Below are 230,686 nucleotides of genomic sequence, written 5' to 3' on the forward strand. Positions count from 1 at the left end.
TCCGGTCAGGCCGCCATGGTGGAAGGCACCCAGGACAGCAATATCAAGGCCGGCCCGATGTGGGATCAGGAAGGCGTGCACGACATTTACCGTGCCTGGCGGCGCGTGCTCGACGCCTATCCCGGCGAGCGGATGATGGTCGCGGAAGCGTGGATCGCGCCGCCTGAGCGGCTCGTACGCTATATCCGGCCCGACGAGATGCAGCAGGCTTTCAACTTCGACTATCTGCTCGCGCACTGGCACGCTGCTGAGTTTCGCAAGGTCATCGACGCGTCGCTCGCGGCCTCCGCCAGCGTCGGCGCACCGACGACGTGGGTGATGTCGAATCACGACTCCGTGCGTCATACCTCGCGCTTCGGTCTGAGCACGCCGGGCGCGCGGCCCAAGGGTATCGACGCCGCGAGCGAGCAGCCCAATGAAGCGCTGGGTTTGCGCCGTGCCCGCGCGGCGGCGATGCTTACACTGGCGCTGCCGGGCTCGGCGTATCTTTACCAAGGCGAAGAACTGGGCTTGCCCGAACATACGACGCTCGATGCGCATTACCGGCAAGATCCGGCCTTTTTCCGCACCCACGGCGAGGAGATCGGACGCGATGGTTGCCGCGTGCCGATGCCCTGGCAGGCAGACGCCCCCTCTTTCGGTTTTGGACCCAGCCAGAAAAGCTGGTTGCCGCAGCCGTCGAATTTCGTGCGCTACGCGGTGGATCGTCAGGACGGCGTGAGTGGCTCGACGCTCGAACTGTATCGCCAGTTACTGCAACTGCGCCGCGAATACGCGCTGGGGGTCGGGCAATTGCGCTGGGTCGAAGAATCGGCCACCGCGAACACCGAGGTCCTCGTGTTCGATAACGGCAGCCTGCGCGCGGTGATCAACTTCGGGCTGGAACCCGCCGCGTTGCCGGCGGGCACCGTGCTGATGTCGAGCGAGCCGCTCGATGCCGCCGGCCGTCTGTCCGGCAACAGCGCAGCGTGGCTGGCCATCGCGTAAGGGCTTAACGTTCGATGGGGCGCGCCCGGCGCGCCGCTCAGTCTCCGTTTGCCTTCGACGTCGACTCCGGTATGTCCGGGGTCGGCGTGGGCGTGGAGCCCAGTGCTTCAGGCGGGAACATGCTGTTGCCTGGCGCGGTTGCCGGAGGCACCAAGGTAGGCGCCAGACGCGAGGCGGCGGTGCTGGAGGCTGCACTTGCTCCCGGCGCCGGCAAGATGGGCGGCAACTCGCGCGGCGCAGAGGATGGCGGTGCCGAGGCTAGCGGCGCAGATGCGGGCCGCGCGGCTGGAACGGGCGCAGGCGCAGGTGTGGGTGCAGGTGCAGGCACCGGCTTAGGTGCACTGTGACGCGCTGGCGGCGCGGCATGCGTCGACGTGGAGGCCGGCTTCGCCTCATGCCCCTTCGAGTTGAACAGATACGCCACCCACGCATGCAGCTTGTCGCGGAACACGTCATAGGTACTCGGCTCGACACTGGTGTCGAAGCGGGCGTGTGCGTCGATCAGGCGCGCACGCAGCGCCCGCTGAAAGAAGTCGCCAACAATCGGCAACGCACTGTGCGCGCCCTCGCCCCAATAACTGCTGCCTAGCGTCACGCGGCCGTCGTCGAAACCCACCCATGCGCCCGCCACCAGTTGCGGCTGCATCAGAATGAACCAGCCATCGGCGTTGTCCTGGGTCGTGCCGGTTTTACCCGCCACGTCCGCACGAATGCCGAAGCGCGAACGGATGCTCGCGCCCGTACCGCGATTCACGACATCGCGCATGGTGTCGAGCAGGGTGCGATCCGCTGCCAGCGGCAAGGCGCGCTCCGGCTTCGCGGGTTGAAATTCGGCGAGCACGTTGCCGTTGCGGTCCTCGATGCTCGTCACCATGCGTGGTTCGAGGTAAAGGCCGTCATTCGCGATCGTGCTATACCCCGATACCATTTCCTTGATCGTGACGGGGCTCGTGCCGAGCGCGAGCGATGGCACTGCTTCGAGCTGGCTGTCACGCACACCCATCGCCCGCGCGAGCCGTACGACCTTGTCCGGGCCCACCTGCTGCATCAACTGCGCGGTGATGCGGTTGCGTGAATACGCGAGTGCATCACGCAGCGACATGGGTTGGCCGCTCGGCGCGACATCGTCGTCGGGGCGCCAGATCTCACCGCCTTTTAGCGGAATTTCCACCGGCTGGTCGATGAAGGTATCGGCCGGCGTCGCGCCATTGGCAAACGCCGCGCCGTACACGAACGGCTTGAACGTCGAGCCCGGCTGACGGCGCGCCTGCTGCACGTGATCGTAGGGTTCGTCGGTGAAGTCGCGGCTGCCCACCCAGGCCTTGATCTGGCCGTTGCGCGGATCGATGGCGAGAAAGCCCGCCTGCACCTCGGCCTTGTCGCGACACACGTTACGCACGAAGCTCTTGTCCGCTTGCAGATGCGCCAGCGCGTCCGCGTCGTTCTGACCGGCATCGCGCGCGGCATGATAAGCCGGTGTTTCGCGCAGGAAACTCTTGAACAGATCGCTGTCCGGCGCACAACCGGTGCGGCTGCTCCACGCACCATTCGCAATGGACTGCAGCGCGTTGCCCTGCTGCACGACCGCCGCGGTGGCCATAGCCTGCAGACGCGAATCGATCGTCGTATGAACGATCAGCCCGTCTGAATAGATGTCGTAGTCGTTGCGGTCAGCCCAGCCAATCAGCCACTTGCGCAACTGCTGCGCGAAATGCGGCGCGGGACCCGGCGGTTCGATCTGACGTTCGAAGTCGACACGCAATGGCTTGCGTTGCAGCGCATCCTCGGTTTTCGGCGCGAGCCGCCCGTATTTGACCATCTGCGCGAGCACCGTGTTGCGCCGCTCCAGCGCGCGATCCGGGTTCAACACGGGGTTGTAATAACTATTGCCCTTCAGCATGCCGGTGAGCGTCGCGCTTTCCAGAATGTCCAGTTGCGCAGCGGATTTGCCGAAGTACGTGCGCGAGGCCATTTCCACGCCGTAGGCGTTATAGAGAAACGGCACGGTGTTCAGATAGGTTTCGAGAATCTGGTCCTTGCTGTAGGCCATCTCGATCTTCAGCGCGGTAATCGCCTCCTTCACCTTGCGATTGAGCGTGGGCGCGCGGCCGATCTCGTCGGGATAGAGGTTGCGCGCGAGTTGCTGGGTGATGGTCGAGCCGCCCTGCCGGTCGCCGCCAAACGTATGCAATGCCGCCGAGCCGGTGCGCCGCCAGTCGATACCGTGATGCTGGTAGAAACGGTGATCCTCGGTCGAAATCAGCGCGTCCACCATATGCGGCGAAATCTGCTGGAGCGTGACCCATTCGCGGTTCGACGGCTTGAATTCGGCGAGCAATTTGCCATCAGCCGAGAGAATCTGCGCCGGCTGGTCGAGACGCGCCTTGCGGATGTCGCTGATGCTCGGCGTAAACGGAATCAGCACGATGACATACAGCACGATCAGCGCCGGTGGCGTGGCGAGCGCGAGCAGTACGCCGCGCCGTGTGGGATGCCGTAGATGAAACAGCGCTGCCGCCGCAAGCGGCTTGAGCAGTGACGCGACGAACCGGATCAGCTCAATGACGAGATGAAAGACAGCCACCGACGCCCACGCAAGCCGGCTCGCCCATGTGCTGAAAAATTCCCGTACCGACGATACAAAATGGCGACTCACGCTGCTCCAGCCCGTCTTTTAAAAGCGTGAATGGTACCAAACCGCGTGTACGCACCAGCCGTTCGCCTGCCGCGCGACGGGCCGCCCGCAAGGCGACGCTGCCGCAGCCGCCGCTTTTACAGTCTTTAGGCTGTATTTTCAATTTACAGCTTATCGCTTGTATTTGCAAAATACAGTGTATAGACTGTAATTCGAATTTACAGGCTTTGGCCTGTATCCTGCGCCGTTATCCTGTTCCCTTATCCTGTTCCCTTATCCTGCGCCCTTATCCCGGCCCCCTCACGTGGCGGAGTTTTTCATGGACTATCCGGTCAGAACGCTCGGCCAGTTGCGCCCCATCCTGAAGGGATTCCGCAAGAGCGCCGGTCTCACGCAGGCAGCAATGGCCAGCCGCCTCGGCGTGACGCAGCAAACCTACGCGCAGCTCGAGGCCAACCCGGCTGCGGTCAGCGTGGAGCGGCTGTTCCGGGTGCTGCGCGCACTCAATGTCGATCTGACGCTCGCCTACACGGCTGCCTCACCATCGGCTAGTGGAATCAAACCTGCGCAAGGGCGCAGCGTGGCCGCAACGGCGCAGCCTGCCAAAGCGGCCGGATCATCAAGTGGCAAAAAGCCTGCAAAAGTCGCGCAGGCGGCAGGCGCGGCGAAGTCAGTGAAATCAGCGAAACCCACCGCCAGATCATCAGGTGGGAAGCCCGTAAGAAGCGTTCAGGCTGCGAAAACGGCAAAGTCCGCGAAGGCGCCGCAGTACGCCCACGCAGTGCCGCCGGTGAAGACGGCCAGGACAGCGGGAGGCATCAAGGCCGCGAAAGCGGTGAAGGCAAACAAGGTAACGAAGTCGACGAAAGCGGTGGCGGGCAAGGCAACCAGCGCAGCGAAAACCGCGAAGGCCGGCCGCATCACGACCGCCACGAACACCACCACGAAAACCTCAAACGCCCGCAGCACCAGAAGCGCCCCGCAGACCGGCAAACAGCCCAGCGCCGGAACGCCAAAGCGCACCGGCGTCAGCGCGAAAACGGAGAACTGGTAAGCATGCCGCGTCGCACGCAAACGAATCGCCTCGACCTGTGGATGAACGGCTTGCCGGTCGGCTATTGGGAAAACGCGCGCGGTGGCGAAACGCTGGTGTATCACGACGCATGGCTCGCCGATCCACAAGGCCGTCCACTCTCGCTTTCGCTGCCCTTCACGCCGGGCAACCAGCCCTGGCGCGGCCAACTCGTTGCCGACTATTTCGACAATCTGCTGCCCGACAGCGAGCCCATCCGCCGCCGCATCGCCAGCCGTTACCAGACCGGCGGCACCGCGCCGTTTCAGTTGCTCGCGCGGCTCGGGCGCGACTGCGTGGGTGCCCTGCAGATGCTGCCACCTGGAGAGACGCCTGCGGACCTCATGCGAATCCGGGGCCGCCCACTTGGGGAGGCGGAGCTCGCGCGTCTGCTGCGCGAAACCACCACCTCGACGCGCCTCGCGCAGCATGAGCCCGTGGACGACCTGCGTCTGTCCATCGCGGGTGCGCAGGAAAAAACCGCGCTGCTGTATCACGACGACCAGTGGCTCGTGCCTGAAGGCAGCACGCCAACCACGCACATTTTCAAACTTCCGCTCGGGCGGGTCGGCAACATGCAGGCTGACATGCGCACGTCCGTGGAAAACGAGTGGCTCTGCTCGAAAATCGTCGCGGCCTACGGCCTGCCGATTGCCCACTGTGACATCGGGCAATTCGAGGACCAGAAGGTCTTGATCGTCGAGCGCTTCGACCGCAGGCCATCGAGCGACGCAAGCTGGATTCTGCGTTTGCCGCAAGAAGACCTGTGCCAGGCGAGCGGCACCCCTGCGCTGCAAAAGTATCAGGCGGACGGCGGTCCGGGCATCGAAGACATCGTGGATGTGCTCGCCGGCTCCGAACGCGCCGTCGTCGACCGCCGCAACTTCTTCGTCACGCAAATGCTGTTCTGGCTACTCGCCGCTACCGACGGCCACGCCAAGAATTTCAGCATTGCCCATCAGTCAGGCAACCGTTATACGTCTACGCCGCTTTATGACGTGCTCTCGGCGCATCCCATCATTGGTCGGGGTCCTAATCATATCGCCGCCCAGAAAGTCAAACTGGCGATGGCGGTGCAGAGCAAGGAGCGCCACTATCTGCTCAACCAGATCCAGCGCCGGCACTGGATCGCGCAGGGTCAGCGCATCGGCTTCGCCGCGACCGACGTCGAAGCCATGATCGACGAACTGACCGCGCAGACCCGCGATGTCATCGACGCAGTCGCCACCCTCCTGCCCCGCGACTTTCCTGTGGATATCGCCGAGGCGATTTTCAACGGCATGTTGAAGCTGAACCGGAAGCTGGCTGCGGCGAATTAGCTTCAGCGCCACCCGCAGCGGGCCGCCACCCACTATTTGAGAAACATCGTCGATCCGGCACGCTACGTGCTGCCTACGCACGAAGAATAATTTGTAAACGCAAACCATTCTCATTTACGGTATGATGCACGCCCAGGCAATCGGGCGTTTTCCCTGGTGGTTGCGGCACGCGCTCCGGCGCCTGCGGCGGTCACACGCAACATCGTTGCGAGCATCACTTCATGGGGTTGAACAGTGAGGACGCGCCCGAAGACGCCTGCACGGCGCTTCACGCGTTTTCCGCACCTCTTGACCGACCTAAAACGACGATGACCAGTTGTTCACGTAGTACGCGCCGCTGCGGCCCGCGCGTCTCCCTGCTTGCCGCTGCTGTGCGGCGCACCGTTCCCCTGATTGCCCTGCCGCTCGCGAGCTTTGCCGTGACCGCGCATGCTGAAGACGCTGCCTCGTCCGCCGCAGCCAGCAGCGGCTCGAACGCCAGTGCATCCGGCAGCGCGAGCGCCGCGTCCACCCAGGAAGGCGCGCTGCCCACCATCTCCGTCAATGCCGCTCCCACTGCGCTGCCCGGCGATCTCTCGCCGGCCCATGCCGGCGGTCAGGTGGCGACCGGAGCGCAAGTGGGTGTGCTCGGCAAGCAGAAGATCATCGATCTGCCGTTCTCGGTGACGAGCTACACGTCGAAGCTGATCGAAGACCAGCAGGCCCACACGCTCGCGGACGTGATCGCCAATGACCCCGCCGTGCGCAGCGCATATGGCTTCGGCAACTTCTCCGAGAACTACATCATCCGTGGCTTCGAGGTCTACGCGAATGACGTGGCCCTCAACGGTCTTTACGGCATCACGCCGCGTCAGCTGGTCGACACCGGCGCGCTCGAACGGGTCGACATCTTCAAGGGCGCCAATGCTTTCGAAAACGGCGCGGCGCCCGGCGGCAGCGGCATTGGCGGCAACCTGAATCTGGAAACCAAGACCGCCGACGACAAGCCGCTCACGCGCGTGACCGTCGAAGGCAGCGCATCGGGCCAGCTCGGCACGCATATCGACGTGGGCCGCCGTTTCGGCGACGACGACCAGTTCGGCATTCGCGTGAACCAGACGGTGGAAGGCGGCAGCACCAGCATCCAGGACGAAGACCGCAGCACGCAGCAAACCGCACTGTCGCTCGACTATCGCGGCAGCAAGCTGCGTCTGTACGGCGACTTCATCTATCAGAAGCAGCACGTCACGGATGGCCGCCCGGTGGTGTACGACACCAGCAGCATCATTCCGCCGCTGCCCTCCGCGTCGTACAACTACGGCCAGTCGTGGAGCTACTCCGATCTGGAGGACACCATCGGCATGGTGCGCGCCGAATACGACTTCGCGCCCAACTGGACCGTGTATGCGTCCGGCGGCGTGCGTCACACGGACGAGCACGGCGACTACGCGTCGCCCACGTATGGCGCCGATGCCGCGACCACCTCGTACCGCATGGGCGTGCCGTACAAGGAAGACGCGCAGTCCGGCGAAGTGGGCGTGCGCGGCCAGTTGTGGACGGGGCCGGTCAGCCATGCAATCAATCTTGCCGTGCTGGTCAACAAGATCACGGCCGACGCGGCCTACGACCTCGGCGCCTCGTTCCCGACCAGCCTCTACAACACCGTGCAGGTGCCGCGCCCTGCGGCTTACTTCACGAGCGGCGACTTCGCGGACCCGGGCATGGTCAGCAGCACGCTGATGCGCAGTGAGGCGATCTCCGACACGCTGGGCTTCTTCGACAACCGCTTCCTGTTCACCGTGGGCGTGCGTCATCAGAACATTCTGGAGAACGGCTACGCGTATGGAACAGGTGTACAGGACAGCAGCTACAACGAATCGGCCACCACGCCGGTGTTCGGCGCCGTCTACAAGATCCTGCCCAACCTCTCCGTCTACGCGAATCGCAGCGAGAGTCTGACGCAAGGCGGCACGGCTCCGAGCACGGCGCTCAACGCAGGCGCGGTGCTCGCACCGTACCGCGCCAACCAGGTGGAAGCGGGGATCAAGTACGACGCCACGAATTACGGCGCGGCGCTGGCCGTCTACCAGATCAAACAGCCGGTGGCCTACACGGACGCGACCACCATGATCTATGCGACGGACGGCACGCAGCGGCATCGCGGCGTCGAACTGTCGGCGTACGGTGAGCCCATCAAGGGCCTGCGCGTACTCGGCGGGGTTTCGTATATCGACGCGCAACTCGAGAACACGGCAGGCGGCACCGACAACGGCAACCGGCCCATCGGCGTACCCGCGTGGACCTTCAACGCCAACCTCGAATACGACGTGCCGCAGTTGCCCGGCGCTACGCTGATGGCGCGTGCCATCTACACCGGCAAGCAATATCTGGACGAGGCCAACACCTTGCCGCTGGCGTCATGGACCCGTTTCGACCTCGGGGCGCGCTATCACACGCAGGTGTTCCGACACGACACCACGTTCCGCGTGATGGTGACCAATGTGGCCAATCGTGCTTACTGGTCGTCGGCGTTGGGTGGGTATTTGACGGAAGGCGCGCCGCGCACCGCGTGGTTCTCGGTGAGCACGGACTTCTGATGCGGGGCGGGACGGCGTGAGCGTCCCGCTGTCACTCGGTTGAAAGGCGTGTCAGCGAAAAGCCGTCCCATCCCTTCGAGCCCACGGTCTGCATGGCCGTGGTGGAGAGGCGCGTGTCGGAGGCCAGCATACGGAAAAACTTTCGCAGGCCCACGATATCGTCTTCGTGATTGTCCGGATCGATCACTCTTCCGCCCCGCGCCACGTTGTCTGCAACGATGATGCCGCCCGGGCGCAGCAGTTGCAGAGAGAGCAGCAGATAGTCGGGGTAACTCTTCTTGTCGGCGTCGATGAACACCATGTCGAACGGCTCCGCCCGCTCGTCGATCAGACCTTTGAGCAGCTCCGTGGCCGTCCCCACCAGCACGGACGCAACCGACCCCATACCCGCACGCGCGAGGTTGGCCCGCGCCACCTCCGCATTCTGCGGATCGATTTCCAGTGAAATCAGCGTGCCGCTCGAAGGCAATGCGCGTGCCATCCAGATCGCGCTGTAGCCACCCAGCGTGCCGATTTCCAGAATGCGGCGCGCACCGTGGATCCTCGCCAGCAGTTGCAGGAACTTGCCCTGGTTCGGGGACACGTTGATGGACCGCAAACCAGCCTCCGCACTCGATTCCAGTGCGGAATCCAGCGCAAGATCGGGAGACAGCAGTTGTTCGCAGAAGAAGTGATCCAACGCGTCCCAGCTTTCCTGATCCATCTTGTTGACCTCGTTCAGTTCGAAACAGCGGCAATGGCGTGCTCGTACGCGAGATGCTAACGCGAGCGAGACCGATCGAGGTTCGACACGGCCAGTTGCGCCGCAGTTCAATGGCAACTGATCATGCAGATGGCCCCGCCTACCGCGCCGGCCGCGCCGAGTCCCAGCCCGAGCCCGAGGGTCTCGAACGAGGAAGCGCAGCCCTGCAAGCTGCATGCGAGGATCAAGATGGCGATCAGCAAAACTTGCCGCATCGCCCGGAATGAATTTGCACCGCATCGACTGGGACACATCCTGTTGGCTTCCTTCCGCGTGAATCGCTACGCAGGTAGCGAATTGATGTGCAGCGAGTGTAGACAGCGCTCGCGGCGGCGGAAGGCAGGAATATGTGCTGCAAGATCATAGTGCTTACCAGACCTTGCGGGAGGAAACCGCGCGCAAGGCGCGGCTTGTATCAGCGTGTACTAGTGGGTTTCAGCAAGACGCATGCAACAGGGCCTTATGCAACGCGTCTGCAGAAGCCTCACGCGTTGCGTTTCAAACGCCCGTTGCATAGCCGCCGTCGACCGGCAGCGTGACACCGGTAATGAACGCCGAGGCCGGCGATGCCAGAAACAGGCTCGCTCCGACAAGATCGTCCACTTCGCCCCAACGCTTGAGCGCGCTGCGCGCAGCGATCTTGTCGGCGCTTGCGGGGACTTCCCACAAGGCCCGCGTCATATCCGTGCGGTGATAGCCCGGCGCGATCGCATTCACGCGCACGCCGGCCACGCCGAATGCGTGGGCGAGCGAGCGCGTCAAGCCGAGAATGCCGGTCTTGCTGGCACAGTACGCCGGGACTTCGACATCGGCGATATAGCTCAGCATCGACGCCACGTTGATAATCGTGCCCCGCGACCGTTCGAGCAATGCGCGCGTCGCCATGGACAAACGCATCGCTGCAGTCAGGTTCACGTCGATGACTTCGCGAAACACGTCATCGCGGTATTCATCGGCGGGACGTGCGACGCCTGCGGCATTCACCAGCACGTCGAGGCCATCTAGCTCACTGGCGAAGCGGTTGATCTGCTCCAGATCGCGCACATCCAGTTGTTCGAAACGAATCCCTTCGAGCGTGCGGTCCGCGCGCAAGGCGGCGAGCTTGGCCGCGGAACTGCCGGTCGCAATCACCTGCGCACCCAGCGCGGCGAAACCTTCGGCAATGGCCAGTCCAATGCCGCTGGTTGCGCCGGATACCAGCACCTTCTTGCCCGCGAACAATTCCGCGCGGAACGCGCCCACTTCCTGCTTTACCTGTTGTCCTGCCAGTTGTCCTGCCATCGCGTATCACTCCTGCATCAAGAAAGACTGTCGAATTTCGCTGCGTAGCGGTCCATCGCGCGCAACGCCGCGACGACCATTTCCTCGCTCACCGGATACGGCTCGTTATGGATGATTTCGCCCGCACGGCAGGCGCGTTTGGCGACGACCGCGAGCGCCGCGCTGTCTTCCGGATCGACGTTGACCTGCTTGAGACGCGTGGGTAATCCCACCGCGCGACAGAAGCGGAACACGCGCTGACGCTCGTCATCGTCCACCGTCGAAAGAAACAGCGAAGCCAGCACGCCGATCGCCACCTTCTCGCCGTGCAGCAACGAATGTGACGAAGGAAGGTCCGCGAGCCCATGATGAATAGCGTGCGCGGCTGCCACGCCGCCTGATTCGAAACCGATCCCCGACAACAGCACCGTAGCTTCGAGCGTCGCATCGAAATCCGGCGTGACGATCTGCGCGCGGCAATCGTCAACGGCCTGCACCGCGTGCGCAAACAGTGTGTCGCGGCACAGACGCGCAGCCTCGAACGCCAGCGCCGTGCCACGGCCGCCGCACAGATTGCGCGCATAGGCACGACGGCAGGCGTCCGCCTCGTAGAACGTGGCGAGCGCATCGCCGATGCCCGCGATGAAGAAACGCGCCGGTGCCCGCACGATGAGCCGCGTATCCAGCAACACGAGATCGGGATTGCGCCGCACGAAGCGATCACGCACCACGCGACCCTCTTCGTCATAGATCACGGCGAGCGCGGAGCACGGTGCATCCGACGCGGCAATGGTCGGCACGCAGACGAACGGCAGGCGCAGATCGTCGGCGGCAGCGCGGCCCGTGTCGATCACCTTGCCGCCGCCAAACGACACCACGATATCCGCGCCGCACTCGCGTATCCACGCTGCCGTGGCCGCAACCGAGCGCTCCGTGCAGGCGGCATCCACTGCATGCACTTCCAGGCTCACCTGACTGGCGTTCGCCAATGCGGGTTCGAGCAGGGCCGCGACGTTGCGATCCACGAGGCACGCGGCGCGCGTGCCGAGTCGGCTCAACTCCGCGTCGAGAGAATCGAGCGCACCCGCGCCCTGGACATAACGCGACGGAAAAATACTTGTTCTAAGCATGAGATCCACGCAATGAATTAAAGGGAGACGCCAAGCGCCGCCGCCAGTTCCTGCGGCGAGCGGACAATCTGCGCAGCGGGCGGCATGAGCGCCGCGGCCTCGTCGTCGACGGGCCAAGCCAGCGCGCGCATGCCGGCCGCAAGCGCGGCCGAAGCACCCACCGGGCTGTCCTCTACCACCACGGCCTCGGACGGCTCGACACCCAGCAGCCACGCCGCGCGCAGATACGCTTCGGGATCGGGCTTGCCCTTGCGCACATCGTTCACGCTGACGCTGATGAGCGGCGGATCCTGCAAGTCCAGCGCGCGCAGATTCGCCTCCAGCAACATGCGCGAGGCGTTCGACACGATGGCTCGTGCGAGACCCGCCCGGCATGCGGCGTGGTACACCGCCAGCGCACCAGGACGCGCCTGGATGGTCGGCGCATGCGCCAGATAGTGACGGGCGCGAAACATGGACCAAGGTTCGTAGTCCATCGTAATGCCGAAACGTTCGACGCATAGCGCGTGTACGGCGCGCCCCGACTTGCCGAAGATCTCGGGATGCAGCTCCGCTCCCGCTTCGATGCCGTGATGGGCGAGCGCCGCGACCAGCGTCGCCAGATGCAGCGCTTCGGTGTCAGCGAGCGTGCCGTCCATATCCCACAGAACGGCCTTGATGGTTTGGGTCACGCAGAGGCTCCTGAAAGACGATCAAGGTCGTCGTAAAACTGCTGGGAGTGCGCGTAGAGGCGCTCGAAAATCGGCATCATGCGATCGTAGGTATCGCTCGCATACGGATCGGGCTGCACCTCGCGCTCGAAATGCACGAAGGCGTTCACGGCGTCGCCGAGACGCGCAAACTGGCCTTGCGCCGTGGCCGCGAGAATCGCGCAGCCTGTCACGCCGCACTCCACTTCTGCCGGCACGAGGATGGGCGTGCGATACATGCTGGCCTTGATGTCGAGCCACAGCGCCGCCTTCGCGCCGCCGCTCGCGGCCACCAGCCGCTCCATCGTCACGCCCGTCGATTCGATCAAACCGATATGCCGCCGCACGCCAAACGCCACGCCTTCGAGCACAGACCGGTGCAGATGTGCGAGGCCATGTTTGGCGGCAATGCCGAAGAACTGCGCGCGGGAATTCGCATGGTCGCCGAGACGTTCGCCCGTCAGATACGGCAGAAAGAACAGACCCTCCGAGCCGACCGGTGCAGCCGCCGCCTTTTGCGCCACTGCCTCGTAGCTCAGCGCGTTCTCGTGGAATGCGCGGCGCGCCCAGCGCATGGCGTCGCCGCCCGAGTCGAGCAACATGAAGCGGCCCCACAGTCCCTCGCACGTGGCCAGATTCGACACTTCGGGATGCAGCATGGGCGTGTCCGCGATCACGGTGATGATCGACGAGGTGCCGGTGATGTCGGAGGCAAGGCCCGCCGCATACACACCGGAACCCAGCACGGACACCGGATAATCGCCGCCGCCCACCAGCACGGGCGTGCCTTCGCGCAGGCCCGTTTCGGCGGCTGCCGCGTGAGTAACGGCGCCGAGGATATCGAGCGGCGCGCGGATCGGCGGCAGTTTGCTGCCGTCGAGTTCGAGTGCGTCGAGCATGGCTTGCGACCAGGTGCGGCTGACCGGGTCCATCAGGAAGGTCGTCGATGCATCCGTCCAGTCGCATGCGCGCTCGCCGGTCAGGCGGAAGTTCACGTAGTCCTTCGGCATGAACACCGTGGTGGCGCGTTCATAGGCGGCGGGTTCATGCGCCTTGAGCCATTGCAGCTTGAAGCCGGGCCATGCGGGCGTGGCCGGGTTCGCAGTGCGCGGCAGATACGACGCCGTGTCGTGTCGCGCGCGGAAACTCGTGACTTGCGGCTGCGTACGCTTGTCGTTCCACAGCGGCGCGGTATCGCGGGTCAGTTGGCCGTCCGCGTCGATCAGCACCGTGCCGTGCATCTGCCCGCACGCGCAGATGGCCGCGATCTGCGCGGCCGAGCCCGGCACGCTGGCGAGCACTTCACGTATCGAGCTGACCGCGCCGGTCCACCAGTCGAGCGGACGTTGCTCGGACCAGCCGTAGCGCGGCACGATCTGCTCATGCTCACGCGCGGCGAGGCTGCGTATCTTCCCCGTTGCATCGACGAGCGCGGCGCGCACGCTGCCGGTACCCACGTCGACAGCCAGGTAAAACGTCTCCATTATCGTGTGTCCCTGATGGTCCTGATGATGCGGTTAGTGCTGATCGTGCCACCGTTATATGCGCTGCGGCGCCCGCCGTCATTCTCGCCTGTCTGGCGCGCGCATGCGCCAGACCCGCCCGGTTTGCGCGCGATATATCTCCAGCCCGGCAGCACGCTCCTGCTGCGCGCGTGCGTCGATGGTCTCGGGCGCCACGGTATTGAAGTCGAACAAGCCGTAGTGATGCGCCAGCATCGCGCGCACGCCGCCAGCTTTTGCCAGCGCGACGGCCTCGTCGAGCGTGAAGTTGCCCGGCACACCGTTGCCGCTGCGCTCGATGTCGCGGCCGTTCACCGGCAGCAACGCAAGATCCGGCGCATGCCGGGCTAGCTGCGCGGGCAGTTCGGCATACGGCACGCAGTCGCCGGAGTGATAGAGCCTGATCGACTCGGCATCGTTCCCCAACTCAATCACATAGCCGAGCCACGGGTAGAGGCCGTGCTCATCCTGGTCGAGCGTCTCATGCGCGGAAGCGATGGGCGAAACAGAAATGCGCGGCAGCACGTCGACCCGCTGCTCCGCGTTGACCGGAATCAGGCGGCTGGCGTCGACGCCGCAGCGTTTCATCGCCTCGTCGATCGACGCGGCGGGGACCACGAACTTCAGCGCGGGAAAACGCTGCGCGAGCGGCTGCAGCGTGCCGGGGTCCATGTGGTCCGTGTGCCGATGCGTGCACAGCACGAGATCCAGGCGGTCGAGCGCGGCAGGGTCGAGCGGCGGCGCCATCATGCGGGTATGCGGAAAGCGCGTGCCCCGATACTTGTGCGCGAGCGAATCGGAGAGATACGGATCGATCAGCATGCGCACGCCTGCCCACTCGATCACGAAGCCAGCCTGACCGAGCCAGTACAGCAGCACTTCTCCAGCTTGCGGACCGTGCGTGGAATCGGCCAGCCGCTTGTGCAACGGCGTCGTGAACGTTTCCACACTTACGTGAGTGGCGAGCGGCAGTGTGTCCATGTCAGTTCGCGGGCTCACCAGCAGACGTAGCCGCCGTCGGCCAGCACGATCGAACCGGTCATCAGGCTCGACGCCTCGCTGGCGAGGAACAACGCCACGGACGCCACTTCGTCCACCCGTCCGAGGCGATTCATCGGCGTGCCGCCCACCCAGTGACGGAACATCTCCTTGTCCTCGTACACATAGGCGTTCATTTCGGTGTCGATGTAGGTGGGCGCGACCGCGTTGACACGCACGCCGCGTGCCCCCCATTCGGCGGCGAGCGAGCGCGTCAGATGATGCACCGCTGCCTTCGACGCGTTGTAGTTCGCCTGTTCCTGCGGCCGGTTGACGATGAAACCGGACATCGAGCCCACGTTGACGATACTGCCGCCGCCGTGTTCGAGCATGCCCTTGCCGAACGCGCGGCAACTCCAGAACACGCCGTTCAGATTCACGTCGATGACCTTGTTCCAGACCTCGTCCGACATCGTTTCCGCCGGATGATTCGAAATCGCGATGCCCGCGTTGTTGACCAGCACGTCCACGCGGCCATGCCGCGCAACCACCGCATCGTTCACGCGCTGCGCCGCGCCGGGGTCCGTCACGTCGAGCAGTTCGCCTTCAGCCGCGTGTCCTTTGGCGGACAACTGGCTCACCGCCGCGTCCAGCAGTTCCGCGTTCATATCGGTCAGCACCACGCGCGCGCCGGCTTCGGCGAGCGCTTCGGAAATGGCGAGGCCAATGCCGCGTGCCGCGCCCGTGACCACGGCCACCTTGCCGGTCAGCCTGAATTTGTCCAGATACATCGTGCAATCCTCTTTGATAGATGCTGCGGCCCGGCCGCTTTCGTGTTCGCGTTCGTTTTGACCAGCACACCTCGCGGCATGCCAGGCCCACTACCCGGTCGTCTTCACCGCTGACGGCTTGCCGGCTGCTTCGGCCACGCGGCAGATTTCGTCGAACGCGGGTCCGCGCGAAGGAATCTCCGCATGGAACACCTCGGCGATCACCCGTGTCCAGCCGTAAATGAAGTAGGTCCAGCCATCCTCGATCTGGAGATTGCGCGACGCTGCCTGAGCCCGGGCCTGATCCAGAAAGACGAGCTCGCCGCGATAGTTCAGATCCCACACGATGGCACGCTGTGGAAACACGGCGGCATCCGTGAGCGGCGAACCCGGCGCGTCCTTGCCGAGACCCGTGGCATTGATGACGAGCGCACCCGGCGAAAGACGCGCGAGCACCGCGTCGTTGTCCTCGGGGCGCGGCGCCACCACGTACTCGCAGGGCACGCCCAGATCCAGCTCACGATGAATCCGCTCGATCTCTTCGAGACGCGCGGCCGAACGGTTCGACACGATCACTCTGGAAGGACGATTCGCCCCGCGCGAGCGCTGCATCAGGTGCCAGGTGAGTGCAATGGTCGAGCCGCCCGCGCCCATCGAAAAGACTTCGGCGCCGGTGTGCGCGAAGTGATCCTGCGGCAAGAATCCATCCAGCGCGAAGCCGGACGTAATCGGATCTTTAGCGTGACACACGAACTTGCCATCGCGTTTGGAGAGGCAACTGGTCTCGCCCATCATGCGCGCGTGCGGATCGATTTCGTCGAACAGATCCTGGCACGCGGCATACAGGTCGATCTTGTGGGTCGTCACCAGCGCACCGAGCGACAGCGGATCGCGCTTGAGAAACTCCACTGCCTCACGATAGGCCTCGGGCGCTGCGTGCGGGCGAAAGTCGATGCCCTTCATCTCCACATCGCCAAGACCGAGGTGCCGAGCCCATGCCGGAAACACCCGCATGATCGAACTTTGCGCGGTGGTCACGCCAATGAAGTAGAAGGTGGGCTTTTGCGCCGGTTGATAAAGGGTCGAGCTCATCGCGCCGCTCCTTCTGCCTGCGCCGCGGCGTCGAGCAACGCATCGACCTGCTGCGGCGAACGCGCCTGATAGCCGGGATTGGGCACGCTGCGCCACGCCCCCGCACCGTCGTCGACGATGCGCAAACGCATGCCGTTCGACTGTTCGATGATCGCGTAGTCCTGGCCTGAATCGGCCGGGTAACAGAAGAGCATCACGAAGTCCTCCGCGCCCAGGTTGACCGAACGGTGGATCCAGCGCGGCGGCACATAGCACACCGTGTTCGCGCGGATTTCGACGGTGCGGGTTTCGCCATCCGGCGACTCCATCAACATCAGCCCATATCCCTTCAGCCCGAAGTACAGCTCGGGGCGGTCGATTTTCGCGTGAATGTGGCCGCGCGTCATGAAGTATTCGTCGCCCACCTTGCCAGGACTCATGCGCGTCACGCCCGTGATGAGGTCCCCCGGGTCGCTGCTCGGACGATGGTCAGTCACCTCGTACACCACCTCCTGACCACGCGCGGCAACCAGCGCGTCGAAGGCGTCGGCATCCGCGTAGAGGCCTTTCAGATCCGCCAGGAATTTCTGATAGCGCGAACCGGTACCGGCCATCAGACCAGTCTCCAGATCCACTTCGAATGAACGCGGTTCGGGCCATTGCATCGGGCTCATCTCCATTTAAAGTTAGGTTTACCTAATTTGTAACGTTAGCTTTACATAAGATATCAGGTGTATTTACGCTTAGTATAGGGGTTTTCCTTGACTACATCGGATATATACCGACCTACAATGATAGTGTTACTATCGTTTCACGGTTAAGCCACAAAGATGATTGTTACCGGCATCCGCTCGCGCCCGACCGCCTGCCAGGGCGGCGCCAAAGCGGCATGAAGTCGTTCATAGCGGTTTGTTTCAAGCCCGAAATTCCAGGAGACGCCTGATGCAAGAAAGCGTGACGCACGATCGCGCCGCCCAGTCTGAAGAGACTGTCGTTGCCGCCCTGCGCGCCGCCCTCGGCGCGGACATCGTGGCGTTGCCGGCCGAGTTTGCCGGCCGCAAACACGCGGACTGGAGCCGCACGCCCAGCGCCGATCCCATCGCACTGATCCGGCCGCGCACCACCGAACAGGTGGCCACCGCCCTCAAGATCTGTTTCGAACATCGCCGCGCCGTGGTCACGCAAGGCGGCCTGACGGGTCTCGCCGGCGGCGCCTGCATGCTGGGCGGCGAAGTGGCGCTGAGCATGGAACGCATGAGCGGCATCGAAAGCATCGATCCGGTCAGCGCCACCATGACGGTGCTGGCCGGCACGCCGCTGCAAACCGTGCAGGAAGCTGCGGACGATGCCGGCTTCATGTTCCCGCTCGATCTCGGCGCACGCGGCAGCTGCACGATCGGCGGCAACCTCGCGACCAACGCAGGCGGTAACCGCGTGATCCGCTACGGCATGATGCGTGAGCAGGTGCTCGATCTCGAAGCGGTGCTGCCGGATGGCAGCGTGATCGGCGGCCTGCGCAAGATGATCAAGAACAACACCGGCTACGATCTGCGCAATCTGCTGATCGGCAGCGAAGGCACGCTCGCGGTCATCACACGCGCCGTGCTGCGGCTGCGTCACAAGCCTCGCGCGGTATCGACCGCATGGTGCGGCCTGCCCAACTACGAAGCGGTCACCACCTTGCTGCGCCAGGCGCAGGAGCGTTTGCCCGCCGGCGTCTCCGCGTTCGAAGTGATGTGGCCCGGCTACTACGACTTCGTCCTGCAACGCCTGCCCGAATTGCGCGCACCGCTCGAAGGCCGCCACGCGTACTACGTGCTGCTCGAAAGCAGCGGCGCCGACCCCGAGAGTCAAGCCGCCGCGTTCGAGGCATTTCTCGGCGACATGCTCGAAACGGAAGTGATCGCCGACGCCGCGCTCGCCACCTCGGAAGCGGACGCCGCAGCGTTCTGGGCGATCCGCGACGCGCCCGGCGAATACCCGCGCCTGATCCCGGGACGCGTCTCGTTCGACGTGAGCTTTTCGATCACCGATGTCGGCAACGCGGCAGACCGCTGCGAGGAACGTCTACGCGCCCACTGGCCCAACGCCACGATCCTGATCTACGGGCATCTCGGCGACGGCAATCTGCACATCGTCGTGCAGGAACCCGACTGGCCGCCTACCACCGCGCCCGAAGTCCAGAAAGTGGTCTACGGCGTGACGGGCGAAATGGGCGGCTCGGTCTCGGCGGAACACGGTATCGGCGTCAAGAAACTCGGCGTGCTGGCGCTGTCGCGCAGCCCCGCTGAACTGGCCGCCATGCGCGCCGTCAAGGCCGCGCTCGACCCTCGCAACATCCTGAATCCTGGCAAGCTGCTGCCGCCATGAAGTTCGTCGTTCTAACGAAGTTTTAACCGCGTACAAACCCAAAAGAGGAGGAGACATGACGCGTCTCGTGAAGAAAGCACTGTGTGGTGTGGGACTGGCAATGGCTGCCGTACTGGCGACGAGTCCCGCGTTTGCCGCCGACAAGATCAAGGTCGGCATTTCGATGAAGGTGCTCAACGCGCCCTACTTCGCCGCTGCGATGGAAGCGGCCAAGGCGCGTGCCACCGAACTCGGCGAGGACGTGATCGTCGCCGATGCGCAAGGCAAGATGGGCAAGCAGATTTCGGACGTCGAGGATCTGATCACGCGCGGCATCAAGGTGCTGATCATCGATCCGGCCGATCCCGAAGGTCTGGTGAACTCCGTGAACGCGGCCACCGCTGCGGGGATCAAGGTCGTGGTGATCGACAGCACGCTCGATCCGAAAGCCAAATATCTGACGCTGGTGCAGTCGTCCAATAGCGAGAACGGCGCGCTGGTCGGCTCGTGGGTGGTCGACAACATGGGCGACAAGCCGCTCAAGATTGCGCTGATCTCCGGCGAGAAAGGCAACCCGGTCGGCAAGGAACGACGCGACGGCGTGATCCAGGGCATCGTCGAGGCGCAACTCGCCAAGACCGGCAAGGCGAATCTGCAGATCGTCGGCCAAGGCTGGGGTAACTGGTCCGATGAAGGCGGCCTGAAGGCGATGGAAGACCTGCTGGTGGCGAACAAGGACATCAACATGGTGCTCGGCGAAAACGACAGCATGGTGCTGGGTGCGCGCCGTGCGATTGAAAGCGCGGGCCGCCAGGGCATCACGCTGGTTGCTGCCGCCGATGGCCAGAAGGAAGCGCTCGCCCTCATCAAGGACGGCAAGTACGGCGCCACGGCGCTGAACGACCCGGCGCTGGTAGCACGCACTGCCGTGGATATCGGCGTGAAGGCGGCCAACGGTCAGGCGGTCAACATCCCGAAGATCTCGTACACGCCGTCTGCGGTCATCGACAAGGCCAACGTCGACAAGTTCTACAACCCCAAAGCCATTTTCTGATGATGGCGGGGTGATGGGCGGGCGCCGGCCACGGCTGGCGCCTGCTATCCAGGAGACAGTCTCATGATTCCGTTCATCGCTCTTGCCGGCGTCGACAAGCGCTTCGGTGGCATCCATGCCATCGAGTCGATCGATTTCGACGTGTTCGGCGGCGAAGTGCACGCGCTGGTCGGTGAAAACGGCGCGGGCAAATCGACCTTGATGCGCGTGATTGGCGGCGGTCATCAACCGGACGCCGGCACGATCCGCGTGGAAGGCCGCGAAGTGTCGTTTCGCAATCCGCACGCGGCGCTGGCCGAAGGCATTGCCGTGATCCATCAGGAGACCGCGCTCGCGCCCGATCTCTCCGTGGCGGAAAACGTCTTTCTCGGCACGCTGCCGGCGGTGATCGACTGGCGCAGTCTGCGCAGCAAAACCCGCGAACTGATCGAGAGCCTCGGCTTCGAGATCGACCCGGCCACGCTGGTGGGCTCGCTCTCGGCGGCGCAATGCCAGGTCATCGAAATTGCCAAAGCGCTGAGCGGCCAGGTCAAGCTGCTCGTGCTCGACGAACCCACGGCCGCGCTTGCGCCATCGGATGCAAACCGGCTGCTCGAAATCGTGCGAGAACTGCGGGCGCGTGGCGTGGGCATCGTCTATATCTCGCACCGGCTCGAAGAAGTATTTGCCATTGCCGACCGCATCACCGTGCTGAAAGATGGCAAGCGGGTCGACACGGTCAAGCCCGAGAGCATCACGCGTGATGAACTGATCCGCAAGATGGTGGGCCGTCCACTCTCCGTGCTGTTTCCAAAGCGCAATGCCACGGTGGGCGAGGAAATTCTCAAGGTCACAGCGCTCACGCGCGGCGATGCCGTACGTGACGTGTCGTTCACGCTGCGCGCGGGTGAAGTGGTCGGGCTCGGCGGCCTGATCGGCTCGGGCCGCACCGAAGTGGCACGGCTGATTTTCGGCGCCGATGCGCGTGATTCCGGCACGATTGAACTGAAGCAGAAGCCCTTCGCAATCCGCTCGCCGATCGCCGCCGTGCGTGCCGGCATCGGCTTCGTGCCCGAAGATCGCAAAGGCCAGGGCGCGGTGCTGTCCATGCCGATCCGCATCAACGCCACGCTCGCCGCGTTGAAAACCGTGAGTGGGCCGGGCGGCTTTTTGCAGTTCGGTCGCGAGCGCGCTTTCGTCAAGGCGCTGATGGAGTCGCTGCGAATCAAGGCGCGCTCCATGGACGCCGACGTCTCGACGCTCTCCGGCGGCAATCAGCAAAAGGTCGTGCTCGCCAAGTGGTTCCACGCCGACGGCGACCTCATCATTCTCGACGAGCCCACACGCGGCGTGGATGTCGGCGCCAAGGTGGAAATCTATTCGCTCATCAATCAACTCGCCGAGCGCGGCAAGGCCGTGCTCGTGATCTCGTCCGAGCATCAGGAGTTGATGGGACTGTGCGACCGCATCCTCGTGATGGGCGAAGGCCAGATTCGCGGTCAGCTCGAACCCGCCGACTACAGCGAAGAACGCATTCTGTCGCTGTCCCTGCTGCGCGCCTCGGATGAGGCACCTACCCTCTCACATCATTAAAGTTCGGAGACACACCATGAATCCCAGCGCCGTCACGCCAGAATCGCGCCGGGCGCAGCCTGGCCACCCCCGCGCGCAGCAGTGGTGGTCGGTCGCGCGCCGCTTCAACACCGTCGCCATCCTGCTCGTGCTCGTGATCGCGGCGTCGTTCGTATCCAGCGACTTCTTCTCGGTGGCGAACCTCGCCAACATCTCGCGCCAGGTGGCGGGCGTAGGCATCATGTCGGTGGGTATGCTGCTCGTCGTGCTGACGGGCGGCATCGACCTCTCGGTGGGCTCGATTGCCGCGCTCGGCAGCGTGCTTTCGGCCATGCTGATCCCCGATCACGGTCTGACATTTGCGCTGATCGCCACCTTGCTGGTGGGCGCCCTGTGCGGGCTCGTGTCCGGCGTGCTGGTGGCATGGTGCCGCCTGACGCCGTTCGTCGTCACACTCGCCATGATGACGGTGGCGCGCGGTGTGGCGATGATCGTCTCGAACGGTTCGCCGATTCTCGTGGACGATCCGGGTCAGGCGCTGCTCGACTTCGGCCGGCACACCTATCTGGACATTCCCGGTCCCACGCTCGTGATGCTGATCGTCTTCGTGATTGGCGGCGTTGCGCTGAACCGCCTGCGCGCCGGCCGCGTGGTGCGGGCCATCGGCTCCAACGAAGAAGCCGTGCGACTGTCCGGCGTGCCGGTGGCACGCCATATCATGGGTACCTATGTGGCCTCCGGCCTGCTCGCCGCGATGGCCGGCATCATCTCCACGGCACGCGCCGGCGTGGGCGCGCCGACAGTGGGCGTGGGCGACGAACTGACCGTGATCGCCGCCGTCGTCATTGGCGGCGCGAGTCTCGCGGGCGGCAAGGGCGGCGCGCTCAATACCTTGATGGGTGTGCTGATCCTTGGCGTGATCGGCAACATCATGAATCTGGCCAGCGTGCCGGGTTACCATCAGCAGGTGGTCATGGGCGTCATCATCGTGGCTGCCGTGCTGTCACAACGGGGCGTACGTTTCTGGCGCCGCTGATTGATTCGGTACACTTCGTTGTCGCATCATTCGCAGAAGGCGCCGTTCGCGGCGCCTTCTGTCTGGCCTGAACGAAGGGAAACTACGTGCCCGATTACAACATCCTCGAACTGATCGACCGCGCCCGTCCCAACCTCCGGCGCGGCAGCCGGCAGGTGGCTGAATATATCCTCGCCAACCTCGACTCGATCGCCGACACGAGCCTCGCCGAACTGGCCCGTCTCGCGCAGGTAAGCGAGCCGACCGTGCTGCGCTTTTGCGCCACGATTGGCTGCAGCGGCTTTCGCGACTTCAAGGTGCGGGCCGTGCAAAGCCTCGCGCTCGGCGCGCCGGCCACGCATTCCGTGCTCGGCCGCGACGACGATCCCGAGAAAGTGGCGACCAAGATTTTCGACTACACCATCACGAGTCTGGACTGGGCCCGCAAGAAGCTCGACTTCGCCGCGGTGGGACGCGCGGTCGATCTGCTGGCCAAAGCGAGGCGCATCGAGTTTTTCGGCTTCGGCGCATCGGGCATCGTGGCCCAGGACGCGCAACAGAAGTTTCCGCTTTTTGGCGTGCCGTGCATTGCGCATCAGGACTCGCATCAGCAGTACATTGCCGCTTCCATGCTGAAGCCGGGCGACGCGGTGGTGGCGATTTCCAACACCGGTTCGACGCGCTCGTTGATCGAAGTGGCGCGCACGGCGAAAGAGCGCGGCGCGTCCGTGGTCGTGATTACCGGCTCGAACAGCCCGCTCACGCGTTTCTGCGACGTTGCCGTGATTGCGGAAACGCTGGAAAATACCGACGTCTACACGCCCACCACGTCGCGGCTCGCCGCGCTGGTGATCGTCGATATTCTTTCCACTAGCGTGGCGTTACGCAAAGGCGAGCAACATTCGCTGGACGTGCTCGACATGAAGAAGCGCCTCACCGACATGCGGACGTCGGGCGTGATCTAGTCACGCTGCGCTACTTGCGTTGCTTGCGCTGGTTGCGCAATTTGCATCGGCCCGGAGGCTCATTCATGCAGCAAGCCATTCGCCATCTGCACGTCAGGGCGCCCGCACGCGGTCTGGTCGACTTTACCGCGCAGGTGCGCGAGTTCGTCCATGAGCAGGCCATCCAGACCGGACTCCTGACGCTGTTCTGCCGTCATACGTCGGCGTCGTTGATCATTCAGGAAAACGCGGACCCTTCCGTGCGACGTGACATCGAAGCGTATTTCGACACCATCGCACCGGAAGACGACACGCGCTACGAACACGATACCGAAGGCCCGGACGACATGCCGGCGCATCTGCGCACCGTGCTCACCCAGGTGCAGTTGAGCGTGCCAATCGAGCACGGCAGCATGACGCTCGGCACGTGGCAAGGCATCTACCTGTTCGAGCATCGGCGCAGACCGCAAACGCGCGATATCGTCGCGCATCTCATCGGCGACACCGCGCGCTCATACTGAAAGAGTAAGCAGCAAGCGGCCATGACGGCCGCTTCGCCTCAGAACTGGTCTTCCGACAACGCCAGCACGCCCTCGTCGCCCCTGGCGCTGACAATCGACGCTTCCAGCGCCGTGGCCTGCGACAGCACGTGGTCCGCGTAGAAGTGGGCGGTGGCAATCTTCGCGCCGTAGAACGACGGGTGTTCCGCATGCTTTTGTGCTGCCACCAGCATGGCCCGCGCCATCTGCCAGCCGCCCAGCACGATACCCGCCAGCTTCAGATACGGCACGCTGCCTGCGAACACCGCATTCGGATCGCGCTTCGTGTTCGCCACCACAAACTCCACCACCGTGTGCAACGAGCGATGTCCCTGTGCGAGGTGGCGCCCCATCGCTTCGTAGGCCGCGCCCTTCTGGCCGTCGAGCTGCGCGAGCGTCGCCGCGATCCCGCCGAGCAGGACCCGCGCCACCGCGCCGCCGTCGCGCACCGTCTTGCGGCCGATCAGATCGTTGGCCTGGATCGCCGTGGTGCCTTCGTAGATGGGCAGAATGCGCGCGTCACGATAGTACTGGGCCGCGCCCGTCTCTTCGATGAAGCCCATGCCGCCATGCACCTGCACGCCGAGGCTCGTGACGTCGATGGAAAGCTCGGTGCTCCAGCCCTTCACGATGGGCACGAGGAATTCGTAAATGGCCTGATGCTCGGCGCGTTTGGCCTCGTCGGCATGACGATGCGCAATATCGCAGTGTGACGCCGCCACGTAGGCAAGCGCGCGCGAAGCCTCGGTGAGCGAGCGCATGGTGGACAGCATGCGGCGCACGTCCGGATGATGAATGATGGTCACCGACTGCTTCGCCGAACCGTCCACCGGACGGCTTTGCACGCGCTCTTTCGCATACGCGACCGCCTTCTGGTACGCGCGCTCCGAAACACCCACGCCTTGCATGCCCACTGCGAAACGGGCCGCGTTCATCATGATGAACATGTACTCGAGGCCACGGTTCGCTTCACCGATCAGATGACCGATCGCGCCACCGTGATCGCCGAATTGCAGCACGGCGGTGGGACTCGCCTTGATGCCGAGCTTGTGTTCGATCGACACGCAATGCACGTCGTTGCGCTCGCCGAGCGAACCGTCTTCGTTGACGAGAAACTTCGGCACGATGAAAAGCGAAATGCCCTTCACGCCTTCCGGCGCGTCCGGCGTGCGGGCCAGCACGAGATGGGCGATATTCTTCGCCATGTCGTGTTCGCCCCACGTAATGAAGATTTTCGTGCCGAACAGCTTGAACGAACCGTCGCCCTGCGGCTCGGCGCGCGTGCGCACCAGCGCGAGATCGGAGCCGGCCTGCGGCTCGGTCAGGTTCATCGTACCTGTCCACTCGCCGGAGATCAGCTTGGGCACGTAGGTCTGCTTCTGCGCTTCGGTACCGGCGGTGAGCAACGCTTCGATGGCGCCGTCGGTGAGCAGCGGGCACAGCGCAAACGAGAGGTTGGCCGAGTTGAGCATTTCGACGCACGGCGTGCCGATCAGCTTGGGCAAGCCCTGGCCTTCGTAGTCGAGCGGATGCTGCACGCCTTGCCAGCCGCCTTCGGCGAACTGCCGGAACGCTTCGGCAAAACCGGGCGTGGCGGTGACCTTGCCGTCTTTCCAGCTACTCGGATTACGGTCGCCTTCCACGTTCAGCGGCGCCAGCACTTCGCCGCAGAGCCTGGCGGATTCTTCGAGCACCGCTTGCGCGGTGTCGCGCGTGGCGTCTTCAAAGCCGGGCAATGCCGTGATCTGGTCGAGCGCGGCCAGTTCCGTCATCGCGAACAGCATGTCTTTTATCGGGGCGGTGTAACTCATCGCGCGTCTCCACTCTTTTATAACGGGCTATCGTCGTAGCAATGGTCGCAGCACACGGCGAATGCCTGAGTTGACTGCGGGAATGGACGCTATCGTAGCGCCGCCCGCGCTTTGCTCACATGGCAAAAGCTGCCCATTGATTGACAAAGTCTGCCACATTTTGGACGGCGGGTAGATTGGGTTCGGTGGCTACCTCGTCGTTTGCACCTCTGCGTCACAGGAGCTTTGCGGAGGGATGGCGCGTGGCTGTATCGGGTCGGGCGGCGATACGCTGTTTTTCGCCGCGAATACGGAGGGCTTGTGGCAGGTCGACGAGACGATGCGCAAGATTTACGTCATTCTGTGACGCAGAGCGTTTCTTCAGTCCTTCCGTTGTTCGGACTACCAACTTCCTGATCTACACGCGCTCGGCCAACTCGCGTTTCAATGCCTCCGCGCTGGCAGCCGTCACTTCGAAACGCGGCTTACGCACCCATGCTTTCCAGGTGCCGTCGTCGTGTTCCGCCCAGCCACCCACGGGCGAGCCGTCGACAAGAACAGACCCACGCGTCTTGAGATGGGTATCCAATGGGTCCAGCACCTCGTCGTCGTTGTGCAGCAGTTCGATCGTCTTCATGGTCGCCTCCGGTTTCGTCCCCGGTGATGGCCCAACGACCGTGGACGCGACCGCGCCCACCGGCCGTCGAGGCGCTAGAACATCATTTCGCCTTGCCGCTTTCGCGGTCCTCGTCCACTTCTTCGCCATCTTCCGATTCGATCCGGGTGGTGCCACCGGTGGCCGGCGGATCGCTGGCGGGAAAGGTATCTTCGATACCTTTGTCGAGATCTTCCTCGGACTTGCTACCGGCTGAATGCTGCTGTTTCGGGTTATTTGCCATTTCCGCCTCCGTTGTGTGTCGGATGCGTTAGAGGCACGCAAGACGCGTTCCGCGTCTGCATGGCAAAGCAGGGCTCAAGTGCCGGGTGGCGAATCGTGGTTGAGCGTGACTCATCGTGGTTAAGCGTCACTCATCGGCAAGGTGCTCGACGACGAGATCCACGAAAGCGCGCAGCCGGTGCAGCCGCCGCAGGTCGCGGTGATAACCCATCCAGATATCGCGGCGCGGCGGATCCTCGCTCAATTCGAGCCGGCGAATGGTACTGATCTGATCGCCAACCGGCCGCGGCAGAACGGCGATCCCCAGGCCTTGCCCGCACATCTGCGCCTGTACGTTGCGGTTATTCGACTGCAATACGACGTCCGCGTTGGGGAAACGGTTTTTTAGCCAGTCTATGTCCGGAAAGCTGCCCGTGGAGGTATCCATCGCGATCAAACGGTTGCCGGTACCGTCACCCTCCACGGCATCAGCGCTGCCGACAGCCACGTACACACCGTAAGGCATCTGCGTCACGCGTCGCTGCACGATGTCGGGCCCATTGAACGGAACGATACGGAACGCGATGTCCGCTTCACGCTGCGCCAGATTGAACAGGCGCGTGCCCGTCAACACTTCGATCTGCACCAGAGGATACGTGCGCGAATATTCTGCGATCACGGGTGGCAGGACATAAGCGCCGAACCAGTCCGCCGACGAGACTCTGAGCGTGCCCGCGAGATTTTGCTGCTCGCCGGCCAGCCGCCGCTCCATACCCAGCGCGCTCTCTTCCATTTGCTCCGCCAGCGGCAGGATGGCGCTACCTTCCTCGGTGAGCACGAAACCGTCGGCGGTCCGCTGGAACAGCACCTGCCCGGTGGCCTCTTCGAGCGCACGCAGGCGCCGCCCCATGGTGGGATGACTGAGATCCAGCGCACGCGCGGCGCCACCTAGCGTTCCCGTGCGCGCTATGGCCAGAAAAATCCTGACGTCGCTCCACTCCATTGCCTCGCACCCACAAAAATGAACGGACGATGTTCATTATATTGAATTGCCGAACAAGAATGTATTTGCGAGACTTGAAACCGTCGTCGCATGTCGTGACGTCCTCGTTGCCATTGGGAACCCGTTTCTCGTCATGGCGAGCGAGGCTGAACGGAGAAAACGGGCAGGAGGAAAGTGTCATGTCGAAGCTTGCATCGACTACCGTATATGTCACCTACGAGGGTGCGCCCAGCGACCGTTTCGACCAGCGCTACTACGTCGAGCAGCATCTGCCGCTGGTGATGCAGGCGTGGCAGCGCTACGGGCTCGAGAGCGTCGCGGCCTTCTTTCCGCCGCTGCCGCAGGTTGGCACCCTTGCGATCTGCGAATGCCGGTTCCGCGACGAGGCCGCCATCGAAGCCGCCTTTGGATCGCCGGAGACGCAAGACGTCATGGCCGACGTTGCGCGCTTCACCGATCTTGCCCCGACACGCAGTCGAATCACGCCACTCTGAAGGGTTCTGAGCAGTCGTGAGCGTCCCGCTGCCAACCCGGCCGTCTTCAATATAGACAGGAGAACGAACTTGGCTTTCTGGAAAAATACCGCGCCCCGTACCGTGCGGCGCGGCCATATGTGGATTCCGGGCGATCGGATCCAGCGCAACGGACAGACCTATCAATGTGGCCCGCTCTTCGTCGAGTGGGAAGCGCCGGAGCAGGTGAGGCGTCCCTGGCCGATCGTGCTGCTGCATGGCGGCGGCTATCAGGGCACCGAATGGTTCGATACGCCGGATGGGCGGCCTGGCTGGGCGCAACGGCTCGTGGAAGCGGGCTACGCGGTGCTGGTTGCCGATCGCCCCGGGCAAGGACGCTCGCCCTTCCACGTCGAGACGATGGGACCGATGGGACCCGCGTTCTCCTACGAACACGGTCGCCACATCTACTTCCCGGAGGAATATGCAGACCAGCACACCCAATGGCCATTTGCTCAGGATGACGAAGCAGCTATGGACGCGTTCATTGCCGGTTACGGCCCGCTGCCTGCCGACCTCGCGTTTTCCCAGGACATCGAAGCGGACCGGATTGCCAAGTTGCTGGACCGGATCGGCCCGGCGATCCTTCTGACCCATTCGGCGTCGGGACCGGTCGGGTGGCTGGTCGCAGATCGCCGGCCGGGGCTGGTCAAGGCGATCGTCGCCATTGAACCGATGGGGCCGCCCTTCGCGGAGATTCCGAATATCGGCGCGTTGAGCTGGGGACTCGCGGCCGTGCCGCTGAACTGGGAGCCGCCGGTTGCGTCGCCCGAAGCACTGCGGGCGGCCGCGCCTGGCGCACACCGCCTGCCGGCGCTCGCCGGTTTGCCGATCGTCGCCGTCACTGCCGAGGCGTCGGCTTTCGCTGCCGCCAGCCGGCCCGCCATCGAGCAGCTCAAGGCGGCGGGCAGCGCGGCTGAACTGCTGCATCTGCCCGACCACGGTGTGTTCGGCAACGGTCACGGGCTCATCTACGAGAAGAACTCGGATGAGGCGCTCGCGCCGGTGTTGAAGTGGCTCATCGAACACACGGAAACAGCCGAGTGAGCCATGGAGAAACGAACCATAAACGGAGCATCAAATGGAAATTGGAATGGTGGGTCTTGGGGCGATGGGCCAGGAAATCGCTCGTAATCTGGTTGGCGCCGGTCACTCGGTCACTGCGTGGAACCGCTCGGGCGGCCACGTGGATGGGGTGCGCATGGTCGAGACGCCCGCGCAGGCGCTGCAGGGCGACATGGCGTTGACGATGCTGGCCGACGACGCGGCTATCCGCAGCGTCCTGCTGGATGCGAGCCTGCTGTCTGAAGCGCGGCCGGGTCTGGTGCATGTGGTGGCATCGACCATCTCCGTGGCATTTTCGCGGGAACTGGTGGAGCACCATCGCGCGGCCGGCATTGCTTATGTGGCCGCGCCGGTGCTGGGGCGGCCGGATGTCGCCGCGAAGGGCGAACTCAACGTGCTTGCGGCGGGTGCGCCGGCCGCGCTGGAAACCGTGAAGCCGGCGCTGGAGGTCATCAGCAAACACATCTGGGACATGGGCGAAGTACCGCCCACCGCGCACGCCGCGAAGATTGCCTGCAACATGATGATCACAATGGCGATCGAGGCGATGGCCGAAGCCGTGGTGCTGACCGAGACCAATGGCCTCGCGCGCGAACGCTTCTTCGACCTGATCCTCGGCACGCTCTTCGGCAGCCGTCCGTATCAGACCTATTCACGCAATATTCTTCGCGACGAATATCAGCCTGGCTTCAAGGCCACGCTCGGCCTCAAGGATCTGCGTCTGGCAAAGGAAGCCGCAACCGATGCCGCGCGCGTGCTGCCGATGCTCGACGCGGTCCATGCGCAGATGCGGGAAGCCGTCGACGCAGGCTTTGGTGACCGCGACTGGTCGGCAATGGCCAAAATCACCTTGGGTCAGGGCTGACAGCCACACTGTGCGTTGAACCAGCGTTGAACCAGGATTGGGCAGCGGCGAGGCCACGGGTGCTGGTAGATTTTTCACACTCTGTCCGTCATGCCGGCGCCTGGCGGCACAGAATGCGTCGCTGCAATGCGCTTGCAAGGCATCGTCCACTGCGGCCAGCGCGGCCACCGGCGCGGGCCTTCGAACAAATAAAAGCCTGGAATCGGTACCTTTTACGCCGGGGTCCAAAATTTGCTACCTCGGCTACTGCTTCACTCGCTTCGACATTCCACGTAAATGTCGCGTGCTCTGGAAACCACGGGTTTCGACCTGGCTGGCTGGCGGTCGCACGTTCCGTCTGGAAAACGATCGCTGTCCGTTTGGAGAGCCAACATGCAAGACGCTTTCGATATTGCCGACCCGCGTGACGACGATCGCGGCGGTTATCTCAACTTCACGATTCACGACGGCACCGCCACGATTCCCGGCCGCATTTCCGCCTCGGCGATGCGCATCTTGATGGACGCAACCAATTACTCGCCGGTTGAAGTATTTCAGGCGAACAAGATGCGCATCCGTTCCGCGGCCTATAAATCGCGCCGTCAGAATCCGACGCTCGCGATGGTCATGCTCGGGACGGTCGACTTCAGTTGATGCCCGGCTGACTGCGCTGCACCTCGCCCACGTTCGCAACGCGTTCACTCTTCGGGATCTGCCGCGCCGTTACCGCTGCCGGCCCAGCGAAGCTGCCGGTCTTTCAGACGCAGATTGATCTTGTCCGAAGCCAGTTCGGCCAGCGCTTTCAGCGCCGCGCGCTGGTCGTCGTCGAGTTGACGCGGCACCACATCCACCACACACAGCGCCCCAAGCGCGTAGCCATCCGGATCGATCAAAGGCGCGCCGGCGTAGAAGCGCACACCAGGCTCGCCGGTCACGTACGGGTTGTCCTTGAAGTGCGGATCGGTTGCGGCATTCTCCACCACGAAAACGTCGTGCTGCATGATGGCGTGATTGCAGAAGGCCAGCATGCGCGGCGTTTCGCGCAGCGTGAGTCCATAGTGCGCCTTGAACCACTGCCGCTCCGGCGTGAGCAGGCTGATCATCGACATGGGCGCGGACAGCGTGCGTGCCGTGAGCCACGCGAGGCGATCGAACGCCGCTTCGTAGGGTGAGTCGATCAGGCCCGTGCGGCGCAGCGCGAGCACGCGTTGCGCTTCGTTGGCCGGCACCGGGTAGGGCATGCGTTCCTGAGCTTCGCTACCGCTTGCGCCCTCCCCCGGCACGGCGCCCGTATTGCGCGCCAGGGTCTGCACGATGCCCATCAGCGCCTCGGCCGTGATATTCGACGGCACGCGCGACACGTGGCGGCTCGTGCCGAGTTCCGTCATCAACTGGGCGGCGCCGATATCCGTTATCGCGACGATCTGCGTATGCGCGAGTTCAGGGTCGTGGAGAACGCGCCGTAGCATCGCGAAACGGTCCCAGTCCGCGCGGCCCAGATCCACCAGCACGACAGCCGGCAAGGTGCGCCCAATGGTGAGCATCGACGCGAAGGTGTCGCTATCGAATACCACCGTGCACTCCGGCATCGCCGCAAACACCTCCCGATACCGCGCGAGGTTGATCTCGTCGGCCTGCACCAGCACCAGCGCGTTGGCCTTGGGATCCGCGGCGCTCAGACGCGCGCGTAAGGCAAGCACGGCGCTGCGCCGCACGCGCCGGTGGCCGCCGGGCGTTTTCCACGACTCGAGTGCGTTGCTCTCTATCCATGTCTGCGCAGTGCGAATGGATATACCCAACAATTGCGCCGCCGCGCGGGTCGTGATGATCGGGTCATCCAGGTCGTCGGGTGAGGTCATGGGCGAACGTTAATGGTTTGGCGGGCCGGCCGCAACGTCAAAAAATTTGGCAAATTTGGCAATTCGCGCTAGTTTAATTCAAGAAACTCAAGATTAGGGCCGAAACCCTTTCTGGACAAGGACTTTGAGCAACTTGCGTGGCGGGTTTCGCCTCAGCCGTGGCCGGAAAAGCGTTTGAAGGTGATTCCCTGGAGGAAACGATTCGTTTTTTCTAGGCGAAAAACGGAAAAAATGGTAAAAATTGAACCCAGTGAGTTTTTGCCCGATTCAGGTAACTTTTGATCTGCCGGCGGCGATGGTTGAAGCCGTCGCTGGCGCGTTCGATCCGGTTTTACGTCTCTCAGGTTCTGGCGTTTTTTTCGTCCCTCGGAAGCCAGAACTTTTCAGCCGGTCTGGCAACAGACCGGCTTTTTTTCGTCCGCACTTTGCGAATGGTCGCGGGGCACATGCATTGCTACCAGCACCATCAGGCGATGCGACGCCTCCGTTCATTAGGACCCCGCAAGAGTATCGAGACGCCTGCACGCGTGCTTTGTGTAGACGATTAACCCTTCGCCCAAGGCTATTCGGAGCTGCGGAGTGACGGCTCGCCGCTATTGATCAGAAGAGACATCGCGACCGCTGTATGGATCGCTAAACAAGATGCCCACTGCTTTTGACAGATTAAAAAGGAGTGGCTCGTGAAACCCGACGTTTTCCCCCTGCCCGCCTGGCAAAGGTACGGGCAATCGCACTGGACAAAGCGCTGCGCAGCACGTCCGAGGCAACTTCGGCCCAAACCGGAATGGGTGCGCCTGCAACGAACGCTGTTGCTTCTGTTGCTGACAGGTTGCCTGAGCACTGCCTTTGCGACCCACAAGTCCCCCTCCGCGGCGGAGACGACGACGAGCACCAGCGCAAGCACCAGCATGAGCACGACCGCAACGACGACATCGAGCGCGACAGGCGCCAGCGCCGTCCACGAAGCCAAACTCGATCGCACCGGCAAGACGCGCAAAGGCAAAGCCTCGTACTATGGCCGCAACTTCTACTCTAAAAAGATGGCCGACGGCAAACCGATGGATCCGCAATCGAACGTGGCCGCCAGCAAGACGCTGCCGCTCGGCACCAAGGCCGAGGTCACCAATCTGAAGAACGGCAATACCGCCGTGGTGGAGATCCAGGATCGCGGACCGTATGTGAAGAACCGCATTGTCGATGTGTCACCCAAGACCGCCGACAAGCTCGGCCTGAAAGAGGACGGCACCGCGCCGGTCGAAGTCAAACCCATCGAAGTGCCGCAACGTGACGGCAGCGTGAAACCCGGCACCGGCGCAACCGATGCATCGCGTGAACAATAACCGCGCTATCAGTGGCGATTACCCGAATCGCAGTCCTTTTATTTTCCACACAACTGTATTGTGGGAATGATCTCTTTTAGAACGCTTTAATGCTCGCTATTCTCCGTCGGTTTGCCGTCAGAGGTTCAAATCAGACCAGTTTGAACGCGTTCCTCTCCGATATCCGGCGGCTGGCCGATTCTCACTATTTAGCACTGGCTCGACTCACAGTCATTGCCAACGCCACTCAATCGGCCTGACCGGCGTATCGAACGCAGCGGACTTTTATTGGCAAGTCAGCAGGAATTCCGGGCTTTGTGTACATTCGCGCTTGAACCCGACTGTGGACACTCTGCGTGGGCCTCAGGGCAACCCTGAGCACAACCCTGAGCGCCGCAAGGTCACTCCGCGCAAAACAACGGGACATCAGGAGAATGCGAACACGTTTTTCCCAATCAAAACAAGCAACGCATTACACGACGCACGCCACGTATTTCTAAAGCCCTGGAATTCTAATGCTCGCCCTAGTCCGAATAGCCCTCCGGCGACCCTACACCTTCGTCGTTCTGGCGATTTTCATTCTTATCGTCGGACCGCTGGCGGCCCTCAAAACGCCGACCGACATCTTTCCGGACATCAGAATTCCGGTGATCAGCGTGGTCTGGCAGTACACGGGTCTGCCGCCTGACCAGATGGTCGGCCGCATCACCTCGCCATTCGAACGCACGCTCACCACCACCGTGAACGATGTCGAGCACATCGAAGCGGAATCCGTGGCGGGCTTCGGCATCATCAAGATCTTCTTTCAGCCGGGCGTGAATATCAGCACGGCCAACGCGCAGGTGACCGCGGTCGCGCAGACCCAGTTGCGGCAGTTGCCGCCTGGCACGACTCCGCCGCTGATCCTGAACTACAACGCGTCGACGGTGCCGATCATCCAGCTGGCGCTGTCGGGCAACGGCCTAACCGAACAGAACCTCGGTGACCTGGGGCTGAATGCCGTGCGGCCGGTGCTCACCACGGTGGCCGGCGCGGCCATTCCCTACCCGTTCGGCGGCAAGACGCGTGAGGTGCAGATCGACGTCGATCCGGTGGCCATGCAGGCACGCGGCCTGTCCGCGCAGGACGTCGCCAATGCGCTGGCGAGCCAGAACCTGATCACGCCGGTGGGCACGGAGAAGATCGGTGACTACGAGTACACGCTGCAACTGAACAACGCGCCGTCGCAGATCAAGGCGCTCGGCGATCTGCCGATCAAGGCGGCCAACGGCACCACGGTGTATATCCGTGACATCGCGAACGTGCGCGACGGCAATCCGCCGCAAACCAATATCGTGCACGTGAACGGCAAGCGTTCCGTGCTGATGTCGGTGCTGAAGAACGGCTCCGTGTCGACGCTCGGGATCATCTCGGGCATCAAGGCGCAGGTGGCGGCCGCGAAGGCGTCGTGGCCCGACAATCTGCAGATCGATCCGATTGGCGACCAGTCGCTGTTCGTGCGCGCGGCCATTTCCGGCGTGGCGCGCGAAGGCGTGATCGCCGCCGTGCTGACGAGCCTGATGATCCTGCTGTTTCTCGGCAGTTGGCGCTCCACGCTCATCATCGCCACCTCGATTCCGCTCGCCATTCTCGGCTCCATTGCCACGCTGTCGGCGCTTGGCGAAACGCTGAACATCATGACGCTAGGCGGGCTCGCGCTCGCGGTGGGGATTCTGGTCGACGATGCCACGGTGACCATCGAAAACATCAACTGGCACCTGGAACACGGCAAGCAAGTGGAGGAGGCGATTCTCGACGGCGCCGCGCAGATCGTTACGCCTGCGTTCGTCTCGCTGCTGTGTATCTGTATCGTGTTCGTGCCGATGTTCTTCCTGAACGGCGTGGCGCGCTTCCTGTTCGTGCCGATGGCCGAGGCAGTGATCTTCGCGATGATCTCGTCGTTCATCCTCTCCAGAACGCTCGTGCCGACGATGGCGAAGTATCTCCTCAAGCCACACACGCAGGACGAGCATGAACACGAGAGCAAGCAACCGGGGCCGCTCGGCCGCTTCCAGCGCGGCTTCGAAGCGCGCTTCGAACGCGTGCGCGAGCGCTATCACGGCCTGCTCGAGCTGGCACTGAATCACCGGCGCATCTTCGTGACGGGTTTCCTCGGCTTTGTGCTGATTTCGTTCCTGCTGGTGCCGTTCCTTGGCCGCAACTTCTTCCCGTCAGTCGACGCCGGGCAGATCCTGATGCACGTACGCGCGCCGGTTGGCGTGCGCGTCGAGAAGACCGCGCAGATCTTCGCCAATGTAGAAGGATCGATCCGCCAGATCATTCCGCCAGCCGATCTCGGCACCGTGGTCGACAACATGGGCCTGCCGGTGAGCGGCATCAACACCGCGTACAACAACACCGGTACCGTGGGCTCGCAGGATGGCGACATCCAGATTGCGCTCAACGAAGGCCACCGTCCCACCGACGAATACGTGCGCGAGATGCGCGAGAAACTGCCGCGCGAATTTCCGGGCGTGACGTTCTCGTTTCCGCCGGCTGACATCATCAGTCAGATCCTGAACTTCGGCTCACCCGCGCCGATCGACCTGCAGGTGCGCGGCAACAATCTCGCCGCGAACTTCGCCTACGCGAACCGTATTCTTCGCGAAGTGCGCGACGTGCCCGGCGTGGTGGACGCACGCATCGCGCAGTCGCATGCCAACCCGACGTTTAACGTCGACGTGGATCGGACCCGCGCGCAGTTGCTTGGCATCACCGAGAGCGACGTGACCAACAGCATGGTCGTCAACCTCGCGGGCTCGAGCCAGGTTGCGCCGACCTTCTGGCTGAACAACGCGAACGGCATCTCGTATCCGATCGTCATGCAGACGCCGCAGTACACGCTCGATTCGCTGGCGGCGCTGCAAAACCTGCCCATCACGCCGCGCGGGTCCGGCGCGTCGCAGATCCTCGGCGGCCTCGCGACGGTCGAGCGCAGCAGCAGTAACGAGGTGGTGAGCCAGTACAACATCCAGCCGATGGTCGAAATCTTCGCGACCACCCAGGACCGCGATCTCGGCGCGGTGGCTTCCGACATCCAGCGCATCGTGCAGAACAACGCCAAAACCTTGCCGAAGGGTTCGAGCGTCGCGCTGCTGGGTCAGGTGCAGACCATGAACAGCGCGTTCTCCGGCATGCTGTTCGGCCTGCTCGGCGCGGTGGTGCTGATCTATCTGATCATCGTGGTCAACTTCCAGTCGTGGGCCGATCCGTTCGTGATCGTGAGTGCGTTGCCTGCCGCGCTGGCCGGCATCGTCTGGATGCTGTTCGCGACCCACACCACGTTGTCGGTGCCCGCGTTGACCGGCGCGATCATGTGTATGGGGGTGGCCACCGCCAACTCGATTCTGGTGGTGAGCTTCTGCCGCGAGCGTCTCGCCGAACATGGCGATCCGTTCAAGGCCGCGCTCGAAGCAGGCTTCACGCGTTTCCGCCCGGTGCTGATGACCGCGCTTTCGATGATCATCGGCATGGCGCCGATGGCTCTCGCACTCGGCGAAGGCGGTGAACAGAACGCGCCGCTTGGCCGCGCCGTGATCGGCGGCCTGCTGTTCGCGACCACCGCTTCGCTATTCCTGGTTCCCACCATCTTCTGTATTGTCCACGCGCGCCCAGGGCGCGCGGCTACCCCGGCAGCCGCTTCGGGAGGTCCCGCTCATGTCGTCTGATTCCGCTTTCCCTGTTAACCCGCCGTCGCGCCGTCCGCTGAAAATCGCCGGCATCGTAGGCATTCTGGTCGTGCTCGGCATCGTCGCCGCGGGCCTCACGCTGCGCGCCGTGGACGCACGCAAGCTGAAAACGTGGACCGATGCCCAGGCCGTGCAGACCGTCACGCTGATCCAGCCGCTCCGCGACCCTCACGGGCCGTCGCTGCAACTGCCGGGGCGCCTCGAAGCCTTTACGCGGGCGCCGATTTTCGCGCAGGTGAGTGGCTACCTGAAGTCGTGGAACGTGGATATCGGCGCACGCGTCAAGGCTGGTCAGGTGCTCGCTGAAATCGACACGCCTGAACTCGATCAGCAACTGGTGCAGGCTCGCGCCGATCTGCAAAGCACCGAGGCCAACGCACTCGTTGCGGGTACCACGGCCAAGCGCTGGGAAGCGTTGCGCGGTACGGATTCCGTGGCCCAGCAGGATGTCGATCAACGCACTGCCGACTACACCGCGCGTGCTGCCACTGCCGCGGCGGCCAAAGCCAACGTGGAACGCCTCATCGCCACCAAGGCGTTCGCGCGCATCGTGGCGCCATTCGACGGCGTGGTGACCGCGCGTGACACCGACGTTGGCGCGCTGGTGAATGCGGGCAGCGGCGGCGTCGGCCAGGAGCTGTTCGAAGTCTCCGATGTGAAGCAGTTGCGTGTGTACGTGCAGGTGCCGCAGAACTACTCCCCTGCCATTCACGACGGCACGACCGCGAGCCTGAGCGTGCCCGAGTATCCCGACCAGCAGTTCACGGCACGCGTCGTGGCAGCGGCGAACTCGGTGAATTCGAGTTCCGGCACGACGCTCGTGCAATTGCTGGTGGACAACTCCGCCGGCAAGTTGCTGCCGGGCGGCTTCGCCAGCCTCACCTTCAACTTGCCTGTCTCGGCGGATGCCGTGCGCGTGCCGGCCAGCGCTCTCGTGTTCGACGGACGCGGCGTCGTGGTGGCCACGCTGGGGCCGAACGATCAGGTGCTGTTCAAGCATGTGAAGATCAACCGCGATTTCGGCAACACCGTGGAGATCGGCGCAGGACTCGCGGCGACGGATCGCGTGATCGACACGCCGCCTGACGGACTCGTGGACGGCGATCACGTGCAGGTGGCGACAGCCGCAGACAGGAAGGCAGCGGCACATGGTTAAGTACGGACTGCCGACGCTGCTCGCCAGCGTCATTGCCCTCTCGGCCTGTTCGCTCGCGCCGGAGTATCACGTGCCGCCCACACCGGTGGCCGCGCAGTACAAGACGACCGGACCCTGGACCCAGGCGCAGCCGGCCGACCAGATTGATCGCAATGGCTGGTGGAAGATGTATGGCGACACGCAGCTCGACGAGCTGGAAACGCGCCTGCTCGCCAGCAATACCGATCTGCGTGCCGCGTACGCGCATTATCAGCAGGCCCAGGCATTCGTCGCCCAGGTGCAGTCGGGGCTTTATCCGACCGTAAACGTGAGCGCCGTGCCGTTGCGCGAACGTCAGTCCGACACCGCGCCGTTGCGCGGCAACGGACCGGCCGACTACAACTCCGTCACGCTCGGTGCGAACGTCAAGTATGACCTCGACCTGTGGGGCCGCGTGCGCGATTCCGTGGCCGCGGGCAAGGACGAAGCGCAGGCGACCAAGGCCGATCTGGCTTCGGTGCGGCTGAGTCTGGAAGTCGATCTCGCGGATAGTTATGTCCGTCTGCGCGGCCTCGACCAGCAGACCGCCTTGTTAAACGATACCGTGGTGGCGTATGCGAGAGCGTTGCAGCTCACGCAGACCTTGCACAGCCACGGGATCGTGTCGGGGCTCGATGTGTCGCGCGCACAGACGCAGCTCTCGTCGGCGCAATCGCAGCTGTCGCAGAACCTCGCGCAGCGGGCGTTGCTGGAGCATGCGATTGCCGTGCTGGTGGGCGCGTCGGCGTCGGAATTCAGCTTGCCGCAGCAGACTGCGGCGATTGCGTTGCCGGACATTCCCACCGGTTTGCCATCGACGTTGTTGCAGCGCCGTCCCGATGTCGCCGCCGCCGAGCGGCGCGTCGCCGAGGCCAATGCGAAGATTGGCGTGGCGCGGGCGGCGTACTTCCCGGACATCACGCTCGGGTTGCAGGGCGGCGTGCAAAGCGCCGCTTACGCTGGCCTCGTGAGCGCGCCAAATGCGTTCTGGGCGATCGGTCCGCAACTGGTGCAATACGTCTTCGACGGCGGTTATCGGCGAGCGACGCTCGATGCTGCCAAGGCGGCGACCGAGGAAGCGGGCCAACAGTATCGTGGTGTGGTGCTGGCTGCGTTCCAGCAGGTCGAGGATAACCTCGCGTTGCTGTCGTATCTGGGGACCGCGCTCGGGCAGCAACGTGATGCGGCTTCTTATGCGCAGACGGCTGTGGATCTTGCGACGCAGCAGTATAAGCAGGGGACCGTTGGGTATCTGGATGTGGTGCAGGCGCAGACTGTGGAGCTCGATGCCCGCCGGGAAGTGCTCGATGTGCAGACGCGGCAGCTTGCTGCGAATGTGCAGTTGTTGCATGCGCTTGGGGGTGGGTGGTCTTCGGATGAGCTTGCCAAGGTGGCGGATGCGCCTGGGTTGGTGGCTGACGCTTCGAAGTGAGTTTTTTGGGTTTTTGCTGTTCTTTGGGCTTTGGCCTTTCCTTGTTTTCTCGTTGGTTTGCTTGCGTTGCCCCTGTGCGGGGCAGCACCTACTTTTCTTTGCCTGCCGCAAAGAAAAGTAGGCAAAAGAAAGCGGCTCACACCGCTAGCGTTTAGGTGTCCATCTCTGATCTTTGGCGGGAGGGGTCCGAGACGAGATGCGCTCTCGTATCACCCCCGCTCGTGACAAGGCTGTCATTCGCTCCAGCGTTGCGCTGCGCGCTCCGCCGAGGGGCATAACCGGGCGAAAATTCACCGTTGTAATACTGCGTGAGTTTATTTTTCTCCGATCCAATTGTTCCGCCGGGTCCTGCAGCCATTCAGGTGTTGTAACGGCGCTTAAAAACCGCTCGATTAGCGCACGCTTTCCGTACGATGAAGACTGAGGCTGCTAACGTCGCAACACCCACCAGGAGACCCCAACTGCTCCCTGCTTTCAACGTATTGCCTACGAAGGAGCCGACGAAGATCGCCGCCAGAATCCCCGCAGCGACCGCAGCGGTGGGAGGGCCGTAGTGGACTTCTGCCTGACAGCCTGTACAAACTGTCGCGCCGCGCGGAACTTCGCTAAAGCAATGGGGGCATCGAAGAGTATTCATTGCATCACCTGACACGGATACGAATATAAGCAAGAGACCATACTCACCGTCAGCGAGTATTCCTAATCAAACCATAAAATAGTATTCAACTCATTTTCATCGTCCGGTCTGTGCCGAAATGGGTGTTCGTTTTGCCACCGCTATCCAGTGGCCTACGCAATGTACTCGATTTCACCCTCCGAATATCTCGCGCAACGCGAGAAATATGATCTAGATCGGGTCGTCGCAATGGCTGATTGCCACAATGATGCGATGACACGTCGGTGCGCTATCGGTAAATGTAAAAGAGTGTTGGATTCGCACGCGAGGCGCGCATGCGAGAGATCCAGCGTCTCGCTGCTTCCGTCCACAGTTCCTCGATTATTGTTGATGATGCAACCAACATAGGACTAGGCACCGAGTATATGCAGTACCGGATAAACAAAGCGCAGTCCATCGAGGGCGCTTACAAGCTCTATCGCGGTCTGTCCAACGGAATCTACTACCGGAAAATCAAGGCGTGTGCGGATCGACTGCGCGCCGATCCTGATTCAATGCAGCCATTGCGTGACATGGTCAAATGAGACTAGCCGCATTTATACCTATCCTGTGGATCGGCTACACCACCACCGCACTATGCGCTCCAGCTCTAGAGAGCGTCACCAACTGCGTGCTCGGAAGCGACCGAAGTCACAAATTCGAATTGCTGCGCGGTCATGCCATAGATAGCACAGCGGTCTACTTCTTTCGTCAAGATGATGCCGCTCCCGTACCGCTCTATTCTGGCGACGAGGATCAATCGCGAGGTGAGGTAATACAGACGGCTTGCGTCGGCACTAAAGAGCGCATATTCGTGATGTCTGGAGAATTCAATTCAAACTTTATCCAAGGCGTGGCGGTTCGCTTTAACAACAAAGCCAGGCGATGGGAGCGTATCGACTTCGCCGAGCGAAACCGTCCAACAGCGGTCTATCTCGGCGCTCAGGGAATGAAGATACTTATACCCAACGGCATGCGAAACGAGTCTCGCAAGCGTTACATCATTTACCGATTTGACGCTGCGAAAGGCAACGGTGAACAGAGCTATTCGAATCGTCTTCCGGATTCACAGTCGGTTCGAATTCCTTTATCCAAAAATCAATAAACTTTTCACTTTACTCCTGCCTCGACCCGCTCGCCTCGCTCGTCATCACTATCTCCCGGTCCACCAGTTCCAGTTTTAGCGGCGTATCCGCCGAGAGATCCTTCCTCGATATGCTGCGGCGCCACGCTCCGTTTGCATTGAGGTCGCGGTAGAACGCAGCCACGCCTATGTACTCCGTGTCCGGCTGCATCGGCTGTGTCACGCTCGCTGACGCGCCTGGGCTCACGACCGTGCCAATACTCCCTCGAAGATCCTGAGCAAGTACAGCCTTGTCGTTCTTCAACAAATCGTCGTACGAGGCTTTCTCGAAGCGCTGGCGGTCCGTCAGTTGATAGATGCGTACCGCCACTGACGTCGAGCGCATCGCTTCGTCAGGATTCAATTCGGCCCGTGCGCTCAGGTCGACTTTCAACACCTTGACCTGTTTGTAGAACACGGCCTGATAGGCGCTCGTGGTCGCGTCAGAAACGCTCTGCCACGCACCGCATCCGTCCAGTAGCAACGTTACGGCGAGCAGGAGCATGGGCATCGTGACAAATCTTATAAGCATAGGAATCCGTGTGATCAGGCAGTGGACGCGAGGAATGGATTCGGCCCTGGTGTCGGAAACGCTTCGTAGCAACCAAGCGGCACGTTGATAAGATGCTCGTCTTTTGACGGCAGCACAGTGGTCCACGCAAGCCTCGGCACTGGCCTTCCGCTCTCCGGCAATGCGCCGATAATCGGTAGTGGCGCCAGCCGCGACGAGATCTGCATGCGCAGCAGCACGTCGGCTCTCGTCCCCACGTATAGCCGGATGAAGGCCAGCAGTTCGCGATGCAGCCACGCACCGGGCAGCAGGTCGTGCGCCTGTTGCGCATTGGCCGGCCGCAACGTCACGCGCACGGCACGGCTGCGGTAGCTGAGCCGCGCACCCAGCACGTACGCGCCGCCCAGTCCACGCCGAGTGTCCCTGCTCTGCGCGCCGCCTGTAATGCCTGCGCAGGTAAGCGGTCGAGGCTTGCCTGCGCCCTTCAAGGTCGGGAAGAATTCGTCCACCTGCACCTCCACGCCAGGCACGGCCAGCGCTACGACTCCGGCAAGTCCTTCCGGTGTGCGGGTACGCTGGATCAGCAACCCCAGCAGCGCCAGAACGCGCGAGTCCGGCAGCCCCGCGCGCTTCGGCTTGTCACCCCAGCCGAACCCCACCAGACACAACAGTCGGCGCGAATGCGCATCGGTGGCGCCGGGCCGGAACGCCGCCGGATAGCGATACTTCTTCCACGCGCGGTATAGCAGCGTGACGGCACGGTGATTGAACTGATCGAGGAACGCTTCAAGCGCCTCGTGCCCCTCGCTGCGCAGCACGATATCGTCGACCATGTGTGATGGCATCGCCGCGTCCACGCCGTACAAGCCCATAAATGTCGTGCGGACCGTCGGCGGCGCCTGTGGGCTATCAGCGCTGCCCTGCCCGGCCATCTCAACGGAAGCGATTTCGCCCGCCGGAAAACCAACTCGGGGTCGAGGGCGGAATCTCACGGGTTCCTGCCCGAGCGAATCGCGCGAGCCGAAACCGGGATGCTCGGGCACCCGTACCTCGAGCAAGTGGCACAGCTGCATGAAGTTCATCATCGGTGCACGAGCGAGCAGCGCTGCGACCAGCGGCTCCAGATCGGGCATCTCGCGCGGCGTCATAGCGGCGAGCGCTGCGCCTTGCTGCGCGGCCATTCGGTGCGTTGCTGCGACGGCAGACTCACCACCGCGAGCCGGGTGAACAGATTGATCTCCGCATACAGCGCGAAGAAACGGTGCAGCAGTTCACCAAACAGCATCACATCGCCCTCGCCTGCAAAGGCGTGACTGTCGAGCGTGACTTCGATCAGCACGCCCCGCTCGACCGAACCGCCGGACACTTCCTCCAGCAGCTCTTCGCGGACGTGCAGAATGCCCGTGAGACGCCGGCGGTTCAGTTCATCCTCCGTCCAGTCATACAGAGCGAGCGCTCCGCGCAGTACCTGCACGTCCATCATGGAAAGAAAATTGGGTGCGAGATGCGACAACACGCGCCACTGGAAGCGATCATTGGTGGGTGGATAGAGCGGCAAGGTCGGTGCCACCAGGTTGTGTACGCCAGACACGTTAGGCGTGCTCTCGCCCAGTTCTTCGATGCTCGCTTCGCGCAACCCTTTTCTGGGCAGCATGCCGTTCGTGCCCGTCACCCTGAGCGAGAGATTTTCCACAGGCAGGTCGTTCATGGCCTCCCACGCGTGACCGCCGAGAATCACCCATGTGTCATGCAGACCCGTGACACCTTGCCTGACTCGCGTATGGAAGTACCGCTCGGGCGCCTCATGCCGCAACATCCCGCCGCGGTGACGGAAGGCGGCAAACGGTACGTACTCGTAGCGCTCGGCCGTGGTGTGATCGAATGACTCGACTGCGTCCACGGAATACGTTTCGACGTGCGCCCCCTGATGGCCCGCCGCCGTCACGCGATATTCCGTTGCATGGTGGTTAGCCTCGATTGGTTCGGCATCGAGCGGAAACAGGTTGATGACCGGCGTGCAAAAGAGCCTCACGTTGTCCGCCGTGAAGTGCTGGTCGGACGGGTAGCTATTCTCGAGCAGAATCTCCAGTTCGAAGGCGAACGCGTGCGCGGGCAGCGCGGCAAGATCCAGACCGCACAGGTCCACGAACAAAAACTTCTCGCGAAAGCTGAAGTACTCCAGCAACAGTTGATACCCGGAAAAGGCTGTCTCCGCTTTGGGCCACAAGCGCTCTTCCGTGGCGAATCCCGCAGGTTCGAGCGTCACGTTTTCGAGCAGGCGAGTGTCACCGGCAGCGCTGCCTTCGTGCATCGCGGGAAGCCGCCACGAAATGGCCTCCACCTGCCGTGTGAGGGCGAGATGCATGGCGAACGCCGTGGGTAAATCAGCATTCAGGTACAGGCGCAACCGCGAAAGGTCCGTGGCACCGCGCCGCGCCGAACGATCGACGTCGAATCGCAGCCTGATCACGGAGCGCCCATCGTGACGAACGTCTGGTCCCGCATACGTGAGACGTACCGGCTGCAACGTCACCGCCTGTGTCGTCCGGTAGCGGCATTGCACGGTCTTCGGCGCGGCGCCCTCCATGCCGGCTGCCAGCGGCACCGCGATTGGCGCGGAACGAACCGGCACGCCGGCGGGCACGATTTCGGTCTTTTGCAGTTTTTCCGCGAGCGGGAACAATTCGACGATCGAGAGCGACGGAATCATGCGCAAATAGTGCGGCCATAGCAGGCTCACCAGCCCTTCGGTCAATTCCGGCAGTTCGTCGTCGAGCTTCTGTTGCAGACGCCCGGTCAAGAATGCGAAGCCTTCGAACAGGCGTTCAACGGAAGGATCGCGGTCGCCGATCCGGTCGAGATTGAGCATGCGAGCGCGGTCGGGATGCGCCCGCGCGAACTCCTTGCCCGCTTCACGCAGGTAGCGCATCTCGGCCTCGTAATAGCGCAGGATCGGATCGTCGTGGTCCATAAATACTCGTTGTTGTTATAGCGTCAGGGTACGCGCGGGGTCGAGTACAGTCAGCTCGTGGTGAAGCTGTTCCAGACGCCGAGCGAGCGCGGGCTTGTCGACGTCCTTGCGCTGGCTCGTTGTCTTGAGCGTTTTGATCAGGTGATGCTTCACTTCGAAGGCAAGCGCCGGCTCCCAACGCAGGAGCGACACGCTGTGCGTCGCGGCATCGAGTTCGGCAAGCAGTGGCATAGCGATGTCGGTACGGCCTGCGTGGTCGGCGAGGCGTGCCGTCACGAAGCGCAGCAAATAGCGCTGACGCTCCGTGCGCACGCCCGGAAGCGCCTCAAGCCATGCAAACGCGGCTTCGAGGCTCTGCCCCGCAACGATGTCTTGCGCCTGTGCCTCGATTTCGGGCCACTCGCCCGCACCGGCGTCGCCGGTATCGGCGCAGACCGGCAATGGCGCGACTGTCTCACCTCGTTCGAGGTCGCGCACCACCGCATGCCGTGCGATCCACTCGAGCGTCGAGTCGTCGGCAAAGGCTGTGCCGTCATTAAACGCAAGACGTTCGACACCCGGGAGCCGTTCGAGAAACAGCGCGAAGTCCGCTCGCAACAGTTCGCGCCATCCGCTATACGGCGAACCAACGTGATCGAGTGCGATGTGCTGGAAGTATTGCAGGTCGAACCATATATGATTCATGCCTTCCATAAAGGCGCCTTCGACGCGTTCAAGCAGTTCGTGCCAGTGCTTTTGCAGCACAAGACGCTTCATCTGCTGACGCAGCTCGGTGCGTGGCGAAATGAGGCGCGTGCGGCCTTGCGCATCGGCAGGTGGCACTTCATGCAGCGTGTCCCATCTCACGCTGCGCACGAGCCGTACTGACGGCAGATAGCCGTTCTCCTGATCGCGCAGCCAGGCCGCCATCGTACGCGCCTGGTCCAGCAGATCGCGCATTGAAGACACGCTGCCCATTGGCTTGCCAGTCACGCCGTGCAACGCGTGGCTGATCGAGTCCGGTGCTTCGTCAGCAATGCGTGGCACCTCATCGCTGCGTTCAAAACGCGCGACGAGCGGATGCAGATTCGGGCGCGCCGCGTCCGGCCACTCGCCAGTGCGGGCGACGAGCAGTTTGAGCGCCGCGATCGCGCGCTCGAAATCCGTCGCGGCAAACTCCCCGCGGCTTTCGAGCAGCTCCAGCAGCCGCGTCGTCGCGAACATTTCAAGCGCCGCTTTTTTCGCTTCGGCACGCGCGGGCAGCAAGGCCACACCGAAACGTTCGACCAGCGCCGCACACAGTTCCAGTCCGTCAGCAAAGCCAGCCGTCCCGTCCATGCGCAGACGCGCGAACGTGTAGTAGCCGGCTACGCGCAGATCCTTGCCCGTATCCGCCATCAACTGTTCGCAGGACCGCACGATCAACGCGTCGTCTATGTCCGTGAGTTTCGTGGCTTCGTCCCTGAGTTCGAAGAATACATCTTCGTAGCCGGGGTCTCGTCCACAGGGATGTTCGCCGGCAAATGGCGCGAGCCATGATGACCATGCGTCGAACCGCGCGGGCGGCATCGGCGGCGCCGGGTTCGCACCCAGCAGATTCTTGACGAAATGCGTCAGCACTGACGACCTCAATAAATAAATGCATCGGACTGAAACTGCGCCGTCCGCGCCGACGCGGGGTTGTGCCGCTTCGCAACGGACGCCTTCGCTTCAGACAGCGGCTTGCCGTCACTGAAATCCGTCGAGGCAGAAGTGGACTCAGTTGTTGGCGGATCAATCACGACAATCTGCGCCCGACTTTCTATGCCCTCACGCCTCGTCACTTTAGTTTGTTTCGGTATACTTATCGTATCTACCGACTGACTGCCCGGCTTCACGGATGGGCCATCCACGTTACTGGTCTGGCTCGCTTCGTCTGGCCGCCCCGAAGGAAGTGGCACTTCGGCAAGCCGCGCGGCTTCCAGCATTGCTGCCGGCAACGGCGGCGGGCCATCGAATGCGTGCTTCTGCGTATCTGGCAATCTTGACGAACCCGTCAGGAAAATCCGTTGCGGCAACGAAAAGTGCCGCAACGCGAGGATATCGAGCGGACCCGCGCCGGTTTCGCTGCGCAGTTGCATTTGCAGCGGCATATTCAGGCTCTGGTCCGCCGCCCACGTCAGCAAATAGCGTGCGTTGTCCTGCGGCGTGACCTTCGCGCGTTCGAGCAGCCGGATCAAACCGAAGCGTCCCTGCGTATCCAGCGCCGAGCGCAATCCGCTTTGCTCGGTTTGCCATTCGACACGAGCGGTGTTTTCCAGCGCGTCGCCGGGCCAAACGAACGGCTCCCACTCTTCCTTCTGGTTGAAGTAATGCAGCTCCCGTCCCGACAGCACGAATTTCAGGTCGGTCACGCCGGGGGTCGGCACCGCGCGAAGCTCGAAGCGCGCCCGTGCATCGCCAGAGGCAAACAGCGAGGCCGATACTCGCATCAGCGTGTTCAATGCAGCGAGAAAATCTGGGTCGACCGTCAGCGCTGTGCGCCCGGTTCCCTGCACCGTGACCCAACGATCACCTTGCCGCTCGACGACACCCGCCAGTTGCGTGGTGACGAACTGGGCAATGAGGCCACCATCGGGCCGCATGAAGCGGGCCATGTCGGGCAGCGAGGCGTCGTTGTCGGAATCGGCGAACGGATAGCGGCCCGCGAAATTCCGGTTCCAGTCGGCCAGAATGCCACCGCGCCACGTGTCGTTCAGGCTCGCCGCTGCGGGATGCAAAACGACCTGCCATGTCTGGTCGAGCGGTTGCTGGAACAGATCGCCGAAGCCAGCCCATTCCTGTCCGAGACTGGCGGACACGCGGCTCGCGTAATCGCGGCTGTCGGCCATGTCGGAGGTCTTGCCCTGCAACACGGCCTGGGCCGCCACCCGCGACATGGCGTCCGGATCGGTGCTCATCATGATCTGCTGTAGCTTCAGACGCATCGCAATCACACGTTCGAGAAAGCGCGCGAGGCTCAGATCACCGCTCGCGGCTATCTGCGCGAAAGACGTGTTGTGGCTGACGTTAGCGTTGCCGTCGCCCGCGCTGGCCGTGCTGATGTCGCTGCCCGCCAGCCGTAGCAAGGGCCCGAATGCCGCAGCGAGCGGTGCAACGTTTTGCTGCACGGAAATCTTCGAGGGGTCTTTCTCGTCAGCACCGACAAGCTGTTGTGCCTTGTTGATCAGCGAGTCCGAGAGCGATTGCGTCGCGGCACCCGCGCCGGCCTGATACACCACGACGTTCATCAATGCGACGAGCGGCGAGCGCTGCGGATCGCCGAGCAGCGTCAATTGATCGACTGTGCCGGAGAGCGTCGCCGTCGGCTGCCAGCGGATGCCGTTCAGGAACGCTTGCCACGCGCGTGCGTAATCGTCGAAATAGCGCTGTCGTAAATCCGCTTTGAGCGACGCGGTGGTGGGTGCGTTCGTCCGGGTGTCGGAGAGCACCCAGTCCCCGACGATGCTGCTCTGTTCACTGGCTTCGTCGATCGCCTTTGCGATCCGCTCGTCCCACGCGACGCGCGTGAAAACGCCCGGGAGCGTTGCAGTCGTATTGAAGAGGCCACGGCTGCTGGTGTCGCCAAGCAACGTAGCGAGCGACGCCGGCGGATATTTCGGCTTTGCCTCCTCCAGGATCTGCTCGTAGATCACGTCAGTCGAGTTCTGGATTCCGCGCACTCCGATCACCGTCTGCCGGGCAGCGCTGACAAGCGATGCGTCGGCGTCGATGGCGAGTGGCGTCCTGCTTGCCGATGCAGGTTGACCGAGATGATCTGCGTAGAACGCGGCCAGGTGCTCGCGCAGATCCTGCCATGCCCCTTCGCTGAGCGTTGAGTTGGCGGGGCGCGCAGGCACATTGAGCGCGACGAGTCGTGGGGCAAGGAATTTCGCCTCGGCGTGTTCGGGCCTGGCAAGCATCAGGTATGTCTTTAGCGTGTCGTAGGCGGACTTGATCGATGCATCGCCACCGCTCGCAATTTCTGCGTCTGAAAGCGCAGTGAGTTGACGCAACTGGTCTTCGAGCCTGGTACGAATCGGCGCGACGACGAGACGTGCCGCGCCGGTTTCATAGGCTGGCCACATCACGGCGAAAAGTGCTGCGTCGCGGTTCAGGCCAAAACGCGCGTACCAGGGCGCGCCCTCGCGTTGATGGACTTCAAGCGTGTCGAGTTGCTTTTGCAGAGCATCGAGCGCCAATGCAGCCTGGGTAGCAGCCTGGTCCTGTTCTGGCGGGCTGGAAAGACTGGATACGGTGTCCGCGGCTTTTGCGATGGCCGAGCGGTTGGCGTAACCGGACAGCGTCGTGCCGGCGATCCATAGCCCTAGCAACGCGGTGGCAATCGCCGCAGCGGTTGTCGAGAGGGAGAAGCCGACCCTATGGCCGTGGATGCGGCGGCTGTGAATAGCGACGGTTTGCCAGACGCCGCACATGGGGTCGTGGTTTTCAACGCGGTCGTCGATCACGCCCGTATCCCTGCTGGCTGCCGCGCCACCCTCATCTGTCGCGGTATCACCGGCCGCTGCAACCGGCTCCTTCTGCAGCGGAACAAACAACACGCCATGCACAGCGCCGCTCCCGATACGGGACTGATCCATCTGTACGGTCAATTCGGACAGCGAGCGGCAATATCGTGAGATGTGCTGCGATAGCTCGCCCACATATCGGTCAGCTCGATTCGTCATCAGACGGACGACCGCTGCGTCAGCAAGATCAGTCGAAAGCGCGTGCAATGAGCCGGCAAATTCTTCCGCCGACATCCTTGCGTTCGACCACATGCAGCCGACCACCTCGTAGGAGCCAGCGGTATCGACGCCAACATCGCTCGCGTTCAGCAGATAGACAGGCGCAGCCCATCGCAACGCACGCGCTTGCTGGCCCAGTCGTCGCGCAACGCGCCCGGCTTCACGTGGAGCGTTATTTGTAAGGCGTGTGGACACGATCTCCATGACAGCGTCCACCGGCCGACGTCCCCGCAGACGGCGGATCTGTTCAAGCCAACGGGTGTCGAGTGCGCCATCACTCTGGCCTGCATATAGCAACACGAGGTCGTCGACGATCACGTAGCCGGTTTCGGTCAGCCTCGGCGCCAGCCACTCGACGAGTGCCGCCTCGCCTCCTACGACTATCCAGCGACCACGGTATCGCCAGCGCCAGCCGTGACGAATCATCAGCTCTGCTTTGAGCGAACTGGCACGCTGTTGGCGAGCGCCAAGCGTTTCGTCCAGACTGCCGCTTGCCTCTGGTTGCGCGCCGATCCAGCTCTTGATTCGCCGCCACGCCAGCGCGGGTCGCGATGAATCTTCATAGCTGAACACCAGAAGCAGCACGACGAATAGCGCACAAAGCGCGGCGATTGCCGCGGCGCGATGTTCAGCAGGGATGCCGAGCCATTTGCTGCGATACCAGATCATGATGCCGGGCAGAACGACCACGACGAGGACGCCCAAAAGGTCCAGCTTGAACTTGCGATTCATGTCCTGGCACCCGGTTGCGAAATCTTCGCCGGTGACGCGGGCGCGACAATCGCCGCCACGATCTTTTCCGCGCGTTGTTCGATCAGAAGCTGTTTCGCGCCCGACCGCTTTGCGCTCAATGCCGCGCAAGTCAATGAAAGCCAGGGGTCCGCAGCCCCGGCGCGCCCCACCGTCTGATCCATGTCTATCTCGCGCACCGATTCATTGCGCTCGCCCGTCAGCCCCGCGCTGCTCAACGCGCGATGCAAGCGCGCTACGGCATCGGGAGCGATGCCATTTAGCCAGACACGCGCAACGGACACCGCATCGGATGTGCCCCAGCGCAACGCGTAGGCCAGCGTCTGATCCAGCTCGTCCAGGGTGCCGCTCATGGGGCGATGAATGAAGGCCACAGGTTTCTGGGAGTAACTTTCCGCAATCGCCAACGGAACGAAGAGCACGGCAGCACCGGCCTCCGCGCTTCCTGCGGGTGGATCCTGACTCAGAATCGGGTTCAACTGGATCGTGACCAGCAGCGTGGCCTGCTTGCGCAACGACTCCTCGTTGCTGTCGAGCCACGCGTCGACCGTCATGAGGTGCGGACTGGCCACTTCCACCAGCACGCTGCCAACGCGCGGTTGACGGCTCCGCCAGCACGTTTCCCATAAGACTGCCGCATCAATCTCCAGCGCGTCCGCTACGACACTCAGACGCACGGTCAACGGCAACGCCGCAGGCAGTGCGACCAGCGCTCCCGCCAACTGATCCAGCAAACGTTCGTAGAGCCATTCCAGCACCTGCGCTTGACGAGCCGCATCGGGTCCGCGCAGCCACTTGCTGCTGTCGAGCACGCCTGGGCTGAGCCACCGGGCGACCACCATCCCGGACTGCGCAATGGAAGGCTGGGATTTCAACGTCACTTTCGATTGTTCGAGCGCTTCGATGCTGCCGTTGCTGTCGTCGCCCGTGAACATATGCGTGCAGCCGAGCACTGCCAGCGGCACGCTGGCACCGGCAAACACCTCTTCGATGTGCCGCTCGCGTGCCGCGTTCCATTCCTGCGCGTCAAGGCGCCGTCCCTCGTAGACGCTAAAGCGTCTGCTCACGGCAAATGCTGCGAAGCCCATTGGATAAATTAACAAACAAACCCAGAACCACGCTGTCCGGGTGGGTTCGTTGCCCGGCCAAAGCACCAGGACTACCGATACACCGATCAAGGTCAGGCCGAAGAACACGACCGCCCACAGCCATTTCGATGGCCCCGCATGGGGCAACGTTTGTTCGGGCGGAAAAAGCGAGAAATCAACGGCCATAAATCCCACGCATGGTCTCACTACTCAGCCGGAAATGGCTTCTCCGATAGCCTCACAGACTCGCCCGAGGATTTAAATAGATACCGCATGACGTTTTTATTCTCGTCGTATTCGGACGAAAAATTGACGACAGCTCCGTTCAAAGCATAAGTGCCGCTGCCGGCTTTGGTCAGAACCGGGTATCCGGATACAACAGCCGAATAAAACGGTGAGATATCGTTCGCCCCGGACATGTTGCTTACGAGATCACGCATGTTTTTGTTCTGCAACCTGGAATCCACCACCTTCGCTTCATAAATGTATCGCCACCCCGCAATACTCTTCAGATGGTCGACATCGTCGCTGTCCCATTTGTATTTTTCCAATAGAGCTTTCAACGTCATCGGCATCAAGTGATCAACCTTCACACAACAGATCGAGCCGTCGAAGGAATCCGACAGCGCGCTAAACGTCGTTTCACGCGTGATCTCTGTATCTGAAAATATGAAGTTCATTCGAACCGGTTCGGCATTTTTCTCCGTGCTGGCGGTCACCAATTGCTCCCATACACCGAACACCGGCTTTTGATCCGCCCTGCACATGGAAGAGGTCAACGCGGCCGCAACACAAAACACGAGGTATTTCATCAATTTATCGTCCACCTTAAAATTACCTCCCGTTATCGGACCAATGCATAGTTTCAACGGGAAAAAATCTGACTCCGTACGATTGACCAATAGCCTTGAGATCAGCAAAGGACTTTATGGCAATCTCATCACCGTGAGCATCCTGCACATTTTTGCCGGTGAAATCCGGGATATTCATATCTATGGCCGCACCATAATTGTGTCGGGACGACCACGGCCTGCCGACCTTCTGCCTGCTTGAATTGAGTCGCAGCCCGAATCCATTGCACATGTGTGTCGCGGCTTTTCTCGACGCATCGAGGTCCATCTCGCCATCTGCCGTTCGATGTACCCAATCAATATCTACGCCAGTAAAACGCTCCACCTTATCGGGGCTGACCGTTCCCTTGGCAATCTGAAACGCGTGATACATGAGATACGATCGCTCGGCCGGACGGAATGTGGCGTTAACCACCGGCTGAATGCCTGCAACCTTGAGCGCAGCAAAGAACGCTTCAACACAAGATTTGAATGCGGGATTCAAGGTGTCTACAGACTGACTCCCTTTGAAACGATCGCACCAGATCGCACCGCTCAGTTCAAGCGTTGGCGAGCTGACCAGCGTTTGTGGATGCCCGCTTTCAGGATTGCGCTGGTGCACCACGCCAACCTCGCGTTGATCTGCAACCGCGACTCGGACTGGGCTCGCGGGCTTCACTGTCGAAGGCCGCGCTTTCGGCAAAGGATTGGACTGCGTCACGGCATGCGCCGCGCGCACTCTGAGGTGTTGCCGCGCGTAGATATGATCGGCATTCGCCAATCCATTGATGCGCACCAGCGTATCGACCGAGGTGCCGTATTTTGCCGCGATGCTCGACAAGGTCTCCCCGGCTCGCACAACGTGCATAGCAGGATGAGCTACCAGTTCCGTTTGATGCACCCGCGGACGCGCAGAAAGCAGGTAGTACGGAGAACCAAATGTATATGCCGACGCCGCGCCGTCAGCCGTGAAACTGCCGATCTTTTCCAGGTCGCCCTGCTCGCGGTCGTAGTAGAGGCTAACTTCGCGTCCGAGCAGTCCACTGAAGATCCACGGCAAATCACCGTTCTCATCGGTCTCGGTTGCGAAGTTATCACTGGCGCTTTTAACGTGAATCTTCTGACTTGCGAACGGTTGATTCAGCTTGTCCCTGAGTTGCACCTGAACCGGTTTTCCCAGCTGTTTTATGACTCCCGGTACATTGCCCTCTTGCTGCTCCATAGCGGCGGAAACCGCGCCGAACTTATCCTCGCCAAGCGACCCAATGATATCCTCGGGCGATACACCCGCCTTCTCCGTAACGAAACTCACGTAGGCATCAGTGTTGTTTTCCGAAGACGGCGCATACTTCGAAATCATCCCTTTTACGGTGCTGTTCCCATACACGCGCTTCAAAAGCCGCTGATGGGCAAGTTGGCCGGATGCGCGATCGGGAAATATCACGAAGAGGCTTTTCGAGCCGCTCGTACGCTGCGCGTAACCAATGGCAGCATCCATCACATAGCTACCAGGCTTGGTGAGGTTGCCTGGATTATTGGTACGCCATGCAAACGAGCCCCCAATGTAGAGCGTCTCGCTTCCGTCTTCGTCGAAGTAGTGAACAGTTTTTCTGTCACGATCATATGTCGCGTTAACGAACATACCTCCCCCTAGTCAACAAAAAATTCTTTCTTGAGCGCATCGTCAGCGTTCATATATTTTTCCTTGCTTTCAAATCTCTGCTCTTGCGTGAATCGCGCCATGTCTCGATTGCCATTGAATCGAAACACCTTGAACGTGACGGTTGAGCGATCGAGATAAAGGGCTGGCATGACCGCGCCAGTTTTGGTCGCCTGGACAGCGAATAACACGCCCTTACGCATGAATACAGCAACGGATTGCACCATCGAATCGGCCGACTCTATCGTTGTCAGATCCGCAGAATTGCCGTCAGGTTGATCGACCAGTACCCGGGCCCACGTTCCGGCGGAATGCGTGGGCAGGACAAAGCTGGTGTAGGTCTCGTAACTGTGGGCGGTCAAGGTACCCACGAATGCCCTTATTACCCTGACGGTCTGGCCGGCGACCTGAATGTCGTTGATGCCTTCATTCAAGGTAAGTGCTTCGCGTACGGGAATGCCGTGGAATTCGCCCGCATGAGCCCGGCATACGCAAAAAATAAACAGGCCAATCGCCGCAAGTCTGACTGTGATTTTCATGGGTTACTCCTCGCCGTCCGCGATTGCCTGCGCGATGCCGGGGTCGCTATACACGATGCGTTCAAGGAGCAGGCGCCGAAATGCATCAGGCGATTTCTCATTTGACTCGCGCGGGCGGTTTATCGTCCACTGCAGCGGAGTTTGGTTGTCATCGTCTTTGGGTGGGCGGTCGCCGTCCTCAGGCTGATCGGAATGGGAGGAAGCCAGATCGACGAACCCGGGAGCACTGCTGCCTGAATGGTCTGCGCCGCACACGCAATCGTCTCCATGATGTTCGGTTACGCACCACGTGCCTGGTTCCCCCAGTAGCACCGTCAGTGCTTCATTGTCGTTGTGGAATACGCGCTGCGTCCTGCCGTGTTCGTCCAGCGAGCCCTTGGCGACGACACGCCCCGTTGAATCGATGAATTGATAAGGAACGGCCCCATTCGTGCCGCCAATCCATTCCCCCATTTGCTTGTCGAGCACGACTCTTGCGCTAAAGGCGGTTGGAATCTGACCGGGCCACGGGTATGCCGAGTTCGGCAAACCTGCGGGGCCTTCCCAATGGAAACTTCCACACTTCAGGGTGATATTGCCGGGGCATCCGAGTTCGATATCGCCGTTGGCAATCTTGATGTACGCACCGCGACTGGTTAGCGTAAGCGCCTCTTTCGACGCAACGGTTATCTGCCCTTCGTTGCTGGTCAACCGGGCGTCCTTCGCACAGTTCAACATCAACTGTCCCTCCTGAGCCTGAGCGATCAGGTCTTCCTTCGCGGCGATCAGTTTCATCCCGCTGGCTTGCGCGAACAGCGACACAGCGCCCGCCGCTGCCAGCCGCACGTCCTTTATGGCCCCGATGTCCACGCTGCCTCCGGCCGTCGCCATCAGGTTGTCGCTCGCGGTCATCTGCAGATGCTGGCCGCTCGTGAGCGCCATTCCGTCGGGCGCAGCAGCGAGCAGTACGGACTTGTTCAGTCCGAGCAGTCTTTCTTCGAGCAGGCTTTGTTGTTTCTGGATATCGTTGGCAAGCGCCTGCGCCGATTGCGCCGCCCTCGCTAACAGCTGCATTTGCACGAGGGCTTCTTCCAGTTGCGACTGGGCCCCCTTCATCTCGAGCTGTGCGTCCGTCGCACTGGCCTGCGCCTCCGCGCTAAGCAGGACCCCTCGGCCGCCCCGCACCGCCACATGTGCGTCGGTGCGCAACTCCGCCCCTCGTCCACGCTCCGCATTGCCGCCATCCACCATGTGCCCAAGATTCAGTTCACTGATCTGGAACGGGGTAGTCAGATGGATGTGCTCGCGACTTTCCAGATCCTCCATGCGCAGTTCATTCTGCGCGACGGTACGAATCAGGTTGCGCGTGTGGTTCAGGTTGTTGACCAGGTCGGGATGCAGGCTGTCGTGCATCGCGCCGATGATCACCGGTCGGTCGGGATCGCCATCGGTATGAATGATGGCCACCTCGGCGCCGTCGATGAGCGGAAAATGATGGCCGTAGTCATCGCCGCTATAAGGCTTCGCCAGTCGCACGGGACGGCTCGTACCACCGGGACTCCATGCATCGAGATCGAAGGGCAGCTTGATGACATACCAGCCCTCCTCGGTCAGATAAGCGCGTTTGTAGTCCCCCGGCGACGTGATGCGGGCCGGCAAGATACCGTTGATCACGGGCCGCGCAGCCTGGATGACGGGCGTGCGCCAGACGCGATTGGAAGGGATTGCGGTGAAGGTGTTCGAATATGTCTCTTTGCGGCCACCGCTGGACGAGACGGACAGAATAAACAGCCCGTGCGGCGCATCCGGGAGCGGCTGATCGAGATTCAGCACCTCTCCCGCTTCGAGGGCGAACACGTTGCCCTTGCCTTCGAACGTGATCTGTTGCGCCAAATGCGCTTCGTGACGCAGGGTTGCGATGCGCCGCCCCTCTTCCGGCGTTTCATAATGCTCGCCCCAGCGGTAGTCAATGGCGTTCGTCGTCGCGTCGTCACGCGCGGCATTCTGCTCGACCAGCAACGGTACGCCGGCCTGGCGATGGTTGTAGTCGTTCAGCCGGATCGCCTCCGGCACGCGCCGCATGCGGCGCTCAATGGACCGGATGGACTCCGCGCCGGAATTGGCCAGCCCTGAGTGCCGCCGGAACGGCACGATGCGTTCACGCCGCGCATACGCATCGAGGTCATCGCCAAACACGATCACCTCATGATTTTTCTGCTGCTCGAAGCGAAACCAGATCCCCTCGTCCGCCGCGACACGCTGGATGAACGAAAATGTCGTCTCTTGGTACTGCGTAATATATTCATGGCGTTGGTATTCGGCACGCAGGTTGAACTTGAAGTCGACACCTTCGCGGTAGCCATAGTGACGTAAGGTATCGGTGATGATCTCCTGAACCGACTGCTTCTGGAACAGCCGGCTCGTCACTGCGCGGGCCAGATCCGCCACCCGCGGCTCGATGACGATCCGGTAACGCGTTTCGTCCGCGGAGGTGTCGAACTGATCGAACTGCGTCACGATGCCGTGCACCGTCCGAGCCGCTGGCATTTCGCTGAACTGCGCCGCGTGCTCGCCAAACATCTTGAGCAGATACCCGGCGTTGGGGTCGATGGGGTCGATCACGAACTTCGCGGGCCGTCCTAGCACCTGGTCCATCGGGATGTCGGCGCGCGCACAGGTGAACTGAATGTCGTAGCGGTAAAGGCGGCTGACACCTTCGTCACCTTCGAAGTGCAGCACCGAAAACGGCGCAGGATGCGGCGCAAGCGTCACCTCGTACGCCTGCGACGGCAGAACCATCAACCCCATCAACGACTCCCTCGTATACGCATAACGTCAATGACGGCGCGGTTGTCCGTCCCGGCTCACTCCATCAGGTGCGGCGGTCTAGCTCTTTGCCTTGGGCATTTGCGACACCAGCGAAAGGCCAATGTCCATTCCCTCCACCTGGAAGTGCGGAATGATGAACAGCTTGATGCGGAAAAAGCCCGGGTTGTCCTCGATGTCTTCCACTGTCACCCTTGCCTCACGCAACGGGTGCGATGCCTGCAATTCGTCACCAGGGTCCTTCATCTCGGTCACGAGACTCCTGACCCAGTTGTTCAACTCGAGTTCGAGCAGCCGGCGGTCCTTGGTGGTGCCAATGTTTTCCCGCTGGATCAACTTCAGATAATGCGCAATGCGAGAGAGCAGGAAGATGTACGGCAGACGCGCGTTGATGCGGCTATTGGCCGTTGCCTCCTTCGTTTCGTACAACGCTTGCTTTTGGGTCGAGCTGGCCGAGAAGAAGCAGGCGAAGTCGTGGTTCTTGTAAAACGACAACGGTATGAAGCCGAGGTTGGCAAACTCGAACTCGCGCGTCTCGGGAATCAGCACTTCGGTGGGAATCTTCGGCTGATAGCCCGTGCCGAGGTCATACAGATGCACCGGCAAATCGTCGACCTTGCCGCCCGCCTGCGGACCGCGAATCTGCACGCACCAACCGTTACTGGTAAAACTGCGCACCATGTTGGCCGCAAATGCAAACGACGCGTTGACCCACAGGTAGCGGTCGTGGTCCGGGCCTTTCACCGCCTCTTCGTAGTTGAAGGCGCGTACCGGCGTCGTATCCTTGCCATACGGCAGACGGCCGAGCACGCGCGGCATCGTCAGGCCCACGTAGCGCGCGTCGTCCGTGTCACGAAAGCTCTTCCATTTGATGTACTCGGCGCGATCGAAGTAGTTGCCGATATCCTGGATCGAGGCCACTTCTTCCATTGATTGCTTGCCGAAGAACGCCGGCCCCACCGAGCCGATAAACGGCATGTGCGCTGCGGCGGCCACCTTCGAGATGTTGCGCAGCAAGCCAATGTCCTGCGGCGAATTGGCGAATTCGAAGTCGCTGATGAGCGCGCCAATCGGTTGGCCACCCGGCGTGTCGTACTCCTCGACATACGTGAGGCGATACAGACCGCTCTGGATAAGCTCAGGTGTGTCCTCAAAGTCCCGGACCAACGCATCCTTCGATACGTCGAGCACTTCGATACGCGCGTTCTTGCGAAAATCCGTGCGGCTCACCAGCATCTTCAGACCACGCCAGCGCCCTTCCAGGGCCTGAAATTCGGCGGCGTGCATCACCGCGTCGAGCTGGCGGCTGATGGCACGATCGAGCCGGCCGATATGAAAATCGAGCAGCGACTTGTCCAGCCGGTCGACCGGCCTGCTTGCCTCGCCCACCAGTTGCAGAAAGGCACTCATGCCCCTTGCCAGCCGTTCGTCCGCCGACGACTCCGACAACAGGTCGTTGTCCCGGAACGCCTCGAGCGGACGCGCCACACTCACTGGCTTCAAATTGATCTTGCTGCACAGCGCTTCATAGATGCTGCTAGCGTGCCCTGAGCCCGCTTGCTGCTGGGCCTCCAGCACAACCACCCCGGTTGCGCCATCTTGCTGGGATTCGTCAAGTGACATATTGGATCCTGTTCTACTGTTCTCTCGGGACGCGTATTGCTCGTTGACCACGGTACTGCGCGGACAATCGTGGTGTCATGCATGACCTTCGGCCTGCGTGGCCGCCGTGGCAATCTGCGCAAGCTCGCCGCGCAGTTGCCGTGAGAGCGCATGGTCTTTGAGGATCTTCTCGAATTCGCGGCGGAACGTGCCGTTGTCGAGCAGGTTCGACTTCAGGTCGCGCAACAGATTGCGCATGGCCAGTAACGGCTGAAGCTCGGGAATCTGGCGGGCGACCTGTTCAGGTTCGAAGTCCTTCATTGATCTGAAGCTGAGAGACACAGGCAGCTCGCTGCCATCGCCGGTGAGGGTGTTCTCGGCGCCTATCTTCAACTCGGGTGCGAGGTCGGACAGGACGGCATCGAAATTATTCTTGTCGATGTTGGTCTTCCTGCGTTCCGCAAGCGGAGCCTGCTCCTTGCCCGCGCTGAAGTCCCCAGCCACGAGCAGCTTCAGAGGCAACTCCACCCTCTTCTGGGCTCCCCCCGTGTGCAGGTCTAACGTGATCGAAACTCTCGACTTCGGAATTTCGCGCTGGAAGCTGTCCATATGTAGTCCTTGATAACAGGATGATCAATCTGGTTTAGCAATCGGCTGAGTCTTCGCTTATACGGCTTTATGTCTCGAACCGAATTAAACACGCAATTCCGCCCACAAGTCAAAGGGCCATAATTTGTGGATTTTCGTAAAGTGTAAAATTTAATCAACTTTACGAATATTCGACTTATTTTGAAGATATCTCGCAAATAATCCGGGGTGCCACATTGGCCGTGCGCGTGAGCCACGGCAGCCTTGGCCGGCCGCGAATCAAGCACCCTCCCTATTTCCAGGCAAATATTGCGGTATATCAATATACAAAATTCAAATGAATTGATTGATAAATATCAAACCGCTGCACGATAAATAACAACGAAAAAGATCAACGTATAAATTGACCTTCAACCCTGTTCTTTCACTGTTTATTGCGCTTAGAATCGGCAGTCCGAATTAACGAAATCAAAGAAGATCACGAACATGCGGATCGACAAGCCGCTCTGGCATGAAGGCCTGATTCTCAATCAACAGCAATTCCAGCAACAGGACCGGTGGACGAGTTTCATCCACCGGCAGTTCGCCGAGGCTGCGATCGCAGAACCGTGGGGCACGCTCGATGTGGAGATAGATGAAGAAGCGCTGCGCAATGGCCGGCTCAAGCTCACGCGCCTGAAACTTCGTTTTCCTGACGGCACCGTCTTCGACACCTCCGTGACCGACGCGCTCCCTCCTGCACGCGATCTGACGCAAGCTCTGTCGTCCGACACGCAGAACGTCGTGGTGTTCGCAGCATTGCCGCTTTTGAATGCCACGGGCAGCAACTGCCGCTTCGACGAGACAACGCTTGCGCGGCCACGTCGCGTTTATCGCGAGTTTGTCAGCGTCACCGATTTGCACGGCACCGAAGCGGCGGAGATCGCTGCTGAGCGACATGCGGTGCGCTTGCTATTCGATTTCGAACCGCATGCAGACGACAGTGTCTGCGCGATTGCACGCCTTGCGCGCGGTGCGGACGGGCACTTTCAGGTGGATCATCGTTATGCGCCGCCATGTCTCACGCTGGCGGGCCATCCGCTACACGTCGAACGGGCGAAACGTCTTGCCGACATCCTGCAAGCAAAGAGCGCAGCCTTGAGCGGTCGCAAGCATGAGCGCCTGGAAACCGTGGCGGAATATGGCATCGCCGATGTCTCGCTGTTCTGGCTGCTGCACAGCATCCACACCTACTGGCCGCAGCTCAGGCTCTTCGCCACCCATCCCAACCAGCCACCCGAGCGTTTCTATTCAACGCTTGCTCAACTGGCCAGCGTGCTGATGACGTTTTCGACCAGCGCTCAACTGAGCGAGATTCCACCGTACGTCCACGCGCGCGCAGACGAGATTTTCACGCAACTCGAAGTACAGATACGCGAACTGCTCGACTCGATCATTCCATCACGCGTGGTATCAATCGCGCTGACCCGCAAGAGTCCAACCACATGGTTGGGCCAGTTTCTGGATGAGCGGCTGGTATCCGACGCCGACTACTACCTGTCTGTCAACGCAGCCGTCGCGCCGTTCGATCTGATCGAGCAGTTACCCAAGCTTTGCAAGATCGGCGCACCGGACGACGTCGAGCATATCGTCAATTCCGCGCTTGCTGGTGTTCCCCTCAAGGCCGTACAGCGCGTCCCTGCCGCTATTCCCGTGCGTCTCGACAACCTGTATTTCGCGCTCGATCCAAACGATCCGGCGCACGCCAGGATGCTGGCTGCGCGTGCATGCCAGATCTATTTACCGGCCACGATTGCCGATCCGTCGCTCCAGCTCTACGCAGTTTTGCGCTCATGATAACTTTTAGTACTCTGAATCAAATCAAGCAACGCGACAGACAGCCCATCACGTCCCACGCGGCCGGGTCTGGCATGCGCGATCTGTTGCGCGATACCGCGTTGCTCGTCTCCATGCTCAGGCAGGGTGGAACCACTGAGTCCGTCGAAAAGCTGCGCGCACGGTGCGTGGAATTGATGCACGCATTTTCCACTGCGCTCGAGCAACGCGGATTCCCGGCAGACGTCCGGCAAGATGCTGAATACGCACAGTGCGGACTGCTCGACGAGGCAGTGTTGCGTTGTCCGACGCTCAAAGACCGATCGAGTTGGGAAGCGCATCCGTTGCAGGTGGAGCGTTTCGGCAAGCTGGACGCTGGCGATCATGTCTTCGACCGTCTCGCGGAACGGATGCGCGAGGCCGCGCCCGAGGTCGATCTTCTCGAGTGCTACGCCGCCGTCCTCGGTCTGGGCTTCATGGGCCGCTACGCCCGTGAAGACGAAGCGAAGCGTCAGGCATTGATCACCACACTCAATGCGCGTCTCGCCAGCTTGCGTCCTGCCGCCACGCACACGTTCCTCGTAGAGCGCGGCGGCCCCCGTGTCACGGACTGGCTCTGTCGTCTGTCGCCGTGGGGGATTGCCGCGCTGGCGGGAATCGCGGCCGTGACCGTGTACCTGATCTGGGCACATGCGCTGAATGCTCAACTCGCCCAGCTGGTCCGGTCGGCATCATCTGTCCAGCCGTGATGGACGATCTGCACGTCGCCTATCCGCTACGCGCCATGATCGTTCTGGCGACGACGCTGGCGCTCGCCGTGCTGATTCTGATCCTCCCGGTGAGTCGGGAGCTGGCGTGGACGGTCGCTGCCGGCATCGTTTTGCTGGCACTGGCAGGCATCGTTTTGCGCACCCTGCGACGCAATCGGGCCCGCCATCAAAGCGCACCGGTGCTGGCTGCGCTCGCTGCCATGACAGCCGATCTGCCGCTGAATCTGCGTACGCGCATGCCGCTGGTGCTGGTGACGGGAGATGCGCTCGCCCACTTGTTCAATCGCGAAGGCGGCGAGGCGCAGCTGGCTCATGTCGGCGAAGGTGCAATCTGGCTGCGGGTGGATGAGCCAGGTGACCTGCCGCGCGTCAGCGTTGCCGTGGAGCAGTGGCGCGCTGGCCGCGCCCCCGATGGCGTGATGCTATCCATCGCACCAGCAACGTACGGCAGCGAGGACGCATTGATGCAGGCGCTGCGCCGTGCACGTCAAGCCCTCAGCGACACCACCCGTGCGCTCGGCACGCGCATGCCCGCTTATCTGGCCATCTACCAGCGGCTCACGGCGTCACCCACACCGCCAGTCGAGCCGCAATGGCACGGCGTGTCGTCCGCAACCGCACTTTCCAATACGCTGCAATGGCAAACGGTGGTGGCTGCCGCTGAATCGCAGGGCGAGCGTGCCAGCAACGATCCTGCGCACGCTGCACGAGTGGCGGCGCTGGCAGCGATAGTCGGATGGACAGAGCGCGTCGTATTAGGTCCGCTCAATGACGATGTGCAACCGGCGGCTTGCTGGCCGTTGTGGGGTATCGGCTGGATTGATTGTGGTCCGGCGAGCGAAGCTGGTTCGCCGTGGGCGCGGGACGTCCACGCCCGTTCTCGAATCGTGCCGCCGCCCATGCCCGCCTCGCCCACGCCCTGGCCCTTGCCACAGCCCTTGATCGAAGCCATGCCGCGGAGCCCGTGGATCTCCCCGGCGTGGTCTGCGCTCGCTCACGTGATCGGGCTCCTAGCCTGCGCCAGCGCGTTGGCCATCTGGGGTTCGGCCATCAATAACCAGAGCTGGCTCGCGCACATCGGCGCCGACCTGCAGCGCTTCGCCACGATCCCCGCGACACACGACACGGCACGGCGCGACGCCTTGCAGGCACTGATCGCCGTGCGCGATCAGATTGACCGCTATGAGCGCGTCGGTGTGCCCCTGCGTCTGTCGTTCGGCATGTACCGCGCGGCTGCGCTCATCCCTGTCGTCAATGCCGCGATCGCTTCCTATGCGCCGTTGCCCGCGCCCCCGGCTATCGTGACGCTCGACAGCATGTCCCTGTTCGACAGCGGCAAAGCGCAACTCAAACCCGGCTCGACTCGCGCGATGGTCAGCGCGCTCGAACTGATAGAGGCCCATCCCGACAAGCGGGTTCTGGTGGCCGGACACACCGACAACGTGGGCCGCGCCGATCGAAACCAGGCATTGTCGGTAGCCCGCGCCGGCGCGGTGCGCGACTGGCTGGTCGAAGCATCCGGAATCGCGCTGACGCAGTTCGCGATCCAGGGCTATGGCGACTCGAGGCCCATTGCGGACAACGCTAGCGAAGCGGGACGCGCGAAGAACCGTCGCGTCGAAATCACGTTGGTGCCTGACAGTCCGTATCCATTTCCTCCGGGCACTCCCGCTGGATCTGGGCAAAAACACGGCTGATCCAGCCGCCATGTTTCGGGCCCGAAGCGAGGCTTCGGGTAGTTGCGCGCCGGAGTCGACTCCGGACGCTTGTTGCAGTCAAAACGAAGGAGAAAGAAAAGATGGCCATACCCGCATACATGTGGATCAAGGACGACGGCGGCGCGGACGTCAAGGGCTCCGTTACGGTGCAGGGCCGCGAAGGCAGTGTCGAAGTCGTGGCGCTCGATCATCGCGTCAGTATCCCCACGGATGCCAACACCGGCAAGCTGACCGGCACGCGCGTGCACGCGCCGATCGTCTTTACCAAGGAGACCGACTCGTCGACGCCGTATTTTTATAAGGCCGTCACGAGTGGCCAGACGTTGAAGTCGATCGAAATCAAGTGGTACAAGATCGACGACGCCGGCAAGGAGAAGGAATACTTCAACACCAGGCTGGACAACGTAAAAGTGGTCGGAGTCAAGCCGAAGATGCACGACATCAAGAACCCGGCGTTCGAAAAACACAACCACCTGGAAGAAATCGAGCTGCGTTACGAGAAGATCACGTGGTCGTACAAGGACGGCAACATCATTCACGCCGATAGCTGGAACGAACGCTCGTAAGCGCGGCCGGGAAGGCGGCAGTGGCCGCCTTCCTTCGCTTCGTTTCGCTAGTTTCTCTTAGCTTCGTTTCATCCCGGAGGATATCTGATGCCGGTTGGTCCTTCGCTATACGACAAGCTGCTCGGCCAGATCGGCGGTGAACCGCTCGACGCACACGACGATAGAACGCTCGAGATTCTGAGCATCCAACAGAATATCCGCTGTATTCTCAATACCCGCGCTGGCGCGCTGAAACACTTGCCCGACTATGGGCTGCCAGATCTCACGAACATCTATAAGGCGCTGCCCGCTTCAGCACATCTGCTCAAGCAGCAAATGGAAGCGACCTTGCTCGTGTATGAGCCGCGTATCCAGTCTATCGACGTGGAGTACATCGCCACGACCGATCCTGGCATACTGGTGAGCTACGAAATGATCTGCCATCTCAAGAAGAGCGGCCTGGTGCGCTTTGGCACCTACTTCGAGCCGCCCGGCCGGATGCGCGTGCAGCGTATCGAACGCGAACGCTAAGCAGCACATGCACCGCCCCCTCACCCCGTATTCCGATACGCCGCAGGCGTACTCCCCGTCCAGTGCCGGAATGCGCGATGAAAAGCCGTCGGGTTATCGAACCCCACGTCGTAGGCAATCGCCGCTATCGCGTCCTGCGACTGCGTCAGCCGCTGGATCGCAATATCACGGCGCACTTCGTCCTTGATGGCCTGAAAGGTCGTGCCCTCGGCTTCGAGTCTGCGGCACAGCGTGCGCACCGAGTAGTGCAGATGACGCGCGACGGCGTCGATGGTGGGTGGCACCGGCAAACAGTCGGCGATATGCCGCCAGACCCGATGACTCACCATCTGCTCTGCGAACGAAACGAAAATCCAGTCCTCGGGCGCGCGCCCCAGAAACGCCTTGAGTTCCGACTTGCGGCGTCTGACCGGCTCATCCAGATACGCGGCGTCGAAAGCGAGGCGTGTCGTTTGCCGTCCGAAACGCACCGGGCCCGGAAACAGATACAGATGGTCGCCCGCCCGCGCCGGCCGATGAAACTCGAAATCCACCTTGGCCAACGCGATTTTCTGGCCAATCAGCCATGACGCGACACCATGCACCAGCTTGAGCATCAACTCGCGTCCCAACGTGCTCACCGCGGGTCCAGCCGGATTGTCGACGAGTTCGACGTAACCGAATGCGTCGTCGCGATTCAGCACGATTCTGAATTCGTCGAGCAGCAGATGAAAGAACTGGCCGAAGCGGTGCAGCGCAACGCCCAGATTCGGCGCATCGAGCAGACTCAGACAAAGAAACTTCAACGTGCCACTGCGCAGCGGCCGGCTGAAAATGCCCGGCATTTCGTCGTCCAGTTCCACCGCCAGCAAACGGTAAAGCGTCGAGAATTGTTCCTCTGTCACCCGCGCGCCGGGCTTGCTCAACAACTCGTACGGTATCCCCGAACGGCCCGCAAGACGCGCGACGGCAGCACGATCGGCGCCCGAGAGAAAACCGTTGACGACCGAGATGGAGACAGTGGCGGTAGGTGGGTTCAATGCGCGCAATGCGATAGTCGAAGTTGGCTCATTTTGTCATAAGCCGGACGGCTCGCGAATCAGGTTCCTGACTTGGCCTCATGAATCCACGTCCCTTCGCAGGCCAGGCAACGCGTGACGCGTGTGCTAGATTAGTCGCGACCCTTAAACGGCGGGAGCGGCACGTGTGGCGTGATTCAACCCGATCATGGATTCGCTAGTCACCGCCGCCGCGCATGCACTCGCCGCGGGCGATCCGCTGGGCGCACTGAAACGGGTGGCCTTGCGCGACGACGCACCGGCGCTCGCGCTGCGCGGCATCGCGATGGCTCAGCTCGGTGAGCTGACACGCGCGAAGACGCTGATCCGCAGTGCGGCGCGCGCCTTCGGTCCGAAAGAAGCGGTGGCCCGCGCACGCTGCGTGGTCGCGGAAGCGGAGATTGCGCTCGCTTCGCGCGACCTCCACTGGCCCAGCAAACGCCTCGACGCCGCACGCGCCACGCTCGAAGCGCACGGCGATCGCGCCAACGCCGCTCATGCGCGCTACCTCGAGGTCCGTCGTCTGCTGTTGATCGGGCGCCTCGATCAGGCGGAGACCATGCTCGCCACGCTCGACCCCACGTCCTTCCCGCCCGCACTCCGTGCCGCCCACGAGTTGATGGTGGCCGGGCTCGCCATGCGGCGTCTGCAGGCGAAGTCCGCCCGCGCTGCACTGCAACGCGCCACTCTGGCCGCCGGGCACGCGGGCATCCCTGCGCTCGTGGCTGAAATCGATCACGCGCGCCTCTTGCTGAACGCGCCGGCCGCGCGGCTGATCGCGCACGGTGAGGCACGCGCGCTGCGGCTCGACGAGGTCGAAACGCTGCTGGCATCAAGCGCGCTCGTCGTCGATGCGTGCCGTCACGGTGTATGGCATGCGGGAACGATGCTTACGCTTGCACGGCGGCCGGTGCTGTTTACGCTCGCCCGTGCGCTGACCGAAGCGTGGCCCGGCGATGCGCCACGTGATGCGCTGGTCGCGCTGGCCTTCCGGGCGAAGCATGCCGACGAATCGCATCGGGCCCGTCTGCGGGTGGAGATCGGCAGGCTGCGCACGGTCCTCGCACCGCTGGCCACGATCCGCGCAACGGACCGCGGATTTGCGCTCGTGCCGCACGAACACAAATGCCATGACGCGCACACCCCGCATGAGGGGCCCTCGGCACCGCGCGAAACTCATGCAATGCGAAACCCACCTCAGGAAATGGTCGAGGTTGTAGTGCTCACGCGTCCTGTCGAAGAAAAGCACGCGGCCGTGCTCGCCTTACTCGCGGACGGCGAGTCGTGGTCGAGTTCCGCGCTGGCACTCGCGCTCGGCGCGAGTCAGCGCACTGCGCAGCGGATTCTGGACGCGCTCGCCTCGGCGGACAAGGTGCAATCGTTCGGCCAGGGACGCGCACGCCGCTGGATGACGCCGCCCATGCCCGGATTCGCGACCGCCTTGTTACTCCCACCTCCGCTGCCAGGTGATTAGGATGAAGTCGTCGGGCCTGTGCCACGGAACGCCCCGTCATCGGCAAGGTGTAGGGCCGCTGAACGCACACAGGCCGGACCTCTCTCCTCCCCAATCATAAGGAATGCAGCATGAAACGCTCCGCCGCTGAAATCATCCATGAATATGGGCCCTTTCCGGGTATCGAGCGAGTACATGGCCTTACCTACGACGGGCAGCATGTCTGGTTTGCCTCGGGCGACCGCCTGAACGCGCTCGATCCGCAAACCGGCAGCACGTTGCGCTCAATCGAAGTCGCCGCCCACGCGGGAACCGCCTTCGACGGCAAGCACCTGTTCCAGATTGCCGAGAGCCGCATCCAGAAGATCGACCCGCAGACCGGCGAGGTGCTGGCCACGATTCCGGCGCCCGGTGGTGGCGGCGACTCCGGTCTCACGTGGGCCGAAGGCACGCTGTGGGTCGGCCAATACCGCGAGCGCAAAATCCATCAGGTCGATCCGGAAACCGGCGCGCTGCTGCGCACCATCGAGTGCAACCGCTTCGTCACCGGCGTCACGTGGGTGAACGGCGAACTGTGGCACGGCACATGGGAAGGCGAGGAAACCGGCTTGCAGCGCATCGATCCGCACACGGGGAAAGTCCTCGAGCGCCTCGACATGCCGGCGGGCACCATCGTATCTGGCCTCGAATCCGATGGCGATGAACGCTTCTTTTGCGGCGGCGCCACCAGCGGCACGATCAGAACGGTGCGGCGTCCCAAGGGTAGTACTGAACGTTGAGGCTGGTGGCGACCACGCCGCCCAGACTGCCGCATGATATGCATCCGCTGACCGCACTCTGATCACCGCTCTCTGATCACCCGCTCCGCCTCGCCGCCCGTGAGTCTCGACGCGCTCGATTCACGGGCGCGCACCACTCGAAAATCCCCCTCTCGTCAAGCAAATCCGTCTAGGTATTCGCCCTCCAGGCGTAAGTGGTAAACCGCACTTTGCGAAGGCTATTTATCAGATCGAATACGCCGTCAGACCTTCTCGCCAAACCTGAGTAGTCCAAGCCGTTTTTACCGAAAGTCCTGCGATTTTCACGGTTGGCGCGCATAAGGCCGCACTGTTGCGCGCCCCCACCTGGAGGTGCATATGAAGCAACTTGTCCTGTTTCAAGCGATCGCTTCCCCCGTCTCTACGGCTACTTCTCATCTGGCTCATCTCACCCGTCTGACACGGCCAGGTTTCACCCGCTCCCACCGGCTCGCGAAACGGTCACGCGTCGGCCGCCGCAAACACCGTCCGCGAGTCCTGGCCGTGCTGTTGATGCAGGCTGGTCTGCTTTCCATGGCGCGGGCGGCGCCCCCACTTCCGCAGGGTGGTCAGTTCGTGCAGGGTCAAGGGTCGATCACCGCAGCCGGTTCCGGGCTGACCATCGCGCAGACCAGCTCGCGTGGCGTGATCGACTGGAACAGCTTTTCGATCGGCAACGGCGGCCACGTGAACATCAACAACGGCTCGGGCGCCACCTTGAACCGTGTCACCGGCAACGCGCCTTCGCTGATCAACGGCCTGCTGAGCGCGACCGGCAGCGTGTATCTGATCAACCCCCAAGGTGTACTGGTCGGTCCGGGCGGCGTGATCACCACGGGCGGGCGCTTCGTTGCTTCCACGCTGGATGCCGATAACACCGCGTTCATGGAGGGCGGCGCGCTGACCCTCAGCGGCACCGGCAATGGCAGCGTCATCAACCTGGGTAGCATCAGTTCGACCGGCGGCGACGTCTTCCTGATTTCACGCAAGGCCGTAGCCAACCTCGGCACGATCAGCGCGCCCAACGGCAGCGCCGAAATCGCGACTGGCAACCAGATCCTGTTGCAGGATTCATCGTCCGCACAGCAGGTCTTCGTGCAGGCCGGCAGCAATGGACAGGTGCTCAACGCGGGCGCGATCCAGGCGGCCCAGATCAATCTGCAAGCCGCGGATGGCAACATCTACGCGCTCGCCGGTCGCAACACGGCGCTGCGCGCCACCGGCACCGCCACACGCGATGGCCACATCTGGCTGGTGGCGGACGGCGGCACGGTCAATGCGCAAGGCACGCTGAGCGCGACCAATGCGGACGGCAGCGGCGGCACCGTGGACACGAGCGCCACCAACCTGCGGGTGACGGGTGCAACCGTCGATGCCGCGCTATGGAATCTCACCGCCCCCGTCTTTACGATCGACGCCGCAACCGCGCGCACGCTCGCGAGCAACCTGTCGCACGACACCTCCGTGGCCGTGACGACGACCGGCGCCGGCGGCACGAGCGGCGATCTGGGCGTGCTGTCGAGCATCCGCTGGAGCGGTGCGGCCTCGCTCACGCTGAATGCGTACCACTCGCTCGCCATCGCGCCGCACGCAAGCGTCGCCAACAACGGCAGCGGCAATCTCACCTTGCGCGCCGATGCGAGCGCCATCGACAACGGCGGCAGCGTCGTCAACAACGGCACGATCGACTGGTCGAAAAGCACGGGTATCGTCGCCGCGCTGTACGACATGACGGGCACGTGGCAGCCCGGCACAATCACCACGAATACCGCATGGAGCGCCGCGCCGTTCAGCGGGCTCGTCACGCAGGTCACCGCGTATCAGCTCGTCAATTCCATGACGGATCTGAATAACGTCGCGCTGAATCTGGCAGGCAACTATGCACTTGGCACGAACCTGAGCCCTGCGCCGTCTACGACGTTCGTAGCGATTGGCGGCGGTGCGCCGTTCACCGGTCAGTTCGATGGCATGGGCCATACCATCAGCAATCTCTTCATCACCGCTGCCTCGCCCACGTCCACATTCGCGGACGGCAATGCCGGCCTGTTCGGGGTGATCGGAACCACGGGCGTCGTGCGCAACCTCGGGGTTGTCGACGATCAGACCACAGGTTTCTTTAGTGCCACCGGCCTTCTGGCCGGCGACAACCAGGGCTTGATTACGCACGCCTACAGCACCGGCATGGTCACCACCGGCGAGTTCGGCCAAGGGTCCGGCGGCGGTCTGGTGGGTCAGAACGACGGCACCGTCGAGCGTTCCTGGAGCAGCGCGCAGGTCGGCGACCAGACGGTGGTCGGTGGACTGGTCGGCCTCAACAATGGCCTGGTCTCGCAGTCGTATGCAACGGGCCCCGTGTTCGTCGGCTCTCACGGCACGCCTGGCGGGCTGGTCGGCGAGAACTCGGCCACCGGCGTGATCGACCAGTCGTACGCCACGAACCAGATCAACGCCAACATCGTCGGCGGCGGTCTGGTCGCGATCAACGCGGGCTTGATCGAAGAGTCGTTTGCCGCGTCGCCCACGGCGTTCGGGGTGTCGCCGGAGATCGCGTATGGATCCATTGCCGGACAGAACGTCGGCACGATCGCGAACAACGTCTTCTGGAATGCCCAGACCGGCGCGTTTTTCTACGGCAGCAGTCAGCCGGCACCGGGCGTCGGCATCGGCACGGCCATCTCCGCCAGCAACGGCTTGACCTCCGCGCAGATGATCAACCCCGCCAGCTACGGTTCGAGCTGGAACTTTGGCGCCGACGGCACATGGGCCATCGTGGCCGGGGCCACGTACCCCGTGCTGCGATGGCAAGTTGAGCCTTGAACGATCGGCGTCGCGGCAATTCGGCCAAGGCCAGGCTCGATGCGTGGTTCGATGCGCTATCCACGTTGACGGCGTTACTGACGCTGCTGGCGTGGGTGACGCCCGCCGCCGCGCAATCGTATCGCGACGTGACGCCATCGCCGCCTCCCGCGCCCGCGCGGCCATCCGCAGCACCCGCGCCCGCCGCGCCGGTGGACAACGCCGCGCAGGTTGCGGTGGCATCTTTGCATGGCCTGACCTTCACGACCGATCGCTCCGCCACGTCACCGGTCGCGCAAGCCGCGGACGGCGCACTGACCTCGACGGGTCTACCGCTCCTCGACGCGCACTTTCTCGCCAGTTTCGCGGCGGATCTCGGCAAACCGATGACCTTCGGCCGCCTTGCCGAAATCCGTCGCGCCGTCGTGCAGCGCTATCGCGATGCAGGACAACCGCTCGTCGATGTGTATCTGCCGGAACAGGACGTGACAAACGGCGTGGTGCGGATTGCCGTGGCGAACTATCGCCTCGGCAAAGTGACCGCGCGTGGCAACCGCTATTTCCCGGATCGTCTGCTGGTGCGCGAAATGCCGCTCACGCCCGGCGCGCCGATCCGCGAAACAGATGTTGCGTCGGGCCTCTCACTGCTGAACCTGAACCCCTACCGCACCGTGGACGTGGTCTACGCACCGGGCGACGCGGAAGATTCCACGGACGTAGTGCTCGAAACGCAAGACCGTCTGCCCTTGCGCGTGAGCGCCGGGTTCGACAACGACGGCGTGGCGCAGCTCGGCCGCGATCGGATCTTCGCGGGCATCGACTACGGCAACCTGTTCGGCCTCGACCAGCAGATCGGCTATCAGTTGACGACCAACACCGATGTATTCGACGGCAACCCCGATATCTTCGGGGGTGCGAATCGTCCACGGTTCGTCGCGCATTCATTCAACTACGGCGCGCCGCTGCCGTGGCTCGATCGGGTCGAACTGTTCGGCATGTATGCGCAAAGCTCGCCCGATGTCGCCAACAGTTTCGGTCAAACCGGAATCTCTGCACAACTGAGTTTTCGCTACGACTGGCGGCTCGTGCCAATCGGCGCGTGGCAGCAACAGATCCAGCTGGGCTACGATTTCAAGCGCTCGAACAACGACCTCGAATTCGGCGGCTTTCAGGTGTTCAATTCGAACACGCACATCCATCAGTTCGTGCTGGCTTACGACGCCAACGGCCGCGACACGTTGGGTCAGGCGAGCGCCAGCGCAACGCTCGTCATGAGCCCCGGCTACCTGGACGGCGACGACAACGACGCAGCCTTCAACACAGCGCGGCTCGGCGCAAGCCCACGCTACACCTACATGCAGTTGACCGGACAACACGACGTTGCGCTGCCGGCAGGCTTTTCCTTCTCGGCGCACGGCATGTTTCAGTGGACACCGGACACGCTGCTACCGAGCGAAGAACTCGGTCTGGGCGGCGACAGCAGCGTGCGCGGCTACGAGCCCTACGTGGTGGAAGGCGACCGCGGCTGGAATCTGCAGACCGAATTGCGCACCCCGCCGCTGATGTTCGGCACGACGAGCGTCGCGCTGCAACCGTTCCTGTTCTTCGACGCGGGGCACGTCTGGAACCGCATCGACGAACCCACCGAGCCCAACAACGGCTCGCTCATCAGCGTCGGCGCGGGACTGCGTTTACAGTTCTCGCGCTACGTCAATGTACGCGGCACCTTCAGTGCCCCGTTGCGCGCGGCCGTGCCGAACGGTTCGAAGTCGCCGCTTGCTATCGTGTATGTCGTGGTGGGCAGCTAGCGCCTTCGCTCCGACATGGCTCCGACATGGAACGGAAGGCATGAAGTGATACTCTCCCATAACTTCAATCCGCCACGTTGCCGCCCATTCATGCTCTCAACTTCAAGTGCTGCGCTGATGGCCTTAGGCACCGCAATCGTGCTGTTCCTGCCGGGCCCGACCAACACCTTGTTCGCGACGGCCGGTCTCACGCGCGGCATACGGCGCTCCGTTCATCTGATTGGCGCTGAATTCACGGGCTATCTGGTGTCGATCTCCGTGTGGGGCTACGTGCTCACGCATGCCGCGGCTTCCTTCGCGTGGCTGCCGGCCGTGCTGCGGCTGGCGAGCAGCCTGTACCTCGCGTACCTCGCGGTGCGTATGTGGCAGACCGCCAGCGCATTTCCGTCGGCCACGCAACAGAGCGTCGGTCTGCGGACGCTGTTCACCGCCACCTTGCTCAATCCCAAAGCCATCCTGTTCGCCGGGACGATTTTCCCCGTCGTCACGTTTCAGAGCCTCGCGGCCTATCTGGAAACCATGACGATTTTCACCGCCCTGCTGATTCCAAGCGGGCTTGCATGGATCGGCTTTGGCGCGGCGCTCGGCAGCGGCCGTCTCATGCGCATCAATCCGATGCACGTCCAGCGTTGCGCGTCGATCATTCTGGCGGGGTTTTCGTTGTCGCTGGTGTGGGCGGTGGTGCACTAGGCAGGTGATGCCTGAAGGCAACGCCACCGGCGAGCCACGTGTTGCGCTAAAGCTTTTGTCGTGCGGACCGTTAAGACAGAGATTCTCTGTTACCGTTACGCGCTTTGTCTTTCGCGCCCAACCGACTCGCAGCAATCATGCATCGCCCCGCTGAATCTTTGCCCGACTCCTCTCCGACGCCGGGCCTGACCCGCACCATCGCGACCATCGTCACGGGCAACGGCTTCGTTGCGTACGACTTCACGGTCTACAGTTTCTCCGCGGTCCTGATCGGCCAACTGTTCTTCCCCTCCGCGAACCCTGCTGCGTCGCTGCTGCTTTCGTTGGCCACGTTCGGAGCGGGCTTCGTGATGCGGCCGCTCGGCGCGCTGTGGATCGGACGTCTGTCCGATCAGCGTGGCCGCAAGGCCGGCATGAGTGTCGCGCTGATGCTGATGACGGTCGGCACTTGGATGATGGCCTGCCTGCCCACCTACGCATCAATTGGATTCGCCGCACCGCTTCTGATGGTCGTCGCACGGCTTCTGCAAGGCTTCGCGGCCGGCGGCGAAATCGGCCCCGCTTCGGCATCGCTGATGGAATCCGTGCCGTACCACCGCCGCTGCTTCATGGTGAGCTGGCGCGGCGCCAGCCAGGGTGCCGCCGCATTGGTCGCCGCGCTGGTGGGAGCCGCCACGGTGGCGCTACTTTCGCCGGCCGCGCTGAAGGAATGGGGATGGCGGGTGCCGTTTTTCATTGGCGGCCTGATCGGACCGGTTGGCTGGCTGCTGCGCCGTCAGATGCTCGAAGCCGTCCCCGCGACGCCGCGCGAGCGTCTCTCCGCTCAGCTCGTGCGCGAACACGCCAGGCCCCTCGTGCTGGGTGTGCTGATGATGGCGGCGCCGTCAGTGAGCATCTACGTCACCGTGTTCTATATGCCCGCCTACCTCGTCGGCACCTTGCATCGGGCTGCCACCCTGAGCCTGCTCACGGCGTGCAGCTCGGGACTCGTCATTCTGATCGTCACGCCGCTCGTCGGACGGCTTGCCGATCGGCGCGCCAGCCGCAAGACCCTCCAGTACGCGGCCCTCGCGATCGCCATTGGCGGTGCGTGGCCGGCCTTCTGGTGGCTGACGCGGGGCGTGAGTGACCTCGCCACCCTCGGCATCATTACGGTCTACGTAGCATTTGCGGTGAACAATGCGGGCGCGGGATCGGTGTTGATGATGGAGGCTTTCCCGCAGCATCGTCGCGCGGCGGCGCTCGCCGTGATCTATAGCCTCGGTGTGGTGCTGTTCGGCGGCTTCTCGCCGTTCATCGTGAGCTGGCTCATTCACGTGAGCGCCAACGCCATGATGCCCGCGTGGTATCTGATGGCGGCCAACGGTTTATCGCTCGGCGCGCTTTACCTGTTCCCCGAACGGCTGGCGGGCGCCAGTGACGGCTCCGTACCCGCCGGGACCGCCCACCGTTGACCACTCCGTAAGCGCCGTGCGTTGCATCTCCAGGGCGCGCACGCGCATGTCCTGCGGGCTGATGTCGAAGGCACGCCGGAACGCACGGGTGAAATCGGAGGCGCTCTTGAAACCGAGGCCGTAGGCGATCTCCGTCACCTTCAGTTGCGGGAAACGCACCAGCTCGTCGGCGGCCTCACGCAGGCGTCGATGACGGATGTAGGCGCCGAGACCTCCCTCGTGTTCGAACCAGCGATAGATCGTCGCGCGCTTCAGTTGCAACGCGTCGACGACAAGACTCGGTGTGAGTTCGGCCTGGTGCAGATTGGCATCCACGAAACGGCGCACCCTCTCCAGCACCGCCGCCTGCAACGCCGCGCGGCCCGCGCCCGTCAGGCTGCTGTCCTGACGGAAGGCGGCGAGCAGCAACTGTGCGGCGAGCCGGAAGGCCTCGTCCGCTTTCTGCGCGCCGAGCGTCGGCACGCGCTGGCGCGTCGCAACGGCGTGTTCGAGCGCTACCTGCGCGAGCGGCGTGTCGAATGGAATGATGCGGCCGTGCAGCGATTCGCTGTCCGGTAGCCCTGCCTCGACGACCGGTCTCGGCACGAACAGGGTCAGCACGCGACAAGCCGGCCGTTCGACCCGGAACGGCTGGTTCAGATCGAACGCCACGATGCCCTGCACCGAGCCGGGCGCGCTGCGCTTCTTGCTCATGCCCGTGACCTCGCCGGTTTCCCCCTCCAGATAAAGGTGAAACGCGAAATCGCGGCGTGCGTCGGTGGAGACGCGCGCCACCGGACGCTCCAGTACCATTGCATCGGTACGCACGTCGGTAAATATGCTGTCGCCCGCCGCGAACAGTTCGATGCTCGCGCCGAAGCCATCGCTCAGTTGCGCCCTGGTGGGCGGCACATCCACGGCATGACCGACACGTCTGCGCCACGCCAGCACCTGCTGATCCGTCGCGAGCGTGCGCGTGCTGAAACTGCTCGTGCGCAACGAGGCGGGCAGGTTCACTTCAGACGGCGGTGGGTCGGTTGGCGGGCGCCGGGTCATAAGTCCAGGGAATCACTCATCTGCAACGGTACGTGTCATCGCGATGACGCCACGACAAAAAGATTGGAGGGCAAAGCCGGCCAAACTGAGACGGATGGTAAAGCCTTTTTGCGAACTAGCAATATCCTTCATTAAAAGAAGACCCCCAAAACCGGGTTTCGCGTTGAACTGAGAGATTCCAGATTTACGGCACCTTATGTCACTGCGATTCATCCGGTGTGGCCTCGCCACATGAGAGGGTCCATCGCAGGTTGACGAGGAATGTTCCGAGGGCCGAAATGAACGCGGTAGAAAAACAAACAGCAAACGAGACCAGTAGCTTGCGCTCGGCGAATCTCGCTGATATCGAGCTAGACCATCTTGAACGCATGGTTCAGTACGTCACCGCGAGTGACGGACTCCAGCATAAAAGCCAGTTGGACTATGAGTATTGGGAGCGGCGTCTGCGCGCATTGGCGCAAACGCACGACCTGGTCGTCAGCCAGCGGCGCCGCGTGCTGTCGTTGCTAGACCGGCTTGAGAGAGAAGCACTGTTCAGGTCGCGCGGGCGCTCGGTAGCCTGAAGCGTTTGAGCAGGCTTACATAATAAAAAGCAGCAGCAAAAACGGCGCGCTTCGTGAGATGCGCGCCGTTTTCGTTTTCAGGCCTGTTTTCTATTGGATTCAGGCGGAAGCCCGTCGACCGCATGGGCTTCCTGATCCGGCCATCCATTCATCAGAAGATGTTGCGCATGCCGACTGCAACGCCGGTCTGGTTGTTGCGGCCCGGAAAGTCTGCCAGCGCTGCGCCCGTGCCACGGATGAAGTCAACCGTGCCGTACACCTCGGTACGCTTGGACAGCGAGTACTCCGCCAGCGCCACCGCTGAATAGCGGGTGCCGCGGCTGATCGACGTGTCGTTGGCATCCAGCGCGTTGCGCGAGTGATCGTAGTAGCCCGCGGCGGTCAGCAGCAGCGGCGGCGTGACCTGCCAGGTGCTGCCCACGTAGAAGCCATCGTCAATGCGGTTCTTGCCCGTGACCGGCGTGGACCAGCTCGCCGCCGGCGAGTTGGCGGCCGCCATGAACAGATCGACCATGCCGGTGTTGTCCTGCGCATGCAGCCAGCCCGCGAAGGCCTTGACCGTGCTGAACGAGTAGACCGCGCTGACGTTGACCAGCTTGAACTTGTTGTTCTCCGCGTCGCTGTTCTGCTGATAGCCGGCGTCGAACGACAGGCCCGCGTACACGTACGACGCGGTAAAGCCATACATATTGTTGGCGCCCGTGCTGCCCGCCACGTTACCGAAGGCGTACATGCCTTCGACGTTCAGACCGCCGAACTGGCCGTTGTACTTGACCGAGTTGTTCTCACGCAGGCCGTAGCCGAGTGCGCCGGGCAGCCAGCCGTCCTGGTCGAAGTTGCCCACCGTCAGCGGGTCATAAACATCGCCGAGCTGATCGAACAGCGGCGTATTCTGGCGGCCCAACGTGACGGCGCCATATTGATTGCTCGACAACCCGACATAAGCCATCCGGTTAAAGAGCGTATTCGAACTTGCCAACGCGCCATTCCAGGCATTAAAACCATTTTCCAGCCGGAATACTGCCGACAGACCACCACCCAGATCCTCATTCCCCTTAAAACCAAAACGACTGCCGGTAATCGGGCCAATGCCCATTGAAACCTGGTTATCGTTGTTGGCATTCGCATTGGTGAGGTAGCGGATGCTCGTGTCGACGATGCCGTACAACGTCACCGAAGATTGCGCGAAAGCAGATTGAGCCGCGAGAGCCAGCAGCGCCCCGCCGATCACCATAGACGTCTTTTTCACCGGTATTTCCCCTTATGCGTATCTGGATGGAGTCGCTGTCCGTGCCGGCCTTGAGCCGTGGTTCACGCGCAAAACCCTTTGTGCGGTTGGATGATATTTCTACGACAATAATTTGAAAGTTATTTCATTTAAATGTCGTTGGATTACAACAGGGGTTGTGATAGCAGCCAACCGCGTGAAGCCCGCCGGATGGCCTTCAATCGGCTTTGCGCCGAAGTTGACGATCGTTCGGTATTTCCCCTGATTGGTGCATGGGGAGCTGGCGTGCTTGGGAGGGGGAGCGGGGTTTGTTGCTCGGCAATAGAGTTCTGGAAGCTGCACAAAATGCCCGGAGAAAGCGGTCGGGGCGCGTCCGGAAAGCGCCGGCCCGATGCGACATATCACGGCTTGCAGTTGCCGGTTCGCGGTGCCACCATCGGCCGCCCTACCGCCACTGTCAACGGATCATCTGCCTCGCGGGTCATGCGCAGGTAACCGTAACTGGTTGCTTTCGACCCGGAGCGGATCTACGCTCTCATCGACATTGAACGTCCGATGTGGCATCTATAGCCGACGGCCCGTGCGCGACGAACTTAGAATCTCCGAAGCGGACAACTTTCCTTCCGCAGGTATCTTCTTAGCGAGCGAGGGCGCCACTGTTAATGTGCCTCAACTGGGCAGAACGTTGACAGCATTGTGCTTAATTCAGAGGCGCTAGCACTTAAGTACCGGATTAACCATTCGCATCGTCGCTAAACCCGCCTGAGTATAGTGCCCCGTCGTTCCGTAGACGAGCGAGTGACCGTTCGAGTTCGCTGTAGTGACCTCACACCATCCAGACAATCTGCCGACCCAGACGTTGTTGCCTAGACCTTTGGTCTGGTAAGCGTCCGAAACAAGATGGGTCGCAGAACGAAAAGCATTGAGTCGTTGATAAAATAAGTTTTTAGACAACGCCGACTCTACAAATGGACAGTGCCGCGTTCGACTGGTACACAAGGACATGTGAAAAACTCGATGCGATCGAGAGGGCGTGCTTCTTATGGGGCCGCGAAGAGGGTATCGACAGGCCTGGTCGCAGACATTTACTTCACGCCGCGAAAGGTTATCCAGACGTGCCCACAATGTTTGACCAGTTTTTGGACGTGTGGCACGAAAAGATGCCTCCCTACAAATGGTCGCGAGAAACAATGCGCCGGATCGAATTTTCGGATCAAAGTGACTACTTGGATTTTATAACGATTAACCTCATGCCACTTCGCGAGGCAGCACGACTAAAATTAATCACCGCACGGGTAGAACAACACGACCCAAACATAGCACTCTTCAACCTTCTTCACCCGATTATCGCAAACCGCGCTTGGGACTTCTATGTGACGAATCATTTTAGGCAGGCAGTGGAAACGTCAGTGACGGCGGTATTTGATTACATTAGGGCGCGCACACAGAGCCAGTTGGACGGACAGGCGCTCGTGACCGAAGTTTTCAAACTTGAGGGCGCGAAGCTCATTTTGAGCACGCTCGATACTGAATCGGGCAGAAGCGAGCAAAAGGGTTTCATAAACATATTCGTCGGCGCGTATGTTGGGATTCGCAATCCTTTAGCGCATACCGTCATAAACGGCTTGACGCAAAAGGAGGCGGCCGAGCATATGGTTTTGGCCAGTTTACTAGCCAGCAAAGTTGACAAAGCTATTCTTGTAGAGGATTGACACCATGCGGGAGCGCGTGATGCTAGCGAAGCATCGACAGTTCGGTAACAGAGTCTGAAGACCGTAAATAAGCGGCACGCGTCCGCCCGCTTCCCACCAGCAGGTGCCGGATGTGCGGCGTCGCTTTTCAAGCGACGCCGATGCCGCTGACGATTCGGCGCGTCCCAGCCCCGGCCCAAGTGCGGCCCAACACTCGCACCATAAGTGCCTCCAGAATTTCACAATCCGGCCGTTAGGGTAGACGGCAAGCTTGCTAAATAACCCAAGGTACACGAGTCGCCGAAGGCAGAATAGCTGATAATTCAAGTCAACTTACAGACCTACCGCACTTAAAATGCTATCAGAGATCTTTAGCTTTCTTTAAAAAAACGAACACGCGAATCTTTTTGCTCATCTTTTTGGGGCCTGCGATGTGCACCTTTTATGGCGACGGCGATTCAATCGTCAATCCACTTTCCGTTAAATCGTTAGATCTTATCATCTTCATTCCTTTTTCGTTTATTTTGGTAGCGCTCTGGGTTGAGATGATTGACGGCTTGAATATTCGCTTAGCAGAAAATGATATGATGTGCTTGGGGGCCTGTAATTGTCGGCATTATTCTGGCATTCTGCATCCTTACTTCCATTTCATGTCTCTCAACTTAGGCCGGAATCATGTTTTCCTTAATCGCAATGAAGAACTTCATCAGGTTATGCATGCTCTATCTCTTGGGTCTCGATACGATCAGCATAAGCCGTTTAATATTTCGAAAATCTTCGCTCCCACTTCGATACATCTAGTTCATCCAAGGTCAGCGGCGTCGAGGATTGCAAAGTTTGTCAAATTTAAGGCCTCTCTCGGGACTCGCCTAACTAAAACGAATCGCACCAGACGTTCACGCACCTTCGTTGATACGAGAATCAAACCGTTACGGAAATTATGGCGCGAGTGAATCGCCAGCTTGAGCTTGGCTAGGATTTGCAGAGACACTGCGAGCAATGAAGCTGGCGGGCGCGCAATCTCACGCCCGCGTGTGCCTCGCTGGCGTGGCGCAATCAGTTCAGTCGTAAGCAACAGAAACCTGCGAAGGAGCGGCCGCATCGGTCGCTCGAGAGACTGCCAGTTCTCGTGTTTTTACACGGCCTCGGTCGAGGCGGTCCACTACCTATTCGAGCCCGAGTTCTGCAGCCGGACAGCTGGCCGGGAGAAGGGCGTTGTCGAGAAGAACGCGCCGGACTGGCGCCGCCTCTGCCGGACGGTCATTTCCTGAAACGGGAAGCGAAGTCCAGAAGCGTGTCATTAATCAAGTCGCGTTCGGGTGCGAAATGCGCGTCACGATGACAGCTTGGGCAGAGTGCGACGCAATTCCAGACGCGATCGCTATTCCTGACGCCAAGGATGTGATGAACGTCGAGAAAGCCCTTGTATCGCGCGATCGCTCCGCACGTCGAGCGTTCGCACTTGCCACCTGCGCGCTTGACGACGTCAGCCCGGACACGAGGATCGCGCTTAACTTCGGATCGCGTCACGGTCCGCTCACTTGCCCCATCACTTCCATAACCCGAAGGATCGGGCGCGTAGAGGTCGTCCCACGTGTCGTCGATGAGCACGCGCAGTTTCACGTCACCCATCTTGACGAGATCCTGTACGCCCGGCCATTGCCAGAGCACATCAGGCACGAAATGCGCGTCTTCGTGTCGGCTGTCCATTAGATACACCGTGGGACTCGAGCCGTTTTTTGCGTGGTTCTTCGTGGTTCGTCCTAAGCGTCCGGCTTCGATCATTTCCTCGCTTACTTCCGCCTGACGACGCCAGATCAAACCTAGCTGATCGATTGGTACAAGCGCTGCGTAGGGGACAGTCTCGCCTACGCGCTGGAAGATGAGCGCATGTGAGATGCCGAGTTTCACATCACGATCAACGAGCTGGTCGAGCGTTTTATCCCAGTCATTGTCAATGAGGTCCGCTCGCAGCTGGGCAGCCGAAAATCGAAGGTCGTCCGGACCGCGATGCCGCCAGCAAAGCCGCACGCGCATCTTGATCGTTCCCCCCGTTTCAGATCGCGCGGTAACAATCTGAGCCTGCGAAACCCCTCGCACGATCCGCTCGTCAGACAGCACTGCGAATCCTCGGCTTTCGAGAAACGGACGGATCGCGTCGCGACTCAAACGCTCAGCTTCAAAGCTCTCCGGCTTGCGAAATACACGTTCAGTTGGCACGACTGTCTCCGTTGGCTAGGGCATGATATTGGTGAAGCGCGCCATTTTTCGCAATACGGTTCTGCCTGCTTACAACACAAATGAATGAAATGTCGGACGGACGACTGCCGCCCGATGCGGTCGGCGATAGTCGACGCATAGCAGCGGTTCTGCCACACGCCAGCAATGGCCGCTAACTGAGTAATCCCGTCTTACCAGCGGCAGGTTCGTCCGCTCGCTGAACGTCAGGTTGTGGTGGCCCCCTTCAGTTTTCCCCCAAGCAGCCGTTCAACCGTACTACCCGGTGCCCGTAAGGAGACGAGAAGTTGAACCAAAGAAAAAAACTGCTTGGAATGCTAGCCCTCATGTTCGTCATTTCGCTTCCCTTTAACGGATTTTGCTATGAGGGAAACAATTGCTGGTCCGGATTGGCAATTCTTGTATTCGGCTTTCTCGGGTTGATCGACAATGCGCAGATAAGCTGGCTTGCCAATCTGCTGATAATCCCAGTTTGGCCATTGTTGTTTCTGCAAAGCAAGGCAAGCGACGCTCTCGCCTTGGCGTTTTGCGTGGGAGCGCTCGCCGTCGGCAACGCCTTCCTCTTTCAGGGCGTCAACACGTCCGAATCAGGAGGACCCTTGCAACCCGTATCGTCCCTTGGGGCGGGATACTGGCTGTGGATGGCCAGTATTACGTTATCAGGAGTCGTGGCTATTCATGGCGTTCTAAGGGGTTCGCCGTCCCAGTATAGGGAGACCTGATACGTTTCGAGGTCATACCCTCCGCATGCCGCAAGCAATGCACGTCAATCGTCCGGGTGACTCAACGCGGCGACTGAGCCACGAATCATTAGAGTGCAGTCGAATATGAACGGCTTCAGTGACGACACGTAATCGCCGGCACCCCGGTCCTTGACCTCTGCCACCAGCGCATCCACTGCCTTCGCGGCCATTTCCAGCAGGGGTTGGTGAATGGTTGTCAGGGGTGGCCAAACAGTGCGAGCTATGTCGGAATCGTCGAATCCCGCAACGGATACATCAGCCGGCAACGAAAGTCCCAAACCATAAGCAGCGTGCATGACGCCTGCAGCCATGTCGTCGTTGCTCGCAAACACGGCCGTAGGTCTAGGCTCGAGCGTCATCAAGTCTTTCCCACATGCGAGACCGGATTCAAACATGTGGTTTCCTGTTACCACCCACCTTGGATCGACGATCACACCCGCCCGTTGCATCGCTTCCAGATAGCCTGCAAGGCGCTCATCGCTGTCCCTGGAAAGATGCGGCCCACGAACAAACGCTATCCGTCGATGCCCAAGGCTGAGGATGTGCTCCGTCATCCGTCTCGCGGCCTGCCTGTCGTTCACGCTCACGCTGCCAATACCGTCTTCGAGCACGTCGGGGCTCACGCAAAAATAGGGAATCTGGCTCGCCTGTAGAGCGTGGGCAACACCTGGTAGATTGCATACTGGCGCAGCGACGATGAGAGCGCTGAGCCGCCGGCTCCTGGCCTGGCGCACGATCTCCAGCCCGGGATCGGGATTGTCCCGGGCGCATGGCAAAAGGAGGAGGCCGAAGTCGAGCCGTTCGCAGGCATCCAGTGCACCGGACTGAATTCCCTGAGAATAATGAGGAATCACGGCACCTGCGCCGGCCACGGCGGGCGCATAGACGAGCCCGATTGTATGGCTCACTCCGCGAGCGAGGTTTTGAGCGGAAGGGTTCGGTGCGTAGCCGAGTTCTGTTGCTGCGCTGAGAACGAGCTCGCGCGTACGCTCGTTGACATACGGCTCATTGTTGAGCACGCGCGAGACCGTCTTCATGGACACGCCAGCTCGTTTCGCAACGTCCGTGATGGTCACGGACTTCATGGTGACGTCACGCTTCACAGCGTGCATTCCCAGGCTGGCGCGCGGTGCGCTCAACGCTGCGTTCCGACGAAGTGTCGATACCAAAGAGCGCTTTCTTTCGGCGTGCGTTGCTGAGTTGCATAGTCGATATGAGTAATGCCAAAGCGTTTGGAGTAGCCGAGCGCCCATTCGAAATTGTCGAGCAGGGACCAGACAAAATACCCGCGAACGTCCACCCCATTGCTCATGGCTCGACCGAGCGCCGCAATTTGCCCCTGGAGGTAGGCTGTCCGGCGCGGATCATCGACCCGTCCGTCGACCATCTCGTCGTCGAAAGCGGCACCGCTCTCCGTGATGTAGATCGGCGGTGCGTTCGCGTAGCGGCGCTTGATATCTTCGAGGCATTCGCGAAGCCCTTCATGATATACCTCCCACCCCATCGCAGTGATTTGGGCACCGGGAGGCAACTCTACGGTGCGCTTGAATTCCTTGTCTTGCGCGGCACCGTTCGTGCTGGAAGATTGCGGCGCCTGGCGCTGTGCCAGATCCTCCCGATTTTCTTTGCGGAGAAAATGCGGTGACGGCACGCCGTCGGCACTCCCGATCGCGCGCCTGTAGTAGTTGACGCCCAGAAAGTCGATCGGCGTCGAAATGACTTCCATGTCGCCCTCGGTGATCTTCGGCTCGACACCGAGTAACTCTGTACACCGCTCGGGGTATTTGCCCAAAAACAGGCCGTCCAGATAGAGGCGATTCTGAGCGACGTCGTGCCTGTCTGAAGCGCGAATGTCTTGCGATCGATCGCTCGCTGGATGCACGGGCGCCAGATTCAGGACAATCCCGAGGGGTGCTTTCACGCCCTCCTGTCGAAGGGCCTGAACCGCGCGGCCATGTGAGAGCAATTGATGGTGCGTGACCTGAACGGAGGTAGCAGGATTCTGAATCCCCGGCGCATGCACCCCCATCCAGTGTCCGAGGTAGGCTGTGACGAATGGTTCGTTGAACGTGGCAATGGATGCAACGCGATCGCCCAGCGCACGGCCGACAATAGTTGCGTACTCCACGAAGCGGTCAACGGTTTCGCGCGATTCCCACCCGCCTTTGTCCTGCAGATATTGCGGTAGATCCCAGTGGTAAAGCGTCATGTATGGCGCAAGACCGCGTTCAAGCATGCCATCCACCAATCGACTATAGAAGTCGAGGCCTTTCTGGTTGATCTTGCCATCGGCGGTGGGCTGAATCCGGGGCCATGCGACTGAAAAACGCCAGGCGTTGAGATTCAACCATTTCGCCAGATCAAGATCGTCCGGCCAACGGTGATAGTGATCGCATGCCTGCGAACCGTCGCTGCCATCTGCAATGTTTCCTTCAGTGCGACAGAAACGGTCCCAGATGCTTTCGCCTCGACCGTCCTCGGTATTCGCACCTTCTATTTGAAAAGCAGCGGTAGCCGCACCCCAAAGAAAATCACGCGGAAAGTTCACGATTCATTCCATTTGCTAGAGAAAAAGAAAGCTCAAATTGCAGCCCAAACCATTTGCAAAGAGCATTACCCGGGCGTGCGTATAGGGCTACGGACCGCAATCGAGCACTCGCCTTTCTGGAACTATCCTGGCTCCTTATGACAGCGCTGTCATAGTAGCCGGATGATCTTCTTGTGCAATAGAGGAAATACCCCTAGGCGAACTGGAGATTGCATTCCACGCGGGCACTGCAGCCTGCCGCATCCTCTCCTCACAGGGTAACTACCCGTTTGACATGCACAAAAAACTCGCCGAGCATGACAGCGCTGTCATACAGATTTGTCTGCAGTTCGATCGGGTATGGATCGCCCGGCGACAAGGGTTAAATCGTATAAATCCAGGAGACTAACCGTGAATCGCTATGCCGGAGTCGATAGTGCGGAAAAGCACCCTGAGACCCGATCTCTGTACGACGGGCAGACACAGGAAAGTGCCCCGGAGCGCAATATCCGGCTGACGGGGCAAAAGATTAACGGCTGGTTTATCGCCAGATATATCGCAGCAATCATCGGCATCTGGGTGGCCCTCCTCACTCCGACGTCGGTGACTCTCGCCCTCCGCGTTGGCCAACTCGATCCGGCTCACAAAGCAAGCTCGTTGGCTTTTGTCGCGAGTCTCGGCGCGTTCGTGGCCATTTTCGCCAATCCGATTTTCGGCGCGCTCAGCGATAGTTCGACCTCCAGGTTTGGGCAACGACGTCCTTATATTGTTGGCGGCATGCTCGGCGGCACACTAGCCATCTTTTTCATTGGCTTCTTTGCGTCCACCCTGAGCATGGTGGCAATCGGGTGGGTCGCCGCTCAGCTGTGCTTCAACGCTGCCATCGCCGCGACGGTTTCAATTCTGCCGGAGCGGATCCCTTCGAAATTGCGCGGCAAGGTGTCGGGCTGGATGGGCATGACCACCCAGGTGGGTGTCGTAGGCGGCGTGTTTCTCATACAACTTTCGGGGACCGAGGGCTACGGGGCGTTTGTTTGGCCGGCGGTGGTCGGAGCGCTGATGGTGGCGCCGCTTTTGCTGACTCTGCGTGAGATACCGAAGACGCAGGGCGAGGTGGTGCCGCTATCGTTGCAGGCTGTGGCATCGTCGCTGTGGATCAATCCAATCGAATACCGCGATTTCGCGCTGGCCTGGCTGGGCCGATTCCTTGTCTGGATGTCGCTGTACACCCTGACGACCTACAAGACCTATTTTCTGATCGACACGCTGCACTACACGACGAAAACCGTGGCACCTGTGCTCACGGCAGCGATGTTCACGCTCGCGGTCTGCATTGCGATCTCAAGCATTCCGTCTGGATGGCTCTCTGATAAGGTGGGTCGCCGCAAGCCATTCGTCATCGCGGCTTCACTGCTCTTCGCGTTGGCGATGATCATCGTCGCGCACGCGGGATCCATTGACCAGTTCATTGTCGGAATCGGTGTCGCAGGCCTGGCCCAAGGAATGTATCTCGGCGTCGACTACGCGCTGGTGGCAGAAGTTTTGCCGGACAGCAGCGAACAGGCAGCGAGAGGCATGGGTTTCTTCAACCTGTCCACGACCATTCCGCAGACTCTCGCTCCCGTTCTTGCGCCGGTTCTGTTGAGAATCGGCGCGACGAATGCCACCGGCAACTATGCCGCGCTCTTCAGCGGCGCGGCGGTGTTCGCGGTAGTCGCTGCCTGCATCACCCAGTTGATTCGAGGCGTGCGTTAGCCTCCGTCAGACGTGCGCGCCGCCCTCCTGAAAAATCCCGGTTTTTCTAGCGTCACTCGAGCGTGACCAACGCTTCTCCTCACTTGCACTGAATGCCCGTTTACGTTACTTTATGCTCGATTATGCACGATTGACGATTGAGCAAAAACGAGGAAACGCGGTATGCAAAGAAGCCGGCAGGAAGCAGTGGAAGGACTTCTCCCCGACGAGCGCGAGCGCCTGATTCTGGAACGTCTCCGCGCGCAAGGGCGGGTGCTGGCCTCAGAACTCGCGGCCGAACTCAACACCTCGGAACACACGGTGCGCCGTCATCTGCGCGATCTCGCCGACGCCGGCCACTGCAAGCGCGTGTACGGCGGCGCCCTCGTCGTCTCCCCGGCTGATCGCAGCGCGTCGCAACGCATGGAGGAAGCGGTCGAGCGCAAGCAGCGGCTCGGCGTATGCGCGGCCTCGATTGTGCGGCCGAAACAGATCGTCTTGCTGGATGCAGGCTCGACCAACGTCGCGATTGCGCAGGCGCTGCCCGACAACGCCAATCTCACGGTCATCACGAATTCGCCCGAAGCGTGCCTGAGGTTGTTGGGTCGTCCGGGCTTCAATGTCATGCTGATCGGCGGCCGGGTGGGGACGGAAACGGCAGGTGCCGTGGGCGCGATTGCGCTGCTACAGGTTCAGCAGATCAAGGCCGATCTGTGCTTTCTGGGCGCCTGCGCGCTCGACCCCGAAGAAGGCATTGCCGCCTTCGAAGCGGAAGACGCCGAACTCAAACGCGCTATGGTGAAAGCGAGCAGTCGCGTTGCCATCGCCATGACCACGGAGAAACTGATGACCGCTGCACCGTTTATCGTCGCCCCGGCTTCGGCCATTGACTATCTGGTCGTCGAGGCCGACGTCAGCGCCGAGCGCCGGCGCAAGCTCGCCAAGGTGTGCGATTCCGTTCTGGTGGCGCAATCATGAGACCCGTCAAAGAACGCTTTGCCACGCTGGCGGTGTTTCTCGCCAACGGTTTCGGGATCGGCGCGTGGGCGGTGGAAGTGCCGCGCATCAAGGAGCACCTCGCGCTTAGCGACGCCTCGCTGGGTATCGCGCTTTTTTCGTTTGCGCTCGGCGCGATTGTCGCGATGCCGCTGGCTGGACGGCTCGCGCCGCATCTCGGAAGCGGCCGCGCCACCGCCCTGCTCGGCGCGGCCTTCGTCATCGCGCTGCCGTTGCCGGCACTGGCGCCCAGCCTGCCGATATTGTGCTTGGTACTCCTGCTGCTCGGCGCGGCCAACGGTGCAATGGATGTGTCGATGAACGGCCACGCCAGCGCGATCGAAACCGTCTGGAAAGCGCCGATCATGTCTTCGTTTCATGCGGCCTGGAGTGCGGGCGGTCTGCTCGGCGCGGCCACGGGAGCGATGATCCAGAAAGGCGGCATCGGCGTGGCCGGTGGTCTGCTGTTGCCCGATGTGTTTATCGCCGTGCTGGTTATCTCGGCGGCGGTACTGGCATTGCATGACGTAGGTCCGCGCGTCAAAGCGGCCGCCGGCAGCGCGTTCGCCTTGCCGAGCGGCGCCGTGCTGAAGCTCGCCGCGCTCGCCTTCATGTGCATGATGATGGAAGGCGCGGTGGCCGACTGGAGCGCGGTGTTCTTGCGCTCGGCGCTGAACGGCGAGGCGAGCGTCGCGGCGCTCGGCTACTCGGCGTTCGCCTTTTCGATGGCGGCGTGCCGCATCGTCGGTGACGTCTCGGTGCGGCGCTTCGGCTCGAGCGCGGTGGTCCGGCTTGGCGGTCTGATCGCAGCGGGTGGACTCGCGCTCGTGCTCGCGCTGCCAAGCACCGTGACCGCTTGCCTCGGATTCGCGCTGGTCGGCATCGGTCTCGCCAACATCGTGCCAGTGATTTTCAGCGCCGCCGGACGCTCGACGGCAACACCCGCGCTCGGTGTTTCCATGGCTGCCACGGCCGGCTATGCGGGTTTTCTGGTCGGACCGCCGGTGATCGGTTTCGGCGCCGGCTTCATGGGATTGCGCCTCGCGCTGAGCGTACTCGTGCTGGCCGGGTTGATCGTCTGCGTGTTCGGCGGCCGGGCGGTGCGCGGTGCCAGCGTCGGTACGCCGGAGGTCACGGCGCGTGCCGCCGTAGAGGGTTCGGTGGATTGATCTAGTGACGCGGCTAGCGGGTGTTCAAACCCATCACGCGTAACGCGCCAAAAACATGTCCGCGGCGGATTCCGCCACCTGCTGCTGCTCCGCCGCGCTCAGACACGGCTGCCCCATCGACACCTGCGGCCAGAACGCGAACGCTTTCACGAGACCCTGCAATTGCAGGGAGGCAAAGAGCGGGTCGGCTGTCTTGAGCCGGCCATCCGCGGCGGCCGCGCGTATCCACACGGTCAGATCTTCTTCACGCTCGCCCATGCGCGCCACCATATCGCGCGCGCGTTCCGGCGAATGAATGCCCGCAGCAATCGCGACACGCGCCAGGGAAAGAAACGCCTCGTTGTTCAACAGGCTCAGTTTCTTCGACAGCAATTGCAGAAGCTGCGCGCGCAACGGCTGCGTGGATGAGTACGCGGGAGCTTCGGCCGTATCGCTCGCCTCCCACAGTTGCCGGAGGATGGCGGCAAACAGCGCCTCCTTGCTCGGGAAGTGGTTGTAGACCGTGCGCTTCGACACGCTCGCGCGTGCGGCGATGCGATCCATGCTGGTGGCGTCGAAGCCGGCGGCGAGAAATTCTTCAATCGCCGCCTCGATGACGGCAGCGCGCTTCCGGTCGGTCAGGCGGAGGGGGGAATCAGTGGCGTCCATGCGCAAATCCTACACCAAGCAGTTTACTTTTTTCCAGGATAAACTACACTGGTTAGTCTACTTTATGGCGGGACGTCTCTTATGGCTTCGATGACCGGTTCTATCCGTCGTATCCTGGGTCTCACAGCGGCGCAGCGTGGGCGCACCTCGTTTGGCGCCTCGGCGCAGCACGACAGCGAGCGCTTTCGCAACGCCAAACCGCGTCCGGTGGAAGGCTTCGGCAAGACGCTCAGCATTGCGTGGAATGTCCTGTTCAACAAGCCGGACGGCACGGTGCCGGCCGGCGCGCTGCCCGTGCAGACCCTCACCCGCGCGGAACTCGACGCGGCGCCCGACCGCAGCCTGTACCGCCTCGGTCACTCGACCCTGCTGCTCAAACTGCGCGGCCAGTTCTGGCTGACCGATCCGGTGTTTGCGGAGCGCGCCTCGCCGTTCCGCAATCTCGGTCCGAAGCGCTTTCACGCGCCGCCCATCGCACTCGCCGATTTGCCGCCGCTGCGCGGCGTGATCCTGTCGCACGACCACTACGACCATCTGGATCGTGAGACGGTGCTCGCGCTCGCGGCCAGCACCGGCGTTTTCCTCACGCCGCTCGGCGTGGGTGACCGCCTGATCGAATGGGGCATCCACGCCGCCAAGGTGCGCCAGTTCGACTGGTGGCAAGGCACGGAGGTCGACGGCATCTCGTTCACCGCCACGCCTGCCCAGCACTTTTCCGGCCGCAGCCTGTTCGATGGCAATAGCACGCTGTGGGCGTCGTGGGTAATCGTCGATGACGGCCTGCGGGTGTTTTTCAGCGGCGACACCGGCTACTTCGACGGCTTCCGGACCATCGGCGAGCGGCTCGGACCGTTCAACGTGACGATGATCGAAACCGGCGCCTACGATGCGCAGTGGCCCTACGTGCACATGCAGCCCGACGAAACCGTGCAGGCCCACATCGATCTGCAGGGGCACTGGCTGGTGCCGGTACATAACGGCACCTTCGATCTGGCCATGCATCGCTGGCAGGAACCGTTCGAGCGCGTGCTGGGGCTGACCATCGCGCGGGGCGTGCCGCTCGCGACACCGCGCATCGGCGAACGGCTGGATCTCGCCGCGCCGCATCGCGGCGAGCGCTGGTGGCGTGAGGTTGCAGAGACGGTAGCGCAGCCCAAGGCAGCGCGGCGCTGGTTTGCCTGCCGTAATACCGCCCAGGCAAACCCGGAAAGCTGAAGCAATGCGGGCGACCCGCAGGTCGCCCGCACCAGTCAGCCAGTCAACCCGGCCGCGCAAAAAACCTACGTCTTCAGCCGATACCCCGTCTTGAAGATCCACGCCACGATGACGAGGAAAATGGCCAGAAACAGCGCGGTCATGCCGAGACTCACGGCAATGTCGACATCGGCCATGCCGTAAAAACTCCAGCGAAAGCCGCTCACCAGGTAGACGATGGGATTGAACAGTGTCACCACCTTCCAGAACGGCGGCAGCATATTCACCGCGTAGAAGCTGCCGCCAAGGAACGTGAGCGGCGTGATGATCAAAAGCGGCACCAGTTGCAGCTTCTCGAAGCTATCGGCCCATATGCCGATGATGAAGCCGAACAGGCTGAACGTCACCGCCGTCAGCACCAGAAACAGCACCATCCAGAACGGATGCTGCACCTGTAACGGCACGAACAGACCTGCCGTGGCGAGGATGATCAGTCCCAGCAAGATGGATTTGGTTGCGGCCGCACCCACGTAGCTCACCACGATTTCCAGGTACGAAACCGGCGCGGACAGTAACTCGTAGATCGTCCCCGTGAAGCGCGGAAAGTAGATGCCGAACGAAGCGTTCGAAATGCTTTGCGACAGCAGCGACAACATGATCAGGCCGGGCACGATGAACGCGCCGTAACTGATGCCGTCCACTTCCTTGATGCGCGAGCCGATCGCCGCACCGAACACCACGAAGTAGAGCGAAGTTGAAATGACCGGCGCAATGATGCTTTGCATCAAGGTACGCCAGGTGCGCGCCATCTCGAACTTGTAGATGGCGCGAATCGCGTAGATGTTCATTGCTCACCTCTCAGCAGGCTGACGAAAATGTCTTCAAGCGAACTCTGCGTGGTGTGCAGATCCTTGAAGCCGATGCCTGCGTCCTCCAGCGCCTTCAGCAAGGCAACGATGCTGTTGCGCTCGCGTTCGGTGTCGTAGGTGTAGATCAGTTCGTTGCCACCGCTGGCGAGGGCGAGCTGATAATCGCCGAGTTGCGATGGCACTTCGCGCAACGGCTGTTCGAGCTGCAACGTAAGCTGCTTCTTGCCGAGCTTGCGCATCAATTCGGTTTTCTCTTCCACCAGCATGATCTCGCCACCATTGATCACGCCAATGCGGTCGGCCATCTCTTCGGCTTCGTCGATGTAGTGCGTGGTCAGGATGATGGTGACGCCGTCCGCGCTCAGCGAACGCACGAGGCGCCACATGTCGCGCCTTAGCTCGACATCGACGCCGGCCGTGGGCTCGTCGAGAAACAGCACGCGCGGCTCGTGCGAGAGCGCCTTGGCGATCAGCACGCGGCGCTTCATGCCGCCCGAAAGCGTGATGATCTTGTTGTTGCGCTTCTCCCAGAGCGAGAGATCCTTCAGCACCTTTTCGATGTACGCCGGGTCTTTCGGCTTGCCGAACAGCCCACGGCTGAACGACACCGTCGCCCATACGGTTTCGAAGGAATCCGTGGTGAGTTCCTGTGGCACGAGGCCGATCAACGAGCGCGCCGCGCGATACTCGGTTGCGATGTCGTGGTCGGCCACCCGCACCGTGCCCTCGCTCGCATTCACGATGCCGCAGATGATGCTGATGAGCGTGGTCTTGCCGGCGCCGTTCGGGCCGAGCAAGGCGAAGATCTCGCCACGGTCGATGCTCAGGTTGATGTTTTTCAGCGCGCGAAAGCCGCTCGCGTAGGTCTTGGAGAGATTCGTGACGGAGACAATTGGCGGCATAGGGCCCATCACCGCGAGGGAAGTTCGAACACCAGACACGTCGTGGTGGCGTGGGCATACAGCGTTCCGTCGGGTCCGACCAGACGGGCTTCGGCGGTGGCCAGTTGCCTGCCGCAGTGAATCACCTTGCCTTCGGCGCGCACGCGGGCAATGCGTGGCGTGACCGCCTTGACGTAGTTCACGCTGAGTTCAGCCGTGGTGTAGCCGCGGCCAACCGGCATCATGGTATGGACGGCGCAGCCAAGCGCCGAGTCGAGCAGCGTGGCCGCCCATCCGCCATGCACGGTGCCGAGCGGATTCAGATGCCGTGCGAGCGGCGTGCCCTGGAACACCGCACGCCCTGATTCGATCTCGATGAGGGTGAAATCCAGCGTTTTGGCAATCGCGGCGTACGGTATCTCACCGCGCAGCATGGCCTGCATCACTTCGAGGCCAGACTTGCCGGCAATCTGCTCCGGGCTCGCGAGCCCCGGACCCGGCCCGGCTTCCATACGGGTCAATACTTCGGCTTCCTGCGCCAGCCATGTCTCGATCGTCTGCTCGGATGTCACCGCGTGCTCCTGACGTTGTTATGGTCAATCAGCCGGATGCACGCGCCATCTTCTGTTCCAGCGCGGCGCGCACCTCGGGCCATTCCGCGTCAATGATACTGAAGCGCACCGAATTGCGCTTGCGACCGTCCGGCATGATGCGCTCATGGCGCACGATGCCCTCCTGTTTCGCACCGATGCGCAGAATCGCGGCGCGCGACTTTTCGTTGAGTTCGTCCGTGGTGAACTGCACGCGCACGCAGTGCATCTCGTCGAACGCGTGGCGCAGCAGCAGATATTTGGCTTCGGTATTCACGCCGCTGCGCTGCGTGGATTGCGCGAGCCACGTGTGGCCGATTTCGAGTTTGCGATTGCTGCGGTCGATTTTCCAGAAGCGCGTGCTGCCCACCACGCGCCGATCCTCGCGCCGCACGATCACGAACGGCATGACCGTGCCCGCCGTGCGTCCGGCGATGGCATGTTCGATGTAGCGCGCCATGGTGTCGGCGTTGGGCACGACCGTGAACGTGAGATTCCACAGTTCGCCATCCGCTGCGGCGGCCAGCAAGGCGGACGCATGATGCGTCTGGAGCGGCTCGAGGATGACGGTGTTGCCGGTCAGCACGGGCTCCATGTGGGCATCGTGAGCCATGAGAGCGGGTCCTTTGATCTGAAAACGAATGCTCGACGTTCGGCGCCACGCTGAAGGCGCGGCACCAGGACCCGTCATTGTGCGGCAACTGCCTCGCGGATGGCTAGATCCACGGATACCGGCGGCGCTGGTACCAGGGCCGCTACGCCCGAGCGGACACGCGTGGCGCTCCGCGCCCGAACCACCCTGCTTCAACCCTGCTTTAACCCACTTCAGCCCGATTCAGCTCGCCAGCTTGCGGAACGTTTCCAGCACGGCCTCGCCCTTGAACGGCTTGACGATCCAGCCCTTCACGCCCGCCGCCTTGCCGCGCTCTTTCATGGCCGGGCTGCTTTCCGTGGTCAGCATGATCACGTTGACCGCCGTATTGCCGAGTTCGCCGCGAATCTTTTCGACCATCGTCAGGCCGTCCATGTTCGGCATGTTGACGTCGCTGATCACGAGCTTCGTACCCGGACTGCTTCTGAGCTTGTTCAGGCCGTCCTTGCCGTCCACCGCCGTATCCACGTCCAGCCCATTGTTTCTCAGGAAGCCCGCCACCTCGTCACGCACCGTGCTCGAGTCGTCCACTACCAGAATCTTCGCCATGTTCATTCCTTGATTGTTCGCTACCGCTACCACTCAAAACAGTTCGAGTTCGCCGCTGGTGTCTTCTATCGCGCTCGTTTCGGCGACGAAATCAATCGGTGCATGCGCGCACATGCAAAGCGTCGCGCCGAGCGTCACCGTGTCGTTGATGGTCACCGAATACGTCTCGACGAGCTGAGGCTTGAGCGCTTCCAGATAAGGCAGACAGCTTGCGCTCAACACATACGGCGTGGACATGCCCAGATCCGGGAAGTAGTGCAGCAACTCCTGGTTCACCGCCCCGCAGCACAGATTGCAGATTTCCAGAAAGTCTTCCTGGAACGGCCGCTCCGTGACTTCGCCCGCGAAGTATTCGCGCGTGCGTTCGTCTTCATCGAAATGGAGAATCAGCAGCAGGCGGAACACCAGCCCGGAAATGGTCAACACCACGACCTTTGCATCCGGCAACTGGCGCGCACCGCGCTCGCCTGCCGCCACGATCTCGCAGCTATGGTGCGACTGTCTCGGCAACCGCGCCTTGAGCGCGTTGATGAAGAGACGTTCGATACTGTCCTTCGCATGCCCACTAATCACGTCGTTGCCTGATGAAGCGTTGATTGGAACTGGTTGGCGAGCGATTCGACGCTGCTCAACGAGGCGGCGATCATCTTGCCGCCCGCCTGGATGTCCTGGAACGTCGCGGTGGTCGTCAGGTCGTTGCGGTGCAGACTGTCGCGATAGCTCTTCGAGAGTTCTTCCGAACGCGCTGCCAGCGCCCGCACTTCGCTCGCCACCACGGCGAATCCGCGACCGGCCGTACCGGCCCGCGCCGCTTCGATCGACGCGTTCAACGAAACGATGACCACGTGCCGCACGATCGCCGACAGCTCGCGGTTTTTCGCGTGCATGTCCTGGTTTTGCGTCATCAGCGAGATCATCTGTTCGTGCCAGCGCTCGAAGGTCGCCGCGAGGCTCTTGAGCCGGGCGGCTTCAACGGCCAGTTGACTGGCGCGATGCGCGAGTTGGTCCTTGCTGTCCAACGCTGCCTTCAGCGCGTGACGAGCCTCGGCAGTCAGTTCCGTCTGATCGCTCAGTTCGGCGCGCAGTTCTGCGAGTTGGGCCTGCAAGGTCTGCACTTCCTGGGCGTGCTGCTCGTTCTGTTTGCTGACGTGAGTATTCGATTGCGACAGCATGTCCTGCTGACGCGCAGCTTCGTTGCGCAGTTTGCGCACCGCCTTGCCACTGGACCACTTATGCGCTGCGAACGCCACCACGGCGGTCAACGCGCTGCCCGCCAGGGCGGCGAGAAAATACGGTTGAATCACAACTGTTCCTTGCGAGTGCCCGTCTACGCGACGAGCAAGATAAGCCCTTCATTCGGCCATCGTATCGAGCTGCGACTCGTCGGCATGGTCACGTGACGACACGGTGGACACGGTTGACGCGCCCGACGTACCAACAGCATGACGCTCCGGCAGCGTGACGACGGTCTGAAACTGGCGGAATGCTGCGCCTTCGTGCTGATCGGTAAAACGCAATGCGATGCTGCCGTGTTCGCGCTTGAGAAAATCGCGCACCGCATCCATGCCCACGCCGCGTCCCGAGACTTCCGTGACGTGTTCAGCCGTGGAAAAGCCCGGCCGGAAAATCAGCTCCGCGGTTTCCTCGTCGCTCAGCGTTTGACCCGCCTCGATCAAATGCTTGTCGAGCGCGATCTCACGGATTCGGTCTAACGCAAGTCCGCGGCCATCGTCGCTCAACACGAATTGCACGTTGCCCTGCTTCACGTCCATCTGGATCGAAATGGCACCGGCGTCTGCTTTGCCGTGCGCACGACGCACTTCCGCGCTCTCGATGCCGTGATCCACCGCATTGCGCAGCAAATGCATGAAGACGTTGCGCAATGTGCCGCCCGCCTCGCTGCGCAGACGATAACCGTGGTCATAGACGCGCACGAGCGGTGTCTCCTTGCCCAGTTCATGCGCCAGCGAAGGCAACGAATCCAGCACGCCCGCAAGCGCTTCGTCCACGCTTTGCGTCCCGAGCACGCGCAGGTGCTGGTGCACGCTTTCGCGCATCGACTGCAACGCAAGCAGATCGTCGGACTTCGCCGCTTCGATCAGACGCAGGCTTTGCTGAATGTGCGCGATATCCACCATCAGGAAACGCTCGGCGCTTTCGCGTCCCGCATTGCCCTTGCGACGCAGGCTCACTTCGCTGATGGTCGCGTAGCTCTCGATGGCCGCACGCACGCGCTGCAATTCCTGCATCAAGCTGTCCTGATCCCAATCGACTTCCGTGTCCGCCTGACGCAGTTCGTGATACCGCTGCTCCGTTTCGTGCACCACGTTGGTCAGATACTGCAGGTTGTACGTGCGCGCATTGCCCTTGATGGTGTGCATATTGCGGAACAGCTCTGCAATGGCTTCACGATCAGCGCGCGAATGCTGGCGAATGATGCGCTCGTTCTCGCTGACGAACCCGGCCGAGCTTTCGATGAAGTGATGGAACTTCTCTTCGCTCACCGCGAGAATTTCGCCGATCATCTCGAGGCGGCGTTTCTGTTCGCTCGCTTCTGCCGCCAGCTTGCGCAATTCCGTGACGTCACGCACGCACAGCATCAAACGCACGATCACATCGCTGTCGTCGGTAATGGCCGACCAGTTGAGATCGAGCATCTTCACGCGGCCATCGGGCATGCGTTTCGCGATCTCCGTCACCAGCAGATGTTCGTTGAACGCAAAGTTGATGGCATCCTCGCCCAGACACGCGTGACTTGCTGCGTCCACTTGCGAGAGCACATCGGCACCGAGGTCCGTATCCGCGAACACCAGATCCATCAGGCTGCGGCCGGCAATATCCTGCGTCTCGAAGATGGCTTCGAGGTAAGCCGAATACTCCGAGTGAATCAGCGCGCCATCCACTACGGTCAGAATGCCCTGCTGCATGTTCTGCAACATGGCCTGGATATCGGCCGTTTTCTGCTTGAGCTGAAGCGAGCTTTGCTGGATTTTTTCGATCATGCCATTGAAGGCGACAATCGAATGGCCGATTTCATCCATGCGGCCCACCGGCACGCGGCGCGTGAAATCCTGGCTCGCGGCGATCTCGCTCATCGCTGCCTGCATGCCAGTAAGCGGCCGGGTGATCTGGCGATACAGCAGCGAGCCGATCGCTGTCAGCAGAAGCACCGCGATGCCGGTCCAGATGGCGATGGCCGTCGTCGTAGTGGCGAGCGTATCGTTCAGCGTCTGGATGGCGGCGTCTTTCTCGCGATTCTTCTCGATGCGCAGCGTCTCGACGATGCCCTCCAGTTCATCGCGATACTGCGCGACGTTGGCGAACAGATACGCCTGCGCGAGTTCGTTCTTGCCGCCGGCCTTCATGGCAGCGGTATCGTCGATGGCGGAGAAGTAATTCTGCAGACTGTCGCGCGCCTGCGCGACCAGGCCCTGTTGCGCGTGACTCGCGGCGTCGCGCGACTGCAGGGCGAGCGCCTGCTGCAAGGCCGCTTTCTTCGCCTTGAGTTCGTCCTGTACCTGGGTGACGACGTTGCCATCCGGCGCGTAGACCAGCGTCATGATGGCGAGCTGCACGTCCTTGACCTGCGACACCAGATCGGCCGAAGCGAGCGCACTGGGCACCACGCCTTCTGTCACCTGCCTGACTGCGGTGGCGCTGTGTCGGGTCTGATAAACGGCGTAGCTGCCAATCGCGGACAGCGCGACGAACATCAAGACTACCAATAGCGTGATGCGATGACGAATGGTCATGAGTACGACTCCCCGGGGTCCAACCACGTGTTCTGCTCTTCATGAGAGCCGCCTGATCTTGTGAATGATCTGATGTGTCAGGCGCCCCGAATTATCGAGGAAGGTATGTGACCGAAAGATGACTAAACAAAGGGGAAAGACTCGATGTGCGGCTCGATTCGCCGATATTCAGGCGTTGTAATTTTGCGTGATACGCGATCGTGCAATCATGCAAAAGAGACCTAAAGTTTTGCACGCCGATGCCGTTAACTTCATGCCCGGTTGCACGATAGCGCTGCGCGTCTAGTTCAGCACTCTGAGACGGCGCCACTTTTTATCCATGTCCTTCAGCAGGGAGATGTAACTGATGGCACGCTCGGTGCCAAGGCTCGCGCTCGCGGCCTCGTTGGTCTCGTTCCATAACTGCTCGAAGCGATTCGCGGCTTCCGTGCGGGCCAGCGGTTGATTCAACAGCACCAGAAATGCAAACGACAGTTCTTCCACCGTCCGATGCATCGGCGAACGCGTGGACCCCACGGCAGCGAAGTGACTCAAGCGACCCTCAAGCGAGAATGTAGTAGTGAACGTGCCGCGCCTTCGCGTCGGCGGCTCTCTTATTGTGTGCTTTGTTATTGTTTCGTGCAGCGAAGCGATGCCACGCATGCCCACGTCTCGCGTGGATATTTTCATGCCATCGATAAACAGCCTTCGCACGCATCATTCTCACCGCAGTTTGTCACCGGAATATTACGGTTGTAGTGCGCTCGGGCACCGTTCGTGCTGATTAGATCGCGCAGTGCGTGGCGCCATTGAACAGCGCCAGGCACTACTCAATACGCGGCCACCAAACTGACTCAAAAAGTTCATAAACGTGAACTACGATTGAATGTTCGCATTCATCGGGTCAAGGGTTTAACAGGCCGACATCCGCGATTTTGCCCCTCACCCAACTGGGAGCGCGAATGCTGGTTCACTTCATGCCGTCGTCGACCGTCGTGGTCGCCATGCTGGTCATCTGTCTCGTGATGGTGCTGGCGTTCGAAGCCACCAATGGATTCCACGATTCCTCCAATGCCGTCGCGACCGTCATCTACACCCAGTCGCTCAAACCCGCGCAAGCCGTTGTCTGGTCCGGCCTGATGAACTTCATCGGCGTGATGGTGGGTGGCATTTCCGTGGCGTATGCCCTCGTGGAAATCCTGCCGCCCGATGTGCTCACGCCACCCGATGGCGCGCCCGCCGTGCCGATGCTCGTGTCCATCTTTGCCGCAGCGCTGTTCTGGAACATTCTCACGTGGGCGTTCGCGATTCCGAACAGCAGTTCGCATTGCATCATCGGTTCGCTGATCGGCGTGGCCGCTGCCGACGCGCTGCTCAAGGCACGCAGTGTCACGCAAGGGGTGGACTGGAAACAGATCGTCACCGTGTTAAAAGGCCTCGCCGTTTCGCCGATCCTCGGCCTCGTGTTCGCGGGCGGCATGTACGCGATTTTGCGGCTGGTGGTGCGGCGCGGTCACCTGTTCGAGGCGCCCAAGGAAGGCGAACCGCCTGCATGGTGGTTGCGCGGGCTGCTGATCCTCACGTGTACTACGGTGAGCTTTTCGCACGGCACCAATGACGGCCAGAAGAGCATCGGCCTCATCATGCTGACCATCATCGGCTTGCTGCCCGCCGCGTATGCGTTGAATCCCGAGGCGAGCAATCAGATGACGCAACTCAGCCAGAATGCCGCCGCTGCGATCCCGCTCATTCAACGCTACGGTGACGACGTCAAGGACGAAGCGCTGAAGTCGGCCACGCTGCTGCAACACGCCGGCCCGCAACTCGCCACCGAAGCCCAGGAACTCAAGGACAAACAGGAAGCCGACCCGCAACAGAGCGTGGTGCGTCCGCAATTGCGCGGCGCGGTTTACGACGTGCTCTCGGAACTCAAGCACGTGGGCGAAGTGTCGGGCGCCAGCGCGGCCGACAAGGCCCAAGCCTCGGATCTGCTGAAGAAAATGGCCCCGCCGGTGCAATACGCGCCGTGGTGGGTGCGCGTGCTGAGCGCGCTGTGCCTCGGTATTGGCACGATGATCGGGTATAAGCGTGTGGTGCGCACGCTGGGCGAACGGCTCGGCCGGCAACACATGACGCCGGGCCAGGGTCTGAGCGCGGAACTGGTCGGCTCGGTGCTGATCGGCACAGCGGGCTTCACCGGCTTGCCGGTGAGCACGACGCACATCATTACGTCGGGTATCGCGGGGACGATGATCGCAGGCGGCCAGGGGGTGCAGGGCGGCGTGCTGACCCGCATCGCGCTGACGTGGATCGTCACCTTGCCTGTCACTATCTTTCTCTCTGCATGTTTATTTTACGTACTCGCCAATCCACGCTTCTGAGCGCCTTTTCACGCGCGCTGCGGTGTCTGCCGCGGTTGCCGCGTTCGTTGCATTTGCCGGCGTTGCCGGTCTGCTCCGCTTTGCCCGCTACGTGCCCCGTGTGCGGGCTCGCTTCATGACGCGGATCGCGCTGCGTCACACTGCTACCCTGCTTGCCGTGCTCGGCGTCGCCCTGTCGATTGCGGCGCCGTTCCTGCTCGGCAAGCATGATGTATTGAGCGGCCTGCGCAACATTGCGTGGCCGGTGTTTGCCGTGCTGGCGGCGAGCGCGCTGTTCAGCGCCGCTGCCAAGGCGGGCAAGCTGCAATTGATGCAGGGCGCGCTCGGACTGCGTCTGCATTTCATGCGCACGCTCACCATCACGGTGGTCACCGATTTCGCCTTTCTGGTCTCGCCACTCGGCGCAGCAGGATACGGCGTGAACATGGGACTGCTGCAACGATCCGGTGCGTCGTGGGCGTTGGCCACCACGGTGGTGGGCGCCGACCAGGCTCTGGACCTGACCTTCTTCGCCATTGCCGTGCCCGTTTCGCTGCTATTTGCGCTTGGCCCGCTTGGCGCGCTCACGCCTGATTTCCCGTTGCATACGATCGCCGTGACGTTGGCGTGCATTGCGATTACTGCGGTCGTGCTGTGGACGGCGCGTCGCCCTGCGCTCGCCGCGCTCGATGCCGCCACACGCCGCGTGGTCTGGCTAAAGGCACGCCGCGCGCGCTGGAACCGCTTTCGTCAGAGCGTGCGGCAGCAATGGGGCTTGCTGCTGAGCGGACCGCACTGGCGGTTAGCCGCGTTGCTGCTGCTCACCATGTTGCAATGGCTGCTGCGCTATAGCGCGCTGTGGTTCATTCTGCGTGAGCTGGGGTATCGCCTGCCGCTCGGCTTCGTGCTCGCCGTGCAGGCCGTCGTCCTGCATGCCGCGTTGTGGACCGGCGTGCCCGCCGGCGGTGGCGGCGGCGACCTGGGGCTCGCTGCGGTGTTCGCGCCGTGGGTGCCGGGGGCTTCGATGGCCACCGCATTGGTGTTGTGGCGCTTCGCGACGCTTTACTGTCCGTTGATGCTGGGAGCGTGCGGTTTCATTGGGGCCGCGTGGCGGCGTCGGACGGCGGCTTCGGTGTCCTGATGCGGGTGGGACGATCACACGCGTTCAAGGGCTTGGCGTGTGAATGCGCTAAAGCCTTGCACGTCTCATCAAGCAACCGTATCACGCGGTTTTCTGATGCGCACGGAAAGGCGCGCGCGCCCCGGATGATCGACCCGCAACGCGAATAGCCGCAGCGTCTGCGAGATCAGCGCAAGCGGATACGTCACCTTCAGCAAATCGGCCAGCATGCGCCATTCAGCGCGCACGCCGCGCCAGTAGCCGAGTTTTTCGGTCTTGCGTGCCTGCGTGACATGCGGCCAGTGCGTCACGGCAATGGAGAGCCGGCTCGCGATGATGCGCCGGTTCATGAACACCTCGATGCCGAAGCGCGGCAAGCCGCGAATCTCCTTGAGCGCCGCACTCAGCAAATCTTTTCTGACCACGCGCTCACCGGACACGAAGTCCAGTCCGATGATGCGAAAGATCAGCAGGCTGTTTTGCCGCAAGCTCAGACTCACGTCCGCGCGGCCGCTCAGCACGGGCGCCGCGAGTCCGCTGATATGTTCAGCGGCGAGCCCCTTGAGATCCGCGTCGAGCAGCATCAGCCATTCGTGTTGCGCCGCGGCGATCCCGAGCGCCATGGCCGCGCTTTTACCGCCGTTTTTCTCGCACTGGATCAGCTTGACGGCGGCAAACGCACGGACCACGTCAGCGGTGCCGTCCGTCGAGCCGTCGTCGACCACGATGACTTCGCCCAATAGCGGATGAGTCGTCGCGACGGCCAGCACGGCGGCAATGCGGGGTGCTTCGTTGTAAGCGCAGATGATGCAGGAAACGCGATGGCCTCTGGATGGCATAGAAAAGGTCGTGGGTGATGCATGCGATGGCTGGCCCGATCAAGCGGTCCCCGGTTGCGGCATTCAACCGGTTCGTCCCTGCGCTTTCCGAGCCCTTCATCAATTGCGCCGCTGACCTAGCATCATGCACATCAAAAAGTCTTCACGGTGACAAAGCGGTTTTTTAGCAGCGAACACCCAGCGCGATGCTGACACGTCGGCAATGTTTCGTCAGCGTCTCAGGCAGGCAGACCGGGCACGCTCACGCCGAAGGTCTGCAGCAGAAGAACGACGTTGAGCGCGAGGATGGCCAGCGCCGACGCACTGCCGGCGACGATCATCACGAGGCGGTTTTTATAGGCGCCCATCACCTTGCCATGACAGGTGAACCACACGAGCGCGGCCATCGGCACGGGCAGCGCAAAACACAACACCACCTGGCTGATGACGAGCGCGCGTGTCGCATTCACGCCCATTGCCACCACCGCGAAAGACGGCACCATCGTGATGGCGCGCCGGACCCACAGCGGAATCTGAAAGCCGACGAAGCCCTGCATGATCATCTGCCCCGCCATCGTGCCCACGACCGAACTGGAAATGCCCGAAGCGATCAGCGACAGCAGAAAGATGCCGGCCGCGCCAATGCCGAGCAGCGGCGCAAGCGTGTGATACGCGGCCTCGATTTCGGCCACCTCCGGGTGCCCCGCATGAAAGGCGCTGGACGCCATGATGACCATCGCCATGTTGATGAGGCCGGCGAGCGTCAATGCGATCACCACTTCGATCGTGGAGTAGCGCAGCAGTTTGACGCGCTCGCCTTCGTTCGACGCGGTCGCACGGTGTTGCGTCAGGCCGGAATGCAGAAACAGCGCGTGCGGCATGACGGTTGCGCCGATGATGCCCACCGCGATCGTGATCGCGCCGGCGTCGGGCAATTGCGGCGTCACCAGGTGCCTGAAGACAGCGGGCCACGTGACGGGCGCGATCAGCACTTCCGCGAGATACGAAAGCCCGATGATGCCGACCAGTGCACCGATGGCCAGTTCGAGCGGCCGGAAGCCCGCCTTCTCGAACAGCAGCAGCACATACGTGACGATCGCGGTGACGATCATGCCCGCCAGCAACGGCATGTGGAACAGCAGCGCGAGACCGATTGCGCCGCCCAGAAATTCCGCGAGGTCCGTGGCCATCGCGGCGATTTCGCTCACCACCCACATGGCGTAGACGAGCGGTGCGGGAAAATGATCGCGGCACAATTCCGCGAGATTGCAGCCGGTGACGATGCCCAGTTTTGCCGAAAGCGTCTGGAACAGCATGGCCACGAGATTGGCGAGCAGCACCACCCACAGCAGCGCGTAACCGTAATGCGCGCCCGCCTGAATGTTGGTCGCGAAGTTGCCCGGATCCATGTAGGCTACGGACACCACCACGGCGGGCCCCGCGAACGGCAAGACGAGCGCGATGCCGTGACTGCGCCCTTCCAGCGCATCGCGGATCGCACGCGAGGTGCGGCCCGTGAGTGTCGCTGGCCTGAGCTTGTCGCGTACGCGTTCGTCCATTCGCACCTCGTCGGGTCCGGCCTTCTCAGCTAATCTCTCACATTTCCACGCGGCGCGTCATCGAAAACGGCGCGACGAACGTTGTTAAAGTGCGGCCTGGCCGCCCCCTCTTTTGAAGGCACGTTTTTTGGTGTCGCATCACCTTCGGATACTTTACAGAATGCCTTACTCGCCGGTTACATTCCTCTCGAGAGCTACCCTATCCGCCGCTGTACTGTTTGCCCTCGCGGGCCATGTCCACACTGCCCGTGCTGAAGACCGCGTGATCGTGCTCGACTCGGGCGAATCCGAGCTATCGCTGATCGACGAGACCACCCATAAGGTGGTCGGCACGGAGCCCACCGGCAAAGAGCCGCATCACTTGATGATTACGCCGGACGGCAAGTCGCTGATCGTCGCCGATTCGGTGTCCAACAACCTGATGTTCGTCGACCCGCACACCGGCCGCGTGCAGCGCACTGTGGACGGCATCGAAGACCCGTATCAACTGGGCTTCTCGCCCGATCACAAGTGGTTCGTCACGGCCGCGCTGCGCATGGACCGCGTGGATATCTACCGTTACGACGGCACGAATATGGCGCTGGTCAAGCATATTCCGCTGGGCAAGACGCCGAGCCACATGACCTTCGCGTCCGACAACCGCACCGTGTTCGTCACGCTGCAGGATTCGGGCGAACTCGCCGCCATCGACCTGGCGAGCCAGACCGTGCTGTGGAAAATGAAGGTGGGTAACGAACCCGCCGGCCTGTGGATGACGCCGGGAGACCGCTATCTGCTGGTCGGCATGACGGGCGAAGACGACGTGACCGTGGTGGACTGGCGCAAGCAGCAGATCGTCAAGAAGATCCACACGGGCCGCGGCGCACACAACTTCCGCAATCTGGATGACGGCAAGCACGTGGTGGTGTCGAACCGGGTGGAAAGCACCATCAGCATCCTCGATTACACGACGCTGACGAACGTGGGCGACATCACCGGACTGATGCCCGGACCCGATGACATGGAACTATCTGCCGACAAACGCTATCTATGGGTGGGATTCCGTTTTGCGAAGCACGTGGGCATCATCGATCTGACAACCCGTAAGCTGATCGACACCATCGCGGTGGGCCGCTCGCCGCACGGTATCTACTTCGACAATCGCGCGCCGGTGGTAGCGCCTAATCCGGATTAATCCGCACTCGGCGCGTGGGATTAAAAGCGCCGCATCGGTACGTCGTGTTTTAGCGCGCACAATGTGCCAATGCGGCGCGGGGTTTATCAGATCGCGCCCTGCGCGTGCTTGCATCAACGAATACGTAAGCGCATCACCGGTCATTCACGAGGCATTTGATGTTCCACGAAATCGTCGCACAGCTCGACAACATGGTGTCCGCCCTGCAGACGCTGCTGTATGTCGATGTGGTGCAGCCGTTCTTCTATCGTTTCGGTCTGATGGGCTACGATGAAGACACCTATGACGCGCTCTACTGGGTGATCATCGGCGCGCTTCAGGTGGTGGTGATGTACCTCGCTTTGCGGCCGCTCGAAGCGCTGCGCCCTGTCGAACAGTGGCAAGATCGCAAAGCGCTGCGCAGCGACGTGATCTACACGTGGATCGCCAAACTCGGCATCATCAACATCGCGTTTTTCTTCATGCTGCAGCCACTGTTCAATCATTGGCAAAGCCTGATGGCGATCTACAACATCCCGAACATCGACATCGACAGTCTCTGGCCCGGCGTCACCGATCAACCGGTCGTGTCGTTCCTGATCTACCTGGTCATTCTCGACTTCGCCGGCTACTGGTATCACCGCTGGCAGCATCGTTTCGGCGTGTGGTGGGAACTGCATGCGGTGCATCACAGCCAGCAGCAGATGTCGCTGTGGAACGACGACCGCAACCACTTTCTCGACGACATCATCCAGGCGGCGTTCTTTGCGGCGATTTCGCTGTTCATCGGCGTGCAGCCGAATCAGTTCGTGGTGCTGGTGGCTGTGAGCAACTTCATGCAGAGCATCCAGCACGTGAATGCACGCCTGCCGTATGGCTGGCTGCTGGAGCGTCTTATCGTGAGTCCGGTGTTTCACCGCCGCCATCATGCAGTGGGTTATGGCCACGAAGGCACGGCTTACGGCTGCAATTTCGGCGTGCTGTTTCCGTGGTGGGACATGATGTTCCGCACGGCTTCATGGAACCGCGAGATCGAGCCCACCGGCATCCGCGATCAACTGCCGGCGCCGCATGGCGCTGGCCGCAAGTATGGCGAGGGGCTGCTGGCGCAGCAGTGGTACGCGTTTGGCCGCATCGTCGCGCGCCTGCGGGGCCAGCGCGGCTATGCGGGCGGCGCGGGTGATGCGGCAAATTAAGCGGCAGCACTAAGCGGCAGCATTAAGCGGTGAATCAAGCGTTGCACTGCGCAACGCTTCTCACGCAGACGCGGCCGCCAGCAACCCTGAATCCTCACCCTTTACCAGGCGCAGGCGCAGGCGCAGCATCCACCTCAAACGCGCCCTTGTCGTAGGCGGCGCAATACGTCTTCCAGTCCTCGATCACCTGCGCTTCGCACTGCGCCGCCAGCTCGACGAGCGGCACCTGCCAGTCCTTGCGATTGCTGAACGCGATGAGGTCATCCGCAATGGCCGAGCCCTGCCGTCCACCGCTGCGCAACTGCGCCCACGCGCTCAGTTCGGCCATGTTGTTGACCACCGATTCGAGCCGCGGCAGCTTGCCATTCCATGCATTCAAGGCCACGCGATCTTCGGAAGGTTGCAGGCTGCGCAGCACGTAAGGCGCCTGCCTGAATTCCACTGCATGCAGCAGCGCCTGCGAGACCGCCTGACAGCGCCGCTGAATCTCCACGACCCGATACGATTCACTCTGCCAGGCAGGCTGTTTCGTCGTGACGTGCGGCACCACTGAAGACGGTAACGCCTCTTTCAGGTCGATCAGATAGTTGCCATCCGGCGAGCCCTTGCCTTCCACCAGCACCACGTAGCGATCGACACCCAGACTGCCGGTGCCGGCAATGCGCCGCGCCACGTCGATGATGCGATAAAAGTCCGGATTGTTCGGGTCGCCGTGGTGGCTCGCGAAATCGTTCATGAAGGCGGTCACTTCGGCACGCGCCTTGTCGCTCACCGGCAGCGCCTTTTTACCGTCCACGCGCAATACGCGCTGCTTGCCCTTGAGTTCCGTGCGGCGATTCAGCAGGTCGACACGCGACGACTTGCTCAACGCATCGAACAGATCGCGCACCATGCCCACGGAGGTCTCGGCTTCGATCCAGCGCGCCTTGCCGACCCGCAATGCGGCCGCATACGCCTCTACTGCCGTGTGGCACAGCGCGAGTGCCTCGGCGCGGCTCACACGCAGGTCGTCCGCGCCCACCAGCACGCTCGTCAGCAGGCGAATCAGCTCGTACAGACTCGGCGCCAGGCAGGCCTCGTCGAAATCGTTGATGTCGAAATAGACGAGACGGTTATCGCCCTTGTAGCTGCCGAAATTCTCCAGGTGCATGTCGCCGCAGATCCACACCGCGGGCGCACTGGCCAGCACGCTGCCCTGCGGCAGACGCTCGTAAAACAGATGACAGGTCCCACGCAAAAAGACGAACGGCGAGCTGCGCATCAGCTTGTATTTCATCGCCAGCCGCTCGGGGTCCCGCTTCGCATTGAAGCTCGCGATCTCCTTGACGATATCGGTCATGGCAGCCTCCTGGTTGCGACGCGGCCGCGGGAGCGCAACGGCCCCGACCATGCTGTGAAGAACGTGTTTCGCATGTGCTTACTCTGATAGACCTGATTGCCGAAGTCTAGGAATCGGTCTTTAGATAATAGGCGCCATCTGCCGTAACCCGCGCACCAAAGCCACACGCATCAGCAGAACCATGCGTGAGCACTTCGAGCGTCTCCGGTTCGCTCAATCTGAATTCGAGCAGACATCTATCCGGGCGGCCTTCGTAAGGAGCGGGATTCGCCAGGTGAGAAGTGGCTTCGATCAACGCACCACGCGGCACGTCGGATACCGGCACGCGCGCAATGCCGCCAAAGAAACGCACGTTGGCCACCACGCTGCCGGTGCTCGCCTGCGGGTTGCCGTCCTGGCCCACGCTGGGATAAACGAACTCCGCATCGAGCCGGTATTCGCCACGCCGGCCTTTGAGCGGCGTGAGCGTCACGCTGCTCCACGCACCCAGATTCATGTAGCGCGCGAAGTGGGTCCCTGCTGCGGGCGGACCCTGCACGACGTTTTTATCCGCGATCCCCGCAAGGCGCTGCTGCGCCACGGTTCTGACGCGGCTCAGCATGGGATCTTCAGCGCTGTGGCTCGCGCGCGTGATCGCGCTGCGATAGTAGGCGCGGGCATTCGCGAACGCGTCCTCACTGGCCTGCACATCGCCCTCGTGCACGAGCGCCATGTCGACGCGCGACTCGGCCGATCCGATCGCCTTGGGCGCGTTCTCCTCTTCAGCCTGCAACGTCGCCGCATCGGCGAGCATCGCTTCCATGTCCACCAGCGCCTGCGCGTCCCTGATGTGCCCGGCATTGAGCGCCTCGACACCGAGCGCGGCACAGGACGCGTTGGTGCGGCACTGCACGTCCTTGCCACCCAGCACATGACGGCGGTACAACTCGGCGCGCGAACCGCTCTCGAACGCCTGCGCTGCCGCCCGTGACGGCGCGAGGCCAGCGGACAGAAGCACGGCGACGACAGTGACGGTGACGGCGACAGCAGCAACGCAAGGTTTGGCTCGCATGGATAAAGCCGGCGATGAAGCCGGTGGTTACCAGGTCCTCGACAAGGGACGTCTCGCGCGCACACCGCCGCGCCGCGAGTTCGCTGTAACAGGTACGGACTCTGTCAACGATGCTGACAGAAAATCGATGAATGCGCGAACCCGCGCGCTGGCTTGATGCTGTGGCGCATAGACCGCGTAGATATCCGCGCCTGCGGTGCGGTATTCGGGTAGCACCTGCACCAGCGTGCCGTCGCGCAGATAGCCGCGAATATCCCACTCCGCACGCATCAGGATGCCGTGGCCGTCGAGTGCCCAGCGCACTGCAATCTCGCCGTCGTTGGTGGTGAGGTTGCTGCGCACGCGCACGCTTTCGGTTTTGTGCGCCGCATCCGCGTCGCGCGTCAGACGCCACACGCCGTAGCCATCGCTGCCTTGACGGATGCCGATGCAGTTGTGCAGCGCGAGATCGGCCGGCAGTTGCGGCGCGCGATGCTTCGCCAGATAGGCCGGCGCGGCACACAGCAAACGCCGGTTGGGTGCAATGCGCCGCGCGATCACGCGGGCGTCGGGCGGCTCGCCGAAGCGCACGCAGATGTCATAGCTGTCGTCGCCGAGCGGCGGCGGATCCACGGACAACTCCAGTTGCACGTCCACTTGCGGAAACTCGCGCACGAAGCGGGAGATGACGGGCGCCACATGACTGCGGCCAAAACCGAGCGTGGCATTGACGCGCAGCAGTCCTTTGGGTGTGACCCGCGCGCCGCCAAGCGACTGCTCCAGTTGTTCGATTTCGTCGAGCACGCGCCGCGCGCCAGCAAGGTAGACCTCGCCTTCCGGCGTGAGGCTCATGCGCCGCGTGGTGCGGTTCACCAGCGCGACGCCCGCGCGCAATTCCATTTGCGCCAGGTGCTTGCTGACCGCAGCGGTAGAGAGACCCAGCTCGCGCGCGGCAGCAGTCAGACTGCCACGGCTGGCGAGGACGGAAAAAAACGCGAGGTCGTCGGCCTGGATGGAGGACGTCACGGCTACCCGGATTCTTAACCTGGAGTTAAAGGCAATTCGAGTCTAGCACTGAACGAGCGGGCTGCGGCCGCGCGGCGATGAGGACAAGTACGGATGGCAACGGCGACCACAAATGCTCGCAGCATGAGCGCACACAGGCAGTTTCATTCGCAAAAAGTGAAGATGAAACGCCTTTGTCTCGCGCTCGAGCATTGGTAAGGAAACATGCCGCTTTTTTTAAAAAAACAGCTAAACAAAAATTGTAATCTGCCGTAAAGCAGATGAGCCGTCACCCTTTACCGGCTGGACTAATCATGCTTGGCACATACAACTTCTGGCTGGTGGCGGCATCCTTCGCTGTGGCGACCCTGGCGTCGTACACCGCACTCGATCTCACCGGCCGCATCTCGATGCTCGCCACCTCGCTGCTGCGCCATGCGTGGCTAGTGGGCGGCGCGGCTGCGATGGGCGTCGGCATCTGGTCGATGCACTTCATCGCGATGCTGGCGTTTTCGCTACCCATTCCGGTCGGCTACGACGTTGGACTCACGGCATGGTCGCTCGCCCTTGCGATCGTGGTGTCGTGCCTCGCGCTCTTCGTGACGACGCGCACCAAGGTCACGCTCGGTCATCTCGCGGCGGGCAGCGTGATCATGGGCGTCGGCATCGCCGGCATGCACTACACCGGCATGGCCGCCATGCGCATGCAGCCGGGCATCGACTATCAACCGGGCTGGTTCGCGGCGTCGATCGCCATTGCGATCGGTGCGTCGATGGCCGCGCTGCTGATCGCGCGCCGCCTCGCCGACAACCGCGCCCGCAACGTTCTGCTGGCCCGTTTCGGCGCCGCGCTGGTGATGGCCGTCGCCATCAACGGCATGCATTACTCCGGCATGGAAGCGGCTGCGTTCCCCGTGGGCGCCATCTGCGGCGCGGCGAACGGCGGCATTGATACCACGTGGCTCGGTACAGCCGTGACCGTGCTGACCTTCGCGATCCTGATCGTCACGCTGATGCTGTCGCGCTTCGACGCACGCACCACGTTCCTCGTCAGCGCCGTGTCGCGTCTGAACGGACAGATCGTGCGGCTTGCCACGCTCGATACGCTGACCGGCCTGCCCAACCGCACCACGCTCACGGAGCGGATCGAAGCGGCTATCGAACTGGCGCGCCGCCGCAACAGCGTGTTCGCGATCCTCTTCATGGATCTGGACGGCTTCAAGACCATCAACGATTCACTCGGCCACTCGGCGGGCGACCAGGTGCTGGCCGCGTTTGCGCAACGTCTGCAGATCTGCGTGCGCGCCACCGATACCGTGGCGCGGCTCGGCGGTGACGAGTTCGTGGTGATGGCGGAGAACCTCGGCTCGCGTCAGGACGCGGGGCTGATCGCGGAAGGTGTGCTGGAGCGCATGCGCGAAGGCGTGTGGAACGACAAGGAGCCGCTGCAGGTCATGCCGAGCATCGGCATTGCGCTGTATCCGCAGGACGGCGAGAACGTCGACACGTTGCTCAAGCATGCCGACGCCGCGATGTACGAAGCCAAGCGCGCGGGACGCAGCACGTACCGGTTCTTCGAAGCGAGCATGAACGAAGCCGCGACGCGCACGCTGCAAATCCAGCATGCGCTGCACGAAGCGCTCACGGCCGGTCATTTCTCGCTGAACTTCCAGCCGAAATTCCGTGGCGACAGCAACGAGCTGGCCGGCGCCGAAGCGCTGATCCGCCTCAATCACCCGGTGCTCGGCACGCTGCCGCCCATGGAATTCATCCCGATTGCCGAGCGCTCCGGGCAGATCGTGCAGATCGGCTACTGGGTGGTGCGCGAGACCTGCCGGCAGATTCGCAGCTGGATCGACGAAGGGCTGCCGGCCATGAAGATTGCGATCAACCTCTCGCCGCGTCAGCTTTCGCAGCCGAATCTGGTTTCCTCGATCCTGAAGATCGTCCAGGAAGAAGGCGTTGCGTGCGACCGCATCATGTTCGAAATCACCGAGACCGTGGCGATGCAGGACGCGCCGCGCACGATCGAGATGATTCGCGAATTCCAGACCAGCGGTTTCGAAATCGCCATTGACGACTTCGGCACCGGCTATTCGAGTCTCGCGTATCTGCAGCGCTTCCGCGTCAAGCAACTGAAGATCGACCGCTTCTTTACCAACGGGCTCGATGACAAAACGCCGGAAGGCACGGCGATCGTCTCCGCGATCATTGCACTCGCCCATTCGCTCGATATGGACGTGGTGGCCGAAGGCGTCGAAACCGCCTCGCAGCTCGGCAAGCTCAAAGAGATGATGTGCGACGAAATGCAGGGCTTCCTGCTCGGCAAGCCGCTGGCGGCCGATGCGTTCAGCGCACTGCTGAAGGACCGTGTGGCGTCGGTCTAGTCATTTCAGTTGATGTGGAAGGAGTGCTCCACAGCGTGCGTGGACAGCCTCTCCACGCGTCCATTGCGGTTCAATCTGCTGAAGCAAACGTTTTCCAGGCCGGGAGGCTCATGAAGTTTGATGTAGCGACATTCAATTCGCTGTTTCTGATCACGTTTCTCTGTATGGCGGTGGTCACCACTGCGCTGTCACGCATGTTCAAGGAAGTGGCCGCGTTCCGCTTCTGGGCGGTGTCCTGTGTGCTGACGAGCGCGGCGGCGATGTGTTTCGGCCTGCACGCGGTGTGGCCCACCAAGGTGCTGCTGGTCGCCACGGCCGTGCTGAATCTGCAGGCACGTCTGATGGTGTGGACGGGCACACGCGTGCTGTTCGGCGCCACCGCCTCGCTGCGTGCCGGCCTCGCCACCACGGCATTGTTCGGGGTGCTGTTTGCGCTGCTGCACGCATGGGATGCGCCGCCGCTCGCCCGCGCCGCGCTTCTGATCGTGTTCTTCCTGCCGTGCCGCGCGTTGACGCTGTATGAAGTGTGCCGGCGGCGCCGTCCCGATCTCGGCACAGCGCGTCTGCTGGTATTGGTGGCAAGTGCTTTCGCGACGCTCAACGCGGTCATGCCGCTGACGCTCGTGATGCTGAACCAGGGTCATCTGTCGATGCTGCTCAGCAGCCCGACGCGGACCTCGGCGCTCTACGCGATGGTGTTCGCCAGCGATCTGCTGCTGATGACCGGGTTGATCGTGCTGGCGTTGCAACAGATGATCGTCGAGCAAAACATTCTCGCCAAGCTCGACAAGGGCGCCGCGCGCTATCCCAACCCGGCGCGGCCTGTCATGCGGCCCGACAGCGCGGGCGGCCAGGCGATCATCGTGGAGAGCGTGGCCGGCTGACGCCTCGCGCGCCGCCTCAATCGTATTGCGATTCGACGTCACCGGCCTCGCCGGCAATCATCGTGGCCGCATGCGCCGGATCGCGCCGGGTCAGCTTGCCATCCACCGAGGCACCGCAGTCCATGCGCAACTGCTGGTAGTGGATGTTGCCGGTCACGTGCGCATTGGGCTGCAATTCGACGAAGTGATCCGCGATCACGTCGCCGACAATCTTGCCGTTGACCACCACGTCGTAGCCATGCACGTTGCCCTCGATCGACCCGCGATCGCTCAGCACGAGCAGCGTCTGCGTACCCGCCTTGCCAATCACGTTGCCTTTCACGTGACCGTCCATGCGCAGACCCTCGCTGAATTCGAGGTCGCCGGTCATGCGCACATCATGGGCGATCAGGGTGGCGAGCTTGGTGTGCTGGATGCCCGCGGCTTTCTTCTTGCTGAACATAAAAATCTCTAACTGATGAATGAAAAGGTGCGTCGCATGAAGGGTCGCCGGGCGACGCGCCGGCTCGAATGAAGCGGTGCTCGTTTGCAGGGCGCGCCTCAACGGCGCTTTTTGCCCTGATCGCGCAAAAACAGCAGTTGGGCGTTGAGGCGGCTGGCCTCGGCGGTGGCGGCGTCCGCGGTCTTTTGCACAGCCGCGCGCGCGGTGGATTCCTGCGCGAGCGCGAGGCGGGTCCGCTCCAGTTCGGCTTGCGTACCGTCGGCCGCCAGCGGCGTGCTGACGCAGGCGTCGCGCCGCATCTGCACGTGACGCTGATAGCCATACATGGCAGCGGCACCCACGCCGACGCTGACTGCGCATATCGCGCACCACACGGCGACACGCGCGACGCGCGAGCGCACCGGTTGCAGCGCATAGCTGCCCTGAGCAAGACCGCCCGCCGGGCGGGGCATACGAAGATTAATCATGATGCGTGCCGCTGAAGAGCGCGAGATAAGCGGTGGGATCGACGGGCGCGCCGTTCACCAGCACTTCGAAATGGAGATGCGGCCCGGTGGAGCGGCCCGTGCTGCCAACGTCGGCGACATGTTGACGCGGCAACACGAGATCGCCTTCGTGAACGAGGATGCGGGAGGCGTGACCATAGCGGGTGATGAGCCCGTTGCCGTGGTCGATTTCGACCGCGTTGCCATAGCCATTTTTGACGCCGGCGAAGATCACGCGCCCGCCGGCCGCCGCCAGAATGGCCGTGCCGCTCGGGGCGACCAGATCGACGCCCGGATGAAAACTGAGCCGATGCGTGAACGGGTCGAAGCGATTGCCGAACGGCGACCCGAAACGCGCGCCGTCAGCGGGCATGCGGCCAGGAAATGCACTGAACGCCACTTCATGGACGTTGGCTTCGTGTTCGAGCGCCGACAAGGTCGCGTTGATGCAGTCGAGTTGCTGCTGGGTCGCGGCGGCGTCGTGGGAACGTGCTTGCGCTGTCACTTCGACGCAGGGCCGCGGCGGCAACGACGGGCCGCCTTCGCCGTCGGCGTCGGCGGTGCCCTGCTCGGTCGAACTTGCAGGAACGCCGGCCGCGGCGCGCGGCGTCTTCAGGCGCGCTTCGAAATCACGCAACGTACCGACCTGGCTCGTAAGCCGCTCGATGCGCGGCTCGATCTGCGCCATCGAGGCATTGAGCTTGCCCAGTTGATCAATGGCGTAGTCGTGCTCCACGCGGTTGGCGGGATGCACGCCCACGTTGGCCGGTTCGCGGCCGGGCAGATGCATGCCGACCACCACGCCTAATGCGAGCGCCAGCAGCGAGGTGCCCGCCGCTGCCGCGATGGCGATCGTCAACGCCGTGCGTCGCGTGACAAAGCGGACTTCACCGCGGCTTAGCTGACTGCCCGCACCCAGAATCGAGGACATCAGCGCGCCCTCGTCTGCGGCGCGCGCAATGACAATGGTGACGGCGCCGGCGCATGCGTGCGCCCACTGAAGCGGCGCACGGGCGAAGCGGAAAAACCGGGGGAAAGGCAAACAGAAAGGGGGGACATACAGCGCGAGTCGGCCGGCAGCCGACGTTGGATCAAAGACAAGGGCGTCGATTATCCCCTGACGTTTCCAGACAGCATCCTAAAATAGCCGCCTGCCTCGTCAGACTTCGCGAAGTCGCCCCTCTTCTTCCTCCTCTTCCTCCTCTTCCTCTCTATTAGTTGCTGCAGGCGTCTGGCTAGCGCGCCGCTTGCTCGTGTCAGCCGCGTGCCGCGTTCGTTGCGAATTCGTTGCCGGGCTGTTGCGGATAGGTTTATCCAAAAAAACTTGACTTCTCAGTCAGTCGCACTAATATACGCACCGCGTACATAAATCGAGAAAGAGGTGCCTGCATGAGCGTCCCGCAACAAGCCTTCCTCCGCGACGCCATGCGTCGCCTGAACATGACCCGCGACACCTTCGCGAGCCGCATCGGCGTTTCGCGTCGCGCCCTGGATACGTGGCTCTTGCCGGACGATTCACAGGAATCGCGGGCCATGCCGGAAATCGTCGAGCGCTTTGTCGGGGAAATCGTGGTGAACGGCGAGCCTCGCGAAAACTATACGCAAAGCGTAGACTCGCAGTCGCTGGCGAGCCAGATGCTGTTCGAGGGCAAGCCGCAGCTGTTGTCGGTGGATCAGTTCTCGCGCGATTCCGTGGAAGCGCTCTTTCGCGTCGCGGACATCATGCAGCCCATCGCGCGCCGCCGCAAAATCTCCCGTGTGCTGGAAGGCGCGGTGCTTGGCAATCTGTTCTTCGAAGCCAGCACCCGCACCCGCGTGAGTTTCGGCGCGGCGTTCTGCCGGCTGGGCGGCTCGGTCTGCGACACCACGGGTTTCACGTTTTCTTCGATGGCCAAGGGCGAATCGATTTACGACACCAGCCGCGTGATGAGCGGCTACGTCGACGCGCTGGTGATCCGCCATCCGGAGCAAGGCTCGGTAGCGGAATTCGCGCGCGCCACCAACGTGCCGGTGATCAACGGCGGCGACGGCCCCGGCGAGCACCCGAGCCAGGCGCTGCTCGACCTGTACACGATCCAGCGCGAATTCTCGCGGCTCGGCAAGATCGTGGACGGCGCGCATATCGCGCTGGTCGGCGACCTCAAATACGGGCGCACGGTGCATTCGCTGGTCAAGCTGCTGGCGCTTTATCGCGGCATCAAGTTCACGCTGATCTCGCCGCCGTCGCTGGAAATGCCGGCTTATATCGTCGAACAGATTTCGCGCAACGATCACGTGGTCGAGCAGACGCACGACCTGAAGGCGGGCCTGCGTGGCGCGGATGTGGTGTACGCCACGCGCATCCAGAAAGAGCGCTTCGCCGACGAATCCTTCGAAGGCTACACGCCGGACTTCCAGATCAACCAGGCACTGGTGGACAGCGTGTGCGGCCACGACACGCTGATCATGCACCCGCTGCCGCGCGACAGCCGGCCAGGCGCGAACGATCTGAGCGTCGATCTGAATCACGATTCGCGGCTCGCCATTTTCCGGCAAACCGACAACGGCATTCCGGTGCGTATGGCGATCTTCGCGACGCTGCTGGGCGTCGAGAAACTGGTCCAGCATTCCATGCGTGATGCCGCGTGGCGCCCGCCCGTGTATCTCGGCCCGGACGATGCCGTGTTTCATGGGATCGACTAAGGACTGCTTGAGCGCTGGCTGAAGCGCGTCCAGTCCAGCATCCGGTTTATCACTCCAGCAGATAAACGTATCGGATTTGCTTCGTTGCTCACGGCAGGACACGGCGGTAGATTGGGGCAATGCGCCACGAACGGCGCTCCGCTCCAATCACGCCTTATCCGACCGAAGAGTTCAGTGTGACGATCGCAACCAACCCGTCCGTACGCAGCCAGTCTGCCGCTCGCGCAACGGCTTCCACTCCCGCTCCGCAAGCTATCGAGATTCGCTCTTTCGACGGCGCCGTAGGTGCCGAAGTACTGGGACTCGATCTGAGCCAGCCGCTCAGTGCCGAAGACTTCGCGCGCATTCATCGGGCTCATCTCGATCATCACGTGCTGGTGTTTCGCGACCAGCGCATCACGCCCGAACAGCAAATCGCTTTCAGCCACCGCTTCGGCCCGCTGCAAATCCATGTGCTGCATCAGTTCCAGCTTGCCGGCTATCCGGAAGTGCTGATCGTCTCGAACATCGTCGAGAACGGCAAACCCATCGGACTCGGCGACGCCGGTCACTTCTGGCACTCGGACCTTTCATACAAGGACAAGCCGAGCCTTGGCTCAATGCTGCATGCACAGGAGTTGCCAGCAGAAGGCGGCGACACCTTGTTCGCCAACATGCATCTGGCGTGGGACACCTTGCCGACTCATCTGCGCGATGCGGTAGCCGGCAAGTCTGCCGAGCATACCTATCTGTCGAAATACGCGGAGTTGCAAAAGCGCAGCCCGTGGCGCCCGAATCTCTCAGCCGAGCAGATCGCCGAGGTCAAACCGGTCGTACATCCGGTCGTGCGCACGCATCCGGAAACGGGACGTAAAGCGTTATTCGTCAGCGAGCATTTCACGACCCGCATCATCGGCATGCCGGAAGACGAAAGCCAGCAACTGCTGGCCGAACTCTTCGCGCATAGCGTACGCCCCGAGCACCTGTACCGGCATGTATGGGCGGAGCACGATATGGTGTTCTGGGACAACCGCTCGCTGATGCATCTCGCCGCTGGCACGCCCGATCATTTGCGGCGCAAGATGTACCGCACGACGATTGAAGGCGACGTGCCGTTCTGAGTGCGGGCTGGTTGTCGCTTGGCTTTGCCCCGCCATGCCTCACTTCCCCGCAGGCGGCGTCCATATACGTATATCCGTTGCCTTCAGCGCGGCCGGAATCAACCCCGCCGCCAGATACGTGTCCGCGATACGCTGCTGTTCGGCAAGTTGATCGCGCTTCACCGGCACGATGTCATAGCTGCGCCGGCTATTGGCCAGTTCGACCGTCGGCGCGGGAATATCGCCCCACAAGGGCCCGAGAATCTGTGCAGCGTCCTGCGGGTGTGCCTTGACCCACTTGCCGGTCTCGTTCAGTTCGTCGAACACCACGCGCAACACGTCCGGATGTTTTTCCGCGAACGCGGTAGTCGCCGTGTAGAAGCGGTTGTACTGCGCGATACCGTTCGTGCCATCTGATATCACACGCACATGCGCTTCGCGCTGCTGCGCGGCGAGGAACGGATCCCAGATCGCCCACGCGTCCACATTGCCACCACGAAACGCGGCGAGCGCGTCGGGGGCTTCGAGGTAGCGCACCTGAATATCGTTGATCGTGAGGCCTGCTTTGGCGAGCGCAGCGAGCAGCAGGAAATTGCAGCCCGAGCCTTTCTGCACAGCCACGCGTTTGCCCTTCAAATCCGCGATTGAATGAATCGGCGAATCGGGCGGCACGATGATGGCCTGCGCGCTCGGTGCCGAGGTTTCTTCCGCGTAATACGTCAGCGGCGCGTTAGCGGCCTGCGTGAACAGCGCGAACGCATCGGCGACGTCAGCGTGCAGATCGACGCTGCCTGCATTCAACGATTGCAGCAGCCCCGTCGAAAACTCATGCCAACTCACATCGTAGCCGAGCGGCTTCAGTTTCTTTTCCAGTTCGCCGGTGCGCTTCAACAGAATGAACAGCGTCGACGAGCGTTGATAGCTGATGGAGATGGTCTCATTGGCCTGCGCGACGTTGATCGACAACATGCCGGCCAACACCGACGCGCAGACAGCGAACCGGCGCCAGTTCCAAAGCTCAGACAGAACGATAAAAATGCGGCGCATAAGGTCTTTCGTGAGTGAGCGAAGCCTTTGACTATATAAAGAATCGCTCCCACATCAAATACGCATTTCAACAATGGATATCCACATAAATTGGAACGTGTGGTCATGCCGGCATGCGACGCGTCAGGCATCATCTATGTTTGCTTTGGCACACCTGATTTTGTGGAGGTTTAAGCATCATGCCGACATCTACCGCGCGCTTCGGCATCTGGGCGCTCGTGCATGGCAGCCGCGCGGCCTTGCAGGATCCCGACGAGCCGTACGACGCTTCGTGGTCGCGCAACAAGGCCCTCGTGCTCGAAGCCGAACGTCTTGGCTACGATTCCGTACTCGTCGCGCAACACACCATCAATCCACATCAGCCCGAGCTGGATCAACTGGAAGCGTGGACTGCGTCCGCTGCATTCGCGGCGCTTACTGAGCGTATCGAGATCATCACCGCTATCAAGCCTTATCTGTACCACCCGGTCGTGCTGGCGAAGATGGCACAACAGATCGAGCACATCAGTGGAGGACGTTTTGCGATCAACCTCGTGAACGCGTGGAATCGTCCCGAACTGGAACGGGCCGGCATTGGCTTTGCCGAACACGATGCGCGTTACGCGTATGGCCGCGAGTGGATCACCGTGGTGGATGCCCTGTTGCGCGGCGAGCGCACGCGCTTTCACGGTGAGCACTTCAACATTGACGACTATCTGCTGCGCCCCGCCGATCCATTCCGCAGCCGCCCGCGCATTTACGTCGGCGGCGAATCGGAACCGGCACGTCAATTGGTCGCGGACAAGGGCGACGTGTGGTTCATCAACGGTCAGCCGCTGGATGACGTGCAAAAGCTCATTGCGGAAGTCGCCGCGCGGCCACGCCCGGGAGCGCTGCCCGAGCCGTTGCGCTTCGGTCTATCGGCGTTCGTGATTGCACGCGAAACCGACGAGGCCGCCCAACAGCATCTCGCGCATCTGTTCGACCTCGCCGCCAAAGACACGCCGTTGCGTCAGCAACAGAAAGCCAATATCGACCCCAAAGCGGTGATGTTCCAGACCTTCGCGCAAACGCCGCGCGTGGGATCGAATGGCGGCACGGCAGCAGGTCTGGTTGGAAGTTACGACACGGTCGCGCAACGCATCGCCGCATTTCATCGATCGGGCATCGAGCTATTCATGCTGCAATTTCAGCCCTTCGAGGCCGACATGCGTGGTTTCGCTGCACACGTCATCCCTCGCGTCAAGGCATTGAGCGCCTAAAACGTGGAGGTTCGTGCGCAACGCGCACTGCCGGCGTGGCCGAACCGATCTGAGCAAATATGCGAAGATAAGCCGCGTGATTCATCTGGCAAACGGCGAGCCTTATTGCGCTCGCCGGCTCCCTTCTTCGTGTTTCAGGAAACGCTCTCATGACGACATCGAACCCGCGCACGTCCGAATACCCGATCGACAATCAGTTTCTCGATCGCTGGTCACCACGCGCCTTTACGGGCGAAGCCATTCCCGAAGCGACGCTGCTGACGTTTTTCGAAGCGGCGCGCTGGGCGCCTTCATGCTTCAACTCGCAACCGTGGCGCTTCATTTACGCAAGGCGCGACACCGAACATTGGGAGCGCTTCCTCGGCTTCCTCAACAGCTTCAATCAGGGCTGGGGGCAGCACGCGTCAGCTATCGTCATCGTCCTGTCCAAAACCACTTTTGCTGCGCCGGGCACCACTGAAGAGAAGCCCGCCCCCACGCATTCGTTCGATGCGGGCGCGGCATGGGGTTATCTCGCGCTGCAAGCCAGCTTGTCGGGATGGCACGCGCATGGCCTGGGCGGCATCGAGCATGACAAGATCCGCAAGGAACTCGCGCTTCCCGACAACTATGCGATCGAAGCAGGCGTCGTGATCGGCAAGCTCGGCGACAAGAGTTCGTTGCCCGAAGCATTGCAGGCGCGTGAAGTTCAGAGCCCGCGCAACCCGTTGTCCGCCATTGCCATAGAAGGCCGTCTCGTACCTTGAGTTGCTCGCGCTGTAGCGGTCAGCTACGCGCTGCGGCCACATCAAAGACGGCTCTCCTGCAGGACTATTCATATATTCCGCGCTGGATTAAGCAACGCACGGAAAAGTGTTTGCCACAGGCGAGCCGTCTACTTAGCATGCACGGATTCTCCACTCCATGTAGACCGTGCACCATGAACAAACGCCGTATGCTCAAAACCGCCCTCGCCACCGTTTTGCTCGGTGTCGGCGTTGCTGCCTCGCAGATCACGTTCGCTGATCCGCAAACCATTCGCGTGGGCATCATGTCCGGCGAAGACGAAGACGTCTGGCGCGTGGTCGCGGCCAATGCAGCTAAACAGGGCCTCGCGATCAAGGTCACGACCTTCTCCGATTACACGCAGCCTAACGAGGCGTTGTCGGAACACGATCTCGACGCGAATTCGTTCCAGCACAAGCCCTACCTCGACGCACAGATCAAGGCGCGCGGCTATACGATCGTGCCGGTGGGATACACCTACGTGCAGCCCATCGGTCTGTACTCGCGCAAGGTGAAGTCGGTGGCCGATCTGCCGACGGGCGCCACCGTTGCCGTGCCGAACGATCCGAGTAACGAAGGCCGTGCGCTGCTTCTCCTGCAATCGCAGCATCTGATCACGTTGCGTCCCGATGTGGGTCTGCTTCCCACAGCGCGCGATATCGCCAGTAATCCGAAGCAAATTCACATCAAGGAACTCGATGCGGGTATCGTGGGCCGGGCCATCGGCGATGTGGACGCGGCCGTGATCAATACCGACTGGGCCGTGAAATCGGGCATCAAGATTCCGCAGGAGCGGATTGCACAGGAACCGATTGCGGGCAGCCCGTATCGCAACCTCCTTGCAGTCAACACGAAAGATGCCAACGCGCCCTGGGTGCATGCACTGGTTGCGAGTTATCAGCAACCCAACGTCGCCGCCGAAATTCTCAACGTCTATCACGGCGTGACGATTCCGGCATGGGACGGCGCACCGCATTAAGCGTAAAACCGTCCACCGCCGTAGCGTCCTCTCGGGCGCTACGGTCCCGACAACGCCTCATCAAGCTATTTCCAGCGGCGCACGCCACGTCTGCGGACCGCTCCACGTCAGACCATTCACACGCTGCTGCTCCGCCCTCGCGCGTGCCTGCATCAACACCGCGCCAATAGGACCGCGCAGCGGCACATGCCGCCCACCCGCAGCAAGCCGCCTGAGCATCTCGGCGAGCGTTCCATCGGCCTGCCATTCGTCGAAGCGCCGGCAGCACGTGGGACGCGACGGATACCAGCCAGGCAGACTGGCCCAGCCGCGTCCCGTGGATAACGCCCACAGCACTGCATTCACGACTGTGCGCGTGTCCGCACGCGGCCGCCCCGCCCTCGCAGGCGGCATGCTTTCCATGAAGAACAGACCTTCAATCAGGGCCCATTCGTTGTCGCTCAAATCGTCAAAAGCAGTCATGTCATTTCTCAATGCAACGTGAACGGACCCACAGAAAGCAAACGCGCTCATGCAGGTTCTGGCACACGTTCACACCGCCTCAACCGTCTGGCGCCGGAAACTCGCCGCTGCGTGGCGTGCCGGCAACTGGTCGCCCTGCGCAAACAGTTTGTGTCGCAAGGTACCATCGGAATAGGCGGTTTTGTAGAGCCCACGGTTCTGCAATTCCGGCACCACGAGATCGATGAAATCTTCATAGCTTTCCGGCACCACCGTACGGCTCAGATTGAAACCGTCGACGCCAGTCTCTTCAACCCACGACTGCAGTTCATCCGCCACTTGCGAGGCGCTGCCCACGATGGCCGGATAGCGCCCGCCGAGTTCGAACATCTCCAGCAGCTTGCGACGCGTCCAGCCGTGCTGCTTTGCCGTGCGTGTGGCCGATTCGATCGCATTGGTGGGCGCGTAATCCACGGGTGCATCCAGATCGTATTGCGCGTAGTCGATGCCCGTGCTCGCCGCGAAGTGCGCGAGCCCCGCCTCGCGGCTCGCATAGCGCAGATAGTCCGCGTATTTCTCGCGCGCCTCGCGTTCGGTCGTGCCTGCCACCACCGCCGCGCCCACGAAAATCTTGACGTCGTCCGGTTGACGCCCCGCCTCGACCAGTTGCTCGCGCAAGGTTCGCACCGTCTCGCGTCCCACGGCGCGGTTCGGCGGCGAAATGAAAACGCACTCCGCGTGACGCGCGCCGAAACGCTGACCGCGCCCGGAACTACCAGCCTGGAACAGCACCGGCGTGCGTTGCGGCGACGGCTCCGCGAGGTGATAGCCCTCCACGTTGTAATACCGTCCTGCATGCTTCACCGGATGCACCTTCGCCGGGTCCGCGTAGACGCGCCCTGCCTTGTCACGCCGCACGGCATCCTGTTCCCAGCTGCCTTCCCACAACTTATAGAGGAGTTCCAGGTACTCGTCGGCACGGTCGTATCGTTCGTCATGCGGCAACTGTTCGTTCAGACCCATTGCGCGCGCTGCGCTATCCAGATAGCCCGTCACGATGTTCCAGCCAATCCGGCCTTGCGTCAGATGATCAAGGGTCGAGAAACGCCGCGCGAGCAGATACGGCTGTTCGTAGGTGAGATTGACGGTGACGCCAAAGCCGAGATGTTCGGTCACGGCCGCCATTGCCGACACCAGCAGCGTGGGATCGTTGACGGGAAGCTGAATCGACTCGCGCAACGTGACATCCACGTTGTGCTGATAAATATCGTAGACGCCGACGATATCGGCGAGGAAGAGCCCGTCGAACAGGCCGCGTTCGAGCGTGCGCGCGAGCCCGGTCCAGTAGGGCAGAAGCCGGTAATCAGCGGAACGGTCACGCGGATGCGTCCACAAGCCGTGATTGATGTGGCCCACGCAATTCATGTTGAACGCGTTGAGCAGGATCTGCTTGTTGGCCATTACAGCGCTCCATGCCGCGGCGGCAGCTTGTCGTTGAGATAGAAATTGCCGACCGCGTGATACTTCCAGCGCACCGGATCATGCAACGTGTGCGTGCGCGCGTTGCGCCAGAAGCGGTCGAGCCCGAGTTGATCGAGCGTGGCCGCCGTGCCTGCAAGTTCGAACAGGCGCGAGCCGGCGTCGAGCGAGACCGTCGTGGTCAAGGCGCGCGCCTCGGCCACGGCAATGGAGGCCTCGGCTACCGAACGATCGGAAGGCTGCGCCTGAGCGGTGTCGGTGATGCGACCGGCGCGGCGCAGCGACGCTTCCGCTGCGCGCAGCCTTACCGCGAGATCGCCAAACTGTGCGATGGTCAGCGGGTCGTCGCTGGCGCGCTCGACTTTCGCGTCGATCCACGGCCGCGAACGCTCGCGCACGAACGCCAGCGCCGCCGCGAATGCGCCGCGTGCCTGGCCGAGATCGATCGCGGCGTGCATGATCTGCGCAACCGGGCCGATCGTCGTCGCGTGCTCGAAGGAAACCTGAAACGGCACCACCCATTCCGGCTCGACACGCACGTGTTCGAACTGCACTGAGCCGCTACCGGTAACGCGCTGGCCGAAGCCGTCCCAGTCATCCGTCACGGTCACACCGGGCGTTTCGCGCGGCACAAACGCCAGATACGTGACGTCGCGGCCGTCGTCGTCCGCGACCACCAGCGTCGGAATCCAGTGGGCGTACAACGCGCCGGTGCAGTAAAACTTCTTGCCGTCGACAAACCAGCCATGCTCCGTGCGCGTCAGACGCGTGCGTCGTTGAAAATCCTTGTGACCGATCTCCGCTAGCGCATTGCCAAAGCGCTCGCCCGCCAGCACCCGTTCATAGAAAAAGCGCTGCTGTTCGAGACTGCCGCCCACGCGCAGCACCTCGAGCGCGTAGAAATGGTTTTGCGGAATCTGGCCGAGCGAACCGTCGGCGGCGGAAATGGTGGCGATCACTTCAGCGAGCGTGCCGTTGCGCACACCCGGCCCGCCAAATTCACGCGGCACGGTAATCGCCCACAGTCCGCTTGCGACGAAGGCGTCGAGTTCGGCCCACGGCAACCGCCGCTCGCGATCACGCAGCGCCGCTTCCGTTGCGAAGGTTTCAGCGAGCGAACGTGCCACGCGTAACGCATGCGCATCGTCCACGATGCGTTGGGGTGTGCACGGCACATGCGCTTGATCGGGCGCGGCCACTTCCGCAGTATCAATAGAAAGGTCGAGGCTCATGGGTCAGTTCCACGAATGCCGCGCAGGCAGCGCGTGATTCAGGTGATAGTTGCCTAGCAGATGCAGTTTCCAGCGCACCGGATCGTGCAGCGTATGCGTGCGTGCATTGCGCCAGTGGCGGTCGAGGTTGTGAGCCGCGCGTGTCGCGGAAGAACCGGCCAGTTCGAAGAGCTTTTCGCTCGCTTCGAGCGCGATGCGCGTGGTCAGCACCTTGGCCTCCGCAACGGCCACCGACGCCCGCGCGCTCGCCGCGGCATCCAGGGTCTGTGTGGCGAGTTCATCGAGCGTCGCTGCGGCTTCGAGCAACACCTCATGCGCAGCGTGCAGGTCGATCTGCAAACGGCCGACATCCGCGATGATGTACGGGTCGTCCGTGGCGTGCGTCAGCCCGGAGTCCACCCACGGCCGGGCGCGTTCGCGCACGAACGTGATGGCATCGGCCACGGCAGCCTCCGCGATGCCCTGGTCGATCGCCGCCTGGATCAGTTGCGAGGTGGGACCGAAGAGACCGGGGCGATCCGCGAGTTGCCAGATTGGCAGCACGTCCTGCGGATCGATGCGGACGTTCTCGAACGTGACCGTCCCGCTTGCGGTCGTGCGTTGACCGAACGAACTCCAGTCGTCGATCACGGTGAGGCCTTCGGCGTCGCGCGGCACCCATACCTGCACCGCACGTCCTTCGTCATCCGTGGCGCGGGTCGGTACGCGATGCGCGAACAGTGCGCCAGTCGAGTAAAAGCGCTGACCATCGAGACGCAAACCGTCGTGCGTCTGGGTGAGCCGCGTAGTGCCTTGCAGGATTGTCGCAGCAGCGGCCGAGCGGCGTTCCGGTCCGGCATTGCCGAGCCGCAGCCCCGCCAGCACTTCGCCATACAAACGTGCTTTCTGCTCCGCCGTACCCGCCTCGCGCAATAACCCCAGTACCCCGAAATGATTTTGCGGAATCTGCCCGAGTGCCGGATCGGCTGCGCACAAAATGACGAACACTTCCGCGAGCGTTGCATACGACACATCGGCGCCGCCATATTCGCGCGGCACCGTGATTGCGCCGAGTCCGCTTTCGGACCATTGTTGCAGTTCCGCCCACGGCAGCAAACGATGGCGGTCCCGCTCAGCCGCGCCCCCGGCGAAACGCGCCGCCAGTTCACGCGCCGCCGCCAGTGCTTCGGCGTCGTTGGCAATGCGCCGCACCTGCGCCGGATCGGGTAGACGCGGCAGCGGCAATGCGGTGGAGGAAGATTCAGGAGTGGACATGACGACCCGGATAAACAGAAGGAAGGTCCGCGTTGACTGCGTGGCAGACCTTCGCGGTTAATACCTGCGACAAAGGCCCAAGCTCACGCCAGAACAGCGTCCTTCACGACGATCTTGCGGGGAATCAGCTTCAGTTCGTAGAACGTGTCCGCAATGCGCTGCTGTTCGGCCAGCACGTTTGCGTCGACCGGTTTGTAGACATGCGCGTAATGTTCGAGGCCCGCCTGAATGATGCCGGCGTCGAGCCCCTGGACCGGCGCGAGTTGCGCGGCCGCGGCGGCCGGATTTTGCCGCACCCACTGGCCTTGCTTGTTGAGTTCCTCCATCACGATCGCGATCACGTCCTTGCGTTTTTGCGCAAACTCACGCTGACTCAGGAAGAACTCGTGATGGCTGGCCACCCCCTGGGCGTCGGCCAGCAGGCGTGCATTGCCCTGCTGCTCGGCACCGGCGAGGAACGGATCCCACACGGCCCATGCGTCGATTGCGCCACGCTCCAGCGCTGCGCGGGCATCGGCCGGGGCCAGAAAAATTGGCTGGATATCGGTGTAGTCGAGACCGTTCTTGCGCAGCAACGCCACGATAAACCAGTGCACGTCGGAACCGCGATTGAAGCCAACCTTCTTGCCCTTCAGGTCGGCCACCGTCTTGATGGGCGAATTCTTCTGCACCACTACGCCTTCCGCGTGCGGCGTCGGCACTTCGTAGGCGGTATAGACGAAGTCGGCGCCCGCCGCCTGCGCAAACACCGGCGGCGCCTCGCCGACATAACCGAAGTCGATCGCGCCCACGTTCAGCCCTTCCAGCAATTGCGGCCCCGCCGGAAATTCATTCCACGTCGCCTTCACGCCGAGCGGCGTCAGACGCTTGTCGAGCGTGCCGTTTGCCTTGAGCAACAGCAGCGTGCTGGCGGACTTCTGATAACCGATCCTGAACTGGTCGGCCTGATACTTCGCAAAGGCCGGCACGGCAGTCACGGCGAGCGTCGCGCCCAACGCGGAGAGGAACGAGCGGCGGCCCCGGTGTGTGGTGTGGTTCATCTTGGTGCGTCCAGTGGATGACGAATGGGCGGGTCCGCGAACGGCCAGCCTCATGGGACGGTGGAAACGCATGGTGCGTCCATGCACGCTTCCAGTTGAACCAAAGATGCTACGCGCCGCACTCCACGCGTAGAAGTGATCTTTCGCGTTAAGCAAATCGCAGGGCGTGATAAGCGGTGAGCGCGGCCCTAACGCATCACGTTGCGAAGAATCGATTTTCCGGTCGCGGCAGCCCGAGATTCTCCCGCAGTGTTTTGCCTTCGTACTCACGCCGGAAAAGGCCGCGCTTTTGCAGCTCGGGCACGACCTTGTCGACGAAATCGTCGAGGCCGCCTGGCAGATGGGAGAACATCACATTGAAGCCGTCCGAGCCCTCTTCCACGAGCCACTGCTCCATCTGATCGGCAATCGTCGCAGGCGTGCCGACCATCTCCAGACCCGAGTAGCCGCCAATACGCTGGGCCAGTTGACGGATCGTCAGCCCGTCGCGCTGCGCCCATTCGATCACCCGCTGGCGCGCGGTGCGGCTCGCATTGGTTTCCGGAATCTCAGGCAGCGGGCCATCTGGATCGAAGCCGGACACGTCATGCCCCAAGGCAATCGACAACGATGCCAGCCCGCTTTCGTAGTGTACGAACGTGTCGAGTCGTGCGCGGATTTCACGTGCCTCGTCCAGTGAATCGCCCACCACCACGAACGCCGCCGGCAGGATTTTCATGTGGTCGCGCGCGCGGCCGATCTTTTCCATGCGGCCCTTCACGTCCGCGAAAAAGCGTTTGCCGTCTTCCAGCAAGGTCTGCGCGGTGAACACGACCTCTGCCGTTTCAGCGGCAATCTGACGTCCCGCCTCCGACGATCCCGCCTGCACGATTACCGGCCAGCCCTGCACGGGGCGCGCGATGTTCAACGGTCCACGTACCGAGAAGTAGTCGCTCTTGTAGTTCAGCACGTGCAGCTTTTGCGGATCGAAGAAAGTACCGCTGGCGGTGTCGCGGATAAACGCGTCGTCGGCCCAGCTATCCCACAGGCCTGTCACCACGTCGAAAAACTCACGCGCGCGACGATAACGTTCGTCGTGCTCCATATGTTCGTCGAGCCCGAAGTTGAGCGCTGCATCGGGATTGGACGTGGTCACCAGATTCCAGCCCGCACGGCCCGCGCTGATGTGATCCAGCGAGGCAAAACGGCGCGCCACGTGATACGGCGCGTCGAAGGTCGTGGAGGCTGTGGCGATCAAACCGATTCTTTCCGTCACCGCCGCGAGGGCGGGCAGCAAGGTCATGGGTTCGAACGAGGTCACCGTGTGGCTGTGCTTGAGCGCGTCGAGCGGCATGTTGAGCACGGCAAGGTGATCGGCCATGAAGAACGCGTCGAAGCGGCCACGTTCGAGCGTCTGCGCAAAACGCTTCAGATGCTCGAAGTTGAAATTGGCATCGGGATAGGCCCCCGGATATCGCCACGCGCCGGTATGAATCGTCGTGGGACGCATGAAAGCACCGAGGCGAAGCTGACGTGACATGGGGCGATCTCCGTTGCAGAAGGATCGCCCCAGTGTAATCGCACTTGCCACGCGTTGCTGGCGCGGTGCCGCCATGCCGAAAAGCCCTTTATTCAGGCGGGATTTCGAGCGGCACGACAAACATGCCAGCGGTGTATTCCATGTGGAAATAGCCCACGCGGGCATACGCGGCGATGCGCTCCAGCCGCTCCGGCGACTGGCAACGGTGTACTGCCGTGACTGCGAGTTCGGCGGCAAGCCCCGGCGTCGCCTCGGCCCATTTTGACAGTTGCCCGATGAGGCTGCGCACGGGATGCCGCAGTCCGTCCCGGATAAGCGCCGCAGAAGATGTGGCCATGTGACCTCCGTCGATTCATCGCTATACGAACGAATCTAGTCACACCGATACGCAAGCGCAAACAAGCAATTGTGGATTGGATTTCGCAAAATGCCGTATCTACGCGGGCAGCGTTTAAACGCAGCGCGCCCGCTCGAGCGGCTTCAGGCGGTTTCAGGCGTCTTTCGCAAAACGTGCCATCGTGAAAGGAGTGAGATCCATCCGGCTCGCACCTTGCGTGATCCGCTCAGCCAGCGCTTCGCCTATCGCACTGGCAAACTTGAAACCATGCCCCGAGAAACCGCTCGCCACGTGAACATGGGCACAATCGGGCAACCGGTCGATGATGAAATGCTCATCCGGCGTCACATCGTACTCGCAGGTCTTGCCCATGCGCAGCTTGCCGGCACGCGGCAGATACCGCTGCAGGAAGCGCTCGAGTTCAGGCAGATCATCGGGTTCATCACCGAAGGAAACGAGGGCGGCGTCTTTAGAAACGGCCTGGCCGCCGTCGTGGCGTCCCACTTTCAGACCGCTGCCGTCCAGATTCGGGAAGCCGTAGTACTGGCCCATTTCCGACGACACGGCGAAGCCAGGAAAAGCCTCTGCGGCAAACAGGTCCGCAGGCACATCGAACCATGCGAAGGTCTTGCGCATGCGCGTCACCGGCAGCCGCACACCAAAGCGTTCGAGCAACGCACCGGTCCATTTTCCCGCGCAGACGATCAGATGCTGACCACTAAAACGCTGGCCCTGGTCAGTCACGATGCTGACCCCACGCTCGCCCTGCAACTCGATTCCCGTCACCTGGGTATGGGTGCGCAGCGTCGCGCCCAGTCCGACCGCCAGCTTGCGGTAGCTTCTGACAGCGTGCTCGCAATACAGCACGCCCGCGTTGGGCTCGAAGCTCACCGCCTGTTCGCGTGACAGCTGCCAGGCGGGCCAGCGGTTCATCGCCTCACGTGCATCCAGCGCTAGCACGTCAAGATCATATTGTTCCGCGCTGCGCTGCACCTCACGCATGAAGGAACTCTCTGCCGGTCCAATATTGACGATGCCGGTGCGCGCAAAAATGGGCTCGTCCGTTTGCTGCTCTAGTTCCCGCCATAGCTGCTGGGCGCGCAAGGCGAGCGGCACGTACGCCGCGCCTTCGCCATACGCGTGACGGATCAGGCGCGTGCTGCCGTGATGCGAGCCCGTGTCATGCGGCGGGTCGCCGGCATCGAGCAACAGCACTTTCTGCCCCGCCTTGCTGAGGAAATAGCCCGCTGTCATGCCCATCGAGCCGGCGCCGACAATCACGGCGTCGAAGCACCGGTTGCTCAAATTCAGATCGTTCATAGGAAAGTGTCGTGTAAGCGAGGGGAATCATACCGTCGTCGCCCGTTGTCCGTTGTCCGTTGTCCAGCTATCGGAACATCCATAGCACAAATTCTTGGTTTGCCGCGCCGGGCCCCATCACTACACTCGTTCCCATCTTGTCATTACAAGTTGGTCATGGCTAAAACGAACCTCGTGCCCCTCAATCCTCAGCCGCTCTACGCGCAGATCAAGGAGGCGTTGCGTGCGCGCATTCTGGACGGCACCTACGCGCCGCACAGCCAGATGCCTTCGGAGTACGACCTGTGTGCCATGTTCGACGTGAGCCGCATCACCGTGCGTCAGGCGTTAGGCGATCTGCAGAAGGAAGGTTTGCTGTTCAAGCTGCACGGCAAGGGCACCTTCGTCTCCAAGCCGAAGGCCTTTCAGAACGTGACCTCGCTGCAGGGCTTTGCCGAAGCCATGTCCTCCATGGGCTACGAGATCGTCAATCAGTTGCGCAGCTTCCGGATCGTCAAAGCCAACCCGCAGGTTGCGGCAAAGCTCAATCTGCCGGAGGGCGCAGCCGTTGCCGAGATTCATCGCATCCGTCTGCTGAATCGTGAACCGGTTTCGCTCGAACTGACGTGGGTACCCGAAGCCTGGGGCAAACGCCTCGCCAACGCGGATCTCGCCACACGCGACATCTTCCTGATTCTGGAGAACGACTGCGGCGTGCCGCTCGGCCACGCCGACGTGGCTATCGACGCGATTCTTGCCGATGACGACATCGTCGACGCGCTGCGCGTCGAGGAAGGCAGCCCGGTGCTGCGCATCGAGCGTTTGACGCACGACGCGTCGGGCGTGCCGATCGACTACGAATATCTCTACTTCCGTGGCGACGCGTTCCAGTACCGGCTGCGTACCGATCGTCAAAAGCCGCGCCAAAAGTCACGATAAAAGTCACGTTAAATGCCACGTTAAATGCCACGACAAAACGCCAGGAAAACCCAATGAATACGCATGTACTCGAATACGACGTGGTGGTAGTAGGCGGCGGCACCGCCGGTCCGATGGCTGCCGTGAAGGCCAAGGAGCGCAATCCAAACCTGAAAATCCTGCTGCTCGAAAAGGCCAACGTCAAACGTAGCGGCGCCATTTCAATGGGCATGGACGGTCTGAACAATGCGGTCATTCCCGGCCACGCAACACCCGAGCAATACACGCGCGAGATCACCATTGCGAACGACGGCATCGTCGATCAGGAAGCGGTCTACGCGTACGCAAAGCACAGCTTCACGACCATCGAGCAGCTCGACCGCTGGGGTGTGAAGTTCGAAAAGGACGGCACCGGCGACTACGCGGTGAAGAAAGTGCATCACATGGGCTCGTATGTCTTGCCAATGCCCGAAGGCCACGACATCAAGAAGGTGCTGTACCGTCAGTTGAAACGCGCGCGCATTTCGATCACTAACCGCATCGTCGCCACGCGTCTGCTCACCGATGCGCAAGGGCATGTATGCGGCGTGCTCGGTTTCGACTGCCGTACCGCGGATTTCTACGTGGTGCGCGCCAAGGCCGTGATTCTTTCGTGCGGCGCCGCGGGCCGACTCGGTTTGCCGGCCTCGGGCTACCTGATGGGCACCTACGAGAACCCGACCAATGCCGGCGACGGCTACGCGATGGCGTATCACGCGGGTGCGGCGCTGGCGAACCTCGAATGCTTCCAGATCAATCCGCTCATCAAGGACTACAACGGTCCCGCCTGTGCCTACGTGACCGGTCCGCTCGGCGGCTTTACGGCGAACGGCAAGGGCGAACGCTTCATCGAATGCGACTACTGGAGCGGTCAGATGATGTGGGAGTTCTACCAGGAACTGCAGAGCGGCAATGGTCCCGTGTTCCTGAAGCTCGATCATCTGGCGGAAGAAACCATCCAGACCATCGAGCAGATTCTGCACACCAATGAGCGTCCAAGCCGGGGCCGTTTTCACGCGGGTCGCGGCACGGACTACCGTCAGCAGATGGTCGAAATGCACATCTCGGAGATCGGCTTTTGCAGCGGCCATAGCGCCTCGGGCGTGTATGTGAACGCGCGCGCAGAGACCACGGTGCCGGGTCTCTATGCGGCCGGCGACATGGCAGCGGTACCGCATAACTACATGCTGGGCGCGTTCACGTATGGCTGGTTTGCGGGCGAAAACGCCGCTGAATACGTAGCAGGCCGCGAGCATGCGGCCGTGGACGAACAACAGGTCGCCGCGGAACGTGCGCGAGTCTATGCGCCGCTCGAACGCGCCGATGGACTCGCACCCGCACAGGTCGAATACAAGCTGCGGCGCATGGTGAACGACTATCTTCAGCCGCCTAAAGTCACGCGCAAGATGGAGATCGGCCTGCAACGCTTCGCCGAAATTGCTGACGACATCGACGCGCTCAAGGCCACCAATCCGCACGAGCTGATGCGTGCCGCTGAAGTGCGCGCGATCCGCGATTGCGCGGAAATGGCCGCACGTGCCTCGCTGTTTCGCACCGAAAGCCGCTGGGGTCTGTATCACCATCGCGTCGACTATCCGCAGCGCAACGACGCCGACTGGTTCTGCCACACGCATCTGCGCAAGGACGAAGCCGGCCAGATGATCAGCGAGAAACGCGCGGTCGAGCCGTACGTGGTGCCGCTTGCCGACGACGAACGCACGGCCTACGAGAAGCTGCGCATTCGCGAACCCGACGCGCTTGCCACACTCGCCGCAGCAATTTAAGCGCACCGTTAAGAGAGAAACGAGGACCTGCCATGAGCTTCACCCCACATGAAATTTTTCAGCGCAGCAGCGCGCCGGTCACGATCGACGAAAACCTCTGCATCGCGGATAAAGGCTGCACGGTATGCGTCGACGTGTGCCCGCTCGATCTGCTCGCCATCGACATGAGCAAGGGCAAAGCCTTCATGCAGTTCGACGAATGCTGGTACTGCATGCCGTGCGAGCGCGATTGCCCCACTGGCGCAGTGAAGGTGGAGATTCCTTATCTGCTGCGCTAAGCGCGCCTGGATAACCTGCGCTTGGATAACCCTTTAGCTGCTGTTCTTTCGCTCATCGATTGCTTTCATGCGAACCCTTTGCTCATGACCGTGCCGCCTTTAATAGTCCCATCCGACGCCGAATCCGCCGCGCTGCTGGCGCGCCTCGCCGCCGACGATGCCGCCGTGCGCCGCATCGCCTTGCTCGATATCGCCGATCTGGAAGAGCCCGATCTGTTGCCCGCACTGGTCAGCGCCTTGCGCGACGACCCCGCCGCCGAGGTGCGGCTCGAAGCGGCACGCGTACTCGCCGCATGGGAACAGGAGGAGATCGTCGAAGCGCTGTGCGGCGCATTGCTCGACGCGGATAGCGACGTGCGGGCCGCCGCTGCGCAGAGTCTGTCGGAACTGAAGGACCCAGCGTCCGGAGCGGTGTTGCGCCGCTGGGTGGAGCGTCCCGAACCGTTCGTGCGAACCGCCGTACTGCGCGCACTGCGTGAATTGCGCTTCGCCGATGCGTTCGATCCCGCCCTGCACGCGCTGACCGACGTCACGCCCAGCGTGCGGCTTGAAGCGGTGAGTGTGCTCGGCTGGCTCAAGGACGCGCGCGCCTTGGCGCCGCTCGCCGCCCTCGCCACCGGCGACGCCGAAACCGAGGTACGCCGTACCGCCGTCGGCGCGTTAGGCTTTGCGCCCGTGACGCACGAAGGCGCGACCGCCGCCCTGCTCGGCGCGCTGCGCGACCCGGCCTGGCAGGTCCGCGAGGAAGCGGCCACGACCTTGGGCAAGCTGCGCGCCCCGGCGGCGCGTGACCCGCTGGTCACCACGCTCGATGACGACTACTGGCAGGTCCGGCTGCGTGCCGTTCGCGCACTCGGTCAGTTGGGCGACATCAGCGCGGCACGGGCGGTGGCTCCGTTGCTCACGCACTCGATCAGCAATCTGCGTAAGGAGGCCGCGCTCGCACTAGGCGAACTGCGCGATCCCGCTACGTTGCCCGCCCTGCGCGATGCCCTCGACGACCGGGACCCCGACGTGCGTAAAGCCGTTCGCATTGCGTTGCAGCAGGTGGAAGGCGCGGCCGTATGAACGCCCCTCGTGAGATCGTCACGGACGCCAGCCAGCGCGTGCTGACGCTGCGCTGGGACGACGGGCGCGAGCAGCGTCTCCCGCACGCGCAACTGCGCCGAGCCTGTGCCTGCGCCGAGTGCCGCCGCCTGCGTCTCGACGGCCGGGAAGTACCTGCCGCCCCGGACATCAGCCTGCTCGACGTCCAGCTGATGGGCTACGGCGTCCAGCTCGTCTTCAGCGACGGCCACGCCCGTGGCATCTATCCCTGGCGCTATCTGGCGCAGATGGACGCGCCGGGCTAACCTCGCCGTTGCCATGCCGATGCTAGCTCGCCGCTTGCTTGAAGCCACGGTCATTAACTGCGATCGGGCAATCCGTGGTACTTTTCCCGCCATCTTGCTAGATTTCTACTCAGCCGAATCATTGATCGGGAGAGATCGATGGCCGACAGACCGACTTCCAACCCGTCCGCGTTTCGTTCGCTGGTCCTGATTGCAGTCGTCGTGGTCGTGCTGGTCGCGGCCTTTGCCTTCACGGCCGGCTGGCTCTCTCCGGACCGGCTGACCCCCGCCAGAATCGTCAACGCGCTGGCGCCCCCCGGCGGCGCGGCGCTCGGCTTCCGCCGCAATCACGCCAAGGGCATCTGCTTTACCGGCACCTTCGAATCCAATGGCGCGGCGGCCGCGTTGTCGAAAGCGCCCATGTTCGCGGCCGGCTCCTATCCGGTAGTCGGACGCTTCAATCTTGCGACGGCCGACCCGAAGGCACCGGACGCCACCGTGCGCGTGCGTGGCCTCGGTCTGCGGATCGTCGGGCCGGACGGCACCGAATGGCGCTCGGCGATGATCGACGCGCCCTTCTTCGCCGTGTCCACCCCTCAGGCGTTCTACGCGCTACTCAAGGCCGCGGGCGACAAGACCGACCCGGACGCCATGAAGAATTTCATTGGCGCCCATCCGGAGTTCGGCGCGTTTGCGGCATGGGCCGGCAGCGCGCCGTGGATGGCGTCGTTTGCGGAGGAGCGCTTCAACAGCCTCAATAGCTTCATCTTCACCAATGCCGCAGGCGAGGACCAGGCCGTGCGCTGGTCGTTCGTGCCGGCCGCGCAGCCCGAACCCGTCACGCCGGATCAGTTGAAGGCGCGCGGCGAGAACTTCCTCGACGCGGATATCACGCAACGGGTGAAGAGCGCGCCGCAGAAGTGGACGCTGGTGGTGACGGTCGCCAATCCGGGTGACCCGACCGCCGATCCGACCAAGGCGTGGCCGGAAGATCGCCGCAAGGTGGAGGCCGGCACGCTGGTGGTCAGCGCCATCGAACCGGAGCCCGATGGCCCGTGCCGCGATCTCAACTTCGATCCCACGGTGCTGCCGCCAGGCATGCACGTCTCGGACGATCCATTTCCCGCTGCGCGCTCAGCCGCGTATTCCGTCTCGTTCAACCGGCGCACCGCCGAGGACAAGGACTATCCGCACACGCCGGCTGCAGGAGATGCGCAATGACCCCGATCCACGATCGCTTCACACCGCTACAGCGCGCGCTGCACTGGATCATGGCGATTTGCATCCTGGCCATGCTGTTCATTGGCGTGGGCATGGTCTCGACCGTGCGCCCGGATTATCTTTCGCTGGTGTCGATTCACAAGCCGCTCGGCATCGTGATACTGGTGCTCGCGCTGATTCGCCTCGTGGTGCGCCTGACGCGCGGCGCGCCGCCGCTACCGGCTGCCATGCCTGAGGTGATGAAGCTCGCTGCCTACCTGTCGCATCTCGCGTTCTATCTGCTGATGATCGGGCTGCCGCTGATCGGCTGGGGCATGCTCTCCGCGGCGGACTATCCCGTGATCGTGTTCGGCGTGCATCTGCCGCCCATCCTGCCGCATAGCAACGTGTTGCATTCGCTGCTGTGGAATGCGCACCGGGCGCTGGCGCTGTGCTTCTTCGCGCTGATCGTCGTGCATCTGGCCGCCGCGTTGCTGCACGCACTGGTCAGACGTGATGGCGTGTTCGAAGCAATGGCGCCCTGGCGTTGACGTTGTAAGGGCTCTCGTTGCACAGCCTTGCTTTGCAGCACGAGAGCCCGCGCTGATCTCTTTGGAACTTGCGGCTAGAACTCGCTGCGGTAAGCGAACAGGCCGGGAATCCCGCCCGTCATCAGGAACAGGATGTTTTGCCCAGGACGGTATTGTCCGGACGTGACGCGCTCGATCAGGCCCGCGAATGCCTTGCCGCCATACACCGGGTCGATCAGCAGGCCTTCCTTGGAGGCCAGCAGTCGAACCGCTGCGCGCATGGCATCCGTGGGGATGCCGTAGCCGGGCCCGAACTGCGTCCCGTCGATCCGGATCGACTCGCCGTTGACCTGCAAACTCGCGTCGATGAGTCGAGCGGCCTGGTTGGCTTTCTCGAGCGTACCGGCATGCGCCTGTGCCGCGTTGCCATACACGGCGAAGGTGTCGAGAATCGACTGGTCGAGGCCAAGCGCGACGAAACCGGCCAGCAATCCCGCATGCGTACCCCCGCTGCCATTCGGCAAGACGATGTGATCGAACGACACGGCTGACGCGTTCGATTGCGCCGCGATTTCCCCCGCGCACGCGGCATATCCCAAGCACCCGGTGGGGCTCGAACCACCCAGCAAGGTCACGTAGACGTTGCGTCCTTGCGCACGCAGTTCGTTCGCGCGCGCTTCGATGAACTCCGCGCTGTTGGCGGCGGCCGGCAGATCATGCACACGCGCGCCAAACAGGTCATCCAGCAGAATGTTGCCGTTCTCGAGGTAGTCGTTGTCGAAACGCGGCACCGCGCGAGTCAGCGCCAGTTCGCATTGCAGACCGACTCGTGCCGCAGATGCGGCGGTCAGGCGGGCGTGATTCGACTGCCGTGCGCCCACCGTCAGGATCGTATCCGCGCCCTTTGCGAGCGCTTCGCCGATCAGGAACTCGAGCTTTCTGAGCTTGTTGCCGCCACCGCCCAGACCTGTGAGGTCGTCGCGCTTCACATAGATATTCACGCCGCCCAGGTGCGCGCTTAGACGCGCAAGATGTTGAATCGGCGTGGGCCCTTCGAGCAGGACGCTACGTGGAAACTTCGAGAGATCGAGTCGGGATGCGGATTGTGTGGACATGGCGTAAGCGCTGGTTCAGATCAGGCGAAGAGAAATGGCTGCCATCATACGGGCCCTGGCCGTTGTTCACATTCGGCGTGCAATCGGGCAGCGAGCGTTCAATCCAGCCCACCCTGGCAGAGGTATTTGATGGACAGGTAATCGTCCAGCCCGTACTTCGATCCTTCGCGGCCATAGCCCGATTCCTTCACGCCGCCAAACGGCACAGCGGCACTCGACACCGCCCCTTCGTTGATGCCCACGATCCCCGCTTCAAGCAGCCGCGCCACGCGGTCGATGCGGCGCACGTCCTGGCTATAGAAGTACGACGCGAGGCCGAACTCGCTGTCGTTGGCGAGGCGAATCACTTCGGCTTCGTCGTCGAAACGGAACAGCGGCGCCACCGGCCCGAAGGTTTCCTCGCAGCTCAAACGCATCTCGCTGGTTGCATCGGCGAGTACCGTGGGTGCGTAATAGTTGGGACCGAGTTCGACGAGCCGTTTGCCGCCGGCCAGAATACGCGCGCCCTTCGACACCGCATCGTCCACATGGCGCGCAATCTTGTCGATGGCGCGGGCGTTGATCATGGGACCGATCTGCGCATCCGCGTCAGTGGCGGCCGCCACCTTGAGCGCGGCGACGCGTTTAGCCAGCATGTCGCCGAACTTCTCGTACACGGCCAACTGCACATAGACGCGATTCGGGCTCACGCAGGTCTGCCCGCCGTTGCGGAATTTCGACGCGAGCAGTCCTTCGACGGCGGCGTCGAGATCCGCGTCGTCGAACACGATGAACGGTGCGTTGCCGCCCAGTTCTAGCGAAAGCTTCTTGAGCGTCTCCGCCGATTCACGCGCCAGATATTTGCCCACCGGCGTGGAACCCGTGAAGGTAATCTTGCGCACGCGGCCGTCGTGCAGCCACTCGGCCACGGCCGGCACTGCATTCTCACGTGACGAGGCCACCAGATTCAGCGCCCCGGCCGGCACGCCCGCTTCGTGCGCGAGCATCACGAGTGCGAGCGCGGTAAGCGGCGTGTCCTCCGCCGGTTTGCCCACCACCGTACAACCTGCCGCCAGCGCGGGTGCGATCTTGCGCGCAATCATCGCGAGTGGAAAATTCCACGGCGTGATGGCGGCCACCACGCCCACCGGCTCCTTGATGGCGCTCATCCGTTTGCCGCGCTGCTGCTGCGGAATCACGTCGCCATAGATGTGCGCCGCTTCGTCCGCAAACCACGACACATACGATGCGCCATACAGCACTTCGCCGCGCCCTTCCGCGAACGGCTTGCCCTGTTCGAGCGAGATCAGACGGCCGAGCACATCCGCGTTTTCCAGCAGCAGCGCATGCCAGCGATGCAGCACCGCCGCGCGCTCGTTTGGCAACGCATCGCGCCATGCGGGAAAGGCGCGGGCCGCGGCATCGGTTGCCGCGCGTGCCTCGGCCTCGCCGCCGTCCGCGATGGTAGCGATCACCTCGCCGGTGGCCGGATTTGTCACGTCGAAGCGCTTGCCGCTCGTCGAAGCCGTCCACTTGCCGTCGATAAAGTGTTCGGTGCGGATCAGTTCGCTCAGCTCGAATTGCTTTGCCATCGTCTACTCCTTGTCTACGCGTTGCTCAGGCGAGCCGTTCAGCGATCGCCTTGCCGACTTCCGTGGTGTTCGCCCGTCCACCGAGGTCGCCGGTGTGCGGACCGTCCTTGAGCACGCCCTCGATTGCGGCAAGCATCGCGTCGTGCGCTTCCCGTTCGACGCCTGCGCCATTGCCAAGGAAGTCGAGCATCATCGCGGCCGACCAGACCATCGCAATCGGATTGGCGATGTTCTTGCCGAAAATGTCCGGTGCCGAACCGTGCACCGGTTCGAACAACGGAGGGAACCGGCGATCCGGATTCAGGTTGGCCGAGGGCGCGAGGCCGATCGTGCCCGTGCAGGCGGGGCCGAGATCGGACAGGATGTCGCCGAACAGATTGGTGGCCACGACCACGTCGAAGCGATCCGGATTCAGCACGAAACGCGCGCAGAGAATGTCGATGTGCTGCTTGTCCCATGTCACGTCCGGATACTGCTCGGCAATGCCGGCCGCGCATTTGTCCCACCAGGGCATGCTGATTGCGATGCCATTGCTCTTGGTCGCCACGGTGATTTTCTTGCGCTCGCGACGCTGCGCGAGATCGAACGCGAACTTCAGCACGCGCTCGCTGCCGTGCCGTGTGAACACCGATTCCTGCAGGACGAATTCGCGCTCCGTGCCTTCGAACATCACGCCGCCCACCGACGAATATTCGCCTTCGGTGTTCTCGCGTACGATCCAGAAATCGATGTCACCCGCCTTGCGTCCGGCAAGTGGCGAAGGCACGCCGGCAAAGAGCCGCGCGGGACGCAGATTGATGTACTGATCGAACTCGCGCCGGAACTTGAGGAGCGAGCCCCACAGCGAAATATGGTCGGGCACGCTGGCGGGCCAGCCAACCGCGCCGAACAGGATCGCATCCCTGGCTTGCAACTGCGCCTTCCAGTCGTCCGGCATCATCTGGCCGTGCTGGGCGTAGTAATCGCAGCTTGCCCATTCGATATGCTCGAGTTCCAGCGCGATACCGAAACGCTTGCTGACCGCTTCAAGTGCACGCACGCCCTCGGGCATCACTTCCTTGCCTATGCCGTCTCCGGGAATCACGGCAATACGGTAAGGCTTGTTCATGCATTTCTCCTCGACAGATAACTCACGCGTTTCCAATGGCTCATTGCACGACCCGGCGGACTTCGCAAAGATCGTCTCCCCCATGAAGGAGACATGAGCGGCCATTCTCGCTCCAATGCGAAGTTCGTGCTGAAAACGGTGCTTTGGGATGCGTTGTGGGGACTATGGACGCGCGGCGTAGATACCGCGTGAGCGATGCAGAGCGGCGTTACGCGAGGCAGAAACGGCGCTCGCGCGGCTACTTTCCGTCAGAAAGAAAAGTACGATCCGCGCGAGGCTTAATGAGGAGCTGCTGAAAAAACGCAGCCGGAAGATCAGGTGCGAGCGTCAGGTGCGAGCGTCAGGTGCGAGTGGCGATGGGCGCTTCGAGAAGGCAACCGAACTCGCTGGCGAATTCAACAGAAACACGCGCATGCACGGCGCCCTGTTTGTCGAAGAAGCGCTGCGAACCTTGCAGCGTAAATACGCCGTCGTGCCAGATGCCCGGATGGATATACAACCCTTGCTTGCCGTCGAAACGGAAACAGACGAACTTCTCCGGCGTGATGTCGTCACCCGGCAACGCCAACGGCACGTAGAACGGTTGATGGTCGAGCGGGAAGAAAAGTTGGCCGCCATCCGGATGATAGTTCGCGTGCCACAGCAGCATGCGCTCCGGCATGTGGACGTGGTCGTCGCGAGCCGCTTCGGGCGCCGTTGCGTAAGCCAGCACATAGTGACCGCCCACCGCTTCGTTGCTGCCGTAGAGAATGTCGCCGCGCCATTCGCTCAGGAAAATGCCCTCGGTGGTGCCGCCCTGATCGCCGGTGCCGGCGTCGATGGGGCGGCTTCCGCGCGCGGGCCACTGCACGATTTCGATGGGACACTCGCTCGGGTCGGCGACCAGTTTGCCGTAGCCTTCGAGCGTGGCGGGAGTGGCGTCGACCACCGGCATCGGCACGCGTCGCAGGCCGGCGGGGAGGTCGGGATTGAGGTAATCGATCGGTTCGGACATGCGGGCAGTTTACACGAGTCGCGTGACACGTCCATGTCATATGAAAGCCGTGTGACAGGCCACGCGGAGCCGTCGCGAATCGTTAGCAAGCCACTGTTTGAGCCATCGCTTGCGTCACCGATAGCGTCACTGATTGCGTCACTGATTGCTTCACCGTCTACGCCGCGATGAGCTGCCTGACAGGCAACTGTCAGGCGAGTGACTCATGCAAATGCATAGGCATCCTGATCGACTTTTACACGCCCCGCTCCATTGCGATTGTTCGCCCTGATCTGCTGTAACGCACAACACAGTGTTTCGTTTCCGACCCAGCAAAAGGCGCATGATCGCGATCTACACTCCATGTGGTTAAGCGCTTCAAAGAATCGGACAGAATCAAAACGCGATCAACCGCTTATGCCGTGGCTACGCGGTGTTTGCCACACGCCAGCTCGCGTTGCATCGCGGCACTGAAATTGCTGAAGTTGCTTGTCTAGAGTGTCTAAAGCGCGCCTTCACGCATCCGAGGCTCCGATCCGGCTCCTCCGCGTGTCACAGGATTGCATCGACCTTTCATGGAGCAAACAGAACGTTATGTCCACGAATCGCGTCCCCCCGGGCTCGGACGATGAGCCCACACCCAACCAGCCGTCACGTCGACGTTTTCTTCAATCCGCTGCCGCCGTGGCTGCTGTGGGCGCCGCGCCTCATTTACCGGCCCAGGCGCAGACCCAGCCCGCCGCGCCCGCGTCCGCTGAAACGCGCGCGCCTGAGCCGCCGAGGCCCGTCACGCTGAACGTCAACGGCCGCGCCTACACGCTGCAACTGGAGCCGCGCGTCACGCTGCTGGATGCCTTGCGCGAATACGCCGGCCTGATGGGCACCAAGAAAGGCTGCGACCGCGGCCAGTGCGGCGCCTGCACCGTGATGGTGGACGGCCGGCGCATCAACTCGTGTCTGACGCTCGCCGTCATGCACGATGGCGAAACCATCACCACAGTCGAGGGTCTCGCGAGCAATGGCGTGCTCAGTCCGATGCAACGCGCGTTCATCGAGCATGACGCCTTTCAGTGCGGGTACTGTACGCCGGGGCAACTGTGTTCGGCCACGGCCTTGCTGAGCGAATTCGGCAACGGCACCGCCAGCACCGTGACTGCCGATGTGCGCAGCCGCCCCACCCAACTCTCCGACGACGAAATCCGCGAGCGCATGAGCGGCAACATCTGCCGCTGTGGAGCGTATGCGAACATCGTCGCCGCGGTGCGTGCCGTGCATGACGGCAACACCGGCAACGCCTGAGGAGAATCGACATGGATGCGATCTCCTACGAGCGGGCGGTGGATATCAGCAGCGCGTTGCGCGCCGCGCAGCAGCCTGGCGCGATGTTCATTGGCGGCGGCACCAATCTGCTGGATCTGATGAAGGGCGGCGTAGAGCAGCCCGTCCACCTCGTCGATATCACGCGTCTACGCGGACTCGACACCATCGGCACGCTGCCCGATGGCGGGCTGCGCATCGGCGCGCTGGTGCGCAACAGCGACGCCGCCAATCACGCGCTGGTGCGCGCGCAGTATCCGTTGCTTTCGCAGGCGTTTTTGTCGGGCGCCTCGCCGCAGTTGCGCAATATGGCCACCGTGGGCGGCAATCTGATGCAGCGCACCCGCTGCGGCTACTTCTACGACACCGCCTTCACGCAATGCAACAAGCGTCAGCCGGGAAGCGGCTGCGCGTCGATTGAAGGACAGAACCGCACGCATGCCATCCTCGGCGCCAGTTCGCAATGCGTGGCCGTGAACCCGTCGGACATGAGCGTGGCGCTGGCCGCGCTCGATGCCGTGGTGCGCGTGAGCAGTCTGCGTGGCGAACGCACGATCCCGATTGGCGAATTTCACCGCCTGCCTGCCGAGCGTCCGGAAGTGGATACGACACTGCAACCCGGCGAACTGATCACCGCCGTCGATCTGCCGCCGCCGCTTTTCGCAGACCACTCTCACTACCTGAAAGTGCGGGACCGTGCGAGCTACGCGTTCGCGCTCGTCTCGGTAGCGGCCGCGCTGCAAATGGACGGCAACACGGTGCAGACGGTGCATATCGCGCTAGGCGGCGTGGCTCACAAACCGTGGCGCGCGGATATTGCCGAGCAGATGCTAACCGGCCAGCCGCTTGCCGACGCACGGCTGCGCGATGCCGCCGCAGCCGCGATGGGCGGTGCGCAGCCGCTGAGCGGCAACCGCTTCAAGGTGCAACTGGCGCAGCGTTCGATTGTGCGCGCCGTCAATCAGGCCGCTGGCCGGACAGGAGGTGTCGCATGAGCACGAATGCCCCACTGATCGGTCAGCCGATGGACCGCACCGATGGCGTGTTGAAAGTGACCGGCCAGGCCCGCTACGCCGCGGAGTTTCCCGAAGCGCGTCTGGCGCATGCAGTCATGGTGACGAGCCCAATTTCGAGCGGCAGCATCGTCTCGATCGACGCGAGCCGCGCACAGGCGTTGCCGGGCGTGCTGCTGGTGATGACGTATCAAAACGCGCTGCGCCTGCCCAACGGCGGGCATCCGCCGCTCGCGCCGCCGGCCGGCCGGCATCTCTCGCTGCTACAGGATAACCAGATTCACTACAGCAACGAGCCGGTTGCCGTGGTGGTCGCGGATACCCTCGAACACGCCACCGACGCCGCGCAGCAACTGCGTATTGCGTACCAGAGCACGCCCGGCGCGCACGACTTCACGAGCGCGAAGGCCAAGGCACATGCGCCCGTCAGTCCTCAGGGCCGTCAGACCGACACGCAGCGCGGCGACGTCGCGGCCGGCCTCGTCAACGGCGCGGTGCATATCGACGCCGTCTATACGACGCCGGTCGAACATCACAATCCCATGGAACCGCACGCCACCATGGCGTATTGGGACGGCCCGCAACTCACGCTGCACGATTCCACGCAAGGCGTGAGCGGGACCCGCACCGCCGTGGCGAAAACGCTCGGCGTGCCGCCCGAAGACGTGCACGTGATCTCACCGTTTCTCGGCGGCGGCTTCGGCGGCAAAGGCTCGTCGTGGTCGCACGTGGTGTTGTGCGCGATGGCCGCAAAGCAGACCGGGCGCCCGGTGCGCCTCGTGCTGACGCGTCCGCAGATGTTCGGCTCGGTCGGGGCGCGCCCGCGCACCGAGCAGCATCTGGTGCTCGCCGCGCATCGCGACGGCACGCTCACGGCGATGCAGCACGACAGCATCTCCAACACCTCGATGATCGAGGACTGGACCGAGACCTGCTGCATGGTCACGCGCATGATGTACGCCGTGCCGAACCAGTTGACTACGCACCGTCTTGTGCAGTTGAACCTGGGCACGCCCACGTTCATGCGCGCGCCTGGTGAGACGACTGGTTCGTTTGCGCTCGAATCCGCGATGGACGAACTGGCGTGGTCGCTGAAAATGGACCCCATTGCGCTGCGGCTGAAGAACTACGCCGAAGTCGATCCGCAGGAGAACAAGCCGTTTTCGAGCAAGGCGCTGCGCCAGTGCTACGCCATAGGCGCGGAGCAGTTCGGCTGGTCGCGGCGCACCGCAAGACCGCGTTCGATGCGCTCCGGCAACACCCTGATCGGCCTCGGCATGGCGAGCGCCACTTACCCCGCCAACCGCAGCCCGGCTGGTGCGGTGGCGCGCATCCTGCCAGACGGCACCGCCCAGGTCGGCTCCGGCACGCAGGATCTCGGCACCGGCACCTACACTGTGATGACCCAGGTGTGCGCCGACGCGCTCGGTTTTCCGCCCGACAAGATTCACTTCACGCTCGGCGATTCGAGTCTGCCGCCGGCGCCGGGCTCGGGCGGCTCGCAATCGGCCGCGAGTGTGTCGCCGGCGGTCCACGACGCCTGCATGCAGGCACGCAATCAGTTGATCGCGCTTGCACTCGCCGACAATGCCTCGCCCGTGCACGGCGTGGACGTGGCCGATGTCAGCGTGGAGAACGGCTGGGTGGTGAGCATCTCGAATCCGTCGTTGCGTGATCCTGCCGGCGCGATCCTGGCGCGTGCCGGCGGGCGGCCCATCGAGGCCGTTGCGAGCGTGAAGCCCGGTGAGGAGCGCAGCGAGTTCTCGATGCATTCGTTCGGCGCGGTGTTCGCCGAAGTGCATGTGGATGCCGACCTCGGCACGATCCGGGTGCCGCGCATCGTGGGCGTGTACGACGTCGGGCGCGTCCTCAACGAGAAAACCGCGCGCAGCCAGATGATGGGCGGCATGGTGTGGGGCATCAGCGCCGCGTTCGAGGAGGACACCTTGCTCGACGAACGCTATGGCCGTTTCGTCAACATGAACCTGGCCGAGTATCACGTGCCGGTGAATGCGGATATCGGCACGCTGGAGGTCAGCTTCATCAACGAGCCGGACCCGCACATCAATTCGCTCGGCGTGCGCGGCATTGGCGAGATTGGGCTGACCGGCGTGGTGGCGGCGCTGGCCAACGCGGTTTATCACGCAACCGGCGTGCGGGTGCGCGATCTGCCCATTACGCTCGACAAGGTGTTAATGCCGACGCGCGTTTGAGTCTGGGGCACAGGCTGCGCGCGTTGCAGCTGGGGTTGCGGGGTTGGCGTTGCGTGGTCAGCGTTTCCGGGCGAGCGAATTCTTCCTGCTTGCATCGAACGGGCGTTGCGCCGCACAATCGGCGCTATCCCCCTTCCAGGTGCCTGTCATGGCCTATGCTTCGCTCGCCACGGGCGTGCTGCTCGCCGCCGGCTACGGGTCGCGCTTCGACCCTGACGGCCTGCACAACAAGCTCCTCGCGCGCATGCCGGACGGCAACGTGGTGGCGCACGAGGCCGCGCATCGGCTGTTGCTGGTGGTGTCGCGGGTGCTGGCGGTGGTGAGGCCGGGCTCGGAAGCGCTGGCCCGCATGCTCAACGACGCCGGTTGTGACGTGGTGTTTTCCGTCGATGCCGAGCGCGGCATGGGCGCGAGTCTCGCCGCCGGCATCGAGGCAAGTGCCGACGCCGAAGGCTGGGTGGTGGCGCTCGCCGACATGCCGCGCATTGCCGTGCCCACCGTGGAAGCGGTGGCGCACACGCTCGACGGCGGTGCTTCGATCGTGGTGCCGTTCTATCGCGGCCAGCGCGGGCATCCGGTCGGCTTCGGCCCCGAGCATCGCGATGCGCTGATGGCGCTGGACGGCGACACGGGCGCCCGCGCGCTGCTGAGCGAATTCGCAGTCACGCGCATCGACGTCGACGATCCCGGCATCCTGCGCGATGTCGATACGCCCGAGGATTTGCAGCAAACGTGAGTGGACCGCGCGGCGGTTGCGCGTCGTCTGTTTGCCGAAAGCGTTCGCCCTCCGTGTGGCCGACGCGCGTTCCTTCAGACGCCCCCACAGCCAAGCCGACGCAGCAACGCGACGCCAACAACGGTGAGCCATTACAGGAGCGAACCGCGGCCCGAAGGTGAGCGAATGCAGGAGCACCAGATTCGGGCATACCCCTTGCTGCGATGCAAAAGCGTTACGCAATCTGCAGAAATACCGTCTAAGCTGAGGTGACGCCGACTTGAAACGCCTGAGCGCCGGTCGGCCCTGCACATGCACGCGTTTGCATGCGCCACCCAACCGCCATCTCCATGAGCGAAACCAGTCCGCGCCTCTTCATCGTGTCTCCGCATTTCGACGACGCCGTTTTCAGTTGCGGCGCGTTGCTCGCCACCCATCCCGATGCCGTCGTCTGTACGGTGTTCGCCGCGCCGCCCGAGCAGGACATGCACACCGAGTGGGATCGCCTCGCTGGTTTTGCCAGCGCGCACGCCTCGGTGCACGCCCGCACGCTGGAAGACGACGCGGCGCTCGAAGTGCTCGAAGCCGTGCCGGTGCGTATGCCGTTTCGCGACGCGCAGTACTTCGATTCGCCATCCATTGCCCGGCTTGCCGCCGCGCTCGAAGAAACCATTTACCGCTCGACCGCGAACACGCTGGTGATGCCGCTCGGCCTGCATCATCCGGATCACGTGCTCGCCTACGACGCCTGTTGTGAAATCCTGCCGCGACTGTCGCACCTCACGTGGTTCGCGTACGCGGAAGCGATCCACCGCCGCCAGCCAGGCGTGGTCGACGCGCGGCTCGCGGACCTCGAGGCGCGCGGCATCGTCGCCACGCCGGCGCATCCGGCGCTCGACAGTCACACCATCGACGTGCAGCGCCAGGCGCTGCTAAAACGCGAAGCCGTGTATGCGTACGCGAGCCAGTTACGCGCGTTCGGCCCGCATGGCTGGGAAGATGTGTTCGGCGACGAGCGGTACTGGCAATTGAGCGTGTCGCGCGAGAAGGGACGGCGCGCGAAGAAAGCGGGGCATTGAACGCGAATGCCACGTGCGGGCGCTATTCAGATGCAGCGCGGAAGCTTGCTTCAGCAGACCTCTGCTGGATCGCCTACGCTATCAAGGGTCGGGCTGGCAAAGCCGGGCCCGGTGTCGAGCCAAACCCAGGACTACAAGGTGACCTCATGACTGACAGCATGCACACGAGTCCTATCCCCGATCCGCTGGCGGACCCGACGCGGGACCCCGAGGGCGATCCGCTCGTTCCGCCTTCGCCTGGCCATCACAACGACGAGCCGCAGCGGCCCGAAGGTCCACCGGACAAAGACCCGGTGTAAAGCGCACGCGCCGCACGCTCGCAACTGCGTGACAGTTGGAGGGTGCGGCGCGCGGGCATCCTGCTCGATGATGGAGCGCTTCGCGACCCCGAAGGCTCGCCGCGCCCAGATGAAACGACTTAGCGCGTCAGCTCGCTGAAGCCCTGCAGCAGACGGTCGATATCTGCCGGCTGGATGTTGCCCATCGTCGAGATGCGGAACAGTTCCGCCGACAGTCCGCCCTGCCCCGCGTAGATCACGAAGCCGCGCGCCTTCAGCGCGTCGTGCAGTTGCGGGTAGCTCACGCCCGCGGGCAAACGGTACGCGCGCAGCACCACCGACGACTCCTGCGGCGGCAGCACGCTCGCCATGCCCCGTTCGGCGAGACCGGCGCGCGCCTGCTCGGCAAGCGCCGCATAACGCTGGTGACGGGCCGACCAGCCGCCTTCGTCCGCGAGTTCGCGCAGTGCTTCGACGAGCGCGTAGTACGCGTGAACCGACGGCGTGAACGGCGTATTGCGCTGATCCTGCAATTTCGCGAGCCGACCGAGGTCGAGGTAGTACGTGCGGCTCGCCGCCTGCGCGAGCGCGGCGCGGCGCACCATCACGAACGACGCGCCCGGCACGCCGTGCAGACACTTGTTGGCGGTGGCGGCGACGGCAGCGATGGTGTCGTCCGCGAAGTCGATGGCCTCGGCGGCGAAACTGCTCACGCCGTCCACCAGCAGCCGCACGCCGCGCGGACGGCAGACCTCGGCCAGCGCGCGCAGATCGTTGAGCCGGCCGGTAGTGGTTTCATGGTGGATCACCGCCACGTGCGTAAAGCCGCCCGCATCGAGGCGCGCCGCGATCCGCTCCAAATCCGGCGCCTGCATCCAGTCATGCTTGACCGCCTCGTGCGCGATGCGGTACTGGCTCGCAATCTGCGTAATGCGCTCGCCGTACACGCCGTTTTCGATCACCAGCAGCTTGCCGTTTTCCGGCACCAGCGCCGCAATCATGCTTTCGACCGCCGCCGTGCCCGAACCCGTCATCAGCACGGCCTGCCATTCAGTGGCGTCGAGCTGATAGATGCCGACGAGCCGCGTGCGCGCCTCTTCCTGCAGATCGAAAAACTCGCTCTCGCGATGGCAGAGGTCCGGCTGCAACAGACTCTGACGCACGCGTTCGGTCAGCGTGACCGGGCCGGGATTGAGCAGCAGCATCATTGGGCTCCTTGGGCAGTGCTGACAGCTTGGCCCTTGGGTTGGCCAACGTCGGCGCCGATGTGGCGCATCAGGCGCGTCTTCACATCGGGCGGGGTGATGGTGGGGCGCGGCAGGCCATCGGGCGTACCGCGGCGAATCGTGAGGCGCACGAAACGCGGGCCGTCGAGCAGCGGCGAGGCGAACAGTTCGTCGAGCAAGCCCAGATCGTCGCCTTCCACCGCCGACGCGTAGCCGCACGCCGCCGCCACGCCCGCAAACGACACCTGCGGCGAGACCGTGGCCTGGCCGCCCGTCGAGTCATGCGCGCCGTTGTCGAGCAGCACATGCGTCAGATTGGCGGGGCCGCAGGCGCCGAGCGTCGCGAAGGCCCCCATGCGCATCAGCGCGGCGCCGTCACCGTCGAGTGCGACCACGTGCAGGTCGGGACGCGACAGTGCGAGCCCTAGCGCGAACGGCGTGAGGCAGCCCATCGAGCCGACCATGTACAACTGGTTCGCGCGGTCGTCGATGGCGTACAGCTCACGTCCACAAAAACCGGTGGACGCGAGCACGACAGTCGACTCAGCCGGCGTCTGCGCAATCACGCGCTGCAAGGCAGCCTGACGGGTGGGCAAGGCATCCGGCGCAACCTCACGCCATTGCGCACGCGCGGTGGTGCGCGCGCCGCGCGCGGCGGCATCCGTCTGCTTCAGTTCATAGGGCGCCACGCTGCCCTTCTGCATGACCAGTGCGTAAGGACGACCGGTCTCGTCCATGTGCGCGATGGCGCGATCGAGCGCGGGGCCGATCGCGTCCGCTTCGGTCGGGAAGGTCTCCCACGGAATTTCCATGGTGTCGAGCATCGCCGGCGTGACGGGCCCCATTAACGCGTGCTGCGGCTCATCCGGAACGCCCGGTTGACCGCGCCACGTGACGATCAGCAATTGCGGCAGCCGGAAGGTCCACGTGAGCGAGGTGAGCGGACTGACGGCGTTGCCGAGGCCCGAGTTCTGCATCATCGTGACGCCGCGCCGGCCGTTGCGCGCGCCGAGCGTGACGCCGGCGATCAGGGCGACCGCGTCGCCCTCGTTGGCCGCCGACACGTAATGCAAGGAGGGATCCTGCACGACGTAGTTGATGAACGGCGTCAGATACGAGCACGGCACGCCCGCGTACCAGTCGAAGCCGCGTGCGCGCGCCGCTTCGACAAACTGTGCAGCCTCGATCATTGCGCCTCTCCGCCTGTCCCAGCGGAGGCGAGCGGCGTCTGGCCATGCGCGAAGTCGCCTGCGCGGCGGAAATCGTCGAGGTCGTTCACACCGCGCCAGTGGCCGTGGACGTACTGCACTTCAATCGATTCACCGGCTTCGATCAGCGCGTTGAGCAGCGCGGGCATGTCGAGCGAATCGAAATCGGGGCGCGCACGCAGCGTCGTCAGCACCGCTTGCAGACGCGCACGACCTGCGCCGCGCACATTCAGCAGACCGACCCAGCGGCCGTGCGGCAACTCGGCGCCGCTGGCGGCGCCGTCCTGCAACTCGCTCGACACGCGGCGCAGCAGCACCTTGTTGCCGAACAGGCCGCGATCGTCGGGCGCCGAGCACCATGCGAAGTCGCGCACGCTGCGATTGACCGGCTCGGTGAGCGAGGAATCGACTACGACGCTGAAGTCCGCTTCGCTTTCGACCAGATCGCGCACGATATAGCTACGGAACAGCAGGTCGCCGTACGAGATGACCGTGTCGGACTTGAGCGCGTCCGCAGCGCAGGCGAGCGAGGCCAGTTCGCTGGTTTCCGCGTGACGCTCGTTGACGACCAGCTTGATGCCGGCGGTTTCAATGGCGTCCGCGCGGTAGCCGCCGACCACGGTGATGTCGTTGACGCCCTGCTTCTTGAATGCATCGACGAGCCAGCGCAGGAGCGGCTTGCCGGCGATCGGCAGCATGACCTTGGGACGCTCGGCGGTGACCGCTTCAAGCCCGGCGCCGCGGCTTGCCGCCAGCACGATGGCCGAGCCGGATGCGCGCGAAGCGGACAGGTAGCGGTTTTCCGCTTCCGAGTACTCGTCCGCGTCTTGCAGACGGAAGATTTCGTTGACGGTGGCGATACGTTCTTCGACGTCGACGAGCGTTTCGCTGGCGTGAATTTCCTTGGCGACCGCCTGCATGGCGGAGGTCGCAGCACGGATCAGATGATTGGCCCAGATTACCGTGCTGATGCCCGCTTCGCGGAACACGTCGGTGGGCGTGCTGTAGTACTTGGTTGGCACGATTACGAGCGGACCACGGCCGGCCCATTCGCGCGCGAACTGCAGGATTTCATCGGGGCGCGAGAGCTTGCTGTGAATCAGGATCGCGTCGGCACCAGCCTGACGATAGGCTTCGGCGCGCTTGAGCGCCTCTTCCATGCCCCAGCCGGCGATCAGCGCCTCGACGCGCGCGACGATCGAAAAGTCGTCGTCGGCTTGCGAGTCTTTGCCGGCCTTGATCTTGCCGCAGAACTCGTCGATCTCGGCGAGCGGCTGACGTTCGCCGTTGATGAAGCTGTTGGTCTTGGGGAACTGCTTGTCTTCGATGCAGACGCCTGCGATGCCGCGCTGTTCGAGCTTGCGCACGAGACGGCGCACGTTGTTGAAGTTGCCGTAGCCGGTATCGCCATCGAGGAGGATGGGCAGATCGCTGGCATCGGCCATGAATTCGAGGGTATCGACGACCTGGGTCCAGCTTGCCTCGTTGTTGTCGCGCACGCCGAACTGGGCGGAGATGGCGAGGCCCGAACCCCAGATGGCCTTGAAGCCGGCTTCGCGGACGATGCGCGCGGACAGACCGTTATGGGCCTCCATCATGAATTCGAGCTGCGTGCTGGTGAGCATTTGACGCAGACGGGTGGTGCGGGGCAGTTCGCTGCGCGGGGCTGAGAGGGAGGCGGATTCGCGGGCGTTCATTGTTGGCGGTTCTCCTGCAGAGCAAGCTGTTTTGGGTTCCCATCGGGCGCGGTGGTAGGCCCGATTTTTCCCGTTCTCGATGGACGGTTTGCGGCCCATTCGGGCGGGGGAAAATCGCGACTATAACGGAAGTGAATCGGGTTCGTGTTTTTGATGATATTTATTTGGTGTTTTGGTGAGAAATGTGGTTTTTTGTTGCCCCTGCGGGGCGGGGGCTTTTTTCGTCACGCTGTATGGGTTTTGGCTTTTTTCTTTTTCTGGTTTTCTGTTTTGGTTTTAGGTTTGCTTTTGTTATTTGTTTATTGGTTTTTTTGGCTGTTTGGTGGTTATCTATTTGTGTTGGCCTTTCCTTGAATTCTTATTGGTTTATTTGTGTTGCCCCTGTGCGGGGCGGCACTTACTTTTCTTTGCCGGCCGCAAAGAAAAGTAGGCAAAAGAAAGCGGCTCACACCGCCAGCCCGTAGGTGTCCGCCTCGCCGCTCACGCGGCATTGGTCCGAGACGAGACGAGCTCTCGCATTTCTATTTCTCGTGACAAGGCAGTCATTCGTTCCAGCGTCGCGCTGCGCGCCCCGCCGTCGGGCACAACGCGATGAGGGAGGTAGAGAGGCCTCGCGAGGTCCCGATTCCCCGGGTGAACCGATCCGCGACGCACGTAGTGCGGAGTGGGGTGGATGAGTGCTTTGTCACTCACGGGGGTGGTGCGAGGGCATGTCTTGTCTTCGGACCGCTCCAATATTAGTGCAGTGGGGGACACCTACAAGCTGGCGGTGTGAGCCCGCTTTCTTTTGCCTACTTTTCTTTGCGGCGGCAAAGAAAAGTAGGTGCTGCCCCGCACAGGGGCAACGCAAATAAACCACAAGAATGCAAGGAGAGGCCAAAAAACCAATAAGAGAACAAGACCAAAAAACAAGAAAATGCAAAAACCCAGACAGAACAGAATAAAACCCAAAAAATCAGACAAATAAAAAACCCAAACTCTAAGGGTTTCCCCCTGCTACGCCGCCAAGGCGCCCCAGCCGTTAACAATCACAGTCACTGACTGCATCCCAACCCCTTATTTGAAACACGGAAACGCGCAAAAATGCCCTCCTTGACCTTGAACAAAAAACTCGGGTCGATGATCGTCGTGTTATGGATCGGCCTGGTCCTGATCGGCGGCTTCGGCGCATGGCAAAACCGCGCCTCCATGATCTCGGACCGTCGTGAACAACTCACGGCCGTCGTCCAGCAGTCTGTCAATATCGTCAACCGCTATTACGCCCTCTCGCAACAACACGTCCTCAGCGAACAGGACGCCCAGAAACAGGCGCTCGATACCCTCTCCGCCATGCGCTACGGCAAGGACGGCTACGTGTCGGTCAACGACTCGCTGCCCCGTATGCTCATGCATCCTTTCAAGCCGGAACTCAACGGCAAAGACCTCAGCCACTTCGCCGACCCCGCCGGCAACAAGCTGTTCGTCAATATCGTCACCGCCGGCAACCAGGACGGCGGCGGCTTCGTCGACTACCTGTGGGCCAAACCCGGGCACGATCAGCCGGTCCCCAAGACCAGCTACGCCATGCACTTCGCCCCCTGGGACTGGTATGTCGTGAGCGGCATGTACATGGATGACGTCCAGCAAGCCTTCTACGCCAACCTCGTGCTGTGGCTCGCCATCACCGTCGTGCTCGGCGCAATCGCCACCGGCGTCATGGCGCTCGTGCTGCGCAGCGTGCGCCGCACGCTCGGCGGCGATCTCGAAGCTGCCGTCGATGTCGCGCAACGCATGGCGCACGGCAACCTGGCAGTGCGCGTGCCGCTCCGGGATCAACGTACCGGCAGTCTGCTCCACGCCCTGCATACGATGCAGTCCGGGCTCGTCGAAACGGTCTCGCGAGTGCGCGCCGGCACTGAAAATATCAACGTCGGCGCCACGGAAATCGCCGCGGGCAACACCGACCTCTCGCAACGCACCGAGCAGCAAGCCGCCGCGCTGGTGCAGACGGCCTCGAGCATGGATCAGATGACCGTCAACGTGAAGCAGAACGCGGACAGCGCCACCCAGGCCGCGCAACTCGCCGGTCAGGCTGCGGACGTCGCGACGCGCGGTAGCCACGTCGTCGACGACGTGGTGCGCACGATGGGCGAAATCACCCACAGCTCGCGGCAGATCGGCGACATCATCGGCGTGATCGACGGCATCGCCTTCCAGACCAACATCCTCGCGCTCAACGCGGCCGTCGAAGCCGCCCGCGCCGGTGAACAGGGCCGCGGCTTCGCGGTGGTCGCCGCCGAAGTGCGCAGCCTCGCGCAACGCTCCGCCACCGCCGCCAAGGAAATCAAGGCGCTGATCGAAACCTCGACGCATACCGTCGAAACCGGCGCCACGCTGGTCGCCAACGCCGGCTCGACGATGAGCGAGATCGTCCACTCCGTGCGCCGCGTCAACGAAATCCTCGAGGAAATCAGCCACGCCTCGCATGAGCAGAGCGCGGGCATCGAGCAAGTCAACCGTGCGGTGGGCGAGATGGATCAGGTCACGCAGCAGAACGCGGCGCTCGTCGAAGAGGCTGCTGCTGCCGCCCATTCACTGAAAGATCAGGTGAGCGTGCTGCGCGAGGCGATTGCGAGTTTCTCGCTGCCGGCTTGAGATTGCGGTACGTGCAGACGCGTGGTCTGCACGTTTTCACCGGCTGCCACGCGCGGCCATCTGCGGCAAAAAGAAGGCGCCAGCACAGCGGTTCCTGGCGGAGTGGCTGGTGGCTGAGCGCCTTATGAAACACCCTGCGTCGGAGAGGACGCATCTTTCGAACGAATCAGCAGGGTGGATTTTCAAAGCGTGAGGGGTTCGGCACGCTCCTCGCCTTACCTCTCTCCCATCGCCACTCCCCCGCCTCATCTCACGAGACCTGACGCGCTCTCAGGTTTCGCCTCGCAACACCTCGCATCCAGATTACGTTCTCATTACAATCACATCGCAACGGCTTTGCGATTTGCGTGCTGGTGACGCATTGCTGCGCCTGACCGCTTGCCGACGCCGACACCGACGGCCCCCATCCATCCGGCGCACGCCCCAACGCGTGCGCCGCCAGACAAGGAGCGTATCCGGACACCGCGAGCCCATCGCCGTCGCTCGTCACGCGTCCGTCTCCATCCATGATCCAGCAAAAGAAATCGCCTCCGCGCGCCGCCCATGCGCCCACCGCGACGCATCCTTTACTCGCCTCGCGCCTGCCCGCGTGGCGATCGTCGTTCGTCATCCTGCTGGTGCTGGCGGCCTTCGGCTCGCTGGCGGGCCGTGCCTTCTGGATACAGGTCGTCAACCGGAATTTTTATGTGGTTGAGGGGCAAAAGCGCTATCAACGCACCATCGAACTGGACGCCACCCGTGGACGCATTGTCGATCGCAACGGCTCGATGCTCGCCGTCAGCCTCGCCTCGTACGAAATCTGGGCCGCGCCGCCGCAAATCGAAGCCAGCGCCATCGCGCCGCTCGCAACCCTGCTCGACATGCCGCGCGCGGAATTGCAGCGGCGCCTCGCCGGCGACAGGCGCTTCGTGCTGCTCAAGCGTCAGGTGGATGCGGACACGGCGGCTGCGATCGACAAGCTCGCAATCGCGGGCATCACGCGCATCGCCGACTCGAAGCGCTTCTATCCGGAAGGCGAATCGGCGGCGCACGTGGTCGGCTTCACGGACAGTGAGGACAACGGTCAGGAGGGCATCGAACTGGCGGCTGACCCGCAGTTGACCGGCGAGTCCGGCGAGCGCGAAGTGGTGCGCGACCGGCTGGGCCGCGCGGTGTTCGACACGCGGCCGCTGATCCCGCCACACAACGGCGCGACGGTGCGGCTGACCATCGACCGTCGCATTCAGCAACTCGCCTACGCGCAACTGAAGACGGCAGTCGCAAAGCACAACGCGGAAGCGGGCAGCGTCGTCGTGCTGGACGCGCGCAACGGCGAAATCCTCGCGCTCGCCAACTATCCGAGCTTCGATCCAAACGACCGCACGCGGCTAACGGGGCGGCAACTGCGCAATCGCGCGGTGGTGGACACGTTCGAACCAGGTTCGACGATCAAACCCCTGGTGGTGGCGCTGTCCATGGACGCGGGCAAGGTCGGGCCGCAAAGTCGCATCGATACGTCGCCAGGCTGGTACAGGATCGGGCCGGCGGTGATCCACGATACGTCGAATCACGGCGTCATCAGCGTCGCCGAGGCCGTGCAGAAATCGAGCAACATCGCGCTGGCGAAGCTGGCGCTCAATCTGCCCGCCGGGACGATCTGGGCGAAATATCAGGACTATGGACTCGGGCTCAAGCCGGAGCTGACATTTCCCGGCGTTGCCGCGGGCAAGGTGCGTCCGTTCAAGCGCTGGCGCCCCATCGAGCAGGCCACGATGGCCTATGGATACGGGCTCTCCACATCGCTGTTGCAACTCGCGCAGATGTACACGGCGTATGCGGGCGACGGCACGCTGCAACCGGTTCGGCTGTTGTTCAGCAATCCTCCCGATGCACCGTCACCGGAAAGCGCGCCGGGCCATGCCCGATCGTCGACGGATCAGGTGGCAAGCGAGAGCCCGAGTGCGGGCAGCGGCCGCGCGGTCACCACGCCCGCCAGCGCACGGGCGATCCGCGCGATGCTGGAAATGACGGTGGGCGCAGGCGGCACCGGGCAGGCAGCGGCAGTGGCGGGCTACCGGGTGGGCGGCAAGACGGGGACCGCACGCAAGCAGATCGGCGCAACGTACGCGAAGAACCGTTACCGCGCGCTGTTCGTCGGCATGGCGCCCATGAGCGACCCGCGCCTGATCGTCGCCGTCATGATCGACGACCCGGCCGGCAAGGCGTTCTACGGCGGGACGGTCGCCGGTCCGGTGTTCGGCGCCGTGGCAGGCGGCGCGTTGCAGTTGCTGGGGGTGCCGCCGGATGCTTGATGGGGGGTGATGGACGGGGCGAGGGCCGACATCACCTCTAAACCAGACCGGCGTCCGCCTCGTGCGGTTTCGCCGCACCGCCTTCGAACACCTCTACCCGATTCCGCCCGTTGTTCTTGGCCTGGTACATCGCCCGATCCGCTTCCTCGAGCAACGCCTGGCCCAGCTCCGCGGCCTGGTGTGCCCCACCACGTATCACACGCGCCGTCACGCCGATCGACACCGTCAGCGCAATGCGTGCGCCCTCGTCGTCCTGCAATTCCAGCAGTTCCACCGCATGACGCACGCGCTCTGCGGCGATCAGCGCGTCCGAACGATCGCCCTGCAAGAGCGCAGCGAACTCTTCTCCGCCGTAGCGCGCAAGCGTGTCGCCAAGGCGCACTTGCTGCCGCACGCAGGCCGCCACGGCGGCGAGCGCACGGTCGCCGGTCAGGTGACCGTAGGTGTCGTTGATGCGCTTGAAGCAATCCACGTCGATGAACAGGCACGCCACCGGCAGCGAGTAACGCGCCGCCCGCTGGATCTCCTCGCGCAGGCGCTCATCGAAATAGCGGCGGTTCGACAAGCCCGTGAGCGGGTCCGTCATGCCGAGCTGCTTGAGCCGTTCGCGATGCGCGACATTGTCGAGACTTGCCGTGACGATGCTCGCAAAGCGTTCGAGGATGTCGGTGGCCATGCCTTCGCCAAAGCGTCCCGCGTCCTGACTGCCGAGGCACAGATAGCCAGAAAGCTGTCCACCAGCCGCCAGCGGCAGCACGATCGCACTCGCCGGTAGCGCCGCCGCGTCGAACAACGCTGTCTGTGCCGGTTCGTCCATCTCGCTCACACGCCCGAGCCACGGCCGGCCGGTTTCGCACAGGCGTGCCGCCGCCGAACCGCCCTCGCGGCCAGTCTTCAGATTGCGTTGATTGAGCGCGCGCAAGGCACCGGGGTCGAGCAGATCGCGCAGGATCGGCGTGCGCTCGTCCAGCCAGATCGACACGCTCGCCAGCGCGAACTCCTGCGGCAGGTGATCGAACAGCGTGGCGAGGAACGAAGCGAAATCCTGAGCACCGATCAAACACAACTCCACGTTCTGGAAGCGGCGCAGCGTGCGCTCGTTGTGCTGCACGGTATCGACCAGTGCGCGCAGGCGGTCGGAGAGTGGCGTTTGAGCGAGATTGGTCACGTTATAGGGGTAGCGGCCCTGGGGCGAAGCGGAGTCGGCTGCTCCAACGCCTTTTATAACGGCCATTCCAGCCCGGTCTTGAGGGCAACGTTGCAACGCCGCGCCGCGATTCCTTACATTTTCGCTTCCAAAAAATAACATCAATGTAAGAAAAGCGTCTCTATAGCTTCATCACTAAATGGTTCAATTCGAACGCTTCAATCACGTCCCCGGTAGGTCTGCATCGCTTGCGAACTGCGTGTGGGTAATCCGCGCAATACATCAAGCCGGTGTCACCCGACCTGAAAAAACGAAAAGCCAACACCTTTGGGAGTTACGTTAAATGTTGCGTCGAGCCTTGATTGCCTTACCCAGCGCCGGTTTGGCGTTAGCACTGTTCGCCTGCGGCGGCAGCAGCAACAGCATTAAGCCCTCCGCGCAGGATGCGCTGAAGACGGCCACCCCGATCAAGCATCTCGTCGTGATCTACGGTGAGAACATCTCGTTCGACCACTACTTCGGCTCCTATCCGGTCGCCGCAAACGTGTCCGGTGAACCGAGCTTCACGGCTGCTACGGCGACGCCGTCGGTCAACGGCCTGAGCGGCACGCTGCTCACCGCCAATCCGAACTTCACCAACACGCTGAACGGCGCGGGCGCCTTCAACCCGTTCCGTCTCGACCGCACCCAGGCGGCCACGGCTGACCAGAACCACGCCTACACGGCCGAGCAGCAAGCCTACGATAACGGCCGCGCCGACCTGTTCCCGAAGTTCACGGGTAATGGTACGAGCGGCGGCGCCGGCGCGTTCGGTACGACCGGCCAGGTGATGGGCTACTTCGACGGCAACACGGTCACGGCCCTGTGGAACTACGCGCAGAAGTTCTCGATGAACGACAACGCGTACACGACGGACTACGGTCCTTCGACGCCGGGTGCACTGGATGTCGTGTCGGGCCAGACCAACGGCTTCCAGATCGTCAAGACCAGCGCGCAGCCGTCGACGCTCGCCAAGGCTTCGTACTACATCAATGACGGCCAGGGCGGCTACACGCTGATCGGCGACGTCGATCCGGCCAACGATACCTGCTCCAGCACGACCGACACCGGCATGCTGACGGGCAAGAACATCGGCGACCTGATGAACGCCCAGGGCATCACGTGGGGCGGCTTCATGGGCGGCTTCAACCTGAGCGAATCGAACTCGAATGGCACCACGGGCTGCAAGCGCAGCACGCTCGCCACGGCAGTCGGCGCGTCCACGGCGGATTACGTCCCGCACCACAACTGGTTCCAGTATTACGCGTCGACGTCCAACCCGACCCACGCCCGCCCGAGCTCGACGGCCGCGATCGGCTCGAGCCTCGAAACGGACGGCAAGACGGCTGAACCGGCTAACCACGAGTACGACACGGACGACTTCTTCGCCGCCGTGCAGGCAGGCAACTTCCCGTCGGTGAGCTTCCTCAAGGCACCGGCTGCGCAAGACGGCCACGCCGGCTACTCGGACCCGCTCGACGAACAGATGTTCGAGACCAAGGTGGTCAACTTCCTGGAGCAGCAAAAGGACTGGTCGAGCACGGCTGTCATCATCACGTATGACGACTCGGACGGCTGGTACGACCACGCCTACACCACGCCGACGCACGCTTCGTTCGACAGCCAGGTCGACCAGCTGAACGGCGCCGGTGTTTGCGGCACGGGCACGGCAACGACGGGTGTCAACGGCGCCGCGGTCAATGGCCGTTGCGGTCCGGGTACGCGCATTCCGTTCATCGTGATTTCGCCGTGGGCCAACGTCAACTACGTGGACCACACGCCGATCGACCAGACCTCGGTGGTGCGCTTCATCGAAGACAACTGGCTCGGCGGCGCGCGTCTCGGCGGCGGTTCGTTCGACTCGACCTCGGGCAGCATCATGGGCATGTTCAACTTCAGCGGCAGCGGCAACAACCCGGTCCTCTATCTGGACGAGAACCTGGGTACGCAGGTCGCCACGCCGCCTGCCCTGTAAAAGCACGCAGCAGCACGCAGACCCGTCCGGGCGGACCTTTCGCCCGGGCCGGGATCGGGCGTAGCGGTGCCGTGTTGCGGCCTTCACCGGCGGCAACACGGTTTTCATTTTTTTGGTCGCGCAAGCGTAGTGAATCGAAACTATGACCGAGCTTTCCACCTCGCCTCTGAACACCCCTCCCCTTGGTGCCCCGCCCGCCCGCAACGGCCGCCGTCTGCTCGTGCAGATCGCGCTCGGCGTGGTGATCGCGGCCGTTGGCTTTAGCGCGTTCGCTGTCGTGTTCCCCGAAAAGACACCGGACGCGGTGGGTGAGATCGTCGAGAACCTGACTGGCGCGAACCCGCATCCCATCGTGTTGCAAAGGGCGCCAGTGCAGCCATTGAGCGCGGTGGCGCAGCTTGGCAAACAGATGTTCTTCGATCCGTCGCTGTCCGCTTCGGGACGGCAATCCTGCGCGTCCTGCCACAGCCCGGACCATGCTTATGGACCGCCCAACAATCTGTCCGCACAACTGGGCGGCGCGGACCTGAAGCTGCAGGGCTATCGTCCGCCGCCTTCGCTGATGTACCTGAACCGTCAGCCCAATTTCAGCATCGGCCCGGATGCCGGTGAGAACGACACGCCGGTCAGCGTCGCGCAACTCGCGACGCAGAACGCCGGTGTGCAGAAAGCGCAAAAGACCGCGGGCACCGCGCCGGCTGCGGCGCAGATGGTGCCGCAAGGTGGCTTTTTCTGGGACGGCCGCGCCGACACGTTGCAGCAACAGGCCTCCGGTCCGATGCTGAACCCCGTCGAAATGGCCAACACGAGCCTCGACGAAGTGGCGCACAAGCTCGACAAGTCGGCTTACCGCAAGGTCTTCCTGCAGCTCTTCGGACCCAACGTCTTCAAGGACCCTCAACTGGTGGTCTCCGAAGCCATGTTTGCGATTGCGCGTTATCAGTTCGAGGACAACTCGTTCCATCCTTACACCAGCAAGTACGACTACTGGCTGGAGGGCAAGGCGCGTCTCTCGCAGGCTGAACTGCGCGGACTACATCTGTTCAACGACCCGGACAAGGCGAATTGCGCCGGCTGCCATTTGTCGAAGCCGAGCCCCGATGGCTTTGCGCCGATCTTCACCGATTACCAGTACGAAGCACTGGCGTTGCCGCGCAACCCTGCGTTGCAGCAGAACAAGGACCCGCACTTCTTCGACATCGGCATTTGCGGACCTTTCCGCACCGACCTGACGGACCAGAAGCAATACTGCAGCATGTTCCTCACGCCGACGCTGCGTAATTCGGCGACGCGCCAGGTGTTCTTCCATAACGGCGTGTATCACACGCTCGACCAGGTCATGACGTTCTACAACGTGCGTAATACCGACCCGGGCAAGATCTATCCGCGTGGACCCGATGGCAAGGTGCAGCAGTTCAACGACATTCCGCCGCAATATCTGGCGAACGTGGACTTCACCGATGCGCCGTTCGATCGCAAGTTCGGTGAGAAGCCGGCGATGACCGATCAGGACATGCGCGACATCATTGCCTTTCTGCAAACACTTAACGATGGCTACCAGGTGAATCGTTAAGTTGTGCAAGCCAGACAGATTTCTATGTCCGTTTTAAGTCTGGCTTAATTCTTCCCTGCAAACATGGCGCTCAACATCCCCTGTTGAGCCGCCAGAGCATCGGCGGCGTCTTTTTCCCAGAGGATGCCGCCGCGCGACGCGCAGAACGCCACGTGCCGCATGCATCGCAAGATGAAGTGCATCCCTGCGAGGGAAGATAACAAATCATGGTTGAAGACGCGGTAATCGAACATCTGCAGGCCATGCCCGATAACAAATGGGTCGGCCAGATTCAATCCTGCACGGTCTCGGACCCATTGCAGCCGCCGTGGGGGCGCTCTTACCGGCTCGTCGAATGGACGATCAAGCACGTGCCCGAATCATGCCGGCGCGTGGTGCCCGCCGAGAGCACGCCACTCGAAATCGCTCAGGCCGTGGTCTCGCACATCCCCGGACGCCGCTTTTGCCAGCACGGCGAGGGCTAAGGCTAGCGAAGGCCGACGCGGCAGCGTTTTCCAGCGCTGCTCAACCAGTGGCCGTGAGCGCTGGTTTGGCTGCGAGCGGTCGCGATTGCATGGGTCGCTGCGAGCGCGCTGTGATGCCTTCATTGCACGCGTCGTGGTGGTCGTCAGCCGCTGCTAGCTGCCCTGCTTCGCGCTCTGCTTCGCGGTCATCCTCGAGGCAAGCCGACGAGATCGACACATATTCCCCGCCCAGACTCTGCGCATAGCCGCGCCGGAAACTCGCCACGCCGCACGCGCGGCAAAACAGATGGTGACCGTTACCCGTGCCGAACGGGCGATCGCCGAGTTCCGCTTCGTCGGTCAGCAAACGGAAGTCCCCCGCCTTGACGAGCGTCTCCCACGAACGCTGGTTTGCGCAGATCCAGCAATGGCAGCGGCGCACACCGCTGTCTGGATCAATGTCCGCTTCGAATCGCACCTTGCCGCAACGGCAACTGCCCAGATAGGTCTTCTTCATGGCCGGACTTCCGCAACCCGTGAGCGGGTCACGCTCCTGTGTGATGGTGAAGATCATTCTAGGGAGGGGCTGCTGCCAACGTAGTGTCAGTAGCCGGGCCGGCATGACGCGGTTCGCCAGTCTCGTGCTCAGCGGTTTTGTTTTGCAATGGTTGACAGTCGTGCATGGCGCTTATGCCTATGATGGGACATCGCATCGAGATGCATACCGCACGCCGACATGCCCTATCCGTACGACATCCTCACTGCCGTCTGCCTCTTTATCATCGTCGTGGGCGCGACGATTCTGCTCGTGCTCAGCTAGGGCCGCCTCGACCGTTTAGAACGCGTTGCTTGCCACGCGCGCTTCTCCGTTTAGCGCTCTCCCGGCGTGCCCGGCACCGAATCGCCAGATCGGCGACAATCGTCTTCTGCCCTTCGCCAACTGTTTTCCACGCTGCTGACGTGCAGCCGTCGAGGCCTTGCGCACAGCGCGGCCCGGGCACGCTATTCGCGACCTTCAACACCGTGCGCCTGCATCGCCTTAAGGATGCGGCACATCCTTCTCTTTGCGTGAGCAATCGAAACAGGAGTTTCCCAAATGATGAACCGCGACAATCCCGTCTGGCTGATTACAGGCTGCTCCACCGGCTTTGGCCGCGAGCTGGCGAAACTGGTGCTGGCGCGTGGCTGGCGAGCCGTGGTCACGGCGCGCGACCCGTCGAAGGTGGCGGACATTGCCGAAGGCCATGCCGACAACGCGCTCGTACTGCCGCTGGACGTCACCCAGCGCGACCAGATCGACGCGGCCGTCGCCCAAACGACGGAACGCTTCGGACGCATCGACGTGCTCGTGAATAACGCCGGTTATGGTTATCTCGCGGCCATCGAGGAAGGTGAGGACGGCGCGGTGCGCGACATGTTCGAGACCAACGTGTTCGGCCTCGTCGACATGACCAAGGCCGTGCTGCCGCAAATGCGCAAGCAGCGCAGCGGCGTGATCGTCAACGTATCGTCGATTGGTGGCCTCACCAGCTTTGCGGCGACCGGCTATTACCACGGCACCAAATACGCGGTGGAGGGCATTTCGGAATCACTGGCGCTCGAAGTGAAGCCGCTGGGTATCGACGTCATCGTGGTCGAGCCCGGCCCGTTCCGCACCAACTGGGCGGGACCGTCGATCAAGCAATCCGCCGTCGTGATCGACGATTACGCGGGCACCGCCGGCGAGCGCCGCAAGCAGACCGCCGCGCGCAGCGGCAATCAGGCGGGCGACCCGGTGCGTGCCGCGCAGGCCATCATCGACGCCGCACTCTCCGACGCGCCGCCATTGCATCTGTTGCTCGGCAAGGCGGCACTGGAGCTTGGTCGCAAGAAGCTGGATGCGTTGCGCAAAGACTTCGATACGTGGGAAAAGACCACGCTCGGGGCGGACTATCCTGAGGCAGCGCAGTGAACCGAGAAACGAGTTGAAAAACGCGTTGAAACGCCGCGCACAATGAGCAAGCGGCGTGCAGGTCACTCAAGACCCGCCCGCCGCTGTTTCAGCCTGATGCGCTACTCGAACGCGTTAGATCATCAAACGCGAGATCTTCGAACCTTCCAGCGACACGCCCGCCATCAACCCTTCGTTGGTCAGGACGAACGCTTCGACCGGATTGGTTGCAGTCGAGGTATCCACGTCACCATTGGCACCGACCTTCAGCACGGCGACGGTAGCGTCCGCGCCCGCGGCCCAGCCCTGGCTGTTGCGGAATTTGCTGAGCGCGTCTTGCGTCATGAACAGCATGACGATCGCTTTCGATTGCGCGCCAATCTGGAGTCCGAACGATCCGGCAGCGATGCTGTAGTAACCCGTATCGTGTCCGCCCACGCGCAACGCGCCCTGTCCGTATTGACCGCCCACCCAGAAGCCGGCCGAGATGACCGACGGGAACACCAGCACGCCTTGCGCCTTGTTCACGAGTTCATGCGAACCGTGCACGGTCTCGAACAGGCGCGCGAGCGTCGAGTCGACGTTTGCATTGATCGACTGACGCTTGCTGGCGTCCACCGATGCGCCGGTGTCGGAAGCAGGACCTGTGGTCGTACAACCCGCGAGGGCGAGGCCGCTAGCTGCAAGTGCTGCGGTGGTCGAAAAGATAAATTGTCTGCGACGCATGGTTATATCCTCAGTTTGGTTTGATTGGAATTTGACTGGTTTGATTGAGCCGCAGTCCGGCGCACATCAGCCGATCGAGCGTTTGATGCGGGCCTTCGCATCGCCATACGACTGACGCAGTCCACCGCCCACCTGCTGCAAGTCGCCCTTGAGTTCCTGCGACTTGTTGCCGGTAGCTTTGCCGACGGTTTCATTCAGCTTGCCCTTGACCTTCTGGGCGACACCCTTGACCTGGTCCTTGTTCATGTAGCCTCCTTGAATGATGTTGTCAGCCTGGATCGCGATCCGATGCAACGGGCTTGACCCCTTATTGCAAATTGCGGGCCAGGTCGGCAAAGACGGTTGGTTGGAATTGCCTTGAAACCCGCCATCACATCGAGGCGGGTCCATGATTTGATGAGGAAAATTGAAGGAAAAGCGATGCCGCGCGTTCAGAGATTGACAGTATTCGACCGGCTGCAAGCCTCTAAGGAAACTCACAGCGGCCGCATGACGTGAAAGGACAGGAACCAGGAAAAAATGACATCCGGGCGGTAGCGCTTACGCGTTGGCGCGTTAGCGTGTTCGCCCTTTAACGGTTAGGTGCGCCGTGCTTATTGCCTGGTCTGTCTTAGCATCGACGTGTCGTATCCCAGCGCGGCGACACGGCTCACCAGTTCAGCGCGCAACGTGGCGTCGGGCAGCGCGGTGCGGGTAAGGATCCACAGATAACGGCCGCTCGGCTCGCCGACAATCGACCAGCTATAGTCCGCGGCGCGATCCAGCACCCAGTAGTTGCCCACGTAGAAGGGCCCAAAGAACGACACCTTGAGTTTGGCGTTGTTCGAATCCGCCACCACCTTGGCCCGCCCTTCCGAAACGCGTAGCGCGCCATCCAGGCTGCCGTCATGGCAACTGTTCGTCACGGCGATTAATCCGTCCAGACGCTTTTCGTACTCGGCGATCACGCCTTCGCAGCCTCGTTCGAAGCGGTTCTCGTAGCGCGCGAATTCGTACCAGCGTCCCAGGTAGCGATCCAGATCCACCGGCTTCGCGGGCTCAGGCACCTGCGCATTGCCGCGTTTGCCGGCCGTCCACGACGTGCAGGCGGCCAGCAGTCCAACCGCTGAGATGGCGAGCACCGCCGCTGTGACGGCGACCGGAAGCCGCTTGTCAGAGGCCTTAAGCGGGGTCTGCAAATCTGCCATGGATGTTTCCCTGTTCAAGTGAAAGGAAATGGACGGCCTGGCGAGTGGCTGATGCGAGGCGCCCTGCTCCTTTGCGTGATCTGGCAACGCCAGTGTTTCGGCGTTGTAATTCATGTAGCCAGTTTTGGACCTGAGCCAGGGGAGCGAAGCGGGCCGCAACTTTGACGGTTGAACGTCAGAGGTTCAGATCGAGCGTGTGACCAGGCGAGGCGGGCAACGCTGAGGCCGAAGGGCGCGCTTTTTGGCTATATTTTTTGGCTATATCCCGTGACAGCGGGCGCGCTAGCGTGAGGCGCTATGGCAGCCCGCTCCCTGGCGCAAGGCTTCGCTTTCCAGCAGCGCCTTCAGAAAATGCAAACCACGCCGGATGCGCGATTTCACGGTACCCGTTGGTACGTGCAGCGTATCGGCGATTTCCGCGTGCGTTTGACCCTGGAAATAAGCCAGCGCGATGGCCTGGCGCTGGAGCGCATCCAGTTTCTGCAGCGCAGCTGACACCCTTCGTCCGTCGCGGTTGCGCTGTAGCATCGCCTCCGGCTCCAGTTCATCGGGCACACGCCCGCCATCGAATGCCTCGGGGAGTTCATCTGTTTGGCGGCTGCGGCGCAACAGATCGAGCGCCTGATTCTTGACGATGCTCAGCATCCACGTCATGGCCGAGGCGCGTGCCGGGTCATAGCTGGGCGCGAAACGCCAGATCTTGATGTAGCTGTCCTGCAACACGTCCTCGGCCCATTCGCGCTTACGCGTTATGCGCACGGCAAGACCGAACAGCGCGGACGAGGTGAGCCGATACAGCTCGCGAAACGCCGTCGAATCCCGCTGCGCCACGCGCCCGAGCAAGGCGACGAGCCGCACATGCTCATCATCCAGGCGCGAGCCGGACGTGTCCGCGTCAGACGCACACGCGACGAGCGAATCCCGATCCTGCATGACGCCCTCCCTTAGGGTCGTTACCGCGTACTACTTTCGCCTGATTGTTTAGCGATACGAAATATTTACCTGATCCCGTTTGATCCCGTTACCACGTCGGGCAATCAGGCTTTGCGCTTCACGCTCCGCGACGCACGTCCGCCAGACTCTCCTCGCTGACGACACGGGCGAGCGACGCTTCGAGCATGGCGAGCGCGCGATTCGCTACGTCACCCAGATGGCGATGCAGCAACGCGTCTTCGACCGAGCGTGAACGGCACTCGTCGCTGTACTGCTCGAACGCCGCGAGCTTCATGATGAGTTCGACGAGATGACGCGGGCATTCACAGGCAATTGTCGTGGAGCGCGTGGCCAGGTCCGTCAGCGTGCGATCGTCGTAACGTCGCGGCGCGCGCGACCACATGCCTGGCTGCTGCGCCGCGCCCAGCCCACGTGCCGCCTGGCTCAGGTCGTCGAGTATCTGACGCAGTTCGCTACGGCTATTGGGCTCGCGGTAAAGACGCACACCCGCAAGCCGCAGTGTCTGAATGGCGCGTGCCGTGCCAAACGCGTACGCCACCGCTATCGCCTTCGTCTGGCAGGCTTCGCCCAACGACAGAATGTGCGCGGCCACGTCGTCATGCAGCGAGGTGATTGTGACGAGCAACGCGTCCGCTGCATCGTGCGCGTCAGAAGCGCCTGCCTCAGCCAGATCGTCGAACGTCATCATGTTGACGATGCCGGACTCGAGCAAATCGAGGTTTTCGGCCCGCAAGCGCTGCACGAGTGCCGCGCCCACCACGGTCAACGCGATCTCTGCCCGCGGACGGCCTGCACCGGCCGCCAGTTGCACCAGTTCGCTGTCGGCGCGATTCTGCGCCAATTGTTCGAGCTGTGCGGCTGGAAGCTTCGCAATGGTCCCAATAGGATGGCCGCGTTCGACGAGTGTCTTGAGCAGTCCCAGCCTGCGCACGTCGTCCTCTGAATAGAGCCGCTGACCGGATTCGCTTTTAGGCGGCGCGATCACGCCATAGCGACGCTCCCAGATGCGCAGGGTGGTGACCGGCATTTTTGCGAGCCGGGCCGCTTCGCCGCTGCGATAACGCCGTTGCATCTTGTCGTCTTTACTCGAATTCACGGACGCTCCTGTGTCACGGTTTATAGACGATGATAGTGCAGAAATACGGCGTTTTGAATCGGTGTTTCTGAGTCAACTACGGACATGAATCATTATTTCGAAGTCACGCTGCTACGAATTGACTCCGGTAATTCTTAATCCGAGTTCGCTTCCAGGTCGCGCTTAAAGACATTCGCATTGCGCGAATTCAACCTGCAGGGTTGGTTAGCGTGCGGTTGTGGGTCGCCGTGGTGGGTCGTCCCAAGTGGGCGTTTTGGTTTGACTGGTGTGGGCGGCTTCGCCCTTTTAGATCTCTGCTTTACGTCGCTGCCTCGCTGATTGCAGCGCGCGTTGCCGAGCGAGGCGAGCCCTGCTGCTCGTGACCAGCAGCAGAAAAAAGCGCTAACCGCGCGCCGCTAGCGCGGCGGGCGCGGCGCCGCCCGGCGACTCTTCCAGCCCTGCACCATCAGTGCAATGAGACCTCCGAGCGCGATCGTCGCCACGTAGCCTGCCATGCGTATCACCCCTTCCCCGTACGACCCCGCGTACAGGATGACCACGATCGACGCGATCAGGAGCGCGAGCAATCCGAACATCAGTTTCATTCGCGAGTTCCTCGTCAGGTGGGAATGAGGCGAGAACAAACGCCACGCCGCACCTGAATTTAGAGGCTCGAGCCATGAAACGCGCAACTGCGGCAAACCCGACAAACCCTGCACACCCACTAAACCTGACGAACTCGTACGACGTCTTTAGCTGCCGAAGAACGGCGTGCAGAAGCTGACCGGACCCACACACGGCTCGTTTTCCATCTTGTTCATCGGCGATTCATGCTTGCCGCTTGCGCTAGAGCCGGACATCGCCGCGCCCACCGCAGCGGTGTCGGTCGCGGGTGCGTTGTCGGTGACGGGCGTCGCGTTCGAGCTGGCCGTCTGAGTGGCATCCTCTGCCGCCACCTTCGCTTCCGCAGCCTGAATGTTGGCGGGGTACGTGCTGTCCGAAGAACTGGTCGGGTCATAGCCGGCGTGTTCCAGTCGCACGAGGTCGGCATAGACAGCAGCACGCGTAAGCGGTGCATTGCTGGTCTGTGCAAACGCGAGTGCCGGGCCGAGCAGCGCGCTCGCAGCGAGGGTGAGACCAATAAGCGTTTTCATGATGCCAATCTCCTTCATGGATGAGCGACGGTATCGCGCAGCAAACAGACCTTGTCGTTACGGCCTGCCTTGCATGCCACTACCTGATCAACTACCGAAATACGGTGTGCAGAAACTCACCGGGCCGACGCACGCTGCTGCGGCGGCGGTGCCGGGCATCGCCATACGTTCGCCGCTGCTGTGGGTACCCGTCATCGCCGCGCCCACGCCGGTGTCGCTCTGCTGCTTCAATTGAGCGGCCTGTTGCGTGTAGATCGGGTTCACTTCCGGGTACGACGTGTCGGTCACCAGACGAGAGCCGTTGTTTTCCGCCTGAATCAATTCCTGACGAACTTCCGCACGGGTCTTTTCCTGAGCGAACGCGTTCGAGAAGACACCCGACGATGCAAACAGGGCGATCGTTGTCATGGCCAAGGCAATCTTTTTCATTTCCAGATCCTAACTAATTTGATTTGAGGTGTGACGCATATATCGGGGTGAACATCTCGATCGCGCCAGTTATTCCACGCGTACCGCAAAAACTTTTTCTACACCGGACCACTAACTTTTACTTCGTCCTACTACATAACCATCAAGAGCTATCCAGCTTGCTTCGACTGCCGACACCTCGAATTCAGCGTACGTAGAGATCGTGTATCGGCGATTTGTTTCGTCATGGCCGCTTGCAGTTGCGTCGGCCTACGTGAAGGAGAACCCGCATCTGCGCTGGTTTATTCCCGCGAAACTCAAAAAAGAACGGCCCGAAGTCGCGCAAACGACCTCGGGCCAAAAATCTTCAACGAACGGGAATAAAACGGCGCGAACGCGTGTTTGCGGGATGTACAGCCACGATTGCGCGCCGGGCGCAGCGGCTTACGACGAGATTGCGCCCCCAAAGGACGCTGCGAGATCCTAGTGGGAAGCCGCCGTCGGATTGACCGTCATGCTCAGCGCGCCGCCGGGGCCCGCCGGATCGGGGTTGCCAAAGCGGGGCAGATCGCCATTCGAACGCGCACGCTCCAGTTCCATACGAACCTCGGCACGCGTTTTCGGCGCCTGGCTGGATTGCGCGACGGCCACCGGTGACGGCGCCGCTTGTGCGACCGGTGCGGCTGGTGCGGCCGCCGAGGCCGACGAAGCAGACGCTATGGACGGCGTCGAGCGCGCAGGCGGCGACTCCAGTAATGGCGCCGCCGTTGTCTCCAGCACCGTCGGCGCCGGTGCCGCCGCAGGTGCGGCGGCGACCGTAGCAGGTGCGGCCGCCGCCGTCGAGGCCTTCGTCTCTACGCTCATAGCAGGCGGCGCGTTGGCAACCTCGACATGCCGAGGCGCCTTTGTGGTCGCGTCGCTGCGTGCCGCATCGCCATGCGCCGCTTCAACGCGCACCGCCTCATTGCGTGTCGCTTCATTGCGGGACGCATACCGCGTTCGCGCATTGCGCGCCGGACTGGCTGCGTGCTCTCTTGGCGCCGACTCCGCGTAATGCGAATGCTCGGACTCACTCGCCGAGCGTGTCGCCGGCAACGGCGGCAACGCCACGGGCGCTTCGCTGTCGTTGCGGGCGACGACATGCGCGCCGTGCTCCGTGTTCGCTTCGCGCGCCTTGATCTCCCGCTGCAAGGCGAGCACACGCGGGTCATCCTTGTGCAGGACCAGTTCAGCTTCCAGCAAAACCTTGGCGGATTCCAGATCGTTACGGTTCAGACAGAGTTGCACCGCATCGAGTACCTGCGAGACACCGGCGTAACCCTGGGTGCTGACGCTGCCCGAAGCCTGCGTAGAGGGTGAGGGATTCGTGCGGGCCTCGTGCGCCGCCGAGTCGCGACTCACGAGGTCCAACTGGCCGCTCGTCAATTCGCTGCCGTCTGGCCGCAATTCCAATGCAGCGACAGTCAACAACCCACCCAACAGCAGGCCGCCGGCGGCGATGGCAATCTTTGGACGACTGATCGAATTGGCACTCATGACGTTTCTTCCCTAAAGGTGTGCATATAACCGTACTGGCTACATGACTGACTTTTTAGGCGTGATCGCGTGCTTTACGTTTCGTACGCACCGTTGCGTCGAATGGATGCGCCCAACCTTCAAATAATTTTTGTCGTGGGTTTGCCGTGCTATTTCGGCGTGAACGTAGCGTTCCGCGAAGTTTTGGTAAGCCGAACTGAATCCCGCATCACTTTCGACAATAGCACTAACCGGCAGGGATATTCTTCAGATTAAAAATACCTGTACTACCCCGAGGGACTGCCTTAAGGCCTGGTTCGAAGCCACGCTCGTCGAAGCGTGTTTCCTCTGTTGAATCACGGGAAAAAATCGGCCCGCTAGCGCCCCCCACGATGTGACGAGGACGCAAACGTCGGGCCCGCTCATCCCGGGCGAGATGGCGTGTCAACTCAGACAAAAGCGGGCGAGCCGCCCGAGCGCTTCGCTCAGGTGGAAAGCAGCTGAAGAAATTCGAGCATTACGCCATTGAAGACCGAAGGTCTTTGCAACGGCGCGAAGTGACTGACTTCAGGCAACAGAACAAGCGTGGCGTGTGGAATGCTGCCGGCGAGATACTGCGCGTGTTCCGGCTTGATGAATTCGTCATGCTCGCTGTGCACGACCGTCACCGGCACGCGTACCTCGGCCAGATCACGCGCGGTGTAATTCGGCTGCGTCTTCATCATCTCGCTGACTGCGCCGACAAACGCATCGAACTCATTCGGCGTGGCGGATAATTGCGCGTAGTCTTTGGCGTGCCGGCTAAAGCATCGGTTGATGGTAGACGTTGCCACGAATTCCTTCGTGCCGCTCGGGTCCATGTTGCAGCCGAAGAACAGCACGCCCGCCACGCGTTCTGGCGCCTGCATGCCAAGAATCAACGCGACGCATGCACCGTCGCTCCAGCCCACCACGGCAGCACGTTCGATCTGCAGCGCGTCCATGACCGCCAGCACATCGGCTGCCATCAACTCGTATCGGTAAGGACGCGAATCACGCGTGCTGCGGCCATGTCCGCGGCTGTCGATCAGCACGACGCGATGACCCGCCTCGACCAGCGCAGGCACCTGATAACCCCAGTTGCCGCTATGACCCAGCCCGCCGTGCAGCAGAATCACCGGCGAGCCGCTTCCGTGCGTTGCGTACCAGATGCGTGCGCCTTCGTGGTTCACGTAGCCTTGATGCAGTTGCGCCGGCAGTGGGGCAGCACCATGCGCCTCGAAACGTTTTAGATCGTCGTCGTACGGTTCCATCGAGACCTCGCGAATATCAGGCAGAGTCATGGTGCGAAAAACGCTCGCCACCCGCCCGATTATCCGGCGATCTCACGCGCTTTGACAACGCAGCCGGCCACGTTAACACTGAAACGCAGAAGTGAGCAGGGCCAACGCGCGGTCCCGGCACGCGCTTACGCAATTTCACAACATACCCCTGGCGCATCGGCCCGGTTCCTGGCAAGCTATGAAAACCGGTCGTCATTCCACGCAGCGAGGCAGATTCCTGGTATATTCCAGGCAAAGTTCCGGCATGTTCCTGGATTACCTGGGACTGCCATGCTATCGTCCGAATGACACGACATCGTTTATCGAAAGCAAGGTATTTTGCATTTCCCTGGCAATCCTTTCTATTCGATTAACACGCAGTCATCCGTAAGCTGACGAGCCCATCGTCATTGTCAAGAATTCGAAGAGTGGAGGTACACCATGTCGACTCATGCTCACTCGCGTGAAGCCAATGCTGCCGAACGCTTTGTCCGTGCCACCCGTCAGGTGGATATTGCGTTTCGCGTGGTGCGCGGCGAAATCGAGCCGCAGAATCGCCCTATCGAGCATTCGCTCGCCGTGCGCCAACTCGAACAGGCGCTGGACGAACTTGCCGAGGCGCAGGATTTCTTCGACTCCGAAGTCGGCAACATCTCACCGAAACAGACCAACTGAGCAGGGCCTTCTGCCTGCGCAACGCTGCACCTGTATGCGCGTGCCTACCCCGCTGCTCAACCTTTATGTCTACAACGATTGAACGACTCGATGGCGAAGCGCGCGAGCGCCTGATCCGCTGGATCTTGCGGCGCATGGACGAATTCGGCATTACGCGCGCAGCGCTCGAACAATCCATCGAGGACGACCTGCAAAATGAACAGGCCGTGTCGTATCGCGATGCGTGGGGCAATACCTGGAATGGCGACGGCGACCTGCCCGAGTGGCTGCAACGCGCTGTCGCCGCCGGTCAAAGCATCGAGCATTTTCGCGCCGCGAACAACGCGTAACGTGCCGGGCTAGTGTGCTCGACGGAACGCGTCTGCAATACGCCATCCGTCAATCAACCCATTCAGCCTTTCGCCAGTTCCGCTTCGATGGACTCCAGCAAACGCGGATCGTCCGCCGTCACATCCGGTGCAAAGCGTCCCACCACTTCGCCGTCACGGCTGATCAAAAACTTTTCGAAATTCCACAGCACGTCCGCCTGATTTTCCGCGTGCACGCCATAGCCTTTCAGGCGCTCGCGGAAGGGTCCATCACCTGTCGCGACCGGTTGCGTCGCCGTCAACGCTGCGTAGAGCGGGTGCTGGTCTTCACCGAGCACGGAAATCTTCGAAAACAGCGGGAAATGCACGTCGTAGCTGGTTGAGCAAAACGACGCGATCTCGCTGTCGCTGCCCGGCTCCTGGCCTTTGAAGTTGTTAGCGGGAAAACCGAGCACTTCGAAGCCTTCCGCGCGCTTGTCCTGATACAGACTTTCCAGCGCCGTGTATTGCGGCGTCAAACCACATTTGGACGCAACGTTGACCACCAGTAAGACCTTGCCGCGATAGTTCGCGAGACTGCTGTCCTTGCCGTCAATCTCTTTCAGGGGAATGTCCTGCAATGCGAGCGTCATAAAAACTCCGTGGATGGTAGAGAGGCAACCATGTGCCGCAGTTAACACTACCGGAGTTCGACGCTGCCTGCAGGGCACCGCTGAATTCGCCTTTCATCACGCAGCAACCGCACCTCAGCTACCGAGGTTGTTGGGATCGCGCCACGCGCGTTCGAACGGCAGACGCCACGCGCGCGGCGCGACGAGTTGATGAATGGCGTTGGGCCCCCACGAACCCGGTGCGTAGAAGCGCACTGGCGGCGGCGATTCGAGCAAAGCCGTCGACACCTCCCAGAGCCGCTCGATGCCCTCGGCCGTGGTGAACAGCGTGCGGTCCCCGCGCATGGCGTCGAGAATCAGCCGTTCATACGCTTCCAGCACATCGCCAATCAAACCCGTGTCACGCATGGCGAATTGCAGGCTCAGCTTGTCGAGCCGCATGCCCGGCCCTGGACGCTTGCCGTAAAACGACAGCGACATTTTCGACGCGTCGGCGAGATCGAAGGTCAAGTGATCCGGACCCTGCGAGCCGACGCCCGAGCCCGCAGGAAACATACTCTTGGGCGGTTCGCGGAACGCGATGGAAATGATCCGCTGCCCTTCCGCCAGCCGCTTGCCGGTGCGCAGATAAAACGGCACGCCGGCCCAGCGCCAGTTGTCGATGGTGCACTTCAGCGCAATGAAGGTTTCCGTTTCCGACTCAGGACTCACGCCCTCTTCGTTGCGATAGCCCGTGTATTGCCCGCGCACCACATCCTGCGGCTGGATTGGCAACATGCTGCGAAACACCTTGTTCTTTTCTTCGCTGATAGGCGACGGTTCGAGCGAAGTGGGCGGCTCCATTGCCATGAAGGCGAGAATCTGGAACAGGTGCGTCACCACCATGTCACGAAACGCGCCGGTCTGCTCATAGAAGCCGGCGCGCTTGCCGAGTCCGAGCGTCTCGGGAACATCGATCTGCACATGGTCGATGAAGTTGCGATTCCAGATCGGCTCGAACAGGCCATTCGCAAAGCGGAAAGCCAGAATGTTTTGCGCCGGTTCCTTGCCGAGAAAGTGGTCGATGCGAAAAATCTGCTCTTCCTCGAACACCTCATGCAGCTTCGCATTCAGCGACACTGAACTCGCCAGATCGGTGCCAAAGGGCTTTTCCATGATGATGCGCGAGCGTTCCACCAGTTCCGCTTCGCTCAGCATGCGCACCGCCGATAACGCCGCGTTCGGCGGCACGCTCAGATAGTGCAGACGGCGGCACTCGCCATCGAAGGCCTGCTCGGCCCGCTCCACGGCGACCTTGAGCGCGGGCGCGCCCGCCGAAAGCGGTACGTAGTCGAGATTGGCCGCGAAGGCGTCCCACTCTGCCGGGACCACCTTGCGGGTAGAAAACTCATCGAGTGCTTCGCGCGCCGAGCGGCGAAAGTCGTCGAGCGTGATGTCGTCGAGCGCGACCGCGATGATCCGGCAGCCGGGAATAAAGCCCGCATTCGACAGATGGAACAAGCCAGGCAACAGCTTGCGGCGTGCGAGATCGCCAGTCGCGCCGAACAGCACGACGACCTGCGGATACCGTGGACCGACTCCTGCAGAGATCTTCACCATCGTAGGAATCCTCTTTGGGTGACCAACGTCAAACCGGCAAACCAGGCGCAGCCCATCCAGTTTAGCCGCAACTGCGCATCCGTTACCATGTCGGATTCGGAGCCGCGCTCGCCATTGCTGGCTGGCAATGCGTAACGCGCCTTCCCTCGTTCCATGAAATGCGGTCGCCGCGTCGTCCCTTGCCCGTCTATACCTTACCTGCTGCGCTGAGCGCGGAACTTGAAATCCGCAAAAGCCGATTCATCGCCCACGCAATTCCCGTGGCCGACCGCGATGCCGCGATGGAAGAACTGCGCCGTCTGCGCGAAGCGAACCCCACCGCGACGCACGTATGCTGGGCGCTGCTGGCGGGCGGGCAGTCGGGCATGTCCGATGATGGCGAACCGTCCGGCACCGCGGGACGCCCCATTCTCGAAGTCTTGCGCCATCACGATCTGGACGGCGTGCTCGCCGCCGTGGTGCGTTACTACGGCGGCGTGAAACTCGGCGCGGGTGGCCTCGTGCGTGCCTATACGGACGCGATAGCCCGCGTGCTGCAGGACGCGCCACGCGTCGAACGAATCGCGCAGGCGTTCTTGATGGTGGAGATCGGCTATCCGGACGAAGCGCGCGTGCGCCGCTGGATCGAGCAGGAAAACTACGAACTGGCCGAGAGTGGCTATCAGATGGCGGTACGGCTGACGATCCGTATGCCGGTCACCGCGCTGGAAGAAGCGAGGGAGGCCTTGCGCGACATGACGCAAGGCCGTGCGGTGTTTCCTGAGGCAGATTGAGCGCGGCCCGGGGGCCGCGCCGCCTTAGAAGCGCTTCACAACCGCTGGCTTCACACCTGCTCGCTTCAGAACAACTTAATGCGCCGCCAACGCCGCCGACGCGGGCTTGTTACGCGCCGCGCCAGAGGCTTTCTGCGCGTCCTGCAGAATCATCTCCGCGCCCTTCTCCGCCACCATCATGGTCGGTGCATTGACGTTGCCCGAGGTGATGTTCGGGAAGATCGACGCGTCGACCACGCGCAGTCCCGTCATGCCATGCACACGCAAACGCTCGTCGACCACCGACGTCTGCGCATCCGGGCCCATCGCGCACGATCCGCACAGGTGATAGATCGAGCCCGACTCCTTGCGGAAATACTGCAGGAAGTCCTCGCGGCTATTCACCTGCGGCCCCGGCGAAATCTCTTCGAGCGTGATGCCACGCAATGCCGGCGTGCCCATGACCTTGCGCACCAGTTCGCAACCCTGAATCACCTCGTCGATATCCTTCTCGGTGGTCAGCGCATTGATGCGAATCTTCGCGGCGTCCTCGGCGCGGTTCGAAGCGATCTCGATCGAACCCCGGCTGGTGGGCCGGCAAGGATTGAAGGCCAGCAGGAAACCCGAGTACGGCTCTGGCTCGAGACTCGCTTTGTTGCTCTTCGGAATGCGGTACGACAGCGGGTTGAAATACAGTTGCAGATTAGGCTGCGCCTGCTGATCGTTGCCCTTGAAAAAGCCGCCCGACTGGTTGACGCTCATCGCAAGTGGCCCCTTGCGCGTGAACAGATACTGCAAGCCAAGCTTCAGCTTGCCGAGCAACGGTCGCATTTCGTCGTTCAACGTCTTGACGCTGGAACGATAGTAAAAACTCACGCACAGGTGGTCCTGCAGGTTCTGTCCCACGGCGGGCAAGGCGTGCACGAGCGCAACGTTGTGCTTCGCCAGCAGCGCCGCGTCACCCACACCGGACAGTTGCAACAGCTTCGGCGAATCCACCGCACCCGCAGACAGAATCACTTCACGATTCGCCGTGAAGGTACGCGTGCTGCCGTTTTGCTGCACCGTCACGCCGGTTGCGCGCTTGTTGATATCGAACAGCACGCGGTTCACCAGCACCTCACATTCAACGGTGAGGTTCTTGCGCGTCAATACCGGGTGCAGATATTCGAAGCTGCTCGACGAACGCTGGCCATTACGCGTGTTCACGTCGTAAATGCCCGCACCTTCGAACTGCGCACCGTTGAAATCGTCGCTGCGCTTGTAGCCCGCCTGATCGCAACCCTTGAGGAACACGTGACAAATCGGGTGGACGGCGTCCTTCATCGGCGAGATGCCAATGGGACCATCCGCGCCGTGATACTTCGTGTTGCCCAGTGGATGCGTTTCCAGCTTGCGGAAGTACGGCAGCACGTCGCGGAACGCCCAGCCCTTGTTGCCCGCGGCGGCCCAGTCGTCGAAGTCGTGCGGTTGACCGCGCACGTAGATCATCGCGTTGATCGAACCCGAGCCGCCCTGCACCTTGCCACGCGGGCAATAGATGGAGCGGTTTTCGAGTTCCTTCTCCGGCTCGCTGTAATACATCCAGTTATAGGTTTCGTTGTAGTACGTCTTGGTGAAACCCACCGGAATCTTGAACCAGAACGAGCTGTCCTTGCCGCCTGCTTCGAGCAGCAACACGGAATGCTCGCCCGAGGCCGACAGCCGGTTGGCGAGAATGCAGCCCGCCGAGCCTGCGCCCACAATAATGTAGTCGTAATTCATGGTGTATCGCGCCTGACGGCGTCCGCTTCAATGAATGCGAAAGTCACTCTCAAACTCAGCCCTTGGCCGGCGCCAGGTCCTTCACGTCGGCGGGGCGATCGGCCATCTGCAGATGCAGGCGCTTGCCGGTGTAGGGCGAATGCTCGCGCACCACGGCCATGTTCAGCTCCACACCCAGGCCCGGCTCGCGTGACGGAATGATGTAGCCGTCTTCCCAGCGGATCGGCGTCTTCAGCACTTCCGCGTGGAACCCGTCCCACGTGCCGATGCTTTCCTGAATCAGGAAGTTTGGCGTGCACGCCGCCAGCTGGATGCTCGCTGCAGCGCCCACCGGCCCGTTGTAGAGGTGCGGCGCGATCTGCGCGTAATACACCTCGGCGATGCTCGCCACTTTCTTCGCTTCCAGCAGCCCGCCCACGCGCGCCACGTTCAGTTGCAGGATCGACGCGGCGCCTGCTTCGAGCAGCTTGAAAAATTCGTATTTGGTCGTGAGACGCTCACCGGCGGCAATGGGAATGCTGGTGTGCTTCGACACCTGGGCCATCGCTCCTTCCTGGCCCGGCGGCACCGGCTCTTCGAACCACAGCGGGTCGTATTTCTCCAGACGCTTCGCAAGCCTGATCGCGGACGACGGCACCATCTGCCCATGCGTGCCGAACAGCAGATCGGCCTTGCTGCCCACGGCTTCGCGCACGCGGCGGCAGAACAGTTCGCAGCGGTCGAGCACTTCCATAGAAAGCTGATGGCCCGAATACGCGGTGTACGGACCGGCCGGATCGAACTTGACCGCCGTGAAGCCGCGCTGCACGTTTTCCACCGCGCATTCGGCGGCGAGATCCGGATCGTCGTAGTCGTATTCGCCGCGGCTGTTCTTCGGATACAGATAGGTGTACGAACGGAGCCGTTCATTGACCATGCCGCCCAGCAGTTCATACACCGGCTTGCCGGCGGCCTTGCCGATGATGTCCCAGCACGCCATCTCAAGACCGCTCACCACGCCCATCATGGTCAGGTCGGGGCGCTGCGTGAAGCCGCTCGAATACGCTTCGCGCCACAGGCGTTCCACGTGGTGCGGATCCTTGTCCTGCAGGTAGCGGCCAAACACATCGTCGATGATGGGGACCATTGCATCGGGGTGGAACGTCGCCGAATAGATTTCGCCCACGCCTTCGATACCGCACGCCGTTTTCAGCTTGACGAAGATCCAGTACATGCCGCCCACGTGCGGCGGCGGAACAGCGACAACATGGGTTTCGAGCGAGACAACTTTCATTTACGCGCCTTCTTTCTTGTTAAGCATGTTTCTCAGTACGAGTGCAGCACAGCCACCGAGCGCCGCGACCGCGGCCACATAGCCGAAATACAGTTGATAACCGAATACGCCGGGATACGTCTGCGTCAGATAACCGTTGATGAGCGGCAGGAACACGTCCGGCGAATAACCGAGCACCGAGATCAAACCGATGGCGAGGCCGGTGGTTTCGAGCGGTACGTTGCAGCGATCCAGCAAGGACCAGTACAGGCCGCGAATCGCGTAGGTCAGGATGCCGATGAACAACACGAGGAACACCAGCGCCACGTGACTGCCAATGCCAGGCGCCGCCACCAGACCGACCAGCGAGAGCGCGGCGAGAAACAGCGCGATCACCAGCACGGAAATCTTCGAGAAGCGGTCGCCGAGAAAGCCACCGCCAATGCCGCCAATCGGGCGCATCCACAGCTTGAGGGTGGTGACCGTGCCGGCCATCACCACGGACAGGCCAATCGCGCCTTCGTGCAGATAAGCGGAGAAGCTATAGGTCGCCCAGAACACCTGATAGCCGCAAAACACGATGGCCGCGACCAGCCACAACTCGGGAATCTTCGCGAGCGTCACCAGATCGACCAGCACGTTATTGCGGGCGCGCTTGCCGGACTGCGCGGCAGCACTGGCCGACTGCGGGTCCTTGACCAGACCCAGCACGACGCCCAATGCGATACACAGGAACGCATACATGTAGACGACGAGCTTGAAACCCATCGCCGTGGATTCACCGTGGGTTTGCGTCGCCCATGCGAACAGCGTGATGGCGATCGTCGCCAGCATGGCTTCGATCAGGCCACGGCCACCATCGAGAAAGCCAAAGAAACGGCCTTGCTCGCTGGCCCCGGCAATCATCGTCACGCGTTTGATGACGGCGGCCCAGAAGGTCAAACCGGTGGAAAGACCCCAGCCGCCGAAGATCACCATCAGCATGGAGAAGGACGGTGCGGTCGAATACCAGAGGCCAAGTACGCCGGTTGCGATCAGCGAGAAGCAGATCAGCATGCGCGGTGCAATGCGATCGGCGAGCCAGCCGCTTGGCAGATAGCTCAGCAGAAAGATGGTGCCCAGCGACGAATACAGATAGCCGAGCTGGCTATCCGTGATGTGAAAGACTTCCAGCATCGTCGGCTGATATACCTGCCGCAGATACAGAATCGGATAGATGGCGCCAGCGGCGATCACCAGCAGCAGAAGCTGCACATAGCGCTGTGCTTTGGTGTCTTGCAGGGTGGCTGCGCCTTGCGACGGGCGCAATGCGGCTTTGGACTGAACGGGTTGAGTCGACACGGGTGCTCCTGAGAGACCCGCAAAGCCAGACGTGCGCAGGGGCACCGCTTTGCAGCGTCTCCGATATCTTTTGTTATGGTTGCAGCGTGCTTGCGCGATTCTGCAGGTTCGGGAATGGCGCGCCGGTTCGTGAATTGTTCAGTGACCGGCGCGCCGCATGGTTAGGTGTGCGATACGCGGGCAGCCGCCTTAGTACTTCATCACCACGAGACGGGTTTGCGTGAATTCCAGCATGCCGTGCTTGCCATCGTCACCGCCGAGGCCCGAGCGTTTCCAGCCTGCGTGGAAGCCTTGATACGGATCGGCGGGCGTCCGGTTCACATACAGTTCGCCGGCTTCGATGCCGTTAGCGAGCTTCATCGCACTACGGTAGTTCTCGGTGTACAGCACGGAGGAAAGACCGAACTGATGATCGTTGGCCATCTCCAACGCCTCGTCGAGTGTGCTGTATTTGATGACCGGCATGATCGGGCCGAAGGTTTCTTCCTGGATGATCTCCATGTCCTGACGGCAATCCGTCAGCAACGTGGCCGGGTAGAAATAGCCCTTGCCGTCAGGCAACACGCCACCCGTCTCGAGCTTCGCACCGGCCTGAACGGCACGTTCGACCATGGCGTGAATGGACTGACGCGATGCTTCGTTGACGAGCGGTCCCATCAACGCCGGGTTCTCTGCGCGGTCGCCCGACTTCACGGCGCTCATATGCTGCTTCAGCAGCGCGACGACGCGGTCATGCACGCTTTCATGCACGTAGACGCGTTCGATCGCGGTACACAATTGGCCGCAATGCGTGGTCTTGGAGGCCACCAGGTCGCGCGCCGCCTTTTCGAGGTCGGCATCGGCCTCGATGATGGCGGGCGTCTTGCCGCCCAGTTCGAGCGACGGCTTGGCGATGTTCGCCTTGCAATACTCGAGCACCTTGCGGCCCGCGTTGACGCTGCCCGTCAGCGTGATCATGCCCACTGCGGGATGCGTGCACACCGCTTCCGCCGTTGCGTGGCTCATGGCCAGAATGTTCACGACACCTGCCGGCAAACCGGCGCGCTCGACCGCTTTGGCGATTTCGAAAGCGGAAGTAGGTGTGTTGTTGCTGGGCCGTACCACCACCGTGTTGCCCGAAATCAGCGCAGGCGCAACCTTGCGCATGAACGTGTAGACCGGGTAATTGAACGGGATGAGGCAGGCCACCACGCCGATCGGCTCGCGATGCAGCACGAGATTTTCGTCGGGGGTGTCGCTCGGAATGACTTCGCCTTCGATACGGCGCGCCCATTCGGCGTGATAGCGCGTGATCTGGCCTGCGTAGATGGCTTCGTTGGTGGCGTCGGCGACACTCTTGCCCGACTCCAGCGCGAGCGCCGCGCCGATGGCGGGCGCGCATTCGGTCAGCGCGTCAGCCAGTTTGTGCATGTAGGCCGCGCGTTCGGCGGCGGGCAGCTTGCGCCAGCCCTTCTGCGCGAGCGCGGCAGCGTCGACAGCCGCTTTCGCTTCGTCTGCCGAAGCACCCGTGACGTGGCCAATCAAAGCCTCCGTGGCGGGGTTATAGACGGGAATGAGTTCGTCGGTGGCGGGTTCGACGAACTTGCCGCTCACAAAATTCCGGTCGAGTCGCATAGTCCTTACCTGGTGGCATCGTGCGAAAAACGCATTGCCGGCAGCTATGGGCTCCATGCCACCGGTGCATGAGGCAGGATTCTTCTCCGGGTCACGAGGGGCGACAAGCGACTAATTTTGGGATCAAACATTCAAAAAACTCATGTTCGACACCCTGAGATGGGGACGAAACGCGGACGCCTGCGCCTGCTCGCCTTCAACGCACGGCCATCCATTCACGCACGGTCGTGCTTTAGCAGGACTCGTTGCCCCGCAGGGCCGGCGCGTGACTCTCGAGCAGGGCCTGCAATTCGCGCATGTCCGGCCGCGTACCCCAGTTGCGCGCTCCCGCCACGGAGGCAATGGCAATCCACGAGTTGGGCGGAAACCACTCCCGGACAATCGTGCTTCCCTGCAGGATGCGCAAGCGGCCAGTCTGCTCGCAATAGTCAGCGCATAGCTCCGTGCCGTTGTACTGCGCGGTCACGAGAAGGGGACGCGTTCGCTGCATTGGGTTCTCCCGCAAGATTGGGCTCGCCACGCGCAGCGCAACGGTTAGCCCAGCGGCGCGGCCGCGGCGCGTGAGGCGCTGCCAGCCGGCAAGGACGGAGGCACGACAGCGCATGAGGCGCGCGAAGGCATCGCGGCCGGGTGCTGTCAGTGAAACAGCCAGTGACGGGAGTCTATGGACGGTTCTCATTTACAGGTGATACGGGCATGCGAGATTGGTAACCTGCCGTTACCGTGCCGTTCGCTGCACGGAGCCTAAAGTGCTTCTGGCGCGCGTTGCATCCGCTTGCGCAAAGACCTCGTATATGAAGGTGAGGCGGCGCAATCATGCGGCGCGTTAAGGGAGAATCGAAATGAACAAGGCAATGCTGGGCGTCGTGGCGACGGGGGTGGCTGTGGTGTCGTTCTGTATGTCGAGTGCAACGTTTGCGCAAGCAGGCGGTGGCCAGGGCGGCGACGCTCACGGTGCGGCAACGGCCGGTATGACCTATCACGGCGACCCGATCGACAGCCCGTGGACCACCAAACCCGCTGGCTGGAGCAAGGACGACAGCGCGCCGAGCGCACCTCCCGCCACGGCCATGTCGACGGACGACGCTACGCATAACAAGCAGCCGGATACGCAGTAACCTGAAACTGGTTGAGCTTCCAGATGGCAACGCGCGCTCTGCTGAACGGCTCGATAACGCAGTCGCAAGGCGGGCGCGTGGTGAGAATGAGGGAAGTGTGACGGCCGCCTTCGCAGCATGACGCTGCGGGCGGCCGTGCTTTTGCGTGCGAGAGACACGCGGGGCGGATGGCGCCTGCCACGCGTGACCTGGCTGCATGAGAGGCTGCGCAACGCGCTGCACGGAATCGCCCATTACTTGCCTGCCACGGCCACGCGCTGGAACGTCGGCGCGGGTTCGAGATCCTGCGGCGGCTGTGGCCTGCACAGGAAGAAGCCTTGCACGAAGTCGCATTTCACGCCGCGCAGAATATCCAGTTGCTGCTGCTCTTCGACACCTTCCGCCACGACCTTGATGCCCAGCCTGCGCGACAGGTCGATGATGCCTTCGACGATGGTCTGGGTTGCCGAGTCGCTGACCAGTTTCGACGTGAACGCCCGGTCGATCTTCAAGGTATCCGGTGCGAAATCGGCCAGATATTTGAGCGTCGAATAGCCGGTGCCGAAATCGTCGATGGCGATACGCACACCCAGGGCCTTGAGCGCTGCGATGATCTTTTGCGCGTGATACGGGTTCTCCATCAAGGCCGTTTCCGTCAACTCGATTTCGAGTCTCGCCGCCGGTACACCGTACTTCTTGAGCGCCTGCTCGACCGCCCATACGATGCCATCACCGCGCAACTGCCGCGCCGATACGTTCACCGACATGCCGAGTTCACTCGCTCCATGACGGCGCCACTCGGCCAGTTGCCCGAGCGCACTGTTCAACACCCACGCGCCGACGTCCGCAATAAAGCCGGTCTCCTCGAGAATGGGCACGAACACGCCCGGCGGAATCAAGCCGCGGCGCGGGTGATTCCATCGCACCAGCGCCTCGGTGCTATGCACGGAGAGCGTACGCGGCTCGTGAATGGTCTGGTAGTGCAGCAGAAACTGATCCGTGGCGAGCGCTTCCGGCACGTCGCGTTCCAGTTCGAAATGGTCGATGGTGTCCGCCGCTTCCTTGCCCGCAAACATGAAGCAATTGCGACCGGCCTTTTTCGCGGCATACATCGCCACGTCGGCGCTCGTCAGCAACGCCTCGTGACAGGTGCCGTGTTCCGGAAAAATCGAAATGCCAATGGACGCCGTGACGAACGCACCCGCACCGTCGTCGCGACCACTGCGCGAGAGTTCGCGCAATAGCACGTGGGCCTGGGCTTCGAGTCCCTCTTTGTCCGCGATGCTGCCAATCAGAATCGCAAACTCGTCCCCGCCGAGACGCGCAACGTAGGCATCCGCAGGCAACGTACCCTTGATGACATCGCCGAGGCCTTTGAGCAGGCGATCGGCCGCCACGTGTCCCAGGGTGTCGTTCAATACCTTGAAGCGGTCGAGGTCGACGAACATCAGCCCGAACTCGTCGCCCGAGGTGCAGCGCGTCTCGATCTCGCGAAACAGCGCCGCGCGGTTGGCGAGACCCGTCAGCGAATCGGTGAATGCCAGCTTGTCGAGCGTGGCGATGCGTTCGTGCTCGGCGGTGACATCTTCAGTTGTGCCAATGATGCGTGCAACCTCGCCATTGCTGCCGCGCACCGGATAAGCCGTGCTGCGCAACCAGCGCACGGCGCCGTCCGGCCGCCGGATGCGATATTGCGCGCGGCCGTCGCTCGTCTCGCGCACGATGCGCTGCATCTCCTTGCGCAGCGACTCGCGATCCTCGTCGAGCACCAGGTCGATCCACGCCAACGGATTGTGCTGCAGGACCTCGGCTTCGATGCCGAACACGCGGGCCGATCCCGCGCTCACGTAATGAAAGTGCTCGAAATCCGCGCTATAGGAAGCGAACACGAGCGGCATGTGGGCTTCCATCTCCGACATCAGCTCGTTTTTGGCCTGCAATTGCGCGAGCAGATCGGTCTGGCCCGTTACGTCGAGCGACGCGCCCACGATGGCGACCACGCGGCCCGTATGATCCTTGATCGGCGTGAGACGCGTGTCCCACCACTTGGCGCGGCCGGTCGTGGTGGCCGCGAGTCCGCGAAACGCCGTCCGCCGTCCTGCGATTGCGCCGGCAAACGCGGTGGATGCCGCCACGCTGTCTTCGCCCTTCCAGAAGCCGAGCCAGTCGACACCGGTGAGCTGGCCCGGCGAGTCCGCTTCCATCAGATGCGCGCCGTACTCGGAGATGCGCAGCATGCGTCCATCGAGGCCGATCAGCTTCATGCATTCGCGGTTGGAGTCGAGTAGCGCCGCAGCGAGCGCCGCCGCTGCCGACTGCTCGGCGCGCTCTGCCGCGAGCAGTCGATACACCAATCCGGCGCACACGGCTGCCGCAGTCACGCCCGCGACGGCCTGCATACCGGGCGGCACGCGTTCCAGCCAGCTTACGTATGACGCCGTGCAAAGAAGCAGCGCGGCGCCACCGGCGCCCGCCAGCATGGCGATCAGCGCGTTGGCTGCGCCAATCTGCTGATAGCGCTGGTACCAGGTGAAGAAAAAAGACAGGAACAACTGATTCTGAGCGGTTCCGCCGGCGTCGCTTGCGGCGCGGCTGTAGACACCGCGCTCAATCATGGAAGTGGAAGCGAACGACGTTTTCAATTTGATGCCTGCTCGTTGACTAACGGGTCTCTGTTTTGCGTCGCGAATGGCTGTGCCTCGCGGCTCTCTCAGAGTGAGTTAACGGCACGACAGGGTGGAAATTGAGCAGGGGGAAACAGGGAGTGTGTGCGGAAAATGCGTGGTTTATGCGGTGATGTTTGCTCTGATGTTTGCGCTGGCGACGCGCGGCGATTTGAACGCAAAGCGCGAGGTATTCAACTGAAAATGGTGCGAATTACCGATTCCAATATTGCCCGGTAATTCGTGCCTGCTGTTTTTTCAGGCTGCGCCCGCTAATCAAACGGCGTGAAATTCACGCTGCGGATGGATTAGGTGTTTACGCGTAGAACGAGGGAATTTCACGTGAGACGCGCGATCAAGGCGTTGTTCAAATGAAACACGCGTTATCGCGATTCGGTGTAGCGAATTGGCTTGGCAATTCACACGACATGGCGCGGTGCGCGGCGGTGACGGACTACAGCTCGGGATTGGCCAGATCGGCCGCAACGATGTGCTCGCCGTAGACCTGCGCGGCCGCCAGCGCTTCGACCTTGCTTGGAAACGGGCCGAACTCCGGCGCGCCATCGAAGGGGAAAAGTTGCCGGCCGTCGGTGGTGCGGATCACGCTCAACGTGCCGTAGAAGCGCCGGTAGCCGGCGAGTTTCGAACCCGCTTTGACCTCGAAATCGCTTTCGGTTTTGGCCGGGACGCTGGGAATAAAGGCGGTCTTGCTCATGCTTGCAACAATAAAAAAATGGAACACATGCCAGCCGGGCCCGCTGAAAGCGGCGAGCCGGGCGAACGGGGCGCGAGCCACGCCCACCGGGGCCCGGGCCCGCGGCGTGAACAGCGTCAGTAGGCTTCCCGGTGCCACGGGCCCCAGGCTGCATCTGCGCTGGCTTTGAAACGAGTATAGGTGGCGCTGTGGCCGGTGGGTGTGTCCGACGTATCGCCGCGTGGTTTTACGTCAGTGGTATGCAGCGCGAACGCCTGGCGCTCCTCGGTGTCGACCGTGACCCGTCCGATCGGATCCAGCGCGGCGCCGGGTTCCTGCCCTGCCTTGTCTTGCGAAGCCTCGGCCGGCGTGGACTCCAGCAGCGTGAGGTAAGGGGTCAGACGGCCCCAGAACGCGTTCAACTCTTCCTGCAGATAGTGTGTCATGTATTTCCTGGGAGAGTGTGGATCGCAGTTTACCCTACCCGCGCATTACATTTGTTTGACATATTCTCGCTAATACGTCTGCGCGCATACTCAAATGAAACATGATGATTGGCGAATTTGATATCAGCGTGGTACAAAGTCATTCTTCGCGTTCGGTCGCGGGGCGAAGACGCGGCAAACGTGAACGCGACATTTAATTTGAATGGGTTAAAAAATGGCAACCGGTATTGTGAAGTGGTTCAATGATGCAAAGGGTTTTGGTTTCATCACGCCGGATGGCGGCGGCGAAGACCTGTTTGCACATTTCTCGGAAGTGCAAGGTAGCGGCTTCAAGTCGCTGCAAGAAAACCAGAAGGTCAGCTTCGAAGTGAAGCAGGGTCCGAAGGGTAAGCAAGCGGCCAACATCACGCCGCTGTAATAGCGCTGGAACTCTGTTCCCCTGCTAGGAAAGGCCCGCGTGAGCGGGCCTTTTGCTTTGGTGCGGGGATTTTCGTGGCGCACCAGGGGGTGGCTTTGCGGCGTTTGTGCGCGCTCGCTTGTTCATGCGGTTTCTCATACCGCCGTGGCTCACGCTCAAAGCTCGTGCAGCGAAGTCTGCATCCAGTCGTGCACGGTACGGCTCAACTCCTGCTGCGACGCCCCTTGCGATGCGAAGGCAGGACCGACCACCACGCGGATGCGCCCCCGGTGGACCGGCCATCCTTTTGCCGGCCACACCCGTCCCGCGTTATGGACGACCGGCACCACCGGCGCCCCGGTCGCGCAGGCGAGCCGGATGCCGCCCGAAGTGAGGCGCAGCGGTGCGTCGTGTGCCACGCGTGTGCCCTCCGGAAAAATCACCACCACATCTCCTTTCGCCAGACGCTCGGCACATTCCTGCGTCACGGCCTGATGCGCCTGACGCGGTGAACCGCGGTTGAGGCTCACCATGTCGAGGCCGCGCAGCACCCAGCCAAAAAACGGCACGCGCAGCAGATCCTCCTTGAACACGAAGCTGATACGACGCGGAAACAGCGCCATAAACGCCAGCGTTTCCCAGGTGGATTCGTGACGGCACAGGATGATCGACGGACCCGGCGGAAGATGTTCGAGCCCCTCCACCGAACAATCGACGCCAGGCAGCCAGCGCATCCATGCAACCATTGCACGGCACCACTGCGCCGCCAACCAGTAGCGGCCGCTACGTCCCACGAACGGAAACAGCAGCAGGATCACTGCGGACCACACCATGCCACTGCCGAGCAGGCAGACGATGAAGAGCCATTTGATGAAGTTGGAACGCATGCTGGGCCGAAACGTAAAGGGATCAAAGCGGAATCGCGGCGAGAACTGCAGCGAGAACCAAAGCGGAAACGCGAAGACTGCCGGGTCTGGAGCGTGACGGTCTGAACGAGCACAACCGCCGCGTGGTCGAGTCTGACACAAATAAAACCCGCGCAGACGGCAAATGCATGGACTAGCTGCCGCGCCCGTGTTTTTTATCCGCTGCTCTAGCGTCAATTGTGGCTGCGCTGACCTCACACAGCGTGCTTCCACGCGCGCGTCCAATTAAATATCTCTTCACTTTCCTGCTCGCGTTGCGATAGGCCCACCTCTCTATTCTGCTTCTACCGAGACGCGCATCGCACCTTGCGATACAGCCCGGAACGCACTCTGCACCCACTCTTCACGCAACAGGAGCATTCATGAAAGCCATCCATATCGCCGCTCTGTTCGGCATGCTCGCAACCGGCACCGCTTTCGCGCAAAGCAATCCCGCCACACCGACCAACGCGGCCACGAATGTCGCCATGACGAGCGCAGCGCCGCAGACCGGCGCAGGTACGTGGGTACCGCCGTACGGCCAGGCCATTGCGCCCAAGACCCGCGCGCAGGTCTACGGCGAACTGGTGCAGGCCGAGAAAGACGGCCAGCTCGCCTATCTCGACAGCACGATTTACGCGCACTCCTAAGTATATTTCCGCGCTCGGCGCAGTTGAAAGACGGCACCTGCCGCCGTTGACTCGCCGGATGTCGGACGGATTCTCGCAGCGCAAGACGTAGCTGGTTCGCCGCTATCTCTTGCGCTGCGTCACGCCCGGTCCCAATTACGTCAATGCGCTCAACTCCCTTTCACCGAGGAATTCGCCATGAAGATCATCATGCTCGCAGCACTCGTCAGCCTTGCCGCCACCACCGGCACGGCATTCGCACAATCGGCGCCGGCGTCGAACAATGCGCAGGTCGCCCAAGCCGCTGGTACGGCTGACCAGAACGGTCAATGGGTGCCCCCGGATGCCCAGCCGCTTGCCGGCAAGACTCGCGCCCAGGTGTATCAGGAACTGGTGCAATCGGAACAGGACGGTCAACTGGCCTATCTGAACCGCACGATCTACGCGCACCACTGATGCACTCCACCCATGCACCTAACCACGCGCGCGCCTTGCCGTGCCAATTGAAATCATGAAGAAAAGACCTTCGTCCTCGCCGTTGATCCGGCTCCTGCTCGGCGTGATCGCCTGCGCCGCGCTTTCCAGTTGCGCTTCGATACATGGCAGTCCAAACGGTCCTGGCGACTGTGTGGGACCGCCCGACTATTGCACGCCATTCTTTGGTTCGTAAATGGTGGCTCGTCAAAGGTCCGTTGCTGCGTGCGTCTGTCGTGTTTTAGTTGGTTGTCTACGTCACGCATGCATCGACGGATCAACCGTCTCTTCCCTTCCTGCCAGGTCCTCCGCCGGATTCCGCCGTCTCCCCTCTCTGAATTTCGCGCTACGACAGATTGTGCGGCCAGCATTCGATGGTGATGATGGCGCCACGCTCTTCACCGCCAATGCGCAGTTCGAAGTCGTGCAACCGGACAATCGCCGACACGATGCCAAGGCCCAGTCCGGTGCCCGGAACATGGCGGGTCTGTTCCACGCGGTAGAAACGGTTCAGCACGGCATGACGCTCGGCCACGGGAATGCCGGGCCCGTTATCGGTAATCACCAGTTGCGGGCCGCCACGGCTCGCGGTGAGCTCGACACTGACTTCGCCGCCCTGTGGGGCAAACTTGATCGCGTTGTCCAGCAGGTTGCTAAACGCTTCGAACAACAGCGCACGGTCTGCGTGAATCGGTTCGAGCGGCTGCGTGGTCAAGCGTAAGTTGATGGACTTTTCTTCCGCTAGCGGTTGATAGAGCTCGTACAGTTCTTCGACGAGCGTCGGCAGCGCCACCGAGTCGAAGCCGCTACGCCGCTGCAACGCGCCGATTTCCGAAATGCGCAGCATCGCGGCAAACCGCTCGATGATGGAATCGGCTTCGCTGCGCGCGCCCGCGATCAACGCGATGCTCGTATCGTCACCGTCCGCACGCACGCGCTCGGCGAGGTTGGCCAGCTGCAGACGCAAACGCACGAGCGGCGTACGCAGGTCGTGCGCAATGCCGTCGCAGGCGCCCTTGACTTCGCTCATCAACCGTTCGACCTCGTCGAGCATGTGATTGACGAGATGACACAGCATATCCAGTTCGTCACGGCCACCCATTGGCAGGCGTTGAGCCAGGTCGCCATTGGCGATGCGCGTCGTCACGCGCCGCATGTCGGCGACCCGGCGCATCTGCCGCAAGCTCAGCAGCAAGCCGGTGCCAAGACTCATGACGAGACATAGCAGGCCGCCGCCGATCAGCGCTTTCGTCAATTCCTCACGCACATGCCGCACATCGGCAAGGCTGCGCCCGATCACGAGCTGCACGCCGTTGTCACGAATCTCGCCGATGACGCGCACGGTGGGCGTCGCATCGTTTTGCTCCAGCACCAGCGTGCGGCCGGTGGACGCGCTATGCGACTGGCCGGCGCGCTCGAACTTGAGACCGGCGGGGATCGCGACGATATCGCCCGCAAGGCGCTGCCCGTCGGGCGCGAACAGGCCGTAATAGTTGGTATGGCGATTTTCACGCTCGAGGCGGCGCTCGATGATGGGGAGCAACTGGTCGTCACTCTTCGAATCGAAGTAGCGCATTTGCCAGCGGATGCCGCTGTCCGCTTCGCGCTCCATCGCGGCGCCGACAGAGTATTCGAGGAAGCCCAACAGGGCCACGAAACATACGGTGAAAATCGTCGCGTACGCCGACAGCCACCGGAACGTCGTCGTATGCCACCCCTGACCCGCGCGATGCGTGGAATGGGTACCTTGCTGCGTATCAGGGGAGATCACGGTTCCGCCTGCTTTGCCAAAATCAAGAGCGGACACGGTCATCGGCTCCTCGCATGTTGATAGATTGAGAACCTGAACCGGCCAGCAGCGTTGCCGCGTGAGTAGCGGCAGCAAGCTCGACGCAAGCGACTACCCATATAGTGGAATGTTCCGGCGCATCTACGCGAAGCACACTCGATTTGCCGCACAAGTGGGATGTCCAGCCGTTCAAAGTGGCCTTAGCATTACAATGAGCATTACAATAAGGATTCCAAATCTTTAATGTTTCATCTCGCCGATTTACAAAAGCCCTTTGCAAGACGCCTTTACAAGCCCCTTCAAAGCGCCGTACGCCTTCACTGCCTTTCGGTAACACTCCGGCGGCTGTCAAAGCGCCTACACGTCGTCATTGCAGCATGTCGTCGTCATGCAAAGTCATGTCGCAATCGCCACAGTTTCCGCATCATATCCTCGCGCGAGTAAACCCGGCGCTGCACAAAGATGAAAAACCCGTCACATTTTTATGCTTTACATGAAACCGGCTTGCCCAGGTTTGTGAAATCGGTCACATGCTCGGTCACATGCTTTCCTGGCTGTACTAAGTTAAATTCAAATTGCAGAGCACGGATTCGACGCAAGACAAGTGTTGCGACGCCCCTCGGGACGTCGCAACTCAACTGGCACCGCAACGCCGTGCGGCGTTTAGACAATTAGAGAACAGCCACGTAATTAGCCGGATCGAAAAACCGTGGCTGAAAACGCGCCGTCACCGGCCGCGAAAAATGTTGCACTGCGGGCCGGCAATACATGGCGGCATAGGAGGTGCGCCTGCATCGCTTCGCACATCCGCTTCGCCGCCATACGAGATGTTGGTAATGGCGTGCGGCTGCGCACTGGCCGGTTGTCCCGCTTCGCTATAGGACATATCAGTGACGTCCTGCACGGATTGGTTGGCGTTGCGCTCGAGCGCCGCCCGGCCGGTGGGTTGCGCACCCATGCTGGCGCTCTGCCCGTCTGCTGCGCCGGTCGTCAACAGCAGACCGGCCACCGCACACGGCACTAAGAACAGTGATTTCATCTTGACTCTCCTTGCATCCGGTACCCAACTTCTGAGTCCGTTGCCCGGCACTCCGCCGTTCTCAATGCCGGCTTCTTCTCGTGCTGTCGACCAGACCGCATTGCGCGGCAAGCGACCGTTCCATCTGCGTCCTCGACGGACGCCCCCGCCGGGCTACCCTGCGAGCGATTCCCCGCCGCCATCCTTACAAACCGATAGCGAAGGGTGATGAATAAAATACGCGCGCCAGCCGTTTCCAATCCGGCAAGCCGCCAATCATGCACGCTCCGCAACTTGGTTATAGCTCAAGTTCGCAAGAGGTCAACGCGCCGCGCGGCCACGCGGGACGGGGCTTTACGCAAGGCCTGCGTACGCGGGCGGCGCATCCTGGCTCCCCGCTTGCGCACGGCATGGGGCCAGGTCAGGTTATATTTCGACGTGGCACGAAATCCGCTCAATTGTTACGGAAATCGCGCCTGGGGCGAGAAGCGCCGGTCATCCGGATTCATCGGCGCTTGCGAACGAGATATTGCCTGCCCTGCATGCAGTCTCGCGAATCATCACTGAATCTCTGACACCTGGCGTACCAGCCCGTTATCTGATGCCACAAACGTGTTCGTTGGCCGACACCGCAGCACTGCCGGAGAGGTAGATGGAACACGCGTATCTTCACCTGTTGCATGTGCTCAGCGGATACTCCGGGTGGACGCTCGCCGTCGTGTTTCTCGCCGCCTTTCTCGAAGCGGTTGCGGTGATAGGCACGTTCGTTCCCGGCAGCACGGCCATGTTTCTGGCAGGCGCACTGGCGGGTACGGGGTCGCTCAACCTAGGCTGGCTGTTCGTCTGCGCGCTGACGGGCGCCGTTGCCGGCGACGGTCTGAGCTATTGGTTAGGGCGTCGTTATCGCGGCACGATCGTCAAGCTGTGGCCGTTTTGCACGCACCCGAAGATTCTCGAAGCGGGCAAGCAGTACTTCGCCAAACACGGTGCGCGCAGTGTGGTGTTCGCGCGTTTCATCGCACCCGTGCGGGCCATCGTGCCGGTCATCGCAGGCATGCTGGGCATGACCCCGGCGCGCTTCTACCTGATGAACGCGATATCGGCCGTGTTGTGGGCCCCTGCGCATATTCTGCCCGGTGTCGTGTTTGGCGCTTCGCTGGCGCTCGCCGGAGCCGTATCGTTTCGCCTCGTCGCTGTGCTCGGCATTCTGGTCGGCATCGGCTGGCTCTGCTTTCACGTTGCCCGCGTCGTGCTGTGGCGCGCACGCGCATGGACGATCCTCTCGCGTCACCGCATCTTCGCGTGGGCGCGCGGTCACGACAACCGCGTGGCCCGCTTCGTGGTGCAGGTATTGAACCCCGAGCGCGCTGCGATGGGTGTGGTGGCGGGTATCTCCGTACTGGTGTTGTTGTTTGCCGCCGTGTTTTTCAGCGTGTTTCGCGGCGTCACGCATGGCGATCCGCTGGTGCAGGTGGACGTGTCGGTGTATCGCTTTCTGCAGTCCATCCATTCACCGTGGGCGGACAGTGTGATGTCCGGACTGGCCACGCTAGGCAGCGTGCCGACGCTCGCCGCGCTGATCGTCACGCTCACCGCCTGGATGACCTATGAACGGCGCTGGGTTTCGGTGGCGTACTGGCTCGCCACCGCGGCGTTTTCGCAACTGCTGATCCTGGCAATCCAGTTGTCGGTGCGGCACGCGCCCACCAATTATTCAGGCGCCGACGTCTACGCTTTCCCCAGCAATCACGTTGCCGCAAGCGCGATTGTCTACGGCTTTCTGGCGTTTGCGCTGGCACGACGCGTGGGCAAAGTCCAAAGCCTGCTGGTCGCGACCGTGAGCACGATGATCGTCGTCGCAGTGGCATTCGCGGGCCTCTATTTCGGGCGCTTTGCGTTTTCCGATGCAGTGGGAGGAGGCGCGTTTGCCGCCATCTGGGTCGCGGTGGTCGCCTTGACTGCAGTGTGGCGCAATCCCGACCGGCCGAGGTCGCATCCGTTGATGCCCACAGTGGTTGCAGTCGTGCTCGGCCTGAGCGTGCTCATTCAGATCAACCTCAATCCGCTCGCGAGCGTGCCGCCCAACCAGCAGCAACGGCAGATCAATGTAGTGAGCGAGGCGCAATGGACCGATTCGTTGTGGCGAACCTTCGCATGCTATCGGTCCGACATGGCCGGCGAACGGCGCGAGCCCATCACCGTGCAGTGGGTCGCGAGTACCGAACAGATCAAGTCGCAACTGGCAGAGCGCGGTTGGGTCGAAGGTACGCAATTCTCGGTGCGCTCGTTGCTCACGCTGATTGCGCCCGATCCCGCTGCCACCGCCTTGCCTGTTTTACCCAAGCTCGACAATGGCCAGCCGTCCGCGCTGGTGTTCACGCGCTCCCGTAACGAACGCGATGAGCGCGACGTATTGCGCTTCTGGCCAACCGGTTATGCGATCGAACGTCAGCATGGCGCGCCCCCCACGCCTATCTGGCTCGGCTCGCTCGTCCACGAACGCCTGCGTCGACCCACATGGCCATTCAACGTGTTGCGTCCGGACAAGCAGATGGATCCGCTCATCTCCTCGGAAGGAAAAGAAACAGCGTGGCATGGACTCGAAATTCTGAGCAGCCCCGGTTGCGAAGGCATGCGCGTCACGCTGATCGATTCGAACGTAAAATGAAAAGCGGCGATCGTCCACGCGAATTCACGCAGCACGGCTAGCGCATCACTTATAGAGCGTGACGCACACGCTCCCCAAGCGGCCCCACTCGTCACGATGCAATCGTGGCCTTAGGAGTACTGCAATTGATAGAGTTTCCGCAATCGGAAATTTCGACCTGGGGTGGCGCGGTCGTCTTTCTCAATGTCTTTCTTACTCGTCTGGGTGTACCTATTCCCGCCGTGCCGGTGCTGCTGCTAGCGGGCTCTGCGGTTGCCGGCGGCAGACTGTCCATCTGGTATGTGCTGCCCGCGGCAGTCGTGGCCGCTTTGATCGGCGACGGCATCTGGTTCACTGCGGGGCGTCTATACGGTCAACGGCTGATCACGTATTTTTCGCGGCTGTCGATGAACGTGGGCACGCGCGTACGCAGTGCACGTTCGATGTTCGAGCGTTACGGCGCGCCGATTGTATCGGTGTCCAAATTCATTCCTGGGCTCGCCATCGCAACCCCACCGTTGATGGGCACCACGCGAGTCGATCCGCGCATCTTCGTTGCCTGGGATCTGCTTGGCTCGTTTCTGTGGGCTGCTTTCTGGTTGCTGGGCGGCGCGCTGTTTCAAAAGCAGCTCGCGTGGTTCGTGCTCGAAGTGCGCTCGCACGGCGCGACCGTGATCGATCTCGTGCTCGGCTTGTCGCTGCTCTTTTTCATTTTTCGCAGCATCCAGCGCTGGCGTTTCAGACGCTGGCTGGCGCAGGTTCGCCTGACACCGCAGCAACTCGAATCGGCCATGCGCACCGAGTCGCCGCCCGTCATTCTGGATGCAAGACCCGATGCCGCCTTCGACGAGGCAGAGCATCGTATCCCAGGCGCGCTGCGACTGGATGCCAGATCGCAGGCCAGCATCGACGAGGTGTTGCCAACCAAAGACCGGGTGGTCTATTGCGTCTGTCCGGATGACCTCACCGCCATGCGCATCACCCAGCACATGCGGCGGAGAGGGTTTACGCGTATCCGTGCGCTCAAGGGCGACCTCGACGCCTGGGCGCGCCGGGGTTATTCGCTCGACGCCCTGTCGAGCGGGCTCAATGGCCCCACCCGCTCCGCGCGGATCAAGGCCGTGCGCGCGGCAACGGGCGCAGCGATCACCCTACGCGGGGTTGCACCCAGAAAGGGCGCTGCCCGCCGGCGGCGCAACCCGGTTGATAAACCGCCCGCCACTGACATGCCGCCCCATTAGAGAAGCGGCGGAGTTACGGCCTGATGGCGTTTTTTCATGGGTATTAATACCAGGCAATAAAGTTCCTAGTTGTAAGTTGTCATTTCCGTGTGGTAAAACGGTGTTCCGCGTTTGACCGAGTCTCGGCAACGCGGAACCAACACAACGTCTTTTTGGAAAAATCAGGAAAATGGCAACAGGTACAGTGAAGTGGTTTAACGATGCAAAGGGCTTTGGTTTCATTACGCCGGACGGCGGCGGTGAAGACCTGTTCGCGCATTTTTCTGAAGTCCAGGGAAGTGGCTTCAAATCGCTGCAGGAAAACCAGAAGGTCAGCTTCGAAGTGAAGCAAGGCCCGAAGGGCAAGCAAGCGGCTAACATCACGCCGCTGTAAGCAGCAGAAACTTCGGTTTCCGCCTGAACATTGGCCCGCCTTGGCGGGCCAATGTCGTTTTTGGGCCGCGATATTGTGTTGGGCCGTACGCTTTCGCAGTCTTTCGCACCTGTGAGGCACGTTGCCGTTGTGCTGCGTTCGGGCTTTGCTCCCGCTTTGTTCTCGCTTTATTCCGGCTTTGTTTCCGTCAAGCGGGTTCGACTCTCAAGGCGCACTGCTTTGAGTTGCGCAGTGCGCCAGGCCGCGAAAGACGCGCGCCAATGAACCGACGCGCGTGTCTTTCAAGCTGCGTACCTTAAACGGCCGCTGTCGAAGCGGCTGCCTGGCTGGCTGCTTTTCTGCCTGGCGACTTTTTGGCTGCCGCCTTCGGCCGACCCGCCTTCTTCACCCCGGCCGACGATGCCGCACGCGGTTTGGCCGCGCTGGCCTTCTTCGCGACTGCTTTCTTCGCGGTCACTTTCGTGGCGCCAACTTTCTTTGCAGCCGTTTTCTTGACTGCCGCTGCTTTGACTACCGTCTTTTTGACGGTCTTCTTCGCCACCGCTTTCACGGCGGAGGCTTTCTTTGCCGCCGCTTTCCTGGCCTTGGCCGCGGGCCTGGTTGCACTGGCAACTTCGTGTGCAGCTGACGCCGCCCCGTTGATCAGGAAACGGCTACGATCTTTCACGTCCTTGATCCAGGCCGGAGGACGCGCATGCCCGCTCCACGTTGCGCCCGTCTTTGGATCACGGTACTTGGCCGGCATCTTGCCCTTGGCACTTTTGGCGGCCTTCGATACGCCATTGACCAGGCGACGTCCGGCGGCCTTAGCTTCGCGCCTCGCTTTGGCACGCGCTTCGATATCCTCGGTGGTGAGTCCATGCTTGATCATGAGCTCGCGGATCTGATCGACTGCGGCTTGCGCGCGTTTGGCAAGCAACGCTTCTGCTTGCGCCTGGAGTTTCTTCATACGCGCCTGAATCTGTTCGAGCGTGGCCATAACCGCCTCCTTATGTGTGAGCGATGCATGCACTATGCCATGAGCACACGACGCCACGCTATGGTTTATGGTGCAAAAGCATGCGGGCCATCCAACGACCGTCGCATACGTGCCGCTAGACGCAGGCTCGCAACAACGCTAGATCGCTGTTCCTTAGCATTCGCTAACAGTAAAGCGCGTTTAGCCAGAAGCGCATTGTGCACGCGGCCTAAAGGCTTAAGCGCCTTTAGCAACGGGGCTCGGGGCATTGTTTCTTAGGCGCATGCAAGCTCGTTGGCATATCGAGCTGCTACGTGCGACAGCCAGACCTTCTCAGTCACCAATCCTCCGTCGCATCGACGCGGACCAGTGTTTCATTAATACAACTGATGATGTGACCAGACTGATCTCGACACCCGCTTCTTCATCTCGCACGCATCCGGCTAAACACAAACAATGCGCGAATAGCGACGCTTGGCCGAACGCGCTTTAGAGGTTTTCGCTTCGATTCAATAGCGGGTTTGAAGCGTCGCCGCGCATTGTTGCGTTTCGCGGTTCTCATTCGAATCCTCTCAAAAGGAATCACACCCGCGACGATCGCTTACGTTAGCAGCCAATCTGAAAGAAACAGTGGCACGAATAATGCTGCAACGCTTCCATAATCGGAGCCCCGCATCGGGACCCCACATGCCGGGACACGCTAACGCGGACTCAGCCAACAGAGGTGCAAGCATGAGCAAAGAAGCACTCGACGCCGACCTGGTAATCGAAGGAACGCCTGAACGATCGTGGACCAAGCGCCTAGGTCCGGGACTTATCACGGGCGCCGCGGACGACGATCCGAGCGGCATCGCAACCTATTCGCAAGCGGGCGCGCAATTCGGCTACAACCTGTTGTGGACCATCCTGCTGACCTATCCGCTGATGGTGGCCATCCAGATGATCAGCGCACGTATGGGACGCGTAACGGGACGCGGACTCGCCACCAATCTGCGGCGGCATTATCCCGCGCAGATTCTTTACGGTGCGGTCATGGTGCTGCTGATCGCCAACACCATCAACATTGCCGCAGACCTGGCGGCAATGGGCGCAGCCGCGCGACTCGTGCTCGGCGGCCCTGTGCAGATTTACGTGGCGTTGTTCGGCACGCTGACGTTGCTCTTGCAGGTGTTCGTTCCGTATGAGCGCTACGCGAGTTTTCTCAAATGGCTCACGCTGGTGTTGCTTGCTTACGTGGCGATAGTCTTCGTGTTGCCCATCGACTGGAAAGCGGTGGGCTTAGGCATCGTCGCGCCGCATATCGAGTTCTCAGGCCACTATCTGATCACGGTCGTTGCCGTGCTAGGCACCACGATCAGTCCATATCTGTTTTTTTGGCAGGCGTCGCAGGAAGTCGAAGAGATTCGCTCGGAGCCCGCACAGGACGCCTTGCTCAAAGCGCCAAAACAAGCCCATACGCAACTGGGACGGATTCGCTTCGATACGTGGGTGGGAATGGCGATGTCGAATGGCGTCGCGTTCTTTATTATTCTCGCCGCTGCCGCGACGCTGCACGTGCATCACATTTCGGTGACCACCTCCGCTGACGCCGCGAGCGCCCTTAAGCCTATTGCGGGCCCTTTTGCTTTCCTGCTGTTCAGCCTTGGCATTATCGGCACCGGCATGCTCGCGTTGCCGGTGCTGGCGGGCTCCGCCGCTTACGCCGCTGCGGGCACGATGAAGTGGCCTAACAGCCTGTCGCTTCAGGTCAACCTTGCCAAGCAGTTTTACGCAGTGATTGCGATCGCCATGCTGGGCGGCATCATCCTCACCTTTCTGCACTTCGATCCTATCGAGGCGTTGTACTGGAGCGCGGTGGTCAACGGACTGGCCGCGGTGCCGATCATGGTCCTCGTCATGCTGATGGCGACACGCCCGGACATCATGGGCGATTTTGCGGTGACCGGATGGCTGCGCTGGATTGGCTGGGCCGCTACCGGCATCATGGCTTTAGCGGCTGTGGGGATGTTCTGGCCGGCTGGATGACGCTGGACGCTGCATGCGGCGCGAGGCGCTTAGACGATTTCTAAAGGCGGATTCGCTAAAACGCCCTCGCGTGTTCAGTAAAACTCAATGCCCATGAAGCAGCCGTTCGCGTGACGATGCCGATGGCTCCATGCTGCGCTCGGCCAGCCACACTTCCTGTTGCAGCCAGTCGCGAAACGAAGCGAGTTGCGGCAAATCGCTTTGCTCGGGACGCGTCACCAGCCAATACGACTGGTGTCCGTCGACATGCACGTTGAGCACCTGCACGAGTTCACCGGTGGCGAGTTCACGCGCAATCATATGGCGGTCGGCAATCGTGATGCCGAGACCGTCGATCGCGGCACTGATCGCCATGTCGAGCAGATCGAATTCATAGCCGCCGCTGGTATCGACGCCTTCGATACCCGCTGCCGTGAGCCAGTGCTGCCAGGTCAAATAACGCTGGTCGTCGCTCGCCAGCACGTGCAGCAGCGTGAACTGGTTCAGGTCGATACCCGTCTGCCCCGCTTGCCGCGCCAATAACGCAGGTGAGCAGACCGCGACGTGCCGCTCGCTCATCAGATGCCGGTTGTCCAGACCTTCCCATTCGCCATCACCGAAACGGATCGCGCAGTCGAGCACGCCCGATTCGGCCAGCCGGTCTTCGATGCGCGTGGACAGACTAATCTCGAGTTCCGGATGCGCGTCACGCAGACGTCCGAGCCGAGGCATCAGCCAGCGGCTCGAAAAAGTGGGCGGCGCATTCAGGCGCAAGCGGTTCAGATGCGTTTTCTCCTGAATGCTGCGCACCGTCAGTTCGATTTTGTCGAATGATTGCTGCAAGGCCTGTAACAGCAGTCGCCCCGCCGCGGACAACTCCAGATGGTGATGACGCCGCTGCAGCAGCGGCTCGCCGAGTTGCTCCTCCAGTTGCCGTACCTGGCGGCTGACCGCGCTTTGCGTGACGTTCAGAAGCTCTGCGGCACGGGTAAAGCTGCCGGTGCGGCCGGCCACTTCAAAAGCTTTGAGCGCGTTGAGCGCGGGCATTTTTCGTTTCAAGGAGGTCTCTGACGGGATGCGATGAACCGGAGCGACATTTTACGCGTTCACCGCCCTGGCCCTTCGCGCGAGTCCCTGGCGCGGCAAAACGATCCTGCATGCTCAATGCTCAGACAAATGACAAGAGCGCTCAATCACGTTTCATTAGCAGTTCGAACAACATACACACCTCTTACAAACGGATAATGCTTGAAAGCCTTATACGTTTTCCAGATGTGAACGCCACGCCAGGCAAGGCGGCGCGCGATGACAGAGCGCGTGGCAAAGCCACCCACGCACGCACGACACAAAATCGTCACTGAATCGACACATTAATCAACCAGCATAGGGAGTTCGTGTGTCCACCAACCAGCGATAAAGAGAGACAAAGGCCATGCCGGAACTTTCGTACCCTCAGCCGACGAGCAACACCGCCCGAGGCCGCAATATTGGTCTAATCACGTTTCTCGCCGTCATCGGCGTCGGCTTGCTGTACTGCATATTCCATCTCGTCACCGATCTGGAATCCGTTCAGCAAACCAGCTTTCTGCCTTATTTCCTGCTGGGTATCGCGTTGCTGATCGCGCTTGGCTTCGAGTTCGTGAATGGCTTTCACGATACGGCCAACGCGGTAGCCACGGTGATCTATACCCATTCGCTCACGCCTAACTTCGCGGTGATGTGGTCGGGCACGTGGAATTTCCTCGGCGTGCTGACCTCCACGGGCGCGGTCGCCTTCGGCGTGCTGCAATTGCTGCCGGTCGAGCTGATTCTGCAGGTGGGCAGCAGCGCGGGCTTCGCGATGGTGTTCGCCCTGCTGATCGCCGCCATCATCTGGAATCTGGGCACCTGGTACTTCGGCCTGCCTTCGTCCAGTTCGCATACGCTGGTTGGCTCGATCATCGGCGTGGGTCTGATGAACCAGTTGATGCACGGCGCCAACGGCACGAGCGGCGTGGACTGGAATCAGGCGCTGGGCGTCGGCAAGTCGCTGGTGTTCTCGCCGATCGTCGGCTTCCTGCTCTCCGGCCTGCTGCTGATGGTGCTCAAGGCCGTGGTGCGCGTGCCGGCCCTGTACGCAGAGCCGAAAGGCAACGAGCCGCCGCCGTTCTGGATTCGCGGTTTGCTGATTCTGACCTGCACGGGCGTCTCCTTTGCGCACGGTTCGAACGACGGTCAAAAGGGTATGGGACTGATCATGCTGATCCTGATCGGCACGGTGCCCACCGCTTATGCGCTGAACAAGGCCGTCACGCCGGCGGAAACGCAGACCTTCATAGCGGTCGCGCAGCAGACCGCGACCACGCTTGGCAAATACACGCAGGGCGCAGCGCCAACGGCGCATCCGCGTGCCGAGGTGGAGGCCTATGTGCGCACCCGCCAACTGACCTCGGCCACCGTGCCCGCGTTGCAGCAACTCACTGACATGATCGGCAAGCAGGTCGGCACATCCGGTACGCTGGCAGGCGTGCCGCAGGATATCGTCGACAACGTGCGCAACAACATGTATGTCGCTTCCGAAGCGATCCGTCTGATGGAGAAAAGCAAGCAGCCGGCCTTCTCCGAAGACGACACGAAGGTCCTCGACAACTTCAAGAAGCAGCTGGATCACTCCACCAAATTCATCCCGACGTGGGTGAAAGTGGCCGTAGCGATCGCGCTCGGGCTGGGCACGATGGTGGGCTGGAAGCGCATCGTGGTGACAGTGGGCGAAAAAATCGGCAAGCAGCATTTGACCTACGGTCAGGGCGCGTCGGCTGAACTGGTGGCGATGCTGACCATCGGCGCGGCGGACATGTACGGCTTGCCGGTCTCCACGACGCACGTGCTGTCGTCAGGCGTGGCCGGGACGATGGCGGCCAACGGCTCGGGCCTGCAGTGGAGCACCGTGCGCAGCCTTCTGCTGGCCTGGGTGCTGACGCTGCCGGTGTCGATCGCCCTGGCAGCGGGCCTGTACTGGGTCTTCATCCACGTGTTCTGATCGAATCAAGCAAACAGGGGCGCGGTTCGAAAACCGCGCCCCTGTTTCGTTTACGGCGCTACGTCGTATCAACGCCAGCGCCGCGATCCCTCAGTCACGTCCCTCAGTAAAGCTCCGGCACGATCATGGTCTCTGGCACAGGTTGACGGAAGTATTCTTCGTTGTGCACGCGGTCCGGCAGCGTGATGACCGGATGCTCGATCTCGTGATACGGCACCTGGCTTAGCAGATGATGAATGCAGTTCAGGCGCGCGCGCTTCTTGTCGACGGCCTGGACCACCCACCACGGCGCTTCAGGAATGTGCGAGCGCTGCAGCATCACTTCCTTCGCGTGCGTATAAGCCTCCCAGCGGCGGCGGCTTTCCAGATCCATCGGGCTCAGCTTCCACTGCTTGAGCGGATCGTGAATACGATTCTGGAAGCGGATTTCCTGCTCTTCGTCCGTGATCGAGAACCAGTACTTGAGAATCTGCACGCCACTGCGCGCCAGCATCTTTTCGAATTCGGGCACGGAACGGAAGAACTCTTCGTACTCCTCGTCAGTGCAGAAATTCATCACCCGTTCGACGCCGGCACGGTTGTACCAGCTGCGATCGAACAGCACCATTTCGCCGCCCGCGGGCAGATGCGAGACATAACGCTGGAAATACCACTGCGTGCGTTCGCGGTTATTCGGCGCCGGCAACGCGGCCACGCGGCATACGCGAGGATTCAGACGCTGCGTGATGCGCTTGATGGCGCCGCCCTTGCCCGCCGCGTCGCGCCCTTCGAAGATCACCACCAGCCGGTGTCCCGTGTGAACGATCCAGTCCTGCAGCTTGACCAGTTCACCTTGCAGACGGAACAGCTCGCGGAAATACATCTTGCGCGTTTCGCGGCTTTCCTTCGTCAGCGCGTCCTCGCCGTCGAGGATGCGGTCATCCACTTCCATTTCGAGCTCTTCGTCGTACGCGTCGATGAGATCCTCCTCAAAACGGCGCTGCCGCTCGGCCATTGCAGCGGTATCGGCTCTCGGATCCTGCTCTTTCATCGCGACTCTCCTGGAAACGGGAAGGGGTAGGCACACCGCGCGGGCCGCAGCGGCGACCCTCGATTATCGAAGCATGAGGTGTCACTGGTATTACCGGGTTTGCATGAGCAACGCGGCAATGCGAGCCGCTCACACGCCACGCGAACGCGCACCTGAAAACGCGTCTGAAAACACATCATAGCGAGTTTCGCCCGCGTTAATCGAGGCCCAACGCGAGGCCCGAATCGAGCCCACGCGAACGTCTAGCGCATTGGCCTCGCGAAGCTCAGCTCGTGGCCGTCCGGGTCCGTGATGTGGAAATAACGCTCGCCCCACGGCGCATTGGCAGGCGCGAACTCGGGCCGCAGCCCGGCCGCCAGCGCCTTGCGGTACACCGCGTCCACGTCGGACACGTAAATGATCACGCGCCCCCACCAGGTGATGGGGCCACGCGTATCCGTGATCAGGTTCAGATACGAGGAGCCGAAGGCAAAGGATGTAAACGCCTGCTGCGGACCGCCATATTGCAGCGGAAAGCCCAGCGCCTCGTAAAACGGCACGGCGCGCGCCATATCGTGGGTGGCCAGCGTGATTGCGCTGAGCGACTCGATGCGCGGTTCGTCGGATGGGTCAGTCGGGTTCATGGTGAAAATCTCCCGCCAGCTGTGTGGTGAACGCAAGGCGCGAAAACGGCGCCAGCATGGTCAGTTTCTCACAGGCACGGCCGCATCTTGAAAAGTGCCCAGGCGCCCCGCAATTGCGTTCCCGTTTATCCGGAGCTTCGTCATGGGAAGCCGCCCCCGCTTTATTGATGACCTGTCGCGCGCCTTGCCCGAGGACGGCGCGCCGGCAGGATTGTCCGCGTCGTCCGCCTTGGGCGACGAGGCCTTGCTGGATGCCTACTCGCGCACCGTCATCGGCGCGCTGGAACGGGTCCAGCAGGCCGTCGTGTTTATTTCCGTCGAACACCGCACGCCCGCCAATCCGCAAGGACGTGGTGCACGCGGCGGCACGGGTTCAGGTTTTCTGTTCACGCCGGACGGTTATCTGCTGACCAATAGCCACGTCGTGCACGGCGCCACGCAGATTCGCGTGACCCTCGCCGACGGCAGCAAATTCGACGCCGATCTGGTCGGTGACGATCCTGGCAGCGACCTCGCCGTGCTGCGCATCGGTTCGTCGGAGCCGCTGCCGCACGTCGAACTGGGCGAGTCTGGCAAGCTGCGCGTCGGTCAGATTGCAATTGCCGTCGGCAATCCGCTCGGGCTCGCGCAGACCGTCACCACCGGCGTGGTGTCCGCGCTGGGCCGCTCCCTGCGCTCGAACTCCGGCCGCATGATCTACGACGTGATCCAGACCGACGCCGCGCTGAATCCCGGCAATTCCGGTGGTCCGCTGATCAATTCGGCCGGTCAGGTGATAGGCGTGAACACCGCCATCATTCCGGGCGCGCAAGCCATCTGCTTTGCCACGGCCATCGACACGGCCAAGTGGGTCATCATGCAGATCTTCGCGCATGGCCGCGTGCGGCGCGCTTACATCGGCGTCGCGGGCACGATGACACCGCTGGCGCGGCGCGTGCAGCGCTATTTCGGTCTGGCGACGGAAAGTGCGGTACAGGTGGTCGAAATCGTCAAAGGCAGTCCGGCCGCGCTCGGCGGATTGCGAACCGACGACACGATCGTCGCCATCGACACGCTCCCCGTGGACAGCGTCGACAGCCTGCAACGCGTGCTGGACGCCTCGCGGATCGATCGTCCGGTCAACGTGACGGTGCTGCGCGGCACGCGGCGGCTGGAACTGACGCTGACGCCGGTCGAGCAAACCAGCTGAGCCTGGCTTGCGTGAAGAAAGCGGGCGGTATGCAGACCATACCGCCCGTTCTCAAGGCGTCACTGAATCACGCGCGTGACGCCGCGGCCACGTGGGTCCGCAGCCGGTTCGGGCGTATTGCCGTTCACCTTGATTGCCTGAATATCGCCGCTGAAATCCTGGCCCTTCAGCGTGTAGCCGCGCGCTTCGATCTGCTGCGCGAGCTCGCCCTGAATCGGCATATACGGCTCCCAGAAAATCGTGTTCGGCGGCAACAGTTGATGATGGAAGCGCATTGCAGCCACCGCCTCCGGCAACGGCATATTGAAGTCGTAGACGTTGTTGATCACCTGGAAGATCGAGGTGAAGATGCGCGAGCCGCCCGGCGTGCCGATCACGAGCGCCACCTTCCCGTCCTTGGTGAGGATGGTGGGTGACATCGACGACAGCGGACGCTTCCTCGGCGCAATCGCGTTGGCGTCGCTGCCCACTACGCCGAACATGTTCGCTACGCCTGGCTTCGCGGAGAAGTCGTCCATTTCGTCGTTGAGCAGAATGCCTGTCTGATCGACGACGACGCCCGAGCCGAAATACCCGTTCAACGTATAGGTATTCGAAACGGCATTACCCCATTTGTCGATCACCGAGAAGTGGGTGGTCTCGGCTTTTTCCGGCATCGAAGTGCCGAGGCCCGGTTGCACGCTCTTCGTATCCGACGGCTCGTTCGGATTGACTTCGGACGCGCGTTTGGCGAGGTAAGGATCGGCGATCAACTGGGCGACCGGCACCTTGTAGAAATCCGGATCGCCAAGATACTGCGCGCGATCGGCGAACACGCGCTTTTCGATTTCCGCGATCAGATGCATGTATTGCGGCGAATTGAGCGGCACGTCCTTGAATTCAGGCGCGATATCCGCCTTCATCTTCAGCAGCTGCACGAGACCGACCCCGCCCGAACTCGGCGGCGGCGCGGTGATCACCTGGAAGCCGTTCCAGTTGGCTTGCACCGGCTGACGCCATACCGCCTTGTACTGCTCCAGATCCTGCTTAGTGATCAGCCCGTGACCGTGCATCGAGGCGGCGATCAGGTCGGCGGTCTTGCCGCTGTAGAAGTCACTTGCGCCATGATCGGCGATGCGCGTCAACACCGCGGCCAGTTCCGGCTGCCTGAAATTGACGCCTTGCTTGAGATTGCCGAAGTAGCTGTCGAAGTTGGTTTTGCCCGCGAAGTCTTTGGCGGCGTCGTCACGCCGCTGCTGCAACTGCTCGCTCACTTCGAAGCCATCCGTGGCGTACTTGATGGCGGGCGCCAGCACCTGCTTCCACTTCAGCTTGCCAAAGCGCCGCTGCGCTTCCCACATGCCTTCCACCGTGCCCGGCACGCCTACCGCGCGATAGCCGACAAGGCTCATACCTTTGACGACCTCGCCTTTGTCGTCGAGGTACATCTTTTTCGTGGCAGCCAGCGGCGCCTTCTCGCGGTAGTCGAGGAAGTAAGGCTTGCCGCCCACGTAGAGCGTCATGAAGCCGCCACCGCCAATATTGCCGGCCTCCGGATAGGTCACGGCGAGCGTGAAGGCGATCGCCACGGCGGCATCCACCGCGTTGCCGCCTTCCTTGAAGATCTGTTCGGCTGCATCGGCACTGAACTTGTCGGCCACGGCCACGGCCGACGCGTCCAGCAGCACGGGCTGATTGGCCGGCGCCTTCGCGTAGGCCGGCGCGGTTTCGAGGAAAGCGCTCGAGACGGTGATGAGCGCGGCCGCTGCGAGCACGCTCGCGGACAACTTCACTTGACCCAACGACATTGACTGCCCTCCATAACAAATCCATCGCTATCAGGAAAACGTCCGTCTTGGGCTTATAGCACGGGTTGCGGCATTTGAGTTCCGGGGCCGGGTGCAACCGCCGCGCGTTAACCCTCAATGGACGACCATTCGATACCTTGCAACAGGCGTCATTTTTCTCGTGGCAAGCGGCGACCACGGCCGTACGGCAGTGCGTGACCTGCGCCGCCTCAGACGCGTATCAGGAGCGCCTCAAGCGCTTCCGCGTCCACCGTTGGCAATCTCATCACCTGTACCCTGCGGCAGGCGTTTGGTGACCGGAATCGAGCACACGGAGAACATGCCCACCACCAGGAACGCCGGCCAGAAATCCGACCATACGATGGAGGGATGACCCTGCAGCCGATGCGAAATCTGCAGCACGATGCCGCCAATCGTCACGCCGAGCCCGAGCGAGATCTGCTGGATCACGCTTGCCACGCTGGTGGCGCGGCCAATCTCGCGGTTCGGGATGTCGGCATACGCGAGCGTATTCAGCGACGTGAACTGCAGCGACGGAAAGAAGCCGCCAAACAGCACGACGCACCAGATCAGCCAGTGCGGCGTGCCTGGATGAAACAATCCGTAGACGGCAATCGCGAGCCCCGCGAACGCGGCGTTGAACATCAGCACCGTGCGAAAGCCAAACCGCCCGAGCACGCGCGAGGCCACCGCCTTCATGAAAAGCGAGCCGAAGGCCGACGCACAGGTGATCGAGCCGGACACGAACGCGGTCATCCCGAGCCCCTCCTGTAGCGCGAGCGGCAACAGAAACGGCACCGCACCCAGCCCGATGCGAAACAGCGAGCCGCCGAGCACGCTTGCCTGAAAGCTCGGAATGCGCAGCAGGCTCAAATCGAGCACGGGCAAGGTCACGCGGCTGGCGTAGAACCAGTAGACCAGCAGCAACGCGGCGCCGGCGAGGCACATGCTGACGGAAACCGTGTTCGACACGAGTTCCCCGCCGACCAGCGAGAGCCCCAGCATGAACGACGACGCGCCGCCCGCAGACAACACGAAGCCGGTCCAGTCGAGTCGGCCCGGATGCGGCTCGCGCACGTTGGCGATATGTTTGTTGGCAAGCCAGATGCCGAGAATGCCGATCGGAATGTTGATGAAAAAAACCAGCCGCCAGTGCAGATAGGTGGTGATGAAGCCACCCAGCGGTGGTCCCACCACGGGGCCGAGCAGTGCGGGCACGGTCAGATAATTGACCGCGCGAATGAATTGCGCCTTCGGGATGGAGCGGAAAATGATGATGCGTCCGACAGGCACCATCAACGCGCCGCCCAGACCCTGGATGAAGCGGGCAACGACGAAGGTGGGCAGCGAACTGGAAGCCGCGCACATCAATGAACCGGCCATGAAAATGCCGATTGCCGTGCGAAACACGGTGCGTGAGCCGAAGCGATCGGCCACCCAACCGCAGATGGGGATGAATACACCGAGGCCGATCACGTAACTCGTGACGGCCAGCTTCAGGGTGATGGGACTTTCGCCAAGATCGCGCGCCAGAACCGGCAACGACGTCACGATCACCGTGCCGTCTACGTTTTCCATGAACATCGCGCACGCGACGATCAACGGGACGATGAATGCACCCAGAGCGAGAGGCATTGGCAAGACGACGGGCGGCAAAGCCGTCGGCGTAAAGCCGTGATTATCGCATTGGCTTGGTGTGACGGGTTGCCGTTTGGCGTGACGCGAACCGCACGATATGCCGTGACGGTTGGTTGAGGGTGCAACGAAGTGCTTGCCGCTTAACTATGGAAGCATCCGCCATGCGGGCGCATGACGGATGGTTTGGCGTAACTTAGTGACCTGACTTAGTGATGCAACTTAGTGACGCAACTTAGCGCGGCGCCAGAACCAGCGGTTGCAGTTGCGGCAGGATTTCCGTACGGGCCCGCACGACATCGTTCGGGAAGTCGATTTCGACCCACGGCGAACCCGTGACATCGGCCGTATCGAACACCTGGCTGCGTTCCAGCAGCAGGTCGCGCACCGCTTCTTCGTGGGGCATGTTGGCGCGATCGCTGTCGATGTAACCCGCTACGATCTCCGCGAAGCGCCGCGCCGTTTCTTCCTGGAAGCGGAAGAAGCCCACCGACTCGCCAATCGTGTCGTAGTCGATGTTGACAGCCAGTTGCTTGCGCAGCTCGACCGGCACGCCGTCTTTCAGGCACAGCTTGACGGGCTCGTCGCCCGCTTCGAAGTCACGGTCGATCAGCAGACGGTTCACCGTCTCGCCCGCCACCAGGGCGTTCAGGATGCGCTCGTCGTACAGCACGTCGGCGTCCATCAACAGGACGTCGCCACCGCGCGTCAGCGGATCAGCCACCGTGTGCACCGTCAGCACGCTGCCGAGGTCGAAACGCGGGTTGATCACGATCTCGACCGGGTGCGGCCAGTTGATGCGCTTCAGTTCGGCCTCGACCAGCCCCGGCTGAAAGCCGAGCGCCAGCACGACGTCCGTCACGCCGGCCGTCTCCAGCATCTGCAGATGCCGTTCGAGCAGGCTCACGCCGTCGAACTGCAACAGACACTTCGGAAACTGCTCACCCGGCGGGAGCTGAAGACGCAGGCCCAGGCCCGCAGCGAGAATGATGGCACGCATGCGCGGTCCTTATCAGAAATGGTTTGAGTCGACGGCCGGCACACGCGTTGCGCGCCGCCGCTGCCAGTTGCGTTCACTGAAATGCAGGTACAACAGGCCCGGAAGTCCGAGCAGAAGTTCGCGCGCCCGCTTGGCGAGCGACAGCGCCAGCGCCGCATCCGGCGGCAGCCCGACGAGCGGCGCGAGCAGCAGATAGCCGCCCTCCTGCACACCGAGCGAACCCGGAATCGCGAAGGCCGCGCCGCGAATGGCCTGGCCGATGCTCTCGAGCAGCAAGGCGTCCACCCAGTCCACCGGATGGCCCAGGAAACGCAGCGCGAGCCACACTTCGGCCGTGCCGACGATCCAGCCCACGAGGCTCAGCGCAAAGCTCGACGCCACCCGGCCGCGATCGCGGTACAGCGCCTGCACGGCGCCGTCCACCGCATCGGCACGCGTGGTGAGCGCCGACCAGTCGCGCTTGCCGAACACCTTGGCGACCACGCGCAGCAGCCGGCCGAACAGGCCGTTACGTTGCGCAAAGAAGAACAAGGCGATCATACCGGCCAGCACGCCCGTTGCAATAAAGGTCGCGGTACGCAGATCGTGCAGCGCGCCCTGTGCCGCGTACGCGCCGAACAGCAGCAGCCCGAGTACCGCAAAGACGATCTGCGACAACGCCTGCAAGGTCGTGCTGACCGTGATGGTCGCCGCCGCGTCGCGCATCGACATGCCGCGCTGCGTCAGTTGCCGGACGATCACCACCGGGCCGCCAATCTGGCCAGCGGGCAAAAGACTGTTGACCGATTCGCCGGTCCAGCGCGCGAGCAACGCGTCGACGGGCCGGACGTGGTCACGGCGACGGTCGATCAGCATCGTGATCGCGCCGGCGTCCAGCACCAGCGGTACGAGGTGGAATGCAGCGACGAGCGCGAGACCCCAGCCCGCCACCATCAGCGTGGATGTCACCGAGCCGAGGCCCTGCCACGCCAGCAGCGCGACGAACAGCGCCACGCCGATCGTCAGCAGGATGACAGCCGCGCGAGTCATGTGCCAGCCCTTTTGCGCTTGCCGAGCTGACTGAACACCTGACGAAAGCCGAAGTACGCCACCGCGTCTTTCATGTTCGAGATGAAACGGCGCCACGGCCGCATGTTCGGGTCGGTTACGTATTCGAAGGTCAGCGACACGCGCATTTCATTCGGACCGGCCGGCGTGATGCGATGGCGCAGTTTATCGCCGTCAAAAAACACCAGGCCACCGGGCGGAATCTGCACCGAGCCGGGAACATCGGCAACCTCGGGGTTGCGTGTGTGCAATTCGTAGTCGAGCCGGCACGACGACTCGTCGATCACACCCAGCAGCAGCGTGTAGCGACGGCCATCGTAGTACGACGTATCGTAGTGCCAGCCAATATGGTCGCCGGCACGCGTGTAGTAATACAGCGCGTAGGCGTGCGGGTCGTCGGCGGGCGAAACCATCAGCTTGTCGCCGCTCAACTGCTCGAGCCAGCCGATCAGTTCTTTCGACCGATACAGCTCCGCGATGAACGGCGCGAGACGGTCGATCATATGACGGCTCACGCTGCCGCCCTGCTTGTGGCCCGGCAGATAATTGCGGTTGACTTCGTCGAGCAGCGCGCGGGCGTGATGCACCAGTTGCGCCGTGACTTCGGGCGCGAGGAAGTCTTCGAGGTACAGGAATGCGCCCTGATCCGCGAAGTCCTTGCGCAGGCGGTCGGTATTCAGCGCATGCGTGCGGCTCGCCACGGCGCGATCGGGGTCCGGCGCGGGCGAAGAACCGGCGCTAACAGTGGATGTCGACGCTGAGCGATCGTGCGAAGCCCGCCGAGCCGCGACCTCTTCTTCGGCGGGCGTACTCATCGGCTAACCTGCATCTGACTGGTTGCAGCCGCAGCGGGGCTGGCAACGCGCCGCAACGCGCGACGATAGTCCAGCACCACCCACACGGCGAACAGCGGCGCGCCAATCGACGCAGCCACGATGAACGGCGTCACGCCACCGAACAAGGTGACGAGGGGCAACAGATACAGCACGTCTTCGGTCTCGAAGCCACCCACCGAAGCCTGCCTGGTGCCGGCTTTGCCCGCGAGATCTTCGATGCGCATGCGCAGGAAGAAGATGATCGCCACCGCCACCCCCGACAGTCCGCCCAACGCCATGCCCGGTGCGACGTGACCGGCCACATGCACGGCGCCGATGCCCGTTCCGAGGCCGACGAACAGCATCACGGTGACGAGCGCGTCGCACGCGAGATCGTAAAAATGACCGATCTTGCTCGACTTGCCGCTGATGCGCGCGAGTTCGCCGTCAGTGTGGTCGACGAAATTCGACAACACGATTAGCAGCGCGCCCACGTTGGCCCACGTAAATCCGCCACGGGCCAAGGCCAGTGCGCCCGCAACGCCGATCAACAGACGCAGCGTGGTGAGATGATTCGGTGTGACAGACGTGTGAACGAGAGGCGTGACGAGCCGTCGTGCCAGCCGCGCATCCCAGGTGCGTGGGAGCGGGACGTTTTTAGGGGTGGATGGTTGCGAAGTCATAACCCGGAAATATATACGGGAATCGAAAGACTTGCATTTCCGCGACCGTTTTGGCTTGCGCTTTTACCACGGTCACGTGGTATTCCCTTGTGCTTCAGCAAGAATGGCTGAACGTTGGTAAAGTGCGAATCCAGTTGCGCCGGTCAGCCTGTTTCATCTCGCCGTGCAACCCCGCGTGGCGGCGCTTTCGCCCACTTTTCGAGGTGCCTCGAGCGCCTGCCCGTTTGCGAACCGCTACTGAACCGCTACTGTATACCCGCAACTCCGAAGCTCATGAAGCACGTTTTCTCCACCGCCATCATTGCACTCAGCGCCGCTGCGTTGCCGCTTGCCGGCCACGCAGCCGAGCTCGATGCGGCGCTCGCCTGCAATGAGTCGGGCCACCAGTTCATTGCGGATCTGGCCGCGCAACAACTGATCGAGCCAACCCCGATGCGCGTGGAGCGTAATTCGATCAACGCATTCAAGCCGGCCAAGGGCGCCGACCTCAGCGCCTTCGGCTTCCATGTGTTTGCCGTGGTGGGCTTCGAGAAAGACGACCCGATGTTCCGCACCGGCGACGGCGAACCGCTCGCAAACTCCGCGTATGGCGCCGTGGTATTCGGCGGCGACAACGCCGTGCAGGACGCGGTCACGCGCGGCGGCAGCAACGCCATCGTTCATCACGTCGCGCCCCATGTGACCGCGATCTTCTGCAAGCGCGACTGACGGGCTGCATCACGCGCCTGACCCAACAGGCTGGACCCAATCACGCGTTCAACGACAGACGTGACTAGCCGGGCCGGCGAAAACCGCTTTCCACCCACGCTGCCGCATTCGCCTTGCCGAGCTTGAAATTCGGCGCCACCTTCACCTGGGCGAGTTGTTCGCCGAATGCGTCGAAGGCCGTCAGCAACGCGTAGGGATCGTCCTCGCTCGGCACGATATCCAGCGTGACGGCCAACTCGCCCTCGCCGGCGGGGGCATCTACCATGACCCGCTTGTGCAGCATGGCATGCAACTGCTGCTCATGACGCCGCAGTACTTCCGAGGCCGTCTTCACCAGTGTATTGAAAGCACTGGTGTCGAGCGGCTTGGGATTCTTCTTGTCACGTCCCATTGTCCACGGGCCGACCAGCGCCGGTTCCGGCTCGCCGTCCTTGATCATTTCCACCGCCCAGCCATCGTCGTCTTCATTCTTGATGACCCGCGCGGTCCAGCCGTCGTCCTGCCACAAACGGGCTTCGTGCACGGCATCCGGGCTCGCGGTGGTGTCGGGCATCTCGTCCGGGGCGGAGTCTGCTGCGGGGTTCAACGAAGGAAGATTCGGCTCAGTCATGGCGGGTTCACTCAGATCGGGGCAGGTTCAGCGCAAAGGCTATGCAAGGCCTGAATTCTACCTGCCCAGGTGACCCAAAAGACCGGCGCGGAATCGCCCCAGGCCAATTGGCAGAGGGTGCGGGGATTATTTCTCCAAATGGAATGGTATTTTTCCCATTGGCACGGAACTTATTATGTTAATTAATACAGAATAAAAAAACGCGACCCGGAGGTCGCGTATAAATAGATGAAAAAGACACCCCTGGTCATGGGGTGAATTCATTGTAAAGGCACGTGATTGCGGGCGCTAGCGGCATTCACCGGAAGAATGCCTTTCGGAAAACAGCACAATCGAATTTCTGACTGAATGTAAACGTCGATAACCCGCTCATCCTTGCCGGACGGGCGTCGCGCATGTGCAACAAGTAATACATTGACACACTTATAATATCCCGTAGCGAATAGCCAAAATCACTTTGTTTACGCGCACTTAGAAGCTCCGAAATCATATTTCCCAATTGAGCAAAGCATTGTTGCGTCGAATAGAGTTATCGGATTCATCAGGGGGAATACACTTCGCTGCGAATCACCGGGAACCGGCGGCATCAGCGGAATTCCCTGGGCATCGATTCTTTACAGACTGACTCGGAGTTAAAAAGCATGAAAAAAACCCTCATCATTGCTGGCGTCATGGGCGCGTTCGCCATCAACGCTCACGCGCAAAGCAGCGTCACCCTGTACGGCACGCTGGACGCGGGCCTCGTCTACGCGAACAACGAAGGCGGCCACAACAACTGGCAACAAGGCAGCGGCTCGGTGTCGGACACCTACTTCGGTCTGCGTGGCAGTGAAGACCTGGGCGGCGGTCTGCATGCCATCTTCACGTTGGAAAGCGGCTTCAACCTGAACAGCGGCAAGTTCACCGAAAGCAACACGCTGTTCAACCGTCAAGCCTTCGTCGGTCTGCAAAGCGACCAGTACGGCACGCTGACGCTCGGCCGCCAGTACGACTCCGTGGTCGACTACCTCGGCCCGCTGTCGGAAGCAGGTTCGGGCTACGGCAACAACCTCGCAGCGCACCCGTTTGACAACGACAACCTGGACAATTCGTTCTCGATCAAGAACGCGGTCAAGTACCAGAGCGCGAACTATGCAGGTTTCCGTTTCGGCGGCCTGTACGGCTTCAGCAACGACGCTGGCCAGTTCTCGAACAACCGCGCATGGAGCGCGGGCGCTTCGTATAACAACGGTCCGTTGAACGTCGCTGCCGCTTACCTGCAACTGAACAATTCGCTGACCAACGCCAACACGGGCGGTGCAACGTCCCCGGGCGACGGCAACAACGCCAACCTGACGGCAGCCCTGCAACGCACCTACGGTGTGGGCGCGAACTACGCCTACGGCCCGGCAACGGTCGGCCTGCTGTACACGCACACGCAGGACAACAACGTGATTGCCGGTGCACAGAACGGCACCGCGTTCACGATCCCGACGGGCATGAACCTGCATCTGGACAACTACGAAATCAACGGCAAGTATGCGCTGACGCCGGCTCTGAGCCTCGCAGCAGCCTACACGTTCACCGACGGCCGCGTGACGGGTTCGCAAGGTACGGGTGATCCGAAGTGGCACACGGTGTCGCTGCAGGCTGACTACTCGCTCAGCAAGCGTACCGACGTGTACGTGGAAGGCGTGTACCAGCATGCTTCGGGCGAGTTCGGCGATGCCGGCTCGAACGTAGCGATGATCAACACGCTGTCGCCGTCGTCGACCGCGAACCAGGTCGCCGCAACGGTGGGTCTGCGTCACCGCTTCTAAGCAGTCTGCCTGACGGATCGCGCGGTCCGTCGAGGCACAAAACGCGCGCGTGACATCGTTCACGCGCGCGTTTTTTTATGCGCGTTTTTTGTGTGAAAGCTTGACACATGGCGCTCGAATTACGGCGCGCTCGCCGCTATACTCTGCGCAGCTAAATCCGGCGCGGCTCGACCATGAATAAACTCTGCTTCCTCACCCCTGCGGTTATTTTTCTCGCAGCCTGCGGCGCCTCGGGACCGACGCGCGACGCGTCGCAGCCCATCGTCTACTTCGCCTCGCAGCGCGCCCCATCGTATGTGGCCGCGTGCCTCGAAGACCGCCTGTCACGGGTGCGTAGTTCGTCAGTGGGCGGCGCCACTGAGCTCGCGGTGGGTTCGGATTCGAACACGGCTTATTTCGTGACGTTGACGCCAACCACGGTCGGCTCCGTGATCAAGGTGATGCGCCCGGCCAACGCGCCGGACGATCCGCCGGAACCGGAAATGCGCTTCGATATCGCGCGCTGCACGACCTGAAGACGCGGCCTGCAATGTGCATCTCCAGATAGATTTGCACACGTCCTTTGCGGCGCCGCTTCCGCCTTGCGCGCCGCGCGCTCCTTCTGCTTTGCTTCTATATTTTTCGCGCGCGTAGCGCTGTCTTTTTGCGCGAGCTTCTGCGAAGATAGCCGCCCCTCGTATTCAACCGGCGCGCATGGCGCCGCGTCATTCTCTCGCCGATGGCCTCCAGCAAAGCGCATCACGCAACCGGTTTCGCAGCCGGTGTCATCGCGGCTGCAATCGTTGCACGCAGCCACGCCAGCGGTCCATTTCACCTGTGGGTCATGTTGAGCTTCATTGCCGCGGTAGCGGGCGGCACGGCGCCGGACTGGCTGGAGGTGGCGTGGTGGACGCGCAAGCGGCGCCTGTGGGTCACGCATCGCACCATCACGCATTGGGGCATTGGCTGGATCGTGCTGCTGGTGTGCGCGTACCGCTGGCTTGGCTATCAGCATCCGCTCGCTGCGCTTGCATTCGGCTTTGCGTGTGGCGGACTGATGCATCTGCTCGCCGACTGGCCCAATCCGCTCGGTGTACCGTGGATTGCCGGGCGTCACTCACTCAACTGGTGGAACAGCGGCCACTGCGATCTGCTGATCGTCGGGGCCTCGTGGGCCGCTGCGTGGATGGTGGCAGGACATGTCTGGCTGCATGGCGTGCATGGGTTTGCACTGCCACCGCATTGGCGCGCTGGATAGGGCTTAGAGCGGCTTCGGAGAGGATCGGATAGGGCCTTCGCCGCCCACCTGTCAAGCGGCGGTTACAGCGCCTCCTGGCACAGCGACATCATCTTCTGCACCATCGTGCTGGCTTCGTTGAGTTCCATCTCGTCGGTGAACAGCGCCTGCACGCTATGCAGCCGCACAGCGATACCTGCATCGAGCAGATCCTGGCTCGCAATTTTCAGCGCCAGTTGACCGATGAGCACACGGTCGAGCCAGAACATCTTCGTCTCGTTTTTGTCGAGCCACTGACGGCAGCATTTCACCACGTGATCGACGCGCCACTCTCCGGTCAGCGCATACGATGCCGCGGCCACCGCGACCAGAAAACACAGCAGTTCGGGACGCGCGCTTGCCGCGTCGGAGAATTCGGGTTTTACCATGCCTGACTGACCTCACTTCTCGCCACTTTGACGCTTCACTTTGCTTCGACGCTTCATTTCCGGATGCTTACGTGTGGGCGAACCCGGGTATATCAACCCGTGTTTTGACCATGCCCTCATGCGCCGCGCTATGAAGGCGCGAACACCACCGCGCCAGCCTGCCCCACTTGGGCGAAGCTGCGAAAGAACCGGTAGGTCTCGCCTTCGCTAGTGATCAGATTAGCACCGGGGCGCGTAAAAGCCAGTATTTCACTGGCGATTCCCGCCGCAAGGGTGCCCTGCCGTTTCAGGGGATTTTCGTCGTCCGACGGATCGCCCAGCGAGACGGAGAACTCGCCCGTCTCCTGACGCATGATGACCACGGACTTGCCCTTGTCGAGCGAAAGCTCCAGGTACTTGACCAGTGTGCGCAGCGACTCCGGTGTCGCTTCCTGCGAACCGTTCACCCAATCAGAAGCGGTAGTCATTGTGCCCCCGTCAAAAGTTCCTGTTCCGCACGTTCGGCCACTTATCCGGGTCACTAACGCGGCCGCCCGCGCGGCTACCCGTGGTCCACCGTTGCAATATAACCGCTCGCGCGATGAACACCAACCTCCCGCGCGGGAACGATGAATTACCTTAGCAGGAAAAGCGGACAGAAAAAAAGCCCGGTGCAAACCGGGCCTTGCCTGCAAGCATGTGTCAAGGGGAAATGTGAGGATTCGCGACGATGTTGCTTACACGACATTCTTCTCGACAATGGGCCGGTTCTCCAGCACCCGCTCAAAACTGAGCGACGACAGATCGAGTGTTCTGTACTGTCCATGCAGGATCAGTTCGCTCACGCCGCGCCCGGTGGCCGGACCTTGTTGCAAACCGTGCCCGCTAAAGCCATTGGCGAAGATGCAGTTGTCCACTTCCGGATGATGACCAATGATCGCGTTTTGATCCAGCACGTTGTATTCGTAGTAGCCGGACCAGCAATTCTGCACACGCAAGGCTTCGAACTGCGGCACGCGATGCGCGAGCGTCGGCCAGATGACTTCGTCGAAGAGCGCGTGATCGACTTCGTCGAGCGGCAGGTCGTCGGGATCGTTGCTTGCATCGGGTGAGGTGCCGCAGATAAACGACTTGCCCTCAGGGCGGAAGTACACGCCGGTTGGATCGATCAACAACGGACAGCGTTCAAGACGCGCCGGCGAGGTGACGTTGAAAATGCTGCGGCGACGCGCGAACACCGGAATGTCTATGCCGACCATCTGCGCCACCTTGCGCGACCACGCGCCGGCCGCGTTGACGACCACGTCGCACGCATAGGTGTCACCGCTCGCCGTGACGACTTCGGTCACGCGCGCGCCGTCGCGCTGCAACGCCTGCACTTCGTCGGCCACATAACGCGCGCCCAGAGCCTGGGCTTTCTTGCGTAGCGCCTGCACAAGGCCATAGCCATCGAACCAGCCCTCGCCACTCTCGCCATACGCGCCCGCCACGAGGTCCCCGGTATTGAGCCAGGGAAAGCGCGTCTGCAAATTTGTTTGGTTGAGCAAACTGATATCGGCGCCGAGGCTCGTTTGCAGCGCGTGATTCTCGCGCAGCGTCGCTTCGCCAGCGGCGGTGGCAAGAAACAGATAACCGCCCTCGTGCAGATCGATGGAAGGCTTGACGCCGTCAATCTCTAGACGCTCGCCAATCGAGCGCAGAAACTCGATACCGAACAACGACATCTGGATGGACAACGGCGTGGAGAATTGCTGGCGGATCGAGGCAGCCGAGAGCGCCGACGATGAGCGCGCATAAGTCGGATCGCGCTCGATCACGGTAACGCTGACGGTGGGATCGGAGGCACGCAGAAAATACGCAATGGAGCTGCCGATCACGCCGCCACCGACGATCACAACCTTCGAACTCCCAGGTAGATTTCGCGGCACCACGGGCGGCTGCTCCTCTCTTGAAACCTGACTTGGCATTTGACTCGGGACTTGACCAGGGACTTGATGCCCGGCGACAGGGTTGGCGGCATTCATGATCTGTTCCCCGGAACGCAGGCGCCGGCCGCGTCGAGGCGGCCGGACGTCCTGGCTGGTTCAGCCAATGTTGAAATCGATGCCTTGCGCCAGCGGCAACGCCGACGAATAGTTGACCGTGTTGGTGGCGCGGCGCATATAGGCCTTCCACGCATCCGAACCCGATTCGCGACCGCCGCCGGTTTCCTTCTCGCCGCCAAACGCGCCGCCGATCTCCGCGCCGCTCGGGCCGATGTTCACATTGGCGATACCGCAATCGCTGCCCGCCGCGGAGAGAAAACGCTCTGCTTCGCGCAGGTCGTTGGTGAACACGCACGACGAGAGGCCATGCACGGCAGCGTTGTTGGCTTCCACCGCTTCGGCAAAGTCCGTGTAGCGCAGCACGTAGAGAATCGGCGCGAAGGTCTCCTTCAGGACCACTGCCGTTTGCGACGGCATCTCGACGAGTGCCGGGCGCACGTAGTGACCGCCCTCGTAGCGCTTCACTTCGACGCGCTCGCCGCCGAACACCTTGCCGCCTTCCGACGCCGCCTGCTGCAACGCTTCCTGCATGCGCGCGTAGGCTTGGCGGTCGATCAGCGGGCCCATCAGCGTGCCCTTTTCGAGCGGATTGCCGATCGGCACCTTGCTGTAAAGCTGCTTCAGACGTTCGACGGTCTGGTCATACACGCTATCGTGGACAAACAGGCGACGCAGCGACGTGCAACGCTGACCGGCCGTACCGACCGCCGAGAACAGGATGCCGCGTGCCGCGAGTTCCTGGTCGGCGCTCTGCGCGACGATGCCTGCGTTGTTGCCGCCCAGTTCGAGCAGCGAGCGACCAAAGCGCTTCGCCACTTCGACGCCCACCGTGCGGCCCATTTCCGTGCTGCCGGTCGCGCTGACAATGGATGCGCGCGGATCGGCCACCAGCTTCGCACCCACTTCGCGGCCACCCAGAATCAAAGCGGTGAGACCGGCCGGCGCGTCGCCGAATTCCTTCAGCACGTCGTTGAGAATCTGATTGACGGCAAGCGCTGTAAGCGGCGTCTTTTCCGACGGCTTCCAGATCACCGCATTGCCGCACACCAGCGCCAACGCCGCGTTCCACGACCACACCGCCACCGGAAAGTTGAACGCGGAGATCACCACGCAGGTGCCCATCGGATGCCACGTTTCCGCCATGCGATGGCCGGGGCGCTCCGACGCGATGGTGAGGCCATAGAGCTGACGCGACAGGCCGACCGCGAAGTCGCAGATGTCGATCATTTCCTGCACCTCGCCCAGCCCCTCCTGGAGGATCTTGCCGGCTTCGAGCGAGACGAGGCTGCCGAGCGCCTGTTTCTTTTCCCGCAGACGGTTGCCCAGCAAACGCACCAGTTCGCCGCGGCGCGGCGCGGGCACGTCACGCCATACGTTGAACGCCTGCTTCGCATTGGCGAGCGCCGCATCGACATCCGCCGCGCTGTGGCTGGCCACGCGGCCAATGAGTTCGCCATTGATGGGCGAATGAACCGCGATGTCGCCGGCTTGCGCCGCCTGGGCGATGCCGAGATCGGCGAGGATGGTCGATGCGTTCATGGCAGAAATCCCTTTTATTTCCAATACGAAACAAATCTTGAGTTGGGAAACTATACACGCGGGGTTTTATGGCGGCAAGGGCAATCGCGGCGGCGGGTCTGGCAGGCTTTTGTAGCCTATGCAGGCGGCAACGCCGGGGCAACAGGCCGGAACCACGGCTGCCTTGCGAGCCTTCACCCCGCAGGCGCGATGCGTTTCTTATTGGAAAATCGCCTCTTCAGATCCGCTCGCCCTGTCAGCGCACCCATAGCCATGATAAACGGCACTCCCCGCCCCCTCTGCCCTCACGCGAGGCTGGCAATGGCGCGCATCGTCAGGTAACCCTCGTGGTCTTTGGCCCACAGGTCGAGCGTCTTGCCGTCGTCCGACGGCTTGCCGCACACCGTGAACGGGTGATCGCCGAACGTGGGACGCAACGCCTTGAACGAAAAACTTTGCAGGACCGCATCCGGCAATTCGCGTCGTACGAGGTCGACCAGCAAGGTGGCGATCAACGGACCGTGCACCACGAGGCCCGGATACCCCTCCACTTCGGTGACGTACGGATAGTCGTAGTGAATGCGATGACTGTTGAAGGTCAGCGCCGAGTAGCGAAACAGCATCACCGGGTCGGCGTGGACGGTGCGGGCCCATGTTTCGCCGGCCGGTGCGAGTGTGGCTTTGACCTCCGCCCTGGGTGCGGCAGCACCCGCTTGCGGCGCATCCCGGTAGACGATGTCGTGCTCTTCCTCGATCCTCAGTTCGCCCGCCACCTCGATATCGTGCTGCACCGTGACGAAGACGAGCCGCCCGGAGCGGCCCGTTTTGTCCTCGATATTGACGATCGTGGAAGTCCGCACTGCCCGCTCGCCCACCTGCAACGGCGCATGAAACGTCAGGCGACCGCCCGCCCACATGCGGCGCGGCAACGGCACGGGCGGCAGAAAGCCGCCGCGTTCGGGATGACCATCGGGACCGGCTTCAGCCAACGGCGAAACCGGCAGGAAATACAGCCAGTGCCACAGCGGCGGCACGCTGTTGCCAGCATCGACCTGATCCAGCGTCGCGGTCATCGCCTTGAGCGGAAAGGCCGTGATGTCGTCTTTGGCCACTTCCCGCTTTTCCAGCCAGGCATCGAGGTTTGACGAAGCAGTGGACATGCATGAGTCTCCGGTTGACTGAATACACTCGTACTATGAACCTCGTGGCGGGTTGCGCGAAGGGGGTCGAGTGAAGGGATTGAGCGGAGGGGTTGAGTGGCAGGGTTGCGACGAATTGAAGAGCAAGAGCCGGAGTGTTTCAGACGGCTTACCGCTTTATATTGCAGCCATTGCAGCCGTTTTCTCCGGAGCTTTTCATGGACACAGCAGTCAAGCATGCCATCCACGATGCGCCCGTCCCGCGTCAGCCAACGCTCACACAACGCATCACGGCGATTGCCTGGCCCAGCGTCGAAGACGATCTGATCCAGCACGGCAGCGCCGTCATGCCCAATCTGCTGACGCCAGCAGAATGCGAAACGCTGGTTGCGAGCTATCGTGACGATGCGTTGTTTCGCAGCCGTGTCGTCATGGCGCGTCACGGCTTTGGACGCGGCGAATACAAGTACTTCGACTATCCGCTTCCGGAGCTGGTCGAAGCCTTGCGCACTTCGATTTACCCGCATCTCGTGCCGCTCGCCAACCGCTGGAACGAGATCATGTGCATCGACACGCGCTATCCCGCGCAACACGCCGCGTTTATCGAACGCTGCCACGACGCCGGGCAGTTACGTTCCACGCCGCTTCTGCTGCAATACGAGCAGGATGACTACAACTGTCTGCATCAGGATCTGTATGGCGAGCATGTGTTTCCGCTCCAGCTTGCCATTCTGCTGTCCGAACCCGAACGCGACTTTACGGGGGGCGAGTTCGTGTTGACCGAGCAGCGGCCGCGCATGCAATCGCGCGTGGAGGTCGTGCCGTTACGCCAGGGAGATGCAGTGGTGTTCGCCGTGCATCATCGTCCGGTACAGGGCACACGCGGCAGTTACCGGGTCAACATGCGTCACGGCGTGAGCCGCCTGCGCTCAGGAGAACGCCATACGCTAGGCGTGATCTTTCACGATGCGCTTTGAAACAGCGTGCGTGTGACGCGCAACAAATAAAAAAGGCCCACCGGATATCTTGCGATACGCGATGAGCCTGTAAAGACATCACAGCACGCGTTGAACGCGTCACGTGATGTTGCGTGGAGCTTAGAACTGGTGACGCAGCGCGACGCGCACGACCACCTGGTTGGACGTCGTCGACGGGGCATCTGTGCCCGGCACGAAGGCATCGTCGAGGATAGAGTTGGTCTTGTCGCCGGCAACCTTCTGATAGACGCCCTGGACGTACACGTCCGTGCGCTTCGACAGGTTGTAGTCGGCCATCAGGCCCACCGAGTGAATCTTCGGGCTCGCCGTGCCGGTGGATGCGTCGTAGCGTTCCATCGTGTACACGTATTGCGCGCCCACGTAGAACATCGGCGTGAACTGATATTTGCCGTTCACTTCGAAGTTCTGGTACTTGAGCGTGTTGAGCGTCGAACCTGTCGCGACCAGCGGCGTCGAGCCAATGTAGCCGTTGCCGGTCGGATTCTTGTAGTTCGTGTTGGTGTACGCGAAGCCAGCCGTTGCCGCGCCGAACGTGTAGTTGACGCCCGCGCCGAACACGCGCATGCGCTCTGCAATGAAGCTGGCGTCATTGGCCGTGATCGCGCCAGCCGAACCCACGCCCGGGTTATCCGCCTGCAGGTACGCAGCCGCGACGAGCAGGCCGCCATTCACGTACTGGCCACCGAAGCTGTACGCACGGTTGTTGGCGAAGTTCGTGTCGTTGCTGAACGCGTACGCGCCGCCGAACTGGAAGCCCGCAATGGTCGGGCTCGCGTATTTGATGGCGTTGTCGAGGCGGAACGAGTTGTCCGTGTTGTCGTTGTCGTACGGGTGCGCGAACAGATAGCCGGCCCAGCTGCCGTTGGCCGTGGTTTGCGCGAGATAGTCCACCACCGAGTCGTACTGGCGGCCAAACGTGACCGTGCCGTATTTGTCGTCGGCAAGGCCCACGTAAGCCTGACGGCCGAACAGACGGCCACCTTCGGCCAGCGCGCCGTTGCTGTCGTTAAAGCCGTTTTCCAGCTGGAAGATTGCCTTCATGCCACCGCCCAGGTCCTCCGAGCCCTTGAGGCCCCAACGGCTGCCCTGCGCATAACCGCTCGCCAGTTCGTACACGTGGCCGCCACCGGCGTTGTTCGTGTAGTCGACGCCTTCGTCGATCACCCCGTAGAGCGTGACACTGCTTTGTGCAAAAACAGGCGCGGCGAATGCAGCGGAAACAGCCAGTGCGATGACCTGCTTCTTCATGAAGATCTCCTGAAACACGAATAATCGGTAATCAAACGATTTATTTTAAAAACTGCCATTGCCGCTGAGCGGTCAGGTTATGGCCAATTGCGGGCATCGAAACGCGCAACGGACCGGATGCTTGCACGGCCGCATGTGGGTCGTCCATCAGGAAGCGCGACGTGGCACAAAATCGTTGTGAATTGCCAACCTGGAGCGAGCCAATCCTCAGGATTGACTTCGTTAAAACGGGGTACAGGTAGGGTTTATGCGTGCTTGCGGTCTGACTGAGCGTTGTTCTCGACGAGCTGTTTAGAACGCGCGACGAAGGTCTAAAGCGGGCGCGTCGCACTCGTTTCGTTCACTCATTTTTTAATTGCCAATTTGCTTAGGATGGCGAATCACCTTATATAAATCTATTAAAGAATTAACGGCGCAGCTTTACTCGCAACTTTCAATTTTGCAAGCTGGAGGAAAGGGATGAGCAAAATTCCGATTGCCAGATCTCTCTGGTATGACGAATAGCGGTTCGGGGCTGCGAGTGGAGGGCCACACAACTCACACAACTTCGCCACCCGTTATTTTTGTCCAGGTATCATTCGGGAAAACCCGGACATGCTACCGCTCCGGCGACATCCGTCGCGCGGCCGAGTCAGACATGCACGGGAATGGGTTGTCCATTGTCGAACGGGCTTTTGGCCGGTGATCCCGGTTGAAAGCCCGCTTTGACGATGTCAAGAAGGCAGGGGCTCGCCCCCGCTCCGTCGACGTTGGCCAAAAGCCGATGCGACTTTTTAAGCCTGGATATCATCGATCATGATTGCTGCCGCGTTTTCGCGCGTCGCGGGCCGCCTGCTGGTTGCGGATCCCGGACTCGTACGCCTGCAGACCGCCTTGCGTGTCGCGCTGGCCTGCCTCCTTAGCGGCACCGTCAGCATTGCCTGGACGGCTGCTCACCATCTGCCGGTCACCCTCGTCGCACCCGCCGTCCTCTTCAGCATGATTGCCCCGCTGTTCGTGCGTGACGCACGCCGTGGCGCGTGGTTCATCACCCTGCTGTGTCTCTATGTGTGCGGCTGTGTCTGCTTCGCCGTGGCCGCGGGGCTGAGCCACGCCCCGCTCGCCGGCGACGCCGGCTTTCTGCTGGTGATGTTCGTCGGCATGCTTTGCCAGGCCTGCGGGCCGCGCGCACTTGGCTGCGTGCTGATTGCCGTGGTGACCTATTACCTTGGCCTGTATCTGCATCCCACCTTGATGGAACTCGTGCAGACGCTGGCGCTATCCGTGGTTGGCCCGCTGGCGGTGGCCCTGGCCGGCCGCGTGCTCGTGCCGATGCACGCCGCGCGGACCCTGCGGCTGGCCATCCACACAGTGACCTTGCGGGCCGAACGCCTGCTGGCCACTCGCCAGAGTACGACCCGCCAGCTCCCGCCTGTCGCGCAGCTTTCCGCATTGAACGAGGCCGCGCTTGCGCTGGAAGAACAGCTTGCATTGCTTGATCCGCCCAACGCTGCAGCGCTGCGTGAGCGGCTGGTCGACCTCAAAGTTGCAGCCGGCCAGAGCACGTTCAACGCCGCGCCTGACACGCTGCATAACGAGCCGTTGCGACGCGCTGTCGAGCGTTTGCGAAACGCGGTACGGCCTCATCACACTGCCCAAGCCGTAGTGGCCAGGCGCAGCCGCACGACGCGCGGCATCTGGTTCGCGGACCTGCGCGCGAAGCTCTGCTGGCTGCCAGCGGTGCGCACGACGAGCGCGGCGCTGCTCGCCATGTTGATCGGCCATTCGCTATCACCTGAACGCTGGTTCTGGGCCGTCATCACCACCTTCGTGGTGTTTCTCGGCACACGTTCGCGCGCCGACACGGTGTATCGCGGTGCGCAGCGGCTGGCCGGCACCCTTGCGGGTGCACTTGCCAGCATGATCCTCGTCGCCGCGCTGCACGCAGCGCCCATGCCGATGATCGTCGTAATGCTGCTGTGCGTATTCGGCTGGGCCTATTACATTCTGAATTCGTACGCGCGCGGCGTGTTCTTTATCACGGTGCTGGTCGGGCTTGTGTACGGCCAACTCGGCTTCGCGATCGGACCGCTGGTGGAGTTGCGTATCGAAGAAGTGCTGGTGGGCTGCGTGGTGTCGTTCGCGGTCGCCATTCTGATGATGCCGCTGGCCGCCACCCGGCACGTCGAAGCGCGTCTCGGTGCAGTACTCGTGGCGCTCCGGCAAGCGGTCGTGCTGGCCACTGCGACGCAGCGCGCTGATGCAGCCTCGGCCACGACCCTGATGCAACGCGCGGCAGCGATGCGTGCGCTGGATCGAAGCTGGCATGAGTTGCGCGTGGCCTTGCGCCCGCTGCAGACGCAACGCGTGTTCGTGTGGAATCCGGGCATCGAACTCGCAACCGGGTCCTTGCTGAGCTGTCTGCACTGGGTGCGGGTGCTGAGCCGCGTGGAAGGCGCGTCGGATATGCAGCATCACGCTGCTGCGAATGCGGCCTCAACCGACACTAACGCGCGCCACGCTGTCGCGTCCATTCTCTCCCAGCTGGATACGATGCTCGGGCGCTATCACGGCGTCGCCGCACGGGTCGACACCGGCGCGTACGCAGCAGACGCCAGCGTGAGTGACGCACATCAGCTACAGGCCCTCGCGCAACTGGAAGGCGCCGTTGCGCAGTTGGCAGAACGCCTCGCTCAACCCAACGCGAGCATGCACAAGCGTCTGAACTGGGCACTGCGCTTCAAGAGCGCATAGCCGCCGCTTCGCGATCCGCGAGCCGGGGGACCTCCCTCGCCTCGCCGCTTCTGCCCGTTTCAGGCACCACGCAAAACTGACACATCCACCCTGCAAGCTCCCTGAACGTCGTTTCAGGGCCGCTGCGGGGTCGCTGCGGCGCGCGCCCGTGCCCGGTGCGTGACAGTGTCGCCCGCTTTAGGTTATATATTCACTTTCCCAGTGACCCCGTTTCCAGCGCGAGGCGCCACCGCGATGTCCGACACCCCGATTCCCGCCGCCGTTACCCCCAACCCGCAGGCCGTATCCGTACAGGTGAAACGCAGCGCGATCTTCATCGTCGCCACGCTCAACCCGGACGCCGCCAGTTACGACACCGTGCGTGCGTGGTGCGGCGACGTCGCGGCGCTGGTGAGATCAGTCGGCAAGCGGCAACCGGCCGGTGGCCTGTCGTGCGTCTGCGGCTTCAGTGCCAATGCGTGGGATGCCTTGTTCGGCACGCCGCGTCCTGCTGAACTGCACCCGTTCCGCGAATTCGGTGCCGGCGAGCGGCACGCCATCGCGACGCCTGGCGACATCCTGCTGCACATCCGCGCGGATTTCATGGACCTGTGCTTCGAACTGGCGACTCATTTGATGGGCCGCATCAGCAGCGCCGTGACCACCGTGGACGAAGTGCACGGCTTTCGCTACTTCGATCAGCGCAGCATTGTCGGCTTCGTGGACGGCACGGAAAACCCGACCGGCGACGAAGCCGTCACGTTCACCGTGATCGGCGAGGAAGACCCGGAGTTCGCGGGCGGCAGCTATGTCCTCGTGCAGAAGTACCTGCACAACATGAACGCGTGGAATGCCTTGACCGTCGAGGCGCAGGAAAAGGTGATTGGCCGAACCAAACTCGCGGACATCGAACTGGACGACGCCGTGAAGCCTTCTTCGTCGCATAGCTCGCTCACCACGATCGAGGCCAATGGCGAGGAAGTCAAAATCCTGCGCGACAACATGCCGTTCGGACGACCCGGCGCGGGCGAGTTCGGCACGTACTTTATCGGATACGCGCGATCGCCCGCGCCCATTGAACAGATGCTGGAGAATATGTTCGTGGGCCGCCCGCCCGGCAACTACGACCGGCTGCTCGACTATAGCCGCGCCGTCACGGGAGGCCTGTTCTTCGTACCCTCCGAGCCGCTGCTCGAGTCACTGGCCGACCGCGCTGCGCCGGACGAAGCAGGCACCGACCATTCATCAACCGACACCCCACCCTCTGCCGCGCCGGTCAGCGACGGTTCGCTGAACATCGGCTCTCTCAAAGGAGCACCTCAGTATGAATAACCTGCATCGCGAACTCGCCCCCATCTCTTCGGCTGCGTGGTCGGAAATCGAGGAAGAAGTCGCGCGCACTTTCAAGCGCTCCGTGGCTGGACGCCGCGTGGTGGATATCGAAGGTCCAGGCGGACTGGACAGGGCCGCGGTCGGCACCGGTCACCAGACCGCGATTGCGCCGCCGCAGGCAGGGGTGGAAGCACGGCAGCGTGAGGCCAAGCGGTTGGTGGAGTTGCGCGTACCGTTCGAGTTGACGCGTGAAGCGATCGACGATGTCGAACGTGGGGCGGAAGACTCGGACTGGCAACCGGCGAAGGACGCCGCGCAGCAGTTGGCTTACGCGGAAGATCGGGCGATCTTCGATGGCTACAAGGCGGCGAGCATCGTCGGCATCCGCGAGGGATCGTCGAACCCGTCGCTGAGTCTGCCGGCTGATGTGAGCGAGTATCCCGTTGTGATTGCAAAGGCGCTTGAACAATTGCGGCTGGCCGGGGTCGACGGCCCCTATTCGGTCCTGCTAGGCGCTGATGCCTACACGGCACTCAGCGAAGCCAGCGATCAGGGCTACCCGGTGCTGGAACACATCCGACGCCAGGTGAACGGCGAGATCATCTGGGCACCGGCGATTGATGGCGGCAGCGTGCTGTCGACGCGCGGCGGCGATTTCGAACTGCATCTTGGGCAGGATGTGTCGATTGGTTATCTGAGCCATACCGACCAGGTGGTGCGCTTGTATCTGCAGGAGACGCTGACGTTTTTGATGTTCACGAGTGAGGCGTCGGTGGCGGTTTTGCCGGAGTGAGGGAAGGATTGAGAGGCTCGTTGATGTTTCTATGACTAGTCGTCTATCGGACGCTCGATAAACGACATGTACTGCTTGATGTTGGGCTGACCCAATGCAATCGTGTTCAGCAACCCAACCCCAAGGTGTCGCGCGAATTCATCGTCGAGCCTGAAATCGGCCTTGTCTGCCACTATTACGCCCATTCGCCCTGCGACAAGCGGCGCAAGATCGTTTGGGTCAAGTGTATGCACAATCAACTGCTGCAAAGCTATGTCGTAGGTCAAAACCACAGAATACGGTGGATGTTCAGCCATCAGTAGCCTCTACATTCTTGAGATTTTTAAAATGCACTAGCTCTGCACAGTGCAAGGCGAAAACTACGCATCTTCGGCAAACGTGCAGGATCAGAACGTCCTGTTCGGTTGCTGCCAATTTGCGAACTACCTTGTCCACAGACTTCGTGGGCCGGTCAATGGAGAAATCTCACCGTTATTCATCTGGTGGCTCGTCAATCGGGTGCTGGGTGACGTTTAAACGCTTTTGGACCTCAGGCCGCCCCTTTGCGATCACGTTAAGCATTGCAACGCCAAGCTGTCGCGCTGATTCGTCGTCGAATTCGAACTCCTGGTCCTCCACGAAGAAGGGAACTTCCATGCAGTCGGCCAAAAGCGGAGCCACCCTAGCCGACTCAACAAGTTGCATGATCAATTGTTGTGGATCTTCGACGTACGTGACAACCATTGCGTAAGGCGGGCGTTTAAGCATCAACAAGCCCTGTAAGAGTGAAGGCGCTCATCCTCGGTCGGAAACTCAACGTCATCAATCACACTCCTTGATTTTTCCCGGCTCACGCCGCCGCTTCAGGTGGACGACGCGAAGAGAAGATCGCTCGAAAGCTGATCTAGATTCGTGAAACCACTGCGCTATCCGATGCCGCAACCAGAACTGCAGCGGTGGCAGCGCCGGGAGTTATCTACCTACTCCTCTGATGGTTCGTCAATTGGGTGCTGCGTGTAGGTCGTGTATTGCTTGATCTCCGGCTGCCCAAGGGCAATCAGATTCAGCAAGCCTCCACCCAACCTACGCACAAATTCGTCATCAAGTTTGAAATCGAATTCTTCCAACAGGATTGGCGCTTTCAGCGTTCGAGCTAAGAGCGGCGCCAGCTTCGCTGGATCAACCAACTGCAAGATCAGCTGTTGACTATCTTCGTCGTAAGTTACGACCACTGAACGCTGGTGATAACTAGCCATCAATGACCTCTGCACGCTTGGTAATCTTGGAACGCCTGCTGTTTGCAAAGCGCACGCCCTCGCTTCTTGCCCATTATGATGCCAAGCGAATTGCAAATTTGCATATCGTACATATGCTTGGCGTGACGCTACTCATTGTCGCCGCCACTCTCACACCTGACCATTACGCCGTCCCTTCTTCCGGCACGAAAAAAGTGCGCAGTAAAGCGCTGATCGCTTCGCGTACCTCATCAAAAACGGTACAAGTACAGGATAAAGAATCTGCGCCCAATCGCTCAGCATCAATTCAGCCGTCTTGCTTCACGTCGGCAGTGTCTCGCTTGCCGCACCCCATGATTTTTTCGGGTCGCGCTGCCACTTCTACGGGTGCGCTGTGAAGCGAAGGCCGCTTGGAGGCAGACTTGGAATGAAGGGGCTACCGGGCTACGACCAGAATTGCGGTGGCGGCAGCACCCAGGTCGGCACACAGCCTGCTCGCTTTGAAGCTCGCATCTTGCGTCATACACCAGCGCCTCACGAAAAAGGTAACGACGCTGATGTCCCTCAAAGCGCTATGAACCGTCTGAAAGCTTGTCTGACAGGCTTTCTGTGAACGTCATGTACTGTTTGAGATCAGGTTGACCCA

Annotated in this window: 203 protein-coding genes and 1 pseudogene (2 of these 204 only partly in view); 90 read left to right on the plus strand and 114 right to left on the minus strand. The window is 62.1% G+C overall.

Features of this window, described 5'->3' with window-relative positions:
• On the plus strand, positions 1-987 hold the 3' portion of the coding sequence (locus D0B32_RS24795; protein ID WP_117336945.1) for a glycoside hydrolase family 13 protein. 693 nt of this gene lie to the left of the window's left edge; the window shows 987 of its 1,680 coding nt (coding positions 694-1,680); the start codon falls outside the window, past its left edge; the stop codon is at positions 985-987.
• 37 nt (positions 988-1,024) lie between these two features.
• Here the strand turns inward: D0B32_RS24795 and D0B32_RS24800 are convergent, their stop codons facing one another.
• Positions 1,025-3,571 carry a penicillin-binding protein 1A gene (locus D0B32_RS24800; protein WP_117336946.1) on the minus strand — a complete coding sequence of 849 codons (2,547 nt, stop codon included), beginning with the start codon at positions 3,569-3,571 and terminating at the stop codon, positions 1,025-1,027.
• 370 nt (positions 3,572-3,941) lie between these two features.
• Between D0B32_RS24800 and D0B32_RS33000 the strand changes: the two are divergent.
• The 3 genes and pseudogenes from D0B32_RS33000 to D0B32_RS24815 all read left to right on the plus strand — a co-directional run.
• A pseudogene (locus D0B32_RS33000) lies at positions 3,942-4,155 on the plus strand (helix-turn-helix domain-containing protein); the annotation flags it as partial.
• A 523-nt stretch (positions 4,156-4,678) separates the two neighbouring features.
• Entirely contained in the window at positions 4,679-6,013 is a 1,335-nt protein-coding gene (locus D0B32_RS24810; protein ID WP_117336948.1) for a type II toxin-antitoxin system HipA family toxin, read from the plus strand.
• 308 nt (positions 6,014-6,321) lie between these two features.
• Positions 6,322-8,589 (plus strand): TonB-dependent siderophore receptor, encoded by a 2,268-nt coding sequence (locus tag D0B32_RS24815; protein WP_117336949.1) that lies wholly within the window; start codon positions 6,322-6,324, stop codon positions 8,587-8,589.
• A gap of 31 nt (positions 8,590-8,620) precedes the next feature.
• Here the strand turns inward: D0B32_RS24815 and D0B32_RS24820 are convergent, their stop codons facing one another.
• From D0B32_RS24820 to D0B32_RS24865, 9 genes are all read right to left on the minus strand, one after another.
• Positions 8,621-9,292 (minus strand): O-methyltransferase, encoded by a 672-nt coding sequence (locus D0B32_RS24820; RefSeq protein ID WP_117336950.1) that lies wholly within the window; start codon positions 9,290-9,292, stop codon positions 8,621-8,623.
• 537 nt (positions 9,293-9,829) lie between these two features.
• Positions 9,830-10,612, minus strand: a complete 783-nt coding sequence (locus tag D0B32_RS24830) for an SDR family NAD(P)-dependent oxidoreductase (protein WP_117336952.1) — start codon at positions 10,610-10,612, stop codon at positions 9,830-9,832.
• Positions 10,613-10,629: 17 nt separating this feature from the next.
• A complete protein-coding gene (locus D0B32_RS24835) occupies positions 10,630-11,721 on the minus strand; it encodes a glycerol dehydrogenase (RefSeq protein WP_117336953.1) in 1,092 nt (363 codons plus the stop codon).
• A 17-nt stretch (positions 11,722-11,738) separates the two neighbouring features.
• Positions 11,739-12,392: an HAD family phosphatase gene (locus tag D0B32_RS24840; protein ID WP_259295125.1), complete on the minus strand. Its 654-nt coding sequence runs from the start codon at positions 12,390-12,392 to the stop codon at positions 11,739-11,741.
• Positions 12,389-13,894: an FGGY-family carbohydrate kinase gene (locus D0B32_RS24845; protein ID WP_117336954.1), complete on the minus strand. Its 1,506-nt coding sequence runs from the start codon at positions 13,892-13,894 to the stop codon at positions 12,389-12,391. Before D0B32_RS24845 ends, D0B32_RS24840 begins: the two co-directional genes overlap by 4 nt.
• A gap of 78 nt (positions 13,895-13,972) precedes the next feature.
• Positions 13,973-14,893, minus strand: coding sequence for an MBL fold metallo-hydrolase (locus D0B32_RS24850; protein WP_117336955.1), 921 nt, complete (start codon positions 14,891-14,893; stop codon positions 13,973-13,975).
• Positions 14,894-14,907: 14 nt separating this feature from the next.
• Positions 14,908-15,681 carry an SDR family NAD(P)-dependent oxidoreductase gene (locus tag D0B32_RS24855; RefSeq protein WP_117336956.1) on the minus strand — a complete coding sequence of 258 codons (774 nt, stop codon included), beginning with the start codon at positions 15,679-15,681 and terminating at the stop codon, positions 14,908-14,910.
• 90 nt (positions 15,682-15,771) lie between these two features.
• The gene (locus D0B32_RS24860; RefSeq protein WP_117336957.1) at positions 15,772-16,752 is read right to left on the minus strand and encodes a shikimate dehydrogenase; all 981 of its coding nucleotides are present in this window, start codon (positions 16,750-16,752) and stop codon (positions 15,772-15,774) included.
• Complete coding sequence (locus D0B32_RS24865; protein WP_117336958.1) at positions 16,749-17,396, minus strand: glucose-6-phosphate isomerase; 648 nt, start codon at positions 17,394-17,396, stop codon at positions 16,749-16,751. The genes D0B32_RS24860 and D0B32_RS24865 overlap by 4 nt, the downstream gene beginning before the upstream one ends.
• 277 nt (positions 17,397-17,673) lie before the next feature.
• On the opposite strand from D0B32_RS24865, the gene D0B32_RS24870 reads away from it, so the two are divergent.
• The 6 genes from D0B32_RS24870 (at position 17,674) to D0B32_RS24895 (ending at position 24,165) form a co-directional block, all read left to right on the plus strand.
• Positions 17,674-19,101, plus strand: coding sequence for an FAD-binding oxidoreductase (locus D0B32_RS24870; protein WP_117336959.1), 1,428 nt, complete (start codon positions 17,674-17,676; stop codon positions 19,099-19,101).
• A gap of 55 nt (positions 19,102-19,156) precedes the next feature.
• Positions 19,157-20,134, plus strand: a complete 978-nt coding sequence (locus D0B32_RS24875; protein ID WP_117336960.1) for a substrate-binding domain-containing protein — start codon at positions 19,157-19,159, stop codon at positions 20,132-20,134.
• A 63-nt stretch (positions 20,135-20,197) separates the two neighbouring features.
• Positions 20,198-21,706, plus strand: a complete 1,509-nt coding sequence (locus D0B32_RS24880; protein WP_117336961.1) for a sugar ABC transporter ATP-binding protein — start codon at positions 20,198-20,200, stop codon at positions 21,704-21,706.
• A gap of 16 nt (positions 21,707-21,722) precedes the next feature.
• Positions 21,723-22,721: an ABC transporter permease gene (locus D0B32_RS24885; protein WP_117336962.1), complete on the plus strand. Its 999-nt coding sequence runs from the start codon at positions 21,723-21,725 to the stop codon at positions 22,719-22,721.
• Positions 22,722-22,807: 86 nt separating this feature from the next.
• Positions 22,808-23,665: an SIS domain-containing protein gene (locus D0B32_RS24890; protein WP_117336963.1), complete on the plus strand. Its 858-nt coding sequence runs from the start codon at positions 22,808-22,810 to the stop codon at positions 23,663-23,665.
• A gap of 65 nt (positions 23,666-23,730) precedes the next feature.
• A complete protein-coding gene (locus tag D0B32_RS24895) occupies positions 23,731-24,165 on the plus strand; it encodes a secondary thiamine-phosphate synthase enzyme YjbQ (RefSeq protein ID WP_117336964.1) in 435 nt (144 codons plus the stop codon).
• A 38-nt stretch (positions 24,166-24,203) separates the two neighbouring features.
• Here the strand turns inward: D0B32_RS24895 and D0B32_RS24900 are convergent, their stop codons facing one another.
• The 4 genes from D0B32_RS24900 to D0B32_RS24915 all read right to left on the minus strand — a co-directional run bounded on the left by D0B32_RS24900 (position 24,204) and on the right by D0B32_RS24915 (position 27,853).
• Positions 24,204-25,994: an acyl-CoA dehydrogenase gene (locus D0B32_RS24900; protein WP_117336965.1), complete on the minus strand. Its 1,791-nt coding sequence runs from the start codon at positions 25,992-25,994 to the stop codon at positions 24,204-24,206.
• 397 nt (positions 25,995-26,391) lie between these two features.
• Positions 26,392-26,610: a hypothetical protein gene (locus D0B32_RS24905; RefSeq protein ID WP_117336966.1), complete on the minus strand. Its 219-nt coding sequence runs from the start codon at positions 26,608-26,610 to the stop codon at positions 26,392-26,394.
• An 82-nt stretch (positions 26,611-26,692) separates the two neighbouring features.
• Positions 26,693-26,872: a hypothetical protein gene (locus tag D0B32_RS24910; RefSeq protein WP_117336967.1), complete on the minus strand. Its 180-nt coding sequence runs from the start codon at positions 26,870-26,872 to the stop codon at positions 26,693-26,695.
• 126 nt (positions 26,873-26,998) lie between these two features.
• Positions 26,999-27,853 carry a LysR family transcriptional regulator gene (locus D0B32_RS24915; RefSeq protein ID WP_117336968.1) on the minus strand — a complete coding sequence of 285 codons (855 nt, stop codon included), beginning with the start codon at positions 27,851-27,853 and terminating at the stop codon, positions 26,999-27,001.
• 179 nt (positions 27,854-28,032) lie between these two features.
• Here D0B32_RS24915 and D0B32_RS24920 point away from each other — a divergent pair, with 179 nt between their 5' ends.
• From D0B32_RS24920 to D0B32_RS24935, 4 genes are all read left to right on the plus strand, one after another.
• Entirely contained in the window at positions 28,033-28,347 is a 315-nt protein-coding gene (locus D0B32_RS24920) for an EthD family reductase (protein ID WP_117336969.1), read from the plus strand.
• Between the two features lie 69 nt (positions 28,348-28,416).
• Positions 28,417-29,412 carry an alpha/beta hydrolase gene (locus tag D0B32_RS24925; RefSeq protein ID WP_220444959.1) on the plus strand — a complete coding sequence of 332 codons (996 nt, stop codon included), beginning with the start codon at positions 28,417-28,419 and terminating at the stop codon, positions 29,410-29,412.
• Positions 29,413-29,446: 34 nt separating this feature from the next.
• Positions 29,447-30,295 carry an NAD(P)-dependent oxidoreductase gene (locus D0B32_RS24930; protein ID WP_117336971.1) on the plus strand — a complete coding sequence of 283 codons (849 nt, stop codon included), beginning with the start codon at positions 29,447-29,449 and terminating at the stop codon, positions 30,293-30,295.
• Positions 30,296-30,667: 372 nt separating this feature from the next.
• A complete protein-coding gene (locus D0B32_RS24935) occupies positions 30,668-30,928 on the plus strand; it encodes a hypothetical protein (RefSeq protein ID WP_117336972.1) in 261 nt (86 codons plus the stop codon).
• A 44-nt stretch (positions 30,929-30,972) separates the two neighbouring features.
• On the opposite strand, the gene D0B32_RS24940 is transcribed toward D0B32_RS24935, so the two are convergent.
• Complete coding sequence (locus D0B32_RS24940; protein WP_220444960.1) at positions 30,973-32,133, minus strand: GAF domain-containing protein; 1,161 nt, start codon at positions 32,131-32,133, stop codon at positions 30,973-30,975.
• Positions 32,134-33,041: 908 nt separating this feature from the next.
• Between D0B32_RS24940 and D0B32_RS24945 the strand changes: the two genes are divergently transcribed.
• The 6 genes from D0B32_RS24945 (at position 33,042) to D0B32_RS24970 (ending at position 41,546) form a co-directional block, all read left to right on the plus strand.
• A complete protein-coding gene (locus D0B32_RS24945; RefSeq protein ID WP_117337179.1) occupies positions 33,042-33,473 on the plus strand; it encodes a septal ring lytic transglycosylase RlpA family protein in 432 nt (143 codons plus the stop codon).
• Positions 33,474-33,967: 494 nt separating this feature from the next.
• On the plus strand, positions 33,968-37,159 hold the full coding sequence (locus tag D0B32_RS24950) for an efflux RND transporter permease subunit (RefSeq protein ID WP_117336973.1): 3,192 nt from the start codon (positions 33,968-33,970) through the stop codon (positions 37,157-37,159).
• Entirely contained in the window at positions 37,149-38,336 is a 1,188-nt protein-coding gene (locus D0B32_RS24955) for an efflux RND transporter periplasmic adaptor subunit (protein WP_117336974.1), read from the plus strand. Before D0B32_RS24950 ends, D0B32_RS24955 begins: the two co-directional genes overlap by 11 nt.
• Positions 38,329-39,786 (plus strand): efflux transporter outer membrane subunit, encoded by a 1,458-nt coding sequence (locus tag D0B32_RS24960; protein ID WP_117336975.1) that lies wholly within the window; start codon positions 38,329-38,331, stop codon positions 39,784-39,786. The genes D0B32_RS24955 and D0B32_RS24960 overlap by 8 nt, the downstream gene beginning before the upstream one ends.
• Positions 39,787-40,737: 951 nt before the next feature.
• Positions 40,738-40,986, plus strand: coding sequence for a hypothetical protein (locus D0B32_RS24965; RefSeq protein WP_117336976.1), 249 nt, complete (start codon positions 40,738-40,740; stop codon positions 40,984-40,986).
• Positions 40,983-41,546, plus strand: a complete 564-nt coding sequence (locus D0B32_RS24970) for a hypothetical protein (protein ID WP_117336977.1) — start codon at positions 40,983-40,985, stop codon at positions 41,544-41,546. The genes D0B32_RS24965 and D0B32_RS24970 overlap by 4 nt, the downstream gene beginning before the upstream one ends.
• Before the next feature lie 10 nt (positions 41,547-41,556).
• Here D0B32_RS24970 and tssJ read toward each other — a convergent pair whose 3' ends face one another.
• From tssJ to tssB, 12 genes are all read right to left on the minus strand, one after another.
• Entirely contained in the window at positions 41,557-42,096 is a 540-nt protein-coding gene (gene tssJ, locus D0B32_RS24975; protein WP_117336978.1) for a type VI secretion system lipoprotein TssJ, read from the minus strand.
• A gap of 14 nt (positions 42,097-42,110) precedes the next feature.
• Positions 42,111-43,256: a type VI secretion system baseplate subunit TssG gene (gene tssG / locus D0B32_RS24980; protein WP_259295126.1), complete on the minus strand. Its 1,146-nt coding sequence runs from the start codon at positions 43,254-43,256 to the stop codon at positions 42,111-42,113.
• The gene (gene tssF, locus D0B32_RS24985; RefSeq protein WP_117336979.1) at positions 43,220-45,046 is read right to left on the minus strand and encodes a type VI secretion system baseplate subunit TssF; all 1,827 of its coding nucleotides are present in this window, start codon (positions 45,044-45,046) and stop codon (positions 43,220-43,222) included. The genes tssG and tssF overlap by 37 nt, the downstream gene beginning before the upstream one ends.
• A 15-nt stretch (positions 45,047-45,061) precedes the next feature.
• A complete protein-coding gene (gene tssA, locus D0B32_RS24990; RefSeq protein ID WP_117337181.1) occupies positions 45,062-46,594 on the minus strand; it encodes a type VI secretion system protein TssA in 1,533 nt (510 codons plus the stop codon).
• A gap of 59 nt (positions 46,595-46,653) precedes the next feature.
• A complete protein-coding gene (locus D0B32_RS24995) occupies positions 46,654-50,523 on the minus strand; it encodes an ImcF-related family protein (protein WP_117336980.1) in 3,870 nt (1,289 codons plus the stop codon).
• The gene (locus tag D0B32_RS25000) at positions 50,520-51,608 is read right to left on the minus strand and encodes a hypothetical protein (protein ID WP_147329564.1); all 1,089 of its coding nucleotides are present in this window, start codon (positions 51,606-51,608) and stop codon (positions 50,520-50,522) included. The genes D0B32_RS24995 and D0B32_RS25000 overlap by 4 nt, the downstream gene beginning before the upstream one ends.
• A 227-nt stretch (positions 51,609-51,835) precedes the next feature.
• Positions 51,836-52,441 (minus strand): hypothetical protein, encoded by a 606-nt coding sequence (locus D0B32_RS25005; protein ID WP_117336982.1) that lies wholly within the window; start codon positions 52,439-52,441, stop codon positions 51,836-51,838.
• A 22-nt stretch (positions 52,442-52,463) separates the two neighbouring features.
• Complete coding sequence (locus D0B32_RS25010) at positions 52,464-54,101, minus strand: LysM peptidoglycan-binding domain-containing protein (RefSeq protein WP_117336983.1); 1,638 nt, start codon at positions 54,099-54,101, stop codon at positions 52,464-52,466.
• 8 nt (positions 54,102-54,109) lie between these two features.
• The gene (locus D0B32_RS25015; RefSeq protein WP_117336984.1) at positions 54,110-54,658 is read right to left on the minus strand and encodes a hypothetical protein; all 549 of its coding nucleotides are present in this window, start codon (positions 54,656-54,658) and stop codon (positions 54,110-54,112) included.
• A 3-nt stretch (positions 54,659-54,661) separates the two neighbouring features.
• Entirely contained in the window at positions 54,662-57,436 is a 2,775-nt protein-coding gene (locus D0B32_RS25020) for a type VI secretion system Vgr family protein (protein WP_117337182.1), read from the minus strand.
• An 87-nt stretch (positions 57,437-57,523) separates the two neighbouring features.
• Positions 57,524-59,086, minus strand: coding sequence for a type VI secretion system contractile sheath large subunit (gene tssC / locus D0B32_RS25025; RefSeq protein WP_117336985.1), 1,563 nt, complete (start codon positions 59,084-59,086; stop codon positions 57,524-57,526).
• 75 nt (positions 59,087-59,161) lie between these two features.
• Positions 59,162-59,674, minus strand: coding sequence for a type VI secretion system contractile sheath small subunit (gene tssB, locus D0B32_RS25030; RefSeq protein WP_117336986.1), 513 nt, complete (start codon positions 59,672-59,674; stop codon positions 59,162-59,164).
• 465 nt (positions 59,675-60,139) lie between these two features.
• Between tssB and tssK the strand changes: the two genes are divergently transcribed.
• From tssK to tssE, 5 genes are all read left to right on the plus strand, one after another.
• Positions 60,140-61,489: a type VI secretion system baseplate subunit TssK gene (gene tssK / locus D0B32_RS25035; protein WP_117336987.1), complete on the plus strand. Its 1,350-nt coding sequence runs from the start codon at positions 60,140-60,142 to the stop codon at positions 61,487-61,489.
• 74 nt (positions 61,490-61,563) lie between these two features.
• On the plus strand, positions 61,564-62,217 hold the full coding sequence (locus D0B32_RS25040; RefSeq protein WP_117336988.1) for a DotU family type IV/VI secretion system protein: 654 nt from the start codon (positions 61,564-61,566) through the stop codon (positions 62,215-62,217).
• Entirely contained in the window at positions 62,217-63,935 is a 1,719-nt protein-coding gene (locus tag D0B32_RS25045; RefSeq protein ID WP_259295127.1) for an OmpA family protein, read from the plus strand. The genes D0B32_RS25040 and D0B32_RS25045 overlap by 1 nt, the downstream gene beginning before the upstream one ends.
• Positions 63,936-64,036: 101 nt before the next feature.
• Entirely contained in the window at positions 64,037-64,522 is a 486-nt protein-coding gene (locus D0B32_RS25050) for an Hcp family type VI secretion system effector (protein WP_117336989.1), read from the plus strand.
• An 87-nt stretch (positions 64,523-64,609) separates the two neighbouring features.
• Positions 64,610-65,032, plus strand: a complete 423-nt coding sequence (gene tssE, locus D0B32_RS25055) for a type VI secretion system baseplate subunit TssE (RefSeq protein WP_117336990.1) — start codon at positions 64,610-64,612, stop codon at positions 65,030-65,032.
• A gap of 20 nt (positions 65,033-65,052) precedes the next feature.
• Here the strand turns inward: tssE and D0B32_RS25060 are convergent, their stop codons facing one another.
• A complete protein-coding gene (locus D0B32_RS25060; protein WP_259295128.1) occupies positions 65,053-66,051 on the minus strand; it encodes an AraC family transcriptional regulator in 999 nt (332 codons plus the stop codon).
• Positions 66,052-66,238: 187 nt separating this feature from the next.
• On the opposite strand from D0B32_RS25060, the gene D0B32_RS25065 reads away from it, so the two are divergent.
• The 6 genes from D0B32_RS25065 (at position 66,239) to D0B32_RS25090 (ending at position 75,067) form a co-directional block, all read left to right on the plus strand.
• A complete protein-coding gene (locus D0B32_RS25065) occupies positions 66,239-67,543 on the plus strand; it encodes a helix-turn-helix domain-containing protein (protein WP_117336991.1) in 1,305 nt (434 codons plus the stop codon).
• Between the two features lie 110 nt (positions 67,544-67,653).
• Positions 67,654-68,301, plus strand: a complete 648-nt coding sequence (locus D0B32_RS25070; RefSeq protein ID WP_117336992.1) for a PQQ-binding-like beta-propeller repeat protein — start codon at positions 67,654-67,656, stop codon at positions 68,299-68,301.
• A 357-nt stretch (positions 68,302-68,658) separates the two neighbouring features.
• Positions 68,659-71,136 carry a filamentous hemagglutinin N-terminal domain-containing protein gene (locus D0B32_RS25075; protein ID WP_117336993.1) on the plus strand — a complete coding sequence of 826 codons (2,478 nt, stop codon included), beginning with the start codon at positions 68,659-68,661 and terminating at the stop codon, positions 71,134-71,136.
• A 65-nt stretch (positions 71,137-71,201) separates the two neighbouring features.
• Positions 71,202-72,923 carry a ShlB/FhaC/HecB family hemolysin secretion/activation protein gene (locus D0B32_RS25080; RefSeq protein WP_117337185.1) on the plus strand — a complete coding sequence of 574 codons (1,722 nt, stop codon included), beginning with the start codon at positions 71,202-71,204 and terminating at the stop codon, positions 72,921-72,923.
• A 90-nt stretch (positions 72,924-73,013) separates the two neighbouring features.
• A complete protein-coding gene (locus D0B32_RS25085) occupies positions 73,014-73,613 on the plus strand; it encodes a LysE family translocator (RefSeq protein ID WP_117336994.1) in 600 nt (199 codons plus the stop codon).
• A gap of 137 nt (positions 73,614-73,750) precedes the next feature.
• Entirely contained in the window at positions 73,751-75,067 is a 1,317-nt protein-coding gene (locus tag D0B32_RS25090) for an MFS transporter (RefSeq protein WP_117336995.1), read from the plus strand.
• On the opposite strand, the gene D0B32_RS25095 is transcribed toward D0B32_RS25090, so the two are convergent.
• Complete coding sequence (locus D0B32_RS25095) at positions 74,981-76,063, minus strand: AraC family transcriptional regulator (RefSeq protein ID WP_259295129.1); 1,083 nt, start codon at positions 76,061-76,063, stop codon at positions 74,981-74,983. The genes D0B32_RS25090 and D0B32_RS25095 overlap by 87 nt on opposite strands.
• Positions 76,064-76,380: 317 nt before the next feature.
• Between D0B32_RS25095 and D0B32_RS25100 the strand changes: the two genes are divergently transcribed.
• Entirely contained in the window at positions 76,381-76,665 is a 285-nt protein-coding gene (locus tag D0B32_RS25100; RefSeq protein ID WP_117336997.1) for a hypothetical protein, read from the plus strand.
• A gap of 151 nt (positions 76,666-76,816) precedes the next feature.
• Here D0B32_RS25100 and D0B32_RS25105 read toward each other — a convergent pair whose 3' ends face one another.
• Positions 76,817-77,914: a porin gene (locus D0B32_RS25105; protein WP_117336998.1), complete on the minus strand. Its 1,098-nt coding sequence runs from the start codon at positions 77,912-77,914 to the stop codon at positions 76,817-76,819.
• A gap of 947 nt (positions 77,915-78,861) precedes the next feature.
• Here D0B32_RS25105 and D0B32_RS25110 point away from each other — a divergent pair.
• Positions 78,862-79,605 (plus strand): TIGR02391 family protein, encoded by a 744-nt coding sequence (locus tag D0B32_RS25110; RefSeq protein WP_117336999.1) that lies wholly within the window; start codon positions 78,862-78,864, stop codon positions 79,603-79,605.
• A 1,239-nt stretch (positions 79,606-80,844) separates the two neighbouring features.
• Here the strand turns inward: D0B32_RS25110 and D0B32_RS25120 are convergent.
• Positions 80,845-81,804, minus strand: a complete 960-nt coding sequence (locus D0B32_RS25120) for an HNH endonuclease (protein ID WP_117337001.1) — start codon at positions 81,802-81,804, stop codon at positions 80,845-80,847.
• Between the two features lie 305 nt (positions 81,805-82,109).
• On the opposite strand from D0B32_RS25120, the gene D0B32_RS25125 reads away from it, so the two are divergent.
• Positions 82,110-82,544 carry a hypothetical protein gene (locus tag D0B32_RS25125; protein ID WP_147329565.1) on the plus strand — a complete coding sequence of 145 codons (435 nt, stop codon included), beginning with the start codon at positions 82,110-82,112 and terminating at the stop codon, positions 82,542-82,544.
• Between the two features lie 44 nt (positions 82,545-82,588).
• On the opposite strand, the gene D0B32_RS25130 is transcribed toward D0B32_RS25125, so the two are convergent.
• Together D0B32_RS25130 and D0B32_RS25135 are read right to left on the minus strand one after the other, a co-directional pair.
• The gene (locus tag D0B32_RS25130) at positions 82,589-83,818 is read right to left on the minus strand and encodes a LacI family DNA-binding transcriptional regulator (protein WP_117337003.1); all 1,230 of its coding nucleotides are present in this window, start codon (positions 83,816-83,818) and stop codon (positions 82,589-82,591) included.
• Positions 83,701-85,113 (minus strand): beta-glucosidase, encoded by a 1,413-nt coding sequence (locus D0B32_RS25135; RefSeq protein WP_220444961.1) that lies wholly within the window; start codon positions 85,111-85,113, stop codon positions 83,701-83,703. The genes D0B32_RS25130 and D0B32_RS25135 overlap by 118 nt, the downstream gene beginning before the upstream one ends.
• A gap of 390 nt (positions 85,114-85,503) precedes the next feature.
• Between D0B32_RS25135 and D0B32_RS25140 the strand changes: the two genes are divergently transcribed.
• The 3 genes from D0B32_RS25140 (at position 85,504) to D0B32_RS25150 (ending at position 88,991) form a co-directional block, all read left to right on the plus strand.
• Positions 85,504-86,847: an MFS transporter gene (locus tag D0B32_RS25140; RefSeq protein ID WP_220444962.1), complete on the plus strand. Its 1,344-nt coding sequence runs from the start codon at positions 85,504-85,506 to the stop codon at positions 86,845-86,847.
• Between the two features lie 162 nt (positions 86,848-87,009).
• On the plus strand, positions 87,010-87,804 hold the full coding sequence (locus D0B32_RS25145; protein WP_117337006.1) for a DeoR/GlpR family DNA-binding transcription regulator: 795 nt from the start codon (positions 87,010-87,012) through the stop codon (positions 87,802-87,804).
• The gene (locus tag D0B32_RS25150; protein WP_259295130.1) at positions 87,801-88,991 is read left to right on the plus strand and encodes an MFS transporter; all 1,191 of its coding nucleotides are present in this window, start codon (positions 87,801-87,803) and stop codon (positions 88,989-88,991) included. Before D0B32_RS25145 ends, D0B32_RS25150 begins: the two co-directional genes overlap by 4 nt.
• Before the next feature lie 33 nt (positions 88,992-89,024).
• Here the strand turns inward: D0B32_RS25150 and D0B32_RS25155 are convergent, their stop codons facing one another.
• A complete protein-coding gene (locus D0B32_RS25155; protein WP_117337007.1) occupies positions 89,025-89,639 on the minus strand; it encodes a TetR/AcrR family transcriptional regulator in 615 nt (204 codons plus the stop codon).
• An 81-nt stretch (positions 89,640-89,720) separates the two neighbouring features.
• On the opposite strand from D0B32_RS25155, the gene D0B32_RS25160 reads away from it, so the two are divergent.
• A complete protein-coding gene (locus D0B32_RS25160) occupies positions 89,721-90,854 on the plus strand; it encodes an MBL fold metallo-hydrolase (protein ID WP_117337008.1) in 1,134 nt (377 codons plus the stop codon).
• A gap of 65 nt (positions 90,855-90,919) precedes the next feature.
• Here the strand turns inward: D0B32_RS25160 and D0B32_RS25165 are convergent, their stop codons facing one another.
• The 9 genes from D0B32_RS25165 to D0B32_RS25205 form a co-directional block, all read right to left on the minus strand.
• Complete coding sequence (locus tag D0B32_RS25165; RefSeq protein WP_117337009.1) at positions 90,920-91,681, minus strand: ABC transporter permease; 762 nt, start codon at positions 91,679-91,681, stop codon at positions 90,920-90,922.
• Positions 91,678-92,604, minus strand: coding sequence for an ABC transporter ATP-binding protein (locus D0B32_RS25170; RefSeq protein WP_117337010.1), 927 nt, complete (start codon positions 92,602-92,604; stop codon positions 91,678-91,680). Before D0B32_RS25170 ends, D0B32_RS25165 begins: the two co-directional genes overlap by 4 nt.
• Before the next feature lie 8 nt (positions 92,605-92,612).
• On the minus strand, positions 92,613-93,095 hold the full coding sequence (locus tag D0B32_RS25175) for a PaaI family thioesterase (protein WP_117337187.1): 483 nt from the start codon (positions 93,093-93,095) through the stop codon (positions 92,613-92,615).
• A gap of 88 nt (positions 93,096-93,183) precedes the next feature.
• Entirely contained in the window at positions 93,184-93,786 is a 603-nt protein-coding gene (locus tag D0B32_RS25180) for a GNAT family N-acetyltransferase (RefSeq protein ID WP_259295131.1), read from the minus strand.
• Between the two features lie 222 nt (positions 93,787-94,008).
• On the minus strand, positions 94,009-94,374 hold the full coding sequence (locus D0B32_RS25185) for a response regulator (RefSeq protein ID WP_117337012.1): 366 nt from the start codon (positions 94,372-94,374) through the stop codon (positions 94,009-94,011).
• 33 nt (positions 94,375-94,407) lie between these two features.
• The gene (locus D0B32_RS25190; protein WP_117337013.1) at positions 94,408-94,947 is read right to left on the minus strand and encodes a hypothetical protein; all 540 of its coding nucleotides are present in this window, start codon (positions 94,945-94,947) and stop codon (positions 94,408-94,410) included.
• Positions 94,944-95,678 carry a methyl-accepting chemotaxis protein gene (locus D0B32_RS25195; RefSeq protein WP_117337014.1) on the minus strand — a complete coding sequence of 245 codons (735 nt, stop codon included), beginning with the start codon at positions 95,676-95,678 and terminating at the stop codon, positions 94,944-94,946. Before D0B32_RS25195 ends, D0B32_RS25190 begins: the two co-directional genes overlap by 4 nt.
• A gap of 48 nt (positions 95,679-95,726) precedes the next feature.
• Entirely contained in the window at positions 95,727-98,126 is a 2,400-nt protein-coding gene (locus tag D0B32_RS25200) for an ATP-binding protein (RefSeq protein WP_117337015.1), read from the minus strand.
• Positions 98,127-98,408: 282 nt separating this feature from the next.
• Positions 98,409-98,660, minus strand: a complete 252-nt coding sequence (locus D0B32_RS25205) for a hypothetical protein (protein WP_259295132.1) — start codon at positions 98,658-98,660, stop codon at positions 98,409-98,411.
• 407 nt (positions 98,661-99,067) lie between these two features.
• Between D0B32_RS25205 and D0B32_RS25210 the strand changes: the two genes are divergently transcribed.
• The gene (locus D0B32_RS25210) at positions 99,068-100,486 is read left to right on the plus strand and encodes an inorganic phosphate transporter (protein WP_220444963.1); all 1,419 of its coding nucleotides are present in this window, start codon (positions 99,068-99,070) and stop codon (positions 100,484-100,486) included.
• Between the two features lie 22 nt (positions 100,487-100,508).
• Positions 100,509-101,606, plus strand: a complete 1,098-nt coding sequence (locus D0B32_RS25215; RefSeq protein ID WP_117337017.1) for a lysylphosphatidylglycerol synthase transmembrane domain-containing protein — start codon at positions 100,509-100,511, stop codon at positions 101,604-101,606.
• A gap of 68 nt (positions 101,607-101,674) precedes the next feature.
• Here the strand turns inward: D0B32_RS25215 and D0B32_RS25220 are convergent, their stop codons facing one another.
• Complete coding sequence (locus D0B32_RS25220; protein ID WP_117337018.1) at positions 101,675-102,424, minus strand: glycosyltransferase; 750 nt, start codon at positions 102,422-102,424, stop codon at positions 101,675-101,677.
• A gap of 218 nt (positions 102,425-102,642) precedes the next feature.
• Positions 102,643-103,962 carry an Nramp family divalent metal transporter gene (locus D0B32_RS25225; protein ID WP_117337019.1) on the minus strand — a complete coding sequence of 440 codons (1,320 nt, stop codon included), beginning with the start codon at positions 103,960-103,962 and terminating at the stop codon, positions 102,643-102,645.
• A 160-nt stretch (positions 103,963-104,122) separates the two neighbouring features.
• On the opposite strand from D0B32_RS25225, the gene D0B32_RS25230 reads away from it, so the two are divergent.
• Both D0B32_RS25230 and D0B32_RS25235 read left to right on the plus strand, forming a co-directional pair.
• Entirely contained in the window at positions 104,123-105,136 is a 1,014-nt protein-coding gene (locus D0B32_RS25230) for a beta-propeller fold lactonase family protein (protein WP_117337020.1), read from the plus strand.
• Positions 105,137-105,294: 158 nt separating this feature from the next.
• Entirely contained in the window at positions 105,295-106,311 is a 1,017-nt protein-coding gene (locus tag D0B32_RS25235) for a sterol desaturase family protein (RefSeq protein ID WP_117337021.1), read from the plus strand.
• A gap of 94 nt (positions 106,312-106,405) precedes the next feature.
• Here D0B32_RS25235 and D0B32_RS25240 read toward each other — a convergent pair whose 3' ends face one another.
• From D0B32_RS25240 to D0B32_RS25250, 3 genes are all read right to left on the minus strand, one after another.
• Entirely contained in the window at positions 106,406-107,650 is a 1,245-nt protein-coding gene (locus D0B32_RS25240; RefSeq protein ID WP_117337022.1) for a DUF2252 domain-containing protein, read from the minus strand.
• A 106-nt stretch (positions 107,651-107,756) separates the two neighbouring features.
• Positions 107,757-108,701: a hypothetical protein gene (locus D0B32_RS25245; protein WP_117337023.1), complete on the minus strand. Its 945-nt coding sequence runs from the start codon at positions 108,699-108,701 to the stop codon at positions 107,757-107,759.
• Between the two features lie 27 nt (positions 108,702-108,728).
• A complete protein-coding gene (locus tag D0B32_RS25250) occupies positions 108,729-109,706 on the minus strand; it encodes a LysR family transcriptional regulator (protein ID WP_117337024.1) in 978 nt (325 codons plus the stop codon).
• Between the two features lie 293 nt (positions 109,707-109,999).
• On the opposite strand from D0B32_RS25250, the gene D0B32_RS25255 reads away from it, so the two are divergent.
• Both D0B32_RS25255 and D0B32_RS25260 read left to right on the plus strand, forming a co-directional pair.
• Positions 110,000-112,072, plus strand: coding sequence for a bifunctional diguanylate cyclase/phosphodiesterase (locus tag D0B32_RS25255; RefSeq protein ID WP_117337025.1), 2,073 nt, complete (start codon positions 110,000-110,002; stop codon positions 112,070-112,072).
• A 110-nt stretch (positions 112,073-112,182) separates the two neighbouring features.
• The gene (locus D0B32_RS25260; RefSeq protein ID WP_117337026.1) at positions 112,183-112,956 is read left to right on the plus strand and encodes a hypothetical protein; all 774 of its coding nucleotides are present in this window, start codon (positions 112,183-112,185) and stop codon (positions 112,954-112,956) included.
• A 16-nt stretch (positions 112,957-112,972) separates the two neighbouring features.
• Here the strand turns inward: D0B32_RS25260 and D0B32_RS25265 are convergent, their stop codons facing one another.
• From D0B32_RS25265 to D0B32_RS25275, 3 genes are all read right to left on the minus strand, one after another.
• Complete coding sequence (locus D0B32_RS25265; protein WP_117337027.1) at positions 112,973-113,398, minus strand: polymer-forming cytoskeletal protein; 426 nt, start codon at positions 113,396-113,398, stop codon at positions 112,973-112,975.
• A gap of 98 nt (positions 113,399-113,496) precedes the next feature.
• Positions 113,497-113,865, minus strand: a complete 369-nt coding sequence (locus tag D0B32_RS25270; RefSeq protein WP_117337028.1) for a hypothetical protein — start codon at positions 113,863-113,865, stop codon at positions 113,497-113,499.
• Positions 113,858-114,814, minus strand: coding sequence for a M23 family metallopeptidase (locus D0B32_RS25275; protein WP_117337189.1), 957 nt, complete (start codon positions 114,812-114,814; stop codon positions 113,858-113,860). Before D0B32_RS25275 ends, D0B32_RS25270 begins: the two co-directional genes overlap by 8 nt.
• Before the next feature lie 458 nt (positions 114,815-115,272).
• On the opposite strand from D0B32_RS25275, the gene D0B32_RS25280 reads away from it, so the two are divergent.
• Complete coding sequence (locus D0B32_RS25280; RefSeq protein ID WP_117337029.1) at positions 115,273-116,565, plus strand: aspartate carbamoyltransferase; 1,293 nt, start codon at positions 115,273-115,275, stop codon at positions 116,563-116,565.
• Between the two features lie 176 nt (positions 116,566-116,741).
• A complete protein-coding gene (locus tag D0B32_RS25285) occupies positions 116,742-117,665 on the plus strand; it encodes a TauD/TfdA family dioxygenase (protein ID WP_259295133.1) in 924 nt (307 codons plus the stop codon).
• Positions 117,666-117,704: 39 nt separating this feature from the next.
• On the opposite strand, the gene D0B32_RS25290 is transcribed toward D0B32_RS25285, so the two are convergent.
• On the minus strand, positions 117,705-118,613 hold the full coding sequence (locus tag D0B32_RS25290; protein WP_259295134.1) for an aliphatic sulfonate ABC transporter substrate-binding protein: 909 nt from the start codon (positions 118,611-118,613) through the stop codon (positions 117,705-117,707).
• A gap of 257 nt (positions 118,614-118,870) precedes the next feature.
• Between D0B32_RS25290 and D0B32_RS25295 the strand changes: the two genes are divergently transcribed.
• From D0B32_RS25295 to D0B32_RS25305, 3 genes are all read left to right on the plus strand, one after another.
• Positions 118,871-119,932 carry an LLM class flavin-dependent oxidoreductase gene (locus D0B32_RS25295; RefSeq protein WP_117337032.1) on the plus strand — a complete coding sequence of 354 codons (1,062 nt, stop codon included), beginning with the start codon at positions 118,871-118,873 and terminating at the stop codon, positions 119,930-119,932.
• Between the two features lie 149 nt (positions 119,933-120,081).
• The gene (locus D0B32_RS25300) at positions 120,082-120,678 is read left to right on the plus strand and encodes a nitroreductase family protein (RefSeq protein WP_117337033.1); all 597 of its coding nucleotides are present in this window, start codon (positions 120,082-120,084) and stop codon (positions 120,676-120,678) included.
• Between the two features lie 188 nt (positions 120,679-120,866).
• A complete protein-coding gene (locus D0B32_RS25305; protein WP_404935594.1) occupies positions 120,867-121,676 on the plus strand; it encodes a MetQ/NlpA family ABC transporter substrate-binding protein in 810 nt (269 codons plus the stop codon).
• Positions 121,677-121,736: 60 nt separating this feature from the next.
• Here the strand turns inward: D0B32_RS25305 and D0B32_RS25310 are convergent, their stop codons facing one another.
• From D0B32_RS25310 to solA, 8 genes are all read right to left on the minus strand, one after another.
• Positions 121,737-122,138 (minus strand): transposase, encoded by a 402-nt coding sequence (locus D0B32_RS25310; protein WP_181969901.1) that lies wholly within the window; start codon positions 122,136-122,138, stop codon positions 121,737-121,739.
• A gap of 69 nt (positions 122,139-122,207) precedes the next feature.
• Complete coding sequence (locus D0B32_RS25315; RefSeq protein ID WP_117337036.1) at positions 122,208-123,578, minus strand: LLM class flavin-dependent oxidoreductase; 1,371 nt, start codon at positions 123,576-123,578, stop codon at positions 122,208-122,210.
• Positions 123,578-124,828, minus strand: a complete 1,251-nt coding sequence (locus tag D0B32_RS25320; protein ID WP_117337037.1) for an SfnB family sulfur acquisition oxidoreductase — start codon at positions 124,826-124,828, stop codon at positions 123,578-123,580. Before D0B32_RS25320 ends, D0B32_RS25315 begins: the two co-directional genes overlap by 1 nt.
• 3 nt (positions 124,829-124,831) lie before the next feature.
• Positions 124,832-126,082 carry an SfnB family sulfur acquisition oxidoreductase gene (locus D0B32_RS25325; protein WP_117337038.1) on the minus strand — a complete coding sequence of 417 codons (1,251 nt, stop codon included), beginning with the start codon at positions 126,080-126,082 and terminating at the stop codon, positions 124,832-124,834.
• Between the two features lie 83 nt (positions 126,083-126,165).
• Complete coding sequence (locus tag D0B32_RS25330) at positions 126,166-127,122, minus strand: sulfonate ABC transporter substrate-binding protein (protein ID WP_117337039.1); 957 nt, start codon at positions 127,120-127,122, stop codon at positions 126,166-126,168.
• A 196-nt stretch (positions 127,123-127,318) separates the two neighbouring features.
• Positions 127,319-128,641: an LLM class flavin-dependent oxidoreductase gene (locus D0B32_RS25335; RefSeq protein ID WP_117337040.1), complete on the minus strand. Its 1,323-nt coding sequence runs from the start codon at positions 128,639-128,641 to the stop codon at positions 127,319-127,321.
• Positions 128,642-128,729: 88 nt separating this feature from the next.
• Entirely contained in the window at positions 128,730-128,978 is a 249-nt protein-coding gene (locus D0B32_RS25340; protein ID WP_117337041.1) for a hypothetical protein, read from the minus strand.
• Positions 128,979-129,131: 153 nt separating this feature from the next.
• The gene (gene solA / locus D0B32_RS25345; protein ID WP_117337042.1) at positions 129,132-130,298 is read right to left on the minus strand and encodes an N-methyl-L-tryptophan oxidase; all 1,167 of its coding nucleotides are present in this window, start codon (positions 130,296-130,298) and stop codon (positions 129,132-129,134) included.
• A 156-nt stretch (positions 130,299-130,454) separates the two neighbouring features.
• Here solA and D0B32_RS25350 point away from each other — a divergent pair, with 156 nt between their 5' ends.
• From D0B32_RS25350 to D0B32_RS25380, 7 genes are all read left to right on the plus strand, one after another.
• Positions 130,455-131,216: a GntR family transcriptional regulator gene (locus tag D0B32_RS25350; RefSeq protein WP_117337043.1), complete on the plus strand. Its 762-nt coding sequence runs from the start codon at positions 130,455-130,457 to the stop codon at positions 131,214-131,216.
• A 53-nt stretch (positions 131,217-131,269) separates the two neighbouring features.
• Positions 131,270-133,018 carry a fumarate reductase/succinate dehydrogenase flavoprotein subunit gene (locus D0B32_RS25355; protein ID WP_117337044.1) on the plus strand — a complete coding sequence of 583 codons (1,749 nt, stop codon included), beginning with the start codon at positions 131,270-131,272 and terminating at the stop codon, positions 133,016-133,018.
• 32 nt (positions 133,019-133,050) lie between these two features.
• Positions 133,051-133,296, plus strand: coding sequence for a ferredoxin family protein (locus D0B32_RS25360; protein ID WP_117337045.1), 246 nt, complete (start codon positions 133,051-133,053; stop codon positions 133,294-133,296).
• 84 nt (positions 133,297-133,380) lie between these two features.
• Positions 133,381-134,364 carry a HEAT repeat domain-containing protein gene (locus D0B32_RS25365; protein WP_117337046.1) on the plus strand — a complete coding sequence of 328 codons (984 nt, stop codon included), beginning with the start codon at positions 133,381-133,383 and terminating at the stop codon, positions 134,362-134,364.
• Positions 134,361-134,648 carry a DUF971 domain-containing protein gene (locus D0B32_RS25370; protein WP_117337047.1) on the plus strand — a complete coding sequence of 96 codons (288 nt, stop codon included), beginning with the start codon at positions 134,361-134,363 and terminating at the stop codon, positions 134,646-134,648. Before D0B32_RS25365 ends, D0B32_RS25370 begins: the two co-directional genes overlap by 4 nt.
• Before the next feature lie 138 nt (positions 134,649-134,786).
• The gene (locus tag D0B32_RS25375; RefSeq protein WP_117337048.1) at positions 134,787-135,848 is read left to right on the plus strand and encodes a catalase family peroxidase; all 1,062 of its coding nucleotides are present in this window, start codon (positions 134,787-134,789) and stop codon (positions 135,846-135,848) included.
• Entirely contained in the window at positions 135,845-136,378 is a 534-nt protein-coding gene (locus D0B32_RS25380) for a cytochrome b (protein WP_117337049.1), read from the plus strand. Before D0B32_RS25375 ends, D0B32_RS25380 begins: the two co-directional genes overlap by 4 nt.
• 74 nt (positions 136,379-136,452) lie before the next feature.
• Here D0B32_RS25380 and D0B32_RS25385 read toward each other — a convergent pair whose 3' ends face one another.
• The 4 genes from D0B32_RS25385 to D0B32_RS25400 all read right to left on the minus strand — a co-directional run bounded on the left by D0B32_RS25385 (position 136,453) and on the right by D0B32_RS25400 (position 141,145).
• Positions 136,453-137,472 carry a D-cysteine desulfhydrase family protein gene (locus D0B32_RS25385; protein WP_117337050.1) on the minus strand — a complete coding sequence of 340 codons (1,020 nt, stop codon included), beginning with the start codon at positions 137,470-137,472 and terminating at the stop codon, positions 136,453-136,455.
• 98 nt (positions 137,473-137,570) lie between these two features.
• A complete protein-coding gene (locus D0B32_RS25390; protein ID WP_117337051.1) occupies positions 137,571-139,043 on the minus strand; it encodes an NAD-dependent succinate-semialdehyde dehydrogenase in 1,473 nt (490 codons plus the stop codon).
• A 25-nt stretch (positions 139,044-139,068) separates the two neighbouring features.
• Positions 139,069-140,151 (minus strand): tartrate dehydrogenase, encoded by a 1,083-nt coding sequence (locus D0B32_RS25395; protein ID WP_117337052.1) that lies wholly within the window; start codon positions 140,149-140,151, stop codon positions 139,069-139,071.
• 340 nt (positions 140,152-140,491) lie between these two features.
• Positions 140,492-141,145 (minus strand): ureidoglycolate lyase, encoded by a 654-nt coding sequence (locus D0B32_RS25400; RefSeq protein ID WP_117337053.1) that lies wholly within the window; start codon positions 141,143-141,145, stop codon positions 140,492-140,494.
• A 573-nt stretch (positions 141,146-141,718) separates the two neighbouring features.
• On the opposite strand from D0B32_RS25400, the gene D0B32_RS25405 reads away from it, so the two are divergent.
• The 6 genes from D0B32_RS25405 to D0B32_RS32655 all read left to right on the plus strand — a co-directional run bounded on the left by D0B32_RS25405 (position 141,719) and on the right by D0B32_RS32655 (position 147,760).
• Positions 141,719-142,423, plus strand: coding sequence for a 2Fe-2S iron-sulfur cluster-binding protein (locus D0B32_RS25405; protein ID WP_117337054.1), 705 nt, complete (start codon positions 141,719-141,721; stop codon positions 142,421-142,423).
• Positions 142,424-142,434: 11 nt separating this feature from the next.
• Positions 142,435-143,436, plus strand: a complete 1,002-nt coding sequence (locus D0B32_RS25410) for a xanthine dehydrogenase family protein subunit M (protein WP_117337055.1) — start codon at positions 142,435-142,437, stop codon at positions 143,434-143,436.
• Positions 143,433-145,667 (plus strand): xanthine dehydrogenase family protein molybdopterin-binding subunit, encoded by a 2,235-nt coding sequence (locus D0B32_RS25415; RefSeq protein WP_117337056.1) that lies wholly within the window; start codon positions 143,433-143,435, stop codon positions 145,665-145,667. The genes D0B32_RS25410 and D0B32_RS25415 overlap by 4 nt, the downstream gene beginning before the upstream one ends.
• Before the next feature lie 148 nt (positions 145,668-145,815).
• Positions 145,816-146,403, plus strand: a complete 588-nt coding sequence (locus tag D0B32_RS25420; RefSeq protein ID WP_117337057.1) for an NTP transferase domain-containing protein — start codon at positions 145,816-145,818, stop codon at positions 146,401-146,403.
• A 329-nt stretch (positions 146,404-146,732) separates the two neighbouring features.
• Positions 146,733-147,461, plus strand: coding sequence for a PIG-L deacetylase family protein (locus D0B32_RS25425; protein WP_117337058.1), 729 nt, complete (start codon positions 146,733-146,735; stop codon positions 147,459-147,461).
• A gap of 146 nt (positions 147,462-147,607) precedes the next feature.
• The gene (locus D0B32_RS32655; RefSeq protein WP_181969902.1) at positions 147,608-147,760 is read left to right on the plus strand and encodes a hypothetical protein; all 153 of its coding nucleotides are present in this window, start codon (positions 147,608-147,610) and stop codon (positions 147,758-147,760) included.
• 119 nt (positions 147,761-147,879) lie between these two features.
• On the opposite strand, the gene D0B32_RS25430 is transcribed toward D0B32_RS32655, so the two are convergent.
• The 3 genes from D0B32_RS25430 to aepX are packed head-to-tail and all read right to left on the minus strand — an operon-like array spanning position 147,880 to position 151,870.
• Entirely contained in the window at positions 147,880-148,944 is a 1,065-nt protein-coding gene (locus D0B32_RS25430) for a 2-aminoethylphosphonate aminotransferase (RefSeq protein WP_117337059.1), read from the minus strand.
• Positions 148,944-150,155 carry a phosphonopyruvate decarboxylase gene (aepY, locus tag D0B32_RS25435; protein WP_117337060.1) on the minus strand — a complete coding sequence of 404 codons (1,212 nt, stop codon included), beginning with the start codon at positions 150,153-150,155 and terminating at the stop codon, positions 148,944-148,946. Before aepY ends, D0B32_RS25430 begins: the two co-directional genes overlap by 1 nt.
• Complete coding sequence (aepX, locus tag D0B32_RS25440) at positions 150,152-151,870, minus strand: phosphoenolpyruvate mutase (protein WP_117337061.1); 1,719 nt, start codon at positions 151,868-151,870, stop codon at positions 150,152-150,154. Before aepX ends, aepY begins: the two co-directional genes overlap by 4 nt.
• Before the next feature lie 1,083 nt (positions 151,871-152,953).
• Between aepX and D0B32_RS25445 the strand changes: the two genes are divergently transcribed.
• Both D0B32_RS25445 and D0B32_RS25450 read left to right on the plus strand, forming a co-directional pair.
• Positions 152,954-154,504, plus strand: a complete 1,551-nt coding sequence (locus D0B32_RS25445) for a methyl-accepting chemotaxis protein (protein ID WP_310591208.1) — start codon at positions 152,954-152,956, stop codon at positions 154,502-154,504.
• Between the two features lie 506 nt (positions 154,505-155,010).
• The gene (locus D0B32_RS25450) at positions 155,011-156,795 is read left to right on the plus strand and encodes a penicillin-binding protein 2 (protein WP_117337062.1); all 1,785 of its coding nucleotides are present in this window, start codon (positions 155,011-155,013) and stop codon (positions 156,793-156,795) included.
• Between the two features lie 37 nt (positions 156,796-156,832).
• On the opposite strand, the gene D0B32_RS25455 is transcribed toward D0B32_RS25450, so the two are convergent.
• Positions 156,833-157,963, minus strand: coding sequence for a diguanylate cyclase (locus D0B32_RS25455; protein ID WP_117337063.1), 1,131 nt, complete (start codon positions 157,961-157,963; stop codon positions 156,833-156,835).
• A gap of 322 nt (positions 157,964-158,285) precedes the next feature.
• On the opposite strand from D0B32_RS25455, the gene D0B32_RS25460 reads away from it, so the two are divergent.
• Together D0B32_RS25460 and D0B32_RS25465 are read left to right on the plus strand one after the other, a co-directional pair.
• The gene (locus D0B32_RS25460; protein ID WP_117337064.1) at positions 158,286-159,956 is read left to right on the plus strand and encodes a phospholipase C; all 1,671 of its coding nucleotides are present in this window, start codon (positions 158,286-158,288) and stop codon (positions 159,954-159,956) included.
• A gap of 142 nt (positions 159,957-160,098) precedes the next feature.
• Positions 160,099-161,529, plus strand: a complete 1,431-nt coding sequence (locus D0B32_RS25465) for a cytochrome-c peroxidase (protein WP_117337065.1) — start codon at positions 160,099-160,101, stop codon at positions 161,527-161,529.
• A 44-nt stretch (positions 161,530-161,573) separates the two neighbouring features.
• Here the strand turns inward: D0B32_RS25465 and D0B32_RS32660 are convergent, their stop codons facing one another.
• Positions 161,574-161,762: a hypothetical protein gene (locus D0B32_RS32660; RefSeq protein WP_181969908.1), complete on the minus strand. Its 189-nt coding sequence runs from the start codon at positions 161,760-161,762 to the stop codon at positions 161,574-161,576.
• Here D0B32_RS32660 and D0B32_RS25470 point away from each other — a divergent pair.
• On the plus strand, positions 161,736-161,993 hold the full coding sequence (locus tag D0B32_RS25470) for a DUF2866 domain-containing protein (RefSeq protein ID WP_117337066.1): 258 nt from the start codon (positions 161,736-161,738) through the stop codon (positions 161,991-161,993). The genes D0B32_RS32660 and D0B32_RS25470 overlap by 27 nt on opposite strands.
• 40 nt (positions 161,994-162,033) lie before the next feature.
• Here D0B32_RS25470 and D0B32_RS25475 read toward each other — a convergent pair whose 3' ends face one another.
• On the minus strand, positions 162,034-162,489 hold the full coding sequence (locus D0B32_RS25475) for a GFA family protein (protein ID WP_117337067.1): 456 nt from the start codon (positions 162,487-162,489) through the stop codon (positions 162,034-162,036).
• 579 nt (positions 162,490-163,068) lie between these two features.
• On the opposite strand from D0B32_RS25475, the gene D0B32_RS25480 reads away from it, so the two are divergent.
• The gene (locus D0B32_RS25480) at positions 163,069-163,923 is read left to right on the plus strand and encodes an oxidoreductase (protein ID WP_117337068.1); all 855 of its coding nucleotides are present in this window, start codon (positions 163,069-163,071) and stop codon (positions 163,921-163,923) included.
• 114 nt (positions 163,924-164,037) lie between these two features.
• Here the strand turns inward: D0B32_RS25480 and D0B32_RS25485 are convergent, their stop codons facing one another.
• From D0B32_RS25485 to D0B32_RS25530, 10 genes are all read right to left on the minus strand, one after another.
• Positions 164,038-164,628, minus strand: a complete 591-nt coding sequence (locus D0B32_RS25485; RefSeq protein ID WP_117337069.1) for a YSC84-related protein — start codon at positions 164,626-164,628, stop codon at positions 164,038-164,040.
• A 66-nt stretch (positions 164,629-164,694) separates the two neighbouring features.
• Positions 164,695-164,874 carry a CsbD family protein gene (locus D0B32_RS25490; RefSeq protein ID WP_117337070.1) on the minus strand — a complete coding sequence of 60 codons (180 nt, stop codon included), beginning with the start codon at positions 164,872-164,874 and terminating at the stop codon, positions 164,695-164,697.
• Between the two features lie 347 nt (positions 164,875-165,221).
• Entirely contained in the window at positions 165,222-165,815 is a 594-nt protein-coding gene (locus D0B32_RS25495; protein WP_117337071.1) for a lipocalin family protein, read from the minus strand.
• Positions 165,816-166,097: 282 nt separating this feature from the next.
• Positions 166,098-166,748, minus strand: a complete 651-nt coding sequence (locus D0B32_RS25500) for an RNA polymerase sigma factor (RefSeq protein WP_117337072.1) — start codon at positions 166,746-166,748, stop codon at positions 166,098-166,100.
• Positions 166,749-166,866: 118 nt separating this feature from the next.
• Positions 166,867-167,865: a MerR family transcriptional regulator gene (locus D0B32_RS25505; RefSeq protein ID WP_259295135.1), complete on the minus strand. Its 999-nt coding sequence runs from the start codon at positions 167,863-167,865 to the stop codon at positions 166,867-166,869.
• 395 nt (positions 167,866-168,260) lie between these two features.
• Positions 168,261-168,449: a hypothetical protein gene (locus D0B32_RS25510; RefSeq protein WP_117337073.1), complete on the minus strand. Its 189-nt coding sequence runs from the start codon at positions 168,447-168,449 to the stop codon at positions 168,261-168,263.
• 147 nt (positions 168,450-168,596) lie between these two features.
• Positions 168,597-169,001: a DUF4148 domain-containing protein gene (locus D0B32_RS25515; RefSeq protein WP_117337192.1), complete on the minus strand. Its 405-nt coding sequence runs from the start codon at positions 168,999-169,001 to the stop codon at positions 168,597-168,599.
• 84 nt (positions 169,002-169,085) lie between these two features.
• The gene (locus D0B32_RS25520) at positions 169,086-169,406 is read right to left on the minus strand and encodes a DUF4148 domain-containing protein (RefSeq protein WP_404935598.1); all 321 of its coding nucleotides are present in this window, start codon (positions 169,404-169,406) and stop codon (positions 169,086-169,088) included.
• A 483-nt stretch (positions 169,407-169,889) separates the two neighbouring features.
• Positions 169,890-170,942: a DUF4148 domain-containing protein gene (locus D0B32_RS25525; RefSeq protein ID WP_117337075.1), complete on the minus strand. Its 1,053-nt coding sequence runs from the start codon at positions 170,940-170,942 to the stop codon at positions 169,890-169,892.
• A gap of 464 nt (positions 170,943-171,406) precedes the next feature.
• The gene (locus D0B32_RS25530) at positions 171,407-172,243 is read right to left on the minus strand and encodes an alpha/beta fold hydrolase (protein ID WP_259295136.1); all 837 of its coding nucleotides are present in this window, start codon (positions 172,241-172,243) and stop codon (positions 171,407-171,409) included.
• 420 nt (positions 172,244-172,663) lie between these two features.
• Here D0B32_RS25530 and D0B32_RS25535 point away from each other — a divergent pair, with 420 nt between their 5' ends.
• Positions 172,664-172,897 (plus strand): hypothetical protein, encoded by a 234-nt coding sequence (locus tag D0B32_RS25535; protein WP_117337077.1) that lies wholly within the window; start codon positions 172,664-172,666, stop codon positions 172,895-172,897.
• Positions 172,898-172,962: 65 nt separating this feature from the next.
• Entirely contained in the window at positions 172,963-173,226 is a 264-nt protein-coding gene (locus D0B32_RS25540; protein ID WP_117337078.1) for an H-NS family nucleoid-associated regulatory protein, read from the plus strand.
• A 62-nt stretch (positions 173,227-173,288) separates the two neighbouring features.
• Here D0B32_RS25540 and D0B32_RS25545 read toward each other — a convergent pair whose 3' ends face one another.
• Entirely contained in the window at positions 173,289-173,837 is a 549-nt protein-coding gene (locus tag D0B32_RS25545) for a glutathione peroxidase (protein WP_117337079.1), read from the minus strand.
• Between the two features lie 114 nt (positions 173,838-173,951).
• Positions 173,952-175,415 carry a glucose-6-phosphate dehydrogenase gene (zwf, locus tag D0B32_RS25550; protein ID WP_117337080.1) on the minus strand — a complete coding sequence of 488 codons (1,464 nt, stop codon included), beginning with the start codon at positions 175,413-175,415 and terminating at the stop codon, positions 173,952-173,954.
• 158 nt (positions 175,416-175,573) lie between these two features.
• Here zwf and D0B32_RS25555 point away from each other — a divergent pair, with 158 nt between their 5' ends.
• Positions 175,574-176,188, plus strand: a complete 615-nt coding sequence (locus tag D0B32_RS25555; protein WP_117337081.1) for a YigZ family protein — start codon at positions 175,574-175,576, stop codon at positions 176,186-176,188.
• A 75-nt stretch (positions 176,189-176,263) separates the two neighbouring features.
• Here the strand turns inward: D0B32_RS25555 and D0B32_RS25560 are convergent, their stop codons facing one another.
• From D0B32_RS25560 to D0B32_RS25580, 5 genes are all read right to left on the minus strand, one after another.
• Positions 176,264-177,931, minus strand: a complete 1,668-nt coding sequence (locus tag D0B32_RS25560; RefSeq protein WP_117337082.1) for a GMC family oxidoreductase — start codon at positions 177,929-177,931, stop codon at positions 176,264-176,266.
• 55 nt (positions 177,932-177,986) lie between these two features.
• Entirely contained in the window at positions 177,987-179,204 is a 1,218-nt protein-coding gene (locus D0B32_RS25565) for a mandelate racemase/muconate lactonizing enzyme family protein (RefSeq protein WP_117337083.1), read from the minus strand.
• Positions 179,205-180,524, minus strand: coding sequence for a nitrate/nitrite transporter (locus D0B32_RS25570; protein WP_117337084.1), 1,320 nt, complete (start codon positions 180,522-180,524; stop codon positions 179,205-179,207).
• Between the two features lie 189 nt (positions 180,525-180,713).
• Positions 180,714-182,138, minus strand: coding sequence for an aldehyde dehydrogenase (gene aldA / locus D0B32_RS25575; protein WP_117337085.1), 1,425 nt, complete (start codon positions 182,136-182,138; stop codon positions 180,714-180,716).
• Between the two features lie 232 nt (positions 182,139-182,370).
• Positions 182,371-182,628 carry a hypothetical protein gene (locus D0B32_RS25580; protein WP_117337193.1) on the minus strand — a complete coding sequence of 86 codons (258 nt, stop codon included), beginning with the start codon at positions 182,626-182,628 and terminating at the stop codon, positions 182,371-182,373.
• A 352-nt stretch (positions 182,629-182,980) separates the two neighbouring features.
• On the opposite strand from D0B32_RS25580, the gene D0B32_RS25585 reads away from it, so the two are divergent.
• Positions 182,981-183,256, plus strand: a complete 276-nt coding sequence (locus tag D0B32_RS25585; protein WP_117337086.1) for a hypothetical protein — start codon at positions 182,981-182,983, stop codon at positions 183,254-183,256.
• A gap of 233 nt (positions 183,257-183,489) precedes the next feature.
• Here D0B32_RS25585 and D0B32_RS25590 read toward each other — a convergent pair whose 3' ends face one another.
• From D0B32_RS25590 to D0B32_RS25600, 3 genes are all read right to left on the minus strand, one after another.
• Positions 183,490-185,877, minus strand: coding sequence for a bifunctional diguanylate cyclase/phosphodiesterase (locus D0B32_RS25590; protein WP_259295137.1), 2,388 nt, complete (start codon positions 185,875-185,877; stop codon positions 183,490-183,492).
• A gap of 475 nt (positions 185,878-186,352) precedes the next feature.
• Positions 186,353-186,613, minus strand: a complete 261-nt coding sequence (locus tag D0B32_RS25595; RefSeq protein ID WP_117337088.1) for a DUF6723 family protein — start codon at positions 186,611-186,613, stop codon at positions 186,353-186,355.
• A 116-nt stretch (positions 186,614-186,729) separates the two neighbouring features.
• Positions 186,730-187,038, minus strand: coding sequence for a hypothetical protein (locus D0B32_RS25600; RefSeq protein ID WP_117337089.1), 309 nt, complete (start codon positions 187,036-187,038; stop codon positions 186,730-186,732).
• Between the two features lie 214 nt (positions 187,039-187,252).
• On the opposite strand from D0B32_RS25600, the gene D0B32_RS25605 reads away from it, so the two are divergent.
• Positions 187,253-187,456, plus strand: a complete 204-nt coding sequence (locus tag D0B32_RS25605) for a cold-shock protein (RefSeq protein WP_074266313.1) — start codon at positions 187,253-187,255, stop codon at positions 187,454-187,456.
• A 155-nt stretch (positions 187,457-187,611) separates the two neighbouring features.
• Here D0B32_RS25605 and D0B32_RS25610 read toward each other — a convergent pair whose 3' ends face one another.
• Entirely contained in the window at positions 187,612-188,322 is a 711-nt protein-coding gene (locus D0B32_RS25610) for a 1-acyl-sn-glycerol-3-phosphate acyltransferase (RefSeq protein WP_117337090.1), read from the minus strand.
• 401 nt (positions 188,323-188,723) lie between these two features.
• On the opposite strand from D0B32_RS25610, the gene D0B32_RS25615 reads away from it, so the two are divergent.
• The gene (locus D0B32_RS25615; protein ID WP_117337091.1) at positions 188,724-188,990 is read left to right on the plus strand and encodes a DUF4148 domain-containing protein; all 267 of its coding nucleotides are present in this window, start codon (positions 188,724-188,726) and stop codon (positions 188,988-188,990) included.
• Between the two features lie 177 nt (positions 188,991-189,167).
• Positions 189,168-189,425 (plus strand): DUF4148 domain-containing protein, encoded by a 258-nt coding sequence (locus D0B32_RS25620; RefSeq protein ID WP_117337092.1) that lies wholly within the window; start codon positions 189,168-189,170, stop codon positions 189,423-189,425.
• A gap of 364 nt (positions 189,426-189,789) precedes the next feature.
• Here D0B32_RS25620 and D0B32_RS25625 read toward each other — a convergent pair whose 3' ends face one another.
• Together D0B32_RS25625 and D0B32_RS25630 are read right to left on the minus strand one after the other, a co-directional pair.
• Positions 189,790-191,133, minus strand: coding sequence for a sensor histidine kinase (locus D0B32_RS25625; RefSeq protein WP_404935599.1), 1,344 nt, complete (start codon positions 191,131-191,133; stop codon positions 189,790-189,792).
• Positions 191,134-191,959: 826 nt separating this feature from the next.
• Positions 191,960-192,271, minus strand: a complete 312-nt coding sequence (locus tag D0B32_RS25630; RefSeq protein ID WP_117337094.1) for a hypothetical protein — start codon at positions 192,269-192,271, stop codon at positions 191,960-191,962.
• A gap of 631 nt (positions 192,272-192,902) precedes the next feature.
• On the opposite strand from D0B32_RS25630, the gene D0B32_RS25635 reads away from it, so the two are divergent.
• The 3 genes from D0B32_RS25635 to D0B32_RS25645 all read left to right on the plus strand — a co-directional run bounded on the left by D0B32_RS25635 (position 192,903) and on the right by D0B32_RS25645 (position 196,511).
• Positions 192,903-194,918, plus strand: coding sequence for a bifunctional DedA family/phosphatase PAP2 family protein (locus D0B32_RS25635; RefSeq protein ID WP_117337095.1), 2,016 nt, complete (start codon positions 192,903-192,905; stop codon positions 194,916-194,918).
• Positions 194,919-195,022: 104 nt separating this feature from the next.
• Positions 195,023-196,138 carry a VTT domain-containing protein gene (locus D0B32_RS25640; RefSeq protein WP_259295138.1) on the plus strand — a complete coding sequence of 372 codons (1,116 nt, stop codon included), beginning with the start codon at positions 195,023-195,025 and terminating at the stop codon, positions 196,136-196,138.
• A 169-nt stretch (positions 196,139-196,307) separates the two neighbouring features.
• Complete coding sequence (locus D0B32_RS25645; RefSeq protein ID WP_074266324.1) at positions 196,308-196,511, plus strand: cold-shock protein; 204 nt, start codon at positions 196,308-196,310, stop codon at positions 196,509-196,511.
• Positions 196,512-196,806: 295 nt separating this feature from the next.
• On the opposite strand, the gene D0B32_RS25650 is transcribed toward D0B32_RS25645, so the two are convergent.
• Positions 196,807-197,490: an H-NS family nucleoid-associated regulatory protein gene (locus D0B32_RS25650; protein ID WP_117337097.1), complete on the minus strand. Its 684-nt coding sequence runs from the start codon at positions 197,488-197,490 to the stop codon at positions 196,807-196,809.
• A gap of 711 nt (positions 197,491-198,201) precedes the next feature.
• Here D0B32_RS25650 and D0B32_RS25655 point away from each other — a divergent pair.
• Positions 198,202-199,494: an Nramp family divalent metal transporter gene (locus D0B32_RS25655; RefSeq protein WP_117337098.1), complete on the plus strand. Its 1,293-nt coding sequence runs from the start codon at positions 198,202-198,204 to the stop codon at positions 199,492-199,494.
• A gap of 84 nt (positions 199,495-199,578) precedes the next feature.
• Here D0B32_RS25655 and D0B32_RS25660 read toward each other — a convergent pair whose 3' ends face one another.
• Positions 199,579-200,520: a LysR substrate-binding domain-containing protein gene (locus tag D0B32_RS25660; protein ID WP_117337099.1), complete on the minus strand. Its 942-nt coding sequence runs from the start codon at positions 200,518-200,520 to the stop codon at positions 199,579-199,581.
• Positions 200,521-200,905: 385 nt separating this feature from the next.
• On the opposite strand from D0B32_RS25660, the gene D0B32_RS25665 reads away from it, so the two are divergent.
• Positions 200,906-202,492, plus strand: a complete 1,587-nt coding sequence (locus D0B32_RS25665) for an inorganic phosphate transporter (protein WP_117337100.1) — start codon at positions 200,906-200,908, stop codon at positions 202,490-202,492.
• Positions 202,493-202,595: 103 nt separating this feature from the next.
• Here the strand turns inward: D0B32_RS25665 and ppk2 are convergent, their stop codons facing one another.
• A complete protein-coding gene (ppk2, locus tag D0B32_RS25670; protein WP_117337101.1) occupies positions 202,596-203,522 on the minus strand; it encodes a polyphosphate kinase 2 in 927 nt (308 codons plus the stop codon).
• Between the two features lie 242 nt (positions 203,523-203,764).
• Positions 203,765-204,145, minus strand: a complete 381-nt coding sequence (locus D0B32_RS25675; RefSeq protein ID WP_117337102.1) for a VOC family protein — start codon at positions 204,143-204,145, stop codon at positions 203,765-203,767.
• A gap of 142 nt (positions 204,146-204,287) precedes the next feature.
• Between D0B32_RS25675 and D0B32_RS25680 the strand changes: the two genes are divergently transcribed.
• A complete protein-coding gene (locus tag D0B32_RS25680; protein WP_117337103.1) occupies positions 204,288-205,334 on the plus strand; it encodes a S1C family serine protease in 1,047 nt (348 codons plus the stop codon).
• 59 nt (positions 205,335-205,393) lie between these two features.
• Here D0B32_RS25680 and ggt read toward each other — a convergent pair whose 3' ends face one another.
• The 6 genes from ggt to D0B32_RS25710 all read right to left on the minus strand — a co-directional run bounded on the left by ggt (position 205,394) and on the right by D0B32_RS25710 (position 212,301).
• Positions 205,394-207,121 carry a gamma-glutamyltransferase gene (gene ggt / locus D0B32_RS25685; RefSeq protein WP_117337104.1) on the minus strand — a complete coding sequence of 576 codons (1,728 nt, stop codon included), beginning with the start codon at positions 207,119-207,121 and terminating at the stop codon, positions 205,394-205,396.
• A gap of 231 nt (positions 207,122-207,352) precedes the next feature.
• Positions 207,353-208,756 carry an MFS transporter gene (locus tag D0B32_RS25690; protein WP_117337105.1) on the minus strand — a complete coding sequence of 468 codons (1,404 nt, stop codon included), beginning with the start codon at positions 208,754-208,756 and terminating at the stop codon, positions 207,353-207,355.
• A 235-nt stretch (positions 208,757-208,991) separates the two neighbouring features.
• Positions 208,992-209,756, minus strand: a complete 765-nt coding sequence (locus D0B32_RS25695; RefSeq protein ID WP_117337106.1) for an NTP transferase domain-containing protein — start codon at positions 209,754-209,756, stop codon at positions 208,992-208,994.
• Between the two features lie 12 nt (positions 209,757-209,768).
• Positions 209,769-210,785 carry a flippase-like domain-containing protein gene (locus D0B32_RS25700; protein WP_117337107.1) on the minus strand — a complete coding sequence of 339 codons (1,017 nt, stop codon included), beginning with the start codon at positions 210,783-210,785 and terminating at the stop codon, positions 209,769-209,771.
• Positions 210,782-211,618 carry a 2OG-Fe(II) oxygenase gene (locus tag D0B32_RS25705; RefSeq protein WP_117337108.1) on the minus strand — a complete coding sequence of 279 codons (837 nt, stop codon included), beginning with the start codon at positions 211,616-211,618 and terminating at the stop codon, positions 210,782-210,784. Before D0B32_RS25705 ends, D0B32_RS25700 begins: the two co-directional genes overlap by 4 nt.
• The gene (locus tag D0B32_RS25710; RefSeq protein WP_117337109.1) at positions 211,615-212,301 is read right to left on the minus strand and encodes a CDP-alcohol phosphatidyltransferase family protein; all 687 of its coding nucleotides are present in this window, start codon (positions 212,299-212,301) and stop codon (positions 211,615-211,617) included. The genes D0B32_RS25705 and D0B32_RS25710 overlap by 4 nt, the downstream gene beginning before the upstream one ends.
• Positions 212,302-212,574: 273 nt before the next feature.
• On the opposite strand from D0B32_RS25710, the gene D0B32_RS25715 reads away from it, so the two are divergent.
• On the plus strand, positions 212,575-213,009 hold the full coding sequence (locus tag D0B32_RS25715; protein WP_117337110.1) for a hypothetical protein: 435 nt from the start codon (positions 212,575-212,577) through the stop codon (positions 213,007-213,009).
• Positions 213,010-213,073: 64 nt separating this feature from the next.
• On the opposite strand, the gene D0B32_RS25720 is transcribed toward D0B32_RS25715, so the two are convergent.
• The gene (locus D0B32_RS25720) at positions 213,074-213,619 is read right to left on the minus strand and encodes a hypothetical protein (RefSeq protein ID WP_181969903.1); all 546 of its coding nucleotides are present in this window, start codon (positions 213,617-213,619) and stop codon (positions 213,074-213,076) included.
• Positions 213,620-214,260: 641 nt separating this feature from the next.
• On the opposite strand from D0B32_RS25720, the gene D0B32_RS25725 reads away from it, so the two are divergent.
• From D0B32_RS25725 to D0B32_RS25735, 3 genes are all read left to right on the plus strand, one after another.
• Entirely contained in the window at positions 214,261-215,418 is a 1,158-nt protein-coding gene (locus D0B32_RS25725; protein ID WP_117337112.1) for a porin, read from the plus strand.
• 173 nt (positions 215,419-215,591) lie between these two features.
• A complete protein-coding gene (locus D0B32_RS25730) occupies positions 215,592-215,933 on the plus strand; it encodes a sugar ABC transporter ATPase (RefSeq protein ID WP_117337113.1) in 342 nt (113 codons plus the stop codon).
• Positions 215,934-216,136: 203 nt separating this feature from the next.
• A complete protein-coding gene (locus D0B32_RS25735) occupies positions 216,137-216,655 on the plus strand; it encodes a metal-dependent hydrolase (protein WP_117337114.1) in 519 nt (172 codons plus the stop codon).
• Positions 216,656-216,717: 62 nt separating this feature from the next.
• On the opposite strand, the gene D0B32_RS25740 is transcribed toward D0B32_RS25735, so the two are convergent.
• The 5 genes from D0B32_RS25740 to D0B32_RS25760 all read right to left on the minus strand — a co-directional run bounded on the left by D0B32_RS25740 (position 216,718) and on the right by D0B32_RS25760 (position 221,764).
• Positions 216,718-217,062 (minus strand): hypothetical protein, encoded by a 345-nt coding sequence (locus D0B32_RS25740; RefSeq protein WP_117337115.1) that lies wholly within the window; start codon positions 217,060-217,062, stop codon positions 216,718-216,720.
• A 128-nt stretch (positions 217,063-217,190) separates the two neighbouring features.
• Positions 217,191-217,529 (minus strand): hypothetical protein, encoded by a 339-nt coding sequence (locus D0B32_RS25745; protein ID WP_117337116.1) that lies wholly within the window; start codon positions 217,527-217,529, stop codon positions 217,191-217,193.
• A gap of 249 nt (positions 217,530-217,778) precedes the next feature.
• Positions 217,779-219,008, minus strand: coding sequence for an FAD-binding oxidoreductase (locus D0B32_RS25750; RefSeq protein WP_117337117.1), 1,230 nt, complete (start codon positions 219,006-219,008; stop codon positions 217,779-217,781).
• Between the two features lie 117 nt (positions 219,009-219,125).
• On the minus strand, positions 219,126-220,625 hold the full coding sequence (locus D0B32_RS25755; RefSeq protein ID WP_117337118.1) for an aldehyde dehydrogenase family protein: 1,500 nt from the start codon (positions 220,623-220,625) through the stop codon (positions 219,126-219,128).
• Positions 220,626-220,909: 284 nt separating this feature from the next.
• Positions 220,910-221,764, minus strand: coding sequence for a MaoC family dehydratase N-terminal domain-containing protein (locus D0B32_RS25760; protein ID WP_117337119.1), 855 nt, complete (start codon positions 221,762-221,764; stop codon positions 220,910-220,912).
• A 197-nt stretch (positions 221,765-221,961) separates the two neighbouring features.
• Between D0B32_RS25760 and D0B32_RS25765 the strand changes: the two genes are divergently transcribed.
• Positions 221,962-222,720, plus strand: coding sequence for a 2OG-Fe(II) oxygenase (locus D0B32_RS25765; RefSeq protein WP_117337120.1), 759 nt, complete (start codon positions 221,962-221,964; stop codon positions 222,718-222,720).
• 120 nt (positions 222,721-222,840) lie between these two features.
• Here the strand turns inward: D0B32_RS25765 and D0B32_RS25770 are convergent, their stop codons facing one another.
• Complete coding sequence (locus D0B32_RS25770; protein ID WP_117337121.1) at positions 222,841-223,989, minus strand: porin; 1,149 nt, start codon at positions 223,987-223,989, stop codon at positions 222,841-222,843.
• A gap of 795 nt (positions 223,990-224,784) precedes the next feature.
• Here D0B32_RS25770 and D0B32_RS25775 point away from each other — a divergent pair.
• The 3 genes from D0B32_RS25775 (at position 224,785) to D0B32_RS25785 (ending at position 228,826) form a co-directional block, all read left to right on the plus strand.
• Positions 224,785-226,722 carry an FUSC family protein gene (locus D0B32_RS25775; RefSeq protein ID WP_117337122.1) on the plus strand — a complete coding sequence of 646 codons (1,938 nt, stop codon included), beginning with the start codon at positions 224,785-224,787 and terminating at the stop codon, positions 226,720-226,722.
• 234 nt (positions 226,723-226,956) lie between these two features.
• Positions 226,957-228,033 carry a Dyp-type peroxidase gene (locus D0B32_RS25780; RefSeq protein WP_181969904.1) on the plus strand — a complete coding sequence of 359 codons (1,077 nt, stop codon included), beginning with the start codon at positions 226,957-226,959 and terminating at the stop codon, positions 228,031-228,033.
• Positions 228,026-228,826 (plus strand): family 1 encapsulin nanocompartment shell protein, encoded by an 801-nt coding sequence (locus D0B32_RS25785; RefSeq protein WP_117337123.1) that lies wholly within the window; start codon positions 228,026-228,028, stop codon positions 228,824-228,826. Before D0B32_RS25780 ends, D0B32_RS25785 begins: the two co-directional genes overlap by 8 nt.
• 35 nt (positions 228,827-228,861) lie before the next feature.
• Here the strand turns inward: D0B32_RS25785 and D0B32_RS25790 are convergent, their stop codons facing one another.
• From D0B32_RS25790 to D0B32_RS25800, 3 genes are all read right to left on the minus strand, one after another.
• On the minus strand, positions 228,862-229,122 hold the full coding sequence (locus tag D0B32_RS25790; protein WP_117337124.1) for a hypothetical protein: 261 nt from the start codon (positions 229,120-229,122) through the stop codon (positions 228,862-228,864).
• Positions 229,123-229,297: 175 nt separating this feature from the next.
• Entirely contained in the window at positions 229,298-229,462 is a 165-nt protein-coding gene (locus D0B32_RS33005; protein WP_259295139.1) for a hypothetical protein, read from the minus strand.
• 323 nt (positions 229,463-229,785) lie between these two features.
• A complete protein-coding gene (locus tag D0B32_RS25800; protein ID WP_117337126.1) occupies positions 229,786-230,061 on the minus strand; it encodes a hypothetical protein in 276 nt (91 codons plus the stop codon).
• A gap of 26 nt (positions 230,062-230,087) precedes the next feature.
• On the opposite strand from D0B32_RS25800, the gene D0B32_RS32360 reads away from it, so the two are divergent.
• Positions 230,088-230,438 (plus strand): hypothetical protein, encoded by a 351-nt coding sequence (locus D0B32_RS32360; RefSeq protein WP_147329566.1) that lies wholly within the window; start codon positions 230,088-230,090, stop codon positions 230,436-230,438.
• A gap of 174 nt (positions 230,439-230,612) precedes the next feature.
• Here D0B32_RS32360 and D0B32_RS25805 read toward each other — a convergent pair whose 3' ends face one another.
• Positions 230,613-230,686, minus strand: partial view of a hypothetical protein gene (locus tag D0B32_RS25805; RefSeq protein ID WP_117337127.1) — the end only. 205 nt of this gene lie beyond the right edge of the window; 74 of the gene's 279 nt are visible here — the last part of the coding sequence; its start codon lies beyond the right edge, outside the window; it ends in the stop codon at positions 230,613-230,615.

It is taken from the genome of Paraburkholderia sp. DHOC27 (assembly GCF_003429005.1).
Classification (GTDB): Bacteria; Pseudomonadota; Gammaproteobacteria; order Burkholderiales; family Burkholderiaceae; genus Paraburkholderia.

Excerpts from the sequence above, each read along its gene's own strand:
- D0B32_RS24810 (WP_117336948.1), top strand. The coding sequence starts at position 4,679 with ATGCCGCGTCGCACGCAAACGAATCGCCTCGACCTGTGGATGAACGGC.
- D0B32_RS24815 (WP_117336949.1), top strand. The coding sequence starts at position 6,322 with ATGACCAGTTGTTCACGTAGTACGCGCCGCTGCGGCCCGCGCGTCTCC.
- D0B32_RS24820 (WP_117336950.1), bottom strand. The coding sequence starts at position 9,292 with ATGGATCAGGAAAGCTGGGACGCGTTGGATCACTTCTTCTGCGAACAA.
- D0B32_RS24830 (WP_117336952.1), bottom strand. The coding sequence starts at position 10,612 with ATGGCAGGACAACTGGCAGGACAACAGGTAAAGCAGGAAGTGGGCGCG.
- D0B32_RS24835 (WP_117336953.1), bottom strand. The coding sequence starts at position 11,721 with ATGCTTAGAACAAGTATTTTTCCGTCGCGTTATGTCCAGGGCGCGGGT.
- D0B32_RS24845 (WP_117336954.1), bottom strand. The coding sequence starts at position 13,894 with ATGGAGACGTTTTACCTGGCTGTCGACGTGGGTACCGGCAGCGTGCGC.
- D0B32_RS24850 (WP_117336955.1), bottom strand. The coding sequence starts at position 14,893 with ATGGACACACTGCCGCTCGCCACTCACGTAAGTGTGGAAACGTTCACG.
- D0B32_RS24855 (WP_117336956.1), bottom strand. The coding sequence starts at position 15,681 with ATGTATCTGGACAAATTCAGGCTGACCGGCAAGGTGGCCGTGGTCACG.
- D0B32_RS24860 (WP_117336957.1), bottom strand. The coding sequence starts at position 16,752 with ATGAGCTCGACCCTTTATCAACCGGCGCAAAAGCCCACCTTCTACTTC.
- D0B32_RS24865 (WP_117336958.1), bottom strand. The coding sequence starts at position 17,396 with ATGCAATGGCCCGAACCGCGTTCATTCGAAGTGGATCTGGAGACTGGT.
- D0B32_RS24870 (WP_117336959.1), top strand. The coding sequence starts at position 17,674 with ATGCAAGAAAGCGTGACGCACGATCGCGCCGCCCAGTCTGAAGAGACT.
- D0B32_RS24875 (WP_117336960.1), top strand. The coding sequence starts at position 19,157 with ATGACGCGTCTCGTGAAGAAAGCACTGTGTGGTGTGGGACTGGCAATG.
- D0B32_RS24880 (WP_117336961.1), top strand. The coding sequence starts at position 20,198 with ATGATTCCGTTCATCGCTCTTGCCGGCGTCGACAAGCGCTTCGGTGGC.
- D0B32_RS24885 (WP_117336962.1), top strand. The coding sequence starts at position 21,723 with ATGAATCCCAGCGCCGTCACGCCAGAATCGCGCCGGGCGCAGCCTGGC.
- D0B32_RS24895 (WP_117336964.1), top strand. The coding sequence starts at position 23,731 with ATGCAGCAAGCCATTCGCCATCTGCACGTCAGGGCGCCCGCACGCGGT.
- D0B32_RS24900 (WP_117336965.1), bottom strand. The coding sequence starts at position 25,994 with ATGAGTTACACCGCCCCGATAAAAGACATGCTGTTCGCGATGACGGAA.
- D0B32_RS24905 (WP_117336966.1), bottom strand. The coding sequence starts at position 26,610 with ATGAAGACGATCGAACTGCTGCACAACGACGACGAGGTGCTGGACCCA.
- D0B32_RS24910 (WP_117336967.1), bottom strand. The coding sequence starts at position 26,872 with ATGGCAAATAACCCGAAACAGCAGCATTCAGCCGGTAGCAAGTCCGAG.
- D0B32_RS24915 (WP_117336968.1), bottom strand. The coding sequence starts at position 27,853 with ATGGAGTGGAGCGACGTCAGGATTTTTCTGGCCATAGCGCGCACGGGA.
- D0B32_RS24920 (WP_117336969.1), top strand. The coding sequence starts at position 28,033 with ATGTCGAAGCTTGCATCGACTACCGTATATGTCACCTACGAGGGTGCG.
- D0B32_RS24930 (WP_117336971.1), top strand. The coding sequence starts at position 29,447 with ATGGAAATTGGAATGGTGGGTCTTGGGGCGATGGGCCAGGAAATCGCT.
- D0B32_RS24935 (WP_117336972.1), top strand. The coding sequence starts at position 30,668 with ATGCAAGACGCTTTCGATATTGCCGACCCGCGTGACGACGATCGCGGC.
- D0B32_RS24940 (WP_220444960.1), bottom strand. The coding sequence starts at position 32,133 with ATGACCTCACCCGACGACCTGGATGACCCGATCATCACGACCCGCGCG.
- D0B32_RS24945 (WP_117337179.1), top strand. The coding sequence starts at position 33,042 with ATGAGCACGACCGCAACGACGACATCGAGCGCGACAGGCGCCAGCGCC.
- D0B32_RS24950 (WP_117336973.1), top strand. The coding sequence starts at position 33,968 with ATGCTCGCCCTAGTCCGAATAGCCCTCCGGCGACCCTACACCTTCGTC.
- D0B32_RS24955 (WP_117336974.1), top strand. The coding sequence starts at position 37,149 with ATGTCGTCTGATTCCGCTTTCCCTGTTAACCCGCCGTCGCGCCGTCCG.
- D0B32_RS24960 (WP_117336975.1), top strand. The coding sequence starts at position 38,329 with ATGGTTAAGTACGGACTGCCGACGCTGCTCGCCAGCGTCATTGCCCTC.
- D0B32_RS24965 (WP_117336976.1), top strand. The coding sequence starts at position 40,738 with ATGCGAGAGATCCAGCGTCTCGCTGCTTCCGTCCACAGTTCCTCGATT.
- D0B32_RS24970 (WP_117336977.1), top strand. The coding sequence starts at position 40,983 with ATGAGACTAGCCGCATTTATACCTATCCTGTGGATCGGCTACACCACC.
- tssJ (WP_117336978.1), bottom strand. The coding sequence starts at position 42,096 with ATGCTTATAAGATTTGTCACGATGCCCATGCTCCTGCTCGCCGTAACG.
- tssG (WP_259295126.1), bottom strand. The coding sequence starts at position 43,256 with ATGGCCGCGCAGCAAGGCGCAGCGCTCGCCGCTATGACGCCGCGCGAG.
- tssF (WP_117336979.1), bottom strand. The coding sequence starts at position 45,046 with ATGGACCACGACGATCCGATCCTGCGCTATTACGAGGCCGAGATGCGC.
- tssA (WP_117337181.1), bottom strand. The coding sequence starts at position 46,594 with ATGCCGCCCGCGCGGTTCGACGCATGGTCATCATGGCTCGCGCCATTT.
- D0B32_RS24995 (WP_117336980.1), bottom strand. The coding sequence starts at position 50,523 with ATGAATCGCAAGTTCAAGCTGGACCTTTTGGGCGTCCTCGTCGTGGTC.
- D0B32_RS25005 (WP_117336982.1), bottom strand. The coding sequence starts at position 52,441 with ATGAAATACCTCGTGTTTTGTGTTGCGGCCGCGTTGACCTCTTCCATG.
- D0B32_RS25010 (WP_117336983.1), bottom strand. The coding sequence starts at position 54,101 with ATGTTCGTTAACGCGACATATGATCGTGACAGAAAAACTGTTCACTAC.
- D0B32_RS25015 (WP_117336984.1), bottom strand. The coding sequence starts at position 54,658 with ATGAAAATCACAGTCAGACTTGCGGCGATTGGCCTGTTTATTTTTTGC.
- D0B32_RS25020 (WP_117337182.1), bottom strand. The coding sequence starts at position 57,436 with ATGGTTCTGCCGTCGCAGGCGTACGAGGTGACGCTTGCGCCGCATCCT.
- tssC (WP_117336985.1), bottom strand. The coding sequence starts at position 59,086 with ATGTCACTTGACGAATCCCAGCAAGATGGCGCAACCGGGGTGGTTGTG.
- tssB (WP_117336986.1), bottom strand. The coding sequence starts at position 59,674 with ATGGACAGCTTCCAGCGCGAAATTCCGAAGTCGAGAGTTTCGATCACG.
- tssK (WP_117336987.1), top strand. The coding sequence starts at position 60,140 with ATGCGGATCGACAAGCCGCTCTGGCATGAAGGCCTGATTCTCAATCAA.
- D0B32_RS25040 (WP_117336988.1), top strand. The coding sequence starts at position 61,564 with ATGCGCGATCTGTTGCGCGATACCGCGTTGCTCGTCTCCATGCTCAGG.
- D0B32_RS25045 (WP_259295127.1), top strand. The coding sequence starts at position 62,217 with ATGGACGATCTGCACGTCGCCTATCCGCTACGCGCCATGATCGTTCTG.
- D0B32_RS25050 (WP_117336989.1), top strand. The coding sequence starts at position 64,037 with ATGGCCATACCCGCATACATGTGGATCAAGGACGACGGCGGCGCGGAC.
- tssE (WP_117336990.1), top strand. The coding sequence starts at position 64,610 with ATGCCGGTTGGTCCTTCGCTATACGACAAGCTGCTCGGCCAGATCGGC.
- D0B32_RS25065 (WP_117336991.1), top strand. The coding sequence starts at position 66,239 with ATGGATTCGCTAGTCACCGCCGCCGCGCATGCACTCGCCGCGGGCGAT.
- D0B32_RS25070 (WP_117336992.1), top strand. The coding sequence starts at position 67,654 with ATGAAACGCTCCGCCGCTGAAATCATCCATGAATATGGGCCCTTTCCG.
- D0B32_RS25075 (WP_117336993.1), top strand. The coding sequence starts at position 68,659 with ATGAAGCAACTTGTCCTGTTTCAAGCGATCGCTTCCCCCGTCTCTACG.
- D0B32_RS25085 (WP_117336994.1), top strand. The coding sequence starts at position 73,014 with ATGCTCTCAACTTCAAGTGCTGCGCTGATGGCCTTAGGCACCGCAATC.
- D0B32_RS25090 (WP_117336995.1), top strand. The coding sequence starts at position 73,751 with ATGCATCGCCCCGCTGAATCTTTGCCCGACTCCTCTCCGACGCCGGGC.
- D0B32_RS25100 (WP_117336997.1), top strand. The coding sequence starts at position 76,381 with ATGAACGCGGTAGAAAAACAAACAGCAAACGAGACCAGTAGCTTGCGC.
- D0B32_RS25110 (WP_117336999.1), top strand. The coding sequence starts at position 78,862 with ATGGACAGTGCCGCGTTCGACTGGTACACAAGGACATGTGAAAAACTC.
- D0B32_RS25130 (WP_117337003.1), bottom strand. The coding sequence starts at position 83,818 with ATGGGCGCTCGGCTACTCCAAACGCTTTGGCATTACTCATATCGACTA.
- D0B32_RS25145 (WP_117337006.1), top strand. The coding sequence starts at position 87,010 with ATGCAAAGAAGCCGGCAGGAAGCAGTGGAAGGACTTCTCCCCGACGAG.
- D0B32_RS25150 (WP_259295130.1), top strand. The coding sequence starts at position 87,801 with ATGAGACCCGTCAAAGAACGCTTTGCCACGCTGGCGGTGTTTCTCGCC.
- D0B32_RS25155 (WP_117337007.1), bottom strand. The coding sequence starts at position 89,639 with ATGGACGCCACTGATTCCCCCCTCCGCCTGACCGACCGGAAGCGCGCT.
- D0B32_RS25160 (WP_117337008.1), top strand. The coding sequence starts at position 89,721 with ATGGCTTCGATGACCGGTTCTATCCGTCGTATCCTGGGTCTCACAGCG.
- D0B32_RS25165 (WP_117337009.1), bottom strand. The coding sequence starts at position 91,681 with ATGAACATCTACGCGATTCGCGCCATCTACAAGTTCGAGATGGCGCGC.
- D0B32_RS25170 (WP_117337010.1), bottom strand. The coding sequence starts at position 92,604 with ATGCCGCCAATTGTCTCCGTCACGAATCTCTCCAAGACCTACGCGAGC.
- D0B32_RS25175 (WP_117337187.1), bottom strand. The coding sequence starts at position 93,095 with ATGGAAGCCGGGCCGGGTCCGGGGCTCGCGAGCCCGGAGCAGATTGCC.
- D0B32_RS25180 (WP_259295131.1), bottom strand. The coding sequence starts at position 93,786 with ATGGCTCACGATGCCCACATGGAGCCCGTGCTGACCGGCAACACCGTC.
- D0B32_RS25185 (WP_117337012.1), bottom strand. The coding sequence starts at position 94,374 with ATGGCGAAGATTCTGGTAGTGGACGACTCGAGCACGGTGCGTGACGAG.
- D0B32_RS25200 (WP_117337015.1), bottom strand. The coding sequence starts at position 98,126 with ATGACCATTCGTCATCGCATCACGCTATTGGTAGTCTTGATGTTCGTC.
- D0B32_RS25210 (WP_220444963.1), top strand. The coding sequence starts at position 99,068 with ATGCTGGTTCACTTCATGCCGTCGTCGACCGTCGTGGTCGCCATGCTG.
- D0B32_RS25220 (WP_117337018.1), bottom strand. The coding sequence starts at position 102,424 with ATGCCATCCAGAGGCCATCGCGTTTCCTGCATCATCTGCGCTTACAAC.
- D0B32_RS25225 (WP_117337019.1), bottom strand. The coding sequence starts at position 103,962 with ATGGACGAACGCGTACGCGACAAGCTCAGGCCAGCGACACTCACGGGC.
- D0B32_RS25230 (WP_117337020.1), top strand. The coding sequence starts at position 104,123 with ATGCCTTACTCGCCGGTTACATTCCTCTCGAGAGCTACCCTATCCGCC.
- D0B32_RS25235 (WP_117337021.1), top strand. The coding sequence starts at position 105,295 with ATGTTCCACGAAATCGTCGCACAGCTCGACAACATGGTGTCCGCCCTG.
- D0B32_RS25240 (WP_117337022.1), bottom strand. The coding sequence starts at position 107,650 with ATGACCGATATCGTCAAGGAGATCGCGAGCTTCAATGCGAAGCGGGAC.
- D0B32_RS25245 (WP_117337023.1), bottom strand. The coding sequence starts at position 108,701 with ATGCGAGCCAAACCTTGCGTTGCTGCTGTCGCCGTCACCGTCACTGTC.
- D0B32_RS25255 (WP_117337025.1), top strand. The coding sequence starts at position 110,000 with ATGCTTGGCACATACAACTTCTGGCTGGTGGCGGCATCCTTCGCTGTG.
- D0B32_RS25260 (WP_117337026.1), top strand. The coding sequence starts at position 112,183 with ATGAAGTTTGATGTAGCGACATTCAATTCGCTGTTTCTGATCACGTTT.
- D0B32_RS25265 (WP_117337027.1), bottom strand. The coding sequence starts at position 113,398 with ATGTTCAGCAAGAAGAAAGCCGCGGGCATCCAGCACACCAAGCTCGCC.
- D0B32_RS25270 (WP_117337028.1), bottom strand. The coding sequence starts at position 113,865 with ATGATTAATCTTCGTATGCCCCGCCCGGCGGGCGGTCTTGCTCAGGGC.
- D0B32_RS25275 (WP_117337189.1), bottom strand. The coding sequence starts at position 114,814 with ATGTCCTCGATTCTGGGTGCGGGCAGTCAGCTAAGCCGCGGTGAAGTC.
- D0B32_RS25280 (WP_117337029.1), top strand. The coding sequence starts at position 115,273 with ATGAGCGTCCCGCAACAAGCCTTCCTCCGCGACGCCATGCGTCGCCTG.
- D0B32_RS25290 (WP_259295134.1), bottom strand. The coding sequence starts at position 118,613 with ATGTTGTCGATCAACGTCGCGCAGGCCAATGAGACCATCTCCATCAGC.
- D0B32_RS25295 (WP_117337032.1), top strand. The coding sequence starts at position 118,871 with ATGCCGACATCTACCGCGCGCTTCGGCATCTGGGCGCTCGTGCATGGC.
- D0B32_RS25300 (WP_117337033.1), top strand. The coding sequence starts at position 120,082 with ATGACGACATCGAACCCGCGCACGTCCGAATACCCGATCGACAATCAG.
- D0B32_RS25305 (WP_404935594.1), top strand. The coding sequence starts at position 120,867 with ATGCTCAAAACCGCCCTCGCCACCGTTTTGCTCGGTGTCGGCGTTGCT.
- D0B32_RS25310 (WP_181969901.1), bottom strand. The coding sequence starts at position 122,138 with ATGACTGCTTTTGACGATTTGAGCGACAACGAATGGGCCCTGATTGAA.
- D0B32_RS25315 (WP_117337036.1), bottom strand. The coding sequence starts at position 123,578 with ATGGCCAACAAGCAGATCCTGCTCAACGCGTTCAACATGAATTGCGTG.
- D0B32_RS25320 (WP_117337037.1), bottom strand. The coding sequence starts at position 124,828 with ATGAGCCTCGACCTTTCTATTGATACTGCGGAAGTGGCCGCGCCCGAT.
- D0B32_RS25325 (WP_117337038.1), bottom strand. The coding sequence starts at position 126,082 with ATGTCCACTCCTGAATCTTCCTCCACCGCATTGCCGCTGCCGCGTCTA.
- D0B32_RS25330 (WP_117337039.1), bottom strand. The coding sequence starts at position 127,122 with ATGAACCACACCACACACCGGGGCCGCCGCTCGTTCCTCTCCGCGTTG.
- D0B32_RS25335 (WP_117337040.1), bottom strand. The coding sequence starts at position 128,641 with ATGTCACGTCAGCTTCGCCTCGGTGCTTTCATGCGTCCCACGACGATT.
- D0B32_RS25340 (WP_117337041.1), bottom strand. The coding sequence starts at position 128,978 with ATGGCCACATCTTCTGCGGCGCTTATCCGGGACGGACTGCGGCATCCC.
- solA (WP_117337042.1), bottom strand. The coding sequence starts at position 130,298 with ATGAACGATCTGAATTTGAGCAACCGGTGCTTCGACGCCGTGATTGTC.
- D0B32_RS25350 (WP_117337043.1), top strand. The coding sequence starts at position 130,455 with ATGGCTAAAACGAACCTCGTGCCCCTCAATCCTCAGCCGCTCTACGCG.
- D0B32_RS25355 (WP_117337044.1), top strand. The coding sequence starts at position 131,270 with ATGAATACGCATGTACTCGAATACGACGTGGTGGTAGTAGGCGGCGGC.
- D0B32_RS25360 (WP_117337045.1), top strand. The coding sequence starts at position 133,051 with ATGAGCTTCACCCCACATGAAATTTTTCAGCGCAGCAGCGCGCCGGTC.
- D0B32_RS25365 (WP_117337046.1), top strand. The coding sequence starts at position 133,381 with ATGACCGTGCCGCCTTTAATAGTCCCATCCGACGCCGAATCCGCCGCG.
- D0B32_RS25370 (WP_117337047.1), top strand. The coding sequence starts at position 134,361 with ATGAACGCCCCTCGTGAGATCGTCACGGACGCCAGCCAGCGCGTGCTG.
- D0B32_RS25375 (WP_117337048.1), top strand. The coding sequence starts at position 134,787 with ATGGCCGACAGACCGACTTCCAACCCGTCCGCGTTTCGTTCGCTGGTC.
- D0B32_RS25380 (WP_117337049.1), top strand. The coding sequence starts at position 135,845 with ATGACCCCGATCCACGATCGCTTCACACCGCTACAGCGCGCGCTGCAC.
- D0B32_RS25385 (WP_117337050.1), bottom strand. The coding sequence starts at position 137,472 with ATGTCCACACAATCCGCATCCCGACTCGATCTCTCGAAGTTTCCACGT.
- D0B32_RS25390 (WP_117337051.1), bottom strand. The coding sequence starts at position 139,043 with ATGGCAAAGCAATTCGAGCTGAGCGAACTGATCCGCACCGAACACTTT.
- D0B32_RS25395 (WP_117337052.1), bottom strand. The coding sequence starts at position 140,151 with ATGAACAAGCCTTACCGTATTGCCGTGATTCCCGGAGACGGCATAGGC.
- D0B32_RS25400 (WP_117337053.1), bottom strand. The coding sequence starts at position 141,145 with ATGTCCGAACCGATCGATTACCTCAATCCCGACCTCCCCGCCGGCCTG.
- D0B32_RS25405 (WP_117337054.1), top strand. The coding sequence starts at position 141,719 with ATGTCCACGAATCGCGTCCCCCCGGGCTCGGACGATGAGCCCACACCC.
- D0B32_RS25410 (WP_117337055.1), top strand. The coding sequence starts at position 142,435 with ATGGATGCGATCTCCTACGAGCGGGCGGTGGATATCAGCAGCGCGTTG.
- D0B32_RS25415 (WP_117337056.1), top strand. The coding sequence starts at position 143,433 with ATGAGCACGAATGCCCCACTGATCGGTCAGCCGATGGACCGCACCGAT.
- D0B32_RS25420 (WP_117337057.1), top strand. The coding sequence starts at position 145,816 with ATGGCCTATGCTTCGCTCGCCACGGGCGTGCTGCTCGCCGCCGGCTAC.
- D0B32_RS25425 (WP_117337058.1), top strand. The coding sequence starts at position 146,733 with ATGAGCGAAACCAGTCCGCGCCTCTTCATCGTGTCTCCGCATTTCGAC.
- D0B32_RS32655 (WP_181969902.1), top strand. The coding sequence starts at position 147,608 with ATGACTGACAGCATGCACACGAGTCCTATCCCCGATCCGCTGGCGGAC.
- D0B32_RS25430 (WP_117337059.1), bottom strand. The coding sequence starts at position 148,944 with ATGCTGCTGCTCAATCCCGGCCCGGTCACGCTGACCGAACGCGTGCGT.
- aepY (WP_117337060.1), bottom strand. The coding sequence starts at position 150,155 with ATGATCGAGGCTGCACAGTTTGTCGAAGCGGCGCGCGCACGCGGCTTC.
- aepX (WP_117337061.1), bottom strand. The coding sequence starts at position 151,870 with ATGAACGCCCGCGAATCCGCCTCCCTCTCAGCCCCGCGCAGCGAACTG.
- D0B32_RS25445 (WP_310591208.1), top strand. The coding sequence starts at position 152,954 with ATGCCCTCCTTGACCTTGAACAAAAAACTCGGGTCGATGATCGTCGTG.
- D0B32_RS25450 (WP_117337062.1), top strand. The coding sequence starts at position 155,011 with ATGATCCAGCAAAAGAAATCGCCTCCGCGCGCCGCCCATGCGCCCACC.
- D0B32_RS25460 (WP_117337064.1), top strand. The coding sequence starts at position 158,286 with ATGTTGCGTCGAGCCTTGATTGCCTTACCCAGCGCCGGTTTGGCGTTA.
- D0B32_RS25465 (WP_117337065.1), top strand. The coding sequence starts at position 160,099 with ATGACCGAGCTTTCCACCTCGCCTCTGAACACCCCTCCCCTTGGTGCC.
- D0B32_RS25470 (WP_117337066.1), top strand. The coding sequence starts at position 161,736 with ATGGTTGAAGACGCGGTAATCGAACATCTGCAGGCCATGCCCGATAAC.
- D0B32_RS32660 (WP_181969908.1), bottom strand. The coding sequence starts at position 161,762 with ATGTTCGATTACCGCGTCTTCAACCATGATTTGTTATCTTCCCTCGCA.
- D0B32_RS25475 (WP_117337067.1), bottom strand. The coding sequence starts at position 162,489 with ATGAAGAAGACCTATCTGGGCAGTTGCCGTTGCGGCAAGGTGCGATTC.
- D0B32_RS25480 (WP_117337068.1), top strand. The coding sequence starts at position 163,069 with ATGATGAACCGCGACAATCCCGTCTGGCTGATTACAGGCTGCTCCACC.
- D0B32_RS25485 (WP_117337069.1), bottom strand. The coding sequence starts at position 164,628 with ATGCGTCGCAGACAATTTATCTTTTCGACCACCGCAGCACTTGCAGCT.
- D0B32_RS25490 (WP_117337070.1), bottom strand. The coding sequence starts at position 164,874 with ATGAACAAGGACCAGGTCAAGGGTGTCGCCCAGAAGGTCAAGGGCAAG.
- D0B32_RS25495 (WP_117337071.1), bottom strand. The coding sequence starts at position 165,815 with ATGGCAGATTTGCAGACCCCGCTTAAGGCCTCTGACAAGCGGCTTCCG.
- D0B32_RS25500 (WP_117337072.1), bottom strand. The coding sequence starts at position 166,748 with ATGCAGGATCGGGATTCGCTCGTCGCGTGTGCGTCTGACGCGGACACG.
- D0B32_RS25510 (WP_117337073.1), bottom strand. The coding sequence starts at position 168,449 with ATGAAACTGATGTTCGGATTGCTCGCGCTCCTGATCGCGTCGATCGTG.
- D0B32_RS25520 (WP_404935598.1), bottom strand. The coding sequence starts at position 169,406 with ATGACAACGATCGCCCTGTTTGCATCGTCGGGTGTCTTCTCGAACGCG.
- D0B32_RS25525 (WP_117337075.1), bottom strand. The coding sequence starts at position 170,942 with ATGAGTGCCAATTCGATCAGTCGTCCAAAGATTGCCATCGCCGCCGGC.
- D0B32_RS25530 (WP_259295136.1), bottom strand. The coding sequence starts at position 172,243 with ATGACTCTGCCTGATATTCGCGAGGTCTCGATGGAACCGTACGACGAC.
- D0B32_RS25535 (WP_117337077.1), top strand. The coding sequence starts at position 172,664 with ATGTCGACTCATGCTCACTCGCGTGAAGCCAATGCTGCCGAACGCTTT.
- D0B32_RS25540 (WP_117337078.1), top strand. The coding sequence starts at position 172,963 with ATGTCTACAACGATTGAACGACTCGATGGCGAAGCGCGCGAGCGCCTG.
- D0B32_RS25545 (WP_117337079.1), bottom strand. The coding sequence starts at position 173,837 with ATGACGCTCGCATTGCAGGACATTCCCCTGAAAGAGATTGACGGCAAG.
- zwf (WP_117337080.1), bottom strand. The coding sequence starts at position 175,415 with ATGGTGAAGATCTCTGCAGGAGTCGGTCCACGGTATCCGCAGGTCGTC.
- D0B32_RS25555 (WP_117337081.1), top strand. The coding sequence starts at position 175,574 with ATGCGGTCGCCGCGTCGTCCCTTGCCCGTCTATACCTTACCTGCTGCG.
- D0B32_RS25560 (WP_117337082.1), bottom strand. The coding sequence starts at position 177,931 with ATGAATTACGACTACATTATTGTGGGCGCAGGCTCGGCGGGCTGCATT.
- D0B32_RS25565 (WP_117337083.1), bottom strand. The coding sequence starts at position 179,204 with ATGAAAGTTGTCTCGCTCGAAACCCATGTTGTCGCTGTTCCGCCGCCG.
- aldA (WP_117337085.1), bottom strand. The coding sequence starts at position 182,138 with ATGCGACTCGACCGGAATTTTGTGAGCGGCAAGTTCGTCGAACCCGCC.
- D0B32_RS25580 (WP_117337193.1), bottom strand. The coding sequence starts at position 182,628 with ATGCAGCGAACGCGTCCCCTTCTCGTGACCGCGCAGTACAACGGCACG.
- D0B32_RS25585 (WP_117337086.1), top strand. The coding sequence starts at position 182,981 with ATGAACAAGGCAATGCTGGGCGTCGTGGCGACGGGGGTGGCTGTGGTG.
- D0B32_RS25595 (WP_117337088.1), bottom strand. The coding sequence starts at position 186,613 with ATGAGCAAGACCGCCTTTATTCCCAGCGTCCCGGCCAAAACCGAAAGC.
- D0B32_RS25600 (WP_117337089.1), bottom strand. The coding sequence starts at position 187,038 with ATGACACACTATCTGCAGGAAGAGTTGAACGCGTTCTGGGGCCGTCTG.
- D0B32_RS25605 (WP_074266313.1), top strand. The coding sequence starts at position 187,253 with ATGGCAACCGGTATTGTGAAGTGGTTCAATGATGCAAAGGGTTTTGGT.
- D0B32_RS25610 (WP_117337090.1), bottom strand. The coding sequence starts at position 188,322 with ATGCGTTCCAACTTCATCAAATGGCTCTTCATCGTCTGCCTGCTCGGC.
- D0B32_RS25615 (WP_117337091.1), top strand. The coding sequence starts at position 188,724 with ATGAAAGCCATCCATATCGCCGCTCTGTTCGGCATGCTCGCAACCGGC.
- D0B32_RS25620 (WP_117337092.1), top strand. The coding sequence starts at position 189,168 with ATGAAGATCATCATGCTCGCAGCACTCGTCAGCCTTGCCGCCACCACC.
- D0B32_RS25630 (WP_117337094.1), bottom strand. The coding sequence starts at position 192,271 with ATGAAATCACTGTTCTTAGTGCCGTGTGCGGTGGCCGGTCTGCTGTTG.
- D0B32_RS25635 (WP_117337095.1), top strand. The coding sequence starts at position 192,903 with ATGGAACACGCGTATCTTCACCTGTTGCATGTGCTCAGCGGATACTCC.
- D0B32_RS25645 (WP_074266324.1), top strand. The coding sequence starts at position 196,308 with ATGGCAACAGGTACAGTGAAGTGGTTTAACGATGCAAAGGGCTTTGGT.
- D0B32_RS25650 (WP_117337097.1), bottom strand. The coding sequence starts at position 197,490 with ATGGCCACGCTCGAACAGATTCAGGCGCGTATGAAGAAACTCCAGGCG.
- D0B32_RS25655 (WP_117337098.1), top strand. The coding sequence starts at position 198,202 with ATGAGCAAAGAAGCACTCGACGCCGACCTGGTAATCGAAGGAACGCCT.
- D0B32_RS25660 (WP_117337099.1), bottom strand. The coding sequence starts at position 200,520 with ATGCCCGCGCTCAACGCGCTCAAAGCTTTTGAAGTGGCCGGCCGCACC.
- D0B32_RS25665 (WP_117337100.1), top strand. The coding sequence starts at position 200,906 with ATGCCGGAACTTTCGTACCCTCAGCCGACGAGCAACACCGCCCGAGGC.
- ppk2 (WP_117337101.1), bottom strand. The coding sequence starts at position 203,522 with ATGAAAGAGCAGGATCCGAGAGCCGATACCGCTGCAATGGCCGAGCGG.
- D0B32_RS25675 (WP_117337102.1), bottom strand. The coding sequence starts at position 204,145 with ATGAACCCGACTGACCCATCCGACGAACCGCGCATCGAGTCGCTCAGC.
- D0B32_RS25680 (WP_117337103.1), top strand. The coding sequence starts at position 204,288 with ATGGGAAGCCGCCCCCGCTTTATTGATGACCTGTCGCGCGCCTTGCCC.
- ggt (WP_117337104.1), bottom strand. The coding sequence starts at position 207,121 with ATGTCGTTGGGTCAAGTGAAGTTGTCCGCGAGCGTGCTCGCAGCGGCC.
- D0B32_RS25690 (WP_117337105.1), bottom strand. The coding sequence starts at position 208,756 with ATGCCTCTCGCTCTGGGTGCATTCATCGTCCCGTTGATCGTCGCGTGC.
- D0B32_RS25695 (WP_117337106.1), bottom strand. The coding sequence starts at position 209,756 with ATGCGTGCCATCATTCTCGCTGCGGGCCTGGGCCTGCGTCTTCAGCTC.
- D0B32_RS25700 (WP_117337107.1), bottom strand. The coding sequence starts at position 210,785 with ATGACTCGCGCGGCTGTCATCCTGCTGACGATCGGCGTGGCGCTGTTC.
- D0B32_RS25705 (WP_117337108.1), bottom strand. The coding sequence starts at position 211,618 with ATGAGTACGCCCGCCGAAGAAGAGGTCGCGGCTCGGCGGGCTTCGCAC.
- D0B32_RS25710 (WP_117337109.1), bottom strand. The coding sequence starts at position 212,301 with ATGACTTCGCAACCATCCACCCCTAAAAACGTCCCGCTCCCACGCACC.
- D0B32_RS25715 (WP_117337110.1), top strand. The coding sequence starts at position 212,575 with ATGAAGCACGTTTTCTCCACCGCCATCATTGCACTCAGCGCCGCTGCG.
- D0B32_RS25720 (WP_181969903.1), bottom strand. The coding sequence starts at position 213,619 with ATGACTGAGCCGAATCTTCCTTCGTTGAACCCCGCAGCAGACTCCGCC.
- D0B32_RS25725 (WP_117337112.1), top strand. The coding sequence starts at position 214,261 with ATGAAAAAAACCCTCATCATTGCTGGCGTCATGGGCGCGTTCGCCATC.
- D0B32_RS25730 (WP_117337113.1), top strand. The coding sequence starts at position 215,592 with ATGAATAAACTCTGCTTCCTCACCCCTGCGGTTATTTTTCTCGCAGCC.
- D0B32_RS25735 (WP_117337114.1), top strand. The coding sequence starts at position 216,137 with ATGGCCTCCAGCAAAGCGCATCACGCAACCGGTTTCGCAGCCGGTGTC.
- D0B32_RS25740 (WP_117337115.1), bottom strand. The coding sequence starts at position 217,062 with ATGGTAAAACCCGAATTCTCCGACGCGGCAAGCGCGCGTCCCGAACTG.
- D0B32_RS25745 (WP_117337116.1), bottom strand. The coding sequence starts at position 217,529 with ATGACTACCGCTTCTGATTGGGTGAACGGTTCGCAGGAAGCGACACCG.
- D0B32_RS25750 (WP_117337117.1), bottom strand. The coding sequence starts at position 219,008 with ATGCCAAGTCAGGTTTCAAGAGAGGAGCAGCCGCCCGTGGTGCCGCGA.
- D0B32_RS25755 (WP_117337118.1), bottom strand. The coding sequence starts at position 220,625 with ATGAACGCATCGACCATCCTCGCCGATCTCGGCATCGCCCAGGCGGCG.
- D0B32_RS25760 (WP_117337119.1), bottom strand. The coding sequence starts at position 221,764 with ATGTCCACTGCTTCGTCAAACCTCGATGCCTGGCTGGAAAAGCGGGAA.
- D0B32_RS25765 (WP_117337120.1), top strand. The coding sequence starts at position 221,962 with ATGGACACAGCAGTCAAGCATGCCATCCACGATGCGCCCGTCCCGCGT.
- D0B32_RS25770 (WP_117337121.1), bottom strand. The coding sequence starts at position 223,989 with ATGAAGAAGCAGGTCATCGCACTGGCTGTTTCCGCTGCATTCGCCGCG.
- D0B32_RS25775 (WP_117337122.1), top strand. The coding sequence starts at position 224,785 with ATGATTGCTGCCGCGTTTTCGCGCGTCGCGGGCCGCCTGCTGGTTGCG.
- D0B32_RS25780 (WP_181969904.1), top strand. The coding sequence starts at position 226,957 with ATGTCCGACACCCCGATTCCCGCCGCCGTTACCCCCAACCCGCAGGCC.
- D0B32_RS25785 (WP_117337123.1), top strand. The coding sequence starts at position 228,026 with ATGAATAACCTGCATCGCGAACTCGCCCCCATCTCTTCGGCTGCGTGG.
- D0B32_RS25790 (WP_117337124.1), bottom strand. The coding sequence starts at position 229,122 with ATGGCTGAACATCCACCGTATTCTGTGGTTTTGACCTACGACATAGCT.
- D0B32_RS33005 (WP_259295139.1), bottom strand. The coding sequence starts at position 229,462 with ATGGAAGTTCCCTTCTTCGTGGAGGACCAGGAGTTCGAATTCGACGAC.
- D0B32_RS25800 (WP_117337126.1), bottom strand. The coding sequence starts at position 230,061 with ATGGCTAGTTATCACCAGCGTTCAGTGGTCGTAACTTACGACGAAGAT.